Source organism: Usitatibacter rugosus, assembly GCF_013003965.1.
GTDB classification, from domain to species: domain Bacteria; phylum Pseudomonadota; class Gammaproteobacteria; order Burkholderiales; family Usitatibacteraceae; genus Usitatibacter; species Usitatibacter rugosus.
This window is the reverse complement of record NZ_CP053069.1, coordinates 2,712,355-2,938,612: the sequence shown is the minus strand read 5'-3', so window position 1 is coordinate 2,938,612 and position 226,258 is coordinate 2,712,355. Positions and strand designations below refer to the sequence as shown.

217 protein-coding genes, 1 tRNA gene and 1 other RNA gene (1 of these 219 cut by a window edge) are annotated in these 226,258 nt (G+C 67.3%); 92 read left to right on the top strand and 127 right to left on the bottom strand.

Features of this window, described 5'->3' with window-relative positions; genetic code table 11:
* Positions 1–21 precede the first annotated feature (21 nt).
* Genes DSM104443_RS13855 through DSM104443_RS13845 form a run of 3 tightly spaced genes read left to right on the top strand, consistent with a single transcriptional unit; the run spans position 22 to position 4,763 of the window.
* Positions 22–1,074, top strand: a complete 1,053-nt coding sequence (locus tag DSM104443_RS13855) for an ABC transporter permease (protein WP_171093184.1) — start codon at positions 22–24, stop codon at positions 1,072–1,074.
* Between the two features lie 30 nt (positions 1,075–1,104).
* A complete protein-coding gene (locus DSM104443_RS13850; protein WP_171093182.1) occupies positions 1,105–2,796 on the top strand; it encodes an ABC transporter ATP-binding protein in 1,692 nt (563 codons plus the stop codon).
* Positions 2,797–2,807: 11 nt separating this feature from the next.
* Positions 2,808–4,763 (top strand): M3 family metallopeptidase, encoded by a 1,956-nt coding sequence (locus DSM104443_RS13845; protein WP_171093180.1) that lies wholly within the window; start codon positions 2,808–2,810, stop codon positions 4,761–4,763.
* A gap of 399 nt (positions 4,764–5,162) precedes the next feature.
* Here DSM104443_RS13845 and DSM104443_RS13840 read toward each other — a convergent pair whose 3' ends face one another.
* The 4 genes from DSM104443_RS13840 to DSM104443_RS13825 all read right to left on the bottom strand — a co-directional run bounded on the left by DSM104443_RS13840 (position 5,163) and on the right by DSM104443_RS13825 (position 10,141).
* On the bottom strand, positions 5,163–6,551 hold the full coding sequence (locus tag DSM104443_RS13840; RefSeq protein WP_171093178.1) for a transglycosylase SLT domain-containing protein: 1,389 nt from the start codon (positions 6,549–6,551) through the stop codon (positions 5,163–5,165).
* Between the two features lie 64 nt (positions 6,552–6,615).
* Complete coding sequence (locus DSM104443_RS13835; protein WP_212756678.1) at positions 6,616–7,944, bottom strand: metallopeptidase TldD-related protein; 1,329 nt, start codon at positions 7,942–7,944, stop codon at positions 6,616–6,618.
* Positions 7,944–9,386, bottom strand: coding sequence for a TldD/PmbA family protein (locus tag DSM104443_RS13830; protein ID WP_171093176.1), 1,443 nt, complete (start codon positions 9,384–9,386; stop codon positions 7,944–7,946). Before DSM104443_RS13830 ends, DSM104443_RS13835 begins: the two co-directional genes overlap by 1 nt.
* A 275-nt stretch (positions 9,387–9,661) precedes the next feature.
* Entirely contained in the window at positions 9,662–10,141 is a 480-nt protein-coding gene (locus DSM104443_RS13825; RefSeq protein ID WP_171093174.1) for a hypothetical protein, read from the bottom strand.
* A gap of 133 nt (positions 10,142–10,274) precedes the next feature.
* On the opposite strand from DSM104443_RS13825, the gene DSM104443_RS13820 reads away from it, so the two are divergent.
* Positions 10,275–13,424: an ATP-binding protein gene (locus tag DSM104443_RS13820; protein WP_171093172.1), complete on the top strand. Its 3,150-nt coding sequence runs from the start codon at positions 10,275–10,277 to the stop codon at positions 13,422–13,424.
* Here DSM104443_RS13820 and DSM104443_RS13815 read toward each other — a convergent pair.
* Both DSM104443_RS13815 and gloB read right to left on the bottom strand, forming a co-directional pair.
* Positions 13,421–13,906 carry a GNAT family N-acetyltransferase gene (locus tag DSM104443_RS13815; RefSeq protein ID WP_171093170.1) on the bottom strand — a complete coding sequence of 162 codons (486 nt, stop codon included), beginning with the start codon at positions 13,904–13,906 and terminating at the stop codon, positions 13,421–13,423. The genes DSM104443_RS13820 and DSM104443_RS13815 overlap by 4 nt on opposite strands.
* Positions 13,903–14,667 carry a hydroxyacylglutathione hydrolase gene (gloB, locus tag DSM104443_RS13810; protein ID WP_171093168.1) on the bottom strand — a complete coding sequence of 255 codons (765 nt, stop codon included), beginning with the start codon at positions 14,665–14,667 and terminating at the stop codon, positions 13,903–13,905. The genes DSM104443_RS13815 and gloB overlap by 4 nt, the downstream gene beginning before the upstream one ends.
* A 29-nt stretch (positions 14,668–14,696) precedes the next feature.
* Here gloB and DSM104443_RS13805 point away from each other — a divergent pair, with 29 nt between their 5' ends.
* The 8 genes from DSM104443_RS13805 to DSM104443_RS13770 all read left to right on the top strand — a co-directional run bounded on the left by DSM104443_RS13805 (position 14,697) and on the right by DSM104443_RS13770 (position 20,140).
* Positions 14,697–15,440 (top strand): class I SAM-dependent methyltransferase, encoded by a 744-nt coding sequence (locus DSM104443_RS13805; RefSeq protein WP_171093166.1) that lies wholly within the window; start codon positions 14,697–14,699, stop codon positions 15,438–15,440.
* Positions 15,440–15,886, top strand: a complete 447-nt coding sequence (gene rnhA / locus DSM104443_RS13800) for a ribonuclease HI (RefSeq protein WP_246232240.1) — start codon at positions 15,440–15,442, stop codon at positions 15,884–15,886. Before DSM104443_RS13805 ends, rnhA begins: the two co-directional genes overlap by 1 nt.
* Complete coding sequence (dnaQ, locus tag DSM104443_RS13795) at positions 15,883–16,590, top strand: DNA polymerase III subunit epsilon (RefSeq protein ID WP_171093165.1); 708 nt, start codon at positions 15,883–15,885, stop codon at positions 16,588–16,590. Before rnhA ends, dnaQ begins: the two co-directional genes overlap by 4 nt.
* A 2-nt stretch (positions 16,591–16,592) precedes the next feature.
* Positions 16,593–18,311: a putative bifunctional diguanylate cyclase/phosphodiesterase gene (locus tag DSM104443_RS13790; protein WP_171093162.1), complete on the top strand. Its 1,719-nt coding sequence runs from the start codon at positions 16,593–16,595 to the stop codon at positions 18,309–18,311.
* Positions 18,312–18,313: 2 nt separating this feature from the next.
* Complete coding sequence (locus tag DSM104443_RS13785) at positions 18,314–18,949, top strand: sigma-70 family RNA polymerase sigma factor (protein ID WP_212756676.1); 636 nt, start codon at positions 18,314–18,316, stop codon at positions 18,947–18,949.
* Between the two features lie 3 nt (positions 18,950–18,952).
* The gene (locus DSM104443_RS13780) at positions 18,953–19,408 is read left to right on the top strand and encodes a cupin domain-containing protein (protein ID WP_171093160.1); all 456 of its coding nucleotides are present in this window, start codon (positions 18,953–18,955) and stop codon (positions 19,406–19,408) included.
* 61 nt (positions 19,409–19,469) lie between these two features.
* Positions 19,470–19,811: a c-type cytochrome gene (locus DSM104443_RS13775; protein WP_171093158.1), complete on the top strand. Its 342-nt coding sequence runs from the start codon at positions 19,470–19,472 to the stop codon at positions 19,809–19,811.
* Positions 19,812–19,819: 8 nt separating this feature from the next.
* Positions 19,820–20,140, top strand: a complete 321-nt coding sequence (locus tag DSM104443_RS13770; protein WP_171093156.1) for a c-type cytochrome — start codon at positions 19,820–19,822, stop codon at positions 20,138–20,140.
* 192 nt (positions 20,141–20,332) lie between these two features.
* On the opposite strand, the gene DSM104443_RS13765 is transcribed toward DSM104443_RS13770, so the two are convergent.
* From DSM104443_RS13765 to DSM104443_RS13620, 30 genes are all read right to left on the bottom strand, one after another.
* Positions 20,333–20,764 (bottom strand): DUF1841 family protein, encoded by a 432-nt coding sequence (locus DSM104443_RS13765; RefSeq protein ID WP_171093154.1) that lies wholly within the window; start codon positions 20,762–20,764, stop codon positions 20,333–20,335.
* A complete protein-coding gene (gene nth / locus DSM104443_RS13760; RefSeq protein WP_171093152.1) occupies positions 20,745–21,398 on the bottom strand; it encodes an endonuclease III in 654 nt (217 codons plus the stop codon). The genes DSM104443_RS13765 and nth overlap by 20 nt, the downstream gene beginning before the upstream one ends.
* Positions 21,395–21,910 carry an RnfABCDGE type electron transport complex subunit B gene (locus DSM104443_RS13755; RefSeq protein ID WP_246232227.1) on the bottom strand — a complete coding sequence of 172 codons (516 nt, stop codon included), beginning with the start codon at positions 21,908–21,910 and terminating at the stop codon, positions 21,395–21,397. The genes nth and DSM104443_RS13755 overlap by 4 nt, the downstream gene beginning before the upstream one ends.
* Positions 21,907–22,956, bottom strand: a complete 1,050-nt coding sequence (locus tag DSM104443_RS13750) for an alanine dehydrogenase (RefSeq protein WP_171093149.1) — start codon at positions 22,954–22,956, stop codon at positions 21,907–21,909. The genes DSM104443_RS13755 and DSM104443_RS13750 overlap by 4 nt, the downstream gene beginning before the upstream one ends.
* Complete coding sequence (locus DSM104443_RS13745; protein WP_171093147.1) at positions 22,956–23,978, bottom strand: quinone-dependent dihydroorotate dehydrogenase; 1,023 nt, start codon at positions 23,976–23,978, stop codon at positions 22,956–22,958. The genes DSM104443_RS13750 and DSM104443_RS13745 overlap by 1 nt, the downstream gene beginning before the upstream one ends.
* Complete coding sequence (locus DSM104443_RS13740; RefSeq protein WP_171093145.1) at positions 23,978–24,700, bottom strand: arginyltransferase; 723 nt, start codon at positions 24,698–24,700, stop codon at positions 23,978–23,980. Before DSM104443_RS13740 ends, DSM104443_RS13745 begins: the two co-directional genes overlap by 1 nt.
* Positions 24,701–24,710: 10 nt before the next feature.
* Positions 24,711–25,388, bottom strand: coding sequence for a leucyl/phenylalanyl-tRNA--protein transferase (gene aat / locus DSM104443_RS13735; RefSeq protein WP_171093144.1), 678 nt, complete (start codon positions 25,386–25,388; stop codon positions 24,711–24,713).
* A 16-nt stretch (positions 25,389–25,404) separates the two neighbouring features.
* On the bottom strand, positions 25,405–28,143 hold the full coding sequence (locus DSM104443_RS13730) for a carbohydrate-binding protein (protein ID WP_171093142.1): 2,739 nt from the start codon (positions 28,141–28,143) through the stop codon (positions 25,405–25,407).
* A 42-nt stretch (positions 28,144–28,185) separates the two neighbouring features.
* On the bottom strand, positions 28,186–28,800 hold the full coding sequence (locus DSM104443_RS13725) for a hypothetical protein (RefSeq protein ID WP_171093140.1): 615 nt from the start codon (positions 28,798–28,800) through the stop codon (positions 28,186–28,188).
* An 88-nt stretch (positions 28,801–28,888) separates the two neighbouring features.
* Positions 28,889–29,686, bottom strand: a complete 798-nt coding sequence (locus tag DSM104443_RS13720) for an ATP-binding cassette domain-containing protein (protein WP_171093138.1) — start codon at positions 29,684–29,686, stop codon at positions 28,889–28,891.
* A 2-nt stretch (positions 29,687–29,688) separates the two neighbouring features.
* Complete coding sequence (locus tag DSM104443_RS13715; protein WP_171093136.1) at positions 29,689–29,826, bottom strand: hypothetical protein; 138 nt, start codon at positions 29,824–29,826, stop codon at positions 29,689–29,691.
* On the bottom strand, positions 29,823–30,596 hold the full coding sequence (gene ssuC, locus DSM104443_RS13710) for an aliphatic sulfonate ABC transporter permease SsuC (RefSeq protein ID WP_171093134.1): 774 nt from the start codon (positions 30,594–30,596) through the stop codon (positions 29,823–29,825). Before ssuC ends, DSM104443_RS13715 begins: the two co-directional genes overlap by 4 nt.
* Entirely contained in the window at positions 30,593–31,522 is a 930-nt protein-coding gene (locus DSM104443_RS13705; RefSeq protein WP_171093133.1) for an aliphatic sulfonate ABC transporter substrate-binding protein, read from the bottom strand. Before DSM104443_RS13705 ends, ssuC begins: the two co-directional genes overlap by 4 nt.
* Positions 31,519–32,670, bottom strand: coding sequence for an FMNH2-dependent alkanesulfonate monooxygenase (gene ssuD, locus DSM104443_RS13700; RefSeq protein ID WP_171093131.1), 1,152 nt, complete (start codon positions 32,668–32,670; stop codon positions 31,519–31,521). The genes DSM104443_RS13705 and ssuD overlap by 4 nt, the downstream gene beginning before the upstream one ends.
* 10 nt (positions 32,671–32,680) lie before the next feature.
* Positions 32,681–33,646: a sulfonate ABC transporter substrate-binding protein gene (locus DSM104443_RS13695; protein ID WP_171093129.1), complete on the bottom strand. Its 966-nt coding sequence runs from the start codon at positions 33,644–33,646 to the stop codon at positions 32,681–32,683.
* A gap of 10 nt (positions 33,647–33,656) precedes the next feature.
* Positions 33,657–34,229, bottom strand: coding sequence for an NADPH-dependent FMN reductase (ssuE, locus tag DSM104443_RS13690; protein ID WP_171093127.1), 573 nt, complete (start codon positions 34,227–34,229; stop codon positions 33,657–33,659).
* A gap of 145 nt (positions 34,230–34,374) precedes the next feature.
* Entirely contained in the window at positions 34,375–35,397 is a 1,023-nt protein-coding gene (locus DSM104443_RS13685; protein WP_171093125.1) for a CysB family HTH-type transcriptional regulator, read from the bottom strand.
* On the bottom strand, positions 35,394–36,032 hold the full coding sequence (locus tag DSM104443_RS13680; protein WP_171093123.1) for a peroxiredoxin: 639 nt from the start codon (positions 36,030–36,032) through the stop codon (positions 35,394–35,396). The genes DSM104443_RS13685 and DSM104443_RS13680 overlap by 4 nt, the downstream gene beginning before the upstream one ends.
* A gap of 170 nt (positions 36,033–36,202) precedes the next feature.
* Positions 36,203–36,667, bottom strand: coding sequence for a rhodanese-like domain-containing protein (locus DSM104443_RS13675; protein WP_171093121.1), 465 nt, complete (start codon positions 36,665–36,667; stop codon positions 36,203–36,205).
* 40 nt (positions 36,668–36,707) lie between these two features.
* Positions 36,708–37,484, bottom strand: coding sequence for a ferredoxin--NADP reductase (locus tag DSM104443_RS13670; protein ID WP_171093119.1), 777 nt, complete (start codon positions 37,482–37,484; stop codon positions 36,708–36,710).
* A 20-nt stretch (positions 37,485–37,504) separates the two neighbouring features.
* A complete protein-coding gene (locus DSM104443_RS13665) occupies positions 37,505–38,506 on the bottom strand; it encodes a sulfate/molybdate ABC transporter ATP-binding protein (protein ID WP_171093117.1) in 1,002 nt (333 codons plus the stop codon).
* A 367-nt stretch (positions 38,507–38,873) separates the two neighbouring features.
* Entirely contained in the window at positions 38,874–39,725 is an 852-nt protein-coding gene (gene cysW / locus DSM104443_RS13660; RefSeq protein ID WP_171093115.1) for a sulfate ABC transporter permease subunit CysW, read from the bottom strand.
* 1 nt (position 39,726) lies between these two features.
* Positions 39,727–40,560: a sulfate ABC transporter permease subunit CysT gene (gene cysT / locus DSM104443_RS13655; protein ID WP_246232940.1), complete on the bottom strand. Its 834-nt coding sequence runs from the start codon at positions 40,558–40,560 to the stop codon at positions 39,727–39,729.
* Between the two features lie 10 nt (positions 40,561–40,570).
* Positions 40,571–41,572, bottom strand: coding sequence for a sulfate ABC transporter substrate-binding protein (locus DSM104443_RS13650; RefSeq protein WP_171093111.1), 1,002 nt, complete (start codon positions 41,570–41,572; stop codon positions 40,571–40,573).
* 52 nt (positions 41,573–41,624) lie between these two features.
* Positions 41,625–42,404, bottom strand: coding sequence for a uroporphyrinogen-III C-methyltransferase (cobA, locus tag DSM104443_RS13645; protein WP_171093109.1), 780 nt, complete (start codon positions 42,402–42,404; stop codon positions 41,625–41,627).
* Positions 42,397–43,680, bottom strand: coding sequence for a sulfate adenylyltransferase subunit 1 (locus DSM104443_RS13640; protein WP_171093107.1), 1,284 nt, complete (start codon positions 43,678–43,680; stop codon positions 42,397–42,399). The genes cobA and DSM104443_RS13640 overlap by 8 nt, the downstream gene beginning before the upstream one ends.
* Positions 43,680–44,579 (bottom strand): sulfate adenylyltransferase subunit CysD, encoded by a 900-nt coding sequence (gene cysD, locus DSM104443_RS13635; RefSeq protein WP_171093105.1) that lies wholly within the window; start codon positions 44,577–44,579, stop codon positions 43,680–43,682. The genes DSM104443_RS13640 and cysD overlap by 1 nt, the downstream gene beginning before the upstream one ends.
* Positions 44,576–45,337, bottom strand: a complete 762-nt coding sequence (locus tag DSM104443_RS13630) for a phosphoadenylyl-sulfate reductase (protein WP_171093102.1) — start codon at positions 45,335–45,337, stop codon at positions 44,576–44,578. The genes cysD and DSM104443_RS13630 overlap by 4 nt, the downstream gene beginning before the upstream one ends.
* Positions 45,334–45,852 (bottom strand): DUF934 domain-containing protein, encoded by a 519-nt coding sequence (locus DSM104443_RS13625; RefSeq protein ID WP_171093100.1) that lies wholly within the window; start codon positions 45,850–45,852, stop codon positions 45,334–45,336. Before DSM104443_RS13625 ends, DSM104443_RS13630 begins: the two co-directional genes overlap by 4 nt.
* On the bottom strand, positions 45,845–47,518 hold the full coding sequence (locus tag DSM104443_RS13620; protein WP_171093098.1) for a nitrite/sulfite reductase: 1,674 nt from the start codon (positions 47,516–47,518) through the stop codon (positions 45,845–45,847). Before DSM104443_RS13620 ends, DSM104443_RS13625 begins: the two co-directional genes overlap by 8 nt.
* 87 nt (positions 47,519–47,605) lie before the next feature.
* Here DSM104443_RS13620 and DSM104443_RS13615 point away from each other — a divergent pair, with 87 nt between their 5' ends.
* Positions 47,606–48,547, top strand: a complete 942-nt coding sequence (locus DSM104443_RS13615) for a CysB family HTH-type transcriptional regulator (RefSeq protein ID WP_171093096.1) — start codon at positions 47,606–47,608, stop codon at positions 48,545–48,547.
* A 1-nt stretch (position 48,548) separates the two neighbouring features.
* On the opposite strand, the gene DSM104443_RS13610 is transcribed toward DSM104443_RS13615, so the two are convergent.
* Genes DSM104443_RS13610 through DSM104443_RS13590 form a run of 5 tightly spaced genes read right to left on the bottom strand, consistent with a single transcriptional unit; the run spans position 48,549 to position 54,535 of the window.
* Entirely contained in the window at positions 48,549–49,250 is a 702-nt protein-coding gene (locus DSM104443_RS13610; RefSeq protein WP_171093094.1) for a Rieske (2Fe-2S) protein, read from the bottom strand.
* 10 nt (positions 49,251–49,260) lie between these two features.
* Positions 49,261–49,674 carry an LIC_13387 family protein gene (locus DSM104443_RS13605; RefSeq protein WP_171093091.1) on the bottom strand — a complete coding sequence of 138 codons (414 nt, stop codon included), beginning with the start codon at positions 49,672–49,674 and terminating at the stop codon, positions 49,261–49,263.
* Positions 49,671–52,757, bottom strand: coding sequence for an efflux RND transporter permease subunit (locus DSM104443_RS13600; RefSeq protein ID WP_171093088.1), 3,087 nt, complete (start codon positions 52,755–52,757; stop codon positions 49,671–49,673). Before DSM104443_RS13600 ends, DSM104443_RS13605 begins: the two co-directional genes overlap by 4 nt.
* 6 nt (positions 52,758–52,763) lie before the next feature.
* Positions 52,764–53,858, bottom strand: a complete 1,095-nt coding sequence (locus DSM104443_RS13595; protein ID WP_171093086.1) for an efflux RND transporter periplasmic adaptor subunit — start codon at positions 53,856–53,858, stop codon at positions 52,764–52,766.
* Positions 53,855–54,535 carry a TetR/AcrR family transcriptional regulator gene (locus DSM104443_RS13590; RefSeq protein ID WP_171093084.1) on the bottom strand — a complete coding sequence of 227 codons (681 nt, stop codon included), beginning with the start codon at positions 54,533–54,535 and terminating at the stop codon, positions 53,855–53,857. The genes DSM104443_RS13595 and DSM104443_RS13590 overlap by 4 nt, the downstream gene beginning before the upstream one ends.
* 162 nt (positions 54,536–54,697) lie before the next feature.
* Here DSM104443_RS13590 and DSM104443_RS13585 point away from each other — a divergent pair, with 162 nt between their 5' ends.
* Entirely contained in the window at positions 54,698–55,423 is a 726-nt protein-coding gene (locus DSM104443_RS13585) for a FecR family protein (protein ID WP_171093082.1), read from the top strand.
* 322 nt (positions 55,424–55,745) lie between these two features.
* Here DSM104443_RS13585 and DSM104443_RS13580 read toward each other — a convergent pair whose 3' ends face one another.
* The 8 genes from DSM104443_RS13580 to moaA form a co-directional block, all read right to left on the bottom strand.
* On the bottom strand, positions 55,746–57,689 hold the full coding sequence (locus DSM104443_RS13580; protein WP_171093080.1) for a PKD domain-containing protein: 1,944 nt from the start codon (positions 57,687–57,689) through the stop codon (positions 55,746–55,748).
* An 11-nt stretch (positions 57,690–57,700) separates the two neighbouring features.
* The gene (locus DSM104443_RS13575; protein WP_171093078.1) at positions 57,701–62,542 is read right to left on the bottom strand and encodes an Ig-like domain-containing protein; all 4,842 of its coding nucleotides are present in this window, start codon (positions 62,540–62,542) and stop codon (positions 57,701–57,703) included.
* A gap of 107 nt (positions 62,543–62,649) precedes the next feature.
* A complete protein-coding gene (locus DSM104443_RS13570; protein ID WP_246232936.1) occupies positions 62,650–63,096 on the bottom strand; it encodes a PaaI family thioesterase in 447 nt (148 codons plus the stop codon).
* A gap of 5 nt (positions 63,097–63,101) precedes the next feature.
* Positions 63,102–64,370 carry a molybdopterin molybdotransferase MoeA gene (moeA, locus tag DSM104443_RS13565; RefSeq protein WP_171093077.1) on the bottom strand — a complete coding sequence of 423 codons (1,269 nt, stop codon included), beginning with the start codon at positions 64,368–64,370 and terminating at the stop codon, positions 63,102–63,104.
* 1 nt (position 64,371) lies between these two features.
* Complete coding sequence (locus DSM104443_RS13560; RefSeq protein ID WP_171093075.1) at positions 64,372–64,923, bottom strand: 2'-5' RNA ligase family protein; 552 nt, start codon at positions 64,921–64,923, stop codon at positions 64,372–64,374.
* A 2-nt stretch (positions 64,924–64,925) separates the two neighbouring features.
* Entirely contained in the window at positions 64,926–65,510 is a 585-nt protein-coding gene (mobA, locus tag DSM104443_RS13555; protein ID WP_171093073.1) for a molybdenum cofactor guanylyltransferase MobA, read from the bottom strand.
* Entirely contained in the window at positions 65,503–66,330 is an 828-nt protein-coding gene (locus DSM104443_RS13550; protein WP_171093070.1) for a formate dehydrogenase accessory sulfurtransferase FdhD, read from the bottom strand. Before DSM104443_RS13550 ends, mobA begins: the two co-directional genes overlap by 8 nt.
* Positions 66,331–67,416 (bottom strand): GTP 3',8-cyclase MoaA, encoded by a 1,086-nt coding sequence (gene moaA / locus DSM104443_RS13545; protein WP_171093068.1) that lies wholly within the window; start codon positions 67,414–67,416, stop codon positions 66,331–66,333. It abuts the gene before it with no gap.
* A 22-nt stretch (positions 67,417–67,438) separates the two neighbouring features.
* On the opposite strand from moaA, the gene DSM104443_RS13540 reads away from it, so the two are divergent.
* The 12 genes from DSM104443_RS13540 (at position 67,439) to DSM104443_RS13485 (ending at position 77,774) form a co-directional block, all read left to right on the top strand.
* Positions 67,439–67,924: a DUF3305 domain-containing protein gene (locus tag DSM104443_RS13540; protein ID WP_171093066.1), complete on the top strand. Its 486-nt coding sequence runs from the start codon at positions 67,439–67,441 to the stop codon at positions 67,922–67,924.
* Positions 67,921–68,460 carry a DUF3306 domain-containing protein gene (locus tag DSM104443_RS13535; RefSeq protein WP_171093064.1) on the top strand — a complete coding sequence of 180 codons (540 nt, stop codon included), beginning with the start codon at positions 67,921–67,923 and terminating at the stop codon, positions 68,458–68,460. The genes DSM104443_RS13540 and DSM104443_RS13535 overlap by 4 nt, the downstream gene beginning before the upstream one ends.
* Before the next feature lie 126 nt (positions 68,461–68,586).
* A complete protein-coding gene (locus DSM104443_RS13530) occupies positions 68,587–70,269 on the top strand; it encodes a 4Fe-4S binding protein (protein ID WP_171093062.1) in 1,683 nt (560 codons plus the stop codon).
* Positions 70,266–70,898, top strand: coding sequence for a TorD/DmsD family molecular chaperone (locus DSM104443_RS13525; protein ID WP_171093060.1), 633 nt, complete (start codon positions 70,266–70,268; stop codon positions 70,896–70,898). Before DSM104443_RS13530 ends, DSM104443_RS13525 begins: the two co-directional genes overlap by 4 nt.
* 28 nt (positions 70,899–70,926) lie before the next feature.
* Positions 70,927–71,121: a hypothetical protein gene (locus DSM104443_RS13520; protein ID WP_171093058.1), complete on the top strand. Its 195-nt coding sequence runs from the start codon at positions 70,927–70,929 to the stop codon at positions 71,119–71,121.
* A 9-nt stretch (positions 71,122–71,130) separates the two neighbouring features.
* Entirely contained in the window at positions 71,131–74,058 is a 2,928-nt protein-coding gene (locus DSM104443_RS13515; protein WP_171093055.1) for a formate dehydrogenase subunit alpha, read from the top strand.
* A 10-nt stretch (positions 74,059–74,068) separates the two neighbouring features.
* Entirely contained in the window at positions 74,069–74,710 is a 642-nt protein-coding gene (gene fdh3B, locus DSM104443_RS13510; protein WP_171093053.1) for a formate dehydrogenase FDH3 subunit beta, read from the top strand.
* Entirely contained in the window at positions 74,707–74,934 is a 228-nt protein-coding gene (locus tag DSM104443_RS13505) for a hypothetical protein (protein ID WP_171093051.1), read from the top strand. Before fdh3B ends, DSM104443_RS13505 begins: the two co-directional genes overlap by 4 nt.
* A gap of 23 nt (positions 74,935–74,957) precedes the next feature.
* A complete protein-coding gene (locus DSM104443_RS13500) occupies positions 74,958–76,094 on the top strand; it encodes a formate dehydrogenase subunit gamma (RefSeq protein WP_171093049.1) in 1,137 nt (378 codons plus the stop codon).
* 2 nt (positions 76,095–76,096) lie between these two features.
* Positions 76,097–76,546, top strand: coding sequence for a hypothetical protein (locus DSM104443_RS13495; RefSeq protein WP_171093047.1), 450 nt, complete (start codon positions 76,097–76,099; stop codon positions 76,544–76,546).
* A 101-nt stretch (positions 76,547–76,647) separates the two neighbouring features.
* A complete protein-coding gene (locus DSM104443_RS13490; protein WP_171093045.1) occupies positions 76,648–77,187 on the top strand; it encodes a superoxide dismutase family protein in 540 nt (179 codons plus the stop codon).
* The gene (locus tag DSM104443_RS13485; RefSeq protein ID WP_171093043.1) at positions 77,187–77,774 is read left to right on the top strand and encodes a GNAT family N-acetyltransferase; all 588 of its coding nucleotides are present in this window, start codon (positions 77,187–77,189) and stop codon (positions 77,772–77,774) included. The genes DSM104443_RS13490 and DSM104443_RS13485 overlap by 1 nt, the downstream gene beginning before the upstream one ends.
* Here the strand turns inward: DSM104443_RS13485 and DSM104443_RS13480 are convergent.
* The 3 genes from DSM104443_RS13480 to DSM104443_RS13470 are packed head-to-tail and all read right to left on the bottom strand — an operon-like array spanning position 77,771 to position 80,335.
* Positions 77,771–78,634 carry an alpha/beta hydrolase gene (locus tag DSM104443_RS13480; RefSeq protein ID WP_171093041.1) on the bottom strand — a complete coding sequence of 288 codons (864 nt, stop codon included), beginning with the start codon at positions 78,632–78,634 and terminating at the stop codon, positions 77,771–77,773. The two genes, DSM104443_RS13485 and DSM104443_RS13480, sit on opposite strands and share 4 nt — an antisense overlap.
* A 1-nt stretch (position 78,635) precedes the next feature.
* Positions 78,636–78,833, bottom strand: coding sequence for an oxidoreductase-like domain-containing protein (locus DSM104443_RS13475; protein WP_212756672.1), 198 nt, complete (start codon positions 78,831–78,833; stop codon positions 78,636–78,638).
* A complete protein-coding gene (locus tag DSM104443_RS13470) occupies positions 78,830–80,335 on the bottom strand; it encodes a DUF4139 domain-containing protein (protein ID WP_171093040.1) in 1,506 nt (501 codons plus the stop codon). Before DSM104443_RS13470 ends, DSM104443_RS13475 begins: the two co-directional genes overlap by 4 nt.
* 64 nt (positions 80,336–80,399) lie before the next feature.
* On the opposite strand from DSM104443_RS13470, the gene DSM104443_RS13465 reads away from it, so the two are divergent.
* From DSM104443_RS13465 to DSM104443_RS13455, 3 genes are read left to right on the top strand one after another with little or no spacing between them, the layout of a single operon-like run.
* Positions 80,400–81,245, top strand: a complete 846-nt coding sequence (locus tag DSM104443_RS13465) for an AAA family ATPase (protein ID WP_171093039.1) — start codon at positions 80,400–80,402, stop codon at positions 81,243–81,245.
* A 19-nt stretch (positions 81,246–81,264) separates the two neighbouring features.
* Entirely contained in the window at positions 81,265–81,705 is a 441-nt protein-coding gene (locus DSM104443_RS13460) for an SRPBCC family protein (RefSeq protein WP_171093038.1), read from the top strand.
* Positions 81,705–82,877, top strand: coding sequence for a vWA domain-containing protein (locus DSM104443_RS13455; protein ID WP_171093037.1), 1,173 nt, complete (start codon positions 81,705–81,707; stop codon positions 82,875–82,877). Before DSM104443_RS13460 ends, DSM104443_RS13455 begins: the two co-directional genes overlap by 1 nt.
* Before the next feature lie 284 nt (positions 82,878–83,161).
* On the opposite strand, the gene DSM104443_RS13450 is transcribed toward DSM104443_RS13455, so the two are convergent.
* The 4 genes from DSM104443_RS13450 to DSM104443_RS13435 all read right to left on the bottom strand — a co-directional run bounded on the left by DSM104443_RS13450 (position 83,162) and on the right by DSM104443_RS13435 (position 90,952).
* Positions 83,162–84,187, bottom strand: coding sequence for an MBL fold metallo-hydrolase (locus tag DSM104443_RS13450; protein WP_212756670.1), 1,026 nt, complete (start codon positions 84,185–84,187; stop codon positions 83,162–83,164).
* Positions 84,184–86,445: a CHASE2 domain-containing protein gene (locus DSM104443_RS13445; protein WP_246232213.1), complete on the bottom strand. Its 2,262-nt coding sequence runs from the start codon at positions 86,443–86,445 to the stop codon at positions 84,184–84,186. The genes DSM104443_RS13450 and DSM104443_RS13445 overlap by 4 nt, the downstream gene beginning before the upstream one ends.
* Positions 86,446–86,553: 108 nt before the next feature.
* Complete coding sequence (locus DSM104443_RS13440) at positions 86,554–89,085, bottom strand: glycosyltransferase (protein ID WP_171093036.1); 2,532 nt, start codon at positions 89,083–89,085, stop codon at positions 86,554–86,556.
* 4 nt (positions 89,086–89,089) lie between these two features.
* Positions 89,090–90,952 carry a glycosyltransferase gene (locus DSM104443_RS13435; protein WP_171093035.1) on the bottom strand — a complete coding sequence of 621 codons (1,863 nt, stop codon included), beginning with the start codon at positions 90,950–90,952 and terminating at the stop codon, positions 89,090–89,092.
* Here DSM104443_RS13435 and DSM104443_RS13430 point away from each other — a divergent pair.
* Genes DSM104443_RS13430 through DSM104443_RS13420 form a run of 3 tightly spaced genes read left to right on the top strand, consistent with a single transcriptional unit; the run spans position 90,939 to position 93,739 of the window.
* Complete coding sequence (locus DSM104443_RS13430; RefSeq protein ID WP_171093034.1) at positions 90,939–91,868, top strand: class I SAM-dependent methyltransferase; 930 nt, start codon at positions 90,939–90,941, stop codon at positions 91,866–91,868. The two genes, DSM104443_RS13435 and DSM104443_RS13430, sit on opposite strands and share 14 nt — an antisense overlap.
* Positions 91,869–91,902: 34 nt before the next feature.
* Positions 91,903–92,901, top strand: a complete 999-nt coding sequence (locus DSM104443_RS13425; protein ID WP_171093033.1) for a 2OG-Fe(II) oxygenase — start codon at positions 91,903–91,905, stop codon at positions 92,899–92,901.
* The gene (locus tag DSM104443_RS13420) at positions 92,891–93,739 is read left to right on the top strand and encodes a class I SAM-dependent methyltransferase (RefSeq protein ID WP_171093032.1); all 849 of its coding nucleotides are present in this window, start codon (positions 92,891–92,893) and stop codon (positions 93,737–93,739) included. Before DSM104443_RS13425 ends, DSM104443_RS13420 begins: the two co-directional genes overlap by 11 nt.
* A gap of 1 nt (position 93,740) precedes the next feature.
* On the opposite strand, the gene DSM104443_RS13415 is transcribed toward DSM104443_RS13420, so the two are convergent.
* The gene (locus tag DSM104443_RS13415) at positions 93,741–94,688 is read right to left on the bottom strand and encodes a class I SAM-dependent methyltransferase (RefSeq protein ID WP_171093031.1); all 948 of its coding nucleotides are present in this window, start codon (positions 94,686–94,688) and stop codon (positions 93,741–93,743) included.
* Positions 94,689–94,710: 22 nt separating this feature from the next.
* Positions 94,711–96,282, bottom strand: coding sequence for a glycoside hydrolase family 113 protein (locus tag DSM104443_RS13410; RefSeq protein WP_171093030.1), 1,572 nt, complete (start codon positions 96,280–96,282; stop codon positions 94,711–94,713).
* Positions 96,283–96,325: 43 nt separating this feature from the next.
* On the opposite strand from DSM104443_RS13410, the gene cuyB reads away from it, so the two are divergent.
* Positions 96,326–97,054, top strand: a complete 729-nt coding sequence (gene cuyB / locus DSM104443_RS13405) for a cysteate racemase (protein WP_171093029.1) — start codon at positions 96,326–96,328, stop codon at positions 97,052–97,054.
* A 35-nt stretch (positions 97,055–97,089) separates the two neighbouring features.
* Here the strand turns inward: cuyB and ssrA are convergent.
* The 6 genes from ssrA to DSM104443_RS13375 form a co-directional block, all read right to left on the bottom strand.
* Positions 97,090–97,461, bottom strand: a transfer-messenger RNA (tmRNA) gene (ssrA, locus tag DSM104443_RS13400).
* 72 nt (positions 97,462–97,533) lie between these two features.
* Positions 97,534–98,700, bottom strand: coding sequence for a DUF1501 domain-containing protein (locus DSM104443_RS13395; RefSeq protein ID WP_171093026.1), 1,167 nt, complete (start codon positions 98,698–98,700; stop codon positions 97,534–97,536).
* A gap of 20 nt (positions 98,701–98,720) precedes the next feature.
* Positions 98,721–99,407, bottom strand: coding sequence for a phosphoglycolate phosphatase (gene gph / locus DSM104443_RS13390; RefSeq protein ID WP_171093024.1), 687 nt, complete (start codon positions 99,405–99,407; stop codon positions 98,721–98,723).
* Complete coding sequence (gene ubiG / locus DSM104443_RS13385) at positions 99,400–100,119, bottom strand: bifunctional 2-polyprenyl-6-hydroxyphenol methylase/3-demethylubiquinol 3-O-methyltransferase UbiG (RefSeq protein WP_171093022.1); 720 nt, start codon at positions 100,117–100,119, stop codon at positions 99,400–99,402. Before ubiG ends, gph begins: the two co-directional genes overlap by 8 nt.
* Positions 100,089–101,405 carry a TRZ/ATZ family hydrolase gene (locus DSM104443_RS13380; protein WP_171093020.1) on the bottom strand — a complete coding sequence of 439 codons (1,317 nt, stop codon included), beginning with the start codon at positions 101,403–101,405 and terminating at the stop codon, positions 100,089–100,091. Before DSM104443_RS13380 ends, ubiG begins: the two co-directional genes overlap by 31 nt.
* 56 nt (positions 101,406–101,461) lie before the next feature.
* Complete coding sequence (locus tag DSM104443_RS13375; RefSeq protein ID WP_246232210.1) at positions 101,462–102,070, bottom strand: OmpA family protein; 609 nt, start codon at positions 102,068–102,070, stop codon at positions 101,462–101,464.
* Positions 102,071–102,397: 327 nt separating this feature from the next.
* Between DSM104443_RS13375 and gyrA the strand changes: the two genes are divergently transcribed.
* The 20 genes from gyrA to DSM104443_RS13275 all read left to right on the top strand — a co-directional run bounded on the left by gyrA (position 102,398) and on the right by DSM104443_RS13275 (position 123,299).
* Complete coding sequence (gene gyrA / locus DSM104443_RS13370; RefSeq protein WP_171093016.1) at positions 102,398–105,085, top strand: DNA gyrase subunit A; 2,688 nt, start codon at positions 102,398–102,400, stop codon at positions 105,083–105,085.
* Positions 105,072–106,172: a 3-phosphoserine/phosphohydroxythreonine transaminase gene (serC, locus tag DSM104443_RS13365; RefSeq protein ID WP_171093014.1), complete on the top strand. Its 1,101-nt coding sequence runs from the start codon at positions 105,072–105,074 to the stop codon at positions 106,170–106,172. Before gyrA ends, serC begins: the two co-directional genes overlap by 14 nt.
* An 11-nt stretch (positions 106,173–106,183) precedes the next feature.
* The gene (locus DSM104443_RS13360; RefSeq protein ID WP_171093013.1) at positions 106,184–107,371 is read left to right on the top strand and encodes a phosphoglycerate dehydrogenase; all 1,188 of its coding nucleotides are present in this window, start codon (positions 106,184–106,186) and stop codon (positions 107,369–107,371) included.
* On the top strand, positions 107,368–108,435 hold the full coding sequence (gene pheA / locus DSM104443_RS13355) for a prephenate dehydratase (RefSeq protein ID WP_171093011.1): 1,068 nt from the start codon (positions 107,368–107,370) through the stop codon (positions 108,433–108,435). The genes DSM104443_RS13360 and pheA overlap by 4 nt, the downstream gene beginning before the upstream one ends.
* 18 nt (positions 108,436–108,453) lie before the next feature.
* Positions 108,454–109,554, top strand: a complete 1,101-nt coding sequence (hisC, locus tag DSM104443_RS13350; RefSeq protein ID WP_171093009.1) for a histidinol-phosphate transaminase — start codon at positions 108,454–108,456, stop codon at positions 109,552–109,554.
* Between the two features lie 5 nt (positions 109,555–109,559).
* On the top strand, positions 109,560–110,450 hold the full coding sequence (locus tag DSM104443_RS13345; protein ID WP_171093007.1) for a prephenate dehydrogenase: 891 nt from the start codon (positions 109,560–109,562) through the stop codon (positions 110,448–110,450).
* Positions 110,447–111,766, top strand: a complete 1,320-nt coding sequence (gene aroA / locus DSM104443_RS13340) for a 3-phosphoshikimate 1-carboxyvinyltransferase (RefSeq protein WP_171096502.1) — start codon at positions 110,447–110,449, stop codon at positions 111,764–111,766. The genes DSM104443_RS13345 and aroA overlap by 4 nt, the downstream gene beginning before the upstream one ends.
* Positions 111,763–112,425: a (d)CMP kinase gene (gene cmk, locus DSM104443_RS13335; protein WP_171093005.1), complete on the top strand. Its 663-nt coding sequence runs from the start codon at positions 111,763–111,765 to the stop codon at positions 112,423–112,425. Before aroA ends, cmk begins: the two co-directional genes overlap by 4 nt.
* Positions 112,426–112,544: 119 nt before the next feature.
* A complete protein-coding gene (gene rpsA / locus DSM104443_RS13330) occupies positions 112,545–114,251 on the top strand; it encodes a 30S ribosomal protein S1 (protein WP_171093003.1) in 1,707 nt (568 codons plus the stop codon).
* 40 nt (positions 114,252–114,291) lie between these two features.
* The gene (locus DSM104443_RS13325) at positions 114,292–114,579 is read left to right on the top strand and encodes an integration host factor subunit beta (protein WP_171093001.1); all 288 of its coding nucleotides are present in this window, start codon (positions 114,292–114,294) and stop codon (positions 114,577–114,579) included.
* Positions 114,580–114,660: 81 nt separating this feature from the next.
* Positions 114,661–114,966, top strand: coding sequence for a LapA family protein (locus DSM104443_RS13320; RefSeq protein ID WP_171092998.1), 306 nt, complete (start codon positions 114,661–114,663; stop codon positions 114,964–114,966).
* Positions 114,956–116,161, top strand: a complete 1,206-nt coding sequence (gene lapB / locus DSM104443_RS13315; protein ID WP_171092996.1) for a lipopolysaccharide assembly protein LapB — start codon at positions 114,956–114,958, stop codon at positions 116,159–116,161. Before DSM104443_RS13320 ends, lapB begins: the two co-directional genes overlap by 11 nt.
* A complete protein-coding gene (gene pyrF, locus DSM104443_RS13310) occupies positions 116,151–116,861 on the top strand; it encodes an orotidine-5'-phosphate decarboxylase (protein ID WP_171092994.1) in 711 nt (236 codons plus the stop codon). The genes lapB and pyrF overlap by 11 nt, the downstream gene beginning before the upstream one ends.
* Positions 116,858–118,177, top strand: coding sequence for a UDP-glucose dehydrogenase family protein (locus tag DSM104443_RS13305; RefSeq protein ID WP_171092992.1), 1,320 nt, complete (start codon positions 116,858–116,860; stop codon positions 118,175–118,177). The genes pyrF and DSM104443_RS13305 overlap by 4 nt, the downstream gene beginning before the upstream one ends.
* A complete protein-coding gene (rfaE1, locus tag DSM104443_RS13300) occupies positions 118,174–119,121 on the top strand; it encodes a D-glycero-beta-D-manno-heptose-7-phosphate kinase (RefSeq protein WP_171092990.1) in 948 nt (315 codons plus the stop codon). The genes DSM104443_RS13305 and rfaE1 overlap by 4 nt, the downstream gene beginning before the upstream one ends.
* On the top strand, positions 119,118–120,128 hold the full coding sequence (rfaD, locus tag DSM104443_RS13295) for an ADP-glyceromanno-heptose 6-epimerase (protein ID WP_171092988.1): 1,011 nt from the start codon (positions 119,118–119,120) through the stop codon (positions 120,126–120,128). Before rfaE1 ends, rfaD begins: the two co-directional genes overlap by 4 nt.
* The gene (locus DSM104443_RS13290) at positions 120,125–120,706 is read left to right on the top strand and encodes a hypothetical protein (RefSeq protein ID WP_171092986.1); all 582 of its coding nucleotides are present in this window, start codon (positions 120,125–120,127) and stop codon (positions 120,704–120,706) included. Before rfaD ends, DSM104443_RS13290 begins: the two co-directional genes overlap by 4 nt.
* Before the next feature lie 44 nt (positions 120,707–120,750).
* On the top strand, positions 120,751–121,554 hold the full coding sequence (locus tag DSM104443_RS13285; protein ID WP_171092984.1) for a ComEA family DNA-binding protein: 804 nt from the start codon (positions 120,751–120,753) through the stop codon (positions 121,552–121,554).
* A 76-nt stretch (positions 121,555–121,630) separates the two neighbouring features.
* Positions 121,631–122,518, top strand: coding sequence for a cysteine synthase CysM (gene cysM / locus DSM104443_RS13280; protein ID WP_171092981.1), 888 nt, complete (start codon positions 121,631–121,633; stop codon positions 122,516–122,518).
* A gap of 1 nt (position 122,519) precedes the next feature.
* Positions 122,520–123,299, top strand: a complete 780-nt coding sequence (locus DSM104443_RS13275; protein WP_171092979.1) for a 3'-5' exonuclease — start codon at positions 122,520–122,522, stop codon at positions 123,297–123,299.
* Between the two features lie 42 nt (positions 123,300–123,341).
* Here DSM104443_RS13275 and DSM104443_RS13270 read toward each other — a convergent pair whose 3' ends face one another.
* Positions 123,342–124,475, bottom strand: coding sequence for a GNAT family N-acetyltransferase (locus DSM104443_RS13270; protein WP_171092977.1), 1,134 nt, complete (start codon positions 124,473–124,475; stop codon positions 123,342–123,344).
* 68 nt (positions 124,476–124,543) lie between these two features.
* Between DSM104443_RS13270 and DSM104443_RS13265 the strand changes: the two genes are divergently transcribed.
* The 4 genes from DSM104443_RS13265 (at position 124,544) to DSM104443_RS13250 (ending at position 127,103) form a co-directional block, all read left to right on the top strand.
* Positions 124,544–126,145, top strand: coding sequence for an NAD+ synthase (locus DSM104443_RS13265; protein WP_171092974.1), 1,602 nt, complete (start codon positions 124,544–124,546; stop codon positions 126,143–126,145).
* Between the two features lie 10 nt (positions 126,146–126,155).
* Complete coding sequence (locus tag DSM104443_RS13260) at positions 126,156–126,494, top strand: P-II family nitrogen regulator (protein ID WP_171092972.1); 339 nt, start codon at positions 126,156–126,158, stop codon at positions 126,492–126,494.
* A 61-nt stretch (positions 126,495–126,555) separates the two neighbouring features.
* A complete protein-coding gene (locus tag DSM104443_RS13255) occupies positions 126,556–126,693 on the top strand; it encodes a hypothetical protein (RefSeq protein WP_171092970.1) in 138 nt (45 codons plus the stop codon).
* Between the two features lie 137 nt (positions 126,694–126,830).
* Positions 126,831–127,103, top strand: coding sequence for a hypothetical protein (locus tag DSM104443_RS13250; protein ID WP_171092968.1), 273 nt, complete (start codon positions 126,831–126,833; stop codon positions 127,101–127,103).
* Here the strand turns inward: DSM104443_RS13250 and DSM104443_RS13245 are convergent.
* The 13 genes from DSM104443_RS13245 to trxB all read right to left on the bottom strand — a co-directional run bounded on the left by DSM104443_RS13245 (position 127,078) and on the right by trxB (position 138,754).
* The gene (locus tag DSM104443_RS13245) at positions 127,078–127,908 is read right to left on the bottom strand and encodes a M90 family metallopeptidase (RefSeq protein WP_171092966.1); all 831 of its coding nucleotides are present in this window, start codon (positions 127,906–127,908) and stop codon (positions 127,078–127,080) included. The two genes, DSM104443_RS13250 and DSM104443_RS13245, sit on opposite strands and share 26 nt — an antisense overlap.
* Complete coding sequence (locus tag DSM104443_RS13240) at positions 127,908–128,639, bottom strand: head GIN domain-containing protein (RefSeq protein ID WP_171092964.1); 732 nt, start codon at positions 128,637–128,639, stop codon at positions 127,908–127,910. The genes DSM104443_RS13245 and DSM104443_RS13240 overlap by 1 nt, the downstream gene beginning before the upstream one ends.
* Positions 128,640–128,668: 29 nt before the next feature.
* The gene (locus tag DSM104443_RS13235; protein ID WP_246232933.1) at positions 128,669–129,799 is read right to left on the bottom strand and encodes a 5-(carboxyamino)imidazole ribonucleotide synthase; all 1,131 of its coding nucleotides are present in this window, start codon (positions 129,797–129,799) and stop codon (positions 128,669–128,671) included.
* A gap of 23 nt (positions 129,800–129,822) precedes the next feature.
* Positions 129,823–130,290, bottom strand: a complete 468-nt coding sequence (purE, locus tag DSM104443_RS21900; RefSeq protein ID WP_246232205.1) for a 5-(carboxyamino)imidazole ribonucleotide mutase — start codon at positions 130,288–130,290, stop codon at positions 129,823–129,825.
* Between the two features lie 246 nt (positions 130,291–130,536).
* Positions 130,537–131,580, bottom strand: coding sequence for a bifunctional UDP-4-keto-pentose/UDP-xylose synthase (locus DSM104443_RS13230; RefSeq protein WP_171092961.1), 1,044 nt, complete (start codon positions 131,578–131,580; stop codon positions 130,537–130,539).
* Positions 131,577–132,248: a TMEM175 family protein gene (locus DSM104443_RS13225; protein ID WP_171092958.1), complete on the bottom strand. Its 672-nt coding sequence runs from the start codon at positions 132,246–132,248 to the stop codon at positions 131,577–131,579. The genes DSM104443_RS13230 and DSM104443_RS13225 overlap by 4 nt, the downstream gene beginning before the upstream one ends.
* Positions 132,249–132,251: 3 nt before the next feature.
* Complete coding sequence (locus tag DSM104443_RS13220) at positions 132,252–133,178, bottom strand: formyltransferase (protein ID WP_171092956.1); 927 nt, start codon at positions 133,176–133,178, stop codon at positions 132,252–132,254.
* On the bottom strand, positions 133,175–134,119 hold the full coding sequence (locus DSM104443_RS13215; protein ID WP_171092955.1) for a glycosyltransferase: 945 nt from the start codon (positions 134,117–134,119) through the stop codon (positions 133,175–133,177). The genes DSM104443_RS13220 and DSM104443_RS13215 overlap by 4 nt, the downstream gene beginning before the upstream one ends.
* Before the next feature lie 3 nt (positions 134,120–134,122).
* The gene (locus DSM104443_RS13210; protein WP_246232202.1) at positions 134,123–135,262 is read right to left on the bottom strand and encodes a DegT/DnrJ/EryC1/StrS family aminotransferase; all 1,140 of its coding nucleotides are present in this window, start codon (positions 135,260–135,262) and stop codon (positions 134,123–134,125) included.
* A complete protein-coding gene (locus DSM104443_RS13205) occupies positions 135,259–135,630 on the bottom strand; it encodes an SMR family transporter (RefSeq protein WP_171092953.1) in 372 nt (123 codons plus the stop codon). The genes DSM104443_RS13210 and DSM104443_RS13205 overlap by 4 nt, the downstream gene beginning before the upstream one ends.
* Positions 135,627–137,267, bottom strand: coding sequence for a glycosyltransferase family 39 protein (locus tag DSM104443_RS13200; RefSeq protein ID WP_171092951.1), 1,641 nt, complete (start codon positions 137,265–137,267; stop codon positions 135,627–135,629). Before DSM104443_RS13200 ends, DSM104443_RS13205 begins: the two co-directional genes overlap by 4 nt.
* Positions 137,268–137,270: 3 nt before the next feature.
* Complete coding sequence (locus DSM104443_RS13195; protein ID WP_171092949.1) at positions 137,271–137,810, bottom strand: Smr/MutS family protein; 540 nt, start codon at positions 137,808–137,810, stop codon at positions 137,271–137,273.
* The gene (gene trxB, locus DSM104443_RS13190) at positions 137,807–138,754 is read right to left on the bottom strand and encodes a thioredoxin-disulfide reductase (RefSeq protein WP_171092947.1); all 948 of its coding nucleotides are present in this window, start codon (positions 138,752–138,754) and stop codon (positions 137,807–137,809) included. The genes DSM104443_RS13195 and trxB overlap by 4 nt, the downstream gene beginning before the upstream one ends.
* A gap of 154 nt (positions 138,755–138,908) precedes the next feature.
* Here trxB and DSM104443_RS13185 point away from each other — a divergent pair, with 154 nt between their 5' ends.
* The 3 genes from DSM104443_RS13185 (at position 138,909) to lolA (ending at position 142,820) form a co-directional block, all read left to right on the top strand.
* Positions 138,909–139,604 (top strand): Crp/Fnr family transcriptional regulator, encoded by a 696-nt coding sequence (locus DSM104443_RS13185; protein ID WP_171092945.1) that lies wholly within the window; start codon positions 138,909–138,911, stop codon positions 139,602–139,604.
* A 32-nt stretch (positions 139,605–139,636) separates the two neighbouring features.
* Positions 139,637–141,916, top strand: a complete 2,280-nt coding sequence (locus DSM104443_RS13180; protein WP_171092943.1) for a DNA translocase FtsK — start codon at positions 139,637–139,639, stop codon at positions 141,914–141,916.
* Between the two features lie 244 nt (positions 141,917–142,160).
* On the top strand, positions 142,161–142,820 hold the full coding sequence (lolA, locus tag DSM104443_RS13175) for an outer membrane lipoprotein periplasmic chaperone LolA (protein ID WP_246232198.1): 660 nt from the start codon (positions 142,161–142,163) through the stop codon (positions 142,818–142,820).
* A gap of 48 nt (positions 142,821–142,868) precedes the next feature.
* On the opposite strand, the gene DSM104443_RS13170 is transcribed toward lolA, so the two are convergent.
* From DSM104443_RS13170 to DSM104443_RS13150, 5 genes are all read right to left on the bottom strand, one after another.
* The gene (locus DSM104443_RS13170; protein WP_171092941.1) at positions 142,869–143,771 is read right to left on the bottom strand and encodes an RluA family pseudouridine synthase; all 903 of its coding nucleotides are present in this window, start codon (positions 143,769–143,771) and stop codon (positions 142,869–142,871) included.
* 247 nt (positions 143,772–144,018) lie between these two features.
* Positions 144,019–145,266, bottom strand: a complete 1,248-nt coding sequence (locus tag DSM104443_RS13165) for an aminotransferase class V-fold PLP-dependent enzyme (protein ID WP_212756666.1) — start codon at positions 145,264–145,266, stop codon at positions 144,019–144,021.
* Positions 145,263–146,543 carry a serine hydroxymethyltransferase gene (glyA, locus tag DSM104443_RS13160; RefSeq protein ID WP_171092939.1) on the bottom strand — a complete coding sequence of 427 codons (1,281 nt, stop codon included), beginning with the start codon at positions 146,541–146,543 and terminating at the stop codon, positions 145,263–145,265. The genes DSM104443_RS13165 and glyA overlap by 4 nt, the downstream gene beginning before the upstream one ends.
* An 11-nt stretch (positions 146,544–146,554) precedes the next feature.
* The gene (locus DSM104443_RS13155) at positions 146,555–147,556 is read right to left on the bottom strand and encodes a ketopantoate reductase family protein (protein ID WP_171092936.1); all 1,002 of its coding nucleotides are present in this window, start codon (positions 147,554–147,556) and stop codon (positions 146,555–146,557) included.
* 30 nt (positions 147,557–147,586) lie between these two features.
* The gene (locus DSM104443_RS13150) at positions 147,587–147,862 is read right to left on the bottom strand and encodes a hypothetical protein (RefSeq protein ID WP_171092934.1); all 276 of its coding nucleotides are present in this window, start codon (positions 147,860–147,862) and stop codon (positions 147,587–147,589) included.
* 123 nt (positions 147,863–147,985) lie between these two features.
* On the opposite strand from DSM104443_RS13150, the gene DSM104443_RS13145 reads away from it, so the two are divergent.
* From DSM104443_RS13145 to DSM104443_RS13130, 4 genes are all read left to right on the top strand, one after another.
* A complete protein-coding gene (locus DSM104443_RS13145) occupies positions 147,986–148,945 on the top strand; it encodes a LysR substrate-binding domain-containing protein (RefSeq protein WP_212756664.1) in 960 nt (319 codons plus the stop codon).
* Positions 148,946–148,954: 9 nt separating this feature from the next.
* On the top strand, positions 148,955–150,271 hold the full coding sequence (locus tag DSM104443_RS13140) for a replication-associated recombination protein A (protein ID WP_171092933.1): 1,317 nt from the start codon (positions 148,955–148,957) through the stop codon (positions 150,269–150,271).
* Between the two features lie 113 nt (positions 150,272–150,384).
* Entirely contained in the window at positions 150,385–151,656 is a 1,272-nt protein-coding gene (gene serS, locus DSM104443_RS13135) for a serine--tRNA ligase (protein WP_171092931.1), read from the top strand.
* Positions 151,653–152,285, top strand: coding sequence for a histidine phosphatase family protein (locus tag DSM104443_RS13130; protein ID WP_171092929.1), 633 nt, complete (start codon positions 151,653–151,655; stop codon positions 152,283–152,285). Before serS ends, DSM104443_RS13130 begins: the two co-directional genes overlap by 4 nt.
* Here the strand turns inward: DSM104443_RS13130 and mltF are convergent.
* A complete protein-coding gene (gene mltF / locus DSM104443_RS13125; protein WP_171092926.1) occupies positions 152,249–153,658 on the bottom strand; it encodes a membrane-bound lytic murein transglycosylase MltF in 1,410 nt (469 codons plus the stop codon). The genes DSM104443_RS13130 and mltF overlap by 37 nt on opposite strands.
* A 38-nt stretch (positions 153,659–153,696) precedes the next feature.
* Here mltF and ispD point away from each other — a divergent pair, with 38 nt between their 5' ends.
* Both ispD and ispF read left to right on the top strand, forming a co-directional pair.
* Positions 153,697–154,398 carry a 2-C-methyl-D-erythritol 4-phosphate cytidylyltransferase gene (gene ispD, locus DSM104443_RS13120; protein ID WP_171092924.1) on the top strand — a complete coding sequence of 234 codons (702 nt, stop codon included), beginning with the start codon at positions 153,697–153,699 and terminating at the stop codon, positions 154,396–154,398.
* Positions 154,398–154,865 carry a 2-C-methyl-D-erythritol 2,4-cyclodiphosphate synthase gene (ispF, locus tag DSM104443_RS13115; protein ID WP_171092923.1) on the top strand — a complete coding sequence of 156 codons (468 nt, stop codon included), beginning with the start codon at positions 154,398–154,400 and terminating at the stop codon, positions 154,863–154,865. Before ispD ends, ispF begins: the two co-directional genes overlap by 1 nt.
* Positions 154,866–154,869: 4 nt before the next feature.
* Here ispF and DSM104443_RS13110 read toward each other — a convergent pair whose 3' ends face one another.
* From DSM104443_RS13110 to DSM104443_RS13095, 4 genes are read right to left on the bottom strand one after another with little or no spacing between them, the layout of a single operon-like run.
* The gene (locus DSM104443_RS13110) at positions 154,870–155,406 is read right to left on the bottom strand and encodes a hypothetical protein (RefSeq protein WP_171092920.1); all 537 of its coding nucleotides are present in this window, start codon (positions 155,404–155,406) and stop codon (positions 154,870–154,872) included.
* A 2-nt stretch (positions 155,407–155,408) separates the two neighbouring features.
* Positions 155,409–156,698 (bottom strand): serine/threonine protein kinase, encoded by a 1,290-nt coding sequence (locus DSM104443_RS13105; RefSeq protein ID WP_171092918.1) that lies wholly within the window; start codon positions 156,696–156,698, stop codon positions 155,409–155,411.
* Between the two features lie 33 nt (positions 156,699–156,731).
* On the bottom strand, positions 156,732–157,820 hold the full coding sequence (gene mnmH, locus DSM104443_RS13100; protein WP_246232192.1) for a tRNA 2-selenouridine(34) synthase MnmH: 1,089 nt from the start codon (positions 157,818–157,820) through the stop codon (positions 156,732–156,734).
* Complete coding sequence (locus DSM104443_RS13095) at positions 157,817–158,449, bottom strand: arylesterase (protein ID WP_171092916.1); 633 nt, start codon at positions 158,447–158,449, stop codon at positions 157,817–157,819. The genes mnmH and DSM104443_RS13095 overlap by 4 nt, the downstream gene beginning before the upstream one ends.
* Here DSM104443_RS13095 and DSM104443_RS13090 point away from each other — a divergent pair.
* Entirely contained in the window at positions 158,440–159,159 is a 720-nt protein-coding gene (locus DSM104443_RS13090; RefSeq protein WP_171092914.1) for an ABC transporter ATP-binding protein, read from the top strand. The genes DSM104443_RS13095 and DSM104443_RS13090 overlap by 10 nt on opposite strands.
* A 160-nt stretch (positions 159,160–159,319) precedes the next feature.
* Positions 159,320–161,809, top strand: a complete 2,490-nt coding sequence (locus DSM104443_RS13085; protein WP_171092912.1) for an ABC transporter permease — start codon at positions 159,320–159,322, stop codon at positions 161,807–161,809.
* Here the strand turns inward: DSM104443_RS13085 and DSM104443_RS13080 are convergent.
* Entirely contained in the window at positions 161,802–163,412 is a 1,611-nt protein-coding gene (locus DSM104443_RS13080; RefSeq protein ID WP_171092910.1) for an MFS transporter, read from the bottom strand. The genes DSM104443_RS13085 and DSM104443_RS13080 overlap by 8 nt on opposite strands.
* Positions 163,413–163,450: 38 nt before the next feature.
* Between DSM104443_RS13080 and DSM104443_RS13075 the strand changes: the two genes are divergently transcribed.
* The 5 genes from DSM104443_RS13075 (at position 163,451) to DSM104443_RS13055 (ending at position 168,295) form a co-directional block, all read left to right on the top strand.
* Positions 163,451–164,353 (top strand): DMT family transporter, encoded by a 903-nt coding sequence (locus tag DSM104443_RS13075; protein ID WP_171092908.1) that lies wholly within the window; start codon positions 163,451–163,453, stop codon positions 164,351–164,353.
* Positions 164,354–164,500: 147 nt separating this feature from the next.
* Complete coding sequence (locus DSM104443_RS13070) at positions 164,501–164,956, top strand: SixA phosphatase family protein (RefSeq protein ID WP_171092906.1); 456 nt, start codon at positions 164,501–164,503, stop codon at positions 164,954–164,956.
* Between the two features lie 12 nt (positions 164,957–164,968).
* On the top strand, positions 164,969–165,871 hold the full coding sequence (locus tag DSM104443_RS13065) for a phytanoyl-CoA dioxygenase family protein (protein WP_212756662.1): 903 nt from the start codon (positions 164,969–164,971) through the stop codon (positions 165,869–165,871).
* A gap of 4 nt (positions 165,872–165,875) precedes the next feature.
* A complete protein-coding gene (locus tag DSM104443_RS13060; protein ID WP_212756660.1) occupies positions 165,876–167,312 on the top strand; it encodes an aldehyde dehydrogenase family protein in 1,437 nt (478 codons plus the stop codon).
* A gap of 2 nt (positions 167,313–167,314) precedes the next feature.
* On the top strand, positions 167,315–168,295 hold the full coding sequence (locus DSM104443_RS13055; RefSeq protein ID WP_171092904.1) for a quinone oxidoreductase family protein: 981 nt from the start codon (positions 167,315–167,317) through the stop codon (positions 168,293–168,295).
* Positions 168,296–168,466: 171 nt separating this feature from the next.
* Here DSM104443_RS13055 and DSM104443_RS13050 read toward each other — a convergent pair whose 3' ends face one another.
* Both DSM104443_RS13050 and ppx read right to left on the bottom strand, forming a co-directional pair.
* Positions 168,467–170,056, bottom strand: coding sequence for an aldehyde dehydrogenase (NADP(+)) (locus DSM104443_RS13050; RefSeq protein WP_171092902.1), 1,590 nt, complete (start codon positions 170,054–170,056; stop codon positions 168,467–168,469).
* Positions 170,057–170,063: 7 nt separating this feature from the next.
* Entirely contained in the window at positions 170,064–171,551 is a 1,488-nt protein-coding gene (ppx, locus tag DSM104443_RS13045) for an exopolyphosphatase (protein ID WP_171092900.1), read from the bottom strand.
* A gap of 62 nt (positions 171,552–171,613) precedes the next feature.
* Here ppx and ppk1 point away from each other — a divergent pair, with 62 nt between their 5' ends.
* A complete protein-coding gene (gene ppk1, locus DSM104443_RS13040; protein WP_171092898.1) occupies positions 171,614–173,713 on the top strand; it encodes a polyphosphate kinase 1 in 2,100 nt (699 codons plus the stop codon).
* A gap of 19 nt (positions 173,714–173,732) precedes the next feature.
* Here ppk1 and DSM104443_RS13035 read toward each other — a convergent pair whose 3' ends face one another.
* Positions 173,733–174,539, bottom strand: coding sequence for an outer membrane protein assembly factor BamD (locus DSM104443_RS13035; RefSeq protein WP_171092896.1), 807 nt, complete (start codon positions 174,537–174,539; stop codon positions 173,733–173,735).
* Between DSM104443_RS13035 and DSM104443_RS13030 the strand changes: the two genes are divergently transcribed.
* From DSM104443_RS13030 to phbB (DSM104443_RS13010), 5 genes are read left to right on the top strand one after another with little or no spacing between them, the layout of a single operon-like run.
* Positions 174,538–175,488, top strand: coding sequence for an RluA family pseudouridine synthase (locus tag DSM104443_RS13030; RefSeq protein ID WP_171092894.1), 951 nt, complete (start codon positions 174,538–174,540; stop codon positions 175,486–175,488). The genes DSM104443_RS13035 and DSM104443_RS13030 overlap by 2 nt on opposite strands.
* Positions 175,485–176,225, top strand: a complete 741-nt coding sequence (gene pgeF, locus DSM104443_RS13025; RefSeq protein ID WP_171092892.1) for a peptidoglycan editing factor PgeF — start codon at positions 175,485–175,487, stop codon at positions 176,223–176,225. Before DSM104443_RS13030 ends, pgeF begins: the two co-directional genes overlap by 4 nt.
* Entirely contained in the window at positions 176,222–176,995 is a 774-nt protein-coding gene (locus DSM104443_RS13020; RefSeq protein WP_171092891.1) for a ZIP family metal transporter, read from the top strand. The genes pgeF and DSM104443_RS13020 overlap by 4 nt, the downstream gene beginning before the upstream one ends.
* Positions 176,996–177,043: 48 nt before the next feature.
* On the top strand, positions 177,044–178,723 hold the full coding sequence (locus DSM104443_RS13015; RefSeq protein WP_171092889.1) for a PHA/PHB synthase family protein: 1,680 nt from the start codon (positions 177,044–177,046) through the stop codon (positions 178,721–178,723).
* A 28-nt stretch (positions 178,724–178,751) separates the two neighbouring features.
* Positions 178,752–179,495, top strand: a complete 744-nt coding sequence (gene phbB, locus DSM104443_RS13010; protein ID WP_171092886.1) for a beta-ketoacyl-ACP reductase — start codon at positions 178,752–178,754, stop codon at positions 179,493–179,495.
* A gap of 90 nt (positions 179,496–179,585) precedes the next feature.
* On the opposite strand, the gene phbB (DSM104443_RS13005) is transcribed toward phbB (DSM104443_RS13010), so the two are convergent.
* Complete coding sequence (phbB, locus tag DSM104443_RS13005) at positions 179,586–180,341, bottom strand: acetoacetyl-CoA reductase (RefSeq protein WP_171092884.1); 756 nt, start codon at positions 180,339–180,341, stop codon at positions 179,586–179,588.
* Positions 180,342–180,683: 342 nt separating this feature from the next.
* Between phbB (DSM104443_RS13005) and phaR the strand changes: the two genes are divergently transcribed.
* Both phaR and rimO read left to right on the top strand, forming a co-directional pair.
* A complete protein-coding gene (gene phaR / locus DSM104443_RS13000) occupies positions 180,684–181,292 on the top strand; it encodes a polyhydroxyalkanoate synthesis repressor PhaR (protein ID WP_171092883.1) in 609 nt (202 codons plus the stop codon).
* Positions 181,289–182,614 carry a 30S ribosomal protein S12 methylthiotransferase RimO gene (rimO, locus tag DSM104443_RS12995; RefSeq protein ID WP_171092881.1) on the top strand — a complete coding sequence of 442 codons (1,326 nt, stop codon included), beginning with the start codon at positions 181,289–181,291 and terminating at the stop codon, positions 182,612–182,614. The genes phaR and rimO overlap by 4 nt, the downstream gene beginning before the upstream one ends.
* A 6-nt stretch (positions 182,615–182,620) precedes the next feature.
* Here rimO and DSM104443_RS12990 read toward each other — a convergent pair whose 3' ends face one another.
* The 5 genes from DSM104443_RS12990 to prfB all read right to left on the bottom strand — a co-directional run bounded on the left by DSM104443_RS12990 (position 182,621) and on the right by prfB (position 187,737).
* Complete coding sequence (locus DSM104443_RS12990) at positions 182,621–183,043, bottom strand: glycine zipper 2TM domain-containing protein (RefSeq protein ID WP_171092879.1); 423 nt, start codon at positions 183,041–183,043, stop codon at positions 182,621–182,623.
* Positions 183,040–184,575 carry a lysine--tRNA ligase gene (lysS, locus tag DSM104443_RS12985; protein ID WP_171092877.1) on the bottom strand — a complete coding sequence of 512 codons (1,536 nt, stop codon included), beginning with the start codon at positions 184,573–184,575 and terminating at the stop codon, positions 183,040–183,042. The genes DSM104443_RS12990 and lysS overlap by 4 nt, the downstream gene beginning before the upstream one ends.
* A gap of 69 nt (positions 184,576–184,644) precedes the next feature.
* Positions 184,645–185,106, bottom strand: a complete 462-nt coding sequence (locus DSM104443_RS12980; RefSeq protein ID WP_212756658.1) for a GxxExxY protein — start codon at positions 185,104–185,106, stop codon at positions 184,645–184,647.
* Positions 185,107–185,126: 20 nt separating this feature from the next.
* Positions 185,127–186,407 carry a glutamate carboxypeptidase gene (locus DSM104443_RS12975; RefSeq protein WP_171092874.1) on the bottom strand — a complete coding sequence of 427 codons (1,281 nt, stop codon included), beginning with the start codon at positions 186,405–186,407 and terminating at the stop codon, positions 185,127–185,129.
* 225 nt (positions 186,408–186,632) lie between these two features.
* Positions 186,633–187,737 (bottom strand): peptide chain release factor 2 gene (gene prfB, locus DSM104443_RS12970; protein WP_171092872.1). Its coding sequence is split into 2 segments (ribosomal slippage): positions 186,633–187,655 and positions 187,657–187,737, totalling 1,104 coding nucleotides; the frame shifts between segments, so codons are not numbered across the junction.
* Positions 187,738–187,913: 176 nt separating this feature from the next.
* On the opposite strand from prfB, the gene DSM104443_RS12965 reads away from it, so the two are divergent.
* Entirely contained in the window at positions 187,914–189,029 is a 1,116-nt protein-coding gene (locus tag DSM104443_RS12965) for an ABC transporter substrate-binding protein (protein ID WP_171092870.1), read from the top strand.
* Here the strand turns inward: DSM104443_RS12965 and recJ are convergent.
* Positions 189,026–190,726, bottom strand: coding sequence for a single-stranded-DNA-specific exonuclease RecJ (gene recJ / locus DSM104443_RS12960; RefSeq protein ID WP_171092868.1), 1,701 nt, complete (start codon positions 190,724–190,726; stop codon positions 189,026–189,028). The genes DSM104443_RS12965 and recJ overlap by 4 nt on opposite strands.
* Entirely contained in the window at positions 190,719–191,660 is a 942-nt protein-coding gene (locus DSM104443_RS12955; RefSeq protein ID WP_171092866.1) for a hypothetical protein, read from the bottom strand. The genes recJ and DSM104443_RS12955 overlap by 8 nt, the downstream gene beginning before the upstream one ends.
* A gap of 147 nt (positions 191,661–191,807) precedes the next feature.
* On the opposite strand from DSM104443_RS12955, the gene DSM104443_RS12950 reads away from it, so the two are divergent.
* Positions 191,808–193,052: a lipoprotein-releasing ABC transporter permease subunit gene (locus DSM104443_RS12950; protein WP_171092864.1), complete on the top strand. Its 1,245-nt coding sequence runs from the start codon at positions 191,808–191,810 to the stop codon at positions 193,050–193,052.
* Entirely contained in the window at positions 193,045–193,737 is a 693-nt protein-coding gene (gene lolD / locus DSM104443_RS12945) for a lipoprotein-releasing ABC transporter ATP-binding protein LolD (protein WP_171092862.1), read from the top strand. Before DSM104443_RS12950 ends, lolD begins: the two co-directional genes overlap by 8 nt.
* Before the next feature lie 9 nt (positions 193,738–193,746).
* On the opposite strand, the gene DSM104443_RS12940 is transcribed toward lolD, so the two are convergent.
* Genes DSM104443_RS12940 through DSM104443_RS12925 form a run of 4 tightly spaced genes read right to left on the bottom strand, consistent with a single transcriptional unit; the run spans position 193,747 to position 195,861 of the window.
* A complete protein-coding gene (locus DSM104443_RS12940; protein WP_171092860.1) occupies positions 193,747–194,181 on the bottom strand; it encodes a hypothetical protein in 435 nt (144 codons plus the stop codon).
* Positions 194,178–194,660: a hypothetical protein gene (locus DSM104443_RS12935; protein ID WP_171092858.1), complete on the bottom strand. Its 483-nt coding sequence runs from the start codon at positions 194,658–194,660 to the stop codon at positions 194,178–194,180. Before DSM104443_RS12935 ends, DSM104443_RS12940 begins: the two co-directional genes overlap by 4 nt.
* Positions 194,661–194,683: 23 nt before the next feature.
* Positions 194,684–195,301 (bottom strand): DNA-3-methyladenine glycosylase family protein, encoded by a 618-nt coding sequence (locus DSM104443_RS12930; RefSeq protein WP_171092856.1) that lies wholly within the window; start codon positions 195,299–195,301, stop codon positions 194,684–194,686.
* Positions 195,298–195,861 carry a DUF2062 domain-containing protein gene (locus DSM104443_RS12925; RefSeq protein WP_171092855.1) on the bottom strand — a complete coding sequence of 188 codons (564 nt, stop codon included), beginning with the start codon at positions 195,859–195,861 and terminating at the stop codon, positions 195,298–195,300. The genes DSM104443_RS12930 and DSM104443_RS12925 overlap by 4 nt, the downstream gene beginning before the upstream one ends.
* A 38-nt stretch (positions 195,862–195,899) precedes the next feature.
* Here DSM104443_RS12925 and DSM104443_RS12920 point away from each other — a divergent pair, with 38 nt between their 5' ends.
* Positions 195,900–198,251, top strand: coding sequence for a DNA internalization-related competence protein ComEC/Rec2 (locus tag DSM104443_RS12920; protein WP_171092853.1), 2,352 nt, complete (start codon positions 195,900–195,902; stop codon positions 198,249–198,251).
* Here the strand turns inward: DSM104443_RS12920 and DSM104443_RS12915 are convergent.
* Positions 198,248–198,421, bottom strand: a complete 174-nt coding sequence (locus DSM104443_RS12915; RefSeq protein WP_171092851.1) for a hypothetical protein — start codon at positions 198,419–198,421, stop codon at positions 198,248–198,250. The genes DSM104443_RS12920 and DSM104443_RS12915 overlap by 4 nt on opposite strands.
* Before the next feature lie 160 nt (positions 198,422–198,581).
* Between DSM104443_RS12915 and DSM104443_RS12910 the strand changes: the two genes are divergently transcribed.
* Positions 198,582–199,193, top strand: a complete 612-nt coding sequence (locus DSM104443_RS12910) for a dioxygenase family protein (protein WP_171092850.1) — start codon at positions 198,582–198,584, stop codon at positions 199,191–199,193.
* Here DSM104443_RS12910 and DSM104443_RS12905 read toward each other — a convergent pair.
* The 7 genes from DSM104443_RS12905 to DSM104443_RS12875 all read right to left on the bottom strand — a co-directional run bounded on the left by DSM104443_RS12905 (position 199,190) and on the right by DSM104443_RS12875 (position 207,485).
* Positions 199,190–200,017, bottom strand: coding sequence for an amidohydrolase family protein (locus DSM104443_RS12905; protein WP_171092848.1), 828 nt, complete (start codon positions 200,015–200,017; stop codon positions 199,190–199,192). The genes DSM104443_RS12910 and DSM104443_RS12905 overlap by 4 nt on opposite strands.
* On the bottom strand, positions 200,014–203,316 hold the full coding sequence (locus DSM104443_RS12900; RefSeq protein ID WP_171092846.1) for a transglutaminase family protein: 3,303 nt from the start codon (positions 203,314–203,316) through the stop codon (positions 200,014–200,016). The genes DSM104443_RS12905 and DSM104443_RS12900 overlap by 4 nt, the downstream gene beginning before the upstream one ends.
* 4 nt (positions 203,317–203,320) lie before the next feature.
* Complete coding sequence (locus DSM104443_RS12895; protein ID WP_171092844.1) at positions 203,321–203,818, bottom strand: hypothetical protein; 498 nt, start codon at positions 203,816–203,818, stop codon at positions 203,321–203,323.
* A 27-nt stretch (positions 203,819–203,845) separates the two neighbouring features.
* Positions 203,846–204,598 (bottom strand): proteasome-type protease, encoded by a 753-nt coding sequence (locus DSM104443_RS12890; protein ID WP_171092843.1) that lies wholly within the window; start codon positions 204,596–204,598, stop codon positions 203,846–203,848.
* A 9-nt stretch (positions 204,599–204,607) separates the two neighbouring features.
* Positions 204,608–205,558, bottom strand: a complete 951-nt coding sequence (locus DSM104443_RS12885) for an alpha-E domain-containing protein (protein ID WP_171092841.1) — start codon at positions 205,556–205,558, stop codon at positions 204,608–204,610.
* A 217-nt stretch (positions 205,559–205,775) separates the two neighbouring features.
* Complete coding sequence (locus tag DSM104443_RS12880) at positions 205,776–207,191, bottom strand: circularly permuted type 2 ATP-grasp protein (protein WP_171092839.1); 1,416 nt, start codon at positions 207,189–207,191, stop codon at positions 205,776–205,778.
* Between the two features lie 99 nt (positions 207,192–207,290).
* Positions 207,291–207,485: a hypothetical protein gene (locus DSM104443_RS12875; protein ID WP_171092837.1), complete on the bottom strand. Its 195-nt coding sequence runs from the start codon at positions 207,483–207,485 to the stop codon at positions 207,291–207,293.
* A gap of 111 nt (positions 207,486–207,596) precedes the next feature.
* Here DSM104443_RS12875 and DSM104443_RS12870 point away from each other — a divergent pair, with 111 nt between their 5' ends.
* From DSM104443_RS12870 to DSM104443_RS12860, 3 genes are read left to right on the top strand one after another with little or no spacing between them, the layout of a single operon-like run.
* A complete protein-coding gene (locus DSM104443_RS12870; protein ID WP_171092835.1) occupies positions 207,597–209,735 on the top strand; it encodes a RelA/SpoT family protein in 2,139 nt (712 codons plus the stop codon).
* On the top strand, positions 209,735–210,973 hold the full coding sequence (locus tag DSM104443_RS12865; protein ID WP_171092833.1) for an adenylate/guanylate cyclase domain-containing protein: 1,239 nt from the start codon (positions 209,735–209,737) through the stop codon (positions 210,971–210,973). The genes DSM104443_RS12870 and DSM104443_RS12865 overlap by 1 nt, the downstream gene beginning before the upstream one ends.
* 17 nt (positions 210,974–210,990) lie before the next feature.
* Positions 210,991–211,398, top strand: a complete 408-nt coding sequence (locus tag DSM104443_RS12860; protein WP_171092831.1) for a hypothetical protein — start codon at positions 210,991–210,993, stop codon at positions 211,396–211,398.
* Here the strand turns inward: DSM104443_RS12860 and DSM104443_RS12855 are convergent.
* Positions 211,395–211,931 carry an O-acetyl-ADP-ribose deacetylase gene (locus DSM104443_RS12855; RefSeq protein WP_171092829.1) on the bottom strand — a complete coding sequence of 179 codons (537 nt, stop codon included), beginning with the start codon at positions 211,929–211,931 and terminating at the stop codon, positions 211,395–211,397. The genes DSM104443_RS12860 and DSM104443_RS12855 overlap by 4 nt on opposite strands.
* Before the next feature lie 48 nt (positions 211,932–211,979).
* Here DSM104443_RS12855 and DSM104443_RS12850 point away from each other — a divergent pair, with 48 nt between their 5' ends.
* Positions 211,980–213,170, top strand: coding sequence for a class I SAM-dependent rRNA methyltransferase (locus tag DSM104443_RS12850; protein ID WP_171092827.1), 1,191 nt, complete (start codon positions 211,980–211,982; stop codon positions 213,168–213,170).
* Here DSM104443_RS12850 and DSM104443_RS12845 read toward each other — a convergent pair.
* Positions 213,167–213,745 carry a GNAT family N-acetyltransferase gene (locus tag DSM104443_RS12845; protein WP_171092825.1) on the bottom strand — a complete coding sequence of 193 codons (579 nt, stop codon included), beginning with the start codon at positions 213,743–213,745 and terminating at the stop codon, positions 213,167–213,169. The two genes, DSM104443_RS12850 and DSM104443_RS12845, sit on opposite strands and share 4 nt — an antisense overlap.
* Positions 213,746–213,820: 75 nt before the next feature.
* Between DSM104443_RS12845 and DSM104443_RS12840 the strand changes: the two genes are divergently transcribed.
* Positions 213,821–213,897: transfer RNA gene (locus tag DSM104443_RS12840), tRNA-Val, on the top strand.
* Between the two features lie 55 nt (positions 213,898–213,952).
* Positions 213,953–215,119, top strand: coding sequence for a glycosyltransferase WbsX family protein (locus DSM104443_RS12835; RefSeq protein WP_171092823.1), 1,167 nt, complete (start codon positions 213,953–213,955; stop codon positions 215,117–215,119).
* Here the strand turns inward: DSM104443_RS12835 and DSM104443_RS12830 are convergent.
* From DSM104443_RS12830 to urtA, 13 genes are all read right to left on the bottom strand, one after another.
* On the bottom strand, positions 215,116–215,337 hold the full coding sequence (locus DSM104443_RS12830) for a hypothetical protein (RefSeq protein WP_171092821.1): 222 nt from the start codon (positions 215,335–215,337) through the stop codon (positions 215,116–215,118). The two genes, DSM104443_RS12835 and DSM104443_RS12830, sit on opposite strands and share 4 nt — an antisense overlap.
* A gap of 13 nt (positions 215,338–215,350) precedes the next feature.
* Entirely contained in the window at positions 215,351–215,977 is a 627-nt protein-coding gene (gene ureG, locus DSM104443_RS12825; protein ID WP_171092819.1) for an urease accessory protein UreG, read from the bottom strand.
* A 10-nt stretch (positions 215,978–215,987) separates the two neighbouring features.
* Complete coding sequence (locus DSM104443_RS12820; RefSeq protein WP_171092817.1) at positions 215,988–216,668, bottom strand: urease accessory protein UreF; 681 nt, start codon at positions 216,666–216,668, stop codon at positions 215,988–215,990.
* Positions 216,661–217,239, bottom strand: coding sequence for an urease accessory protein UreE (gene ureE, locus DSM104443_RS12815; RefSeq protein ID WP_171092815.1), 579 nt, complete (start codon positions 217,237–217,239; stop codon positions 216,661–216,663). The genes DSM104443_RS12820 and ureE overlap by 8 nt, the downstream gene beginning before the upstream one ends.
* Entirely contained in the window at positions 217,239–218,939 is a 1,701-nt protein-coding gene (gene ureC, locus DSM104443_RS12810; RefSeq protein WP_171092813.1) for an urease subunit alpha, read from the bottom strand. Before ureC ends, ureE begins: the two co-directional genes overlap by 1 nt.
* Position 218,940: 1 nt before the next feature.
* Positions 218,941–219,246 (bottom strand): urease subunit beta, encoded by a 306-nt coding sequence (locus DSM104443_RS12805; protein WP_171092811.1) that lies wholly within the window; start codon positions 219,244–219,246, stop codon positions 218,941–218,943.
* Positions 219,247–219,430: 184 nt separating this feature from the next.
* On the bottom strand, positions 219,431–219,733 hold the full coding sequence (locus tag DSM104443_RS12800; RefSeq protein ID WP_171092809.1) for an urease subunit gamma: 303 nt from the start codon (positions 219,731–219,733) through the stop codon (positions 219,431–219,433).
* Position 219,734: 1 nt separating this feature from the next.
* Positions 219,735–220,580, bottom strand: a complete 846-nt coding sequence (locus DSM104443_RS12795) for an urease accessory protein UreD (protein WP_171092806.1) — start codon at positions 220,578–220,580, stop codon at positions 219,735–219,737.
* 7 nt (positions 220,581–220,587) lie between these two features.
* On the bottom strand, positions 220,588–221,280 hold the full coding sequence (gene urtE, locus DSM104443_RS12790) for an urea ABC transporter ATP-binding subunit UrtE (RefSeq protein ID WP_171092804.1): 693 nt from the start codon (positions 221,278–221,280) through the stop codon (positions 220,588–220,590).
* 192 nt (positions 221,281–221,472) lie between these two features.
* Entirely contained in the window at positions 221,473–222,378 is a 906-nt protein-coding gene (gene urtD, locus DSM104443_RS12785) for an urea ABC transporter ATP-binding protein UrtD (RefSeq protein ID WP_171092802.1), read from the bottom strand.
* A complete protein-coding gene (gene urtC / locus DSM104443_RS12780) occupies positions 222,375–223,454 on the bottom strand; it encodes an urea ABC transporter permease subunit UrtC (RefSeq protein WP_171092799.1) in 1,080 nt (359 codons plus the stop codon). Before urtC ends, urtD begins: the two co-directional genes overlap by 4 nt.
* Positions 223,451–224,953: an urea ABC transporter permease subunit UrtB gene (gene urtB, locus DSM104443_RS12775; protein WP_171092797.1), complete on the bottom strand. Its 1,503-nt coding sequence runs from the start codon at positions 224,951–224,953 to the stop codon at positions 223,451–223,453. The genes urtC and urtB overlap by 4 nt, the downstream gene beginning before the upstream one ends.
* Before the next feature lie 67 nt (positions 224,954–225,020).
* Positions 225,021–226,258: the 3' portion of an urea ABC transporter substrate-binding protein gene (gene urtA / locus DSM104443_RS12770; protein WP_171092795.1), read on the bottom strand. The gene runs 73 nt beyond the window's last position; 1,238 of the gene's 1,311 nt are visible here — the last part of the coding sequence; the start codon falls outside the window, past its right edge; its stop codon occupies positions 225,021–225,023.

Below are 226,258 nucleotides of genomic sequence, written 5' to 3'. Positions count from 1 at the left end.
GATCCAGCCCGGAGCCCAACGATGAGCGCAGTCCTCACGAATCCCACGCCGCCCGCCCCGCAGGAATCGCCGGGCCTCTGGACCCTCGCCTGGCGCCGCCTGAAGCAGGACCCCGTCGGCATGATCGCCCTCGCGGTGGTGATCCTCTTCCTCGCGATGATGCTGGCCTCGTTCACGGGCCTCGTCGCGCGCGACTGGAGCAAGGAATCCGGCGTCTCGTATGCCAACCCCGCGTTCCTCGCGGGCCAGGAGAACCTCGAGGCCAAGGCCGTGGCGGCCGGCACCGGCGTCTCCAAGGCGCCCCCGGTCGATCTCTCCGACGTCGATCCGCTCGCTCCGCGCTACAAGGAGTGGGAGGAGCGCGCGGCCAAGATCGCCGTCACCGAGACCAAGCGGGCCGAGACGCTGCCCTTCGGCGGCGACAAGTGGGGCCGCGACGTGCTGCTGAAGGCGATCAAGGGCTCCGAGGTCTCGATCTTCGTGGGCCTCGTGGCCGCGGTCCTCGCCACAATCATCGGCACCTTCCTGGGCGCGATGGCCGGCTACTGGGGCGGGAAGGTCAACGACTTCCTCGAGTGGTTCTACAACATCTTCACGTCCATCCCGTACATCCTGCTGATCCTCGCGTTCGCCGCGGTGTTCAAGAAGGGGCTGGACACGATCATCGTGATCCTGGCCCTCACCGGCTGGACCGGCATCTACCGCCTGGTGCGCGCGGAATACATCAAGCACAGCGCTCGTGAGTACGTGAAGGCCGCGCAGGCGATCGGCGCGTCCCACATGTCGCGCATGTTCATCCACATCCTGCCCAACGCCTCGCACGTGATCCTGGTGCAGCTCTCGCAGCACGTGGTGCAGTTCATCAAGGCGGAGGTGATCCTCTCGTTCCTGGGACTGGGCGTCCCGGTGGACATGGTCTCGTGGGGCACGATGCTCGCCGAGGCGCAGAACGAGCTCGTGATCGGCAAGTGGTGGCAGCTCTTCGCTGCCGGCGCTTCCATGGCGGTGCTGGTGACCGCGTTCTCGCTCCTCACCGACTCGTTGCGCGATGCGCTCGATCCGAAACTCAAATAACTGGATCCCCGCCTGCGCGGGGATGACGCGATGACTGATCCCATCCTGCAGGTCAAGAACCTCGACATCCGCTTCCGGATCGACAAGAAGCACGAGCCGTTCCGCGCGGTGAAGGGCATCTCCTTCGACGTGCCCACGAACAGCACGGTGGCACTCGTCGGCGAGTCGGGCAGCGGCAAGAGCGTTTCCGCGATGTCGATCCTGGGCCTGCTGCCGGAGAACGCGATCATCGCGCCCGAGAGCGAGGTGATCTACGGCGGGCGCAACATCCTTCGCGCCTCCGCCTCCGAGAAGCTCGCGATCCGCGGCAAGGAGATCTCGGTGATCTTCCAGGAGCCGATGACGTCGCTGAACCCGGTGTTCCCCGTCGGCGACCAGATCGCCGAGGTGCTGACGCAGCACATGGGCCTGTCGGGCAAGGCCGCGCGCGAGCGCGCGGTGGCGCTGCTGGCCGAGGTCGGCATCCCGAACCCCGCGCTTCGCGTCAATTCCTTCCCGCACGAGATGTCCGGCGGCCAGCAGCAGCGCGTGATGATCGCGATGGCGATCGCGTGCGAGCCGAAGCTGCTCATCGCCGACGAGCCCACCACGGCGCTCGACGTCACGATCCAGAAGCAGATCCTCGACCTCCTCGCGAGCTTGCAGGAGAAGCACCACATGTCGGTGCTCTTCATCACGCACGACCTGGGCGTCGTGGGCGACATCGCCGACACCGTGGTGGTCATGCAGAACGGCGAGATCAAGGAGCAGGGCCAGGTCCACCAGATCTTCCACGACCCGAAGGATGCGTACACCAAGGCGCTGCTCGCCTGCCGTCCGCGCCTCGACCGCCGCCCGAAGCGCCTGCCGGTGATCGACGACTTCCTGCGCGGCGACGTGGCCTCGAAGCTGGAGGAGCGCCCGCGCGGCACGAAGGAATCCGACGCCGTGATCCTCGAGGTGAAGAACCTGTACAAGACGTTCTTCCTCAAGGAGGGCTTCTTCGGCAAGCGCGAGGTGGCCGCGGTGAAGGACGTGAACTTCCGCCTGCGCAAGGGCAAGACGCTCGGCCTCGTGGGCGAGTCCGGCTCGGGCAAGACGACGGTGGGCTTGACGCTCATGCGCCTGCACGACGCCACCAGCGGCGAGGTGCTCTTCGAGGGCAAGAACCTGCTCTCGCTCACCGACCGCGAGATGATGGCCTACCGCCGACGCATCCAGATCATCTTCCAGAACCCGTATGCGTCGCTGAACCCGCGCATGACGGTGGGCCAGATCCTGGTCGAGCCGATGAAGATCCACTCGATCGGCAAGGACCAAGCCGAGCGCGTCGAGCACGCCTTCAGCCTGCTGAAGAAGGTGGGGCTCTCGGAAGCCTCGTTCTACAAGTACCCGCACGAGTTCTCCGGCGGCCAGCGCCAGCGGATCGCCATCGCCCGCTGCCTCACCATGAAGCCCGACGTCCTGATCTGCGACGAGAGCGTCTCCGCGCTCGACGTCTCGGTGCAGGCGCAGGTGCTGAACCTCCTGCAGGACCTGCAGGACGAGTTCGGCCTCTCGTACATCTTCATCTCGCACGACCTCGCGGTCGTGAAGTACATCTCCGACCAGGTGATGGTGATGAACGAGGGCGCGGTCGTCGAGATCGCGGATTCGGACCAGATCTACCTCAACCCCCAGCAGGACTACACGCGAAAGCTGCTCTCCTCGATCCCAAAAGGACTCGAGCACCAGGCGGCTTGAACGGAGACACCATGAACAAGACCATCCTCGCCGCGGCGCTGCTCGCGGCCCTTCCCGCGTTTGCCGCTCCGACGCTCATGCCCTCGTGGGACGCCCCCTCGCTCACCAAGGCCTGCGATGCCGCCGTGGCCAAGGCCCGCAAGGACATCGCCGCGATGTCGGCGAAGAAGGAACCCGGCACCATCCTCGCCGAGTGGAACAAGCTGCAGATCGCCGTCGAGGACGTCGCGGGCCCGGTCTCGCTGCTGGGTGCCGTGCATCCGGACAAGGCCGTGCGCGACGCCGCCGAGCCGTGCTCGACCAAGCTCACCGAGCTCAACACCGAGATCAACCAGAACGAGGCGCTCTACGCGCGCGTGAAGGCGGTCAAGCCGGCCAACGCCCACCAGAAGAAGCTGCAGAAGGACCTCCTCGAGGTCTTCGAGGACAGCGGCGTCACCCTCCCGCAGGACAAGCGCGCCCGCGTGAAGGAAATCTTCGACCAGCTCGAAGCGGGCCGCCAGGCGTTCGACCGCAACATCCGCGACGACAAGACGACCGTCACGATGACGCCCGCCGAGATGGAGGGCTTGTCCGAGGCCTACCTCAAGGACAAGAAGAAGGACGAGCAGGGCAACTACGTGCTCAAGCTGGATACGCCGGTCTACGGGCCCTTCATGTCGAACGCGAAGTCCGAGGCGGCCCGCGAGCGTTACTACCGGGCCCGCTCGAAGCAGGGCGGCGAGCAGAACCTGAAGATCCTCGAGACGCTCTTCATCCTGCGCCAGGAGCTCGCCACGATCTACGGCCTGCCCGACTACGCGACCTACGTCACGCGCCGGAAGATGGTCGGTACGCCCGCCAACGTGAACAAGTTCCTCGCCGAGGTAAAGCAAGCGGTCGGCGAGGTCGAGAAGAAAGAGCTCGAGGAGCTCCGAGCCGACAAGTCGAAGGAGCGCGGCACGCCCCCCGACCAGACCGCGTTCTCGCGCTGGGACGTGAACTACCACCAGGAGCGCATCCGCAAGGCGCGCTTCGCGGTGGACCAGGAAGAGCTGCGCAAGTACTTCCCGACGGAGAAGGCGATCGCCTACACCTTCCTCGTGGCCGAGACGCTCTACGGCATCAAGATCAAGCCGGTGGCGGTCAAGTCCTGGAACGAGGACGTGCGCTACTACGAGGTGTCGGACGCGAAGACCGGCAAGTACCTCTCCAGCTTCTACTTCGATCCGTTCCCGCGCGAGGGCAAGTACACGCACGCCGCCGCCTGGGCCGTGCGCGGCGCCAGCAAGCTCACGGGCCGCACGCCCATGACCGTGTTCGTGACCAACATCGACCGGAAGGGCCTCACGCAGGCCGAGATGGAGACCGTCTTCCACGAGTTCGGCCACGTGCTTCACGGCGTGCTCTCGACCGCGGACTACAACCCGCAGGCCGGCACGAACACGCTGCAGGATTTCGTCGAGGCCCCCTCGCAGATGTTCGAGGAGTGGGTCCGCCACGAGCAGCCGCTGGCGCTCATGAAGACGGTCTGCCCGGAGTGCCCGCAGCTCACGAAGGACCAGATCCAGCGCCTCGAGGCCGCGCGCACCTACGGCCAGGGCAGCAAGTACCAGCGACAGTGGGAGTACGCCGCGTTCGACATGGCGCTCTCGCAAAAGCCGCAGCCGGTGATGCAGGCGTGGATCGCGGTGGAGAAGCAGACGCCGCTGGGCTACATCGAGGGCACCACGTTCCCCGCGGCCTTCGGCCACCTCGCGTCGGGCTACGCGGCCGGCTACTACGGCTACATGTGGTCGGAAGTGCTGGCGCTGGACATGCTCTCCGCGTTCAAGGGCAACTACCTCGATCCGGCGGTGGGCAAGCGCTACCGCGACATCATCCTCGCCAACGGAGCGCAGGAAGAGCCGATGGATCTCGTGAAGCGCTTCCTCGGGCGCGAGCCTTCGAGCGACGCGTTCTTCAAGGAAATCACCGGGAAACGTTGACTCGTTTCCTCGTCATCAAGGGCGCCTTCGGGCGCCCTTTTTTGTGGGGCGCCGTTCTCAACACAGGACACAGAGGGGGCACAGAGGACACAGAGGAAAGCGAAACCTTGAATGCTGATTTTTGGGGGAAGGAGGGGAAGGAAAAACGAAGGAAGGGAAGGAAAGCTCTGAAAGTGAAGTGGGTGCGTCGCCTGGGTTCGAGACGACGGCACTTCCATCTCACTCAACGATTTCCTTCCCTTCCTTCGTTTTTCCTTCCCCTCCTTCCCTTTCAATCCAGCGCTTCCATGAGGCGCTCTAACCCTTCAATCCGCTTTCCTGTGTGTCCTCTGTGTTGAAAGACGTGCCTCAGCACCTCTGCCCTGCAAGCAGAATCGCACCAACACAAATAGACCTGCCTTAAGGAAGGCGGAGCCGGAGTCCGGGCTGGATCACCGCGCTCGACTTGAGGCGGTTCAGCGCGAGGATGTCGTCCACGGTGGCGCCGGCTTTCTGCGCGATGCCGTAGAGCGTGTCGCCGGCCCGCACGGTGTACGTGCTGCCGGAGGAGGCCGGGACGATCTTCGGCTCGGCTTCGATCTTCGCGGGTGCGGCGGCCACGGTGTGCTTCGCGTGCGTGGCCTTCGCGGGCGCGGCGGTGGCGACCGTGGTGGCGGACTTCATCGGCACCATGATCGACTGGTTCACCGCGAGGTAGCCCTTCTTGTTCAACTTGACGGCGCCGTTGGCCGCGCGGAACTCGTGCGCGGGCACGCCGTAGCGCTTGGCGAGCGAGTCGATCGATTCGCCTTTCTTCGCCGTCACGGTGGTCCAGGAAACGAGCGGCTTGTCGTACCCATCGAGGTTGGTGCGGAAGGCATCGGCCTTGTCGAGCGGCACGAGGAACGTGCCCTTCGAAACCGCGACGGCGCCGTTGTTGGAGGGGTTCAGCGCGACGAACTCCTCCTCGCTCATGCCGGCCAGCTTCGCGGCGAGCTTCACGTCGATCTTCTCGGGGGCCTTCACGGCGGTGAAGTACGCCTGGTCGGGCACGGTGCCGAGATCCACGCCGTAGGTGGCGGGGGAGAGCACGATGTTCTTCACCGCGACCAGCTTCGGGACGTAGTTCTGCGTCTCGGGCGGGAGGTTCAGGCTCAGGAAATCGGTGGGCAGGCCCTTCTTCTGGTTCTTGGCGATCGCGCGGCCCACGCAGCCTTCGCCGCAGTTGTAGGCGGCAAGCGCGAGCTCCCAGCTGCCGAACATCGTGTGCAGCCTTTCGAGGTAGTTCAGCGCGGCATCGGTGGCGGCGATCACGTCGCGGCGGTTGTCCTTCCACGAATCCTGCGACAGGCCGTAGCTCTTGCCGGTGGAGGGGATGAACTGCCACAGGCCCGAGGCCTTGGAGCGCGAGTAGGCGTGGGGGTTGAAGGCGCTCTCCACGACGGGGAGCAGCGCGATTTCCATGGGCATCTTGCGCTTCTCGACCTCCTCCACGATGTGGTGGAGGTAGCGGCTGCCGCGGTCGACGAAGCGCGCGATGTATTCGGGGCGGTCGGAGTACCACCCCTCCCACTTCACGATCAGGGGCGTTTCCAGCGGCTCCAGGGCGAAGCCCATGCGGATGCGGTGCCAGAGGTCTGGATCCGGCAGGGGGACGTCATCCGGGTCCTCGAAGGCGGGCGGGAAGGCCATGGGCTTCGGCGCCTCGAAGGCCACCGATTTCGGCGCGTCGGCAGCGGAGATCCCGCCGGAACCGAGAGCCAGGCCCGCGGCGAGCGCGAGGCACTTGAATTTCTGCTTTAAAATCATCCAGTTAGTATCTGTTTCCAAAAGCCTTTTTGATGCTAACCGGAGGGGCGGGGCGCGTCAACGGTCAGAGCGTCAGGGCGAACTCCCGGATTAACGCGCCAGGGGTGTGCATCGATGACGTGGAGCGCTTCTCGTAGCTGTTGTCGTCGACCACCAGGTCGCGTTCCCGGGTGAGGGCCTCGAGGTTGGCGCCCAGCACGCGGTAGGCCGTGTCATCGAAGCGCATCACGTTGAGCGGCGCGCGGATCTCGCCGTTCTCGACCCAGAACGAGGCGAAGCGCGTCATGCCCGTCATGCGGCAGGCCGAGCGGTCCGAGAAGTTGAGGTACCAGAGGTTGCCGATGTAGATGCCGGTGCCCAGGGTCTTCAGCGCGTCGGCCTCCGGCAACATGCCGGCGGCGAGGTCGAGGGACTCGGGACTCTCCGAAGCGTTGGCGCCGTTGGTGGGCACGTCGTACTCGCGAGCCGAGCGGGGCGAGACAAGGGCCGTGCCGAGCTGGCCCGCGCCCACGAGCTCCACCGAATCCGGGCGCAGGAAGCCTTCGGCCTGGAAGCCGCACGCGATGCCGCCCGCGGTGTTCTCGCGCAGCGTCACCTGCGGCGAAAGCGTCGCGCCTTGCTCGGCCATGCGAATGAGCGCCGTCTGCTTGGTGTTGCGGCTCTTCAATCCGAAGCCCGCCCACGAGAGCATGCCGAGGATCTCGGTCATCGCCGCGGGTGCCAGGAACGCGCGATAGCCGCCGGGCTCGAGCGTGCGCGGCGTCTCCGCGAGGCGCACCAGCTGCCCGCGCGCGAAGGCCATCTTGCGGTCGAATGCGGCCGCATCCCACGCGCTGCCGGCATAGCTCGACTTCACCGCCTTGTCGCGCGAGTGGTAGAGCGACCAGCCGAAATCGAAGTTCTCGACCTCGTGCCAGTAGCGCGCGCCCAGCGTGTTGGCGAAGCCGCGGTAGATCGGACCTCCCGCGTAGAGGCCGACGAGATCGACGCCCTGGCCCGCGGCGACCACGGAATCGATCACGCTCGCCGGATCGGGCAGCTGTCCCTTCGACTCGCGCACCGAATGGCTGGGCTCGGTTTGATAGAGCAGGAAAGGATCCCGCGGCAGCTCGCCGATGGCGTTGCGAAGGTCGCGCAGCAAGCCCGCCAGCGCTTCGCGGTCCGCGGCCAACGAGCCCGCGAGCGTCACCTTTGCATCGAGCCTTCGCTTGTCGTGGATCAGCGAGAGCGTCCAGTACACCTGGCGGATCGCCATCGCCTGGCGGACGGCGCTCTTGTTGAAGCGGATGAAGTCGCTGTCCTCGGCGGCGAGCGAGGAGACGATCACCTCGCCGGGCTTCGCGAGCGTGTCGATGTGCGCGGCCAGGTCGTGGAAGTACTGCTTCATGTCCATCACGCGGCACCTCCGAAGACATCGACCCCGGAGAAGCGGCACGCGGGCGCGGCGTGCCCCACGCGGACGACCTGAGAAGGCTCTCCCTTGCCGCAGTAGGGCGTTCCCATCACCTGGTACGTGGATGCATCGCCCACGCCCGAGAGCGAGCGCCAGAACGTGGCGGAGACGCCGCGGTAGTTGGGGTTCCTCACCACTTCGGCGAGCTTGCCGTTGCGGATCACGCGGCCCCACTCGCAGCCGAACTGGAATTTGTTGCGCGAGTCGTCGATGGACCACGAGACGTTGGTGCGCATCATCACGCCGAGCTCGATCGAGGCGATGAGCTGGTCGAGCGTGGAGTCGCCGGCCTCGACGTTGAGGTTCGCCATCCGGTCGATGGGCGGGCGGTTCCACGAACAGGCGCGCGCATTGGCCACGCCCGGAATGCCGCCGGCCCGCGCCTGCGAGATCGCGCCGCCCAGCGGCCGCTCGAGGATGCCGTCGCGGATCACGTGCTGGCGCTCGGCCGCGGTGCCGTCGTCGTCCCAGCCGAAGCTCGCATATTGCTCGGGGCGCGTCGGGTCGTAAGTGACGTTGAGGAGCGCCGAGCCGTAGCGGTAGCTGCCGAACATGTCGAGCGTGACGAAGCTCGTGCCCGCGAAGTTGCGTTCGTCGCCGAGGATGCGATCGAGCTCGAGCGGATGGCCGATGGACTCGTGGATCTGCAGCATCATCTGGTCGGGCATCAGCAGCACGTCCATCTTGCCGCTGGGGCAGTTGGGCGCACCGAGCAGCTCGAGCGCGCCTTCCGCGACCGCGCGGCCCGCACCGTCGAGGCCGAAGGCGTCGAGGATCTCCATCCCGCCCTGGCGGCAGAAGCCGTTGTAGCGCCCGGCGTGCGTGCGGGTCTGCGTTTCGCCGTCGGCATACGCGGTGGCCGAGAGGTTCGGCACCAGCATGTCGAACGATTGCTCCACCGCGCCGCCGTCGGCCGTGAGGTAGAGCTGGCGGACCTTCGTGGTCCAGATCGACGCGTCCCAGTCCACGATCCGCGGGTCGATTCGGCAGCCCGCCGACTCCCGGCCGAGGATCTCGTACTTGTCCTTGCGCGACACGTTCGCCGGATCGCGCCCGACGGGAGAGCGGTATTCGCCCTCGGGTCGAGGGAGCGCGATCTTGCTGTAGTCAACGACCGATCGGCCGCGCGTGAGCTCCGCGTAGCGCTTCGCACGGCCCGCCGCGTCGGCCAGGCCCGCGGGCGTGAGGTCGCTGGTCGCCGCATAGCCGAGGCCGCCCTTGTCGATCACCGTGACCATGGCCCCGCGATCGACCGACAGCTGCGGCGGCTCGGGGACGTCCTGGCGGACGGAGAGGTATTCGCTCGACTCCTCGACGAAGCGCAGCGAGCAGAAATCGACGGCGGGGGCGGCGGCGCGGAAGGCGCGCTGGAGATTTTCCATGGGAGGAGGAAGCGGAGGCAGCCGGAGAGATCGCCATTTTACCGCTGTCGCGGTCTCTCATCGGGATGCTGCGCACTTGGGACCCCTTGAACCACGGAGGCACGGAGACACGGAGGGCCACGGAGAAAAACTTCAAGGGAATTGCAGTTGCCAGCAGTCGCGATTCACCGCGGCCGATATCTCTCACGGTCCGCCATGAATTCCTCCGTGGCCCTCCGTGTCTCCGTGCCTCCGTGGTTCAAGGCCCACCTGGCCGCAGGCCCTGCTGCAACGGATCAGCGGTCAAGGTCGTCTTGATCGAAGGTCTCCGGATGCTTGAACATCCCCAGGTTGTGCCCCACCAGCGCCCCTATGCTGAACGGGACGAAGAAGAAGATGGCAGCCGCCGGGCACGTCAATCCCCACTTCGAGTTCGAGAACAGCGTGAAGACCACGATCCACGTGAGCGCCGCGATCGACGCCGCATGTTTCGAGCGCCACACCGGGTCGAGGTACGCCATCACGAAGAACGGCACGCTGCCGATCGCGGCGAGGACGACGATCCGCAGGAAGACGCCGCCGAAGGTGAGGACAGCGTCGGGCGCGTTGGGGGAGAACACCCAGCGCAGGTAGAGGAAGTACATCAGGCCCAGCAGCAGGACGAAGATGCCCACGCGCAGCCACCGGCCGCGGTGGATGTCGGCGATCTTCGAGAAGGTCTCGGCCGCCGACTCGTCGTCGTCGTCCGGATCGTTGTCGAGGTCACGCAGGCTCATGAAACCAGACTACGCCGGCGCCAAGGGCATGTCAGCCGTCCCGGGGCTGTCGGATGTTAAAGCCCCGTTAATGTCCCGTTACGGGGCCCCCGGGGCGGTTGCGGTGGGGGGCCATGCAGCGAAGAATGGGCCCATGGAGACTTCCCTCAAGCTGCGCCTGCTCGGCCGCCCGGTTTTCGAGGCCGAAGGGCGGGAGCTCGCCTGTAACGCCCAGAAGGCAGTCTGGCTGGCGGCGTATGTCTTCCTGACCAAGGTCGCGCAGCCGCGGCCCCGGCTGGCGGCCCTCCTGTGGGGCGGGGCCGGCCAGCGCCATGCGCTGGGGAGCCTGCGGGTCGCGCTGACCAAGCTCCCGGCGCCGGTGCTGAAGCACCTGTCCGTGACGCGCGACACGGTCGCTCCCACCCCGGGGGTCGACGTCGATGTCGAGACGTTCACGGCGCTCGCGTCGTCCGACGAGGTGGAGTCGCTGCGCTCCGCCGTCGCGCTCTACCGGGGCGATCTCCTCCAGGACATCGGCCAGGACCTCGCACCGGAGTTCGCCGACTGGCTCTTCGCCGAACGGAATCGCCTGCGCACCATCGCCGCCGACGCCCACGTGAAGCTCGCGCGCCGCCTGCACTCGCTGGGCGAGCGTGACCGCGCGCGCGAGGTCGCAGATGCCTGGCTGCGCCTCGATCCGGCCAACGAGGCGATGCACCGCCTGCTGATGACGTGGCTCTCGCAAGGCGCGGGCGGCGACCAGGCCCTCGCGCACTACGAGGTGTATCGCCGGGCGCGCGCGGTCGCGCACGGCGCCGCGCCGTCGGAGGAGATGTCGTCGCTCGCCGAGCGCTTGCGCCAGGGCGCCGGCGCCGCCCCGCGCGAGATGCCACCGCGCATCGGAGCCGCAACCTCTTTCTTCGGGCGCACCGACGAGCTCGCGGAGCTGCGCGGCCTGCTCGCCGACCCGACCTGCCGCCTGCTCACGCTCCTCGGGATGGGCGGTGTCGGCAAGACGCGTTTGTCGATGGCGCTCGCCGAGATGGAAGGCCCTGCGTTTCCCGACGGCACGTACGTCGTCGGGCTCGATGACCTCCAGGACCCGCGCCTCTTCGCGCAAACGCTCGCGCGCGCCTGCGGCCTGCAGCCCGCCGCGTCCGCTTCGCCGCTCTCGACCGTGTGCGGCTTCCTTCGCGAACGCAACGCGCTCGTCGTGCTGGACAACCTCGAGCACCTGGTGGGCGAGCCCGGCGATCCGCATGGCCTCGCGGCGCAGATCGCGACACTCCTGCGCGAGACCGGCTCGCAGCTCAAGGTCCTCGCCACGTCGCGCGAGACGCTGCATCTCCAGGAGGAGTGGAGCTACGAGCTCTCGGGCCTCGCCTATCCCGCGTCGGATGCCGTGGACGATGCGCAGAACTATCCCGCCGTGCAGTTCTTCGCGCAGCGCGCACGCCAGGCCTACGTCGGCTTCTCGCTCGCCGCCGAGCTGCCCAACGTCGTGAAGGTGTGCGAAGCGCTGGAAGGCCTGCCCCTCGGCCTCGAGCTCGCCGCGAGCTGGGTTCGCAACGTGCCGTGCGCGGAGATCGCGTCGTCGCTTCGCGAGCGCGCCCAGGAGCTTCGCAGCCGCCACGTGAATCGCGCGGCCCGGCACCAGACCCTGGGCGCCGTCGTGGCGTATTCGTGGGAGCGGCTTCCCGCGGAGCAACGCGAGGCACTCTCGGGTCTCGGAGCCTTGCACGGCAGCTTCTCGCGCGAGGCGGCCGAGCACGTGGCCCAGGCCAGCCTGCGCACGCTCACCGCGCTCACGGAAAAATCATTGCTCTCGCGCGTTTCCGCGGGCCGCTGGCACCAGCACGAAGTCGTGCGGCAGTACGCCTGGGACCAGCACGGCACGACGGCCAAGGCGCGCGCGGTCCGCCAAGCCTCGGTGCTCAAGCGGCGCGACAGCTTCTATCTCGAATTCCTGCGCAACGCCCAGGCGCGCCTCGACGGTCCCGAGGAGAGCGAGGGCCTGGCCGAGATCGAGGCCGAGAGCGCCAACATCCGCCGGGCGTGGGAGTCGGGTGCTGCCTCCGCGAGCGTTGGCGCACTCGATGCCGCGGCGCCCACGTGGTTCGATTTCCTCGAGTGCCGCACGTACACGGCCGAAGGCCTTCGCGCTGCCGAGGCGTGGCTGGACGCCGCCCATCGCGCCGGCGACGGAGCCTCCGCGACGCGAGCGATGATCCGCCGCGGTGTCTTCCTGCGTTTCTCCGGAGACAACCCCGGCTCGCTCGCGGCGCTCGACGAGGCGCTCGCGGCGATGGAGGGCCTCGACGACGCGAAGCCCGACCGCAGCCAGGCGCACGCGGGCAAGTCCTTCACGCTGTTCCTCATGGGCCGCCTCGAGGAGGCCGAGCGCTCCGGTGCCGAGTCTCTCGCGCTCGCCGAAGCCATCGGCGACAAGGCGCTCATCGCCTCCGCATGCCGCGTGCGCGGCCTGGCGCTCGTGCAGCTCGGCCGCCGCGAGGAAGGCCGCGACATCGAGCGCCGCTCGCTCGAGGCCGCGACCTCGCTCGGCAAGCCCTCGATGGTCGCCGCCGCCCACAACAACCTCGCGCTGGCGGAGAACCACCTCGGCAACTACGCCTCGGCCGAAGCGGGCTACGAGAGCGCCCTCGATCTCTGGCGGCTGGCGGGCAACACGCTGAACGTTGGGCGCGCCATGCATAACCTCGGCGCCGTCGCGACGCGCAAGGGCGACTATGCGCAGGCCCTCGATCGCTACCAGGCGGCGCTCGAGCACCTGCGGCGCGCGGGCGACCGGAACCTCATCGCGCTGAACCTCATGTCGCAGGGCGACGCGATGGTGCGCATCGGGCGTCCCCGCGATGCGATGGCGCCGCTGGAGCAGGCCCTGATGATGGCCGAGCACGACGGCAACATGCTCCCCGCTCTCGATGCGCGCATCGTGCTGGCGCAAGCCGCGCTCGCGCTCGGCGATCGCCCCTCGGCCACGTACCACCTCGTCGCTGCGTTCGAGGGCGGCAAGCGCCACCACTTCACCAACGTGCTCGCCGATGCCGTCATCGTCGCGGCGCGCATGCTGGTCGAGCTGGGGCCGCCCGAGCGGGAGCGCGCGTTCGGATGGGCGCATGCGGTGGCGCAGCTCCCCGGCGTCTCGGTGACGGTGCGCAGGGATGCGCTGGCGCTCGAAGCGGAGCTCTCGCCGGCCTTCTCGGCCGCGGTGCGCGCGGCGGCGAAGAAGCGCGACCTGTCCGAGCTGGTGACCGAGGCGCGCGGGGCGCTGGCCGAAGCCTAGCGCGCGAGCAACGCGAATTCGCGCTGCGTCATCCGCACCAGGATCCACGTCGGCATGAGCGTCGCGCCCAGGCTCTCGTAGAACTTGATCGACGGTTCATTCCAATCCAGGACCCGCCATTCGAAGCGGCCGCAATCGCGCTCGGCCGCGATCGCCGCGAGGCGCTGCAGTAGCGCCTTGCCGATGCCCAGGCCCCGGCACTCCGGCTCGACGAAGAGATCCTCGAGGTACAGCCCCGGCTTGCAGAGGAACGTGGAGAACGTCGTGAAGTAGAGCGCGAAGCCGACGGCGCGGCCGTTACGCTCGGCGATCAGGGCTTCGCAGCTCGGGCGTTTACCGAACAGGGCTTCGCGCAGCATCGCGTCGGTGCCGACCGCCTGGTCCTCGAGCTTTTCGTAGACCGCGAGGGCGTGGATCAGCCGCAGGATCTCGGGGACATCGGAAGCGGCGGCCGCTCGCAGGGTGAAAGACGTGTCGGTCATCGGAATGTGTTCTTCCAGGCGCGGATTTCCGCGAAGACGGCGACCGCGTCGCCGAGGCGCTTGCCCGCATGGCGCTCGGCGGAGGCGACGACCTCCGGCTCGGTGCAACGCAGGAAAGGATTGGTGGCGAGCTCTTCGCCGATCGTCGAAGGCACGGTCGGCTCGCCGCGCGAACGTTTCGCGGCATCCGCGGCGTGGCGCGCGTGCAGGCGTGCGTTACCCGGCTCCACGGCCTCGGCGAACTTGATGTTGGCCATCGTGTACTCGTGCGCGCAGTAGGCGCGCGTGGCGGCGGGCAGCTTCGAGAGCTTGCCGAGCGAATGGGCCATCTGCTCCGCCGTGCCTTCGAAGAGCCGGCCGCAGCCGCAGGCGAAGAGCGTGTCGCCGACGAACGCGACGCCGTCGCCCACATACGCGATATGTCCCGCGGTGTGGCCGGGCACGTCGAGCACGGAAAACGTCTCGCCGAGCCCGGGGACCTCGATCGTGTCGCTTTCGACGAGCTTTCGCGTGATGCGCGGGATGGATTCGCCGGCCGGTCCGAATATCGGACACTTCCAGCGGGCCGCGAGGGCTTCCACGCCCCCGACGTGGTCGCCGTGATGGTGGGTCGTGAGGATGGCGGTGAGCTCCAGGCCCCGCTCGGCGAGCGCGGCCTCGATGGGTTGCGCATCGCCGGGATCCACCACCGCTGCCTTGCCCCCGTCCTCCATCAGCCAGAGGTAATTGTCCTGGAACGCGGGCACGGCATGGATGCGCATCGTGGGGCCGAGTCTATTAGAATTGGCGCATGGCGACCAACACCCTCGGCGACTGGTTCGCGACTCCACTTGGGGCATACGTGCTCGAGAAGGAGCGCGCCTACCTCGACGAAGTCACGCCCGACATCTTCGGCTACCACGCGCTGCAGCTGGGCCTGCCGGAGCACGACCTGCTGCGCGAGAGCCGCATCGCGCACCGCGTGAAGCTCGCGCCCTGGGGCAACGTGGATGCGCGCGCCAAGTGCCACGAGCTGCCGATCGCCACGCAGTCGATCGACCTCACGCTCCTGCCGCACGTGCTCGAGTTCGCCGACGATCCCCATGCCGTGCTCCGCGAAGTCGACCGCGTGATGATGCCCGAGGGCCGGCTCATCATCGTCGGCTTCAACCCGTGGAGCCTCTGGGGCCTGCGCAGCGCCGCCGGCTTTTCGCGCTCCGAGCCGCCGTGGAACGGCCGCTTCAACTCGCTGCTGCGCGTGAAGGACTGGCTCTCGCTCCTGGGCTACGACGTGAATGCCGGAAGGCTCGCGTGCTACGTGCCGCCGTTCGACGCCGAGGCGTGGCGGCGGCGCTTCTCGTTCATGGAGCCGGCGGGTGACCGCTGGTGGGCCATCGGCGGCGCGGTCTACATGCTCCAGGCCATCAAGCGCGTGCGTGGCATGCGCCTCATCATGCCCGCGTGGCAGGAGAAGGCCGCGCGAGAAAAGCCGCTCGCCGCAGCCGCCAAGCGCCAGGGTCACATCAAGCACGGCCATTTGAAGATCGTGAAGTAGTGAACGACGACATCGCGGTACCGGCAGTCCACATCTATACCGACGGCGCGTGCAAGGGCAATCCCGGCCCGGGCGGCTGGGGCGCCCTGCTCAAGTACAACGGCGAGGAGCGGGAGATGTTCGGCGGCGAAGCCACCACCACGAACAACCGCATGGAGATGATGGCGGTGATCGAGGCGTTGCGCGCGCTGAAGCGCCCGTCGAAGGTGCTCCTGCATACCGACTCCACCTACGTGATGAAGGGCATCACCGAGTGGATCCACGGCTGGAAGGCGCGCGGCTGGCGCACCGCCGCCAAGGAGCCGGTGAAGAACGTCGACCTCTGGAAGGCGCTCGATACCGAGGTGGCCCGGCACGAGATCGAATGGAAGTGGGTGAAGGGCCATTCGGGCCACGACGGCAACGAGCGCGCCGACGCCCTGGCCAACAAGGGTGTACCGGCGTGAGGCGCATCGTCCTCGACACGGAGACCACCGGCCTCGAGCCGAACCAGGGCCACCGCATCATCGAGGTCGCGTGCCTGGAGCTGCACGACCGCCGGCCGACCGGGCGACATTTCCACCGCTACGTGAACCCCGAGCGCGACATCGACATCGCCGCGACCCAGGTGCACGGCATGACGGCCGAGGATCTCGCCGACAAGCCGCGCTTCGCCGACATCGTGGAGGAGCTGCTGGAATTCCTCGGGGACGCGGAGTTGCTGATCCACAACGCGCCCTTCGACGTGGCGTTCCTCGACGCGGAGCTCACGCGCGTCGGCAAGCCCGGCGTGTGCACCAGCTGCCGCGTGACGGATACGCTCGAGCTTGCGCGCGAGCTTCATCCCGGCAAGCGGAACTCGCTCGATGCGCTCTGCGAGCGCTACGTGGTCGACAATTCCCGCCGCACACTGCACGGGGCGCTACTCGACACGCAGCTTCTCGCGGAAGTGTGGCTGTGCATGACGCGCGGGCAGGACGCGCTCGACATCAACCTCGTGGCACCCGCGCCGATGATGGGCACGCAGGAAGCCGCGCGCCCCGCGCATCTCGCGGTGCTGCGCGCCACGGACGAAGAGCTTCGCGCCCACTTCGCGATGTGCGAGCGGATCGCGAAGGAGAGCAAGGGCCGCTGCCTGTGGCTCGGGCTCGGCACCGAGGTGCCCGCCTGACCATGGCCGCCGCCGACAAGCCCGTCCCGCGTCCCGAGGCCCGCAGCCGGCTGGCCGGGCGCATGTTCGGCCTCGGCCTGATCCCGATCGCGGTCTTCTGCGCGGTGTTCGTCTTCGCGCGCGCCGCGCTGGGCAACGCCACCAACAACGCGCAGGCCTGGACGTTCGTGATCGCGCTGGTGGCGAGCATCTGCGCCATGTTCGCGCTGGCGCGCCTCGCCGCGCGCGCGGTCGTGGGCGAGGTGGATGCGGTCGGCCAAGCGGTGCGCCACGTGGTGGGCGGCGGCGAGCTGCCTCCGCTGCCCGAGCTCACGCCGCCCCTGGAAGGCATGAAGCAGGACGTGCTCAAGCTCGCCAAGGATTTCGCCCAGCAGCAGGGGCGCCTGCAGGAGCGGCTCGACACCGCGCGCCAGCAGATCTTCTTCCTCACCAACCACGATCCGCTCACCGGGCTCGCGAACCGCAAGACCCTCGAGGAGCGGCTGGAGTCGGTGCTTGTCTCGGCCCGGGAGCAGGGTGCGACGCACGCGCTGCTCTACCTCGACGTCGACTTCTTCCATCGCATCAACGATTCCTTCGGCCACCTCGCGGGCGACGAGCTGCTGCGCGGCATCGCACCGATCCTGAAGGCCCAGCTTCGCGACAACGAGATGCTCACGCGCATCGGCGGCGACGAGTTCGCGGTGCTTCTGGAGAACGTGAGCGCGCAGTACGCCACCGAGGTCGCCACGCGCCTGCGCGATGCCGTGCAGTCCTGGCAGTTCGAGTGGGACGGCAAGGCGTTCCAGGTCGGCGTCTCCGTAGGCGTGGTCGCGATCACGCGCCTCACCCCGGGCCTGGCCGCCGTGATGAGCGAAGCCGACACCGCGTGCTTCACCGCGAAAGAGCAGGGCCGCAACCGCGTCTTCGCCTTCCACGACGCCGGCAGCTCGCAATACATGCGCCACACGAGCCGCGGGTGGCTGAAGCGCATCAACGACGCGCTGGCCGAAGGGGCCTTCACGCTCCTCTACCAGCCGATCCTGCATATCGATCCCGCGCAGCGCGGGGGCGTGCGCCGCGTGGAGGCATTGCTGCGCATGAGCGACACCGGTGGCGAGCTGATCCTGCCCATGTCCTTCATCCCCGTGGCCGAGCGCTACGACCTGATGCGCACCATCGACCGCTGGGTGGTCGAGCGGGCGTTCTCCGATTTCCGTCGCGTGGCGAAGCTCCGCGACGATCCTTCGCCCGCCGAGTTCGCGATCAACCTCTCCGGCCACACGCTCTCCAGCCCCGACTTCTCGGAATTCCTCCAGGAGAAGCTCTCGCAATACGCGGTGCCGCCGCAGGCGCTCTTCTTCGAGATCACGGAGACCGCGGCGATCGCGAACGTCGAGCGCGCCCGCGCGTTGATCGAGCAGCTTCGCGCCATGGGCGTGCGCTTCTACCTCGATGATTTCGGCTCGGGCCTGTCGTCCTTCAACTACCTCAAGCATTTCCCCGTCGACGGCATCAAGATCGACGGCCTCTTCGTGAAGGGTGTGGCGAAGAACTACCTCGACTACGCGCTGGTGGAATCGATCCAGAAGATCGGCACCAGCCTCGGCCTGCAGACGGTGGCCGAATACGTCGAGACCGAGGAGATCGCGAGGAAGCTCATGCAGATCGGCATCCCCATGGGGCAGGGCTTCTACCTGGCGCCGCCGCGTCCCTGGGAAGCGCTCTTCGAGGCGACCTGACCGTGGCCCGCAATCCCCCCGCGCAGAAGCGTCGCGCCGATCCGCAGGAGCACGTCGACGCGCGTGTGCCCAGCGCCGTGGCGAGCGAGGCGCAGATGGCGGCGTGGATCGCGCGCATGGCCGCGGGTGACGGGCAGGCCCTGAAGAGCCTCCACGAGGCGACGCTGGGCCGTGTCTATGGCCTCGCCCTTCGCATCGTGCGCACGCGCGAATCCGCCGAGGAAGTCGCCGTCGATGTGTACCTGCAAGCCTGGCGGAAGGCGCATACGTACGACGCGCTCCGCGGAGCGCCGCTCGCCTGGCTGCTGACGTTGTGCCGCAGCCGCGCATTGGACCACCTGCGCCGCGCCGAGCCCTCCGAGCCGCACGCCGATCCCGAATCGCTCGTGAATCCGGAAACCCTCGACCGCCACGACGATCCGCAGGACCTGTTGGCCGCCCTGCAATCGCACTCGCAATTGAAGCGCGCGCTGGAGGACTTGTCGGCCCTGCAACGCCAGCTCATCGCGCTCGCTTTCTTCCGCGGCCTCACCCACCAGGAGATCGCGGCGCATGCCCGCCTTCCGCTGGGCTCCGTGAAAACCTACATCCGCCGTGCGCTGGCCGAGCTTCGCGCGCGGCTGGCCACGGTGCACTGAGCCATGAAGCTCAAGCCCGAGAGCCAACCCGTCCTCGATGCCGCGCTCGAAGCCGAGCTGCTGCAGCAGCTGAGGCCGATCGAGCCCGCGACAGCCCGCGCCCAGGCCATGCGCGAGGCGCTGTTTCGCAGGATCGAGATGCCGGCCGATCTCGACGATTTCGTCACGGTCCACCACGACCAGGGCGAATGGCGGAGGATCGCGCCGCGCGTCCTGCAGAAACGGCTGGTGGAAGGGCCTGGCGTCCAGGCCTTCCTGCTGCGCATGGAGTCAGGCTCGAGCCTGCCCGCGCACGACCATCCCACCGCCGAGGAATGCATGGTGCTGGAAGGCGAGGTCTGGCTGGGCGACGTGCATTGCCACGCGGGAGACTTCCACCGCGCCCCCCGCGGCAAGCCCCACGGGGCGCTGCGCACCGATGCGGGATGCCTCCTCTACGTGCGCACTGGTGGCGGGTAGGGCTCGCTGCTATAATTCGAGGCTGACAAGAACGACTCTCAAACGTCCCCGTTTGGCCTCCATGACCTCGATCCGAATCCTCTTTGCCGCCACCGCCGCCGTTTTCGCGGTCAGCGCGCAGGCCGCAGGCGACGCCGCCTCGGGCGCCAAGAAGAATTTCCAGTGCCAGGGCTGCCACGGCATCCCCGGCTGGAAGACCGCCTTCCCGGAGGTCTATCCGGTGCCGAAGCTCGGCGGCCAGCACGCGCAATACATCGCGACCGCGCTCAAGGCCTACAAGTCGGGCGAGCGCGACCACGCCACCATGCGCGCCGTCGCGGCCGACCTGTCCGACCAGGATATCGATGATCTCGCGGCCTACTACGGTGCCGTGGCGAAACCCGTCACGGCCGAGAAGAAATGAGGACCGCCATGAAACTCCAGACGATCCTCGCCGCCGCCCTCTTCAGCCTCGCAGCGCCCGCGTTCGCCGCCGGCGATGCGGAAGTGGGCAAGAAGAAGGCCGAACCCTGCAAAGCCTGCCACGGCGAGAACGGCATGAGCGCCACCGGCGACTTCCCGATCCTCGCGGGCCAGCACAAGGACTACCTGATCTTCGTCCTCGGCCACTACAAGAACGGCAAGCGCAAGAACCCGATCATGACGGGGCAGGTCGCCAACCTCACCTCGCGCGATATCGCCGACCTCGCGGCCTACTACTCCAGCTTGCGCGGCCTCGACGTCAAATACTGACCCGCTGCATCGCATCGCAAAGAAGCCCGGCCTTGCCGGGCTTTTTCTTTTTGGGCTGCTTCGCAGCACTACGGCGAAAGGCGTCCTCCGCAGATAAACACAGATAAACGCAGATAAAACCTTGCAGGGCAAAACCCAGGATTGGGTTTATCGGCGTTTATCTGTGTTTATCTGCGGAGGATGCTTTTTTCCTTAACCCGACGAACGTCGGCGAAGGCAATCGAGGTAAGCCTCGTTGTTGAACGGGACGGCATTCCGCTGTGCCTGCCATATCTGCTCGACTAAGCAATCCATCACCGCATGCCGCGCGTCCATCGCGTTGCCGAGCTTCGACTCCAGCGACTGCACGATGCCGCGAATACCCGGCGGCTGGTCGATCGAGAGCTGCTCCTCGATCGCGAGGTGCACCGAGAGGTGCAGGAAGGGATTGGTCTCGCCGCCCTCGGGCGTCCACTCGCGCTCGCGGTAGCGCTCGGGGTTCGAGAGCACCTCGTGGTATTCCGGATGGGCCTGCACCACGGAGAGCGCCATCGCCTCCAGCGGCGTCAGCACCGAGCCCGCCTGCGCCTTCGACCAGATCGCGAAGAAGAACTCGCGGACCTCGTTACGACTCGGGTTGAACACGGTATTTCTTCTTGTCCGGGAAGCCGCACTCGTCGTACACCGGGCACTTGTAGCAGAGGGGCTTGCGGGCCAGGCACGTGTAGCGCCCGTGCAGGATCAGGTAATGGTGCGCGTTCAGGCGGAACTCGTCGGGAACGACCTTCTCCAGTTGGAGCTCGACGGCGAGCGGATCCTTGCCGGGCGCCAGCCCCGTGCGATTGCAGACGCGGAAGATGTGCGTGTCCACGGCCATCGTGGGCTCGCCGAATGCAACGTTCAACACCACGTTCGCGGTCTTGCGCCCGACGCCGGGCAGCTCCGTCAGTTCGTCGCGCGTCTTCGGCACCTTGCCGCCATGTTTCTCCAGGAGCAGCTTCGACATCGCGACCACGTTCTTCGCCTTCATGCGGAAGAGGCCGATGGTCTTGATGTGCTCCATCAGCTTCTCCTCGCCCATGTCGACCAGCTGCTTCGGCGTGTTGGCGATGGGGAAGAGCTTCCGGGTCGCCAGGTTCACGCCCTTGTCCGTGGCCTGCGCGGAGAGGATCACCGCGACCAGCAGCTCGAACGGCGTCGAATACTCGAGCTCGCTCTTCGGGTCGGGCATGGCCTTCGCGAGCTTGGCGAAGAAGGCGTGGCGCTTGGCGGGTGTCATTCGAGGGCGGCGAGGCGATCGGAGCGCTCGCGCGCGTCGCGTTCGGTGCGGAAGCCGTGGAAGGCGAAGCGCTCGCGGGAGACATCCGCGTCGGGCAGCGCGGCAACGGGTTCGAGCACGATGCAATCGACGGGGCAGGGCGGGATGCACAGCTCGCAGCCCGTGCACCATGAGGCGATCACGGTGTGCATGAGCTTCGAGGCGCCGACGATCGCGTCGACCGGGCAGGCCTGGATGCACTTGGTGCAGCCGATGCATGTCGCCTCGTCGATCACGGCGACCTGGGGCGGCCGGTAGAGGCCGTTCGCGGGATTGAGCGGCTTCGCCTCGCGGCCCAGCAGCCGGGCCATCGCCTCGACGCCCGAGTCGCCGCCGGGCGGGCATTGGTTGATGTCGGCGACGCCCGAGGCGATGGCGTCCGCATAGGGACGGCATCCCGCATAGCCGCACTTCGTGCATTGCGTTTGCGGCAGGAGCGAATCGATATCCGCGGCGAGCTCCTTGAGACTCACGCGATCGCTCCGAGCGGCAAGCCCGACTCGCGGGCGAGCGCCTCGTTCACGACGTCGCCTTTCCACAGGAGGACGCCCGAGCGCAGCCCTTCGTCCTCCGCGATCGCGCCGCGGATTCCGAGGATCTGCATGCGGCGAAGGTACGGCAGCACCGCGTTCGAGAGCGCGCGGCTCGCTTCGCGGGGCACCGCCGCCGGCATGTTGCCCACGGCGTAGTGGACGATGCCGTCCTCGACGAACGTGGGATCGGCATGCGTCGTGCGCCGCGAGGTCTCCGCGATGCCGCCTTCCTCGATGCACACGTCCACCAGGATCGAGCCGGGCTTCATGCGGCCGAGGAGCGAACGCGGCACGAGCTTGGGCGTGGGCAGGCCCGCGGCAAACACCGCGCCGACGATCGCATCGGCACCGAGTGCGGCGGCGGCGATTTCCCCCGGCGTGGCGAGGCCGGTGGCAATGTCCCCGCCGAACGCCTCGCGCAGGGACGCCTGCGATGTCGCCGAACTGCAGAGCACGGTGACCTGCATCTCATGGTCGAGCGCCGTATCGGCCGCAGCGCGCGCCACGCGGCCGGCTCCGATGATGAGCACGCGGCGGACATCGCGCCCGTGCTCCACGGCCGCCTCGATGGCGAGTTGGCCCGCGAGCTCGGACATGGGCGCCAGGATCGGGAAGCGGCCGCTTTCGTCGCGCACCATTTCGTAGGCGATCGCCGTGAGTCCCGCATCGGCGAGTGCCCGAACGGCATCGGGCGCGCCGACCAGGTGCTGGAACGAGAACACGGCCGTGCCGCGGGGGACGCCGCCGGCCTCGCCGGGCTGCAGCTCCTTCACCTTGAGCACGAGATCTCCGGACCACGCTCCGGCGCGATCGACGACGGCAGCCCCGGCGCGCCGGTAGTCCAGGTCGTCGGCATTGATCCCTTGTCCCGCCCCGGCTTCGATGCTCACGCGAAAGCCCTCGCGCACGAGCATCGCGACCCCTTGCGGGTCGAGCCCCACGCGGCGCTCGCCTTCCTTGACCTCGCGAGGGACGCCGACGTGCACTATCGCCCCCGCAGCGCTTGGCGCGCGTCCGCGATCAGCGCCGGGCCGCGGTAGATGAACCCGGTATAGACCTGCACGAGCGAGGCGCCGGCATCGCGCTTCGCCTTCGCGTCGCTGCCGGAGAGGATGCCGCCCACGCCGATCAGCGGCACCTTCCCGCCGAGCGCTTTCGCGAGCTTGCGAAGTACCGTGGTCGAGCGCTCGAACACGGGCCGGCCGCTCAATCCGCCGGCTTCGCCCGCGTGGGCATGGCCCGCGACCGGCTCGCGGTCGAGGGTGGTGTTGGTCGCGATGAGCCCGTCGATGCGATGCTTTATCGCGATCGACGCGATGGACTCGATCTGCTCGTCGTCCAGATCGGGAGCGACCTTCACCGCGAGGGGCTTGGGGCGCAGGCCGTCTCGCGCCGCGAGCTTGTCGCGCCGCGCCATCACCGCCCCCAGCAGCTCGTCCAGCTTCTCCGGCGACTGCAGGTCGCGGAGGTTCTTCGTGTTGGGCGAGGAGATGTTTACCGTGACGTACGTCGCGTGCGCATAGACCGCGTCGAGGCAGGCGAGGTAGTCGTCCGCGGCGCGCTCGATCGGCGTATCGAAGTTCTTGCCGATGTTGATGCCCAGCACGCCGCGAAAGCTCGCGCGCTCGACGTTGCGGACCAGGTTCTCCACGCCGCCGTTGTTGAAGCCGAGGCGGTTGATGATGGCGTCGTGCTCGACCAGCCGGAATATGCGCGGCTTGGGATTGCCCGGCTGCGGGCGCGGCGTGACGGTGCCGATCTCCACGAAGCCGAAGCCGAGCGCCGCCATCGCATCGATGCAGTCGCCGTTCTTGTCGAGGCCGGCCGCGAGTCCCACCGGGTTGGGGAAGTCGATGCCCATCACCCGCGTGGTTTCGTCCACGGCATCGGCACCCGCGCCCAGCAAGGCGACGCCGGGACCCATCGCGCAGAGCGACTTCAGGGTCAGGTCGTGGGCGACTTCGGGGTCGAGGCGGAAGAGGGCGGCGCGCGCGAGCGAATAGAGCATCAGGGGAGGCGCTTCCACTCGCCTCGCGAGAGCCCCTCGATCGGACGGAACTGGTTCTTGTAGCTCATCTTGCGGCTCTGCGCGATCCAGTAGCCGAGGTAGACGTAGGGCAGGCCGCGGCGGCGCGCTTCCTCCACCTGCCAGAGGATGTTGTAGGTGCCGTAGCTCGCCTTCGGGACCATCGGGTCGAAGAACGTGTAGACCGAGGAGAGGCCGTCGGCCAGCTCGTCGACGATCGACACCATGCGCAGCTCGCTGCCTTCCCGGAATTCGATCAGCCGCGTGGTGACGTTCGACTGCAGCAGGAAGTGGGCGTATTGCTCGCGGCTGTCGTGGTCCATGCCGCCGCCGCGGTGGCGCTCGCCCTGGTAGAGGCGATAGAGCGCGTAGTGCTCGGCATTGAACTTGAGCTCGCCGTAGCGCGGCTCGAGGCTCGCGTGGCGTGCGGCGGCGCGTCGCTGGGCCCGGTTGGCCTCGAACTCCGCGGCCACCACGCGCACCGGCACGCAGGCGTGGCAGTGGTCGCAGTAGGGGCGGTAGGTGAAGGCGCCGCTGCGGCGAAAGCCCGCCGAGACGAGGGCGCTGTAGGTATCCGTGTCGATCAGGTAGCTGGGCGTGGCGACCTGCGAGCGCGCCAGGCGCCCGGACAGGTAGCTGCAGGGGTACGGCGCCGTCGCGTAGAACTGCAGGTTCGCGATCGGGAGGTCGTTCAGCTTCGCCATCGTCGTCGGGTCACGTCCATCGACTTCCGGATGGCGGATATTGTATCGACTCCCGCAGCAGCTGCACGAACCGGGCCCTGGGGATCTCCCGGCCGCCCAGGGAGGCCAGGTGGTTCGTGGCCTGCTGGCAGTCGATTACCCGGCAGCCGGATTCCCGCAGGCGGGTGACAAGCGCCACCAACGCGACCTTCGACGCATCCGTCTCCCGGGAGAACATCGACTCGCCGAAGAACGCCTCGCCGAGCTGGATTCCGTAGAGCCCGCCCACCAGCTCGCCGTCCAGCCAGGACTCCACCGAGTGGGCGAACCCGCGCACGTGCAGGCGCGTATAGGCGGCGACCATCTCCGGCAGGATCCACGTGCCCATCTGGCCCTCGCGCGGCGAGGCGCATTCCTCCATCACGCGGCCGAAGGCGGTGTCGAAGCGCGTCTCGTAAGTCCCCCGCGCGACGGTCTTCCGCAGCGACCGCGAGACCTTGAGCTCCTCGGGAAGCAGCACCATGCGCGGATCCGGCGACCACCAGAGGATCGGATCGCCCTCCGAGTACCAGGGGAAGATGCCGTGGGTGTACGCCTCCACCAGCCGCTCGGGCGAGAGCTCGCCGCCCGCGCACAGCAGGCCGTTGGGATTGGTGAGCGCCTTCGTGACGGGCGGGAACGGCTCGCCGGGACGCAGCCACGGGATCACGCGGTCCCCTGCGGGCTCACCCCGGGAAAGGAGTGCGGCACACCGGCCTCAGCGCGCCGAATTCCAGCCGCGTGATCGACTTGGTGACGGCCGTCCCGTTGAACACGTAGTTGAGCGTGCCGTGCTCGCCGTCGGGGAACGCAAGCGACATCGTGCCCACGTCCACGAGCGCGGCCCCGGTCCACGGCACGGCGTTGAATGGCGCGCCCGTCGCGCGATAGAGCGGACCGGTGAAGGCGCCCGAAGGCTGGCGGCGCAAGTCCGTTCCCACGAGCCACAGGTCGCGTCCATCGGCGGCGTAGGTGAAGAGCGTGGCGAAGATGATGTCGCCCTGGTGCGTGAGGTTGATGCCCCAGCCCGACTCGCTCGCATTGAACCAGATGTCCTGGTAGTTCACCTCGCCCGCGCGCGATCCGGCTTGCGCCGTGCACACTGGCGCCGTCCCGAAGACGAAGCGCTGGATCGACTTGGTCACCGTCGTGCCGTTGAACACGTAGGTGAGCTGCGCCGTGCCCGCCGTGGGGAAGCGCAACGTCATCGTGCCGACCGGTGTGGCGATGTTGGGGACCCAGGGCTGCGCATTGAACACCGGCCCCGTGGAGCGGAAGAGAGCGCCCGTGAACGAGCCGTCGGGCTGCAGGCGCAAATCGCTGGCCACGAGCCAGAGGTCGCGCCGGTCCGCGGCATAGTTGAAGAGCGTGGCGAAGATCGTGTCCGACTGGTGGTTGAGATTCAGGCCCCAACCCGATTCGGCCGGGTCGAACCACATCGTCGTGTAATTGGTGGCGCCGCCGCCGCCGCCCGCGGCCGTGAACGACAGAGACTGGATCGTCCAGCTTCCCGCGGAGGCCGGGCGATACAAGCGGATCGCGTTCACGCCCTTGCGCAGCGTGACCGTCACGGGCTGCGATGTCGCCAGCGACGCACCTTCGGGCAGCAGGAACGACGCGTTCACCACGGTGTTGTTGACGCGGATCTCCACCTTCGGCGCGGACGAACCCTGCGCGACGAACGTGAGCGTGTGGGTGCCCGTCGCGCTGGCGCGCACGAGGTATTCGACATAGCCCGGAAAGCCGAAGGGCCCGCTCGTGTTGGTGATCGTCCCGGCGGGTGTGCTGCTGCCGACGAAGCCGCCGCCGGGGATGGTGGTTCCAACGGCGTGACCCATCGTGACCGCCGGCAGCGCGGCCGCGACGATCTCGTCGATGCATTGGTTCTTGGGCTTCGCCGTGTCGCGGATGTCCTCCAGCAGCGGCCACTGCCCGAACGGGATGGCGTAGTTGTCGGCGCCGGCGTTGAACCACTGGAAATGCTCGAAGCCCGCGGCATGCCAGTCGTCGACGAGCTTGCGGCAGATGGCCTTCACGCGAGGGTCCAGGTTGGCCAGGCGCTTGGCCGCGACGTTCTGCCCGCCGAAGGTGTCGAAGCCGCCCTCGTACGCGAGCACCTTCACGCCGTACCACGCGCCCAGCGCCGCATGCTGCTCGTACTGGTACGAGTTTCCGTTGGGCGCGTTGTTCGCGGCCGCCTGCAGCCCGGCGATGATCTGCTCCACGCCGAAGCCGGCCGCCTCGTCGGCCTGCGAGTCGTTGGTGGCCGAGGGGAAGAGGTAGGGCGCGCCGCCGATCGCGTAGAACACCGACGAGGGCCGCGTGTTCATGCCCGCATCCACCACCTCGAGGCCCTGGCCCACGATGAAGTTGTTGGCCATCTGCCCGGCGAGCACCGGGCGCACGCGCGTGTTGATCGCACCCGCGCCCCACACGGACGCGAAGATGTCGCTGATCTCCTTCAGCCGCTTGCCCACGCGCCGGAAGGCCCAGGTGCTGGTGTCGGTCGTTCCGTCATAGCGCAGGGGCGAGGCGGTGCTGGCCTGCGCCTCGGCGATCGCGAGGTCGCGCTGGATCGCGAACTGCGGGAAGGCGCCGTTCCACAGCTCGTTCGAATACTCGACGTAGACGTTGAGGCCCGGATTGAGCGAATCGCGCAGGAGGGTCGCGAGGTTGCGCACGTACTCGTCGTTCGCGCGCACCGGCACGTTGAGCCAGATGTCGCGGTTCACGGTGTTGGCGAGCTCGACGATGGCTTCCCACCGCGCGCCGTTCGCCTCGGTGCGCTTCTTCTCCAGCGTGGGGCGGTCGGCCCACGTGACGATGGCGTTGGCCTTGTCGTTGGTGGAGAGCCAGTCCATGAAGCGAAGGATGCGGAAGCGCGAGACGTGCGCCTGCCACGCGGGCGTGTAGATCGGCGGATTGCCCGCGTCGAAGCCGGGGCGGATCACGCGCAGGTTCTTCACCGCATTGGTGGCCGGGCCAGCCGTCACGGCGAAGCGCAGGGCCAGCGTGTCGCCGTCGGCGGGGAAGACCACGTCGAGGCGGCTGGTGTTGGTCGCCGCGTCGTAGGTCGCGTTGGCCACGGTCCCGAGCGCGGCCGAAGTGACGGTCGCGCGCCCGTTGAAGATCACCTTGTAGGTGCCGCCGATGCCCTGGACGTTCGCCTGCCCGCCGCCCAGCAGCGTGATGCCGAAATCGCCGGTGGGCCAGCCGTCGGGTCCTACGGCGATGACGGTGTTGAAGGGGTCGGCGAAGGAGCCGAACTCGCGCGACTGGCGCACCAGGTCCACGTACTCCTGGTTGCGGGAGAAGTCGGCGATCGTGTTGAGGTTGGCGCCGATCAGCTCATGGGCGGCGGCGGGGGCCGGCGCGAGGAGGGCGCTGGCGGCGAACGCGCAGAGGAGTCGTTGTAGGAGGGACATGGGGCGCCTCGAAGGGAGTCGCCCCATTCTAAAGCGAAGCGGTCAGATCACCCCATCGGCCTTCATCTTGGTGACGAGGACCTTGGCCAGCTCCTCGGTCGCCTTGCCGACGCTGCCCGGATCCGTCACCTCGCTCGTGGCCGACCAGACGGGCTTGTCGGTGCGGATGTTCCACAGCGTGGACTCGAGCGTGAGCACGTCGTAGACGTTCACGTCCGGCGCCGCCGCGTACGCGCCGCCGTACCAGCCGCCGAAGCCGCGGCCATAGAACCCCGTGTGCGCGAATCCCGGCGACACGTTCACGTCGCGCTTCACGCGCAGCACGCGCGTCACGAGGACGGCGTCGGAGTTCGTCTTGTCCATCGCGTCGGCGAGATCCTTGGTGCTCAACTTGTCGCCCACGGTGAGCACGGGGTAGCTCGGGGCGCCCGGAGTGCCGGCCGCTTTCAGCGCTCCGACGAAACCATCCTCGAAGATGCGGCGGTTGGCGTCGCTGCGGCTGATTCCGAGGACCAGGAGCTGCTTGGGCGGGCCCGCGGTGAACGCGGGGTCCTTCCACGTATCGACGAGGCGCGTGGACGAGCAGCCGGCGAGGGCGAGGCCGGCCAGGAGCGCCAGCGCGAGGATCGGGCGGGAGATGAGTCGAAGGCGGGACATGGGGACCTCCATCGGGATGAACCCCGCGATGATGGCCCTTCGTACGCTGCCGCGGAACTGCCCTTTGGTACGGGTCGCGGCGCCTCGGCTAGCCCCGAAGCACGCGGGAGAGAACGGCCTCCTCGAGGCGGGCGAAGACCGCGCTGCCCCGGGTGCGGGGCCGTGGCAGGCCGACGTCCTCATCGAACGTGACCGCGCCGTCCTCGATCAGCACGACGCGATCGGCGAGCGCCACCGCCTCGCCCACGTCGTGCGTGACGAGCACCGCCGTGAACCCGGCCTCGCGCCAGAGCGATTCGATGAGGCCCTGCATCTCGATCCGCGTCAGGGCATCGAGCGCACCGAGCGGCTCGTCCAGCAGGAGCAGCCTCGGCCGATGCACGAGCGCGCGTGCGAGCGCCACGCGCTGCCGCTGGCCGCCCGAGAGCACCGCGGGCCATTCGTCGGCGCGGTCGGCAAGGCCCACCTGCGCCAGCACGCGCCGCGCGTCCTCGCGCGCGCCGCGCTCGAGGCCCAGGGCCACGTTGTCGATCACGCGCTTCCACGGCAGCAGGCGCGGCTCCTGGTACATGATCCGGGCGTCCGGATGCAGCCCGTTGCGTTCGCGGCCGTCGAACGCGATGGTGCCGCGCTCGGCATTCTCGAGCCCTGCGATCGCGCGGAGCAGCGTGCTCTTGCCGCAACCGCTGCGCCCCACGATGGCCACGAAGGCGCCCGGCTCGATCGCGAGCGACAGGCCCCGCAGGACCTGGCGAGTGCCGTACGACTTGTCGAGCCCTTCGACGTGTAGCGCGATGCCGTTCGTCGAGCCCGTGGCCGAGCGAGGAGCCGCGAGCTTTGCGGCGAAGGGGACGGGAGGAGCTTTCCAGGCGAGGGATGCGTTCATGTCTAGAGCCAGAGGGTGGGGTCGTGGGGGTTGTCGTCGTCCTGGTCGCGGCCGAGGCGCTGCTGCAGGAAGTCGAAAGGCACCGTCACCAGGTCGATGAAGCGATCGAGCAGCCGGTCCCAGGTATCGCGAAAGCTCATGCGGCCACCCGATAGGCCGGATTCCACCGCAGCCAGTAGCGCTCGAGCCCGCGCGCGAGCAGGTCGGCGAGCTTTCCGAGCAACGCGTAGAGCAGGATGCCCAGCAGCACGACGTCGGTCTGCAGGAACTCGCGCGCGTTCATCGTCATGTATCCGATGCCCGATTGCGCGGAGATGGTCTCGGCGACGATGAGGATCACCCACATGAAGCCGAGCGAGAAGCGCACGCCCACGAGGATCGAGGGCAACGCCCCCGGCAGGATGACCTCGCGATAAAGCCGCCAGCCCGAAAGGCCGTAGCTGCGCGCCATCTCGATTAGCCCGCGGTCGACAGAGCGAATGCCGTGGAAGGTGTTGATGTAGACCGGGAAGAACACGCCGAGCGAAACGAGGAAGAGCTTGGCACTCTCCTCGATGCCGAACCAGAGGATCACGAGCGGGATCAGTGCCAGCGGCGGGATGTTGCGGATCATCTGCACCGTGCTGTCCAGCAGCGTCTCGGCGGAGCGGAGCGATCCCGTGAGCAGCCCGAGTGCCAGCCCCAGCCCGCCACCCACCGCGAAGCCGGCGAGCGCGCGAAGCGTGCTCACCTTCACATGCTGCAGCAGCTCGCCAGAGACGGTGAGCTCCCATGCCGCGCGCGCCACGCTCGACGGTGCGGGCAGGATGCGCGTGGAGAGCCAGCCCCATTGCGCGCAGAGTTGCCACGCCACGAGCAGCGCCACGGGGAAGAGCCACGGCGCGATCGCGTGGGATGCCCGCGTCCTCATCGGCTCGCCCAGGTCGCCGCGTCCGTTGCGTTGATGCGCTTCGGCAGCAAGCCTTCGCCATGGAATGTGTCGGCGATGCGTTGCTGCTCCGCGAGCCCGCCCGGCGCGATCGCCTGCACGAGGTAGCTGCGGCGGCTGTTGGCGAGCTCCACCGTCGGCGGGTCGAGCCCCCAAAGCGGCGCGAGCAGCACGGCGGCCTCCTTCGGATTCCCGCGCACCCAGTCCCCGGCCTTGCGCAGCTCGTCGTAGAGGATCGCGATCGCTTCCGGATGCTTGGCGGCGAAAGGCGCGGCGGCGAGGTAGTAGCGCTTGTAGTCGGCGATCGAGCGCCCGTCGGCGAGGATGCGCACCGCCGATTGCTTCTGCACGCCCGCGAGGAACGGGTCCCACGTCACCCACGCGTCGACCGATCCGCGCTCGAAGGCCGCACGGCCGTCGGAGGCGGTGAGATACGCGGGCTCGATGTCCTTGAAGCGAAGGCCGGCCTTCTCGAGCGCCGCGATCAGCAGGTAGTGGCTGCCCGCGGCCTTGGTGACCGCGACCTTGCGGCCCTTCAGGTCCGCCACCGACTTCAACGGCGAGTCGGCGCGCACGACGATGGCCTGCGCCGAAGGGGAAGGCGCCTCCTGGGCGACGTAGACGAGACGCGCACCGGCGGCTTGCGCGAACACCGGCACGGTGTCGGCCACGTCGGCGCTGAACTCGATCGCGCCGACGTTCAGCGCTTCGAGCAACGGCAGGCCGTTGGGGAATTCGTGCCACGTGACCTTGAAGCCCTTCGGAGCGAGGGCCGCTTCGAGCGTGCCGCGCGACTTGAGGATCGTGATCAGCGTGGAAGACTTCTGGTAGCCGATGCGCAGCGGCTCCTGGGCTTGCGCGGCGAGGGCGAGGATGGGAAGGAGAATTGCGGCGAGGAGGCGGGTCATGATGCGGCGGCGGCCTTTGGGTAGTGTTCGGTGCCCACCATTTCCCCGAAGGGTCCGGTGAGCGAGATCTGCTTCGGCGCGGCCTTGCGTGCGCGCGGCAGGAGGGGAAAGAGCAGCTCCGCGACGCGGTACGACTCCTCGAGGTGCGGGTAGCCGGAGAGGATGAAGGTGTCGATGCCGAGCGCGGCGTACTCCTCCAACCGCTTCGCGACCGTGCGCGGGTCGCCCACCAGCGCGGTGCCGGCCCCGCCCCGAACGAGGCCGACACCTGCCCACAGGTTGGGCGCGATTTCCAGCTCGGCACGCGAACGTCCCTTGCCACCGTGAAGCTGTGCCATGCGCTGCTGGCCGTGCGAGTCCATGCGCGCGAAGTTCTTCTGCGCCTTGGCGACGATGTCGTCGTCAAGATGGCTGATCAGCTCGTCGGCCGCGGCCCAGGCCTCGTCCTCGGTCTCGCGCACGATCACGTGCAAGCGGAGACCAAATCGCAGCTTGCGTCCGAGGATGCGGGCTCGCTCGGTCACATCGGAGATCTTCTTCGCGACCTCGCCCACGGGTTCGCCCCAGGTGAGGTACACGTCCACTTGCTCCGCGGCCACGTCGTGCGCGGCCGGCGAGGAGCCTCCGAAATAGAGCGGCGGATAGGGCTTCTGCACCGGTGGGTAGAGGACCTTCGAGCCCTTCACGTGGATGTGCTTGCCCTTGTGATCGACGGTCTTGCCCTCGAGCGTGTCGCGCCACACGCGCAGGAATTCGCTCGTGATCTCGTAGCGCTCGTCGTGGCTCACGAAGACCCCGTCGCCGGCGAGCTCGTCGGGATCTCCACCGGTGACCACGTTCACCAGCAGCCGCCCGTTGGAGAGGCGGTCGAATGTCGCGGCCATGCGTGCGGACAGGCCGGGAGAAGAGATGCCCGGGCGGATTGCTACCAGGAAGCGCAGCTGCTTCGTGGCACCGATCAGGCTCGAGGCGACCACCCACGCGTCCTCGCACGAGCGGCCCGTCGGCAGCAGCACGCCGTCGTAGCCCAGCGTGTCCGCGGCGACGGCCACCTGCCTGAAGTAGTCGTAGTCGGTGGCGCGCGCACCCTTCGAGGTGCCGAGGTAGCGGCTGTCGCCGTGGGTCGGGATGAACCAGAAGACTTCCATGGCGGTGTCCCTAGCGCGACGCAACGGCGGACTTCGGCTTCCAGATCACGTCGCTCACCACGAGCTTCTTCGGGATCAGCTTGAGATCATGGAAGGTGTCGGCGATCTTCTGTTGCTCGAGGACCACCGAGTCGCTGAGCGGCGTCACGCCGTAGCTGAAGCGGCGGGCGGCGAGCTCGACGATCTCCACGTCGAGCGCGATGACCGGCGCCAGGAATTCGGCGACGGCCCGCGGGTTCGCCTTCGCCCACGCGTCGATCTTCGCCAGCTCCTCGATCACGATGTTCACGACGTCGGGGCGGCGCTCGGCGTAGGGACGCGACGCGAGATAGAACTGGTGGTTCCTGGCGACACCCGTTCCGTCGGCGAGGACGCGCGCACCGAGCTGCTTCTCGGCGGCGGCGAGGAACGGATCCCAGATCACCCACGCATCCACGGCGCCGCGCTCGAAAGCGGCACGGGCGTCGGCGGGCGGCAGGAACACGGGCTCGATGTCCTTGTACTGCAGGCCGTTGGCCTCCAGCACCTTCACCAGCAGGTAATGGACGTTCGAACCCTTGTTGAGCGCGACCTTCTTGCCCTTCAGGTCCTTCGGCGACTTGAGCGGCGAGCCCTTCGGGACGACGATCGCCTCGCCTTGCGGAGCCGGAGGCTCGTGGCCGAAGTACACGAGGTTGGCCCCCGCCGCCTGCGCGAAGATCGGCGGCGCCTCACCGACGGTGCCTACGTCGATGCTGCCGACGTTCAGGCCCTCCAGCAGCACGGGTCCCGCGGGGAATTCCGTCCACTTCACGTCGATGCCCAGCGGTGCCAGGCGTTGCTCGAGGCCGCCCTTGGCCTTGAGGATGATCAGTGTTCCGTACTTCTGGTAGCCCACGCGCACGACCTCGCGCGTTTGCGCGACGGCCTGCGGGGCGGTGAGCGCCAGTGTGGCGAAGAGGGGAAGGGCGAGGGCGAGGAGGCGGCGTCGATTCATGGTCTTGTTCTCAGGTGAGCGTGGCTTCGTGGAGGGTGTGCTGCACCGGCGCGGACTTGCGCACGGCTTCGGCGAGGCGATCCACGCCCTCGAGCAGCCGGAGCTCGAGCACGGGCTCGATCACCAGGCGTCCTTCGGCGGGATTCGTGAGCTGGCTGTCCAATCCGTACACGCTCGGCAGCACCGGATAGGCGCCGAGCGCGGCGAGCACGGGACGCAGGCCGTAGTCGAGGGCGAGCATGTGACCCGGGCTGGCGCCGGTCGCGAGCGGGAGCACGGCCTTGCCGCGCAGGCCATCGATCGGCAGGAGATCGAGGAACACCTTCAGCAGCCCGCTGAAGGAGGCCTTGTAGACGGGGGTCGCGATGACGACCGCGGCGGACTCGGCGATCGTGCGCAGCGCCTCCGACGTGCCGATGCCGGAGCGCGCCTGCAGCAGCTCCTCGGCGGGCAGGCGGCGCACGTGCACGGTGCGGGTGGCGATGCCGCGCGCGGCAAGGCGCTCGGCCGCGTGGCCCGCGAGCGCGGCGGAGCGCGATCCCTCGGACGGGCTTCCGGCAATGATGGCGATTCGGTTCGACATGCCGACAAGGTATCGGCGGGTTCACGCGAACGGAACGAATGTTTGCGCATTTGCAAACACGAAAAAAAACGCGTGCCGTTTCGGGCACGCGTCTCAACTGCTCGGAGGAGAATACCGGCGGGATCTCTCCCGCCGTGACGCCACGTTACGCGCTCACCGCTCCCGCGCGAACGAAGCTTTCCGCATTTGCAAATGCGCCCGCTGCTGCCGCGCGCTCGTCGGCCAGCAGGTCCTCGTCGGACGGGACGATGCCGTCCATGGCATCGGTGACGACGGATTGGTCCAGGTGCGGCGCCAGGAGCTCGATGAAGCGATAGGTGTAGCTGCGCAGGTAGGCGCCGCGGCGGACCGCGATGCGCGTGGTGTTGGCCGCGAAGAGGTGGCTCGCGTCGAGCGCGGCCAGTGCCGTGTCGCGTTGCGGATCGACCGCCATCGAGGCGACGATCCCCACGCCCAGCCCTTGCTCGACATACGTCTTGATCACGTCCGCATCAAGTGCGGTGAGCGTGAAGTCGGGAACGAGCCCCGCGCTCTCGAACGCCTCGTCGATGCGCGAGCGCCCCGTGTAGCCCGGGTCGTAAGTGACGAGGGGATAGCGTGCGATCTCCGCCAACGTGAGCGGGCCTGCCGAGGCGATCGGGTGGTCGCGTCGTGCGATGACGGCGTGGTGCCAGCGATAGGCGGGCAGGGCGGCGAGGCCCGTGCGGCTGGCCAGCGATTCGGTGGCGATGCCGATGTCCGCCTCGCCCGCTTCGAGCATCGCCACGATGTGCTCGGGCGCGCTCTGGTGCAGGCGCAACTTCACCTGCGGGTACTCACGGCGGAATTGCGCGATCACCGGCGGCAAGGCGTAGCGCGCCTGCGTATGCGTGGTCGCGACGAGCAGCCGCCCTTCGCCGATGGTGGAGAACTCGTGCCCGGCTCGCTTGAGGTTGTCCGCTTCGAGCAGCAGCCGCTCGACGATGCGCAGGATCTCGGTGCCGGGCGCGGTGAGGCCCACGAGGCGCTTGCCGCTGCGCTCGAAGATCTCCACGCCCAGTTCTTCCTCCAGCTCGCGGATCTGGCGGCTGACACCCGGCTGCGAGGTGAAGAGCGCGTTCGCGACTTCGGTCAGGCTGAAGTCGCGGCGGATCGCCTCGCGTACCGAGCGCAGCTGCTGGAAATTCACTTGTCGGGCTGCGGCGTGATGCGCAGGTACGGCTTCACCGCCTTGAAGCCCTTCGGGAATTTCTGCTTGATCAGCTCCGGGTCCTGCAGCGACGGGACGATGATCACGTCGTCGCCCTGCTTCCAGTTGGCGGGCGTCGCGACCGAGTGCTTGTCGGTGAGCTGCAGCGAATCGATCACGCGCAGCACCTCGTCGAAGTTGCGGCCGGTGCTGGCGGGGTAGGTGATGGTGAGGCGCACCTTCTTCTTCGGGTCGATCACGAAGAGCGAGCGCACGGTGAGCGTGTCGTTCGCGTTCGGGTGGATCATGTCGTAGAGGTTCGCGACCTTCTTGTCCGGGTCGGCGAGGATCGGGAAGTTCACCTTCGTGTTCTGCGTCTCGTTGATGTCGCCCACCCAGCCGTTGTGGGACTCGAGCGGATCGACGCTGACGGCGATGGCCTTCACGTTGCGCTTCTTGAACTCCTCCGCGAGCTTGGCGGTGGCGCCCAGCTCCGTGGTGCACACGGGCGTGAAGTCTTTCGGGTGCGAGAACAGGACGCCCCACGAATCGCCGAGCCATTCGTGGAACTTGATCTCGCCGGCGGTGGATTGCTGGGTGAAGTCGGGTGCGATGTCGCCGAGTCTGATGCTCATGGTTTCTCTCCTACCGGGTTAAGGCGAAAGGCGCTCTCCGCAGATAAACACAGATAAACGCCGATAAAAACGTCTTGGTATGGTCGCGCTTGCGATGAAAAGTTCGAAGGTGTTCATCGGCGTTTATCCGCGTTTATCTGCGGAGGAAGCCTTTCGCCTTTGACTTTGCCCTAGCTCTGCTCCCACGGAAGCCCGGCGGCGCGCCAGCCGTTGGCGCCGCGGCGCTGCGAGGCGTCGAGGCCACCCTCGAAGCCCTCCAGGATGTTGAAGGCTTGCTTGTACCCTGCTTGCGTGGCGAGCTCGGCGGCGCTGTGCGAGCGCACGCCGCTCCGGCAAAGGAAGAGCACGGGCTGGTCGGGCTTCACGTGCTCCGCCAGCTCGCGCAGGAAGTTCGGGTTGGGTTGCGAGTCGCCATAGCGCCGCCATTCGACCAGGGGCGTATCCGGAATGCGGCCGACGAGCTCATGCTCGGGGCGGGTTCGGACATCGACGATCCGCGCGGCCCCAGCCGCGTGCAGGCGCCAGGCTTCGGTAGGCGTGACTTCGCCGGCGTAGGTGAGGCCCTTGACGCGAGCGCGCTCGCCGGCCTGCTCGAGGATCGCGGCCACGCCGGCCGGAGCTTCGCGTTCGCTCACGATGCAAAACCGGGGTCAGAGTGAAGTTTCGGAGCGGTTCTCACCAGTAGTTCTCCTGGACGATGTGGCCCGGGTCGTTGCGCCGCGAGGGGCGGAAGCCGCGGGAGAGCAGCAGCTTACGCGTGTCCTCCACCATCTCCGGGTTGCCGCACACCATGAAGCGCGAGCGGTCGTGGTCCAGCTCGATGCCGAGGTTCTTCTCCAGCACGCCGCTGGCCAGCAGCTTCGTCACCCGGTCGGTGAAGGCGCCGGGCACGTCCTCGCGCGTCACGATGCGCGCGTACGAGAGCTTGTGCGCGAACTCGGCGTAGTACTCGCTCTTGTCGAAGCTGCGGATGAGATCTTCGTAGGCGAGCTCGGCCTGCGTGCGCACGCTCTGCACGAGCACGAGGTTCTCGTACTGCTCCCAGGTCGTGAAGTCGTGGAGGATCGACAGGAACGGTGCGAGTCCCGTGCCGGTGGCGAGCATCCACAGGTCGCGCCCGGCCTCGAAGCGGTCGGTCGTGAGGAAGCCGTAGCTCTTGCGCTCGACGAGGATCGGATCGCCCTCCTTCAGCTTGGAAAGCCGGCTGGTGAACTTGCCGCCCGGCACGACGACGGAGAAGAACTCCAGGTGCTCGTCGTAGTTCGCCGAGGCGATGGAATAGGCGCGCCAGATCATCTCGCCCGTTTCGGCATCCTGCACGCCGATGCGCGCGAACTGGCCCGGCACGAAGCGGTAGCCGCGGTCGCGCGTGGTGCGGAAGGAAAAGAGGCTCTCGGTCCACGGACGCACGTCCGTGATGGTCTCGATGGTGAACTTGTCGGTCGGTTGCATGGCGGTGTCGCGGAGGGAAGTCAGGCGGCCTTGGCGTCGTCGATGGGGAATACCCGGGCGCGGCGTGGGGCGATGTGCAGCGTATCGCCCGCATTCACGCCCAATGAAGAGAAGGTATCGGCGGAAAGCTCGACTTCAAGGGGTGTGTTGCCCGCGCTGGCGAGCAGCTCGAGGCGCACGCGCGGGCCCAGGCGCACGACGTGCTCGAGAACGGCTTCGACCGCGCCGGGATGCGAGGCGGCCACGACGTCGATCTCGTGCGGGCGGACATAGGCGATTCCGTTCTCGCCCACCAGCTCGTTCACGTGGCCGATGAACTGGTAGACGAACGGCGAGGCGGGCGTGTCGTACACCTCCGAAGGCGTCCCTACCTGCTCGATCTTCCCGTGGTTGAAGACCACGACGCGGTCGGCGACTTCCAGCGCTTCCTCCTGGTCGTGCGTCACGAACACGCTCGTGAGGTGGATCTCGTCGTGCAGGCGGCGCAGCCACCGGCGCAGCTCCTTCCGGACTTTCGCGTCCAGCGCCCCGAACGGCTCGTCCAGCAGCAGCACCTTGGGCTCGATGGCGAGCGCGCGGGCCAGTGCGATCCGCTGGCGCTGCCCGCCCGAGAGTTGGTGCGGATAGCGGTCGGCGAGCCAATCGAGCTGCACCAGCTCCAGCAGCGACTTCACCTTGCGGTGGATCTGCGCGTCGGTCGGGCGCTGCGCGCGCGGACGGACGCGCAGGCCGAAGGCCACGTTCTCGAAGATCGTCATGTGGCGGAAGAGCGCGTAGTGCTGGAACACGAAGCCCACGCCGCGGTCCTGCACGCGCTGGTCGGTGATGTCCTCGCCCTCGAAGTGCACCGAGCCGCGGTCGGGGCGCTCGAGGCCTGCGATCACCCGAAGCAGCGTCGTCTTCCCGGAGCCGGAAGGGCCGAGGAGGGCGACCAGCTCGCCGGGCTGGATGTCGAGCGTGACGTCGTTCAGGGCGCTGAAGGCGCCGAAATTCTTGGAGACGTTCTGGACTGCGATGCTCATGGTTTCTTCCTCGTTACGGTGCGGCGAGATTTCAAACGCCGGTTTTCAACACAGAGGACACAGAGGCTTCACAGAGGACACAGGGGAAAGCGAAACTTTGCATGCCGATTTTTAGGGGGAAGGAAGGGAAGGAAAAGCGAAGGGAGGGAAGGAAATCGTTGAATGAGATTGAAATGCCGTCGTCTCGAACCCGCGCGACGCATCCATTTCACTTTCAGGGCCTTCCTTCCCTTCCTTCGTTTTTCCTTCCCCTCCTTCCCTTTCCATCCAGCGTTTCCCCTGAGGCGTTCTACCCTTCAATCCGCTTTCCTCTGTGTCCTCTGTGAATCCTCTGTGTCCTCTGTGCTCTAAAACCCCCTTCACTCCATCACGCCCTTGCCTTGATCTCGACCCAGCTCTTCAGCGCCAGCGTAACCAGCGCGAGCAAGGCAAGTAGCGAAGCGCAGGCGAACGCCGCCGCGAACTGATACTCGTTGTAGAGAATCTCCACGTGCAGCGGCAGCGTGTTGGTGCTCCCGCGGATGTGGCCCGAGACGACCGACACGGCCCCGAACTCGCCCATCGCACGCGCGTTGCAGAGGATCACGCCGTAGAGCAGACCCCATTTCACGTTGGGCAGCGTGACCCGCCACAGCAATTGCCAACCGTTGGCACCCAGCAGCACGGCGGCTTCCTCTTCCTCGCGACCCTGGGCCTGCATGAGGGGAATCAGCTCGCGCGCGACGAACGGGAACGTGACGAACACCGTCGCGAGCACGATGCCGGGCACCGCGAAGATGATCTTCACGTCGTGGCCTTGCAGCCACGGGCCCAGCCAGCCCTGCAGGCCGAAGATCAGCACGTAGATCAGGCCCGAGACCACCGGCGAGACCGAGAAGGGCAGGTCGATCAGCGTGATGAGCGCACTCTTGCCGCGGAAGTCGAACTTCGCGATCGCCCAAGCGGCGGCGATGCCGAAGACCAGGTTCAGCGGCACGGCGATGGCCGCCGCGATGAACGTGAGGCGGATCGCGGCCCAGGCGTCGGGCTCGCTGATGGCCGCGAGGTAGACGCCCCAGCCTTTCTTCAGCGCCTCGAAGAAGACGGCGAAGAGGGGGATGAACAGGAACAATGTGAGGTAGAGCAGCGCCACGCCCACCAGTACGACAGGCACCCAGGCGATGGGTCGCGCGCGGCGCGTGCGCGCGGCCGGAACCGGGGAAGAGAGGACGGCGGCCATGTCAGCCCTTCCGCTCCGCGTGCCGGCGCGACCACCACTGCAGCCCGTTGATGGCGAGCAGCAGGATGAAGGAGGCGACGAGCATCACGACCGCGATCGCCGTGGCGCCCGCATAGTCGTACTGCTCGAGCTTGGTGATGATCATGAGCGGCGCGATCTCGGAGACCATCGGCATGTTGCCGGCGATGAAGATCACCGAGCCGTACTCGCCGACGGCTCGTGCGAACGCGAGCGCGAAGCCGGTGAGCAGTGCCGGCAGCACCGTGGGCAGCACCACGCGGAGGAAGGTCTGCAGCTTGCTGGCCCCGAGGGACTGCGCGGCCTCCTCGAGCTCGCGCTCCAGGTCTTCCAGCACGGGCTGTACGGTGCGAACCACGAACGGCAGGCCGATGAACGTGAGCGCCACCAGCACGCCCAGCGGCGTGAACGCCACCTTGATGCCAAACAGATCCATCAGCGGCTTGCCCAGCCAGCCGTTGGGCGCGTAGATCGTCGTGAGGGCGATACCTGCCACGGCAGTGGGCAGCGCGAAGGGCAGGTCCACCAACGCGTCGATGAACCGGCGCCCGGGAAACTTGTAGCGCACGAGCACCCACGCGACCAGCAGGCCGAACACCGCGTTGAGCGCGGCCGCGAGGAACGAGGTGCCGAACGACAGGCGCAGCGATGCCAGCACGCGGGGGTTCGTCACGTGCGTGACGAACTGGTCCCACGTGAGCGTGAACGTCTTCACGAACGCCGCCGAGAGCGGGATCAGCACGATCAGGCTCAGGTACAACAGCGTGAACCCCAGGGCGAGATTGAACCCCGGGAGCACGCTGTGGCGGCGCTGCAGGACGTTCACGCTATTTCTTCCCCGGCTGGTAGATCTGGTCGAACGTGCCGCCATCCTGGAAGTGCGCCTTCGAGGCCTTCTGCCAGCCGCCGAACGCCTGGTCGATGGTGAAGAGCGTCACCTTCGGGAAGTCCTTCGCATACTTCGCGGCGACCTTGGCGTTGGTCGGGCGGTAGTAGTGCTTCGCGGCGATCTCCTGGCCTTCCTCGGTGTAGAGGTACTGCAGGTAGGCCTCGGCGACTTTCCGCGTGCCGCGCTTGTCGACCACCTTGTCCACCACGGCCACCGGCGGCTCGGCGAGGATCGACAGCGGCGGGACGACGATCTGGAACTTGTCCGGCCCCAGCTCCTTGATCGACAGGAACGCCTCGTTCTCCCAGGAGATGAAGACGTCGCCGATGCCGCGCTCGACGAAGGTCACCGTGGAGCCGCGCGCGCCGGAATCCAGGACGGGCACGTTCTTGTAGAGCGCCGTGACGAATTCCTTCGCTTTGGCCTCGTCGCCATTGTTCTTGCGCTTCGCGAATTCCCACGCGGCGAGGTAGTTCCACTGCGCGCCACCCGAGGTCTTCGGGTTCGGCGTGATGACGGCCACACCCGGCTTCACCAGGTCATCCCAGTCCTTGATGCCCTTGGGGTTGCCCTTGCGCACGAGGAACACGATGGTCGAGGTGTACGGCGTGCTGTTTTGCGGCAGGCGTTTCTGCCAGTCGGCGGGCAGCAGCTTCGCTTTCTCCGAGATCGCGTCGATGTCGTAGGCGAGGGCGAGCGTCACGACGTCGGCCTCGAGGCCGTCGATCACGGAGCGGGCCTGCTTGCCCGAGCCGCCGTGCGACTGCTTCACGGTGACCTTCTCCTTGTTCTTCGCCTCGTACTGCGCGGCGAAGGCCTTGTTGAAGTCGGCGTAGAGCTCGCGGGTCGGGTCGTACGAGACGTTGAGCAACGTCGTGTCGGCGAGTGCCAACGTGGATGCGAGGAGTGCAACGGCGGCAAATGCGGTCTTGCGGATCATGGAAGCTCCGTTTGGGAAGTCGAAAAGGGCGCCGGTGCGAGCGGCGCGGGAATCAGGCGGACTTCGCCTGACATCGCTCGGTCACGGCGAGGCGGAGTTCCGCTTCGTGCTCCATGACGCTGAGCGACAGTTCCCGGAAGACTTCTCCAACGAGCAGGATCGCGGGCCCTTCGAAGGAAGGCGTGGGGCCGCTGCGCAAAGCTTGAAGCGTGGTGACGACGCGGCGCTCGCTCGGGAGCGACGCGTTTTCGATGAAGACGGCGGGGGTATCCGGCGTGCGGCCCGCGGCGATGAGGTCGGTGGCGACCGCATGGGCCTGCGTGGAGGCCATGTACAGCGCGATCGTGTCGGCGGCGGAAGCGACCGCGAGCCATTCGACGGGCGATTGGCCTTCGCCGGCACGGGGCGTCACGAACGCAACGTTGCGCGACAGGCCGCGGCGCGTGAGCGAGACGCCGAGCGAGGCGCTGGCGGCATGCGCGGCGGTGATGCCCGGAACGACGTCGCATTCGATCCCAGCGGCCGCGAGGGCATCCAGCTCTTCCTGCGCGCGCCCGAAGATCATCGGGTCGCCGCCCTTCAGGCGAACGACGACGGCATGCGACTTCGCGGCCTCGACCAGCGCGCGGTTGGTGAAGCGCTGCTCGGTGGAGGCCTTGCCATTGCGCTTGCCCACGTCCACGAGCCGCGCCTTCGTGGCGAGCTTCAGCGTGTCCGGATGGACCAGCGCGTCGTAGAAGACGATGTCGGCCTCGCCCAGCAGCCGCGCGGCGCGCAGCGTGAGGAGATCGGGCGCGCCCGGGCCGGCGCCGACGAGGTAGACCTTACCCACGCGGCAAGTCCTCGATGAGGCCGGCCGCCACGGTAGCGAGCGTCGCCTCGTCGATCAGCAGGAAGCTTCCCGTGGCGCGCACGTCGGCGTAGCGGTCGAGCGGCAGCGCACGGGCTGCCTTGATGCGCACGCGGCCGATGTCGTTGGCGGCGAGCGGCGTTTCACCCGGGACCGGATGCAGCGTGTGGATGTCGAGGCGATCCTCGATGGCGGCGATGCGCGCCTTCGTGACGGCCGTGCCGTGCTTCACGAGGTAGGTCCGGCGCGGATCGAGCGGCGTGGCCGAGAGCCAGGCCAGGCGGGCTCCGAACGCGTCGGTGACATAAGGGGCATCGCCCGCGTGCGTGATGAGGTCGCCGCGCGCGACATCCAGTTGCCGGTCGAGGATGAGCGAGATCGAGCGGCCGGCGCCGGCGGTTTCGAGCGTGCCGTCGAGCGTCACGATCTGCGCGACCTGTGCGGTGACGCCGGAGGGCCATACGCACACGCGGTCGCCCACGGCGACGGCCCCGTTCTCGACACGGCCGAAGTAGCCGCGGCTGTCGGCACGCTCGCCGTAGCGCGAGCGCGACACGAGCTGCACCGGGTAGCGGAAAGGACCCAGCGCGGCGCGAGCGGTGCTGGCGGTCTCGAGCAGCTCGAGGAGCGTCGGGCCCGTATACCAGCCCATGCGCGTTCCGCGGTCCACGACCATGTCGCCTTCGAGCGCCGAGACCGGGATGGTGGTCACGCCCTCGAAGCCGAGGCTGTGGGTGAGCGCGGCGAACTCGTCTCGCACGCGCTCGAAGACGGCGCGGTCGAATCCGACGAGATCCATCTTGTTCACGGCGAGCGTCACGTGCGGAATGCGCAGCAGGCTCACGAGCGCGGCATGGCGGCGCGTCTGGGCGACGACGCCGTGGCGCGCATCGACCAGCAGGATGGCGAGGTCGGCCTGGCTGGCGCCGGTCACCATGTTGCGCGTGTACTGCTCGTGGCCCGGCGTGTCGGCGAGGATGAAGCGCCGGCGCGGCGTGGCGAAATAGCGGTAGGCGACGTCGATCGTGATGCCCTGCTCGCGCTCGGCGGTAAGGCCGTCGGTGAGCAGTGCGAGATCCAGGCCTTCACCCCCGCGGCGCGACGTGTCGCGCGCGACGGCGGCGAGCTGGTCGGCCAGGATCGCCTTCGTGTCGTACAGCAGGCGGCCGATCAGCGTGCTCTTGCCGTCGTCGACCGAGCCCGAGGTCGCGACGCGCAGCGTGTCGGCGGCCGGCAGGCGCGTGAGGGTCGCGGTCATCAGAAGTAGCCTTCCTTCTTGCGCAGCTCCATGGACGCTTCCGAGGTCTGGTCGTCCATGCGTGTGGCGCCGCGCTCCGTGACGGTCGTGACGGCCGTCTCGGCGATGATCGCGTCGACGTTCGCCGCGTCCGAGAGCACGGGGCAGGTGCAGGTGATGTCGCCCACGGTGCGGAAGCGGACGCTGCGCTGCACGGCGAGCTCGCCCGCGCGCGGTGGTGTCAGCGCCGTCACCGGGGCCAGCAGGCCGTTCCTCTCGACCACGAGGCGCTCGTGCGCGAAATAGATCGACGGGACGGCGAGGTTCTCGCGGCGGATGTACTGCCACACGTCGAGCTCGGTCCAGTTGGAGATCGGGAAGACGCGCAGGTGCTCGCCACTCGCCACGCGAGCGTTGTAGAGGTTCCAGAGCTCGGGGCGCTGGTTGCGCGGATCCCACTGTCCGAATTCGTTCCGGTGGGAGATCACGCGCTCCTTCGCGCGGGCCTTCTCCTCGTCGCGCCGGGCGCCGCCGAAGAGGGCGTCGAACTGGAATTCCTGGATCGCGTCGAGCAGCGTCACCGACTGGTGGACGTTACGGCTCTCGTCGGGGCGGCGCAGCACCACGCGGCCGGTGCGGATGGAGTCCGCCACGGAGCGCACCACGAGCTTCTCGTCGAGCTCGGCCGCGCGCTTGTCGCGGAACGCGATCACTTCGTCGAAGTTGTGCTCGGTGTCGATGTGCAGCAACGGGAACGGGAAGCGGTCGGGGCGGAAGGCCTTCTCGGCCAGCCGCAGCATGACGATGGAATCCTTGCCGCCCGAGAAGAGCAGGGCCGGATTGCGCGCCTCGGCCACCACCTCGCGCAGGATGTGGATGGACTCGGACTCGAGCGCGTCGAGGTGAGAGAGAACGCTCATGGGGAGCTCGAGACGGGGTCAGACCCCAATTTCTGGAAATTGGGGTCTGACCCCTTGAATACGTTCACGGCAGTGATGGGGATGACGTGCAGCCCGCATTCCTTCTTCGCGTCTTCCTGCTCCCACCACCAGCGCCCGGCGCGCGGATGCTCGCCCTTGCGGATGGCCCGCGTGCACGGCTCGCAGCCGATCGACGGATAGCCCTTGTCGTGCAGCTTGTTGTACGGAACGCGGTTGTCGCGCAGGTAGACCCACACCTCGGACTCGCTCCAGTCGGCGAGCGGGTTGAACTTCCAGAGGTCGAAGGTGGCGTCGAGCGCGGACTCGACGACGGTGGCGCGCGACTCGGCCTGCTCGCGGCGCAGGCCCGTGACCCAGCCGCGCTTGCCGGCCAGCGCCCGGCGAAGCGGCTCCACCTTGCGGACGTTGCAGCAGGCCTTGCGCTGCTCGACGCCGTCGTAGAAGCCGTCGATGCCGTGCTCGGCCACATAGGCTTCAACGCTGTCGGGCCAGGGCGAGTACACCTCGATCGGCAGCGCGTAGTCGTGGCGCACCTTGTCCATCAGCGCGTGTGTCTCGCGTGGGAGACGTCCGGTGTCGAGCGTGAAGACCTCGATCGCGAGCCCGTCGCGGGCGATGAGGTCCAGCAGGACCATGTCCTCGGCGCCGAACGAGCAGGAGAGCGTGGCGGCGGAGTAGTTTTTCTCGATGCCGGCGAGGAGCTTCTTCGCGCGCTCGATGCGGTCGGGAAGGCTCATCGGACGGTCCCTGCGGTTTCGCGGCGGCGGAAGAGCGGCGCGGGCTGGTTGACGGAGCCCTGGTAGACCTCGCGGAAATCCTTCAGCGACTGCACGGCCGAAGTGAGGCCCTCGCGCTCGCGCAGCGCAAAGGCGTCGAAGCCGACGCGGGCGAGGTAGAAAAGCTGGTCGCGGCCCAGGTCACCGAACGCACGCAGCTCGCCGCGGTAACCGGCGCGGCGCAGCAACACGGCTGTGGAATAGCCACGGCCATCGGTGAACTTCGGGAATCGGACCGCCACCAGCGAGAGGACGTCGAGCGAATCGCGGATCGCGTCGGGCTCGTCGACCGGCGCCAGCCAGACACCCAGCGGCGTGCGGCGGTGGAGCAGCTCGTCGCGGCGCGCGGTCCACGTGGCCAGGGGAACCACGATCGGGCCTTCCGGGAGCGCGGAGGCCGGGTCGTGGCCTTCCTCGAGGCCCACGAACGTCCAGGGATCGGATTCGATGCTGCCGTGGCGGATGACTTCAGGCATGGGCGACCTCGCGCTTGGCGTAGACGCGTTCCTTGAACGGGGCGATGCCGAGGCGCTTCACCGTGTCGATGAAGCGTTCTTCCTCGGTGCGCGTGTCGATGTACGTGTCGATCAGCGTGTCGATCACGTCGGGCATCTCGGCGGCCGCGAACGACGGGCCGATCACGTGGCCGATCGTGGCGTCCACGCCCTGGTCGCCGCCGATCGAGACCTGGTACCACTCGGCCCCGTTCTTGTCGACGCCGAGGATGCCGATGTGGCCTACGTGATGGTGGCCGCAGGAGTTCATGCAGCCGGAGATGTTGAGGTCCAGCTCGCCGATGTCATGGAGGTAATCGAGGTCATCGAAGCGGCGCTGGATCGCCTCGGCGATCGGGATCGACTTCGCGTTGGCGAGCGAGCAGAAGTCGCCGCCCGGGCAGCAGATGATGTTGGTGAGCAGGCCCACGTTCGGCGTGGCGAGGCCCTGGGACTTCGCTTCGAGCCACAGCGCGAAGAGATCGCGCTTCCGCACGTCGGCGAGGATCAGGTTCTGCTCGTGCGAGATGCGCAGCTCGCCGAAGCTGTAGCGATCGGCGAGGCCGGCCACGAATTCCATCTGCTCGGCGGTCGCATCCCCCGGGGGCACGCCCGGCTTCTTGAGCGAGAGCGTGACGGCGGCGTAGCCATCGACGCGGTGCGCATGGACGTTGCGCTCGGTCCACTTGGTGAACGCCCGGCTGTCGGCAAGGGCTTCGACGTAGCGCGGCTCGAGGGCCGGGAGCTTCTGGTAGGCCGGAGCGCCGAAAAACGCCGCCACGCGCGCGTACTCCGCGTCGGTGACGATCGCGGGCGAGCCTTCGGCGAACTCGGCCCACTCCGCCTCCACCTGGCGCGTGAACTCCTCCACGCCGAGCGCCTTCACGAGGATCTTGATGCGGGCCTTGTACATGTTGTCGCGGCGGCCGTGGCGGTTGTACACGCGCAGGATCGCCTCGCAATAAGTCAGCATGTGTTGCCACGGCAGGAACTCGCGCACCACGTGGCCGACGATCGGCGTGCGGCCCATGCCGCCGCCCACGATCACGCGCAGGCCCAGCTCGCCCTTCGCGTTGCGTTGCGCATGCAGGCCGATGTCGTGCAGCAGCGTGGCGGCGCGGTCCTGGTCGGCGCCGTTCACGGCGATCTTGAACTTGCGCGGCAGGTAGGCGAACTCGGGGTGGAACGTGGACCACTGGCGCAGGATCTCGGAGAGCGCTCGCGGATCGACGTGCTCGTCGGGTGCCACGCCGGCGAAGTGGTCGGAGGTGATGTTGCGGATGCAGTTGCCCGAGGTCTGGTGGGCGTGCATCTCGACCGAGGCCAGGTCGGCGAGGATGTCGGGGACTTCCTCCAGCTTCGGCCAGTTGTACTGGATGTTCTGGCGCGTCGTGAAGTGGCCGTAGCCGCGGTCGTACTTGCGCGCGATGTGCGCAAGCATGCGCAGCTGGTTGGAGGAGAGCAGGCCGTACGGCACGGCGACCCGCAGCATCGGCGCGTGGCGCTGGATGTAGAGGCCGTTCTGCAGGCGCAGCGGCCGGAACTCGTCTTCGGTCAGCTCGCCGGCGAGGAAGCGGCGCGTCTGGTCGCGGAACTGCGCGACGCGGTCGGCGACGATGGTCTGGTCGTAGGTGTCGTAGCGGTACATGCCAGCGATTCTGGACAGTCCTTATATGCCTGAAAAATACTTTGTTGTGATATTCTTATAACCAACAGGTATATACAGGCCAAGCCCATGAATCTGCAGCAATTTCGCTACGTCTCGGAGGTCGCCCGGCGCGGCCTCAATATCTCGGAGGCGGCCGCGGCGCTCCACACGTCCCAGCCCGGCGTGTCCCGCCAGCTTCGGGAGCTGGAGCGCGAGTTGGGGTCGGAAATCTTCGTGCGCCAGGGCAAGCGGCTCACCGCCGTTACCGACGCCGGGCGCGAGATCGTCGCCGGGATCGACCGGATCCTCGCGGAGATCGGGAATCTCAAGTCCGTGGGCCAGGAATATGCGGACTCGGCCAAGGGCAGCCTCGCGGTAGCCGTGACGCACACCCAGGCCCGCTATGCGCTGCCGCCCGTGGTGACGGAGTTCAAGAAGCACTTCCCGCACGTGCGGCTGAAGCTGCTGCAGGGCAACCCGCACCAGCTCGCGCGCCACGTGCTCGATGGCGACGCGGACTTCGCGATCGCGACCGAGGCGCTGATGGAGTATCCCCAGCTGATCACGCTGCCGGCCTACCAGTGGCATCACTGCGTCGTGGTGCCCGCGTCCCATCCGCTCGCGAAGATGAAGCGCATCACGCTGGAGGCGATCGCGGAGCATCCCATCGTCACCTACGATCCGACCTTCGCGGGGCGCACCGCCATCGACCGCGTATTCCTCGCCCGCGGCCTCACGCCCGACATCGTGCTCACGGCGCTGGACTCGGACGTGATCAAGTCGTACGTCACGCTCGGTCTCGGCGTGGGCATCATCTCGGAGAAGGCGTTTCGCCCCGGCAAGGACGAGGGGCTGGTCGCGCTCGACGCCGCGCACCTCTTTCCCACGCAGACGACGCGCATCGCCTTCAAGCGCGGCGCCTACCTGCGGGGCTACATGGTGGAATTCCTGCGGCTCTTCGCGCCGCGCTTCCGCATCGAGGACCTGAAGCAGCTCGAGGCCGCTCCGCGCGAGAGCTTCGAGATCTAGCTCAGCACTGCGCCCACTGGGCGCTGTACGTGGCGAGCTCCTTTACCGTCGCCGTGCGGTCGACCTCGCTGCGCACGCGGTTGCCCATCTCGAGCTGCAGGCGGAACTCGAATTTCTTGAAGAACTCGGTGAACATCTCGCCGCCGAACGTGCCGACCGCGAACACCTCGTCGGCTTTCGCGTCGTGCTCGAGGAGGATGGTGGCGAGCGGCTGCGGCGCGGGGCCGGAGACCACGCGGGCACCGGCAGCGGGATCGTAGACGCTGCGGTCCGAGCAGCACGTGATGACCTTGCCCGGACCGGCCACCGGGCTGGGCGCATCGCGATAGCCGATGAAGCTCACCTGGCGCGTGGGGTACGTGAGCTTGTGCGCGCAGATCGCGGAATAGGCGACGACCGCCTTGCCGGGTCCGATGCCGCCTTCCCAGCGATACGTCGACCCCGACTCGGTGCGCAACTCGACGCCGCCGGGTGCGGGCTTGTCGAGGCGGATCAGGAAGCAGGGCGTGGAGGCGAACGGATAGTCGAAGACGTAGGTGACACCGGTCTTCAGCGCGGCCACGCGAAGCGGCTGCCCTCGCTCGTCGACGAGCTTCGCGCGCCGATAGTTGCGCGCGGTGAGCGTTGCGGCATGGCCAGCGCCCGGGAGGGAAAGCGCGGCCGCGGAGGCGGTGCAGAGTCCTACAAAGTCGCGGCGTTCCATGCCGCCAAGACTAAATGAAAGCGCGGGCGCTGGCGACGAGGAAGCACAGGGTCGCGAGGGCGATGCCGATGAGCGGAATGCGGAACCAGTAGCGCACCGCGAGCGCGAGGAAGGCGAGGCCCGTGGCGCCGGCGATCAGCAGCAGCGGCTTCGATGCGGCCAGGACTTCGGGATGCTGGACCGCGAGCGTGAGGTACACCGCGCCGAACACCATCGCGCCCAGGCTGTGGCTCGCGTTGAAGCCGACCCAGGCCTTCCACATCGTCGTGGCGCGGGTGATGCGCGGCGACGTGGCTTGCATCGCGTCCTTCACGGCCGCATCGCGCGGGTCGAACTTCGGCGTGAAGAAGGTGTAGAGCAGGTGCAGCGTGCCCAGCGCGGCGAAGATGCCCGCGCCGAGTGCGACCAGTGCCACGATGCTCATGCGGCCTCCTGGAGGGTGGGGCGACGCACGCGATACCACGCGGCGTAGAGCGCGGGGAGGAACACCAGCGTGATCACGGTGGCCACGACCAGGCCGCCCATGATCGCCACGGCCATCGGGCCGTAGAACGCGCTTCGGGTGAGCGGGATCATCGCGAGCACCGCGGCGGCGGCGGTGAGCACGATGGGACGCAGGCGTCTCACCGTGGCATCCGTGATCGCCTCGTATGGGTCGCTGCCGTTGCGGATGTCCTGCTCGATCTGGTCCACGAGGATCACGGAGTTGCGCATGATCATTCCCGCGAGCGCGATCGTGCCGAGCATCGCGACGAAGCCGAACGGCACGTTGAAGACCAGCAGCGCGGCGACCACGCCGATCAGCCCCAGCGGCGCGGTGAGCAGGACCATCGTGAGGCGCGAGAAGCTCTGCAGCTGCAGCATGAGCGCCGTGATCATCACGAGGATCATCACCGGAGCGACGATGGCGATCGACTTCTGGCCCTTGCCCGCGTCCTCGACGGCGCCGCCCGTGTCGATGCGGTAGCCGAAGGGCAGCTTCGAGCGGATCGCTTCCAGCTTCTCGTTCACCTGCGCGCTCACGACCGGCGCCTGGATGCCGTCCTTCAGGTCCGAGCGCACCGTGATCACCGGCAGGCGGTCGCGCCGCCAGTAGATGCCCTGCTCGAAGCCGTACGTGAGGTTGGCGATCTGCGCCAGCGGCACCGTGCGGCCGCGGCCGATCGGTACCGCGAGATCCTTCAGCAGGCTCATGTACACGCGCTCCTCGCGGGCGCCGCGCACCACCACGTCCACCTGCTTGTCGGCCTCGCGGTAGGTCGTGATCGCGGAGCCGGAGAGCACCGTGCTCAGGAACGCCGACAGCTCCTGCGTCGAGATGCCGAGCACGCGGGCGCGGTTCTGGTCGATGGTGAGGCGGATCACCTTCGAGGGCTCGTCCCAGTCGAAGTTGACGTCGCGGGTCCACGCGTTGTCGCGCATCACCTGCGAGACCTGGTTGGCGATGCCGCGGATCACTTCCTTGTCCTCGCCGATCACGCGGAACTGGACCGGGAAGCCCACGGGCGGGCCGTTTTCGAGGCGGTTCACGCGGCCGCGCACCTCGGGGAAGTCCTCGTCGAAGGCCTTGAGCAGCCGGGCGCGGACCCACTCGCGCGATTCGTTGTTCTTCGTGTTGACGATGAACTGGCCGAAGTTCGCGTTGACGAGCTGCTGGTCGAACGGCAGGTAGAAGCGCGGCGACCCGCTGCCCACGTAGGAGACGAAGTTCTCGATGTTGTCGCGCAGCAGCGGCTCGCCCATCAGCAGCGCTTCCATCTTCTTCACCTGCGCCTGGGTCGCGTCGATCGAAGCACCTTCCTGCAGCCGCAGGTCCACGATCAGCTCGGGGCGGCTCGCCGCGGGGAAGAACTGCTGCTGCACGAACTTGAAGCCGAAGATGGAAAGCAGGAAGACGCCGGCGGTCGCCGCGATCACTACGCGGCGGTGATCGACGCTCCACTCGACGACGCGGCGGAAGCGCTGGTAGAAGGGCTTGCGGTAGACCGCGCCCTCGTCCAGGTGCACGCCCGCCTTGCGGAAGTCCGGCAGCAGCTTGTAGCCGAGGTAGGGGACGAAGAGCACCGAGACGACCCACGACACCAGCAGGGCGGTGGTAGTCACGGCGAAGATCGAGAACGTGTATTCGCCCGTGGAGGAGCGCGCGAGCCCGATCGGCAAGAAGCCCGCGGCGGTGACGATGGTGCCGGTGAGCATGGGCATCGCGGTCGAGGTGTACGCGAAGGAGGCGGCCTTCGCCCGCTCCCAGCCTTGTTCCATCTTCACGACCATCATCTCTACCGAGATGATCGCGTCGTCGACCAGGAGGCCCAGCGAGATGATGAGGGCGCCGAGCGAGATCTTGTGCAGGTCCACGCCGGCCTGGTACATGAAGGCGAACGTGACGAAGAGCGTGAGAGGGATCGAAAGGGCCACGATGAGCCCGGTACGTAGCCCCAGCGAGACGAAGCTCACGATCAGCACGATGGTCACGGCCTCGGCGAGCGCGCGCGTGAACTCGCCCACCGAGCGCTTCACCGTGGCCGGCTGGTCGTTCACGCGGTCCAGCTCCAGGCCCACGGGGAGCTGGCCCTCGATGCGCTCGGTCTCGGCATCCAGCGCCTTGCCGAGCGCGATGATGTCGCCGCGCGGCACCATCGAGACCGCGATGCCCAGCGCGTCGCGGCCCATGTAGCGCATGCGGGGCTGCGCGGGATCGGCGAAGCCGCGCGTGACGTTCGCGATGTCGCCCAGGCGAAAGAGGCGGCCGTTGGCGCGGATCGCGATCTGCTTCACGCTCTCCACGGAGTCGAGCGCTCCGGTGGCGCGGATGTAGATGCGGTCGGTCGGGGTCTCGAAGCTTCCCGTCGCGGACACGGCGTTCTGCTGCTGCAGCGCCGCGAACACGAGCGCGGGCTCGATGCCGAACGTGGCGAGCTTCGCGTTGGCGAGCTCGACGTAGATCTTCTCGTCCTGCTCGCCGATCAGGTCCACCTTCGCGACATCCTTCACCCGCAGGAGCTGGTTGCGGATGCGATCGGCCGTCTCCTTCAGCTGCGCATAGGTGAAGCCGTCGCCGGTGAGCGCGTAGATGTTGCCGAAGGTGTCGCCGAACTCGTCGTTGAAGAACGGGCCGATCACGCCCTGCGGAAGGGTGAGGCGGATGTCGCCGACTTTTTTGCGGACCTGGTACCAGGTGTCCTTGATCTCCTCGGGACGCGAGTTGTCCTTCACGAAGACGAACACGACGGATTCGCCGGGCTTCGAGTAGCTGCGCAGGAAGTCGAGGCGCGGCGTCTCCTGCAGCTTCCGCTCGATCTTGTCGGTGAGCTGGCGCTCGACCTCCTCGGCCGAGGCGCCGGGCCACATCGTGCGCACCACCATCAGCTTGAAGGTGAAGTCCGGATCCTCCGCCTGGCCCAGGCGCAGGTACGAGCCGATGCCGATCGCCGCGAGCACGATCATGAAGAAGAGCACCAGCGTCTGGTGCTCGAGGGCCCACTCGGAGAGGTTGAAGCGCTGTCTCATCGCGCCCTAGCGCCCGTCGGCGACGGCGGCGGGCTTGCCGGACTCGGCGACGCGCACCACTTGCCCCGCGCGCAGCTTGTGCACGCCCGCGGTGACGACGACCTCGCCCGGTGCGAGGCCCTCGAGCACGGTGGCGCCATCCTCGCGGAAGGCCCCCAGCTTCACGCGGCGCAGCTGTACGGCGCTGGTCTTCGGATCGACGATCCAGACGGCGGGCGCGTCGCGGTCGCCGGCGATGGCACCGAGCGGCAGCAACGTGAGGCCCGCATCGACGGTCGGCGCGAAGAGCACGTTGGCCGTCATGCCGATGTATGCGGTGGGCGGCGGATCGATCGCGGCGACTTTCACGGTGTACGTGCGCGTCACGGCATCGGCGCCGCCCGCAACCTCGCGGATGCGCCCGCGGAACACCTTCTGCGGGTCGGCCCACAGCGAGATGCCGACGTCCTCGCCGACGCGGAAGCGCGCGAGCTGGCCCTCGGGTGCGTTCAGCACCACGTCCTTCTCGCCGGCGTGCGCGAGCTTGAGCACGGCCTGTCCCGCGGTGACCACTTGTCCCGGCTCGGCCATCGCCACCAGCACGACGCCATCGGCATCCGCGGTGAGCGTCGTGTAGCCGGCCTGGTTCGTGGAGATCGCCGCCTGCGACTTCATCTGGTCGTGCTTCGCCTGGGCCGCGTTGTAGATGTTCTTCTTCGCGTCGTACGCGCTCTGGCTGATGAACTTCTTGTCGAGCAGGTCGGCGCTGCGGTCGAGCTCGGACTTGGCGAGCGCGAGGTCGCTCTCGGAGGAGGCGGTCTGCGCGCGCGCGGCATCGGCGGCGAGCTTGGCGTCCTCGGGATCGAGGCGCGCGAGCACCTGGCCCTTCTTCACGCGGGCCCCCGCGTCGACCTCGCGCTTGAGGATCTTGCCGGCGATGCGGAAGCCGAGGTCGGTCTCGTAGCGCGCGCGCACCTCGCCCGAATACACGTCGCGCGCTGCCGCGGCGCCGGCCGCGACCTTCTGCGTGAGCACCGGACGGACGGCTTCGGTCGGGGTCTTGCTGCCGCCGCACGCGGCGAGCACCGCCGCGAGCGCGGCGAGCGAAAGGACGTGCTTCATCGCGATTTCCTTTTCGGCGTGGCCGGAACGCTGCCCGCGGTCATGCCCGACCACAGGGCGCGCAGCGCCGCCTCGATGTCGCGCTCGTAGTCGCGCTTGATGAGCTTCAGCTCCGGACGATTCATCGCCGCGCCGAACCGCTCGTTGGGATGCAGGAGCTGCCACAGCCCGACGATCAGGCCGTAGCTGTGCAGGAAGACCACGATGCCCTGGCCCGGGGAGAGCGCGGGGAAGTGCCGCTCGAGCGCGGTACCCGCGGCGGCGAGGGTCTGCGCGACGCGGATCTTGAACTCCAGGGCCGTCTCGAGCGGGATCTCGCGGTCCATCAACCCGAAGCAGCGGCTGGTGAGGGCGAGGCAGCCGGGCGCGCGGATGAAGTGCTTGCGCGTCACCTCGAATACGGCATCGAAGTCGATCTCGCCCGGTCCGTCCAGCAGGCGCATCACCTCGGCGAAGAAGCGCGCGACGTGGCGCTCATGGAGCGCCAGAAGCATCTCTTCTTTGCTGGGGAAGTACAGGTAGACCGTGCCCTTGGCGAGCCCGGCCGCCGCGGCGACCTCGGCGACGTTGGCGACGCGGGTGGGGTGCTCGTTGAACAGCGCTTCGGCCGCGTCGAGGATGGCGTTACGCCGCTCCTCCTTGTCCGCCTCCGCGACGGCGCGTTGCTTGACGGCCATAAATGACTCCGGGTCAGTTGACGGCCAGAATAAATGACCCGCGGTCACTGGTCAAGTGTGATTTTCAGCATTGGGGAACAGCGACTTAGCTGTGATAATGCAAACATCTAAGGGAGGAGGGTGGCCGTATAGCCCTCATACGAAAAGAAGAGGTAAGCGCACATGAAGCGATTCGGTGAAGCCGAAGATCCTCGGCGCCGTTGGCTGATCCAGGCCCTGGCGATGGGTGCTTTTTCGGGGGCGGGAATCGAGGCCCTCGCGCAAGTCCTGGGCAGTGCGCCTTCCAAGCTGCCCGCCGGCAAGTCCGTCTACCGCGTGAACGGCACGGTCCTCATCAACGGCCAGGCCGCCACCACGGAGTCGAAGATCGGCGCCGGCTCGACCATCCAGACGGGCAAGAACAGCGAAGTCGTCTACGCGGTGGGCGAGAGCGCCTTCATCCTGCGCGCGGACAGCAACGTGCTGGTGGAAGCTCCGCCCGCCGATTCCCTGGTGGTCACGGGCATCAAGCTCCTTACCGGCAAGCTGCTCTCGGTGTTCCCGAGCCGCCGCCCGGTGTCGCTCACGACGCGCATCGCCTCCATCGGCATCCGCGGCACGGGCGTCTACATGGAAGCCGAACCCGACCAGACCTATTTCTGCACCTGCTACGGCGTGGCCGACGTCTCTGCCCTCAACGATCCGGAGAGCAAGGAAACGGTGGCCGCCAAGCACCACGACCGTCCGCTCTACATCCTCGCGAACGAGCAGAAGGGCAAGAACATCCGTCCCGCGCCGTTCGTGAACCACACGGACCAGGAGCTGGCGCTGATCGAGACGCTGGTGGGGCGACAGCCGCCTTTCGTCTTCCCGAAGAGCGACTACATGGGGCCGCGGCGCGGGTACTAGTCTCGCTCGCGCAAGAAGAAAGCCCGCTTCGGCGGGCTTTTTTTTCGCTCTTGTTTCTTGTTAGACCCCAACCCCCTAAGCTTTTCACCACGGAGGCACGGAGAACACGGAGGGCCACGGAGGAATCTTGAAATCGCAGTTGCGGTCACCGTGTAGCGATCAGGATCGCGTTACTTGAGATTCATTCACGTGTTTCTCCGTGGCCCTCCGTGTTCTCCGTGCCTCCGTGGTGAAAAGCTCTAGGGGTTTGAGGTCCAGGTCCGGGCGCCAGCCCGCAAAGAAAAAGCCCGCCGAAGCGGGCTTCTCCCGGGTCGCGCAGCGCCTACTGGTAAGGCGCGCCGTTCGCGATCCAGTTATAGAACGTCTCGTACCGCGCCCGCGCCCCGCTGCCGGCTTCGGCGTCCACCGCGAAGCCGGGCTGGAGCAGCCCGCCGTGGTGGTTGCCCGAGGGCTTGCGCAGCAGCGCGCTCGCGCTGGGCTCGGTGAAGTTCACGCGGCTGCGGACCTCGGCGTAGAACCAGAGGTCGTCGGTCGCGTCGCCCACGATGCCGTCGTCGTTGCGGTCGATGTTCGAGTAGAAGAGCGGCGGCCGCGGCAGCTGCCCATCGGGGGCGTGGCAGTTGGTGCACCCCGCCGTCTGCAGGATCTCCTTGATGTGCGAGAACCGGATGTTGGCCGGCGCGACGGGAAGGCCTTCCTGCACGACGATCGTTTGCTGGGCCGGGGCGCTGGTGAGGTTGTTGCCCGTGATCACCAGGCGCACGACATAGGTGCCGGGTGCCGCCGCCGTGAACGTGGGCGAGGCCGTCGTCGGGTTGGCGAGCGTCGCGTTGCCCGACACGACCGACCATTGATAGGTGCTCGCGAAGACGCTGTCGCTGGAGATGAGCGTCGTCGAGCCGGGCGCGACCACGCGCGTGGGTCCCAGGCGCGCGATCGGGCGGCCGGGCAGCAGCGGCGCACCGGCCGCGTCGCGCGACGCATGGCCCTGGGCGGCGAGGAACGTGGCCACGGAATTCGGGCCGGGAGCGCCTGCGACGTAGAACGCGTCGTAGACGATCTTCGCGAGCGGCATGTTGCCGCGCTCCTGCACGTGGACCTTCACGCGGTCGTTGAACGCGCGGAATTTCTCGTACGAGTCGAAGTCGAGGTCCGAGTTGCCGCCGCTGCCGCGCATGATGTGGCAGGTGCGGCAGGAGGGCTTGACCACGTTCTCGTAGAGCGTGGACTGGCCCGCGGTGACCCAGCCCGTGGGCACGTATTCGTCCTTGAACGTCGCGTCGGGCAGGCCGTCGCCGCCGTAGTAGGCCTTGATGAGCGAGGCCGCGGTGCCCTGCCATTCGCTCGGGCTGGCCGGGCGGCGGCACTGGTCTTCCGGCGCCGTGGAAGCCGTGGGCAGCGGATACGTGCACAGGATCCACTTGTTGATGATCTTGATCGCCGCTTCCTGCTCGGAGCGCGTGAAGCCCGCACGGTCGCTGAAGCCGAACACATCGGGTTCGAACGGATGCATGTGGCCTTCGACGTCGCCACGGCTCTTCGATTCGGAGAAGCGCACGAGGTTGAAGCGCGGCTTGCCGGTGGCATCCGGCGGCGTGAGCGCGTCGCCGCGGCCGCCGTGGCAGGTGATGCAGGGGCCGGGCATGGCCTTGGTGCCGCGGCCATCGAGGTCGACCTGCGTGGCGCGGATGCCCGTGGTGGAGCTGAAGTTGTACCACTTGGCGAAGGCGACGCCGCCGTTGGGACCGGGGCTGAACTCGATCGCGTTCACGCCGATGAAGCGGCTCGGGTCGCGCACGATCGCCGCCTCGAGGTTCAGGTTCGAGTACGCGTAGTCCGCGCCGGTGCGCACGAGGTAGTTCTCGACGTAGAAGGCGAGCGTGCCGTCCGGGTTGCGGCGCGCATTCATGCGCCGGCCGTAGCCCAGGTCGCGCTGGTCGCCGAAGACGACCGTGATCTCCTGCCCCGTGCCGGTCTCGAAGCCGTTCTTCACCTTCCACTTGGCGAGCGTGTCGCGCTCGTTGTTGGGATCGATCGCGCGGTAGTAGGCGTTGGCATAGTCGTCCACCGTGGTCTGGACCACGCCGGAGTCCTGCACCTGCGGGTTCGGGAACATCAGGAACTTGTCGGGACCCGACACCGGCGCCACGGGGGGCGGGGTGAACTGGGTCGGCGTGTCGCCCGGGCTGCCGCCGCCGCCGCACGAGGCGACGAGCACTGCGGCGAGGAGCGCCGCGGCGCGAGCGGGAAGGTGTCTTGCGGTCATGCGGTCATCCCCTAGAAGCGGAGCAGGTACACGATGGAATACTGGTTATCGATGTATTTCAGCGGGCCGCCGGCGTCGAAGCTGGGCTTGTGCGACGGATCGGTCTGCACGCGGCGATACGAGAAGTCGAGCGAGTCGCGCGGGCCCAGCGGCCGGTTGTAGCCGACGGTGCCGAGCACGGTGCGCGCATCGAGGCGGTAGGCCACGAGCTGGTTCTCGAACGCGTCGTCGATCACGAACACGTCGGCGATCGCGGCGTTGGTGAGCGAAGGCAGGCCCGAGGCGAAGGTGTCGCCCTTGCGGTATTCGCCCGACACGTACACCAGCCCGTTGCGGCCCAGCGAGTAGTCGAGGTTCGCCTTGGCCACCCAGTCGCGAAGCTGGAACACCTCGCTCTTGCCCTCGCGGCGGTTGCCGCCGGCTTCGGCGAAGAGGTCGATCTTGTCGGTGATCGAGCGCCGCGCGTTCACGCCGAGGAAGTAGCGCCCGCCGGTACGCAGGCTCGACTCGTACTGGTCGTAGATCGCGCTGCCCTTGATGGCGAAGGTCGTGGCGTCGAAGGCGCCCGAGGTGCGGTACTGGACCTCGCCCGACGCGCCGCCGGAGAAGCGGCCCAGGCCGGCCCAGCGGCGGAACTTCTCGCCGGTGACGAGCGGCGTGGCGACCAGGCGGAAGTTGGTGCCGATCGGGACCACGTATTCCTGGCCGACGCCGAGGCTGAAGAGGCTGTCGGAGCGCTTCTCGCTGTCGAGGCGGCCGCGGCTCACGTTGTCGTCGTAGCTCGCGCCGAAATCGACGGAGATGGGGCGCGCCAGGGACGAGGACGTGAAGCGGAACGGCGGCAGGTCCTTGAAGTCCAGATCCTGCACGGCGACCAGGCGCACCGACTGTACGTTCTTCGAGCCGGAGTTGCGCTCGACCGTGTAGTCGAACCCGAGCTTGAGGCCGCCGGAGACGAGGAAGTCGGAGCCGATGCCGAGCAGCACCGAGTTGCGGCTGGTGCCCTTGCTCGAGACCGAGTACTCCGGTCCCCCGAAGAGGTCGGCGTAGTTGAGCACCGTGGTCTTGTCGTCCTGGAACTCGCGGCGATACTCGACGCGCAGGCGCGGGATGACGCGGCCGTAGTCCATCTCGTGCTGCGACTCGGCTCGCAGGCCGACGGCGCCCGCGGAGTTCTTCTGCGTCTGGCCGTTGAAGACGAGGTTGTACTGGTCGGCGCCCGTTTCGGTCGCGGTCTTGAACTTGTCCTGCGCGAAGTCCAGGCGGCCGTACGGCGAGACGAGGATGCCGTCCTGGCGCCATTCGTAGCCGCCGGCGAGGGAGCCGAACACCTGGTCCACCTTGCGCGTGGCGGTCGCGAACTGGCCGAGCTCGGTCACGTAGCGCTGGCTGTCCATGTCGATCGTGCCCAGGCCCACCATCATGTCGAGGTAGGTCCGCGCCGAGGGCTGGAAGCTGCCGTAGAGGGCGAACGACGAGCCGCGCGACTTGTTGTTGGTGCCGTTGCTGCCCACGCCGGTGCGATCGCGCGCGTAGCCGCCGCCCAGGCCGACCACGAGGTTGTCGGCGAGGCGCTTGTCGATGCCCGCGCTCATGCCGTCGGTGCTGAAGCGCGAGCCGCTGCGGCCGCCTTCGCTGTCCAGCTCGCCGAAGGTCGCGAGGCCCGCGATCCAGACGCTCAGGCCGCTGCGGATCTCGGTGGCGCCGTTGAGCCCGACGGTCTGCGAGGCGGCGAGGCTGATGAGCGAGCTCACGAGCGGGCTCATGCCCGGAATCGTCGCGCCGGCGCTCGGCGAAGCACTGCCGTCCGCGCTCGGGACGAGCGAGGTGGGTGCGCCCGCGGGAGCCGGAGCGCTGCTGGTGGGGGCGGTCGCGCCGCCGGCCGGAGCCGCTTCGGGCTTCACCGGCTTCTCGGGGAAGGCCGAGTCCGGGCCGCGGTGGAGGGTTTCCATGCGGCGCTGGAAGTTCGACACCTGCGCGCGCGTGAATCGCGAGGGCACCTGGGACTGCGCATCGACGAGTCCGCGGACATCCGGATCGTCGCGCGGGTCGGGGCGGCCCGTGACCGTGATGCTGATCGTGGCCGGCGTCGACGAGCCGAGGTTGCCGAACGCGACGTACTGGAACGAGTCGCTGCCGAAGAAGTTGTGGTTCGGCGTGTACGTGAACGTGGTGCCGTTCACTTCGATCGTGCCGTGGGCGGGCTTGCGCGTGACGGTGACGCCCGTGACGCCGGAACCGGAGATGAGCGACGCCGTGTCGATCGAGCGCGACGAGTTCAGGTCGACGACCAGGGAGGCCGGGTTGGCCACCGGCCTCAGGGACCCGACGGTGATCGTGACGGTTGCCGGAGGCGAGGTGCCGGCGCCGTTGCGCGCGACGAACGTGAACTGGTCCGGGCCGAAGTAGCCAGGCGCGGGGGTGTAGGTGGCGATGTTGCCCGACACGGTGAGGCTGCCGTGCTCCGGCGCGACCGTGATCGTGTATCCGGTGGTGATGCCGGTCACGAAGCGCGTGAGGTCGATCTGCGTCGGCGTGTTGAACGACGTGGTGACCATGCCGCCCGTCGTCTGGGCGATCTGCGGGTTCACCGTGATGCGCACGGTGCCGGCGCGCGAGGGGCCGCCGGTGCCGGTCACCATGTAGGTGAAGGTGTCGGAACCGGTGAAGTTCGCATTCGGACGGTAGCTGATCACGCTGCCGCGAACGATGAGCTCGCCATTCGCGGGGACCTGCGGGAAGTTGATCGTCCCGCTGTACGTGCCGGTGATGCGCGAGGCGAGGTCGACGTCGACCAGCGTGTTGAACGGCACGGTGATCGTGACATCCGGCGTGATCGGCGCGTTGCTGTAGAAGACGCGGATGCGCGCCGGGGCCGACGTGCCGCCGGGGCCGACCGCCTGGTAGAAGAACGTGTCCGACACCACGAAGTTGGCGCCCGGCGCGTAGGTGATCACCGTGGGCGAAGTCACGCTGGCAGTGCCGCTCGTGGCCTGGGTGCTGATCGTGAGGCTCGAGACGACGCTCGTAATCAGTGCCGAGACGTCGATCGGCGTCGGCAGCGTCGCCGAGACGTTCACGTCGATGGCGGTCGCGGTGGGGGCCGCCGGCGGCTGCACCGTGAGGGTCACGGTCGCGAACGCCGACTGGCCGGTGGCGTTGGTGGCGCGGTATTGGAAGCTTGCCGCGCCGATGTATCCGGCGGTCGGCGTGAACGTGACGACGGTGCCGACGACACCGACGGTGCCGTTCGTGGCGTTCTGCGTCGTCACGGTGGTCGGCACGAGGATCGTGGACGGCGCGATCAACGTCGCGACGTCGATGGGCGTGGCGGTGTTGTACGCCACGTTGGCCGTCGTGGCGGCGGCCGTCGGAGCCGGGGGATTGACGGGGACCGAGATGGTGCCCAGCGTGGGCGAAGGACCGCCCGAGCCGGTGGCCGTGAACTGGAAGGTGCCCGTGCCGAAGAAGCCAGCGGTCGGCGTGAAGCGGATCACGTTGCCGGCCTGGAAGACGGCCGTGCCGTTGGTCGCCGCTCCGGCGACCGCGACGCTCGTGAAGGAGCCGGCGATGAACGACGAGACATCCACGTCGATGAACGTGTTGAACGGCGTCGCCGCCGATGTGCCGTTGCCCGCGACCGGGGCATCGGTGGGATTGAGCGTGATGGTGCGGATGGTCGAGGCGGCAGTGCTTCCCGTCGGGCCGAGGACCTGGTAGGTGAACGACGTCGTGCCGGAGAAGCCGCTCGCCGTGTACTGGAACGTGGTGGCGTCCAGGACTGTCACGGTGCCTTCGCCCGGAGGCGGCTGGGTCACGATCGAAAGGGGCGACGTGCGCGTGAAGCCCGCGTACTGGGCCAGGGCACTGATGTTGCTCACGCTGCCGGCGGATGCGGGGATCGCGGGTGCGGTGAAGGAGTTGGCCGTGGGATTCGCCGGCTGGCTCACGGTGATCGTCACCGTTGCCGAATCGGAGAGGCCACAGGCGGTCGGGCCCGTCGCGGTATACGTCGCGCTGACGGTGCCCGAGTAAGTGTTGCCGGTGGCGGTGTAGCGCACCGAGCTGGTTCCGGTTGTGACGAGCGTGCCGACGCCGGTCACGGCGCCCAGCGAGATGCCCGTCGGCGTGCCGCCGCCGCCGACTGCGATGGAACCTCCGATGTTGAAGGTCTGCTGCGAAGTGGAATAAGCAATCGGCCCGATGTTCGCCGCGTTGGCCGAGAACGAGGGAGCGGTGACGGTGATGTTGACCCGGCGATTCGACGTATCCGCGCGTCCCGTGCCCTGGATGTCGAAGGCATCGGAGGCGCATGTGTTGTCGGAAGCCCGGTGCGAGTAGTTGATGTTGAAGCTGCTGGGCGTGCCCGTGGTGAGGGTGCCATGCGAGGGCGCGAGGGTTCCGGCCTTGGTCGTGAGGATGACGGCGCCCCCCGGGGCGCCGCCGTCGTTGACCAGGTTGTCGATGAGGATGGCGTTGGTGGTGTCTCCAAAGGCCACCGACCGCGACTGGACGAACGGTCCCAGCACCTCGGGGTGCTGGAAGTAGGTGTTGAGCTCGGTGGCGATCGCGCCCACGGCCGCGAGCTGGCCCGCGGAGAGGCCCATTCCATGTCCCGTGGGCGTCGCGTCGTTCGCCCGGACGATGACCGTTGAGGCGCCTGCCGCATTGACGCGGGCGCCGTTCAGTCCGTGGCAGTTGGCGCAGAGCTGGGCGTCCCAGTTCGGCGTGGCGGGGGGCACGGCGGCGGCGGGGAGGGCAGCGCCCAGGGCCAGCGCGAAGGCGAAGCCCGGGGTGACGAGCCGGAGGAGCCGACCGAGATGGACGGCGGGGGTGCGCGGGGCCTTCTGCATGTTCTTGTGCCCTCCCAAGGGCCTGTATTTCTTATTGATTCGACTGCGTTTTTAGCTGATTCGACTGTGTTTTTACCCCACCCCTGCATGCATTACAAGGAGAAAAATCACTGTTTCCGGGGAAGGATCAGGCAGGTAGTCGTTCCATGGGCCAAAAGACGCCCTTCCGAGTCGGTCAGGCGGGCCTCCGAGGTGGCTACCCGGCGGCCGGCATGGACCACGTTGCCCTCGGCCCGCACGGCCATGCCCGGGGTGATCGGGCGGACGTAGTTCACCTTGATCTCGAGGGTCGTGAAGTTGGAATCGGCGTCGAGCGAGGAGAGCACCGAGAGGGCGAGCGCGCTGTCGAGGATGGTGGCCGCATAGCCACCGTGGACCGTGCCGATGAGGTTGAGGACGTTCTCGCCCGGATCCCCGCTGAAGACGATCCGTCCCTTCGACACCTCGACCATCCGGAAGCCCACGTGGTCGCCGATCGGCACGTTGCCGTACTCGCCGGAGACGATCTTCTGCAGGTATTCGAGGCCGGTGCCCGTGCGGTCCAGCGCGGACACGGCCTTCAAACGACGCCCTCCAGCAGCTGGACGTCGACGGTCGATCCGGCTTCGACGTTGCCCACGTCGTCGCCGAGGATGATGAAACAGTTGGCATCGCTCATCGATTTCAGGATTCCGGAGCCCTGCTCGCCCGTGGGTCGCACCGTCCAGCTGCCGTCGGCGCCACGCGTGAGGATGCCCCGCTGGAATTCAGTACGTCCGGGAGCCTTCTTCAGTTTCAACGTGCACACGGCCTTGAAGGACGGCACGGGATCGACCGGGTTCGCGCCCATGAGGATCAGCATTGCCTCGCGCACGAACTGGTAGAAAGTGGCCATCACCGAGACGGGGTTGCCGGGCAGGCCGAAGAAGTGCGCGCTGCCGATCTTTCCGTAGGCGAGCGGGCGGCCCGGCTTCATCGCGATCTTCCAGAAGACGACCTCGCCCAGCTTGGCGAGCATGGCCTTCACGAAGTCCGCCTCGCCCACCGAGACGCCGCCGCTGGTGATCACGACGTCGGCGCTCGCGGCCGCTTCCTGGAACGCGCGCTCGATCAACGCGGGGTCGTCGCGGACGACGCCGAGATCCAGCACCTCGCAGCCCAGGCGCGTGAGCATTCCGTAGAGCGTGTAGCGGTTGGAGTCGTAGATCTCGCCTTCGCCGAGCGTCGTGCCGATGCCCTTCAGCTCGTCGCCGGTCGAGAAGAACGCGACGCGCAGCTTCCGGTAGACGGCGATCTCGCCGATGCCGAGGGAGGCGATGAGCCCCAGCTCCGACGGGCGGATCACGCGGCCCTTCGCGAGCGCCACCGAGCCGCGCTTGAGATCCTCGCCGGCCTCGCGCACGTTCTGCCCGGTCTTCTGGCCCGCGGCCATCGCGACCTTCGTGCCTTCGGCTTTCGCGCGCTCCTGCATCACGACCGTATCCGCGCCCTCGGGCACGACGCCGCCCGTCATGATGCGCACGCATTGTCCGGCGCCGAGCGTGCCTTTGAAGGGACGGCCCGCGAACGAGGCTCCGATCTCGGTCAGCGTGGTATCGCCCGTGGCCGCGAGGTCCGCGCCGCGCACCGCCCAGCCGTCCATCGCGGAGTTGCGATGCGAGGGCACGTCGACAGGCGAGATCACCTCCTCGGCGAGCACGCGGCCCAGCGCGTCGCGGATCGGCACGCGCACGGTGGCGCGCACGGGCTCGAGGAACCGGAAGATGAACTCGCGCGCCTTCGCGACGGGCATCGAGTTGGGGTCGTAGTCGTCGGCGCAGGAAGCCTGGGCAATCGTGAGCGTGGCCATGTCAGCGGGAATCCAGAGGCAGGGTGTTCAGACGTTCGATTTTACCGTCCGCACGCCACGAAAGCAGCGTCACTTCGCGGAGCACGCTGCTGAACTCGCCGTGGAATTCGGCCTCGGCCTCCGCGAGCGCCGCCTCGTAGCGCTCCGGCTCGGGCTGGCGGGCGATCGTGATGTGGGGCTCGTAGGGGATGTCCTTGCGAAGATGCGGGCGGATCGAGCGCGTATAGAGGGTGTCGTGGAATTGCATGACCGCGGCGGCGCCGCGCGTGGCCATCAGCATCACGAACTCGTTGCCGACCCCGCGCACGGGCCGGAACGTGACCGCGATCGGCGGCCAACCGGAGGCGACCTTGCGCACGTGCGTCTCCACTTGCAAGGCCGTGAGCGCGGTGGGGAAGGGGAAGACGAGCGTGAGATGCGCGGCGATCGTCGTGGCCTGCGGGTCGTGGCGCCGCCGATACGACTCGATGCTCTCCAGGTCTTCGAATGCGGGAAACCACGCGACCGCGAAGCGGGGCAGCGGCGGCCGGGGCGCACGCAGCGCTCGGCCCAACGCTAGCCCTTGGGAGGCTCGAGGCTCGAGAGCTCTTCGCGCGTGTTGATGTTGAGGAAGGCGTCGGGCTCGTCGTCGAACGCGACCTCGATGAAGCGGATGCTCGCGTACCAGCGGTCGATCTTGCGCTGGCCCGAGGCGAGGAATGCGGTGAGCGACGCGTGGACCTCCCGGCGCATGAGGCAGAAGACGGGATGGGCCTGGTCGCCGGTCTTCGCGACGGCGAGCTCGGCATTGCGCCCCTCGAGGGCGCCCCGCAGGCGCTCGACGAGATCGCGCGGCAGGAAAGGCGAATCGCACGGCACGGTGACGACGAGGGAGCCCTTCGCGTGGGCGAGGCCGCGTTCGAACCCCGCGAGCGGACCGGCGAAGCCGGGGATCTCGTCGGCAATCACGCGGTGCCCGAAGCGCTCGTAGGCCTCCGGGTTGCGGTTCGCGTTGACGAGCACTTCGTCGACCTGGGGAACGAGGCGCTCCAGCACGTGCTCGACCATCGGCTTGCCGCGAAACGGCTGCAGCCCCTTGTCGACGCCGCCCATGCGGCTGCCCTGGCCGCCGGCGAGGACGAGGCCCGTGACCTCAACCATGCGCGAGAGCGGCCTTCTTCACGAAGCGATGCTCCCCGGTGAAAAGCAGGTAATGCTTGTTCACCGCGCGCCCGATCATGGTGATGCCGACCTTCTCCGCGATCTCGTGGCCCATCTTCGTGAGGCCCGAGCGCGAGACGAGGAAGGGAATGCCCATCTGGGCTGCCTTGATCACCATCTCGGAAGTGAGGCGGCCGGTCGTATAAAACACCTTGTCCTCGCCGGTCACGCCCTCCAGCCACATCCATCCCGCGATCGCGTCGACGGCGTTGTGGCGGCCGACGTCTTCGACGAACGTGAGGATCTCGCTACCCTTCGCGAGCGCACAGCCGTGCACGGCGCCCGCTTGCTTGTAGATGGATTCGTGCAGGCGCACGGCGTTCAGCAACGCGAAGAGTGTTTCCTCCTCGAGCTTCACGTCGTCCGTGAGCTTGATCGAGTCGATGTCTTCCATCAGGTCGCCGAACACGGTGCCCTGGCCGCAGCCGGTGGTCGCGGTGCGCTTCTCGGTGCGGGCATCGAGGTCTTCGAGGCCGTTCCTGGTGGTGATGGCCACCGCGTTCACTTCCCAGTCGACGTTGACGGCGACGATCTCCTCGATCGACTTCACGAGCCGCTGGTTGCGCAGGAACCCGAGCGCCAGCGCCTCGGGGGCCGCGCCCAGGGTCATCATCGTGATGACTTCCTTCTTGTCGACGTAGAGCGTGAGGGGATGCTCGCCGGCGATGGGCGTCGGGACGATGGCGCCGGTCTCGTCACGCGCGTCGACCGTGTACGTGGCGGGGCGGGCCGCGTGCGAAAGCTGCGGTTTGTAGGCCATCTAGCCGCCGATGTACGACATCTCGACCTTGCGGGCCTTCGCCGTTTCCTCGGTGCGGACCTGCGAGTAGCGGTCCTCGCGCCGCTGCCACACCGCGGCGACCGCCTCCGAGATGGCGGCATCGCTCGCACCGCCGCGCAGCAGCGTCTTCAGGTCGAAGCCCTTCTGCGCGAAGAGGCAGGTGTAGAGCGCGCCGTCGGTGGAGAGCCGGGCGCGCGTGCAGGTCGAACAGAAAGCCTCGGTGACCGAGGAGATCACGCCGATCTCGCCCTGGCCATCCTTGTAGCGCCAGCGCTCGGCGACCTCGCCGGTGTAGTTCGCATCCACCGGCTCCAGCGGGAACACGGCATGGATGCGGCGGATCACCTCGGAGGAGGGAATGACGTCATCCATCCGCCAGTGATTCGTGGAGCCCACGTCCATGAACTCGATGAAGCGAACGATGTGGCCCGTGCCGCGAAAACGGCGCGCCATGTCCACGATCTCGGGATCGTTCACGCCACGCTTCACCACCATGTTCACCTTGATCGGCCCGAGTCCGGCGCTCGCGGCGACGTCGATCGCCTCGAGCACGCGGGCGACGGGAAAGTCCACGTCGTTCATCTTCCGGAAGGTCGCCTCGTCCAGCGAATCGAGGCTCACGGTGACACGCTTCAATCCCGCGGCCTTCAGCGCAGCGGCCTTGGCCTTCAACGCCGAGCCGTTGGTGGTGAGCGTGAGGTCGACGTCGGGGAAGGCCTCCGAGAGCATTCCCACGAGCTTCTCGATGCCGTGGCGCAGCAGCGGCTCGCCACCCGTGAGGCGGATCTTCTCCATGCCATGGCCGCGGAAGATGCGCGCCAACCGCACGATCTCCTCGAACGTGAGCAGCTCTCCCTGGGGAAGGAAGGCGTAGTTCGCGTCGAACACTTCCTTCGGCATGCAGTAGACGCAGCGGAAGTTGCAGCGGTCCGTGACCGAGATGCGCAGGTCGTGCAGCGGCCGCGCGAGCGTGTCGGCGAGGCGGCCAGGGGTGACGGGCGCGCTGAGCGGCGGCGCGCTGGCATGGCGGGCCACTTGCACGAGCGGGATGACGGTTTTCGACATGGCCTTGAATTATAGTGTCCCGATGATCGATCGCCCGTCGGTGAAGGTTTCGGTGATCCTCGAGCGCATCGCCGTCGAGAGCCGCTGGGAGGACCACCAATGGCGCATTGCCGGCGTCGTTCCCGACGTGGGCGGCGAGCCCCGCGACATCGTGATGCACGAGTCGTTGCGCCAGCGCATCTTCCCGGGCTTCGAGCTCGTCCTCTACAAAGATGAGGCCGAAGGCTACTTTCTCAACTCGGGAAGCGACGATCCCAGCGTTTTCATCTCCCTTCGCAAGGACGAGGCGACCGGCGAGCCCTATCCCTTCATGGCGACCCTCTCGTACAACGAGGCGGCGCGCCGCATGGACGGTGGCGAGCAGGTGGAGCGCACGAGCGCGTGGCCGGATCTCGCGGCCTGGCTCTCGGAGTACGTCGCGGCCAACTACAAGCCGGAACCCAAGCGGCGGCAGAAGCCGCGCTCCTTCAAGGGCAAGGAGGGGCGGTTGCGGGGCACGAACGAATGACGGACGAGCCCTTCCTTTCACGCTGGTCGCGGCGCAAGAAGGAATCGCGCAGCGGCGCGGAGCCCCCGCCGCCCGCCGCGCCCGCGCCTGCGGAGGCCGTCGTTACCGCCCCGCCCGCGGCCGCGGCCGAACCGCTGCCTCCGGTCGAATCGCTCACGCCCGAATCCGACTTCACCGGCTTCATGAAGCCCGAGGTCGACGAGGGGCTGAAGCGCAGGGCCCTCAAGACGCTGTTCCAGGACCCCCATTTCAACGTGATGGACGGGCTCGATGTCTACATCGACGACTACTCGAAACCCGACCCGCTGCCTGAAGGCTGGCTTGCAAAGATGAATCAGGTGGCCCGCCTGGGCGACTACCAGGAGCCCAAGCCGGAGGCTGCGGGAGAGCGCGACCCAGATCCCACTTCCACACCTGCAGCAGAGCTCGAAAAACCCGAAAAACCCTCTCCCGAACAGGGGCTTGAGGGTGACTCCGGGGGATATGAATCCGATACCCGGAGTGCCGGAACCCCACCACCCCCGGTGAGCCAATAACAGCCCTGCGCACTCTCCTAGTGCGCGTTTCTTTGGGTGTAAACTCGGCTTCATAGGAAGTCACAAACAGAGGAGCGGGTTCCCACGCGGCAGGCAGCCGCGCAGGCAAACCCTGTAACCACGAACATGGCGTCGACGGGGATCGCACTCGACGACCGGCTTTCCCTCGAGAGCCGGGGTTGGACGATTGACCCCGATTCCGGAGAGGTCAAGCGCCACGCGCTGGCCTCCCTCGCGAACCTCGAACCGCCCGCCGCCATCGCCAGCGTCACCTACGTCTCGCACGGCAACGTCCTCATCGTTGCCGGCCGCGACAGCGCGCGCGCCCGTCTTTGCGCCGCGAGCGTCGCATCCGATCTTCACGTCACGCTGCTCGACGCCGGCCCGGCCCGCGTCGATGACGCCTATGCGGTCTGGGGGGGCAGCGTCGAGTCGCTGGCGGGCTACCTGGGCGAGTTCGTCGCCACGTTCTCCAAGCTTGATCCCGGCATGGCCGCGCGCGGCACGCATGCGAAGTTCGACCTCGTCCTCGATTTCTCGGTGCCGCCTCTCTTCGGGATGCACCAGCCGCCGCAGGGCTACTACCGCGCGCCCGCCGATGCTGGCGCCCTCGAGGCCGTATTGCAGGAGCTGCGCGAAGCCGTCGGCGAGTTCGAGAAGCCGCGCTACTTCGCCTACCGCGAGAGCCTCTGCGCGCACGAGCGTTCCAGCATCACCGGGTGCAACGCGTGCATCGAGGTGTGCTCCACCTCCGCGATCGCGGCGGACGGCGACAAGGTCAAGGTCGATCCGCACCTGTGCATGGGATGCGGCGCCTGCTCGACGGTGTGCCCGTCGGGTGCGATGGGCTACCAGTACCCGCGTCCCGCGGACCGCGGAGCGCAGCTGAAGTCGGTGCTCTCCGCGTATCGCCATGCCGGCGGCAAGGACGCGTGCATCCTCTTCCACAACGGCACCGATGGCCGCGAGGCACTGCAGCAGAGCGCCTCGACGGGCGAGGGGCTTCCGGCGAATGTGATTCCGCTGGAAACCTGGCATGTGGCCGCCATCGGTCCGGACCTGTTGCTGGGCGCCATCGCATTCGGCGCGAGCCGCGTCGCGGTGCTGTGCGCCGGCTCGGAAACGCCCGAATACGTGCGCGCGCTCGAGGAGCAGATGGCGTTCGCGCAGACGGTCCTCTCGGCCCTCGGGTATGCGGGAACGCACTTCGCGGTCGTCGAGTCGCCGGCGCTCGCAGCCGGGGCAGCCAATACGGCCGTGAGCGTTCCGGCCACTTATATGATGTCGAACGACAAGCGCACGGCGATCGAATTCGCCGTGGAGCATCTTGTCCGCCATGCACCGCAGCCGCAGCAGGAGATCGCGCTCGCCCCGGGCGCGGCCTACGGCGAGGTGCTCGTCGATGCGAAGAAATGCACGCTGTGCCTGGCCTGCGCGGGCGCGTGCCCGGCCTCGGCCCTCATGGATGGCGGCGACCAGCCGATGCTTCGCTTCCTGGAGCGCAACTGCGTCCAGTGCGGCCTGTGCGAGAAGACGTGCCCGGAAGACGCGATCACGCTCAACCCCCGGCTGCTGCTCACGCCCGCGGTGCGCGAGGTGCGAGTCCTCAACGAGACGCGTCCGTTCCACTGCGTGCTGTGCGCCAAGCCCTTCGGTACCGAGCGGATGGTCTCCACGATGATCGGACGGCTCGCAGGGCATTCGATGTTCGCCACCGAGGAGGCCCGCCGCCGGCTGCAGATGTGCGCCGACTGCCGCGTGGTCGACATGATGTCCAACAAGCAGGAAGCGTCGGTGCTGAAGCTATGACCGTTGCCGCCCCCGCCCGCGTCCAGATGCATCGCAGCCTCGCGCCCGAGGACCAGGCGCGCGCCGATTTCTACGCGCTCCTCGCACGCCTGCTGCGCGGCTCGCCGGACAACGAGTTGCTGGCTTCCATCGCCGCCGCGGGCGAATTCCCCGCGGAGGGTGATCCGGCCCTCGCTCGCGCGTGGAACGTGCTCGTCTCCGCCGCCTCGGTGATGGATGCCGACGCGGGGTCCGACGAGTACCACAAGGTTTTCGAAGGCGTGGGCGCGGCGGAGGTTTCCATCTACTCCGCGTTCTACATCGGCGCGTCCGCCGTGGACCATCCGCGCGTGAAGCTCCTGGGCGACCTCGCCGACCTCGGCCTCGCGCGCCGCGAAACGGTGACGGAGCCCGATGACCACTGGGCCGCGCTCCTCGACGTGATGCGCGTGTTGATCGCCGGTGGAGCGGGGCGCAGTGCCGCCACCGTCGCGGAGCAGCGCCGCTTCTACCAGGCGCACGTGGAGCCCGGGCTCGCCGCCTTCTGCAAGGCGACGCTGGCCGCCCCGAGCGCCAACTTCTACCGCAAGGTCGCGGACCTCGGACTCGCGTTCGAGGCCCTCGAGACCGAAGCATTCCGTCTGGATTGAATTCGCGAAGTCAAACAGGAGGCGTGACATGAAAAGCGCAAAACCGAACACCCGCAGGAACTTCCTGCTCGCAGCGGGCCTGGGCACCGCCGGCGCAGCCGCGGCCGTGGCGACCGCCACGCGCGGGGTGAAGGGCGCGAAGGAGGCGGCTTCGCCCGACACTTCTTCCGGCTATCGCGACTCCGAGCACATCCGCAAGTACTACGAGACCACGAAGGTCTAGGAGACGGCCATGCTACTCACGAGAAAATCCGAAGGCCGCGCCGAAGCCCGCAACCCGCTCTCGCGCGCCATGTCCTCGCTCGCCGCGAAGACCGTCGACCGCCGCGCCTTCCTGAAGGGCTCGGGCATCGCGGCCGGCACCGCCGCGTTCGCGAGCCAGCTGCCGCTCAACTTCATCGGCGAGGCCCAGGCGCAGGCGCCCAAGGCCGGCAAGACGGAGGTGAAGCGAAGCGTCTGCACCCACTGCTCGGTCGGCTGCTCGATCGACGCCGTGGTGCAGGACGGCGTGTGGGTCCGCCAGGAGCCCGTGTTCGATTCGCCGCTCAACCTGGGCGCGCACTGCGCCAAGGGCGCCTCGGTGCGCGAGCACGGCATGGTCGAGCACTCGCACCGCCTCAAGTACCCGATGAAGCTGGAGGGCGGCAAGTACAAGCGCATCTCCTGGGACCAGGCCATCAACGAGATCGGCGACAAGCTGCTCAAGATCCGCAAGGAGAGCGGCCCCGACGCGACGTTCTGGATCGGCTCGTCCAAGCACAACAACGAGCAGTCCTATCTCTTCCGCAAGTTCGTCTCCATGTTCGGCACCAACAACATGGACCACCAGGCGCGCATCTGCCACTCGACCACGGTCGCGGGCGTGGCGAACACCTGGGGCTACGGGGCGATGACGAACTCGTACAACGACCTGCAGAACACCAAGTGCATGTTCTTCATCGGCTCCAACGCCGCCGAGGCGCACCCGGTGTCGATGCTGCACGCGCTCCATGCCAAGGAGACGGGCGCCAAGATGATCGTGGCCGACCCGCGCTTCACGCGCACCGCGGCCAAGGCGGACCAGTACATCCGCTTCCGCTCCGGGGCCGACGTGGCGCTGCTCTTCGGCATGCTGTACCACATCTTCAACAACGGCTGGGAAGACCAGAAGTACATCAACGACCGCGTCTACGGCATGGACAAGGTCCGCGAAGACGTCATGAAGAAGTGGACGCCGGACAAGGTCACCGACGTGACCGGCGTGTCGGAAGCCGACGTGTACAAGGCCGCCGAGACGATGGCGAAGAACAAGCCCTCCACGATCATCTGGTGCATGGGCCAGACCCAGCACTCGATCGGCAACGCCTTCGTGCGCGCTTCCTGCATCCTGCAGCTCGCCCTCGGCAACATCGGCATCGCGGGCGGCGGCGCCAACATCTATCGCGGCCACGACAACGTGCAGGGCGCGACCGACATCGGCCCCAACCCCGATTCGCTGCCGGGCTACTACGGCATCGCCGCCGGCGCCTGGAAGCACTGGTGCCGCGTCTGGGGCGTGGACTACGAGTGGATGAAGAGCCAGTTCCAGAACGTGGCGATGATGGAGAAGCCGGGCATGACCGTCTCGCGCTGGATCGACGGCGTGCTCGAGAAGAACGAGCTCATCGACCAGGACAGCAACCTGAGGGCGATCGTCTACTGGGGCCACGCGCCCAACTCGCAGACGCGCGGCCTCGAGATGAAGCAGGCGATGGAGAAGGTCGACATGATGGTCATCATCGACCCGTACCCCACCGCCGCCGCGGCGATGCCGGATCGGCAAGACGGCGTCTACCTGCTGCCGGCCGCGACGCAGTTCGAAACTTCGGGCTCGGTCACGGCCTCCAACCGCTCCCTCCAGTGGCGCGAGAAGATCATCGAGCCGCTGTTCGAGTCGAAGCCCGACCACACGATCATGTACGCCTTCGCCAAGAAGTTCGGCTTCGCGGACCAGTTCGTGAAGAACGTGAAGCTGGTGAAGGACAAGACCGGCTGGGACGAGCCGCTGATCGAGGACGTCACGCGCGAGTTCAACAAGGGCTCGTGGACCATCGGCTACACCGGCCAGTCGCCGGAGCGGCTGAAGGCCCACATGCGCTTGATGGGCCACTTCGACGTGAAGACGCTTCGCGCCACCGAGTCGGTGATCGACAAGGAAACCGGCTACGACATCAAGGGCGACTACTTCGGCCTGCCGTGGCCCTGCTACGGAACGCCGGAGCTGAAGCACCCGGGCTCGCCGGTGCTCTATCGCACCGACCTCAAGATGATGGACGGCGGCGGCTGCTTCCGCGCCAACTTCGGCGTCAGCAAGGACGGCGTGAACCTCCTCGCGGAGGACGGCTCGCACTCGAAGGATTCCGACATCACGACGGGCTTCCCCGAGTTCGACCACGTTCTCATGAAGAAGCTCGGCTGGTGGAGCGAGCTCACGCCCGAGGAGGCGAAGGAAGCCGAGGGCAAGAACTGGAAGACCGACCTTTCCGGCGGCATCCAGCGCGTCTGCATGGTCAACCACAACGTGCACTTCTGGGGCAACGCCAAGGCGCGCGCCGTGGTGTGGAATTTCCCGGATGCCATTCCGCAGCACCGCGAGCCGCTCTACAGCCCGCGGGCCGACCTCGTGGCGAAGTACCCGACCCACGACGACAAGAAGGCCTTCTGGCGCCTGCCGACGCTCTTCAAGACGGTGCAGCAGAAGGCCGTCGCGGACAAGGTGCACGAGAAGTACCCGATCATCCTCACCTCGGGCCGCCTCGTCGAATACGAAGGCGGCGGCGACGAGACGCGCTCCAACCCGTGGCTGGCCGAGCTGCAGCAGGAGAACTTCGTCGAGATCAACACGAAGGACGCCGAATCGCGCGGCATCAAGTACTGGGACTTCGCGTGGGTCTCCACGCCCTCGGGCGCCAAGATCAAGGTGCGGGCGCTCGTCACCGAGCGCGTCGGCCCGGGCACGAGCTTCATCCCGTTCCACTTCGCCGGCTGGTGGCAGGGCAAGGACCTGGTCGGGAAGTATCCGGACGGCTCCGCGCCGATCGTGCGCGGCGAAGCGGTGAACACGGCAACCACGTACGGCTACGACTCGGTCACGATGATGCAGGAGACCAAGACCACGCTGTGCAACATCGAGCGGGCCTGAGGAGAAGACCATGGCACGAATGAAATTCATCTGTGACGCCGAGCGCTGCATCGAGTGCAATGGCTGCGTGACCGCCTGCAAGAGCGAGCACGAGGTGCCCTGGGGCGTGAACCGCCGCAGGCTCGTGACCGTGAACGACGGTGTTCCCGGCGAGCGCTCCATCTCGGTCGCGTGCATGCACTGCTCGGACGCGCCCTGCATGGCGGTCTGCCCCGTCGATTGCTTCTACAAGACCGACGAGGGCGTGGTCCTCCACGACAAGGATCTTTGCATCGGCTGCGGCTACTGCTTCTACGCCTGCCCGTTCGGAGCCCCGCAGTTCCCGCAGGCGGGCGCCTTCGGCCTGCGCGGCAAGATGGACAAGTGCACCTACTGCGCCGGCGGCCCCGAGGAGAACCACTCCGCGGAGGAGTTCCGCAAGTACGGCCGCAACCGCCTCGCCGAGGGCAAGCTCCCCGCCTGCGCGGAGATGTGCTCGACCAAGGCGCTGCTGGCCGGCGACGCGCCGGTGATCACCGCCATCTACAAGACGCGCGTCACGACCCGCGGCAAGGGCGAGGAAATCTGGGGATGGGCCATGGCCTACGGCGGGAGCGACAAGCTCTCCGACCAGAAGGTCGCGGACTCGCCGGCACCGGGAGGCAAGGCATGAGGAAACACGCCAGCCTCGCGGCCGTCGCCGCCGCAGCACTGCTCGCCGCGTGCAGCGAGCCCTCGCAGGACCCGGCGCGCAGCTACGCGGGCAAGGAAGACGCGAAGGCCTATGCGGGAGACGCATTCCGCGGCGACAAGGCGAAGTGGGAAGCCGCGCTCGCCGCGCGCAACGGGTTCCAGAACGATTACGCGCCTTCCCGCGCCGCCGGGAAGAAGCCGTGACGAACTCTCGAGGAGGCGTATTCATGAAGGCAAGCCAAGCCAAGCTGGGCGCGCTGCTGCTGGGCGCGTTCCTGTACCTCCCGCTGGGCGTGGGCGCCCAGCAGCCCCCTGCAGCGCCCGCGGCATCGCCGCCCGCAGCATCGCCGGCGCCCGCGGCGCCCGATGCGGCCAAGCCGGCCGTCGAGGCCGCGAAGCCCGCGCCCGTCGCGCCGACGCCGGCCGCAGGCTCCACCGCGGTGCCGGGATGGAACAATCCGCCGCAGGACTGGGACCGCGTGGACCGCAAGCCCCAATACGCGTCCGTCCCGGGCCGCGAGACCAACGTCCTCATCCAGGGCTCGGGTCACGAGTGGCGCAAGTTCCGCAATGGCCCGCTCACGCAGTACGGCGGGTGGCTCATGGTGATCGTGCTGGCCGCGATCGCGGTCTTCTACCTCATCAAGGGCAAGGTCCGCCTGCAGGGCCCGCGCACCGGCAGGCTGATCGAGCGCTTCAATTCGATCGAGCGCCTGTCGCACTGGACCATGGCGATCAGCTTCGTGGTGCTGGCGATCTCGGGCATCGTGATCCTCTTCGGCAAGTACATCGTGATGCCCTGGCTCGGCCACGCGGCCTTCTCGACCGTCACCATCGCCTGCAAGACCGTGCACAACTTCGTGGGGCCGCTCTTCATCTTCTCGCTGGTGGTGATGTTCCTGCTCTACGTGAAGGACAACTGGCCCAACGCCGGCGACATCAAGTGGCTCGTGCGCCTGGGCGGCATGTTCTCGAAGTCGCACGACGAGGTGCCCTCGGGCCGCTTCAACGGCGGCGAGAAGGCGTGGTTCTGGGGCGGGCTCGTGTTCCTGGGCCTCGCCGTCAGCATCACGGGCCTCATCCTCGACTTCCCCAACTGGAACCAGGGCCGCGAGGTGATGCAGCAATCCAACGTGATCCACGCGATCGCGGCGATCCTCTTCATCTCCGCCTCGTTCGCGCACATCTACCTGGGCACGATCGGCATGGAAGGCGCCTACGAGGGCATGCGCCACGGCTTCGTCGACGAGACGTGGGCCAAGGAGCACCACGCGCTCTGGTACGACGAAGTGAAGGCCGGCAAGCGCCCCGAGCGGATCACGGGCACGGCCACCGGTGCGGCCCAGCCGGCGGTGGGGGACTGACCATGACGAGATTCCACACGGCATCGCTCGCCCTGGCCCTCGCGTTCGCGGCTTCGGCCGCCTGGGCGAAGATCCCGCCGCCCCCGCCTCCGACCGACGCGCAGAAGGCCGCCGCCGAGGAGAAGAAGGCCAAGGACGCCGTCGCGGCCGAGAAGGCCAAGGCCGACCAGGTCGCGGCCGAGGAAAAGGCGGTCAAGAACTTCCAGGGCAACATGAAGAAGGCCGGGAAGCCGATTCCGAAGCCCACGCCGGTGGCCGCTGCAACGCCGCCGCAAATCGTGCCGCCGCCCGCCGGTGGCAAGGCCGCGCCGACGCCCGGTGGATCGGGTGCACCCGCAGCAGGTGCGGCCGGCGCTGCGTCCGCCAAGGGCCACGAGAAGGGCGCGATGACCCCCTCCGGCAACACGCCACCCAAGGGCAACGACACGCCCACGGACGCCAAGAAGAAGTAGGCCTTCGACATCCCGCCGACGAGAGGGCCGGGTCGAATCCGGCCCTTTCTCTTGGCGCGTATCATCGATCAAGTCCCCCCATACCCGGAAAGAGTGACGCCATGATCCGCCTCGCCCTCACGCTCGCCACCGCCCTCGCCGCGGCCGGTTGTGCCTCGCACACGAACTACGAGTCCCCCTACATTCCGGGCCGCCTGGCCACCGCGAAGCTCGAGCCCACCAAGGGCAACGAGACCTCGGGCACGGTGACGTTCACCCAGCGCGGCGATACGACGTGGGTCACGGCGAACGTCTCGGGGCTGAAGCCCAACGCGACGCATGGCTTCCACGTGCACGAGAAGGGGGACTGCAGCTCGGGCGACGGCATGAGCACCGGAGGACACTTCAATCCCACCGGCTCGCCCCACGCGGCCCACGATGCCGCCGCGCACCATGCCGGCGACCTGCCGAGCCTGATCGCCGACGCGCAGGGCAAGGCCTCGCTCAAGTTCGAGACGAAGGCAATCGGCGTCGACAGCGGCCAGCCCACGGACGTGGTCGGCAAGGGCCTCATCGTCCACGCCAACCCGGACGACTACACGACCCAGCCCACGGGCAATGCCGGGCCGCGCATCGCCTGCGCGGTGATCCAGAAGTCCTGATGCTCTCGCCGGTCACGCTGGCCGGGACGCACGCCCGGCTGGTTCCGCTGGAGGCCTCGCACGCCGTCGCGCTCGCCGAGGCGGTGCGCGACGGCGAGCTCTGGCGCCTCTGGTACACCGCGATCCCCAAGCCCGAGGGCATGGCCGCCGAGATCGAGCGCCGACTCGGGCTCCAGCGCGACGGCAGGATGCTGCCCTTCGCCGTGCTCGATGCGCAGGGCATCCCGGTCGGGATGACGACCTACATGAACGTGGACGCCGTGCACAAGCGCGTGGAGATCGGCAGCACGTGGTATGCGAAGCGCGTGCAGCGGAGCGCCCTCAATACCGAGTGCAAGCTCCTGCTGCTCACGCACGCGTTCGAGAAGGTGGAGTGCATCGCGGTGGAGTTCCGTACGCACCGCTTCAACGAACAGAGCCGCAAGGGCATCGAGCGGCTGGGCGCGCAGCTGGACGGGATCCTCCGCAGCCACCAGCGCATGGCCGACGGAACGCTGCGCGACACCTGCGTCTACAGCATCACGCGCGAGGAATGGCCGGTGGTGCGCACGCACCTGCGCTGGCAGCTGGACAGGCCGCGCGGCTAGCGCGGAGCGCGCACGAAGCGGTCGACTTCGTCCAGCAGGGGCTCGCCGCTGCGGAACGGCGCGGCGAGGCGTCCGACGATCGTGTAGTGGTTCTCGGTCGGATAGTGCACTTCCGTCACCGAGGCGCCTTTCTCGCGCAGCCGCTGCGCCAGGCGCGTGGTGTTCCCCGGCGAGACCGTCGTGTCTTCATCGCCCGTGATGAGCAGGGCGGGCGGAGCGCTCGCGCTCGCGAAGGTGATCGGCTGGGTGCGGGCGATGGTTTCCTCGGGCGCGAAGATGGTCTTCAGCGTGGGGCTCTTCAGCGGCAGGAAGTCGTAAGGCCCCGCGAGCCCGATGAAGCCCGAGACGGCTTTCGGCGTGAGGCCCACGCGCGCCAGGTACTGCGGATCCAGCGCGATCATCGCGGCCAGGTGCGCTCCGGCCGAATGGCCCATCAGGAACAGCTTGTCGGGATTGCCCCCGAGCTCGCGGGCATGGGCCCGGGTCCATGCGACCGAGGCGGCCGCGTCGTCGAGGAATCCGGGGAAGGTGACCGCCGGGTACACGCGGTAGTCCGGCACGACGACCACGAAGCCGCGCGAGGAGAGCGCCTCGGCCGCGAAGAGGTAGCTCGATCGCTCGCCCGAGTCCCACGAGCCGCCGTAGAAGAACACGATGACCGGCGCGTTGGGCGGCGTGTCGCGGCGGCGGTAGGCGTCGAGCTTGCCGCGCGGGCCGTCGCCGTAGGCGATGTCGCGGCGGATCTCGAGGTCGGAGACCGGCGTGAGGGCATTGAGGGCGGAAAGTGCCGAGCATCCGGCGAGGCCGGCGGCAAGGACTGCGAGGAGGAGGGCGAAAGCACGGCGGGTCGGCATCGTCATGCTACGTATTCTGCCCGCCGGCGGTTTCGCCGGGGTGACGAATATTCCACGCTTCCAGCGCGGCGCGGTAGCGGACCAGCGCGTCGTCGTAGCGGTCGAAGACGCAGGGATCGCACCCCGACCCGCAGCATTCCTCCAGGGGCGGCTCCCGCGGCGGCTCGGGCCGCGGGTCGTCTTCGATCTCCGGCCCGCCGCTCACCAGGTGTAGCGCACCGTGTAGCGCACCACCGCCTCTCCCTTCGGGGCGATGCGCACCGGGAAGTGCACCGTGCGCGAATCGTCCTTCGTGAACTCGGTGGTCTTCTTGGTGATGCTCCACTGGCTCCAGCGGTAGAGGTTCTCCCGCACGAGCACGGTGACGGTCTCGTCGGGCTTCTGGTTCCTCACGCGGACCTCGATGTCCTCCTCGATCCACTTGGCGCTGGTGTCGATGCGGAAGTCCATCTGCTTCCTCTCGCCCACGACGTCGAAGGCGCTGCCGAGCTTCACCTGCACCGTTTCATCCCGCGCCGTGTGGTCGATCACGTCCTCGCCGATGAACTCGAGGCTCTTGTCGGCTTCGTCCATCTTGGAGACGCGCACCTTGCCGGCGGGCAGGGGCACGCCCAGGCCGTTGGCCTTCGCGTTCTTCACCCGCAGGTAGACATCGACCTTCTTGTTGCCCGTCTGGCCGTAGTTGCGGTCGAGGGCCGGCCCGCCGCCGTACGGATACGCGTAGCCCTGGCCGAAGTACACGAGCTTCTTCTCGCAGCCCACGGACGCGGCGAGCGGGAAGAGCTCGATCTGCTTCATCGAGTTCTGCGCGAGCGAAGCCGGGCGGCCGAGCGTATAGAGGTGGTATTCGAAGAACGCCTTCTCGGTGAACCCCGCGTCCTTGCGCATCACCTCGGAGCGCACCGCGGCCGGCGCGGCATACGACAGGCTCTGGGGCTGCGGCTGGATCTTCTGCACGTCGCCGGCGATCAGCTTCAGTTTCGCATCCGTGAACGAGGCGCCCGACTGGTTCACGATCGTGACCCAGGCGCCGACGTTGACCTTGCACTGCTCCGGCGCGGGCTCGGTGTAGGTGAGGTTGTAGTCGGCCCACCAGGTGACGCCGCCGGTCTGGTAGCTGTAGCGCGCCTTGTGGGTGCCCGCCGTGGTCGCGGCGATGTCCCACACGAGCGTGGGCTTGCTGATGAGCCCGCCGGGAAGGCTGGGGAGCTTCACGCCGGCGTAGCTTGGCAGGACGCGCAGGCTTCCGTCGGGATTGCGCAGCGTGAGCCCGCCTTGCGTACCGATGAGGGTGCCGGTGATCGTCTCGACGGAGTTGCCGCGCGACTGCTCGACGGTGATCTCGCGGTCGATGAAGCGCGACAGGAGCTTCTGCGTGCTGGTGAGGTCGAACTCGAAGCTCTGTTCCACGACGCTCGTGCCCTTGGGATCGGTGAGCGAGGCGAACGACACCGTGGTCGGGTCGATGAGCGCGGGCACGTCGGTGATGCGGATCACGGTGCGGCCGGACTTGAGCGCGAAATCGCGCTCCTCCCGCACCAGGGCGTAGCCCGGAACGGCCACGCCTTCGCCGCCCGACTTGAAGACCTGCGGGTCGAGCGTGCCGGGGCGCGCGCTGGAGTAGATGGTGATGGCGCTTTCGGCCTGGACGGGAAGTGCCAGGGCGGTGGCGAGGGCGGCGGCAAGGGGAAGCAGGGTCGTTTTCATGGGGGCTCCGGGGGTTGGTCCGGATACTAACGTCCGAGGTTCCGCGGGGGGTTAGAATCCGGGAATGAAATTCCAGGGCACCGACACCTACGTCGCCGACGACGATCTCAAGATCGCCGTCAACGCGGCCATCACGCTGCAGCGCCCGCTGCTGATCAAGGGCGAGCCGGGCACGGGCAAGACCATGCTCGCCGAGGAAGTGGCCAGAGCCCTCGGCAAGCCGCTCTACCAGTGGCACATCAAGTCCACGACGAAGGCGCAGCAGGGCCTTTACGAATACGACGCCGTCTCGCGCCTGCGCGATTCGCAGCTCGGCGACGGCCGCGTGGCCGACATCGCGAACTACATCCTGAAGGGCGTGCTGTGGCAGGCCTTCGAGTCGCCGGAACAGGCGGTGGTGCTGATCGACGAGATCGACAAGGCCGACATCGAGTTCCCCAACGACCTGCTGCGCGAGCTGGACCGCATGGAGTTCCACGTCTACGAGACGCGCCAGACGGTGAAGGCACTCCATCGCCCGATCATCCTCATCACGTCGAACAACGAGAAGGAGCTTCCGGATGCGTTCCTGCGCCGCTGCTTCTTCCACTACATCCGCTTCCCCGACAAGGAGACGATGGAAGCCATCGTCGACGTGCACTTCCCGGGGATCAAGAAGCGCCTGCTGCAGGCCGCGATGGAAGTCTTCTTCGAGATCCGCGAGATGCCGGGCCTGAAGAAGAAGCCGTCCACTTCGGAGCTGCTGGACTGGCTGAAGCTCCTGCTGGCCGAAGACATCCCGCCCGAGGCGTTGCGGAGCGAGGGCCACCAGGCCGCGATCCCGCCGCTCTACGGAGCCCTGGTGAAGAACGAGCAGGACGTCCACCTGTTCGAGCAGCTGCTGTTCCTGCAGCGGCGCGGACGCTCATAACACCGTCAAGGAGGCGCGCATGGCAACGGGCAAGTCCACTCGCAAGGCGGTCGCGAAGCGCACGGCGCTGAAGCGCCCGCTGGTGAAGGGCACGGCGGTGAAGCGTTCCGCGTCGAAGCGCGCTCCGGTGAAGCGCTCGGCGTCCGTGACGCGCGCCTTCCAGGCCAACCTCGAGCGCGTGTACACCGCGTTCCACGACCCGCGGCTGAGGGAGATCTGGCTGCCCGGGGCGCCGATGCAAGTGGAGCGCTCGACCGACGGCAAGTCGATGACCGTCACCTGGACGCTCGGCAACTCGCGCGTGGAGGTGAGCTTCAAGGCCGACGGCCCCAATTCGAGCGCGGTGGAGGTCGAGCACTCGAAGCTCTCCGGCGCCGAGGCCGTGGCCGCGCAGAAGGCCTATTGGGATGCGGGCCTGGAGCGCTTGAACGCCTGGCTCGCCGCCGCCCGACCGCAGTAGTGCTCTTCGATTTCTTCTTCGCCGTCCGCGAGGCGGGCATTCCCGTCAGCGTGAAGGAGCACCTCACGCTGCTGGAATGCCTCGACAAAGGCGTGGTGTACGGCAGCGTGGACGACTTCTACGTCCTCGCGCGCACGTGCATGGTGAAGGACGAGGCGTACTTCGACAGGTTCGACCTCGCCTTCGCGTCCTACTTCAAGGGCGTGCAGGCCATTCCCGACGCGCTGCTGAAGGACATCCCCGCGGAGTGGCTGAAGAAGATCGCCGAGCGCTGGCTCACCGACGAGGAGAAGGCGAAGATCGAATCGCTGGGCGGCTGGGAAAAGATCATGGAGACGCTGAAGCAGCGTCTCGAGGAACAGAAGGCGCGCCACCAGGGCGGCTCGAAGTGGATCGGCACCGCCGGCACCTCACCCTTCGGCGCCTACGGTTTCAATCCCGAAGGCGTGCGCATCGGCCAGGAGGGCGGGCGCAACCGCAGCGCGGTGAAGGTGTGGGACCGCCGCGAGTTCAAGGACTACGACAGCGACCGCGAGCTCGGCGTGAGGAACGCGAAGATGGCGCTCCGCCGCCTCCGTCGCTTTGCGCGCGACGGCGCGCCCGAGGTGCTGGATCTTCCCGACACCATCCGCTCCACCGCGCGCAACGCCGGCTGGCTCGACATCAAGATGGTGCCCAAGCTGCACAACGCGGTGAAGGTGCTGCTGTTCCTCGATGTCGGCGGTTCGATGGACGACCACGTGCTGATGGTGGAGGAGCTCTTCTCCGCCGCGAAGAGTGAGTTCAAGAACCTCGAGCAGTTCTATTTCCACAACTGCGTCTACGAGACGGTGTGGAAGGACAACCGCCGCCGCCAGAACCGCATCAACACGGTCGAGGTGATGCGCAAGTACGGGCACGACTACAAGCTGATCATCGTGGGCGATGCCGCCATGAGTCCCTACGAGCTGGAGCAGAAGGGCGGCAGCGTCGAGCACTGGAACGACGAGCCGGGGCGCCTGTGGCTGGAGCGGCTGCTGCGCACCTGGCCGCATGCCGCGTGGCTGAATCCCGTCGACGAGCGCCACTGGGGCTGGACCACCTCCACCCAGAACGTGCAGCGGATCATGGACGGGCGGATGTTCCCCGTCACCGTGGCGGGGCTCGAGAAGGCGATGAAGTCGCTGGCGTAGCTTCTCGCTGCGCTGTACCCGCAGATGTACCCCTTAGAGGCCAGAAGAAAGGCGCCCGCAGGCGCCTTTAGGTGAGGCATGGAACCGCAGATGGCCGCCGATAAAACCCTTGTGAGTTCGCAGCGTCGCCGAGCGGTGGCTCATCCATCGTTGTCTCGTCGACATGACACACAAACAGGGGTTATCGGCGGCCATCTGCGGTTCCGCATTGACCAAAGCCGCCTTCGGGCGGCTTTCTTCTGGCCTCTAAGGGGTACATCTGCGGGTACAGCGCGAGCGAGAAACTAGGCGCGAGAAAAACGCCGCACGCCGTCGCTGCTCGTCTCGCGTTTCAGCTGCCCGCGGAACTGCAGGTAGTGGAGATGCGCGATGGCCTCGCCCATGGCGAACATCAGCTGGTGGTCGTCCAGCGTGCGCTTGAAGAGCACCGGCAGGACGTCATGCGCGGTCACGGGACTCGCGCAGGCCTCCACGAGGCGCTCAAGCCGTTCCGCGTGATGGGCCCGCAGCTCCGCGATGCGGCCATGCAATCCGTGGAACACGCGGTCGTGCGACGGCAGCACCAGCGCATCCCCGGGCAGCGGCAGGAAGCGCCCGATGGAATCGAGGAAGAGCGCGAGCGGGTTCGACTCGGGCTGGTTGCCCCACACGCCCACGTTGGTCGTGATGCGCGGCAGGACCTGGTCGCCGGAGATCAGCACGTTCTTCGAGGCGCAGTAGAGCGCGGCGTGCTCGGGCGCATGGCCGAAGACCGTGATCACCTGCCACTCGTGGCCGCCGATGGAGAGCTTGTCGCCATCCATCATGCGGCGGTACTGCGTCGGGATCGTGGGCACGCCGCGGCGGTAGCCGTTGCCGCTCTTCATCTTCTCGGGGAAGCGCGAAGTGTCGAGGCCATTCACGCGGAAGAATTCGATGCCCGTGGGCCGGTCGAAGCCCGCGGTGTCGTCGTGCGCCGCATGGCCCGAGAGGTATTCACCGAGGGTCATCCAGAATGGCGCGGCGGTGCGCTCCACGAGCCACGAAGCGCTGCCGAGGTGATCCGGGTGGTAGTGCGTGACGATGACGTTCTTCACCGGGCGCCCGGCCATCGTGCCCTCGAAATGCCGCAGCCAGAGGTCCCACGTGACCTGCGTGCCGAAGCCGGTGTCGACGATCGTCCAGCCGTCGCCGTCCTCGAGCAGCCACAGGTTGATGTGGTCGAGCGCGAACGGCAGGGGCATGCGGATCCAGCGGATCCCCGGCGCAGCCTCGAACGACTCGCCGGGGGCGGGAATGGCGTCGCCGAAGACGTACTCGGCGGCGGTCACTTCGTGGTGAACGTGAACACGCCGTCCCAGTTGGCCGGGGGCGGATTCGTGCGGAAGTGGATGATGCGCTCGAGGTAGACCTTGTAGATCTTGGTCTCGGGGTTGGCGTAGGCGAGGGGCTTGATCACGTCCTTCGCTTCCTCGAACTTGGCCTTGCGGTAGAGGTCGAGCGCGCGGTGCCACGAATCGATTTCCTTCATCATCGTGTCGCCGACTTCGCTCGCGAGCCCGATCGGCTCGTAGATCGCCACGCCTTCGCTCTTGCCCTTCACGCGGACCTTGTCCATCTCCCGGTACACGTAGCCGCCCACGGCGGTCACGATGTTGCTGGAGACCAGGATCTTGGCGCCGTATTGCTTGGTGAGGCCCTCGAGGCGCGCCGCGAGGTTCACCGCGTCGCCCAGCACCGTGTACGCGCGGCGGAAGGCCGAGCCCATGTCGCCCACGTTCATCGGGCCGCAGTTGAGGCCTACGCCGATGTGCAGGATCGGCCAGCCGCGCTTGATGAAGGATTCGTCCAGGTCGCGGATCTTCTTCTGCATGGCGAGCGCCGTCTCCAGCGCGTGCTTCGCATGCTCGTTGTCCGGCAGCGGGGCGCCCCAGAAGGCCATGATGGCATCGCCGATGTACTTGTCGATCGTGCCGCGGTGGCCCTGCACCTCCTCCGTCATGGAGGTGAGGTAGGCGTTCATCATGTCCTTCAGCTGCTCGGCGGTGAGGCCTTCCGAGATCGAGGTGAAGTCGCGCACGTCGGAGAAGAGCACCGTCATCTCGCGCGTCTCGCCGCGCATCGAGTATTCGCCGGGGTTCTTCGACATCTCGGCCACGAGCTCCTTCGGCACGTAGGTGCCGAACAGCCCCGTGATGAGGCGCCGCGATCTCGCTTCCGCGAAGAAGCCCCACGCCATGTTGATGAAGTACAGCAAGACCAGCATCAACAAGGGAGGTGCCAGCGGCAGCACGTAGTTGTTCGCCTTCCACTCGTACACGTTGAAGCCGATCACCGCGACGATGAGGCCGAACATCACGGCCGTGCCGACCAATGCGCTCATGCGCGGCATCAGCACGGCGAAGGGGAAGCCCAGCAGCACGATGGTGAGCACCGAGATGCCGAGCACCTCGAACGGGCGGTGCTTGATGGTGCGGTCGAGGAAGCCGCTGATGAGGTTCGCGTGGATTTCGACGCCGGGGAAGTCCTCGCGCACGGGTGTGGCGCGAAGGTCGAGCAGGCCCTGGGCCGAGGTGCCCAGGATGACGATCTTGTCCTTCAGGTCGAGCGGGGCGCCCTTGTTGTCCGTGAGCGGCTTCACGCCGTGGATCACGTCCGTGGCCGAGACGTACTGGAACATCCCGTTGGCGCCGCGGTAGGGAATCAGCGCCGTCATCGAGTCGTCGAGCGGGATGGTGAGGTCGCCCACTTGCAGCTCGCGGATCCAGCCCACGCCCGTGCCCTTGGTGCCCCGGGTCTCGGTACGCACCTTCACCGGCACGTTGCCGAGGTAGGTGCGCGTCACGGCGAGCGACATGGCTTCGTAGTAGCCCTTGTCGTAGCGCATGAACATCGGGACGCGCCGCGTGGTGCCGTCGAAATCGAGCGCGGGGTAGAGGTGACCGGAGGCCGTGGCGGCGTCCTGCAGCAGCTGGATGTTGCCGCTATAGCCCGAGGCCGCGTGGTGGCGGTAGTCGGTGATCGGAAGCGCGTCGGTGTTCAGCACCGGCGGGGGCAGCACGCCCGACTTGTCCGTCTTGCCGCCGAGGAAGAAGCCCAGCACCACGGGGTACTTGGAGACCTCTTCGGCGAAGAGCGCGTCGTAGTTGAGCGTCTTGCGCGCCCGCTCGAGGAAGGCCTGGTAGCCGGGGGTGTCGCGCAGCTCCGCCTTGCCCAGGGCCTCGAGGCTGTTCAGCCCCGAGCTGTTGTCCGCTTCGGCGAACGCCACGTCGAAGCCGACGACCTTGATCTTGTACGTATCGAAGAGCTGCTTCACCATCATCGCGAGCTTGTCGCGGCTCCAGGGCCAGCGGCCCTCGGCGTTGAGGCTCTTCTCGTCGATGTCCAGGATCACCACGCGGCTGTCGGGCCGGTTGGGCATGAAGGCCCTCAGCCTCGCGTCGTAGGTGATGAGCTCCATCTGCGTGATGAGGCGCATCGGAAACCATTCCGCTTCGTGCGCCACGAACATGAGGACCACGAGCACGCCGATGCCGATGCGCAGCAGCTCGCGGAAGGAAAAGCGGGGGATGAAGGAGCCGATCTTCACGGGGTGTGCGGCCTCATATTCTTGTCTTCTACGCCCGGCGACCGATGTTGGATTCCGGCCTTGGGTCCCTGCCGGCGATGATACGCGAAGGTCGGCGCTGCCGCTGCCCTAGCGGGCGGCGAACGTCGCTTCCAGCGCCCGCGCCGCGACGTCCGGCGAGAAATGGTCGCGCACATTGGCGCGGCCGGCCTCCGAAAGGCGGCCCCACAGCGCCTCGTCCCGGTACAGGCGGGCGACGGCCTCGGCGAAGGCCTCGGGCGTCTCGGCGATGAGCACCTCGCGGCCGTCCTCCAGGTGCATGCCTTCCACGGAGGCGTGCGTGGCGACCATCGGCAGCCCGTGGCTCATGGCCTGGTTCACCTTGCCCTTGACGCCCGCTCCGTAGCGCAGCGGCGAGATCGACAGGCGCACGCGCGAGAACCACGGCTCCAGCTCGGGGACGAAGCCGACTACCTCCAGGCCTTCCTGCGCAAGGTCGAGGACGGATTGGGGCGGGTTGCTGCCGATGAAATAGCTCGTCACGCCGGGCAGCAGGCGGCGGATGTGCGGGAGGATCTCGCGGGCATACCAGGTGGCCGCGTCGACGTTCGGTGGATGGCGGTAGCCGCCGACGAAGAGCAGGCCTTCGCGGCCCGCGAACGGGGCCACATCCGGCGCCGTTTCGTGGATGTTGGTCTGGATGATCACGCGGGCGGCCGGCGCCTCGCGCGCGAGGACCTCCTGCTCCACGGTGCTCACGACCCAAGTGACGTCGCAGCGCCGGATGCAGTCCAGCTCCTGGTCGTGGATCACCTGGGACTGGCGCGCCGCGGCGCGATCGCCGTCGAGCTCCGCTTGCCGTCGGGTGCGCAGGAAGTGGAGGTCGACCGTGTCGAAGATGAGCTGGGCGTGCGGAGCGTGGCGGCGCACGGCGTCGATGTAGCGCAGCGCCACGTAGTAGCGCACCAGCACGATCGCGTCGAACTCGCTGGCGTGCTCCTCGATGTAGGCCTCGATGGAGCCGATGTGCGGCGCGTGCAGCACCTCCACGCCTTCCTGCGCGAGGTCCGCGGTATAGGGCGCGCGGTACTCGAGGTTGTCGGCGACGAACGTGACCTTGCAGCCCATCGCCCGCATCACGCGCAGGAGCTGCCAGGTGCGCACCGAGCCCGAGTCGTGGTCGGGCGTGAGCATGCAGGCGTCGATGAACAGGATGCGGCGGTTGGCAGCACGGTCGCGCTCGAGGCGGGGCAGCAGGCCGTTCACGCCGTGGCTCGCGAGCACCGTGCGCCACTTCTCGTGGAACTGCTCGCGGTTCACCACCTGGTAGCGCTTGATGCCGGTGTCGAGACCCGTGCCGTGCGACACGCCCTCGAAGTGCACCACTTCGGCGGCGGGCTGGTAGTAGACCTTCAGCCCCGCGGCGCGGACCTGGAAGCAGAGGTCCGTGTCCTCGTAGTAGGCCGGCTGGTAGCGCGCGTCGAAGCCGCCCAGTTTTTCGAAGAGCGCGCGCGGCACCATCAGGCAGGCGCCCGAGCAGTAGTCCGCCTCGCGCAGGTACGAGTACTCGGGCTTGGCCGGGTTGTCGCCGCGGCCGTAGTTCCAGGCGGACCCGTCGCGCCAGACGATGCCGCCGGCTTCCTGCAGGCGTCCGTCCGGGAAGACGAGCTTCGCGCCCACCGCGCCGGCGTCCTTTTCACGATCGAATACGTCGAGCATCGCTTGCAGCGCGCCCTCGGCGACGACGGCATCGTTGTTCAGGAAGAGGAGGTATTCGCCGCTCGCGAATGAGGCGCCGCGGTTGGTGTTGCCGAGGAAGCCCAGGTTCTGCGGGTTGCGCTCGAAGCGAACGCCCTGCACGGAGGCGAGCGCTTCCGCGGCGGGCTTCGGCGCGTGATCGTCCATTACGATCACCTCGAGCGGAACTTTCGCGGCTTCGCGGGCGAGTGCCTTCAGGCACGTGAACGTGTGGAGGTCCTGGCCGTACGTCGGGACGATCACGGAGACGCGCGGCGTTTGCGAGGAGGAGACGACGAGCGGGCCGATCGCCGGCTCGAGCCCGGCACGCGGGGCGAGGGAGCCGACGGCGGCGCGGTCCTCGAGCAGGAAGCGCGTCACCTTGCGGGCGAGGGCGCCGGCGCCTTCATTGCGAAGGATCTGGCGCGCGGTGGCCATGCGGATCGGCAGCAGCCGCGCCTGGTGGGCAGCGCTGCGGCCCATGCGGGCTACCCGATGGGCGCCCCGGACGGCAAAGCGCAGAGGCGCCGTGATGCGCCAGCTGGTGCTTTGCTGGAAACGCGCGACGTGGTCGCGAGAGGCGGTCACTGCGGCTTCGAGGTGCGCGATCTGCACCGCGTGCGACTGGCCGAACTCGGCGAGGATTCGATCCCGATCCCTCAGCTGCTGGTGGAGCTCGCCGATGCGCTGCTGCATGAACGCGTCGTGGGCGTCGTGGCCATGCGCCCGATCGGCGAGCAGCGCGCGCGATTCGCCGTGGCCCGAACGCACGCCCGCGTCGTAGAGATCGCCGAGGCTCACGGGACGGGGCGGCTCACGCAGGGCGTACCAATGCACGGGCGTCACATTCGGAAGCGTGGGGTCCGGAGTGCGGCGAGGGCCGAGCGGCTGGAGATACTGGCGGCGGTAGGCCTCTGGCAGCATCGCGTCAGTCGCCCGCCGCGGTGCGCACCGCGGGGCTCAGGAGATCGAGGAGGAGATCGTTGATGCCCGCGGGCGGCGTCGCGAGCGGGAACAGCACGGCCGAGCGCGAGCCCTTGAGCCGCTCGGGGAAGGCTCCGAAATCGGGTGCCACGATCGGGGCGCCGGAGCGCATGGCCACGGTGAGCGTGTACGAATAGCTCTCCGGGACCTGGGACAGGAAGAGCACGGCATCGGCGCGCTCGAGCGACAGCAACTCGTCGAGGCGCGCGTCCGGGTACGAGCCCGTGATCGACAGCGGGGCTTCGGGCCACTGCGCGAGCCCCCTGCCGAGGTGGCCGATCACGCGGAAGTGCAGCGGCAGGCGGCGACGGATCGCGTCGTGCACGCAGGCTTCGAGGACGTCGAGACCCTTCACCGTGGACAGGCCGCCCAGCAGCACGATGCGAAACGCCGGAGGCATCGCTTCCGGCACGGCCTCGAAGTGCGGCCATTCCTGCACGGGAAGGCCGGGATAGCGGGCGACGATGCGCAAGGCGAGATCGTGCGAGGGCGCGAGCAGGCGATCGGCGCGGCGCAGGAAGGCCTCGAAGGTCTCGCGCCACTGCACGACGCTGATGCCCCACGCATGCGGCCGGCGGCGCACGCAGGCTTCGCAGCCCGCGGTGTCGGGCTCGCCGCAGTAGCGGCCGCGTTCGTCGCCGAGGTGGTACTGCGGGCAATACGCGGTGTAGTCGTGCAGCGTGACATCGAAGGGGACCGAGAGGCGGTCGGCCAGCCCGAGGATCTCGCGCGGCAGGCCGTGCACGTGGTGGTAGTGCACGCGCGATACGGCGAGCGAGCGGAGCAGCGCCACGAGGTCCGGCTCCAGGCGATCGAACCAGGCGCGGAACTCCTCGCCGCGGCGGAGCCACTTGAGCGTGAGGTTTCCGCCATGCGTCGGCTGCAGCAGCAGAACCTCGGCATCGGCCGATACGAGGTCGGCGAGCGCGTCCACGTGCTTTTGCACGCCGCCGCCCCAATCGTGCGAGACGAACAGGACAACGGGCTTCTGGGACGTGCGCAGCCGCTCGAGGTCCACGCCACGGCGCAGCGCCCGCGCAGGCTCATGCTCGAGGAACTCCCGCAACCGCGACTGGAACTCGGGGTAGCGCCCGTCCACGATATTCTGCGCGGCCAGGCGCCGTTCGGTCCCCGACTTGCCGAACGACACCTCGCCCTCGTGGAACACGAACGTGTCCGCGCAGAGCAGGTTACGGAAGCCCAGCCGCGTGGCGCGCATGCAGAAGTCCACTTCCTCGCCATAGCCCTGGCCGAAGGCCTCTTCGTCGAATGGCCCCACCGCCTCGCGGCATTCGCGGGTGATGAGCATGCAGAAGCCCACCGCGGTGGGAATGTCGATGGACTGGCCGGCGTTCGTCGTGGCGAACAACTGGTCCATGGCCGCGGTGGTCGTTCCCGCGGGTAGCGCGTTCGACTCGCCCGAGCGCGGATAGCTGCAGATGGTGGCGTTGTTCGAGAAGGGCGTGACGGTGCCTGCGCGCGACTCGCGCTTCGCGCAGGCCACGAGGCGATCGAGCCAGCCGTCGGCGACCTCGGTATCGCTATTCAGCAGCACCACGTCGCCCGACGCGCCCTCCATGCCCTCGTTCACCGAGGCCACGAAGCCGCGGTTGGCGGGGTGCACGATGAGGCGGATGCGGCCGCTGCGTTCGACCTTCCCCAGCCAGGCGGAGATCTCCGCGTCGGGGCTCGCGTCGTCGACCACGGTCACTTCGTGCGCCGTTTCGCAACGCGCGGCGAGGACGCTCTCGATGCACCGTTGCGTTTCGCGCAGCCCGAGGAAAACCGGGATAATGACCGTCAGCAAGGCCGTCGATTCTCTTGAGATAAACGGTAATTTTATCCGATCCGCCCTGGATTTCCCGGCACGCGCGGATCGTCATTCGCCACCATCTATGCCCGAAACGCCCGACGCGGCACTGGCCGCGACCTTTGACCCGGAACTCGATCGCGTGGCATGGATCTTCCGTGACCACGGTGGAACCGATTTCGGCTATCTCGCCTGGCACTTCCGCCGTTTCAAGGAAACGAAGCGCATCTTCGAGGAGACCCACGAGCGCCGCGGGCAGCGGGTCCTCGATGTCGGTGCCCATTGGCTGCACCAGGCCCTCCTGTACGCACAGGACGGCTACCGGGTCACGGCGGCGGATTTTCCGATCACGATCGAGAATCCGGCCGTCAAGTCCCTGGCGGCCGCGCACGGCATCGAGCGGATTTCCTACGAGGACCTCGAGGCGCCCACCGCTTTCAGCGCGATCCCGGATGGCACCTTCGACGTGATCCTCTTCACGGAGATCATCGAGCACATCACTTTCAACCCGGTCGCGATGTGGAAGGAGATGTACCGGCTGCTCGCTCCCGGCGGCGTCATCGTCGTGACGACACCCAACTATTATTCGGTGAAGGGGCGCGCGTGGGGATTCCGCCGTACCTTGCATGGATATGGAAGCGCGCTGCCCGTGGAGGAAATCCTCCGGGTGCCCACGTACGGGCCCCATTGGAAGGAGTTCTCCCTGCGCGAGCTGTGGGTGTACTTCTCGCTGTTGTCCCCGGACTTCAAGATCCACAAGGCGATCTACGTGGACGACTACTACGCAGGGCCCAAGATATCGGCGATCCTTCGATTCTTCGAACGCAAGTTCCCCGTGTTGCAGCGCAACCTCCACATCGAGGTGACGCTGCCGAGCAAGGAAAAGGGCATCGTCATCGCCCCCACCTTTTGACGGACGCATTCCCAGGCGAACAAACAGGCTCCCGATGATCCGCACCGAAGTCCTCTCGAACGCCCTCGACACCCAGCATTCCTTCCAGGGCGCCACTCCCTTCCGCCACGTGGTCGTCGAGGACTTCCTCGATCCCGCGGTGGCCGAAGGGCTGCTCCGCGATTTCCCGCCGTTCGACACGCGCAAGGCGCTGAACGAGCATGGCGAGGTGGGCCGCAAGGCGGTGTTCGAGCACGTGAGCGGCATCAGTTCCGGCTACCGCGACTTCTACCGGTACATCAACTCCAAGCCGTTCCTGGATGCGATGTCGGAGCTCACCGGCATCCCGGACCTCATTGCCGACGAGGCGCTCTTCGGGGGCGGCACGCACGAAAATCTCGACGGCCAGGGACTCGACGTGCACGTTGACTTCAACATCGACGAGCGGCGCATGCTGCATCGCCGGGTGAACCTGCTCGTGTATCTCAACAAGGAGTGGGAAGAGTCCTGGGGCGGGTTGATCGAGCTGCACTCCGATCCGTGGACGCCCAAGGCGAATCAGGTGAAATCCTTCCTCCCGCTCTTCAATCGCGCCGTGATCTTCGAGACCAACGAATACTCGTGGCACGGTTTCAAGCGCATCGTGCTGCCGGAAGCGAAGAAGGGGATCTCGCGCAAGTCCTTCTCCATCTACCTGTACACAAAGGATCGCCCGGCCGAGGAGGTCGTCGCGCCGCACACGACGTTCTACGTGCCCGCGCCTCCCCCGGAGCGCGTTGCCGCGGGCACGACGCTCACCGCCAAGGACGCCGAGGACATCCAGGTCGCGCTCGCCAGCCGCGACGGGCTCCTGCGCATGTACCAGAAGCTGCTGGTCGAGAAGGAGCAGCGCTTGCGCGACATCGTGACGATGCGGCGCGATGCGCTCGCGACGCCGATGCACGACTACAACCGGATCCTCGCCTCGCGCTCGTGGCGCTTCATCATGATGCTGCACCGGATCAAGTACCGCATGACCACGATGCTGAGCCGGATGGGGCTTCGTGGGCGTTGACGATCCCGTCGTCCGCCCGTGTCCGCTCGGCTGCGCGGAGCGCGGCACTTCGTACGGCACCCTGGAGAACACGGTCGGCTACGCGTTCTCGCGCAAGGGCTACGACCTCGCGCGCTGCGGCAGCTGCAAGCTGATCTACCTCTCGCCCGCGCCGACCGATGCCGATCTTCGCGCGCTCTACGTCGAGAACGGCCAGTTCGGCGACGAATACACGGATCCGAAGCGCGTCGAGGCGATCCTCGAGTACATCGGCCACTGCTTCGACCGCCTCGCGAAGGAACGCGGCTGGAACATGTCCGCCGGCGTTCGCGTGCTCGAGGTGGGTGCGGGGTTGGCATGGATGTGCCGCGCGGCAAAGCTTCGCGGGGCCCAGCACAAGACCGTGGCGCAGGACGTCTCGCCCGAAGCGGTGGAGGCGTGCCCCTGGGTCGACAAGTACGTGCACGGCTACGTGTCCGACGCGGCCATCGACCCTTACGCGCCGTTCCAGCTCATCTCGATGACGCACGTGATCGAGCATCTCGTCGATCCGCGCTCGGTGCTGGCCGAATGCCGCGCGCGGCTTGCACCCGATGGCGTGATCTTCATCACCGCCCCGCATCGCCCGCGCGAGTGGCGCGAAGGCGATCTCGAAGCCTGGCGGAAGTACTCGTACAACCACGTACCCGCGCACATCCAGTACTTCTCCGAGGGCAGCATGCGAAAGCTCGCGGAGTCGGTCGGATGCGAGCTCGCGTACTGGTCGCACGATCACGAGGGGGGCGAGGCGTTCGAGGCTTGGCTCACGCCGCCAGGCAAGCGGCCTTCGCTCTGGCGCCGGCTTTTCGGCGCGGGCTAGCTCAGCGCGTGGCGGCGAAGAGGATCGGCCAGCCGCCGAGGTAACCGTAGGCAGGATCGCGATAGACCAGCGCCGTCGCGTCGGCGAAACCAGCCTCGCGCGCGTGGTCCAGGATGTCCCAGCCGAAATCGTGGAAGCAGAGCACGCCCTCCGCAGGGTTCACGGGATCCCCGTGGTACGTCGGCGGGTGATCGTGCACGAGCTGGCCAGCGGCGTCGAAGCGCGCGCGCGTACGCGTGACCGGTGAGTCCTGCATGAACGGGATGCTGAACAGCAGCGTCCCGCCCGGCTTCAGTACGCGGCAGCATTCGGCGAACGCCTTGCGAATCCCCGGAACGTGCTCGAAGACGTCGAAGCTGAGGATCGCATCGAAAGTGGCGTCGGGGAACGAGAGCTGCGTCACGTCCTCATGGCGCAGGCCCGCTTCGTTGACGCTTCCCGGTGCAATACCCGGCCCGAGGAACTCGCTGCCGACGATGCCCGGATGGCGTGCGCGCAACGCGGCATAGGACGGCGTGACCTGCTCGGTGATGTAGATGCGGGAGTCGGGGCCCAGGCGCAAGTACTCGGTGGCGAGGTGGACGCAGGCCCTCTGGCGGCTGTTCATCTGGCAGAGCGGGCAGACAAGGCGCTCCCGCCAGTTGGGGATGCGGCGCGTGCCGAGGTCCTCCGCGTACAGGTAGTCGACCGCGAAGCCGACCGTCGCATCGTCCACCCAACAACGGCCCTCGACCTTGAACGGCTTGTCGGGATTCGCATCCGCCAGTGCGAGCTCCTGGACCCATGCGTCCTGTCCCATGCGAGCGATGTGGTCGCGATACGCCGCGAGGTTCTCGATCCGATGGACGGCGAGCCGCGGTGGCGCTTCCACGGGAGCTCCCGCGAGCGCCCCGCCGAGGCGGTGGCGCCACTTGCGCAGGAAGCCGAGGGCCGGTGGCAGGCGGGACATGGAGCGATCTTACTATTGCCGGCTATACGCGAAGCATCGCGCGCACGGCTTCGAGGTGATCCCCGGGATTGCCGTGCTCATCGTAGAGGCGGCAGCGGTACACGAAGCCCCAGAGGAAGAGATCGGTGATGTCCACGGGCTCGTTCCCGGTGTTCTCGATCGCGAACTCGATCACGCCGTCGCGATGCCGGTCGGCGGGGAACGCGACCTCCAGGACCCTCGCGTCGCCGGGCGCGACCTCGAACTCGACCTCGGTCACGCCGCTGGTCGTGAGCTTCAAGCGGCCGGGGCCACGTACCTTCGCGGCGAAACGCATCGTCTCGTAGTGCGGCGTGCCCCAGCCGACGCGGTCCGGCTGCATGCGCTGCGACACCGCCGCACCCGGTCCGAGTGTGACAATGCGAGGCTCGCCCTCGGGGCCGAGCGTGGCCCGGCCCTGGACCTTCCATCCCTCCAGCCCCCGAATGAAGGCGGCGTTGTAGAGGTGGTTCACGCGATAGTCGCGGTAGTTCCAGAACGCGAAGCCGCGCGAATAGCGCTTGAGGAGTGCTGCCGAGCCGAGGAGGTATTCGGGGATCTCCGCGGGCTTGATCTTGGCCCACGAGGCGAACTGCGGTGACTCGTCGTGAAAGATGAACTGGTCGATGAAGTGCCGGATGTTTCTCCGCTCATCGGTCACGCGCCGGAGCATGAGCGTGAGGTTCGCCAGCACCTGGGCCGCGGACAGGACGAGTCCCGTGCCGGCCGTGTACATGGACGGGAAGAAGTAGGTCACGCGCATGCCCGCGTCTCGCAGGCGCAGGTCATTGTCGATCCAGAAGTTCTCGCCGTCGACCTCCATGCGGTCCATGTCGACGCGAAGCTGGATCGCGAGGTGCGGCCATGCCGCACGGCCCTCGGCCAGGAGCAATCCCAGTACGTGGTTCACGAAGTCGACGAACACACGGTATGCCTCGCAGTCGCCTATCGGGACATGCACTTCGGAGAGGCTTGCGAATGGCTTGCCGAAGAGGCGGGAGATTTCCGCAAGTTCGAAGCGCTCGGCGAGGTAGCGGCGGAACCCGAGAGTCTCCGCAAGCGCGAGGCGTTCTTCGGGAGTCCGATAGACCATCAGCTCGCGAAGGGACGGGAACTCCTCCCACGAGAAGAACGCGAAGCGGAAGCCGGCGTGCGCCTCGCAGATGCGCCGGATCTCCTTCAGGTAGAGGAGCCATCCCTTGCGGTACTCGCGGTCGCTGAAGAGCCGGATCGTGCGTTCGTGGAAGTCGCCGACGCTGTCCGGATCGTTGTTCCAGGGGAACGAGACGCGAATGATGGACTGGAGACCCGCGGCCTGGACCATCGCGACCAGCCGGCGAAGGCGCGCGAGATTCTGGTCGTCGAACGTGGAGGGAACCACCGTGCGCTGGAAGCCGCGCCAGGGCACGACGAGGATGACCGCATTGAAGCCATCGCGACGTATTTGCGCCAGGTGCGCCGGCGCTTCGTCGAGGATGGCGCTGTCCCAGAAGTTCAGGGGTTGGGCGCGGCCGAAGTAGTGCACGGCGCGCAGGTAAGGCGTGCGCCAGCCAAAGGACAGAATCACGGGTGCCACGATAGACGAATCCGCCGGGTTGCGAAACCGCTACGATTCGGAAATGGATACGACGCTCGCAGCCCATCCCCGCCGCATCGGGATCCTCGGAGGCATGGGCCCCGCCGCGACGGTGGACCTCCTGCAGAAGATCATCGACGCGACACCCGCCGCGCGCGACCAGGATCACGTACCCACGGTCGTGTGGAACGTGCCCCAGATTCCGGAACGCCTCGCTGCGATGCGCGGCGAAGGACCGTCGCCGCTTCCAGGGATGATCGAGGGCGCTCGAGCGCTGGAGTCCGTGGGCTGCGAGGCGCTCGCCGTCGCGTGCAACACGGCGCACCACTGGGCGGACGAGCTGCGCGCCGCGGTGCGCATTCCGCTGCTGCATATCGCGGAGGTCGCGGTTGAAGCCCTGGCGCATCGCACGCCTCGGCCCGACACCGTGGGACTGCTCGCCACGCGCGGCACGCTCCAGTCGGGGTTTTACCAGCGCGCGCTCGAAGCACAAGGCTTCCGTGTGCAATGTCCCGACGATCGCGAGCAGGCCGAGATCGACGCGGCGATTCGCCAGGTGAAGGTGAATCGTGCGAGCGAAGGACGGCCGATCTTCGAGGGCGTGGCGCAGGCGATGCTGGATCGCGGCTGCGGCGTGCTGGTGCTCGCCTGCACCGAGCTGCCGCTACTGCTGCCGGGTGGGACGATGGCGGGGCACTGCATCGACACGAACGAGACGCTCGCCCGCGCGATCGTGAAGCAGGCTTTCGCCGGCGCCTCGCACCAGCGCTAGAAAGAAAAAGGCCAGCGCAAGGCTGGCCTTTGAGGTGGTGGAGGCGGCGGGAATCGAACCCGCGTCCGCAAGCCGTTCACAAGCAGTTCTACATGCGTAGCCAGGCCATTTGTATTAACCCGCACCCCGCAGACCGGCGAGCTGGATGAAGGCGAGCCGCCTTGGTTTTAGCTGTCCGTGAAGCGGCCCCACGAACTCGCGATCTCATGAATATGACTCTGCACTGGCGGTGAGCTGCCAGCCCGGCCCATGAGAAGACCGGTGCAGAGTCCAGCCGGTATTAGGCGGCTAGAGCGTAGCTATCGTCGTTGGCGACTATAGTGTGTTTGCGGCTGTATTTACGAGGTAACCACGCCTCGGCATGCCCTGCATTGCTTCAGAACCCGCGTCGAAACCAGGTCGCCCCCGAAATCGGGGTGTACTGCAACTTCGATCTTATCAGGTGGGGGTCGGTTCCCCCGATTCAACGCCCCGGGGAATCAGGCGCGAATGAGGTCCAGCGGGGCGTAGCGGCGCGTGAAGACGCCCTGCGCGTCGGAGCCCCACCAGCGCTCCATCACGGTGGTCCAGAGCCGGCGCGTATCGATGCCCGGCGGGGGCCCGCCGATCTCGTGCACGTTGATCACACGCGGGGCTTCTCCATACAAGCCGCCGGCTACGCGGCCGCCCATCGCGAAGTGCGTCGTGGCCAGACCGTGGTGCGTGCCCTTGTCCTCGTTCTCCGGCGGCGCTCGGCCGAACTCGTCGTAGGTGACCACGAGCGTCTCGTCCCAGCGGCCGATTTCCACCAGTCCGGCGCGGAGTGCGACGAGGCCTTCGGCGAGGCGTTTTAGCGCATCGCCGTGATACTTCTGCTGCTCCCAATGGCAATCGACCGAATGGTGCTTGTCTCCGTCCGGGCCGTTCAGCGCGACGTGGATCACCGGGATCGAGCGGTCGGCCGCGGCGAGCTCGACGGCAGCGCGCACGGAGTTGCCGAATTGATCGGTGGGGAATGCGGTCTTGAGAGGTGTCGCGGGCAGCACGAGCGAGGCGCGCTTGAGGCTCGCTTGCCCGGGGTCGTTTGCCTCGACGACGCAGTCGGCGACGCGGCGCTTCGCGAGCAACTCCTCCGGGTAGTGAACCTGCACCACGCGTTGCTTGTTGCCGCGCAGCGGGCCCATGGGATCCGCCTCGCGGATGTCGAGCAGGCCGAGGGCCACGGCGTCCGCATACGCATTCGAATCCAGCGTGCGGCGCTTCAACGCACGCGTGAGCCAGCCCTCGGTGAGGAACTCATCGGGATCGCTGCCGGTGAAGGCGCGCTCCGAATCGCGATAGTGCTGCTGCGTGATCTCGGGAAGGCCGATGCCCTGGATCACCGCGAGCTCTTTGCGCTCCAGCAGCGGCACGAGCGGAGCCAGCGACGGATGGAAGCCGTTGCGGTCGGTGACCTTGAGCACGGCGTCGCGCGGCACGGCGATCGTCGGGCGCAGCTTGTAGTAGAGCGGCGTCTCGTACGGCACCCAGGTGTTGTAGCCGTCGTTGCCGCCGTAGAGGTACACGAGGACCAGCAGGCGATTCGAGCCCGGCGTGCCCGCGAGCGACGGCATCGATGCCGCGAGGGGCACGCTGCCGAGGAGCTGGAGGAAATCGCGGCGCTTCATGGTTGCCATGATACGGCGGCTCAGGGGCGCTGCGAGGCGCTGTGTAGGACGGCGGGCAGGCCGATCCAGGCGGCGATCGCGAGCGGCGAATCGAGGATCGCATCCGCGCCCCACATGGCGGGGGGCGCTCCGTCGCCGAGGTAGCCGTAGCCCGCGACGACGACTTTCATTCCTGCTGCGCGCGCAGCCTGCACATCGCGCTCGTCATCACCCACGTAAAGCGTGCGCATCGGGGCGACCTGCATGGCCAGCGCGGCATGCAGCAACGGATCCGGCGAGGGCTTCGGCCGAGGCGTCGTATCGCCGCCCACGATCACGCGAGCACGGCTCGCGACACCGAGGCCTTCCAGCACGGGACGCGCCAGCCGCTCGTACTTGTTGGTGACCACGCCCCAGGGAATGCCGGCCTTCTCGAGGCGATGGAGCAGCTCGTTGGTGCCGGGAAACAGGACCGAGTCCACGCACAGGTTCTCGGCGTAGAGGTCGAGGAATTCCTGCCGCATGCCGGGGAAGTCGGGATGATCGGTGCCGATGCCGAAGGCGGCCTTGATCATGCCGCGCGCCCCGGAGGAAACATACGGCCGCACCTTCTCGACGCCCACTTTCGGCTGGCCGCGAGAGACGAGCATGCGGTTCACCGTGAGCGCCATGTCCGGCGCCGTGTCGGCGAGCGTGCCGTCGAGATCGAAGAGGACGGCCTCAAACACGGCAGGCCATCAGGTAGTTCACGTCGACGTCCCGGCCGAGCGCGTACACCTTGGTGAGCGGGTTGTACGTCATGCCGGTGAGGTCGTTGGGCTCGAGGCCGCTGGCGCGGCAGAACGCGGCCAGCTCCGAGGGCGTGATGAACTTGGCGTACTCGTGCGTGCCGCGCGGCAGCAGGTTCAGCACGTACTCGGCGCCGACGATCGCGAAGAGGAACGACTTCGGGTTGCGGTTGATGGTCGAGAAGAACACGTGGCCGCCGGGCTTCGCGAGCTTCGCAACGGCGCGGACGATGCTCGCCGGTTCCGGCACGTGCTCCAGCATCTCCATGCACGTGACGACGTCGAAGGCGCCGGGCATTTCCTCGGCGAGCGCTTCGGCCGCGACCAGGCGGTATTCGACGCTGCTGCCGGTTTCGATCTTGTGGAGCGTGGCGACTTGGAGCGGTTTCTCGGCGAGGTCGATGCCGATCACCTGCGCTCCGCGCGCGGCCATCGCTTCGGCGAGGATGCCGCCGCCGCAGCCGACGTCGAGCACGCGCTTGCCGGCGAGGCCGCCCGCCAGCTTCTCGATGTGCGCCAAGCGCAGCGGATTGATCTCGTGCAGCGGGCGGAACTCGCTCGTGGGGTCCCACCAGCGATGCGCGAGCGCGCTGAATTTCGCGAGCTCGGCGGGATCCGCGTTCACGGGGCCTGGAGTTTGCGTTGCCACCATCGTGCCTTTTCGCGCAGTTCGGTTTCGTCCAGGTCCAGCAGCCGCCGCTCTTCCAGCCGCGCTTCGCCGGCGACCCAGACGTGGGAGACATGCTCACGGCCCGCGGCGTAGACGAGATGCGACACGGGATCGAAACAAGGGAGGGTCTCGAGCGACGAAAGTTCCACCGCGGCGAGGTCGGCTTGCTTGCCCACCTCGATGGAGCCGATCTCGCGCTCGAGGCCGATGGCGCGCGCCGCGTCGAGGGTCGCCATGCGCAGCGCCTCGTGGGCAGTCACCGTCGCGGCATTGCCCGACACGGCCTTGGCGAGCAGGGCAGCCGTGCGCATCTCGGTGAACACGTCGAGGCGGTTGTTGCTCGCGGCGCCATCGGTGCCCACGCCGACGTTCACGCCTTTCGCACGAAGCGCGGCGATCGGTGCGAAGCCGCTCGCGAGCTTCAGGTTCGACGAAGGGCAGTGCGCAACACTCGCCCCTTCGCGCGCGAGGAGCTCGATCTCGATCGGCTCCAGGTGTACCGCATGCACCGCGATCAGCCGCGGGCCCACGATGCCGAGCTTGCGCAGCCGCTCGAGCGGACGGACGCCGTGTTGCGCGAGCCCCTGCGCGATTTCGTCCTGGGTCTCGTGCACGTGGGTGTGGATGGGAAGGTCCAGCTCTTCGGAGAGCACGGCAATGCGTTTCAGCGTCTCGTCGCCCACCGTGTACGGCGCGTGCGGCGCCAGCGAGAAAGCCAGCAGTGGCTCGTCGCGATAGGCGTCGCGCGTGGCGAGGCCCTTGGCGAGATAACCGTTCGCATCCGGCGCATAGGCGCTGGGGAATTCGATGGCGATGATGCCGAGGCAGGCGCGCATTTTCGCGCGCAGTGCGGCGCGGGCCGTCGCCTCGGGGAAGAAGTACATGTCGTTCACGCACGTGACGCCGCCGCGGAGCATCTCCGCCATCGCGAGCAGGCTGCCGTCGTGCACGAACGCGTCGCCCACGTGCTTGCCCTCGGCGGGCCAGATGTGGTCCTGCAGCCACGTCATCAGCGGCTGGTCGTCGGCCAGGCCGCGCATCAGCGTCATCGCCGCATGGCAGTGCAGGTTCACGAGCCCGGGGATGAGCGCGTGGTGGTCGAGGCGGACCACCTTCTTCGCATCGAAGCGCGCGAGGGCCTCGGCCGCGGGCACGACGGCGACGATGCGGCCCGCGTCGATCGCCACCGCATGGTCGGCCAGCACCGCCGGCGAGGGCGATACGGGAATCACGTGCGAAGCGACGAGGAGGGTGTCGATCGTTTGCATGGTAGGAACAAAAAACCCCGCCGGAGCGGGGTTTTCTGCCGGACTGTTGGAGCCTGTTACTGGCGGACGCCCTTGAACTCGATGTCCACGCGACGGTTCTTCTGGCGGCCTTCCGCGGTCTTGTTGGTCGCGACCGGCTGGCTCTCGCCCTTGCCGATGGTCGTGACTTTCGAGGCCGGGATGCCCTTGCTCACCAGGTAGTCCTTGACCGCGGCAGCGCGGCGCTCGGACAGCTTCTGGTTGTACGCGTCGGAGCCGACCGAATCCGTGTGGCCCGTGGCGATGACCATTTCGAGATCGACGCCCTTCAGCTTGGCGAGGGCCTCATCGATGCTCTTCTTGCCATCCGGACGGACGACCGACTTGTCGAAGTCGAACAGCGCGTCGGCCTGGATGACGATCGACTGGCGGACGGACGACGGGGCGGGCTTGGCAGCCGGGGCAGCAGGCGTCGCCGGGGCGGACGGAGCCGCAGGCGATGCGGGGGCGGCCGGGGTCGGCGCCGGAGCGGCGGCCTTCGGCTTGCAATCGGGGTGCTCGATGCCGGAAGACACGACGCAAGCGCCGGATGCGTCGCGGATCGGGGCTCCCGAAGAATCGGTGGCATTGGGGACGGCGCCGGCGAAAGCAGTGCCGGTAAACGCCATCACAGCGGTACCGAGCATCAGCTTCCCAAGCAAGGAAATCTTCATAACGGAACTCCCAAGAGATGTAGGTGGTTGTTTTGCCGCTTGGCTTTTTGTGAGGAGGCCTGCCGCCAAAAGTTCTCGCTGCATCATACACAAAGGGCTTTTGGTTCCACAACCAAGACTGCGCTTTTCACAACACTCCGTGGGCCGGCCGTTGCAGATCTGCAACAACCCGGGCCGGCTTCGGGAGGTTGGAAGGAGGGCCTCCCGTGTGCTAGGATTGAGGCTTCGCCGCGTCGAAAAACGCCCTAAATAACAAGCACTTATATAGCTTCCCGCACGCCGGGGAAGATCCAGGAGCCCATGGAACAGTTCGCCAAGGAAACGCACCCGATCAGCCTCGAGCAGGAGATGCGCCGGTCCTACCTGGACTACGCGATGAGCGTCATCGTCGGCCGGGCGCTTCCCGACGTCCGGGACGGCCTGAAGCCGGTCCATCGCCGCATCCTCTTCGCGATGCACGAATCGAACACGGTGTGGAATCGCCCCTATGTGAAGTGCGCGCGCGTCGTCGGCGACGTGCTCGGCAAATACCACCCGCACGGCGACACCGCCACGTATGAATCGCTGGTGCGCATGGCGCAGCCGTTCTCGCTTCGATACACGCTGGTCGACGGGCAGGGCAACTTCGGGTCGAGCGACGGGGATTCCGCCGCGGCCTATCGCTACACCGAGTGCCGCCTGCAGAAGATCGCGGGCGAGCTCCTCGCCGACCTCGACATGGAAACGGTCGATTTCGTGCCGAACTACGACGGCAAGGAGATGGAGCCGTCGGTCCTCCCGGCGCGCTTCCCCAACCTGCTCGTGAACGGCTCCTCCGGCATCGCCGTGGGCATGGCCACCAACATCCCGCCGCACAACCTGGGCGAGATCGTGAGTGCCACGCTGGCTCTCCTCGAGAACCCGGCGATCGATATCGAGGACCTGATCCGCATCGTTCCCGCGCCCGACTTCCCGACGGGCGCCATTATCTATGGCACGGCGGACGTGAAGGAGGGTTATCGCACCGGCCGCGGCCGCGTGATGATGCGTGCCCGCACGCACGTCGAGGAGATCGACAAGAACGGCCGCCAGGCGATCATCGTCGACGAGCTTCCGTATCAAGTGGGTGGCGACCAGGTGCTGTCGCGTTTGGCCGAGATGATTCGCGAGAAGCGCATCGAAGGCATCAGCGACCTCCGCAACGAGAGCGACAAGAAGGGCATGCGCCTCGTGGTGGAGCTGAAGCGCGGCGAGGTCGCCGAGATCGTCCTCAACAATCTCTACAAGCTCACGCAGCTGCAGGAAACGTTCGGCATGAACATGGTCGCGCTCCTCGACGGCCAGCCGAAGATCCTCAACCTCAAGCAGTTCCTCGAGGCATTCCTGCGCCATCGGCGCGAGGTCGTCACGCGCAGGACCGTCTATAGCCTCCGCAAGGCGCGCGAACGCGGCCACGTGCTGGAAGGCCTCGCGGTGGCGCTTTCGAACGTGGACGAGATCATCGCGCTGATCAAGGCGGCGCCGACGCCGTCCGTGGCCAAGGAAGGCCTGATGGGTCGCACGTGGAAGTCGCAGCTCGTGCAGGACATGCTCGCGCGCGCCACGGCCGATTACCGTCCCGACAACCTGCCCAAGGACTTCGGCCTCGGCGCCGAGGGCTATCGCCTCTCCGAGCCGCAGGCGCAGAAGATCCTCGAGATGCAGCTGCAGCGCCTGACCGGCCTCGAGCAGGACAAGATCCTCTCCGAGTACCGCGAAGTGATCGCGGTGATCGAGGATCTCCTGGACATCCTCTCCAAGCCCGAGCGCGTCTCCGCGATCATCGCCGCCGAGCTGGCGGAGGTGAAGCGCGAGTTCGCCGATCCCCGCAAGAGCGAGATCGTCGTCAACGCCGAGGACATCAAGCTCGAGGACCTCATCACGCCGGAAGACGTGGTGGTGACGCTCTCGCACACCGGCTACGTGAAAGCGCAGCCGCTGGACGAGTACCGGGCGCAGAAGCGCGGCGGCCGCGGCAAGCAGGCCGCGACCACGAAGGAAGACGATTTCATCGAGAAGCTCTTCATCGCCAACACGCACGACTACGTGCTGTGCTTCTCGAACAAGGGCAAGGCGTACTGGCTGAAGGTCTACGAGGTGCCGCAGGGCAGCCGCACCAGCCGCGGCAAGCCGATCGTGAACCTGCTGCGCATGGAGGCCGACGAGCGCATCAACGCCATCCTCCCGGTGAAGGAGTTCGCCGAGGACAAGTACGTGTTCTTCGCCACCCAGGAAGGCGTGGTGAAGAAGACTTCGCTCTCCGACTACTCGCGTCCGCGTCCCTCCGGGATCATCGCGGTGGATCTCGACGAGGGCGATGTCCTCATCGGCGTGGCACTCACCGACGGGCGCCACGACGTGATGCTCTTCTCCGACGAGGGCAAGGCTGTCCGCTTCGACGAGAACGACGTCCGCCCGATGGGCCGCGGCGCCCGCGGCGTGCGCGGCATGAACCTCGCCAAGGGCGGGCGCGTCATCGCGCTGCTGGTGGCGGAGAACGAGCAGCAAAGCGTCCTCACCGCGACCGAGAACGGTTTCGGCAAGCGCACTCCGATCGCGGAGTACACGCGCCACGGCCGCGGCACGCAGGGGATGATCGCCATCCAGACCAGTGAGAGGAACGGCAAGGTCGTCGCCGCCACGCTCGTCTCGCCCGAGGGCGAGATCATGCTGATCACCGACGGCGGCGTGCTGATCCGCACGCGCGTGAACGAGATCCGCGAGATGGGCCGCTCCACCCAGGGCGTCACGCTGATCAACCTGGGCGAGGGCGAGAAGCTCTCGGGCCTGCAGAACATCCTCGACCGCGACGAAGAAGAGAACGGCAACGGCAACGGCCACGCGCTGGTTGTTGCTGCCGAAGCGTCCGAGGCGCCGGCTGCCGAATCCGGCGACGTGGAAGAGGCCGGAGGTTCGAATGCTCTCACCCCGAATCCGGATACTCCGGACGACGGCAATGGACCGAGTTAGCGTGGAGCGCGTCTACAACTTCGGCTCCGGACCGGCCGCGATCCCGGTCGAGGTGCTGGAGAAGGCGAAGGGCGAGCTCACCAACTGGCACAACGCCGCCGGCATGTCCGTGATGGAGATGAGCCATCGCGGCGCCGAGTTCACGAAGATCGCCGCGGATGCGGAGCGCGACCTCCGCACGCTGCTGGCGATCCCGGGCAACTACAAGGTTCTCTTCCTGCAGGGCGGCGCCTCGATGCACTTCGCCGCCGTGCCAATGAACTTGCTGCGCGGCATGAAGAAGGCGGACTACGTGAACACCGGCGAATGGTCGAAGAAGGCCATCGCCGAGGCGAAGAAGTTCTGCGAAGTGAACGTCGTCGCCTCGAGCGAGGACAAGAACTTCACCTACGCGCCGAAGCAATCCACGTGGAAGCTCTCTGCCGACGCGGCCTACGTCCACTACTGCTCCAACGAGACGATCGGCGGCGTGGAATTCCAGTGGACGCCGGAGACAGGCAAGGTCCCGCTCGTCTCGGACATGTCCTCGCACATCCTGTCGCGCCCGGTGGAAGTCTCGAAGTACGGCTGCATCTATGCCGGGGCCCAGAAGAACATCGGCCCGGCGGGCCTGGTCGTCGTGATCGTGCGCGAGGACCTGATCGGCAACGTGCTTCCCGGCACGCCGACCGTCCTCGACTACAAGAAGATGGCCGAGGCCGACTCGATGATCAACACGCCGCCCACCTTCGCCGTCTACCTCGCGGGCCTCACGTTCCAGTGGCTGCTCGAGCGCGGCGGCCTGGCCGCGGTGGAGAAGGTCAACGTCCGCAAGGCGAAGCTGCTCTACGACTACATCGACAGCCAGGACTTCTACTCCAACCCGATCGCGAAGGAAGACCGCTCGCGCATGAACGTGCCGTTCCGGCTGCGCGACGAAAAGCTCGACGCGAAATTCCTCGAGCAGGCCGAGGCGCGGGGCCTCTCGCAGCTGAAGGGCCACCGCTCCGTGGGCGGCATGCGCGCGTCGATCTACAACGCGCTGCCGTACGAAGGCGTCGAGGCGCTCGTCGGGTACATGCAAGAGTTCGCGCGCGCCAACGGTTGAGCGGCGCGCCCTTGGCCTACCGAGTCGCCGTCTACAACGCGATCTCCGCCTCGGGGCTCGGGCGTTTTGCCGCGCCGCATTACGCGGTGGGCAAGGCCCTCGCCGACGCGGATGCGATCCTGCTTCGCTCCCACGCGCTGCAGCTGTCCGAGATTCCCGCCACGGTGAAGGCGATCGCGCGCGCCGGCGCGGGCGTGAACAACATCCCGGTCGATGAGATGAGCAAGCGAGGCGTCCCCGTGTTCAACGCTCCGGGCGCCAACGCCAACGCGGTGAAGGAGCTGGTGATCGCCGCCGTGCTGCTCGCGGCGCGCAACGTGGTCCCGGCCATCGGCTACGTGCAGTCGCTCGCCGCGTCGCCCGATTTCGAGAAGCGCGTCGAAGACGGCAAGAAGCAGTTCGCCGGTGTCGAGTTGCCCGGCCGCACGCTCGGCATCATCGGCCTGGGCGCCATCGGAGGTCTCGTGGCCGAGACGGCGATCCGCCTCGGCATGAAGGTCACGGGATACGACCCGGAGATCACCGTGGACAATGCGTGGCGCCTCCCGGGTTCGGTGAAGCGCGCCGCGTCGATCGAGGACGTGCTGAAGTCCTCCGATTTCGTCACGATCCACGTGCCCCTGAACAACCACACGCGCCACATGATCGGCCGCGAGCGGCTCGCCGTCGCCAAGAAAGGCATGGCGCTCCTCAACTTCTCGCGCGACGCCGTCGTCGACGAGGAAGCGGTGCTCGCGTCGATCGCGGACAAGCGCCTGCGCGCCTATATCTGCGACTTCCCCAGCCCGAAGCTGCAGGGCCACGCGGGCGTGGTGACGCTGCCGCACCTCGGAGCCTCGACGGAGGAGGCCGAAGAGAACTGCGCCGTGATGGTCGTGGACCAGCTGAAGGCCTTCCTCGAGGAGGGGTCGGTCGCGAACGCGGTGAATTTTCCCTCGGTGGAGATGGCGCGCGAATCGCCGCACCGCATCGCCATCGCGAACGCCAATGTGCCCAACATGGTCGGGCAGATTTCCACTACGATGGCGCAAGCAGGTCTCAACATCCACAACATGGTCAACAAGTCGAAAGGGGAGATGGCGTACACGCTCGTCGACCTCGACAGCGAAGCCGCGCCCGATCTCCTCGCACGCATCGCGCACATTCCCGGCGTGCTCTCCATCCGGGCGATCCCGCCCATCTCCGGTTCCGCGAAATGAGCGCCGAGCTCGATCGGCTGCGCGAGCAGATCGACCAATTGAACGTCCGCATCCTCGAGAGCCTGAACGAGCGCGCCAAGCTCGCCCGCGCCATCGGCACGCTGAAGGTGGGCCAGGCTTATCGCCCGGAGCGCGAGGCGCAGGTCCTGCGCCGCATCAAGGAGCAGAACCAGGGCCCGTTGTCGGATGAAACGGTCGCGCTCCTCTTCCGCGAGATCATGTCGGCGTGCCTCGCGATCGAGCGCCCGATCACCGTGGCCTACCTCGGCCCCAAGGGCACGTTCAGCGAGACCGCGGCGATGAAGCATTTCGGCCACGCGGGCGTCGGTACGCCCACCCCTTCGATCGACGAGGTGTATCGCAAGGTGCAGTCGGGCGAGGCGGATTTCGGCGTGGTCCCCGTGGAGAACTCCACCGAAGGCGCGGTCGGCCGTTCGCTCGACCTCATGCCCAACACGCCGCTCAAGGTCTGCGGCGAGGTGCTGATCCCGATCCACCATCATTTGATGTCGAAGGGCAAGCGCGAGCTCGCCTCGATCCCGCGCGTCTTCTCGCACAGCCAGTCGCTCGCGCAGTGCCATGAATGGCTGAATGCGAACCTGCCGGGCGCCGAGCGGATCGCGGTCGCCAGCAACGCCGAGGCGGCGCGCCGCGCGGCGGAGGAGCCGGACACGGCGGCCGTGGCCGGAGAAGCCGCGGCGCTTCACTACGGGCTCGACGTGCTGTCCTCCAACATCGAGGACGAGCCCAACAACACCACGCGCTTCCTCGTGCTCGGCGACTACGAGCCGATGCCGAGCGGCAAGGACAAGACCTCGCTCGTGCTCTCCGCGAACAACCGCGCCGGCGCCGTCTACGAGATGCTCACGCCGTTCGCCACGCGCGGCGTGTCCATGACCAAATTCGAGTCCCGCCCCTCGCGCGTCGCGCTGTGGGACTACCTGTTCTTCGTCGACATCGAGGGCCACCGGGACGACGCCAACGTCGCCGCCGCGCTCGCCGAGGTCGGCAAGATCGCCGGCTACATCAAGGTGCTCGGCTCCTATCCCGCCGCGGTGCTCTGAATGGAAGGAACGCGTCCCGTGAGCCTGAAGGACCTCGCCCCCGCGAACGTGCGGGCCATCGCGCCGTATGTCCCCGGCAAGCCCATCGCCGAGACCGCGCGCGAGCTCGGCCTCGAGGAGTCGGCCATCCTCAAGATGGCCTCCAACGAGAACCCGCTGGGCTCGTCTCCCAAGGCGGTGGCGGCGATCCGTGGCGCGCTCGACGATCTCGCCTACTATCCCGACGGCGCCGGCTACGAGCTGAAGGGCGTGATCTCGCGCGTCTTCGGCGTGAAGCCCGGGAACCTGGTGCTGGGCAACGGCTCGAACGACGTGCTCGAGCTCACGGCGCGCGCCTTCCTCACGCGCGACGATTCGGCGATCTACTCGCGCCACGGCTTCATGGTCTATCCGCTCGCGATACAGGCGATCGGCGCGAAAGCGATCGAGGTCCCCACGCAAGGCTACGAAACGGATCTTGCCGCTGTCCTCGCCGCGATCCGCCCCGATACCAAGATGGTGTTCGTGGCGAACCCCAACAATCCGACCGGCACCTTCACGCCGTGGCAGGAGCTGCGCGACTTCATCTCGCGCGTGCCGCCGAACGTCCTCGTCGTCGTGGATGAAGCGTATGGCGAGTACCTCCCGCCGGAGCTCGCGTCGCCCGCGGTGTCGTGGGTCGAGCAATATCCGAACGTCGTGCTGTCGCGAACGCTCTCGAAGGCCTATGGCCTCGCGGGCCTGCGCGTGGGCTACGGCGTGGCGAATCCCGAGGTCGCGGATGTGATGAACCGAGTGCGGCAGCCCTTCAACGTGAATCACCTGGCGCTCGTCGCCGCGGCGGCTGCCCTCGAGGACCACGACTTCATCGCGAAGAGCCGCGCCAACAATTCCGCCGGGCTCACGCAGCTCGAGGCGGGCTTCAAGCGCCTCGGCCTGGAGTTCATCCCGTCGCGCGCGAACTTCATCACGGTGCGCGTCGGCGATGCGGCCAAGGTCTACCAGCGGCTGCTCGCCAAGGGCGTGATCGTCCGGCCGATCGCCGGCTATGGCATGCCCGACCACCTGCGCGTGACGGTAGGGCTGCCGGAGCACAACGCCCGCTTCCTCGAAGCGCTCGAGCAGGCCCTGAAGGGCTAGCGGCGATGCGTCGCCTGAAAACCCTCGCGGTCGTCGGCGTGGGCCTCATCGGGGGCTCGTTCGCGCAGGCGCTGAAGCGCGCCGACGCGGGCACCACCGTCGTCGGCTTCGACCGCGACCCGCGCGCCCTGGAGCGCGCCATCGCCCTGGGTGTGATCGACACGGCCGCCGAATCCGCTACGGAGGCGGCACGCGGTGCGGATCTCGTCTTCATCGCCGTGCCGGTGCGCCAGATCGGCGCCATCCTTCGCGACGTGGCGTCCTCGCTCGGTCCCGATGCGATCGTCACGGATGCCGGCAGCACGAAGGCCGAAGTCGTCCGCATCGCGCGCGATGCGCTCAAGGACCGCCTGCCGCGCTTCGTCCCCGGCCATCCGATCGCGGGACGCGAATCGAGCGGCGTCGATGCGGCAACACCCGAGCTCTTCCGCGGCGCTCGCATCGTCCTCACGCCGATGCCCGAGACCGCACCCGATGCCCTCGATGTCGCGCGCGATTGCTGGGAAGCCGCCGGCGGGCGCGTGGCGATCACCAGGCCCGAGGAGCACGACCAGATCTTCGCCGCGGTGAGCCACCTGCCGCACCTGCTCGCCTTCGCGCTCGTCTCCGAGATCGCCTCGCGCGGCAACTCGCAGGATCTCTTCGGCTTCGCGGCCGGGGGCTTCCGCGACTTCACGCGCATCGCCGGCAGCTCGCCCGAGATGTGGCGCGACATCGCGCTGCAGAACCGCGAGGCGCTGCTGTTCGAGCTGGACAGCTACGCCGGGCGGCTCGCCGTCTTCCGGGAGCTGATCGAGCGCGGCGACGGCCCGGCCCTCGAGCGCCTGATGCGCGAGGCCAAGGGAGCCCGCGCCGCATGGATCGCGGGCACGCGCCGCAGCGCCTCGAACGAATGACCACGGCAGCCCTCGACCTCCCGCCGGTTCGCCGCGCCGCGGGCACGATCCGGCTTCCGGGCTCGAAGAGCATCTCGAACCGCACGCTGCTGCTCGCCGCGCTCTCGAGCGGCACCACCGAGCTCACGGCGCTGCTCGATTCCGACGACACCCGCGTGATGCGCGATGCGCTTCGCACGCTGGGCGTCGCGGTCGAGGAGCTGGGCGGCGTCGAGCACGTGAAGGTCACCGGCATCGGAGCCGCCCGCGGCTTCCCGGTGAAGCGCGCCGAGATCTTCCTCGGCAATGCGGGCACCGCGTTCCGCCCGCTCACGGCCGCGCTCGCGTTCGCCGACGGCAACTACATCCTCTCCGGCGTCCCGCGCATGCATGAGCGCCCGATCGGCGACCTCGTCGAGGGCCTGCGCCCCGCGGGTGCGCGCATCGAGAGCCGCGGCAATCCCGGCTATCCGCCGCTCGCCATCGCGCCCTTCGAGGGCCGGGGCCCGTATCGGCTGAAAGTCCGCGGCGACGTGTCGAGCCAGTTCCTCTCGGCCCTGCTGATGGCGCTGCCGTGGGCCGGCGGAGGAGCGCGCGTCGAGGTGGACGGCGAGCTGATTTCCAAGCCGTACGTCGACCTCACGTTGGGGCTGATGGAGCGCTTCGGCGTTCGCGTGCGGCGCGAAGGCTGGAGCGTGTTCGACATTCCCGCCGGTGCGGCCTACGTCTCGCCCGGCAAGCTCGCGGTCGAAGGCGATGCGTCCTCCGCTTCGTATTTCCTCGCCGCGGGCACGATCGCCGGCGGCCCGGTGCGCATCGAGGGCGTCGGCCGCACGAGCCTGCAGGGCGACATCGCGTTCGCGGAGGTGCTGGAAGCGATGGGTGCCACGATCACGCGCGGCGACGACTGGATCGAAGCGAGCGGACATGCGCCGCTGAAGCCCTTCGACCTCGACATGAACCGCATCCCCGACGCGGCGATGACCGCGGCCGTGGCCGCGCTCTTCGCAAGCGGGCCGTGCATGCTGCGCAACATCGCGAGCTGGCGCGTGAAGGAGACCGACCGCATCGCCGCGATGGCGACGGAGCTTCGCAAGCTGGGCGCCACGGTGGAGGAGGGACCCGACTGGATCCGCGTCCAGGCGCCGCCGAACTACGCGCGGGGTGCGCCCGCCATCGGCGAGCCTGTCGCCATCGACACCTACGACGACCACCGCATGGCCATGTGCTTCTCGCTCGCCTCGTTCGGCCCGCGCCGCATCCGTATCAACGATCCGGGCTGCGTGGCCAAGACCTTCCCCACCTACTTCCAGGCGTTCGCGAAGGTGGTGTCATGACCGCGCCCGTCATCGCGATCGACGGCCCCTCGGCCTCCGGGAAGGGCACGGTCGCCGAAAGGGTGGCGCGAGCCCTGGGCTTCCACTACCTCGACAGCGGGGCGTTGTATCGGTTGGTGGCCCTCGCGGCGCAGCGCGGCGGCATCGCCCTCGACGACGTGCCCGGCCTCGCCCGAACCGCGGGCGCCATGCAGATCGAGTTCCGGGAGGGCCGGGCCTGGCTTTCCGGAGAGGACGTGAGCGAGGCCCTGAGGGCCGAGGCGGTCGGCGTCGCCGCGTCCCGGGTGGCGGCCGCCCCCGAGGTCCGCGCGTGCCTCCTGGACCGCCAGAGGGGCTTCCGGGCGCCTCCCGGCCTGGTCGCCGACGGCCGCGACATGGGCTCCGTGGTGTTCCCGGACGCGGCCCTGAAGGTGTTTCTCACCGCGGGCGTGGAGATACGTGCCCAGCGGAGACATAAGCAGTTGATGGAAAAGGGAATGTATGCCAAAATGCCGGACGTCGTGGAGGAACTGCGGCAGCGTGATGACCGGGATATGAAACGGACCGTCGCGCCGCTAAAGCATTATCCCGACGCGGTTTTTCTCGATACCACGGCCATTTCGGTCGACGAGGCCGTCGCAAGCGTCCTCGCAGAGTGGAGAAATCGCTCCGGAAAATGAAGTGCAGTTCGCTACGCCGGGCAAAAGCCCAAGGGTGTCAGTGAGTTAGGCGGCAAGCCGCCACTCCCTGGCCAAGATCCACCGGCCATCCGGCCTCAACCAACCGAAAGCACCTCCCAATGCTGTCTCAAGCCACTGCCGCCCCCGCCCCCGAATCTTTCGCCGCTCTCTTCGAGGAGAGCCTTACGCGCCAGGAGATGCGCGTCGGCGAAGTGATCACGGCCGAGGTGGTCAACGTTGACATGAACGTCGTCATCGTCAACGCCGGACTCAAGTCCGAATCCGCAATCTCCACCGAAGAATTCAAGAACGACCGCGGCGAGCTGGAAGTGAAGATCGGGGACTTCGTCTCCGTCGCCATCGAAGCCCTCGAAGACGGCTTCGGCGCCACCAAGCTCTCCCGCGACAAGGCCAAGAAGCTCGCCGCCTGGACCAGCCTCGATGACGCGCTCAACAACGCGACCATCATCAAGGGCGTGGTCTCCGGCAAGGTGAAGGGCGGCCTCACCGTCATGGTGAACGGCATCCGCGCCTTCCTGCCCGGCTCGCTCGTCGACCTCCGTCCCGTCAAGGACACCTCGCACTTCGAGGGCAAGGAGCTCGAGTTCAAGGTCATCAAGCTGGACCGCAAGCGCAACAACGTGGTGGTTTCGCGCCGCGCCGTGATGGAAGAGACGGCCGGTGTCGAGCGCCAGCAGCTGCTGGAGACGCTGAAAGAAGGCGCCATCGTGAAGGGCGTCGTGAAGAACATCACCGACTACGGCGCGTTCGTGGACCTGGGCGGCATCGACGGCCTGCTCCACATCACCGACCTCGCCTGGCGCCGCGTGAAGCACCCGACGGAAGTGCTGGCCGTGGGCGACGAAGTCACCGCCAAGATCCTCAAGTTCGACGCCGAGAAGAACCGCGTCTCGCTGGGCCTCAAGCAGCTGGGCGAAGACCCGTGGATCGGCATCTCCCGCCGCTACCCGCATGGCACGCGTCTCTTCGGCAAGGTCACCAACATCACCGACTACGGCGCGTTCGTCGAGATCGAGTCGGGCATCGAAGGCCTGGTGCACGTCTCCGAGATGGACTGGACCAACAAGAACGTCCACCCCGCCAAGGTCGTTTCGCTGGGCGACGAGATCGAGGTCATGATCCTCGAGATCGACGAAGACCGCCGCCGCATCTCCCTGGGCATGAAGCAGTGCATGCCGAACCCCTGGGAAGAGTTCGCCATGAACCACAAGAAGGGCGACAAGGTCCGCGGCGTCATCAAGTCCATCACCGACTTCGGCGTCTTCATCGGCCTGCCGGGCAACATCGACGGCCTGGTTCACCTCTCCGACCTCTCGTGGCAAGCCACGGGCGAGGAAGCGGTCAAGAACCTCAAGAAGGGCGATGAAGTCGAGACCGTCGTGCTGTCGATCGACGTCGAGCGCGAGCGCATCTCGCTCGGCATCAAGCAGCTCGAGGGCGATCCGTTCGGCAACTACGTGACCACCCACGACAAGGGCAACGTCGTGAAGGGCATCGTGAAGTCGATCGAACCCAAGGGCGCCGTGATCACGCTCGACAGCGACGTGGAGGGTTACCTCCGCGCTTCCGAAGTCGCGCGCGACCGCGTCGAGGACCTCCGCTCGCACCTGCGCGAGGGCGAGGAAATCGAAGCCGTCATCGTCAACATCGATCGCAAGAACCGCTCCATCAACCTGTCCATCAAGCAGAAGGACGCCGCCGAAGAGCAGGCCGCCCTGCAGAAGCACGCCTCGGAATCGAGCGGCAGCGCCGGCACCACGAACCTCGGCGCCCTGCTCAAGGCGAAGCTGACGGGCAAGGAATAAGGGGAGCACGGCCATTACAACAAGGGGAGAAACCCAGGCGATGACCAAGTCACAGCTCATAGAGCTGTTGAGCGCGCGTCATAGCCAGCTGGCACCGAAGGACGCCGAGCTGGCCGTGAAGACGATGCTCGACGCCATGGCGCACACGCTCGCCTCCGGGAACCGCATCGAGATCCGCGGTTTCGGAAGCTTTGGGTTGAACTACCGGCCACCACGAGTCGGACGCAACCCGAAGACCGGCGAGAAGGTCCAGGTTCCGCGCAAGTACGTCCCGCACTTCAAGGCGGGCAAGGAATTGCGCGAGCGAGTGGATTTCCACGAGGGGTAATCGGCCATCATCCCCGGCATGAAACCGGAAGCGGCAGGGTAGAATGCGCCCTGCCGCTTTTTTTTCGCCGGCACCCAAACCATGCAAGTCCTAGTCTGGCTTTTCCGCTTCGCGATCGTCCTCGTGCTGGTCTGGTTCGCGGTCAAGAACGCGCAGCCGGTGACCTTGCACGGCCTGCCGGACCAGACGTGGCAGGCCCCGCTCGTGTTCGTCCTGCTGGTGGTCTTCATCGCCGGCGTGGTGATCGGGCTGCTCGCGTGGCTTCCGACGGTCGTGCGCCAGCGCCGCGAGATGGCGCGGCTGCGCAAGGCCAACGACGTGCTTTCCCTCGGAGCGGCCAACCCGCCCCCGGCGGATCCCCCGCGCGTCGACGTTCATGGAATTTGAGTTCTGGTGGCTCCTCGCCCTGCCGGTCTTCTTCGGCATGGGCTGGGTGGCGGCGAGGGTGGACCTGAAGTCGCTCCTGTCCGAATCGCGCGCGCTGCCCACCTCGTATTTCCGCGGCTTGAACTTCATGCTGAACGACCAGCCCGACAAGGCGATCGAGTCGTTCCTGCAGGTGGCCAAGGAGAATCCCCAGACGGTCGAGCTGCAGTTCGCGCTGGGGAGCCTCTTCCGGCGCCGCGGCGAGGTGGACCGCGCGATCCGCATGCACCAGGACCTCATGAACCGCGAGGACCTCCCGCCGGAAGAACGTCGCAAGGCCTCCTTCGAGCTGGCCGAGGACTACTTCAAGGCCGGCCTCCTGGACCATGCCGAGGAAGTCCTCACGAAGCTGGCCGAGGTCGATCCCACGCCGAGCGTGCATCGCAACCTCCTCGACATCTACATCCAGGAGAAGGATTGGGCGAAGGCCATCGAGGCGGCCAAGAAGCTCGAGGTGAGCGCCAAGCGCAACTACCAGAAGGAGATCGCGAACTACTACTGCGAGCTCGCGATCACCGAGCAGATCCACGGCCGGAAAGAGGGCGCGGATGCCTACCTCGACCGCGCGCTCGAGTCGAACCGCAAATGCGTCCGCGCGAACCTGCTGCGCGGCGAATGGCGCTCGCGCGATGGCGACCATGCCGGCGCCATCGAGGCGTGGAAGAAGGTCGAGGAGCAGGACCCGGCGTACCTGGGCCTCGCCGCCGAAGGCATGGTCGAGAGCTTCAAGGCGCTCGGGAAGCTTACCGAGGGCCTCACGCTGCTGCGCGGCCTGCAGCACCGCTATCCGGGGCTGGACCTCCTGAACGTCGTCTACCAGGCCACGGCCGAGGCGGAGGGCGACGAGGCCGCCTGGCGCCTGGTGCGCGAGGAAGTCCGGCGCAACCCCACGCTGGTCGGGCTGGACCGCCTCATCGACGCGGAGCTGCTGCGCGCCCCGCCCGAGCGCCGCCAGGACCTGCAGCTCATGAAGAACCTGGTGCATTCGCACGCCCAGGCCCTGTCGGTCTATCTCTGCGGCACCTGCGGCTTCAAGGCGCGCCAGTTCTTCTGGCAGTGCCCGGCCTGCGGCGGCTGGGAGACCTTCCCGCCGCGGCGCACCGCCGAGCTGGACACCGCGGGCCGCCACCTCGCAAGGATGCAGATTGGACAATAAGATCGTCGTCGTCCCCCTGGACTTCCCCGATGCCGCGAGCGCGCTCGCGATGGCCGCGCGCCTCGATCCGCGGCTGTGCCGCGTAAAGGTCGGCAAGGAGCTCTTCGTCGCCGCCGGACCCGCGGTGGTCGAGCAGCTCCACCAGCGCGGCTTCGAAGTCTTCCTCGACCTCAAGTTCCACGACATCCCGAACACCGTCGCGGGCGCCTGCAAGTCGGCCGCGCGCCTGGGCGTGTGGATGATGAACGTGCACGCAAGCGGCGGGGAGGCGATGCTGCGAGCCGCGCGCGAAGCCGTGGCCTCGGTCACCAAGCCGCCGCTGCTCATCGGCGTCACCATCCTCACGAGCCTCGACGACGAATCGATCGCGCGCGTCGGCTTCAGCGGCTCGGTGCGCGAGAACGTCGAGCGGCTCGCCCGCCTCACGAAGGAGTGCGGGCTGGATGGCGTGGTCTGCTCCGCACAGGAAGCGCCGTGGGTGCGCGCTGCCGCGGGAACATCGTTCACCCTGGTCACTCCCGGCATCCGCCTCGCCACCGACGCGAAGGGCGACCAGGTCCGCACCGTGACGCCGGCCGAGGCGGTGAAGCTCGGCGCCGACTACCTGGTGATCGGCCGTCCCATCACGCGCGCGACGGATCCCGTCGCCGTGCTCGAGGGCATCCGCCGCGAGCTGGGCCTGTCGCAGGAGGCCGCGTGAAGGTCACCCTGATCGGCACCGGCTACGTGGGCCTCGTCACCGGTGCCTGCCTGGCCGACGTGGGCAACGATGTGCTCTGCTTCGATGTGGACGCGCGCAAGATCGCGATGCTCGAGGGCGGCGAGATCCCCATCTACGAACCGGGCCTGCGCGAGATCGTGCGCGCCAACGCCGCCGCCGGCCGCCTCACGTTCACCACCGATGCGAAGCAGGCCACGCGCCATGGCCGCATCCAGATGATCGCCGTGGGGACGCCGCCCGGCGAGGACGGCTCGGCCGACCTCTCGCACGTGCTCGCGGCCGCGCGCAACATCGCCGAGCACATGGACGCGCCGAAGATCGTCGTCGACAAGTCGACCGTGCCCGTCGGCACGGCGGACAAGGTGCGCGCCGCCATCGCCGAGGGCCTGAAGAAGCGCGGCGCCGACATCGCGTTCAGCGTCGTGTCGAACCCGGAATTCCTGAAGGAGGGCGCGGCCGTCGAGGACTTCATGCGCCCCGACCGCATCGTGGTCGGCGCCGACGATCCCGTGGCCGTCACGGCGCTGCGCGAGCTCTACGGCCCGTTCCAGCGCAGCCACGACCGCCTGCAGGTGATGGACGTGCGCTCCGCCGAGCTCACCAAGTACGCGGCCAACGCCATGCTCGCCACGCGCATCTCGTTCATGAACGAGCTGGCGCTCCTCGCCGAGCGCCTGGGCGCCGACATCGAGCACGTTCGCATCGGCATCGGCTCCGACCCGCGCATCGGCTACCACTTCCTCTATCCGGGCACCGGCTACGGCGGCTCGTGCTTCCCGAAGGACGTCACCGCGCTGCTGCGCACGGCCCAGGAGCACGGCCTCGACCTCAAGGTGGTTGGAGCGGTCGAGGAGGCCAACGAGCGCCAGAAGGGTGTGCTCGTGGACAAGGTGTTGAAGAAATTTGGCAGCGACCTCGCGGGCCGCAAGTTCGCGCTCTGGGGTCTCGCGTTCAAGCCCAACACCGACGACATGCGCGAGGCCCCGAGCCTCGTGATCATCGAGCGCCTGCTGAAGGCCGGCGCCACCGTCACCGCGTTCGACCCGGTGGCGATGGAGGAGGCCGAGAAGACCTACAAGAGCGAGAGTGGAATCACCTTCGCCGGTACCGCGATGCAGGCCACGCAGGGCGCCGACGCGCTGCTGATCGCGACCGAGTGGAAAGCCTTCCGCAGCCCCGACTTCGACGCGCTGAAGGCGAGCCTCAAGTCGCCCGTCATCTTCGACGGCCGCAACCTCTACGAGCCCGCCGTCGTGCGCTCGAAGGGCTTCGAGTACTACCCGATCGGCCGATGAGCGCGCTCAAGCTTCCCGATTTCGCGGGCCGGCGCGTACTCGTCGTCGGCGACGTCATGCTCGACCGCTACTGGTTCGGCGACGTGAATCGCATCTCGCCGGAGGCGCCGGTGCCCGTGGTGCTCGTGAAGCGCACCGAGGAGCGCCCGGGAGGGGCCGCGAACGTGGCCCGCAACATCACCTCGCTGGGCGGCCGCTGCACGCTGCTCTCGGTGGTGGGCGAGGACGACGCGGGCCGCGCGCTCGAAGACCTCCTGCTCCGCGACCGCGTGACGGCCTCGCTTCACCGCGACCGGGAGCTCTCCACCACGGTGAAGCTGCGCGTGGTTGGCCACCAGCAGCAGCTCCTGCGCATCGACTTCGAGCGCGTCCCCAGCCACGAGGTGCTCGCCGCCAAGCTCGACGAGTACGAGAAGCTCGTCGACGAGGCGGATGCGATCGTGCTCTCCGACTACGGCAAGGGCGGCCTCGCGCACGTGCAACGCATGATCCAGCTCGCCAAGCAGCACGGCAAACCCGTGCTCGTGGACCCGAAGGGCTCCGAATACACGCGCTACCGCGGCGCCACGCTGCTGACACCCAACCGGTCCGAGTTCCGCGAGGTGGCGGGACGCTGGAGCGACGAGGCCGACCTCGAAGCCCGCGCGCGGAAGCTCCGCGAGAGTCTCGATCTCGCCGCGCTCATCGTGACGCGCAGCGAAGAGGGTATGTCGCTCTTCACGAAGGACGAGTCGTACCGCGAGCCGACCGTCGCGCGCGAGGTCTACGACGTCTCCGGCGCGGGCGATACCGTGATCGGCGCGCTCTCCCTCATGGTGGCCGCGGGCGCCGACCTCCACGACGCGATGAAGGTCGCGAACCACGCCGCCGGCATCGTCGTGGCCAAGCTCGGCACCGCCACCGCGAGCCGTGCGGAGCTCGAGAAATCCCTGGAGTCCCCATGACCACGCTCATCGTGACCGGCGCGGCCGGGTTCGTCGGCGCGAACCTCGTGCGCGCGCTGAACGACCGCGGCGTGAAGGACATCATCGCCGTCGACAACCTCACGCGCGCCGACAAGGTGCCGAACCTCGTCGACCTCGAGATCGCGGACTACTACGACAAGCAGGACTTCATCGGCCGCATCCGCCACAGCGTGTTCGCCCGGGACATCGGCGCCGTCCTCCACCAGGGCGCCTGCTCCGACACGATGGAGCAGGACGGCAACTACATGATGGAGAACAACTACCGCTATTCGCTCGATCTCCTCGCGTGGTGCCAGGAGCACGGCGTGCCGTTCATCTATGCGTCGTCCGCCTCGGTGTACGGCGGCGGGCGCGTGTTCAAGGAGTCGCGCGAGCACGAGGCGCCGTTGAACGTCTACGGCTACTCGAAGTTCCTGTTCGACCAGGCCGTGCGCCGGCAGCTCGAGGGGCGGAGCGCCCAGATCGCCGGCTTCCGCTACTTCAACGTGTATGGCCCGCGCGAGTCGCACAAGGGCCGCATGGCTTCCGTGGCGTACCACTTCTTCAACCAGTACCTGAAGGAAGGCAAGGTGCGCCTGTTCGAGGGCGGCGGCGAGTACGGCCCCGGCGAGCAGATCCGCGACTTCGTGAGCGTGGAAGACGTCGTGCGTGTGAACCTCTTCTTCCTCGACCATCCCGGGGTCTCGGGCATCTTCAACGTCGGCACGGGCCAGGCGCAGAGCTTCAACGACGTCGCGGTGGCCACGGTGAACGCGGTGCGCAAGGCGCGCGGCGAGGCGCCGCTCACGCTGGACGCACTTCGCAAGGCCGGCACGATCGAGTACATCCCGTTCCCGCCCGCGTTGGTGGGCAAGTACCAGAGCTACACGCAGGCCGACGTTTCGGCGCTGCGCTCGGCGGGCTATGCCGAGCCGTTCCTCTCCGTGGACGAGGGCGTCGGCCGCTACGTCGCGGCGCGCTGGGAACGCGGCGAAGGCCGTCCTTGATCCGCCTTTGGGCGGCGCTGCTCGCCGCGGCGGTCGCGGGATGCGCATCGCCGGGGCCGTCCGCCGAGAGCCGCCTGGTCACGCTGCGCAATCCGGGCTTCGAAGCCGACGGGCCCGCGCACGGGTGCGCGCCGGGATGGCGGTGCAGCTCGCATTCGGATCCGAACGCTTTCCGCCATGAGATCGACGGCACGGTGAGTGCCGAGGGCCAGCGGAGCCTGCGCATCGAGCGCGTTCGCGAGGAGCCCTGGACGCTCGTCATGCAGCACGTCATCGATCCGACGCTCCGAGGCGCGCGCCTGCGCTTCACGCTCGCCGTGCGCACCGAAGGCGCGACCGGCAACGGTGGCGGGCCCTTCGTGCTCGTCCACGGCCCGGGCGGGGCCACGGTCCACCACGACCAGAAACTCACGTCGGGTACCGCCGATTGGAAGCGCGTGTCGGTCGAGTTCGACATCCCGGTGAACGCGGAGTCGTTCGAGGTGGGGGCGATGCTGGAAGGCCCGGGCAAGCTCTGGATCGACGCCGCACGCCTGGAGCACCTCGGGGCTACAGCTCCGGCTAAAAAGCTATTATAATCAGCAAGTTTCACCACATTATTCCAATTCACAAGGGGAGCCTCATGCGCAAGCTCATCGGACTTCTGGCGGCGTTGCTCGCGTATGCGGGCCTCGCGTTTGCCGGCATCAACATCAATTCGGCCACGCAGGAACAACTGGAGACGCTGAACGGCGTCGGCCCGGTGAAGGCCCAGGCCATCATCGACTACCGCAAGAAGAACGGCCCGTTCAAGTCGCTCGAAGACATCAAGAAGGTCGACGGCATCGGCGACGGCACGTACGACAAGATCAAGGGCGACATCATGCTGTCGGGCACGAGCGATCGCGCGCCGAAGAAGGACGAGCCGAAGAAGGCCGCGGCCGAGCCGAAGAAGGCCGAGCCCGCACCCGCACCGAAGAAAGCGGAACCCGCGCCTGCTCCGGAACCGAAGAAAGCCGCGGCCGAGCCCAAGAAGGAAGAGCCGAAGAAGCTGACCGCCGACGAGAAGAAGGCGATCGACAAGAAGGCTGCCGACGACAAGAAGGCCGCCGACAAGACCGCCGCCGACGAGAAGAAGAAAGCCGCGGACGAGAAGAAAGCCGCCGACAAGAAAGCGGCCGACGACAAGAAGGCCGCTGACAAGAAGGCCGCGGATGACAAGAAGGCTGCCGACAAGGCCGCCGCCGAAGACAAGAAGAAGGCAGCCGACGAGAAGAAAGCCGCGGACAAGAAAGCCGCCGACGACAAGAAGGCCGCCGCGAAGAAAGCCGACACGAAGGCCGATGCGAAGAAGGATGCCGCCGACGCCAAGGCCGATGCCAAGAAGGACGCCATCGACAAGAAGGCCGCCGACGACAAGAAGGCCGTGGACGAGAAGAAGAAGTAGAAGAAGTAGGCCTTCCCGCCCCGTGCAGTCCAAAGCCCCGCTCCGAGCGGGGCTTTTCATTGGCTATACTCGAACGATGGTCCCCACGCTCGATCACTTCGTCGGCAACACGCCGCTCGTCCGCCTGCAGCGCATCCCCGGGAAGACCTCCAACGTGATCCTCGCCAAGCTCGAGGGGAACAACCCCGCGGGCTCCGTGAAGGATCGTCCGGCGCTCTCGATGATCGTGAACGCCGAGAAGCGCGGCGAGATCAAGCCGGGCGACACGCTGATCGAGGCCACGAGCGGCAACACCGGCATCGCGCTCGCGATGGTGGCGGCCATGCGCGGCTACAAGATGGTCCTGGTGATGCCCGAGCACCTGTCGATCGAGCGCCGCCAGACGATGGGCGCGTTCGGCGCGCGCTTCGTGCTCACTCCCGAGAAGGGCGGCATGGAGCTTTCGATCGACACCGCGAAGCGCATGCGCGACGCGGGCGAGGGCATCATCCTCGACCAGTTCTCCAATCCCGATAATCCGCTCGCGCACTACACCGGCACGGGCCCCGAGATCTGGCGCGACACGCAGGGCAAGATCACGCATTTCGTCGCGACCATGGGCACCACCGGCACGATCATGGGCACGTCGAAGTTCCTGAAGGAGATGAACCCGAAGATCCAGGTGATCGGCGTGCACCCGGCCGAGGGTGCGCAGGTGCCCGGCATCCGCAAGTGGCCGGAGCCCTACCAGCCGAAGATCTACGACCGCTCGCGTGTCGACCGCATCATCGAGGTGACGCAACCCGAGTCCGAGGAGATGACGCGCCGGATGGCGGCGGAGGAGGGCATCTTCATGGGCATCTCTTCCGGAGGCGGCGCGGCGGCGACCATGCGGCTTTGCGCCGAGGTCGAGAACGCGGTCATCGTGCACATCGTGGCCGATCGCGGCGACCGCTACCTCTCCACCGGCGTGTTCCCCGCCTGACATGGCCACCCCCGTCCTCGTCTTCGACATCGAGACCGTCCCGGACGTCGCGGGCCTGCGCAAGCTGTGGGAGCTCTCCGACGAGGTGACCGACGACGCGGTCGTCGAGCTCGTCTCGCAGCGCCGGCGCCAGGCGACCGGCAGCGACTTCTTTCCGACGCACCTGCAGCGCATCGTCGCGATCTCGTGCGTGCTGCGCGCCGGCGGGGAGACGCTGCGCGCGTGGTCGGTGGGCGGCGCGGAGGACGGCGAACGCGAGCTCGTGAAGCGCTTCTTCGAGGGCGTCGACAAGTACGTGCCGACGCTGGTGTCGTGGAACGGTTCGTCCTTCGACCTTCCGGTGCTTCACTACCGTGCGCTGATCCACGGCGTGCAGGCGGGCAGCTACTGGGACCTCGGCGAGGACAACAAGGAATTCAAGTGGAACAACTACATCAGCCGCTGGCACCTGCGCCACACGGACCTGATGGACGTCCTCGCCGGCTACCAGAATCGCGCATGGGCGCCGCTGAACGAGATCGCCGTGCTCTGTGGCCTGCCGGGCAAGCTCGGCATGGATGGCTCGCAGGTGTGGCCCGCGTACAAGCGCGGCGAGATCGAGGCGATCCGCAACTACTGCGAGACCGACGTCGCCAACACCTATCTCCTCTACCTGCGCTTCCAGCACATGCGCGGCGCGCTCTCGCCGGAATCCTACGAGCGGGAAGTGGCACTCTTCCGCACCTTCCTCGCCGACCAAACCGCGCCGCACTGGAAAGAGTTCTCCGACGCCTGGAAGTGACAAAACCCGGGTCAGAGTAGAGTTTTCGCGCGCCAGAAAACTCTACTCTGACCCGGGTTTTGATTTGAACGGGGAGTGGTCGTTGAGCTCGTCGACGTACTGGGCGATGTGCTCGCCCTCGCGCTCGAGGTATTCGTCGACGGCGCGGTAGAAGGCCGGGTGGGCGAGCCAGTGGAAGGAGCGGGTGACGTGCGGCAGGAATCCGCGAGCGTGCTTGTGCTCGCCCTGCGCACCGCCTTCGAAGAGCGCGATGCCGCGCTCGATGCAGAACTCCATCGCCTGGTAGTAGCACGCCTCGAAGTGCAGGCCGGCCACGAACTCCGCGGCGCCCCAGTAGCGCCCGTAGAGCGCGCTCCCCGAGTAGAGGTTCAGTGCCGAGGCGACCGGCTTGCCCTCGCGCTCGGCGATCACGAGCATCGTGTTGCCCGGCATGCGCTCGCCCAGCATCCCGAAGAACGCGCGATTGAGGTACGGCGTCGAGCGGTGTGCGCGGTAGGTGCGCCGATAACAGGCATTGAAGAAGTCCCAGTCATCGGCGGTCGCGTCGTGTCCGGTCACGCGGCGAAGTACCACGCCAGCCTCGGCCACGCGGCGGCGCTCCTGGCGGATCTTCTTGCGCTTGTCGTGCGAGAGCTCGGCGAGGAAGGCCTCGAAGCTCGCATAGCCGGGATTGCGCCAATGGAACTGCACCCCGGTGCGCTCGAGCCAACCCGCCTCTCGTAACGCCACGGCATCGTCCTCGGGCGGAAACAGGACGTGCGCCGATGAGGCATCGGAGTGCTTCGCCAGCCTGAGCAGCCCCGCGGCGAGCTCGGTGCGCGTCGCGGCATCCACGGCCAGCAGCCTCGGCCCGGTCGCCGGCGTGAACGGCACCGCGGACAGCAGCTTGGGGTAGTACGCGATCCCGTGCTGCTCGTGGGCATCGGCCCAGGCCCAGTCGAAGACGTACTCGCCATAGGAATGCGACTTCACATACAGGGGCACGGCGCCACGCAGCTTCGGGCCGTCCCAGAGCGTGTAGTACTGCGGCACCCACCCGGCCTCGGGCGCGGCGCTCCCGGAGCGGTGCAAGCTGTCCAGGAACGCGTAGGCGACGGTGGGATTGTCACCGGCCAGGGCGTTCCATTGCGCAGCGGGGATTTCGTCGAGCGACGCGAGCAGGCGCGGTTGCGTCAAGGCAAAGGCGGGGTGTGCGGCACCGTATAATGGCGAGAACAACGATTCTAGCCGCCGTCACCACCCCGATGAAGATCGCCGTCGCCCAGATCAACATGACCGTGGGCGATTTCGCCGGCAACGCGGACCGGATCCGCCAGGCCGTCGACGCCGCCCGCGCCCAGGGCGCGCGCCTCGTGGTCGCCCCCGAGCTGGCCCTCTCCGGCTATCCGCCCGAGGACCTCCTGCTCCGCGACGATTTCAACGACCAGTGCGTGGCCGAGCTGCAGAAGCTCGCGACCTATTGCCTGGACATCGCCCTCGTCGTGGGCCACCCGTACCGCGAGGGCCGCACGCGCTACAACGCCGCGTCGCTGCTGCGCCACGGCCGCATCGAGCAGATCTACTTCAAGCAGCGCCTGCCCAACTACCAGGTCTTCGACGAGAAGCGCTACTTCGAGACCGGCAACCGCCCGTGCGTGTTCGAGATCGAGGGCCGCAAGATCGGCCTCACGATCTGCGAGGACCTCTGGTTCCCCGAGCCGGCCGCGCAGGCCAAGGCCGCGGGCGCCGAGCTGCTGCTGTCCATCAACGCCTCGCCGTACAACCGCAACAAGCTCGCCGAGCGCTACTCGGTGATGGGCGCGCGCGTGAAGGAGACGGGCCTGCCGCTGCTCTACGTGCACTGGGTGGGCGGCCAGGACGAGCTGGTCTTCGACGGGGCCTCGTTCGCGATGGACGGCACCGGAGCGCTCACCTATCAGGCGGAAACCTTCCAGGAAGCGCTCGACATCCTCGAGTTCGAGGGCAGCGCCGCCAAGGGCACGATGGCACCGCCGCTCACCGAAGAGGAAGTCATCTACCGCGCGCTGATGACCGGCACGCGCGACTACGTGAACAAGAACGGCTTCCCCGGCGTGATGCTGGGATTGTCCGGCGGCATCGACTCGGCGCTGGTGCTCGCCATCGCCGTCGATGCGCTGGGGCCGGACCGTGTGCATGCGGTGATGATGCCTTCCGACTACACGGCCTCGATGAGCATCGAGGACGCGCGAGAGATGGCGAAGCTCCAGGGCGTGAAGTACACCGAGATCGCCATCAAGCCGATGTTCGACGCGTTCCGCGCCGCGCTGGCACCCAGCTTCGAAGGACGCGCCGAGGACGCCACCGAGGAGAACCTCCAGTCGCGCATCCGCGGCACGCTGCTGATGGCGATGTCCAACAAGTTCGGCTCGATCGTCGTCACCACCGGCAACAAGAGCGAGATGGCCACGGGCTACGCCACGCTCTACGGCGACATGGCCGGCGGCTACGCGGTCATCAAGGACATCGTGAAGACGCTGGTCTATCGCCTGTCCAACTGGAGGAACTCCAAGGGCCGCGTGATCCCGCAGCGCGTCATCGACCGCGCGCCTTCCGCGGAGCTGAAGCCCGACCAGACCGACCAGGACACGCTGCCGCCCTACGAGGTGCTCGACGTCGTGGTGGAGAAGTACATGGAGCGCGACATGACCCCCGAGGCCATCGCGAGCCTGGGCTATGACATCGAGGCCATACGGCAGGTCGTGCGCCTGATCCGCGTGAACGAGTACAAGCGCCGCCAGGCCCCGCCGGGCGTGCGTATCACCCCTCGGTCCTTCGGCAAGGACTGGCGATATCCTATAACGTCGGGCTTCCGGCCCAAGGCCTAGGGAACGAACCATGAAGAAGATCGAAGCCGTCGTGAAGCCCTTCAAGCTCGACGAGGTCCGCGAGGCCCTCTCCGAGATCGGGGTCTCGGGCCTCACCGTGACGGAAGTGAAGGGCTTCGGCCGCCAGAAGGGCCACACGGAGCTCTATCGCGGCTCGGAGTACGTGGTCGACTTCCTGCCCAAGGTGAAGGTCGAGGTCGTGGTCGCCGATTCGCTGCTCGAGAAGGCCATGGACGCCATCGTGAAGGCCGCGCGCACCGGAAAGATCGGCGACGGCAAGATCTTCGTCTTCGACGTGGCCCAGGTCGTGCGGATCCGCACCGGGGAAACGGGCGAGGACGCGGTCTAGGCCGGGGGACCCCCTTCCTGCTATCCTAGCCCCGCGCACGTACCAAAAGAGGCTCCAAAGAATGCTGCTCGCCGCTTTCTATGTCTTCGCGATCGCCGCGATCATCCTGCACTACACCGGGCACCTCAAACGGTGGAACTGCGAGTGGGTACTGATCGTTCTTGCCATCGCTGTCTTCCCGGCCGTCCTCTTCCTCTGAGGCGCCGTGGTCCCGGGCACCTCCGGGACCGGTAATGTAGGCCGCGTCCTACCGCGGCCGGTGCCGTCCTCCGCTGACGGCCGCAAATCCCCACGTTCATGATCGTTGCTCGGACCATTCATCCGTGGAGACGACCCATGAAGCCGCAGAACGACAAGCCCACCGACAAGCCCTCGAAAGACGCCGGCGCCAAGCCGGGCCCGTACGGCGAGGGCAACTACGAAGCCACGCGCCAGTACAACAAGGGCGTGAAGGACCACATGGAGCACCACGACATCGAGAAGGAAGCGCGCGACGCCGCGCCGAAATCCGATGCCGAGGCGAAGGAGATGCTCGAGGCCGAGCAGGCGGCAGCGAGCCGCTCGAAAGCCGAATCGCCGAACGTCAGGAAGGCGAACTCGACGAAGTGAGCCGCGCGAGCGGATCCTGCCGGTAGAAAAGCCGAAGCTGCTCGTAGACCGCCGGGTATTCCGGCGAGAGCAGCTCCGGCGTCTCGAAGAACGCTTCCGAGATGACGGCGAAGAACTCGCCGGGACTTTCCGCACCGTAGGGATCGATCGGCAGCTCGTCCAGCGCCGCGCCGTCGTCTCGCTCCGAGAGCTCGTCGGCGGCATCCACGCGCGCGCAGAAATCCTCGTACGCCGCGGCAAACGCCTTGCGCCACGCCGCGACGCTCATGCCGTCATGCAGCGGCGGAAAGCCGTTGGGCTCGCCGTGTCGCATGTCGAGCTTGTGCGCGAATTCATGGATCACGACGTTGTAGCCCGCGACGCGCGTTTCCTCGTCGCCGGTCATCGCCACGTCCTCGTACGAGAGCACGACCGGTCCGCCGAGCCACGCCTCGCCCGCCATCGGGTCGTTCGTGATGTGCACGACCCCGGCTTCGTCCATGACCTCGCGCTCGGGGGCGAACTGGCTGGGATACACGATGATCTCCGACCAGCCCTCGTACCACTCGATGCCGAGCTCCAGGACGAGGATGCAGGCCTGCGCCGCCACGTGCACCTTCATGAGCGGCGTGATCTCGAGGTCGTGCGTGCCGGAGAAGTGCTTCGTCGAGAGGAAATTTTCCGAGAGCAAGCGCAGGCGCTCGACATCGGCAGGAGCGAGGCCGCGCATGAAGAGCCACGGCGCCGTGGCGCGCTGCCAGAGCTCCGGGGTGACCGCGAGCGTCGGCTCGCCGGGCTTGCGCCGCAGCCAGGCGAGCCCGAGCATCAGGTGGGAGCGGCGCCCAGGCGCTTGACCTCGCCCGAGCCCACGATGGCACGGCTCACCTTCGCATCGCCGTAGTAGCGCACGTTGCCCGAGCCGGCGACGTTGATGGAGAGCGACTCGCTCGCCCACAGGCTCGCATTGCCCGAGCCGCCCACGTTCACGGAGGCCTTGCGCGCGGCGAGCCGCGTGGTGGTCACGTTGCCCGATCCGCCGACGGACGTGCTGAGCGTATCCGTCGTGCCGCCCTTCACCGTGATGTTGCCGCTGCCTCCGACCTGGGCCGAAAGGTCGCTCGCCACGAGCGACGCGACGACGATGTTGCCGGAGCCACCGACCGACAGCGAGAGCTTGCCGGCCTTGAGCGCACCGGTGCTCATGTCGCCCGCGCCGCCGACCGCCAGGTGCTCGAGCGTGCGCGCCGTGACCTTGACCCGCACGGTGATGTTCGAGGTGCTGAGGCTGTCCTTCGCGAACCGGATCCTGAGCGTGCCTTTCTCGACCACCGTCTGGATCTCGGGCAGCACGTTGTCGTCCGCGGTGATCACGAGGCTCTCCGTGTCGCCCTGGGTGAGCTCGAGCTGGCCGGGGATCGAAAAGGCGATGCCCGTGAAGCCGGAGACCGCGCGCGTCTCCGTGACGGGCTTGCCGGAGCCGGTGAGCGACGCGGCGAGGACCGTCGTGGCGACGGTGGAAAGGAAGAGCAGGGCGAAGCGGGACAGGATGGTTTGCATGGTTTGGATCCTCCGTGACCAGTATTGCCTCAGACGCGGAGGGGAGTTCCAGCGGATTCAGCGATGCCCAGGTCGCGGCGGATGGCCATCGCCACTTCGTACGCGCGCTCCACCGTCGGTTCGCACACGGTCACATGGCCCATCTTGCGGCCCGGCCGCGCCTCGCGCTTGCCGTAGAGGTGCAGGTGGGCGCCGGGATGCCGCAGCACCGCGTCCCATTGCGGCTCGCCGCCACCGCGCCAGATGTCGCCCAGCAGGTTCACCATCACCGCCGGCGTGTGCTGCGACGGGTCGCCCAGCGGCAGGCCGCAGAGCACGCGCACCTGCTGCTCGAACTGCGACGTGCGGCACGCGTCCATCGTGTAGTGGCCGCTGTTGTGCGGGCGCGGGGCGATCTCGTTCAGCAGCAGCTTGCCGCCCACCACGAACATCTCCACCGCGAGCACGCCCACGTACTGCAGCTCGGAGGCGAGGCGCGTCGCGAGGGCCGTGGCCTCCTTCGCCATCGCGTCGGGAATCCGCGCGGGGGCGATCGTCACGTCGAGGATGCCGTTCGCGTGCCGGTTCTCCGCGACGGGAAATACCGCCACCTCGCCGTCGGCGCCGCGCGCGAGGATCACCGACAGCTCGCGTTCGAGCGTGAGGCGTTCCTCGAGGATGCACGGGACCCGCTTCCAGTCGCCGAAGACGCGCTCCAGGTCGGCACGCGTGGCGATCGACGCCTGCCCCTTGCCGTCGTAGCCGAAGCGCGCCGTCTTCAGGAGGGCCGGCAGCTTCACGCGCTCCAGGGCCGGGCCGAAATCTTCATCGGTGCGAATCACCGCGTACGGGCCGAGCGGGAAGCCGTGGTCGGCGAAGAAGCCCTTTTCGCGCGCGCGGTCTTGCGCGATGGAAACGGAATCGCCGCTGGGCCGAACGACCGTGCGGGCGGCGAGGGCCGTGAGGGCCTCGGCGGGCGCGTTCTCGAACTCGGTGGTGACCGCGGCGCAGGTCTGCGCGAGCTCGTCCAGCGAGACCGGATGCGTGTACGCCGTGTTGAGGTGGCCCGTGGCGAACTCCGCCGCGGGCGAGAGCGGATCGGGATCGAGCACCGTGACGCGGTAGCCCAGCGTGCGCGCGGCCACGGTGAACATGCGGCCCAACTGCCCGCCGCCCAGCAAGCCGAGGGTTTTGCCCGGCGCGATCACAAGACGTCGGGCAGCTGCATCGCCGCCACCTGCTCGGCGAGCTTGGCGCGGTACTCGGCGAGCTTCTGCGCGAGGCCCGTGTCGGAACCGGCGAGCAGGCTCACGGCGAAGAGACCGGCATTGGCCGCACCCGCCTCGCCGATGGCGAAGGTGGCCACGGGGATGCCCTTGGGCATCTGCACGATCGAATAGAGGGAATCCTGTCCCGCAAGGTGCTTCGAGGGCACGGGCACGCCCAGCACGGGCAGCGTGGTCTTCGACGCGAGCATGCCGGGCAGGTGGGCGGCACCGCCGGCGCCGGCGATGATGCATTGCAGCCCGCGAGTGCGCGCCTGGGACGCGTACTCGAACATCTTGTCGGGCGTGCGGTGGGCCGAGACCACGAGATGCTCATAGGGCACGCCGAAATCCTTCAGCACGCGCGCCGCGTTCTGCATCACGTCCCAATCGCTCTGGGAACCCATTACTACGCCGACGAGGGGGGTGGGTGTCATTGGGTGGCTGTGAAGGTGTGGAGGGTTATTTTAGAGGGAAGGATGGGAAGGAAAAGCGGAGGAAGGGAAGGAAATCTCTGAAAGTGAAATGGTTGCACCGCGTGAGTTCGAGACGACTGCATCTTCAAATCCCTTTCAAGGGTTTCCTTCCCTTCCTCCGCTTTTCCTTCCCATCCTTCCCTTTAAAAATCGGCGTCTGCATAGTGCGTCCGTTGCCTAACTCGCCAAGGTCCGCGCTTCGTCGAGTTGGCCCCGATAGGCATCGAAGATGTTCTTCAGCGCCGTGTTCATGTCCACCTTCGGCGCCCACCCGAGATCCTTCTTCGTGTTCTCGATCTTCGGCACGCGGTTCTTCACGTCCTGGTAGCCCTTGCCGTAGTACTTGCCGGCGCTGGTGTTCACGAGCTTCACCTTCGCGGCGTTGCGCTTGTACTCGGGGTAGGTCTTCGCGAGGGCCAGCATCATCTCCGCCAGCTCGCGCACCGAATAGTTGTTCTTCGGGTTGCCGACGTTGTAGATCTGCCCGGTGGCGATGCCCTTCTTGTTCTCGATGATCTTCATCAACGCCGAGATGCCGTCGTCGATATACGTGAAGGCGCGCTTCTGCGTGCCGCCGTCCACGAGCTGGATCGGCTCCCCGCGCACGATGTGGCCGAGGAACTGCGTGATGACCCGCGAGCTGCCTTCCTTCGCGGTGTGGATCGAGTCCAGCCCCGCGCCGATCCAGTTGAACGGGCGGAAGAGCGTGAAGTCGAGCTGGTCCATGGAGCCGTAGGCGTAGATCACGCGGTCCATGAGCTGCTTGGAGCAGGAGTAGATCCAGCGCTGCTTGTCGATCGGGCCCAGCACCAGGTTGGACGCGTACGGATCGAATTCGCCGTCCTCGCACATGCCGTAGACCTCGGAGGTCGACGGGAAGAGGATGCGCTTCTTGTACTTCACGCAGCTCCGCACGATCGGCAGGTTGGCTTCGAAGTCGAGCTCGAAGACCCGCAGCGGCTCGCGCACGTACGTGGCCGGGGTGGCGATCGCCACCAGCGGGAGGATCACGTCGCACTTGCGGACGTGATACTCGATCCACTCCTTGTTGATCGTGATGTCGCCTTCGAAGAAATGGAAGCGCGGATCGGCCATCAGGTCGGTGATGCGGTCCGATCCCATGTCCATGCCGTAGACCTCCCAGTCCGTCTCCGCGAGGATTTTCTTCGAGAGGTGGTGGCCGATGAAGCCGTTGACGCCGAGGATGCAGATCTTTTTCATGGGAAGGGTCGATCCGAGGAGAGTTGGGCCTCGCGTTCGGCGGCGCGCGTTTCGATGCCCCGTCCGATGCGGCCCATCACGGCCATGAGGATGAAGGCCGCGGTGCCGAAGAGCGGCTGCCAGGCGGAGATGACGATGGCGAGGATCGCCACCGCGACGATGCTGAAGCAGCGGAAGCGGGCGCCGTTGGCCACGTAGTGCGGCACGGGCGGATCGCACAGCTCCGGATGCCGCTCGAGGTAGGTGATCTGCACGATGGCTACCAGCGCCATGCCGGCCATCGTCACCGCGTACATCGCCTGCGCGGTGAAGAAGCGCGTGTGCTCGCCGACCATCGACGAGGCGAACGGCAGGAAGGACGCGAAGATCAGTCCCCACAAATTGATCCAGAGGAGCTTCACGTCCACCGTCTTCACGAAATGGAAGGCTCGGTGGTGGGAGATCCAGAACGTCGCGAGGATCGAGAAGCTGATGATCCACGCGAAGAACTTGGGGAAGAGGTGCAGCAGCGCGGAATGGAAGTCTGCGGCGGTGGCGAAGGTCGCGCCGTGGTCGAACTTGAGCTCGAGCACGAGGATCGTCATCGCCACGGCGTAGATGCCGTCGGTGAGGGCCTCGATGCGGTGCTTGTGGAGGAACCGGGCGGGGTGCGCCGTCGCGGTAGCCATGGCCTAGGGATCGGGAAGGTGGGGGCCGAAACCGATATTGTCGCAGAAGCCCCGTGGCGCGATGGGGTTTCCGTCCACCTCGAGCTCGAGGATTTCCAGGGCCTCCCCGTCGCCGCCCGCCGCGTACAAACCCTCCGCCGTCGCCACCAGCGCGGAGCGTGGCCCGAGGGTTTTGCCGGGTGCGAGGCGCGTGCGCAACACGCGCAGTTGCTGGCCGGCCACGCGCGTGAATGCGCCGGGATAGGGCGGCGCCACGGCGCGTACGAGGTCGTGGATCGCCTTCGCTGTCTGCGTCCAGTCGATGCGCCCGTCCTCGGGCTTGCGCCCCCGGTAGTAGCTCCCCTGGGAGAGATCCTGCGGGGAGAGCGTGGCCGAGCCGTCCAGCAGCTTCGGAAGCTCCCGGCGCAGCGTGGCCTCCGCCGCAGCCGTCACGCGAGCGAAGACGTCGACGGCGAGGTCGTCCTCGCCGATCGGCACCCCTTGTTGGCCGACGATGCGGCCCGCGTCGGGCTTCGCCACCATCTCGTGCAGCGTGGCGCCGGTCTCGCGCTCGCCCTTCAATACCGCCCAATTCACGGGCGCGCGGCCGCGGTACTTCGGCAGCAGCGAGCCGTGCATGTTGAAGGCCCCGCGCTTCGCAGAGGCGAGCACGGCAGGCGAGAGCATCTTCCGGTAGTAGAACGAGAAGAGGAAATCGGGCGCGATCGAGCGCAGGCGCTCCACGAAGGCGGGATCGTTCGCATCGGTGGGTGTTGCGACCTCGAGCCCGCGGCTTTGCGCCAACTCGCGGACGCTGCCGAAGAACACCGTCTCCTTCGGATCGTCCTCGTGCGTGACGACGAGCTTCACGTCCACGCCGTCGTCGAGCAGCACCGAAAGGCAGCGCACGCCCACGTCGTGGTAGGCGAAGACGACGGCGGTGGACTTCATTCCGGCTTTTCGAGGATCGCCTGGACGAGGTAGCGCGGCCGCTCGCGCACCTGCTGGTAGATGCGGCCCACGTACTCGCCGATCAGGCCCATGCCGAAGAGCTGCACGCCGATCAGGAAGAACTCGAGGATGTCGCGGTCCCAGATCACCTCGATGCCGTGGCCTTCGCCGAGCGCGATGCGCTTCACGATGACCACGATGTAGACCAGCACCGAGAGCACCGAGACGAGGATCCCGAAGAGCGAGAAGAGCTGCAGCGGCACCACGGAGAAGCCGGTGACGAGGTCGAAGTTAAGGCGGATCAGCCGGTAGAGCGAATACTTGGACTCGCCCGCGTGCCGGTCCTCGTGCCCGACCTCGATCTCGGTCGGATTGCGCGAGAACGAGTAGGCGAGGGCGGGAATGAACGTGCTCACCTCGCGCGAGGCGCGGATCGCGTCGATGATCGGCCGGTCGTAGGCGCGCAGCATGCAGCCCTGGTCGGTCATCTGGATGTGGGTCAGCCGCTCGCGCATCCGGTTCATCGCGCGCGAGGCCCAGCGCCGCCATGCCGCGTCCTTGCGCTTGCGGCGGATGGAGCCGACGTAGTCGTGGCCCTCGTCCATCTTCGCGAGCAGGTTGCCGATCTCCTCGGGCGGGTTCTGCAGGTCGGCGTCGAGGGTGACGACACGATCGCCGCGGCAGTATTCGAAGCCGGCCATGATCGCCATGTGCTGGCCAAAATTGCCGTTGAAGAGCACGACACGCGTCACGTCGGGGCGCAGCTGGAATTGCTCGCGCAACATCGCCACCGACTTGTCGATGCTGCCGTCGTTCACGAACACGACCTCGTAGCTGACGCCCAGCTTGTCCAGCGCGGGATAGAGCCGCGCGAAGAGCTGCGGCAGCACGGCCTCCTCGTTGTAGACGGGGATGACGACCGAGACGTTGGGCTTCGCCATGCTCTAGGCCGCCTTCCGCCGCAGCACGCGGCTCACCGATGCGCACACGCGCTCGACGTCGGAGTCCTGCATCTCGGGGAAGAGCGGCAGCGTCACGGTCTCGCGCGCGATGCGCTCGGAGTTCGGGAACTGCCCCTCGCGGAATCCCTTCTTCCGGAAGAGCGACGTGAGGTGGATCGCCTCGTACGAGATGCCGATCCCGATGCCTTCCTTCTGCATCGCGTCGACGAAGGCCTTGCGCGTGACGCCGAGCGCCGGCAGCGGAAGCAGCACCGTGAACATGTTCCAGCTATGGCCGGGGTTGTTCTCGGGCGGCAGGCACTCCGGCGTGATGAGGTCGTCGTTCGCGAAGCCCTCGAAGTAGCGCTTCGCGAGTTGCTCGCGCCGGGCGCACCACGCGTCGAGGTGCTTCAGCTGTTCGAGGCCCACGGCGGCGGACACATCCGAGAAGTTGTACTTGGTCCCGGCGCGCTCCACGTCGCGCGTGCCGTCGGCCTGGCGGCGGATGCCGTGGAAGCGCAGCTCCTCGACGGTGGCCGTCTCCTTCGCATCGTCCAGCACGAGGGCGCCTCCCTCGATGGTGGTCATGTTCTTGTTCGGGTGGAAGCTGAAGGTGACCAGGTCGCCGCTCGCGCCGACCGCGCGTCCGTCGGGATAGCGCGAGCCGATCGCGAGCGCCGCATCCTCGAGGATGCGCACCTTGTTCTTCGTTCGGAAGGTGTCGAGCGCGGCGGGATCGAGCGGTGCGTTGTAGTGCGTGGGCAGCAGCAGCTTCGTCTTCGGCGAGACGGCCGCCTGGGCCTGCGCGAAATCCAGGTTGCGGCTGCGAAGGTCGACGTCCACGAACACGGCTTTCGCGCCACTGCGCTCGATCAGGTTGCCGGTGACGAAGAAGCTCTGGGCCGGGGCGATGATTTCATCGCCGGCGCCGATGCCGAGCATCTCCAGGGCGAGCTGCATCGCGGCCGTGGCGGAGGTCATGGCGCGGACGCTGCGGCCGCCGAAGCGCTCGGAAAGCGCCTTCTCGAACGCCGCCGCGCGCGGGCCGGTCACGATCCAGCGGCTGCGCAGCGTCTCGGCGACGGCGGCGATGGTCGCCTCGTCCATGCCGGGGCGCGCGAAGGGGAGGAACGGCTGGGTCACGAGCGCGCCACCAGGTAGACGCCGATCACGATGAAGCCGATGCCCACCAGCTTCTGCATGGCGAGCGATTCGCCGAACAGCATCCACGCCGCGAAGGCGTTCACGATGTAGCCGATGGAGAGCATCGGGTAGGCCACGCTCACCGGCACGCGCGAGAGGGCGAGGATCCACACCACCACGCTCACGCCGTAGCAGGCGAGGCCGCCCCAGATGAACGGGCTCTGCGCGACCTTGCCGCCGATGGGCAGGATGTTGTCGAACGAGAAGGCGAATTCGCCGATGCGGTTCGTGCCGGCCTTGAGCAGCAGCTGGGCGGCGGCGTTCAGCAGCACGCCGAAGAGCACCAGCGCGAAGGAGACCGGGTTCACGGTTTCACGACGACGACGCGGCGATCGTCTCGATGGATCAGTTGCATGGGGATTCCGGTGGGCCGGAGCACGTCGTCGTAGAGACCGGGCTGCATTATAGCGAGCGCCCTCCCGGGGCGCTGGAAGTCCGCCAGCCAAGCCTCGATCGTCGGCAGGGCGCGCGAGGGCTCCGCGCGTTGCCCCAGCTCGAATTCGTCCACGTACTTCGCGAGCGTCACCTCGCGCCCGAGGTAGAACGGGATCGTCTGGTCGTAGTAGTCGACCGAGTACACGCGGGCATCGGCCGTGAGGTGCGGGCGCATCGCGGCGACCACGTCCTGGCCGGACTGGCGCGGCGAGATCTGCTCGTAGCCGTCCTCGACGCCATCGACGAACCCCATCCCCGCGGCGACGACGATCGCGATCGCCGCGTGCTTCAGGCGGGCCAGCGCCATCGCCGCCCCTGCGACGAGTCCCACGATCAGCACGACGCACCCGAACGCGATGTACGGCCGTGCCGCTGCGTAGAGCTCCTGCGTCCACGCGCTCTTGGCACGCTCCGGCGCACCCCACATCGCCGCGAGCCCGGCGGCGATGATCACCGCCACCGGCACCAGGTAGCGCGCGAGGCGGCGGCTGTCCACGCTTTCCAGCCATTCGCCCACCAGCATCGCGAGCGGCGGAAAGAGCGGCAGGATGTAGGCGGGCAGCTTGGACTTCGAGATGCTGAAGAAGACCAGGATGAAAGCGCACCAGATCAGCGCGAAGCGCCGCCAGGCGAATTCCCGTGCCGGATTCTCGCCGCGCCACGCGCCGAAGGCCGCGGGGAAGAGTGCCAGCATCCACGGGCCGAATCCCCCCACGAGGATCGGCAGGAAGTAGTACCAGGGCTCGTAGCGCCGGTGCGTGGTGCTGAGGAAGCGCTCGAAGTGCTCGTGGATGAAGAAGAAGCGGGCGAACTCCGGATTGGCTTGCGACACCAGCACGAACCAGGGGGCGCTGATCGCGAAGAACACCGCGAGCCCGCGCAGCCATTCGACGCGCTTCAACAGCGACCAGTCGCGGTGGACCGCGCAATAGAGAAAGATCGTCGCGGCCGGGAAGAGGAAGCCCACGAGGCCCTTGGAGAGCACCGCAAGCGCGATCGCGGCCCACGCGGCGATCATCCAGCGCCGCCGTCCCGCTTCCGGCCCCGCCTGCGCGAGCAGGAAGGCGCACAGGGCCACGGTGAGCCAGGCGGTGAGCCCGGTATCCAGCGTGATCACGCCGCACATGGCGAAGAAGTAGGGCGACGAGACCAGCACGCCGGCCGCGAGCAGCGCCACGCGGAGCGACACCAGGCGGCGCACCGTGTAGGCCACCATCAGCACCGCGAGCAGCCCCGAGAGCGCGACGTAGAGGCGCGCCGTGTATTCGTTCTCGCCGAGCGCCTTGAACACCGCCGCGCTCGCCCAGTACTGCAGCGGGGGCTTCTCGAAGTACTTGAAGCCGTTCAGGCGCGGCGTGACCCAGTCGCCCGACTGCGCCATCTCGCGCGAGATCTCCGAGTAGCGCCCCTCGTCGGGATTCGCGAGCGGGCGCTCCATGTTGTCGATGCCCACGAAGATCGCGAGCAGCACCAGCAGCGCGAAGATGACGCGGGTGGCGGTGGCGCTCACCGCCTAGCCTTTCAGCAGCACGACCACCGCGCCGCCTCCGCCGTCGACCGCCTTCGGCTCGACGTAGGCGAGCACCGGGTCGCGGCGCTGCAGGAGCTTGCGGATGCGGTGCTTCAGGACGGGCTCCTTGCCCTTCGAGCGCAGGCCCTTGCCGTGGATGATGCGCACGCACCGCACGCCCAGGCGAACGCATTCGGCGAGAAAGGTGTCGGTGGCGAGCGCCGCCTCGTCGGACGTCATGCCGTGCAGGTCCAGCTCCTGCTGGATCACCCAATGGCTGCGGCGAAGCTTCCTGAGGATGTCGCGCGGGAGCGCATCGCGGAGGAACTGCCGGTCCTCCTCGATCTCCACGTCGTCGCCATCGAGTGCCAGGCGCGAGAGCTCCTCCAGCACGGCTCTCTCGTCCTCGATGCGCTTCGCGGGGATGGCGGGCAGGGGCTCGCGGTAGGGCTCGATGCGGTTCGCCGGCCGCACCGGCTGCACGCCGCGCATCTCCGCGCGGAAGAGTTCGGCGTCGTCCGGCGCTTGCCGGGGACGCTTCAAACGGGGATGCCTTCCAGGTACTTGTCGGCGTCGAGCGCGGCCATGCAGCCCGTGGCGGCGCTGGTGACGGCCTGGCGGTACACGTGGTCCTGCACGTCGCCCGCGGCGAAGACGCCGGGGATGCTGGTCGCGGTCGCGTTCCCCGCGAGGCCGCTGTGCGTGACGATGTAGCCGTCCTTCATCTCGAGCTGGCCGGTGAAGATGTCGGTGTTGGGCTTGTGGCCGATGGCGATGAAGCAGCCGGAGACCTTCAGGTCGCGCTCCACGCCGTTCTCCTTGATGCGCACGCCAGTCACGCCCGACTGGTCGCCCAGCACTTCCTCGAGCGTGGTGTTCCAGAGGACGTTCGCCTTGCCTTCCTTCGCGCGCTGGAAGAGCTTGTCCTGGAGGATCTTCTCCGCCCGGAATTTGTCGCGGCGATGGATCACCGTCACGTGCTTGGCGATGTTGGTGAGGTAGAGCGCTTCCTCGACCGCCGTGTTGCCGCCGCCCACCACCACGACGTCCTGGCCCTTGTAGAAGAACCCGTCGCAGGTGGCGCAGCCGGAGACGCCCTTGCCCATGTACTTCTGCTCGGAGTCGAGGCCCAGGTACATGGCCGAGGCGCCGGTCGCGATGATGAGCGCATCACAGGTGTACGTGGCCGAATCGCCGATCAGCGTGATGGGCTTCTCGCCCAGCTTGGCGGTGTGGATGTGGTCGAAGACGAGCTCGGTATTGAAGCGCTCCGCGTGCTTCTGGAAGCGCTCCATCAGCTCCGGGCCCTGGACGCCGGAGAAGTCCGCGGGCCAGTTGTCGACGTCGGTGGTGATCATGAGCTGGCCGCCCTGCGCGAGCCCCGTGATGAGGACGGGCTTCAGGTTTGCCCGGGCGGCATAGACCGCGGCGGTGTAGCCCGCGGGGCCGGATCCGAGGATTAAAAGGCGGCTGTGCTTTGTTGTCATGGGGGCTTGTGAGGGCTGGGGAAAGCGAGATGGGGGCGAAAATGCAATTATCTCATTGCGCGCGGCCTGCGGCCTGCCCGAACCTCGGGCGGAATGGCAGGTAGGTTCTATAAATAATTGACAATAAACAATATTTTTGTTATCTAGGAAACCTATGACCGCACCCGCAAAGCGTCCCACCCTCATCGGCGATCGCACCATGACGCTGAAGGCGGTGCCTTTTTTCACCCAGCTCAACGATCGCGAGCTGGACGTGATCCGTACCCTGGCCGTCGAAAAGGCGTATCCGCGTACCGCCGTCGTCCTCACCGAGGGCGAAATGGGCGACTCGCTCTACATGATCCAGACCGGCAAGGTGAAGGTCTTCATCGGCGATGAGGACGGCCGCGAGATCATCCTGAAGATCCTCGGCCCTGGCGATTTCTTCGGCGAGATGTCGATGATCGACAAGCAGCCGCGCTCCGCGTCGGTGACGACGCTCGAAGCCTCGACGTTCCACATCCTGTCGCACTCGGCGTTCGAGCGTGCCGTGGAGCAGGCACCGCGGATCGCCAATATGGTCATGCGCGTGCTGGCCTCGCGCGTGCGGGAAGCGGACCGCAAGATCGGCACGCTGGCCCTCATGGATGTCTACGGGCGCGTGGCCTCCACGCTGCTCGAGCTCGCCGTCTACAACAACGGCAAGCTGATGGTGGGCGAGAAGCTCTCCCAGCAGGACCTCGCCAACATGGTCGGTGCCTCGCGCGAGATGGTGAACCGCATCCTGAAGGACCTCTCCGACCGCGGCTTCATCACGGTGGAATCGAAGTCCATCACCATCATCAACCGGGAGTTGCCGCCCTCGCTGTGAGAGAATCGGCCGTCACGCAAGACGATGCCCTGATGGCCGATATTCCGCAGCGCGCAGCCTCCCCGAACGGCAATCCCCGGCTTGGCCGCCTCCTTCGCGAGGCGCTCTGGATCCTCCTCCTCGCAGCCGGCCTCTACCTCGCGCTCGCCCTCGGCAGCTACGACAAGGGCGACCCCGGTCCCTTCTACAGCGGCAGCGGTGCGCCCCTCGCCAATCGCGCGGGCGCCCTCGGCGCGTGGATCGCGGACGCGATGCTCTATCTCTTCGGGCTGTCGGCCTGGTGGTGGGTGGCCCTGGCCGGCGTGGGCATCCTCCGCCTCTACGACCGCGTGGAGGCCTGGGGCATCCTCGACCGCCGCACGCTCGCCGTGTGCCTCTCGGGCTTCGCGCTCGTGCTCGCTTCCAGCGCCACGCTCGAGGCCCTGCGCCTGCACAGCATGAACGTGGCGCTGCCCGGGGTGCCGGGCGGCATGCTGGGCGAAGTGCTCTCGCGCCTGGTGCTGGCGGCCCTCGGCTTCACCGGCGGCACGCTGCTGCTGGTCGCCGCGCTCGCCGCAGCCTTCAGCGTCTTCACCGGGCTTTCGTGGATCAAGGTGGCCGAGCGCGTGGGCGCCGGCGTCGAATGGGCCTTCACCGAGATCCGCGGGCGCCTCGAGGCCAAGCGCGACCGCGAGGAGGGCAAGATCGCCGCGCAGGTGCGCGAGGAGAAGGTGGAGGAAGCGAAGAAGGTCTTCGAGGAGCACGAGCCCATCCGCATCGAGATGCCGGTGCTCGAGATCCCGAGGAGCGAGCGCGTGGTGCGCGAGAAGCAGGTCCCGCTCTTCGCCGACCTGCCCGATTCCCCGCTGCCGCCGCTGTCGCTGCTCGATGCGCCCGACACGCACATCGAGCGTCCCACGGCCGAGACGCTCGAGTACACCTCGCGCCTGATCGAGCGGAAGCTGAAGGACTTCAACGTCGACGTGAAGGTGGTGGCCGCGTATCCCGGCCCGGTGATCACGCGCTACGAGATCGAGCCCGCGGTGGGCGTGAAGGGCGCGCAGATCGTGAGCCTCGCGCGCGACCTTTCCCGGGCGCTGTCGGTCACGGCGATCCGCGTCGTCGAAACGATTCCCGGCACTTCGTCGATGGGCCTGGAGATTCCCAACCCGAAGCGCGAGATCGTGCGTCTCTCGGAGATCGTCGGCTCCCAGGTCTATGCCGACATGGGGTCGAAGCTCGCGATCGCGCTCGGCAAGGACATCACCGGCAAGCCCATCGTGGCCGACCTGGCCAAGATGCCGCACTTGCTCGTGGCGGGAACCACGGGCTCGGGCAAGTCGGTCGCGATCAACGCGATGCTGCTGTCGCTGATGTACAAGGCCACGGCTTCGGAAGTCCGCTTCATCCTCATCGACCCGAAGATGCTCGAGCTCTCGATGTACGAGGGCATCCCGCACCTGCTGGCGCCGGTGGTGACCGACATGAAGCACGCCGGGGCCGCGTTGAACTGGTGCGTCCACGAGATGGATCGGCGCTACAAGCTGATGTCCACCTTCTCCGTGCGCAACCTCGCCAGCTACAACACGAAGATCCACGAGGGCATCGAGAAGAAGCAGCCGCTGAAGAACCCGTTCAGCCTCACCCCGGATAGTGCCGAGGAGCTGGAGGCGCTGCCGCTTATCGTCGTCGTGATCGACGAACTCGCGGACCTGATGATGGTCAGTGGAAAGAAGGTGGAGGAATTGATCGCCCGCCTCGCGCAGAAATCGCGCGCCTCGGGCATCCACCTGATCCTCGCCACCCAAAGGCCTTCCGTGGACGTGATTACCGGTCTCATCAAGGCGAACGTGCCGACGCGCATCGCGTTCCAGGTGTCGTCGCGCATCGATTCGCGCACCATCCTCGACCAGCAAGGCGCCGAGAGCCTGCTGGGGCAGGGCGACATGCTCTACCTGCCGCCCGGCACCGGCCTCACGCAGCGCGTGCACGGCGCCTACGTGGCCGACAGCGAGGTCATGAAGGTCGTCGAGAACGTGAAGAAACAGGGCGAGGCGCAGTACATCGAGGGCATCCTCGACGAGCCGGATCTCGCCGAGCAAGCCGGCGGCGGCGAGGGTGCCACCGGCGAGGCCGACCCGCTCTACGACCAGGCCGTGCAGATCGTGCTGCAGAACAAGCGCGCCTCGATCTCGCTCGTGCAGCGCCACCTTCGCATCGGCTACAACCGCGCGGCCCGCCTGATCGAGGACATGGAGCGCGCCGGCCTGGTCTCCGCGATGGCCTCCAACGGCAATCGCGAGATCCTCCACCCCGCCCGCGCGGAGAAGTAACGGCGAGCGGGACGTAGGCGAGTCAGGCGATCGACGCCGCTGTGCAAACGCCGATTTTGAAAAGGAAGGATGGGAAGGAAAAGCGGAGGAAGGGAAGGAAAGCTCTGAAAGTGAGTTTGTCCTGCGTCGCGTGAATTCGGCACGATGGTACTTCCAGTCACTTTCAACGATTTCCTTCCCTTCCTTCGCTTTTCCTTCCCCTCCTTCCCTCTAAAACCACCCTCCATACTTCGACAGAATCCCTATGGCCACCACCTCGCTCGCCGGCGCCTTGATGGGCTCCCGCAGCCTGAAGAAGCTCCTGATCGCTACGTTTCTCGCCGCGGCCCCGGCCGCGAATGCCAGCGCGCTCGACGACTTCCTCGCCTTCAACGGCCAGTCGAAGAGCGCCACGGCGCGCTTCGACCAGCAGGTCTTCGACCAGAAGGGCAAGGTCGTGGACAAGTCGCAGGGCTCGTTCGCCTTCGCGCGCCCCGGCAAGTTCCGCTGGGCCTACGAGAAGCCGGTGAAGCAGCTGCTGGTGAGCGATGGGTCGAAGCTCTGGATCCACGACGCGGACCTGAACCAGGTCACCGTGAAGCGCCTCGACAAGGCGGTCTCCTCCACGCCCGCGGCGTTGCTCGCCGGCAAGGACGACATCACCAAGGTCTTCACGCTCACGGACGCGGGCGAGAAGGACGGCCTGGGCTGGGTCGTGGCCACGCCGAAGGAGAAGGACACGGGCTTCGAGAGTGTCCGCATCGGGATGAAGGGCAAGGCGCTCGCGGCGATGGAGCTCTCGGATTCGCTGGGCGGCCGGACCAGCCTCGTCTTTTCCGACATGAAGCCCAACGCGGCGCTTCCGCCCGCGACCTTCACCTTCACGCCGCCCAAGGGCGCCGACGTGATGGACGAAACCAAATAAAGGGGTCAGACCACTTATTTGCTGGCGCAAATAAGTGGTCTGACCCCTTTATTTGGTTTGCAGGCGTTCGAGCATCTCCTGGAAATCGGCCGGCGCCTCGCGCTGGAAAAGGACGTGCTTGCCGGTTCGGGGATGCACGAAGCCGAGCGTTTGCGCGTGGAGCATCGGACGCGGCGACTCGATCTTCACGCCGGAGTAGTCGCGGATGTACACGCGTTCGCCGACCAGCGGATGCCCCAGCTCGGACAGGTGGATGCGAATCTGGTGCTGGCGCCCGGTTTCCAGGCGGCACTCGACCAGCGTGGCCCCCTTGAGCGGGGTCAGTGGCGCGAGGGTGGTGATCGCGCGCCGGGCGACAGCCGGCGGATCGCCCGAGGCCCGCTTGTAGTGGCCGAAAGAGCCCCGCAAACCGTCGCCTCGATCCGGGAGCAGGTCGGTCTCGATCCGCTCGGCGGCCACGGCGCCGTGGGCGATGGCGTGGTAGACGCGGTCGACCTCATGGTCCCGGAACTGCGCGGCGAGCGCGCGCTGGGCCGTGGCCGTTCGCGCAAACATCATCGGGCCGCTCGTGTCCTTGTCGAGGCGGTGGACGACGCCCAATGCGGTGTCGCCGCCCCCCATCCGCCGCAGTAGTGTTCGCGCGTGGACGCCGAGCGTGTCCTTGTTGCCCGGCACGTCGGGCACGCTCAGCATCCCGGCGGGCTTGTCGATGACCACCACGTCGCGGTCGTAGAACAGGATCGCTTCCCGGGAAAGCGGGCCGGCATGATGCTTCGGCGCCTGCAGGTCGACCACGACCGCGCCGCCCGCAGGAACTCTCGCGGCGGGATCGAGGCAGCGCTCGCCATCGAGCGTGACGCGCCCGTCCGTGCACAGCTTCCGGGCCCGGGACCAGGAGAGGCCGGTCTGCTCGCGAACGACGGCTGCGACGGTGGGCGGGGGCGACGGCATACCCGTCGCATGTTACGCAAACCCCGCTTGAGGTAGATAACTACAGAAGATCTTGAACCACGGAGAACACGGAGGCACGGAGGGCCACGGAGGAATACTTGTGGGATCGTGAAGTGGGAGCTGAGGTGACGCATCCACAGCCACGCTACCTACCCTTCAAGCTTTTCTCCGTGGCCCTCCGTGCCTCCGTGTCCTCCGTGGTTCAAGATTTTCTTGAGTCCGTTAAAGCGAATTTAGAAGAACATGGTCAGGTGTTGATCGATCCGGTTGAGTGGGACGCGTAGACGACCTCGGAGCGAGCCACCTTGCGCTTCACCACCGTATCGGTCTTTCTCCAGTGCGTCTGCGCCGCAGCAACCCCGCTCCCGGCCTCGACGGGAATCCCGACGTCGGCCATCGCCATCTCCACGCCGCCCAGCGCGCCCAGCAGCATCAGTTCATTGAGGTCGCCGAGGTGGCCGATGCGGAAGAGCTTGCCCGCCATCTTCGAAAGCCCCGCGCCCAGCGCCAGGTTGTAGCGACGGAAAGCCACGTCGATCACGTGCGCCCCGTTGATGCCCTGCGGGACCATCACCGCGGTCACCGTGTTCGAGTACCAGCGCGGATCGCGGCAGCAGGTGACGAGGCCCCAGGCGTCGACGGCCTCGCGCACGCCTTCGGCCAGGCGCGTGTGGCGCGCGTAGACGTTGTCGAGCCCTTCCTCGTGCAGGAGGAGATTCAGCGATTCGCGCAGGCCGTAGAGCAGCGGAAGCGCCGGCGTGTACGGGAAGTAGCCGTCGGCGTTGGCGCGCTTCATGTCGGCGAAGTCGAAGAACACGCGCGTGCACTTGGCCGTCTTCATCGTCTCGAGCGCCTTGGCACTCGCGCAGACGATGCCCAGTCCCGCCGGAAGCATGAGGCCCTTCTGGGAGCCGGCCACGGCGAGGTCCACGCCCCAGTCGGTCATCTTGAATTCGATGCTGCCGAGCGAGCTCACCGCGTCCACGTACAGGAGCGCGGGGTGTCGCGCGGCATCCATCGCCTTGCGCACTCCGGCGAGATCGCTGGTGACGCCGGTCGCGGTCTCGTTGTGGACGACCATCACGCCCTTGATCTTGTGGTCCTTGTCCGCGCGCAGCGCCGCTTCGATGCGCTCCTCGGGCGCGCCTTCGCCCCATTCGGTCTCGAGCACCTCCACGTCGAGGCCGAGCCTCTGCATCATGTCGATCCACAGGTGGCTGAACTGGCCGAAGCGCGGCGCCAGCACCTTGTCGCCCGGGGAGAGCGTGTTGGTGAGCGCGGCTTCCCAGGCGCCGGTGCCGGTGGAGGGGAAGATGTACGCCTCGCCGTTGCGGCAGCCATAGATCTTCATCAGGTCCGGGAAGAGACCGCGCGTGAGCTCGGGGAAGCGCGAGGAGCGGTGGTCCTCCATCGCGATCACCATCGAGCGCATCACGCGGTCCGGGACGTTGGTGGGTCCCGGGACAAACAGGAAATGACGGCCGGGCATCCTCATGCGGTCACCTCTTCGAACGTGCGGCGCTTGGCGCTGCGGTAGACGGGATAGGCGTCGCAGATCTCGCGCACCTGCCTTTGCACGCGCGCAAGACGCAGCGTGTCGCCGCGAGCCACGAGCGCATCGGCCACGAGCCCCGCGACGATGCGGGCTTCGACCACGCCCAGGCCGCGCGTCGTGAGGGCGGCGCTGCCGAGCCGCACGCCGGAGGTCACCGTAGGTTTTTCCGGATCGTTGGGAATCGCGTTCTTGTTCACCGTGATGTTGGCGGCTCCGAGCGCGGCTTCCGCGTCCTTGCCCGTCACCGAGAGCGGTCGGAGATCCACGAGGAACATGTGGCAGTCGGTGCCGCCCGAGACGATGCGCATTCCGCGGTCGGTCAGGATCTCCGCCATGGCGCGCGCATTGGCGAGCACCTGGACTTGGTAGTTGTGGAACTCCGGCGTCTGCGCTTCCTTGAAGGCCGCGGCCTTCGCGGCGATCACGTGCATCAGAGGCCCCCCCTGAAGGCTGGGGAACACGCTCGAGTTGAGCGCCTTCTCGTTCTGCGCGGAGGAGAGCACGAAGCCGCCGCGCGGGCCGCGCAGCGTCTTGTGCGTGGTGGAGGTCACGAAGTCCGCGACCGACACCGGGTTGGGATAGAGGCCCGCGGCGACCAGGCCGGCGTAGTGCGCCATGTCCACCATCAGCAGCGCGCCCACATCGTGAGCGATCTCCTGGAAGCGCGACCAGTCGATGACGCGCGAGTAGGCCGAGGCGCCGGCGACGATCATGCGCGGGCGATGCTCGCGGGCGAGCGAGCGGACCTGGTCGTAGTCGACGCGTTCGTCGGAATCGAGCCCGTAGCCGATCGAGCGAAAGATCTTGCCCGAGAGGTTGACCGAAGCCCCGTGCGTGAGGTGCCCGCCGTGGGCGAGCGACATGCCGAGGATCGCGTCGCCGGGCTTCAGGGCCGCGAAGTAGACCGCTTGATTCGCCTGCGAGCCCGAATGCGGCTGGACGTTCGCGTAGCCCGCGCCGAAGAGCTGCTTCACGCGATCGATGGCGAGGCGCTCCACGTCGTCCACGTGCTCGCAGCCGCCGTAGTAGCGCTTGCCCGGGTAACCCTCGGCGTACTTGTTGGTGAGCACGGAGCCGTTCGCGCGCATCACGGCGGGCGAACAGTAGTTCTCGGAGGCAATCAGCTCCAGGTGCTGCTCCTGCCGCGTGGCCTCGGCGTCGATCGCGTTCCAGAGGTCGGGATCGGAGGCGGCGGGGTTGGCATGTGCGTCGAACATTTCTCTCCTCGCTAGGCCGCTTGGGCGGCGGTTTTGGTTTCGTGGCGGACAGTGGCTTCGAGCAGCCGCGCGCACGCGTACATCGCGCGCAGGTGCGGCACTTCGGTCTGGGTGAGGCGCGCGAGCTCGATCACCGAGCCCAGCAATGCGTCGATCTCCGTGGCGCGTCCCGCCTCGATGTCCTGGAGCATCGAGGTCTTGTGATTGCCCACCTTCGCGGCGCCCTCGATGCGGCGCTCGAGCGGCACGCGGAAGGAGATGCCGAGCTTGCCGGCGACGGCGGCGGCCTCGGTCATCATCGCGGCGGCGAGGTCGCGCGTGAGGGGTTCGCCGCAGATGCGGTCGAGCGTCGCGCGGGTGAGGGCGCTGATGGGGTTGAACGTGAGGTTGCCCCAGAGCTTGAGCCAGATCTCGCTTCGGATGTCGGTGAGCACCGGGGCCTTCAAGCCGCTCTTCGTGAACGCTTCGGAGAGCGCCTCGACGCGCGGCGTCACGGTGCCGTCGATCTCGCCCAGGGGGAAGCGCTCGCCTTCGACGTGGTGGATGACGCCCGGCGCGGCGATGTCGCAAGCGGGGTAGACCACGCAGCCCACGATGCGCTCGGGCGGGATCCACGCCCCGATGGCCCCTGCGGGATCGACGCTCGCCACGCGCGTGCCGGCGTGTTCGCCGCCGTGGCGCTGGAAGTACCACCAGGGAATGCCGTTCTGCATCGGCACCACGACGGTGTCGCGGTGGAAGAGGGCGGGGACCTCGGCCGCGATGGCGGGGAGCTGCTGGGCCTTGAGGGCCAGCACCACCACGTCACAGGGGCCCACCTCGGCGATGCGCCCGTAGGCTTCCACGGCATGGGTGCGCCGCTGGCCGTCGCGCTCGATGAGGGTGAGGCCGTCGCGGCGCAGCGCCGCCAGGTGCGGACCGCGTGCCACGAGGGCGACATTGAAAGCCCCGGCCGCAAGGCGCGCGCCGAGGAAACCCCCGATGGCTCCGGCGCCGACGATGCAGATTCTCATGGTCGGCGGGATCCTTTGGGGGGAGGAGGATTAGTTGGGCGTGTACTGTTCGATGGACGCCGGCGCGCTGTGGTTTCGGTGCCTCGCGTCCATCACGAGGTTCACCAGCGCTTCCAGGTCGTAGGTCGCCAGCAGATGGGCGCGTTCGACGCGGATGAAGTTTCGGATCGCCTCGGATTCGTCCTGCGCGCTGGCCGCGTGGCCAACGAGCGCATCACGGGCGCCGTACATCAGGCCCAGCGTCGACAGCGCCTGGGCCAGGGCCTGGGCGTCGATTGCGGGCGGTGCGGATTGCGATGGAGCCATTCGGCTTCTCCTCCGGCTGCGTGCGGCAGGTGGCGCCGCGACGAACCCATGCTAGCGACGGCCAAGCCTAAGGGATAGTTAAACTTTCTTTCCTCTGAGATAAGTTATTGCTAAAGTATCCGCATGCGTTCCGCCACGCTCCGGCAGCTCCGCGTCTTCGCCGCCGCCGCCAATCATCTCTCCTTCGCGCGCGCCGCGGCGGAGCTCCATCTCACTGCGCCGGCGGTCTCGCTGCAGATCGCGGAGCTCGAGCGCCATGCGGGTTTGCCCCTCTTCGAGCGCCTCGGCCGCCGCGTCTATCTCACGCCCGCGGGTGAAGCCATGCGCCGGGCGAGCGCCGCCATCCTGGACCAGCTGCACGCCCTGGAGACAGACCTCGCCGCCCACCGCGGCATCGAAGGCGGCCTGCTCAACGTGGGCGTGATCAGCGCCGGCGACTATTTCTTCCCGACGCTCCTGAACGCGTTCTGCGAGCGGTACGCGGGCGTGCAGGTGGCGCTCGCGGTGTGCAATCGCGAGGAGCTGCTGCGCCGCCTCGACCGCAACCTCGTGGACCTGGGAATCATGGGCCTGCCCCCGCCCGGTGAATTCCTCGCGACGGAATTCGCGCCGCACCCCATGGTGATCATCGCTCCGGTGCGCCATCCGCTGGCTTCGAAGAAGCGCATTCCGCTCGCCACGCTGGCCGGCGAGCCTTTCATCGCCCGTGAGCAGGGCTCGCTCACGCGCGGCGTGATGGATGAAGCCATGCGCAAGGCGCGCCTGAAGCCGCGCATCGTGATCGAGGCCCCGTCCAACGAGACGTGCAAGCAGGCGGTCTCCGCGGGCTTCGGCGTGGGCTTCATGTCGGCCCATGCCGTGGCGCTGGAACTCGAAGCGAAGCGGCTTGCCGTACTGGACGTGATCGACTTCCCCATCCACCGCAGCTGGTACTGCGTGCACCGCCGCGGCAAGCGCCTGCCGCCGGTCGCGGCCGCCTTCGACAAGTACCTGCGGGAGGAGGGGGAGGCCGGGATGCTCCGCACGCTGCCCGCCTCCATGAAGCGCTACTGGAAGGTCGGGAAAGGCCGCGCCTCGGCCTAGAATATCGGCATGGAACGCGACCTCTTCAACGAGTCCGGGCAGGCGTACGTGCCGCTGCCGGAGCGCCTGCGCCCGCAGCGCCTGGAAGACGTCGTCGGCCAGCGCCACCTGCTGGGCGAGGGCAAGCCGCTGTGGATCGCGCTGCGCTCGGGCCGGCCGCATTCGATGATCCTCTGGGGCCCGCCCGGGGTCGGCAAGACCACGCTGGCCCGCCTCATGGCCAACGCCTTCAATTCGGAGTTCATCGCCATCTCCGCCGTGCTCTCGGGCGTGAAGGAGATCCGCGAGGCCGTGGAGCGCGCTCGTCTCACGCGCGAGCAGTACGGCAGGTCGACCATCCTCTTCGTGGACGAGGTGCACCGCTTCAACAAGGCCCAGCAGGACGCCTTCCTCCCGCACGTGGAGTCGGGCCTGCTCACGTTCATCGGCGCGACCACCGAGAACCCGTCGTTCGAGGTGATCGGCGCGTTGCTGTCGCGGGCCCAGGTGTATGTGCTGGAGAGCCTGAAGCCCGAGGACCTGGACGAGCTGATCCAGCGCGGCTTCGATTCGGAGAAGGTGGATGTGACCGAGGAAGCGAAGAAGCGCATCGCCGAGTTCGCGGATGGCGACGGGCGCCGGGCCCTCAACCTCGTGGAGCAGATCGCCCAGGCCGCGCGCCTCGAGGGCCGCCACGGCGCGGACGTGGATTACGTGAACACCGTCGCCCAGCGCGCCGGGCGCCGCTTCGACAAGGGCGGCGAGAACTACTACGACCAGATCTCCGCGCTCCACAAGAGCATGCGCGGCAGCGACCCCGACGCGGCGCTCTACTGGCTGGTGCGCATGCTCGATGGCGGCGTGGATCCGCGCTACCTCGCCCGGCGGATGATCCGCATGGCCACCGAGGACGTCGGCCTCGCCGATCCGAGGGCGCTCGAGGTTGCCATCAACGCGGCCGAGGTCTACGAGCGCCTGGGCTCCCCCGAGGGCGAGCTGGCCCTGGCCGAATGCATCGTCTACCTCGCGATCGCCGCGAAGTCGAACGCGGTCTACACCGCCTACAACGAGGTCAAGGCGTTCATCTCGAAGGACGGCACCCGTCCCGTGCCCATGCACATCCGCAACGCCCCCACCAAGCTCATGAAGAACCTGGGCTACGGCGACAACTACCGCTACGCCCACAGCGAGGAGGACGGCTACGCGGCGGGCGAGAACTACTTCCCCGAGGGCATGGAACGCCCCAACTGGTATCGCCCCACCGACCGGGGCCTCGAGGGCAAGATCCGCGAGAAGCTTGAATACCTGCGATCTCTGGACGAACAGGCCCGCAAAAAGGGAAAATAGGGAATCGGAAAGAATTAGGGTCAGACCCTTTATTCCGCCAGCGTCGGCCCTTCGGCCGACGACGGAAAAAAGGGTCTGACCCTAATTCTTTCGCCCCCGAATTTCAGAGACTCATGCTCGACATCCAGCTCCTCCGCAAAGACCTTCCCGCCGCCATCGCGGGCCTGAATCGCCGTGGCTTCGCCTTCGACGAGGCGGGCTTCCGCGCGCTGGAGGACGAGCGCAAGTCGGTGCAGGCCCGCACCGAGGAGCTCCAGGCGAAGTCCAACGCGCTCAACAAGCAGATCGGCATGCTGAAGGGCAAGGGCGAGGACGCCTCCGCGGTCATGGCCGAGGTCAATGGCTACCGCGAAGAGATGAAGGCCAACGAGACCAAGCTCGCTGCCGTGCAGGAGAAGCTCAATGCCTTCCTGCGCCTGATCCCCAACATTCCCCGCCCCGAAGTGCCCGAAGGCAAGTCGGAGGCGGAAAACGTCGAGCTCCGCCGCTGGGGCACGCCGCGCACGTTCGATTTCCCGGTGAAGGACCACGTGGATGTGGGTGGCCCGCTCGGCCTGGACTTCGACACCGCCGGCAAGATCTCGGGCGCGCGCTTCTCGGTGCTGAAGGGCGGCCTGGCACGCCTGCATCGGGCGATCGCGCAATTCATGATCGACGTGCACACCACGGAGCACGGCTACACCGAGGTCTATGTCCCGTACATGGTGACGAGCCAGATGGCCGACGGGGTCTCGAGCTTCGCCAAGTTCAAGGACGACCTCTTCAAGATCGAGGGGCGCGACCTCTACCTCATCCCGACGTCCGAGTACCCGGTGACCAACTTCGTCGCCGACACGATCGTGGACGCGAAGGACCTCCCGCTGCAGTTCGCCTGCCACAGCCCGTGCTTCCGCTCGGAGGCGGGAAGCTACGGCAAGGACACGCGCGGCATGATCCGCCAGCACCAGTTCGACAAGGTCGAGATGGTGCGCATCGTCCATCCCGACCAGTCGGCCGAGGCGCACGAAGCGCTCACGCAGAACGCCGAGGCCATCCTGCAGAAGCTGGAGCTCCCGTACCGCGTCGTCGTGCTGTGCACCGGCGACCAGGGCTTCGCCAGCGCCAAGACCTACGACCTCGAGGTGTGGTTGCCGGGGCAGGGCGCGTATCGCGAGATCTCGTCGTGCACCAACTTCGAAGGCTTCCAGGCCCGCCGCATGCAGGCGCGCTTCAAGAACGAGAAGGGCAAGACCGAGCCCGTGCACACGATCAACGGCTCGGGCCTCGCCGTCGGACGCACGCTCGTGGCGATCCTCGAGAACGGCCAGCAGGCGGACGGCTCGGTGACGATCCCCACGGCGCTCGTGCCCTACATGGGCGGCGTCGCCAGGCTGGAGCGCGCATGAGCACGCGCTTCGTCATCCTTCGCCACGGCGAGACGCAGTGGAACGTCGAATCGCGCATCCAGGGCCATACCGACAGCGAGCTCACGATGCTCGGGTGGAAGCAGGCTGCCGCGCTCGGCCGTCGCATGGAAGGCGAGAAGTTCGACGTGCTGATCTCGAGCGACCTCGGCCGCGCCTACAACACGGCCGACAGTGTCGCCACGCGCACGGGCCACGAGATCGTGAGCGATCCGAGGCTTCGCGAGCGGTCGTTCGGTGTCGCCGAGGGCCTCACGTACGGCGAGCTGGATCACCAGTTTCCCGATGCTTTCTCGCGCGTCCGCGAAACCGATCCGGATTTCGTCATCCCCGGCGGCGAGACGCGCCGGCAGTTCCAGGACCGCGTGAAGTCGGCCTTCGAATCGATCGCCGCGGAGTATCCCGAAAAGCGGGTCGTGGTCGTCTGCCACGGCGGCGTCCTGGCGGCGCTCTATCGCGTGATGCACGGCATCGCCGTCAGCGCCCCGCATCCCATTCCCATCGCCAACGCTTCGTTCAACGCCGTGGCGTTCGACGGCACCACGTGGACGACGGAACTGTGGGGCGACACGGGTCACTTGGCGGCCGGGGCACTCCTCGAAGAGGCCTGAGCGACGTCGGGCATGCGCGGCACCAGCGGCGAATCGCGCGGGGCCAGTCGGTCGAGGATGTCCATGTAGTTGCGGATGTTGTCCACGAACTCCCGCGTCTCGTAGCCCCTCGCGTAGCCGTGCTTCAACGTCGGGAACACGGCCGGGTCGGCGAGCTTCGTGAGCTGCAGGCGCACGTTCTGCCACTGGTCCGGGTCGAGGCCCGAGCGTTGCGCGAGGATGCGCGCGTCTTCCAGGTGGCCGATGCCCACGTTGTACGCCGCGAGTGCGAGATACGTCCTGTCGGGCTCCGTGATGCGTGCGGGAAGCGCATCGCGCATCAGCACGAGGTAGCGCGCTCCGCCCAGGATGCTCTCGCGGGCATCCAGCCGGTCCTTCACCTGCAGGCGCTGCGCCGTGTCCTCGGTGAGCATCATGAGCCCGCGCACGCCGGTGGGCGACGTGGCCTTTGGATCCCAATGCGATTCCTGGTAGCCGATCGCGGCGAGCAGCCGCCAATCCACGCCGGAGAGTTGCTCGGCCTCGATGAACTGCGAGCGGAGCGCCGGCAGCATGGTGCCGATGCGCTCCAGCAGCGTCGAGGAGTCGATCGTGGTGATGCGCGTCGCGTGCCCGTAGTGGCGGTCGATGAGGCGCTTCAGCGTCCCATCCTTCGAGATGCGCTCGAAGAAGGGCTTGGCCGCGGCCATGAGGCGGGCCTTGTCGACGGCCGCGATCATCCACGCGTGGTCCACGGGCTTGCCCACGTTGAACGCGGCCTCGAGCTGCGGGAAGTGTTTGCGCAGCAGCGTGAAGCGCGTGGACTCGACCAGCGCGTAGTCGAGCTTGCCGTCGGCGACCTTCTGCAGCAGGTCGACCATCGGAGTGCCCGGCGGTAGGTGCTCGATCGGCGCCGAGAGCTTGGGCGGCTCCGTCAGCAGGGAGTCCGCATACGACTCCTCGACCACGCCGACGCGCTTGCCCGCGATGTCCTCGAGGGCCTTGGGCTTCGGCTCGGACGATCGGTAGATGATCTGGTGCTGCGCGGTGAAGTAGGAAGGCCCCCACGCGATGCCGCCGGGAAGATCGAGCTGCTTCACGAGCCCCGCCGCCGCGAGGTGGGCGCGGTCCTTGCGGATGGCGGGCTCGATGCGCGAGGCGTCGTCGGCAAGCACGAAGCGCGCCTTCACGCCGAGCTCCTTCGCGAAGAGCAGCGCGAGGTCGTGCTCGAACCCGGAAGGATGGCCCTCGGCGTCCTCGGAATACGTCGACGGGCCGTTCACCGTGAGAACGACCAGCTCGCCTGCCTGCTCGACAGTGCCAATGGGTTTCGGCGGCGTGTCGCAGCCGGCGGCAAGGCACGCGAGGATCGTGAGGAGTCGCCGCGCCAGCATGGACCCCAGTTTACAATGGCGGCCTGACACGGAATGCCATGCCGAAAATATTCGCACTCGTGCCCGCCGCGGGGCAGGGCACGCGCATCGGGGATGCCGTACCCAAGCAATACATCCCGCTTGCCGGAAAGCCCATGATGTTCCATGCGCTGGAGACGCTGGCGTCGGTGTCGCGCATCCACGCGGTCATCGCGATCCTGGCCCCGCTCGACCGCCACTGGGGCGAATATGACTGGAGCGAGTTCCCCGAGAAGATCGAGGCTGTCTTTTCCGGCGGCAAGAACCGCGCGGAAAGCGTGACCAACGCGCTCGCCCACCTCGATGCGCGCATCGCCAAGGACGACTGGGTGTTGGTCCACGACGCGGCGCGTCCCTGCATCACGAAGTCGCTGCTGGAGCAGTTCCTCGACGAGGTGGAGAACGATCCCGTCGGCGGCCTCCTCGCCATGCCGCTCGCGGATACGCTGAAGCGCGCCGAGGAAACGCTGCGCGTGGCGGAGACCATCCCGCGCGACGGCCTCTGGCGGGCGCAAACACCGCAGATGTTCCGTTGCGGGCTGCTGCGCCGCAGCCTCGCGCAGCGTCCCGAGTCGACAGACGAATCCAGCGCCGTGGAGCAGATGCTCGGCAACGCCCCGAAGCTGGTCCAGGGCGACAACACCAACCTCAAGGTCACGTTCGCGGAGGATCTCGAGCTGGCCGAGATGATCCTGCTGCGCAGGCAGATGGTGGAGGCGTAATGCGCATCGGACAGGGCTTCGACGTCCACCCGCTGGTCGCGGGCCGCAAGCTCATCATCGGCGGCGTGGAGATTCCCCACGACAAGGGCCTGCTCGGCCACAGCGATGCGGACGTGCTGCTGCACGCCCTCTGCGATGCGCTCCTTGGCGCTGCGTCGCTGGGCGACATCGGCAAGCACTTCCCCGATTCCGATCCACGCTACAAGGGCGCGGATTCGCGCGAACTGTTGCGCGCGGTCGCTTCGCTCGTTTCCTCGAGGGGTTACCGCGTCGAGAACGTGGACGCGACGATCATCGCCGAGGCGCCGCGCATGGCGCCGCACATCGGCCAGATGTGCCTGAACATCGCCGCGGACCTCAACCTGCAGCCGGACCAGGTCAACGTGAAGGCCACGACCACGGAGAAGCTCGGGTTTACCGGCCGCGGCGAGGGCATCGCGGCGCAGGCGATCTGCCTGCTCGCGTAGTCTCCTACTTTGCCGGTGTCGGCACGCCGCGGAAGAGGATCTCGGTGCGAGACGGGGCGCCCTTCTTTCGGGAGTCCGTGCGCTCCTCGACCATCTGCAGGTCACCGGAATCGAGGCGCGTGAGAGTGACGAGCGTGTGCATTTCACTCACGTTGTCGCCCAAGCCCGAAAGGCCCGTGTGCTCCCATTCGAAACGGGATCCCTTGCATTGCCACTCGTAGGGATAGTCGGCGGGATGGCGCGCGAGGAACATGCCCCCGGCGTCGTGGTACGAAATCTGGAGCACCTTGCCGTCATTGGCGAGGGTGGCCGTCGCTGCGAAATGCTTGATGACCGCGCTCTTGCCGGTGCCGTCCCGACGGAAGAGCTTTGGATCGCGCCCGCCGTCGCGCATGCGCACGAACTCATCCAGGAACTCCTTCCGTTTCGTGGAGCCCTCGGATTCGTTTCGGTAGGTGCCGTCCAATGCCTTGCAGCCTTCGCCCGAATGGGCCGCGGGACTGGCAAGGAGGAGGAGCGCAGCCGCGGCGACGCGCAGCACGGCTAGCGGCGGAATTGCGCGAGGACCGAGGAGGTCCACGTGAGGCGTTCGATCAGCGTGCGCAGGAACTCGCGGTTGAAGCGCAGCTGGCAGCCATCCGAGAGCGACTCCAACTGGGTGGCCTGGATCTTCAGCAGGTGCACTTCGGAGACGGAGATGATCGAGGCCGAGCGCCGGGCGCGATCGCCCGAGAGGTAGGCCATCTCGCCGAAGCAGTCGCCTTCCTTGAGGACGTTCAGGAGCTTGCCGTCCTTGACCACTTTCACCTGGCCGCCGACCACGATGAAGAACGCCTGGCCGATCTCGCCTTCGACCAGCAGGTTCTCGTCGCGCCCGTGGCTTTCCCACACCGCGCCTCGCAGGACCTCCCAGAGCTCCGCATCCCGGAACTCGCGGAAGAAGGGCAGCGAGCGCAGCTTGTTGAATTTCTCCGTCGAGCTGATCTCGTGCGAGTAGCGCTCGAGCTGCGGGAAGGTGTTGGCAAGGTCCGTGGCCATCTCGAACCACGAGGCGTACCTCACCTTCGGGTCCTTGTGCATGGCCTTCTGCACGATCTCGACCAGCTTGTCGGGGAGGTCCGGCCGCAGTTGCATGATCGGCACCGGGTCCTCGTTCAGGATCTTGTTGATCATCGCGACCGAGTTCTCGGCGCGGAACGGGAGCTTGCCGGTGAGCAGCTCGTACATCACGACACCCAGCGAGTAGATGTCGGACTGGACGCTGGGGCCTTCCTCGTTGATCTGCTCGGGCGACATGTACGCCGGCGAGCCGAGGAAGCCGTCGATCTGCGTGTGCGTGGCATGCGAGATCTTGGCGGTGCCGAAGTCGCTGATCTTGATGTCGTCGCGGTCGCTCAACAGGATGTTGGCGGGCTTGATGTCGCGGTGGATCACGCCGTTCTGGAAGGCGTAGTCGAGCGCGCGGCACATCTTGAAGATCACCAGCACGGCCTGGCGCACCGGGAGCAGGTTGGTTTCCGTGCAGTACTTCTTGAGCGAGCCCCCCGTGACGTACTCCATCACGATGTAGCGCTGGTCGCCTTCGACGACCGCGTCGAACACGCCGACGATGTTGGGGTGGTTCAGCTTGCCGGCGAGCGAGGCTTCGTTCAGGAACAGCTTCTCGAAGCGGTTCGCCTCTTCCTCGCCCATGTCCGCATCGCTCTTCGCGAGCTTGACCGCGACCTTGCGGTCGTTGAACGGGTCCTCGGCGAGGTACACGACGGCCGACGCACCCTGCCCGAGCTCCGAGAGGATGCTGTACTTGCCGATCTTGTGAGGGCGGTCGGACACTATCGCGACGAGGAGGTGCGCGGGGTCATTGTTTCAAGCGAGTTTAGCCGAAATCCCCTCTGCGATCCGCAGGAAACCGTCGCGGGAGATGTCTTCCACGGTTACAGGCGTGGCCTGCGCGGCTCCCACGTAGTTGCGGTACATGGACTTGCGGTACGCCGGGTCGTAGTGCTCGTCCAGCAGGTCGGTGACAAGCGTCCTCCAGTCCCCCGCGGCGATCCGCGCCTTCCAGCCCTCGATCCGCTCGACGCCGTGCAGGGGCTTCAGGCAGTCGATCTTCTCCACGAGCAGGGCCGGGCGCGCGATGAGGTGGGCGTAGTCCTCCAGGAGCAGCGCGATTCGGCCCTCGCGACCGGTCTCCACTCGGAAGCAGTCGCCCTGGCGCATGCGGTCCATCAGCACGTCGGGCACGCGCAGGTTGCCGACCTTCTTGCTCTCGGCCTCGACGAAGACCGGGCGCGTGGCATCGAAGCGGGAGAGGGCGCTCCAGATCGCCGTCTCGAAGGCCTTCTGCGTGGGCTGGGGCTCGTCGGGCAGGTCGCCCAGCAACGAGCCGCGGTGGGCGGCCAGGAGCTCGAGGTCGAGCACTTGGGCGGGCGTCTGGGCGAGCGCCTCCAGCAGCCGGCTCTTGCCCGAGCCGGTCGCGCCGCAGACCACCTCGAAGCGAAAGCGCGCGGGCAGCACGTCCAGCTCGGAGACGACCTGCCGGCGAAACGCCTTGTAGCCGCCTTCCAGGCGCATCACGTCCCACCCGACCTGGCGCATCACATGGGCGAGCGAGCCCGATCGGGCGCCGCCCCGCCAGCAGTAGACGAGCGGCTTCCATTCGCGGGGTTTGTCGGCGAATAACCCCTCCACGTGGCGGGCGATGTTGCGCGCGACCAGCGGGGCTCCGATGCGCTTGGCCTCGAAGGCGCCTTGCTGCTTGTACGCGGTGCCCACGAGCACGCGCTCGGCGTCGTCCAGCGTGGGGCAGTTGATCGCGCCGGGCAGGTGGTCCTCGGCGTACTCCGAGGGGCTGCGCGCGTCGATGAGGGCGTCGAACTCTCCCAGGCGGTCGAGGGACAGCGGCGTTTCGATCGTCCCGGGCGGGCGCTCGCGGACGAAAGGCAGCTCGGTCACGAAGGCTTCTTCGAGAGGATCGGCCCGAGCACGGCCCACACGTTGTCGAGGATGCGAGGCTGCGCGGCCGCGGTCGGATGCAGCTGGTCGGCCTGGAAGAAGTCGCGGTTCTCCGCGATCCCTTCGAGGAGGAACGGAACCAGCGGGACCTTCATGCGCTTCGCAATATCGGCGTACATGGCACGGAACTGGTCCGTGTAATCGATGCCATAATTCGGGGGCAGCATGAGCCCGACGAGCACGGGATCGGCCTTCGCCGAGCGTGCCAGGCGGATCATCTGCTCCAGGTTGGCGCGCGCGGCGGCGATCGGTTGTCCCCTCAGCCCGTCGTTGGCGCCGAGCGCGATCACCACCACCCGAGGTTGATGCCGCTTCAGGTCCTCCGGCAGGCGCCGCAGGCCCCCGGCGGTGGTTTCGCCGGAGACGCTCGCATTGACCACCTTCCAGGGCAGGGCGCGTTGCTCGAGGCGTTTCTCGAGCAGGGCCGGCCAGCCCTGCGTGGTGGTGGAAAGCCCGTAGGCGGCCGAGAGGCTGTCCCCGAAGACGAGCACGTTGGCCTCCGCCGCGGCGGCCGGGCCGGCGGTGAACACGAGGAAGCCCGTCAGGAGGGCGAGAAGGAATGAACGCACAGAGCGAGAGCGAACGTCAGGAAGCCGCGCACTTGGCGCAGCGCGCGGTCATTGTGAAGGCGGAGCGCCTCACGAAACAAGTCGCGACGCCCGACCATACACTGGTCATCGTCCGCGAGGCGAGCCTGGAGGTGCATGCCGGCGAGGCCGTGGCCATCCTCGGCGCCTCCGGTTCGGGTAAATCCACCCTGCTGGGATTGCTGGCCGGCCTCGACGTTCCCTCCAGCGGCCGCGTGTGGATCGACGGCGAGGACCTCTTCGCCCTGGACGAGGACGGCCGGGCGCGCCTTCGCGGCCGCATGGTGGGCTTCGTCTTCCAGTCGTTCCAGCTCCTGCCCGCGCTCACGGCGCTCGAGAACGTGATGCTCCCGCTGGAGCTCGCGGGCGGCACCGATGCGAAGGCCCGCGCCGCGGGCGTGCTGGGCGAGGTGGGGCTGGGCGATCGCCTGGGCCACTACCCGCGGCAACTCTCCGGGGGCGAGCAACAGCGTGTCGCGGTGGCCCGCGCTTTCGTGACGCAGCCCAAGCTCCTCTTCGCCGACGAGCCTACGGGCAACCTCGATTCGGTGACGGGCGACCACGTGATCGAGCTGCTCTTCCAGATGAATCGCGAACGCGGCACGACGCTCGTGCTCGTCACGCACGATGAGCATCTTGCGGAGCGCTGCGCGCGGAGGATTCGTATCGCGTCAGGCGTGGTGCAGGAGTGAGCGCCGAAATGGAAAGGGGAGGATGGGGAGGAAGGGCGGAGGAAGGAGAGGAAATCAAATTCTTCAGTCCTGTCACGACCATCCGCGACACTCCGGACCCTGCAGTCCTTTCCCTCCTCCGCCTTTCCTTCCCATCCTCCCCTGAAAAAATCAGCGTCCGATGAATCGCTTCCGCCTCGCGTTTCGCCTCCTTCGCCGCAACTGGGCCGCGGGTGAGTCGCGCGTCCTGCTGATCGCGCTCTTCATCGCCGTGTCGAGCGTCACGACGGTGGGGTTCTTCGCCGATCGCGTGCGTGGAGCGCTCGACCGCCAGGCCAACGAGCTGCTGGGCGGCGATCTCGTCGTGATCGCCGATCGCCCGATCCCGCCCGCATTCACCGAAGCCGCGGCGCGCGAGAACCTCGTGGCCGCCCAGACGCGCACCTTCCCCAGCATGGTCTCGAAGGGCGAGGCGGTGAATCTCGCGGAGATCAAGGCGGCCACGGACGGCTTTCCGCTTCGCGGCCGCATCCGCATCGCCGATGCGGTGGGTGCCCCGGAGCGCGAGGTCGAGGGCGGGCCCAAGGCGGGCACCGTGTGGATCGGCATTCCGCTCGCGGCGCGGCTCTCGCTCGGCGTGGGCGACACGCTCAATGTCGGCCGCGCGAAGCTGCAGGTGGCCGCGATCATCTCGCGCGAGCCCGACAGCGTGCTCGACTACTTCGGCATCGCACCGCGCGTCCTCATGAACGCGGCCGATCTCGATGCGACGGGGCTCATGCAGGTGGGAAGCCGAGTCACCCATCGCTTCCTGGTGAAAGGCGAGCCCGATGCCGTGGCGCGCTTCCGAAAGGAGATGACGCCGCAGCTCGTGCGTGGCCAGCGCATCGAGGGTGTGCGCGATTCGCGGAGCGAAGTCCGCTCGTCGCTCGACCGCGCGCAAAGCTTCCTCGGCCTGGCCTCGCTGCTCTCGGTGATCCTCGCGTCCGTCGCGGTGGCGCTCGCTGCGCGCCGCTTCTCGCAGCGCCAGACCGATGCGGCGGCGATGATGCGCTGCCTCGGCGCGAGCCAGGCCGACATCTTCCTGCTGAACGGCTGGCAGTTCGCGATCCTCGGCGTGGCCGGGTGCGTGCTGGGAACGATCGCGGGCTACGGAGCGCAGGCCGTGCTCGCGTACTGGCTCACGGATTTCTTCAAGGTCGAGCTCCCGCTGCCGTCGCCCAAGCCGGCGCTGCAAGGCGCGGTGATCGGCTTCGTGCTGCTGCTGGGCTTCACGCTCCCGCCGCTGCTGCGGCTTCGCAACGCCTCCACGCTGCGCGTGCTCCGCCGCGATCTCGCTCCCGCGGAGCCGCTCTCGGCCGCGGCCTTCCTGCTCGGCCTGGCCGCGCTCGCGGGCCTCATCGTGTGGCAGGCGGGGGACGTGAAGCTGGGCGCCATCGCCGTGGGCGGCTTCGCGCTCGCGCTCGTGGTCGCCGCGGTCGCGGGTTATGCGTTGATCCTCCTCGTATCGCGCTTTCGCGGCGCGGCGCCGGGCCCCTGGCGCTATGGGCTCGCCAACCTGCGCCGCCGCACGGGCGCCAGCCTGGTGCAGGTGATGGCGCTCGGCCTCGGCATCATGGCGATGGTGCTGCTCACGATCGTGCGCTCGGATCTCATCGAGACCTGGCGCAAGTCGATGCCCGCGGACATGCCCAACCGCTTCGCGATCAACATGCAGACCGACCAGCTTCCCGCGATCCAGGCCTTCTTCGCGGAGCGCAAGCTCGCCACGCCCGATCTCTATCCGATGGTTCGTGGCCGCCTGGTCTCCGTCAACGACAAGGCCGTCTCCGGCGCGGACTACAAGGAAGAGCGTGCCAAGCGCCTGGTCGAGCGCGAGTTCAACCTGTCCTATACGGATGCGCCGCGCCCGGACAACAAGATCGTCGCGGGGTCGTTCTGGAAGCCGAAGTCGGGCGAGCCGCAGTTCTCGGTCGAGGAGGGCATCGCCAAGACCCTCGGCATCAAGCTGGGCGACAAGCTCACCTACGAGGTCGCGGGCTCGCGCTTCACGGCGCCCGTCACGAGCCTGCGCAAGGTCGACTGGGATTCCTTCAAGGCCAATTTCTTCGTGATCGGCAATCCGGAGCTCATGCAGTCGTATCCCGCGAGCTGGATCACGAGCTTCCACTTGACCCGCGGGCAGGAAGACGTCGTGACCGGCCTCGTGCAGCGCTTCCCGAACGTGAGCGTGATCGACCTCTCCGCGATCATGGACCAGGTGGTGCGCGTCTCCGAGCAGGTCGCGCGCGCGGTGGAGTTCGTGTTCCTGTTCACCATCGCCGCGGGGCTCGTGGTGCTCTTCGCCGCGATCACCTCCACGCAGGAGGAACGCATCTTCGAAGGCGCGGTGCTGCGCACGTTGGGTGCAAGCCGCCGCCAGTTGACGACGATGCAGCTCGCGGAGTTCCTCGCCATCGGCTTGCTCTCAGGCGCTGTCGCCGCGGCCGGCTCCGTGGGGCTGGCCATGGTGCTCTCCGACAAGGTGCTGGGCGTGCCCTACACGTTCAATGCGCTGGTGCCGGTAGCCGGTCTCTTCGTGGGCGGCATCGGGGTTGCGATCGCCGGCTTGCTGGGGACGCGCAAGGCAGTCTCTTCACCGCCGCTGCAGTCGATCCGCGCGGTTACGTAGCCGAGGGGTGGCGCGCGAGGTAGCGCGTGACGCGCGGCGGCTCGCTCCCGGTGTGGAAGGCATAGCGCTCCGCCTGGAGCTGCTGGTCGCCCGCGTTGAAGCGGTCGAAGCGCCGCAGGTAGTCGGCCCACGAGTCGCTCGCAAAATATTCGACGAAGCGCCCCGGGTTCTGCACGTCCTCGAAGAGGCCCCACGACACCGCGCCCTGGCGCAGCCGGGCACTGCGGCTCCTCGCCATCACGGAGTCGAACTCGCGCGCCCGCGCCGGATCGATGAAGTATTCGATGGTGCACATCACGGGGCCGGCATCGGGCTCGATGGGAACGGCCGGCACCGGCTCGTCCCACGGGCGGGTCGGCGTGTGGTCCTCGTCCCCGCCGGCATCGAGCGTGCGGTTGCGCGTGAGCCAGGCCACGACGACCGTGCTGGCGCCGGCGATCGCGAGGCTCGTCGGCACGCTGCTCCAGCCGGCGATGTTGCCCCACGTGAAGGCACCCAGCGCGGAGGCGCCCATGATCGACATCTGGTACATCGACATGCCGCGCGCGCGCACCCAGTCGGGGAGCGCCAGCTGCGCGGCCGTGGTGACGGCATTGGCCACGAGGATCCAGGCCATGCCCATCACGAGCATCACCGGCACGGCGAGCCAGTTGTTCGGCACGTACGCCATGATCGCGATGCACACACCCGTGATCGACGTGCCGTAGAGCGTGAAGTCGTCGCGCGTCCAGAACGAGCGCAGGCGCGGCATCTGAGTTGCGGTGGCGACGGCGCCCACGCCCATGGAGGCCAGCAGCAGCGTGAAGGTGCTGGCGCCGCTGTCGTGCCCCAGGCGCTTGGCCACCAGCGGCAGGAGGGCCAGCACTGCCGTGGAGTGGAAGAAGAAGACCGAGATGCGCGCCAGCGCGTCCTTCATGCGCCGCGACTCGCGCACGTACTGCACGCCCAGGCGCATCGCGCCGAGGAAGCGCTCGCCCGGAAGGACCGAGGGCTTGCTCTCGCGCTTCCAGCGCGAGACCGCGATCGCCGCGCCCACCGAGAGCACGAAGTTCAGCGCGAAGACAAATTGCGTTCCGGCCGAGGCGATGATCACGCCCGCGATCAGGGGGCCCACCACGCGCGAAACGTTCATCGCGACGGCGTTCAGCGCGAGGGCCGTCGGCAGCATCGATCGTCCGACCAGCTCCGGGACCACCGCGGCATAGACCGGCCAGCGCATCGCGAGCCCGATGCCGTTGGTGAACACGAGGACCAGCAGGATCGGCGCCGTGAGCATTCCGAGCGCGGAGACGGCAAAGAGCACGGCGGCGTTCGCCGCGATCCAGATCTGCGTGCTCATCAGCAGGCGGCGTCGATCGACGATGTCGGCCACGGCGCCGCTCGGCAGCCCGAGCAGGAACACGGGCAGCGACGAGGCCGTCTGCACCAGCGCGATCAGCACCGGCGAGGTCGTGAGGCTCGTCATGGCCCACGCGGCGGCCACGTCGTTCATCCACATGCACGTGTTCGCCGTGAGCCACGCGAGCCACATCATCCGGAAGACCGGCTCGCGCAGCGGCGTCCAGGCGCTGACGGCGTTGGAGTCGGGAACGGGGGCGTTCATCGGGATGAGCGTAGCACCCCGATATAATCGCAGGCTCGATGAAGTCGTTCCACGCCTCGCCCTACCTGCTGCTCACCCTCACGTCGCTTTTCTGGTCGCTCAATTGGGTGGTCGGCAAGGCGATCGTGGGGCATGTCTCGCCGCTCACCCTCACGTTCATCCGCTGGGTGGTGGCCACGGTGGCGCTCCTCGCCTTCGCGTGGCCGCAGATGGTGAAGCACTGGCCCGAGATCCGGCGGCACTGGAAGTACATCGCGCGCATGGGCTTCTGGGGCACGGGCCTGCACAACGCCTTCGCGTATGTCGGCCTCCAGTACACGACGGCCACCAACGGCGTCATCCTCAACAGCGCCATTCCCATCCTCATCATCCTGCTGGGCTGGGTCGTCTACCGCGATTCGCTCACGCGCATCCAGGCCGCCGGCGTCGCGGTCTCGATGGCCGGCGTGCTCGCGGTGCTCACCGGCGGCGACATCTCGGTGCTCGCGCACCTGGAGCTGAACAAGGGCGACGTCATCGTGCTGGCCGGCATGGTGTTCTGGGCCGTCTACACGATCCTGCTGCGCGAGAAGCCCGCGGAGCTTCCGGGCTTCGTGATGCTCACGTGCTGCGCGTGCGTGGGCGTGACGATCCTGTTCCCGATGATGCTGCTCGAGGTCGCGGTCTTCGGCGGCCATGCGGAGTTCACGCTGCCCACGATCGGCGCGATGCTCTATGTGGGGCTCTTTCCCTCCTTCCTCGGCTACATTTTCTGGAACCGTGGGGTGGCGGAGGTGGGCTCGAACGTCGCGGGCATCTTCGTGCACCTGATGCCGGCTTTCGGGAGCCTGCTGGCGTGGATGTTCCTCGGCGAAAGCATCCGGCTCTACCATTTGGTGGGGATCGCGTTGATCCTTGCGGGCATTGCCCTGACCACTCGCGGGCGCTCGTTGAAAAACTAGGGCAAAAAGCGTCCTCCGCAGATAAACACAGATAAACGCCGATAAAGTCAAAACCTTGCAGGGCCAAACCCAAGTCATCGGGTTCATCGGCGTTTATCTGTGTTTATCTGCGGAGGGAGCCTTTCGCCGTACTACCCGGAGGGTGAGGTGGAACTGATTCTTTGGCGGCATGCGGAAGCAGAGGACGGCAGCGGCGACGACGCGGCGCGAGCCCTGACGAAGCGCGGCCACAAGCAGGCAAAGCTGATGGCGGCTTGGCTCGACAAGCGCCTCGGCAAGGAGTGGACCGTGCTCGCAAGCCCCGCGGTGCGTGCGCAGCAGACGGCCGTGGCGCTCGGACGCAAGGTCGAGACCCGCGAGCGCCTCGACACCTCCAGCGGCGCCAGGGACGTGCTGCGCGAGGCGGGCTGGCCCAAGGGCGGCAAGGTGATCGTCGTGGGCCACCAGCCGACGCTGGGGCAGGTGGCCGGGAGTCTGCTCGGCTGCGACGGGGACGTGGCGTTTCGCAAGGGCGCCATCTGGTGGTTCGTGGCGCGGGAACGGGACGGCGGTAGCGAAACCGTCTTGAAGGCGGTGCTCAATCCCGACCTGCTGGAAGACTAAGTAGGGCATATCATGAACGCGCGTTGGAGCGGACGCTGGGCGCCGCTCAACGCGCCAACGTGGAGCACCGACATGAAGCTCACTGCGCATCAGATAGAACAGTTCGACCGCGACGGCTATCTCTTCTTTCCCTCGATCTTCACCCCGGCGGAGATGAAGGTCCTGCTGGACGAGGTGCCCAAGCTCTATGCGCTCCGCCGCCCCGAGAACGTGCGCGAGAAGGACAGCGAGGCGGTGCGCACGAACTTCGCCGCCCACCTGTACAGCGAACCCTTCGCGCGGCTTGCACGCCATCCCCGCATGGTGGAGCCCGTGGTGCAGCTTTTCGACGAGCAGGTCTACATGCACCAGTTCAAGATCAACGGGAAGATGGCCTTCGCCGGCGACGTGTGGCAATGGCACCAGGACTACGGCACCTGGATGAACGACGACCTCATGCCCACGGCGCGCGCCATGAACGTCGCGATCTTCCTGGACGAGGTGAACGAGTTCAACGGTCCGCTGATGTTCATCCCCGGCAGCCACAAGCAGGGCGCGCTGCCCGCGGGGCACGACACGAGCACCACGAGCTACCCGCTGTGGACGATCGACAACGACGCCATCCGCAAGTTGGTCGACAAGGGCGGCATCGTGGCGCCGAAGGGCCCGGCCGGCTCGATGATCCTCTTCCACGGCTGCCTCGTGCATGCGTCCACCGCGAACCTCTCGCCGTGGAATCGCGTCGCGGTGTATTTGAGCCTGTGCGCCGTGTCGAACCACATCCGCCGCTTCAAGCGGCCCGAATACATCGCGCACCGGGACTTCACGCCGATCGCGCCGCTGGCCGACGACTGCCTGCTGAAACCGTATCCCGTGGATCTCCCCTGGAAGGACGGCACGCCGTCTTCCGCCTACGAAACCGAGAAAGCCGCCTGACGACATGAAGCACTATCCCCTGATGGTCCCGGGCGCCACGCCCGCCGCCAAGCGCGCGGAAGTCCGCTCGCCCAACGACATGCAGGTCTTCGCGACGTGCGACACGGGCGGCGCGGAGGTGGTCGAGAAAGCGCTCTCCACCGCGTACGCGCTGTTCCGCGATCGCGACAAATGGATCCCCGTCCCCAAGCGCATCGAGGTGCTGCACAAGGCGGCCGAAATCATGCAGGGCCGCTTCGAAGAGCTGGCGCTGCTGATCGCGAAGGAGGGCGGCAAGCCGCTCATCGACGCGCGCGTGGAAGTCGCCCGCGCCATCGACGGCGTGAAGAACTGCGCCGATCTCCCGCGCTCGCATCCGGGGCACGTGATCCCGATGAACGTGAATCCGGCTTCGGCCGGGCGCATGGCCTTCACGCAGAAGGAGCCGATCGGCGTGGTCGTCGCCGTGAGCGCGTTCAACCATCCGCTGAACCTCATCGTCCACCAGGTGGCGCCGGCGGTGATCGCGGGCTGCCCCGTGGTGGTGAAGCCCGCGGCCGACACGCCGCTGTCGTGCTTCACCTTCATCCAGATCCTGCGCGATGCGGGTTACCCGGAAGCGTGGGCGCAGTCGCTGCTCACCGAGAACCGGGACGTGGCGACGCAGCTCGTCGCGGACAAGCGCGTGGCGTTCTTCTCGTTCATCGGCAGCGCGGCGGTGGGCTGGAAGCTGAAAGGCCAGCTCGCTCCCGGTGCCCGTGCGGCGCTGGAGCACGGCGGTGCGGCTCCGGCGATCGTCGCCGAAGATGCGGATCTCGATCTCACGCTGCCCAAGCTTTCGAAGGGCGGCTTCTACCACGCAGGGCAGGTATGCGTGTCGGTGCAGCGCGTCTTCGCACACCGCTCGATCGCGCAGAAGGTGGCCGATGGGCTCGCCGCGCTCGCGAAGAAGCTCAACGTCGGCGATGCGACCAAGCCCGAGACGGAAGTGGGCCCGCTGATCCGCCCCGCCGAGCTGAAGCGCGTGGACGAATGGATTCAGGAGGCCGTGAAGGGCGGCGGCAAGCTGCTCTGCGGCGGGAAGGCGCTCGCCAATTCCGAGACGTTCTACGAGCCGACCGTGATCTTCGAGCCTCCGGCCGATTGCAAGCTCTCGAAGATGGAGGTGTTCGGCCCGGTCGTGTGCGTCTACGCGTACGACAGCATGGACGAGGCCATCGCGCGCGCGAATGCACTCCCGGTCGCGTTCCAGGCGTCCATCTTCACGCGCAGCTACCCGACGGCGATGCGCGCCTACCAGCGCCTCGATGCGTCGGCGGTCATGGTCAACGACCACACGGCCTTCCGCGTCGACTGGATGCCGTTCGCCGGCTTGCGCGAATCGGGGCTCGGCGTGGGCGGCATTCCGTACACGTACCACGACATGACCATCGAGAAGATGTTCGTCGGTCCCTCGCAGTAGGCGTGCGCGCGATCACGATCGACGGGTACGGCGGGCCGGAAGTCCTCCAGCGCCGCGACGTTCCCGTGCCCGTCCCCGCGGCGGGCGAGGTGCTCGTGAAGGTCGCCTTCGCGGGCATCAACTTCATGGATGTGCACACGCGCCAGGGCAAGTACCGCGACTCGCAGACGTATCTCGTGCGCGCGCCGTGCACGCTGGGCATGGAAGGCGCGGGCGTGGTCGAGAGCGTCGGGCCGGGTACCTCGCGCTTCGCCCAGGGAGACCGCGTCGCGTGGTGCATCTCGTGGGGTGCGTACGCGGACTATGCCGTCGTCCCCGAGCGGCTGCTCGCGAAGGTGCCCGATGCGCTCGGCCTGGACCAGGCGGCCGCGAGCCTCTTCCAGGGCTCTACCGCGCACTACCTCGTGAACGACGTTGCGCGGCTTGACCGGGGTTCGACGTGCCTCATCCACGCCGCTTCGGGAATCATCGGGCAGATCCTGGTGCAGATGGCGAAGCGCCGCGGCGCGACCGTGTTCACCACGGGCAGCTCCGAAGCGAAATGCGATGTGGCTCGCAGCCTGGGCGCCGACCACGCAATGCTCTACGAGGGTTTCGCCGATCGTGTTCGTGCGGCCACGGGTGGGCGCGGCGTGGACGTTGTCTTCGATTCGGTGGGGAAGGCCACGTTGCGCGAGAGCTTCCGCGCCACGAGGACGCGGGGCATCGTCGTCAACTACGGCAATGTGTCGGGTTCGGTGAAGGACCTCGATCCGTATGAGCTCGGCGAGGCCGGGTCACTCTTCCTCACGCGCCCGCGCCTGAACGATCACCTGGCCGACGCGGCCACCGTGCAACGCCGCGCGGACGACATCTTCGCGGCGTTGCTCGATGGCACGCTGAAGATTCCGATCGTGGCCCGCTACACGCTCGACAACGTGGACCAGGCCCACGAACGCATCGAGGGCCGCGAGCAGGTCGGGAAGGCCGTTGTCGAAATTTGAATGGCTGGCTGGAGCAGGGGAGGATGGGGAGGAAAAGCGGGGAGGAGGGGGAGGAAAGCAAACTGACGATGGATCTCTGGTGCCAATGTCGACGGCATCCTTTCATCAAACACCCTTTTGCTTTCCTCTCCCTCCTCCCCGCTTTTCCTCCCCATCCTCGCTCTTCCTGAATCAGCCTTCCAACTTTCCATTCCGCCGAATCGGAGCCCCCGCCGCCCCACCCTCGCGAAGCGACTCCGGCAGGAGTCCTGCCGGGAAGTCCTGGTAGCAGACCGGCCGCAGGAATCGATAGATGGCGAGACTTCCCACCGAGGTCGTGCGCCCGTCGGAAGTCGCCGGATACGGGCCGCCATGCACCATCGCATGCGCCACTTCCACGCCCGTCGGAAATCCATTCACGAGCACACGCCCGGCCTTGCGTTCCAGCACCGGCAGCAGCTTCTTCGCGTACTCGAGGTCCTCGGGGTCCATCTGCAGCGTGACGGTGAGCTGGCCCTCGAGCTTCTCGAGGATGTCGCGCATCGTGTTCACGTCGGGGCAGCGCACGAGCACCGACGACGAGCCGAAGACCTCGTCCTGCAGGACGTGATCGGCGATGAACGTCTTCGCATCCGTGGAAAAGAACGCGGCTTGTCCGGCATTGGGGCCGCCCGCGGGTTGGCCACGCGCCACGGTCTTCACTTGAGCGTGCTTGGCGAGGCGATCGACGCCGCCGCGATACGCGCTGGCGATGCCAGGCGTCAGCATGGTCGAAGCACCGGCCGCGGGCAGGTTCTCCGCGACCTTGCCCTCGAAGGCATCGAGGTCCTTGCCGGCCGCGCCGAGCAGCAGGCCCGGGTTGGTGCAGAACTGGCCGGCGCCCAGCGTGAGTGAGCCGATGAAGGCCTTCGCGATCGCCTCGCCGCGAGAGGCGAGCGCATGCGGAAGCACCAGCACGGGATTGATGCTGCTCATCTCCGCATAGACGGGGATCGGTTCGGGACGCGCGTTGGCAATCTTCATCAGCGCGACGCCGCCCTGGCGCGAGCCGGTGAAGCCCACGGCCTTGATGCGCGGGTCTGAAACGAGCGCGCCACCCAGCCAGTTGCCCGCGCCGTAGAGCATCGAGAACACGCCCTCGGGCAGTCCGCACGATTTCACGGCGGCCTGGATCGCCCGGCCGACGAGCTCCGACGTACCGGGATGCGCGGGGTGAGCTTTCACCACGACCGGGCAGCCGGCCGCGAGGGCCGAGGCCGTATCTCCGCCCGCCACCGAGAACGCGAGCGGGAAGTTGCTCGCGCCGAAGATCGCCACGGGACCGACGGGAATGTTGCGCAGGCGAAGGTCCGAGCGCGGCATGGGCTTGCGCTCCGGCATCGCGGGATCGACACGCAGGTCCATCCAGCTGCCTTCACGCACGACCTCGGCGAAGAGCTTCAACTGGCCCATCGTGCGGCCGCGCTCGCCTTCGAGGCGCGGGCGGGGCAGGCCGCTTTCCTGCATCGCGCGGACGATCAGCGTGTCGCCGATCGCCAGGATGTTGTCGGCGATCGTCTCGAGGAATTTCGCGCGCGCCTCGGGCGACGTCTCGCGATACGTGTCGAACGCCGCCGCGGCCAGGCCGCAGGCGCGCTCGAGGTGCGTGGCATCGGCGCCGCCATAAGCGGGCTCCAGCTCGGCGCCGGTTGCGGGATCGAGGCCCTTCAGCGCCGCTTCGCGGCCTTCCGCGTCCTGTGCGCCGATGAGCATGCGGCCGGTGAGGCCGGTAGGTGTATCCATGGTTCCGCTATTCCTTTTCGCTGAATTCGAACGAGACGCCGATCGAGCCCCACTCATCGTGCTCGCCCTGGAGGGCGTGCACCACGAGCGTGTTGTGTTCCAGCCAGCCGCGCTCCACCTCGAGCCGGTAGCCCTTGGGCGAGTGCTCGAGCTTCATCTTCGGCAGCTTCAACGTGCGGCGGCTGCGATGGAAGATGACCGCGAGGCGCAACGCCAGGGCGAGGTCCTGGAGGTCCGGGTCGTCCTCGAAGGGCGAGCGCATCTTGCCCAGGCTGCCGCGCTGCGCGAGCACCAGGTTGGAGAGCCAGCCCTGCTCCTGGCGCGAGAAGCCCGGCATGTCCGCATAGGCGAGCACGTAGGCCGAGTGCTTGTGGTATCCGGCCTGCGAGATGGTGAGGCCGATCTCATGGAGCTCCACCGCCCACGACAGGAACGAGAGCTTGCGGAACTCCGCCTCGCCTTCGTGCGGATCGAGCTGCTTGTAGAGCGCGCGTGCCAGGTGGCCGACGCGTTGCGCCTGCGTCTGGTCGGTGTGATAGCGCTTCACGAACTGCTCGATCGTCACCTCGCGGATGTCGCGATGGTGGACGCGGCCCAGGAGGTCCCACAGGACGCCCTGGCGCAGCGCTCCGTCGGCCACGCGCATCTCTTCCAGCTCGAGCTCGGCGAACACGGCGGACATGATCACGACGCCGCCGGGGAACACGGGCACGCGCTCCTCGCGCAGCCCCGGGATCGAGAGCTTCTTCATGTCGCCCGCCTTCAGCAGCTCCTCGCGCAGGAAGGCGAGGCCGGTGTCGGTGATGCCGCCGCTGGAGTGGCCGTTCTCGCGGATCGCCTCGGCCAGCGCGCGCGCCGTGCCGGAGGAACCGACGGCTTCCTTCCAGCCGGTCTTCTGGTAGCGGGCGACGATGGCCTGCACCTGCTCGCGCGCGGCGAGCTCGGCGGCCTTGAGCAGCTTCTTGTCGACCTTGCCGTCGGGGAAGTAGCGGCGCGTGTAGCTCACGCAGCCCATGTAGAGGCTCTCCATCACGATCGGGCGCAGCTTGTGGCCGATGATGAGCTCGGTCGAGCCCCCGCCGATGTCCACGACGAGGCGGTTCTGGCCGGAGAGCGGAAGCGAGTGGACCACGCCCGAGTAGATGAGGCGCGCTTCCTCGCGGCCGGAGATGACCTCGATCGGGAAGCCCAACGCACCTTCGGCCCGCGCAAGGAACTCCTTGGAATTTTTTGCAACGCGCAGCGTATTGGTGCCGACGACGCGGACGGTCTCGGGCGGCATGCCCGCCAGGCGCTCGCGGAAGCGCTTGAGGGCGGTGATCGCCTTCTCCTGGATCGTGGCGTCGAGCTTCTTGTCGTCGGTGAGGCCGGCGCCGAGGCGCACGGTTTCCTTGAGGGAGTCCAGCGGGTAGATCTGCTGGTCCACGACGCGCCCGATCTCCAGGTGGAAGCTGTTGGAGCCGAGGTCGACGGCGGCGAGGGTGTTATATTCCATGCGAACGTGAGCGTAGCAGGCCGGCAGCGTAACAGGATTGTCACACCGCCACGGCACCATTCATGGCTAAAAAACCCCCCCGGTTCGAGCCCAAGCGCGTGGCGCGCCTTTCCCCCGAGCATTTCCTGAATCGAGAGCTGCAGGCCCTCGAGTTCAACCGACGCGTCCTGGCCCAGGCCGAGGACAAGTCGATGCCGCTTCTGGAGCGGCTCAAGTTCCTCGCCATCGTCTCGTCCAACCTGGACGAGTTCTTCGAGATCCGCCTGTCGGGCGTGCGCGAGCAGATCAAGCTCGGCAGCTCGACCGCCGAGCCCGATGGCCTGTCGCCCTCCGAGGTCTACGCCCGCGTTACCGTCAGTGCCCACGCGCTGGTCGACCGCAAGTACGCTCTGCTGAACAACGAGATCTTCCCGGCGCTGGCGAAGGAAGGCATCCGGTTCCTGCGCCGGGCGCAGTGGAACAACGCGCAGCAGGAATGGGTGAAGGACTATTTCTTCCGCGAGATGATGCCGCTGCTGACCCCGATCGGGCTCGATCCGGCGCATCCCTTCCCGCGCGTGTTCAACAAGAGCCTCAATTTCGCGGTGGAGCTGGAAGGGCGCGATGCCTTCGGTCGCGACTCGAGGGCCGCGATCGTGCAGGCTCCGCGGGCACTGCCGCGCGTGATCCGCATTCCCAAGGGCGTGGCCCAGGGCGACAACGACTTCGTCTTCCTCACCTCGATCCTGCACAAGCACGTGGGCGAGCTCTTCGCCGGCATGAACGTGCTGGGCTGCTACCAGTTCCGCGTCACGCGCAACTCCGACCTCTTCGTGGAAGAGGAGGAGATGAAGGACCTGCGCAAGGCCCTGCAGGGGGAATTGCCGCAGCGCCACTTCGGCGACGCCGTGCGCCTCGAAGTCGCCGACAACATGTCGGAGTCGATGACGAAGTTCCTGCAGGAGCAGTTCGGCCTCGACGAGACCGACGTCTACAAGGTGAACGGACCGGTGAACCTGGTCCGCCTGATGAGCGTGCCTGACGAAGTGAATCGCCCGGACCTCCTCTTCCAGCCGTTCACGGCGGGGCTCCCCAAGGCGCTCGCGAAATCCTCCGACCTCTTCGAGACCATCCGCAAGGGCGACGTGCTGCTGCACCGCCCGTTCGAGTCCTTCGCTCCGGTGATCGAGTTCATCCGCGAAGCGGCGCGCGATCCCCAGGTGATCGCGATCAAGCAGACCGTATACCGCACCGGCACCGACTCGATCATCATGCAGACGCTGATCGACGCGGCGCGCGCCGGCAAGGAAGTCACCGTCGTCGTGGAGCTGATGGCGCGCTTCGACGAGGAGGCGAACATCAACTGGGCGGCGAAGCTGGAGGAGGTCGGCGCCCACGTCGTGTACGGCGTGGTCGGCCACAAGACGCACGCCAAGATGTCGCTGGTCGTGCGGCGCGAGGAGGGCCGGCTGGTGCGCTACGTGCACCTCGGCACCGGCAACTACCACCCGCGTACCGCCAAGCTCTACACCGACTTCGATCTCCTCACCTGCAACGAGGCCATCGGCTCGGACGTGAACGAGGTCTTCAAGCAGCTCACGGGCCTCGGCAAGTCCACCAAGCTGAACCATGTCTGGCAGGCGCCGTTCACGATGCACCAGCGCGTGCTGGACGCGATCGAGAACGAGACCAAGCATGCGAAGGCCGGCAAGCCCGCGCGCATCATCGCCAAGATGAACGCGCTGCTGGAGCCGCTGGTGATCGAGGCGCTCTACAAGGCCTCGCAGGCCGGCGTGAAGGTGGACCTCATCGTCCGCGGCGTCTGCGCGCTGCGCCCCGGCATTCCGAAGGTCTCCGAGAACATCCGCGTGCGCTCCGTGATCGGGCGCTTCCTCGAGCACACGCGCATCTTCCATTTCAGGAACGGATCCGAGCCGCACGTGTACCTCTCTTCCGCGGACTGGATGGATCGCAACTTCTTCCGCCGGATCGAGCTGTGCTTTCCGCTCACCGACAAGAAGCTGCGCTCACGCGTGGTGGCCGAAGGCCTCAAGTCCTACCTCGAGGACAACACGCACGCCTGGGAGATGCAGTCCGACGGGACGTACACGCGGAAGAAGCGCGGCAAGGTGAAGGCGCGCAGCGCCCAGGACGAGCTGCTGGCGAAGCTGACGAAGCGCTAGCGGGCCGCTCGGCCGCGCGTCAGTTCCAGAATTTCCACCACGAAGTCGTGCGGTTCTTCCCCTCGGCGACGAGCGGGTCGTTGGGGAAGTTGCGCGCGAGGACCTTCTTCGCGTCGTCGCGCAAATCGCCCATGCCCATGCGGTCGTAGGCTTCCACCATGATGCCCAGCGCGAGGCGGCGGTCCTCGGGGTTGGCTTGCGGGAAGCGCGTCAGCACGTCCTGCGCCCGGTTGGCGGACGCGAGGTAGGCGCGGCGCTTGAGGTAGTACTGGGCGACGTGCACTTCGTGGCGGGCGAGGGCTTCGATCAGGTAGATCATGCGTTCGCGCGAATCGCCGGCGTAGCGGCTCTCCGGGAAGCGGTTCACCAATTCCTTGAACACCTCGAAGGATTCGCGGGCGGCCTTCGGATCCCGGTCGGCGAGATCCTGGCTGATCACGCGGGCGAGCGGCCCCAGGTCTTCCTTGAAGTTCACCAGGCCCTTCAGGTACAGGGCGTAGTCGAGGTTGGGATGGTTGGGGTGGAGCTTCACGAAGCGGTCGATGGCCGAGAGGGCCTGCGCCGAGTCGCCGAGCTTGTAGTAGGCGTAGGCGATCTCCATCTGCGCCTGCTGCGCGAACTTGCCGAACGGGAACTTGGACTCGAGCTGCTCGTAGAGCTTGATCGCGTTCTCGTAGTTGCCGTTGTTCAACTCTTCCTTGGCCGCGCCATAGAATTCGGACGGGCCCCAGTCCTTCTTGGGGTCCTTCTTGTCGCCGAACCAGCCGCAGCCGCCGATCAACACGGCCAGGGCCAGCGCGGCCAATCCCATTACACTTCGGTTCATGGTGAATCCCGGTTCCGGAAGCGCGAATTATACCGCGCCCGAAGCGCCGAGCCCGCGCGTGAGGCTCACGATCCCGACGGAGCTGGCGGGGCTGCGCCTCGACCAGGCGCTGGCGAAGCTGCTGCCCGATCACTCGCGCAGCCGCCTTTCCCGCCTGATCGCCGACGGCCACGTGCTGGTCGACGGCGAGAGCGTGGAAGGCGCCAAGCGCATGCGCAGCGGCGAGCACCTCGACGTGACGCTCGTCCCCCGCCCCGAGGAGGAATCGTTCCGCGCCGAGGCCGTCGCGATCGCGCTCTTGCACGAGGACGAGGACGTGCTGGTGGTCGACAAGCCGCCGGGGCTGGTCGTGCATCCCGGCTCGGGCAACTGGGCCGGCACGCTGCTGAATGCGCTGCTCCACCACGCGCCGGCGCTGAAGCACCTGCCGCGCGCGGGCATCGTGCACCGCCTGGACAAGGAGACGAGCGGGCTGCTCGTCGTCGCGAAGACCGAGCCCGCGCAGAACGACCTCGTGCGCCAGTTGCAGGCGCGCACCGTGAAGCGCACGTACCTCGCGGTGGCGCGCGGCAAGGTGGCCGAGAAGGGTACGGTCGATGCACCCATCGGTCGGCACCCCGTGAAGCGCACGCGCATGGCGGTGGTCCCCGCCGGCAAGCCCGCGGTGACGCACTTCCACGTGAAGGAGCGGCTGCCGCACCACACGCTGATCGAATGCCAATTGGAGACCGGCCGCACGCACCAGATCCGCGTGCACCTGGCCTCGATCGGGCACCCGCTCGAGGGCGATCCGGAATACGGCGGGCGAGGGGCGCAGCGCTTCGGCCGCCAGGCGCTGCATGCGTGGAAGCTCACGTTCCGACATCCGCGCACCGGCAAGGACGTGTCGTTCGAGTCGCCCGTGCCCGCCGATTTCCGTGCCCTGCTCGAGGAGCTGCGAGCCGAATGATGCCGCGTGAATGGATCGTGCCCGACTGGCCCGCGCCGGAGCGCGTGCGCGCGTTCGCCACGACGCGCCACGGCGGCGTGAGCGAAGGGCCCTATGGAAGCTTCAACCTCCGGGCCTCCGGTAGCGACAAGCCGGAGCACGTCGCGCGCAACCGCGAGATCCTCCGGGAGAATCTCCCCGAGATGCCGCACTGGCTCGTGCAGAAGCACACGGTCGACGTGGTTCGCTGGCAGGCCGAGCGCCATCCCGAATCCGCCGTGGCCGACGGTGCCGTGACGTCCGTGCCGGGCCGCGTGTGCTCGGTGCTCACCGGAGACTGCATGCAACTGCTGCTCTGCAACGACGAAGGCACGCAGGTCGGCGCGGTCCATGCCGGCTGGCGCGGGATGGCCGCGGGCGTGCTCGAGAACGGCGTTCGCGCGCTGGGCGTCGATCCGAAGTCCGTGATGGCGTGGATGGGACCGACCATCGGCCAGGACGCCTTCGAGGTCGGGCCCGAGGTGCTCGAGGCTTTCCGTGCCGGGCATCCCGATGCACCCGAGGCCTTCCGCCCCGGGAAGCCGGGTAAGCTGCACGCCGATCTCTACCGCCTTGCACGCCAGCGTCTCGCCCTTGCCGGCGTGACGCGCGTCTACGGCGGCGGATACTGCACCTACACCGAGACCGGGCGGTTCTTCTCCTACCGGCGCGAAAAGGAAAGTGGACGCATGGGTTCCTTCATCTGGATCGGCCGATGAGCACGCTGGGCTGGATCCTCCTGTCCTGCGTCGCCGGCGGCGCGCTCTCGATCGCCATCGCGGCGGCCGTGGCCTTCCGCGTGGAGGCGCGCTGGATCAGCACGCTGGTGAGCTACGCGGTCGGCGCGCTGCTGGGCGCGGTGTTCCTCGACATCATTCCGCACCTCTTCGAGAACAACGCGCACCCGGGCGCCACGGCGGGGCTGCTGCTGGCCGGCATCCTGGTGTTCTTCGTGCTCGAGAAGGCACTGCTCTGGCGCCACCATCACCACCATGGCGGCGACGACGAGTCGGAGCACGGCCACGGCGCCCACGACCACGGGCGCTCGGGCTGGATGATCGTGTTCGGCGATTCGTTCCACAACTTCACCGACGGCGTGATCATCGCGGGCGCGTTCCTGGCCGACATCCGGCTGGGCATCACCACGTCGCTTGCCATCATCGCCCACGAGATCCCGCAGGAGATCGGCGATTTCCTGATCCTGCTGCACTCCGGGTTCAGCAAGAAGAAGGCCCTGTTGCTGAATCTCTTCTCGAGCCTGGCCACGGTGGTGGGCGCGCTGCTGGGCTACGTCATGCTTTACAACGCTCGGGACTGGGTGCCGGCGATGCTGGCGCTGGCCGCGGCGAGCATGATCTATGTCGCGGTGGCCGACCTCATTCCCGGGCTGCACAAGAAGGCCGACCTCCGCGAGACCGGCATGCAGATCCTGTTCATCCTGCTCGGTGTAGGAAGCATCGCACTCGTGCACGAGCTTGCGGGGCATTGACACCCCCCGGGGCTTGGACTTCAATCGAAGCTCGTCCCGCGCCGAACCATGTCCCCGCTTCCCGATCCCCCCGCAACGACCCCGGGTGAAACGCCGACCCAGCAGGTGATGTCGGCGTTCGCGCAGACCTGGGGCACGTGGATGGAATCGTTGGCCGCGCGCCCGGACACGTTCGCGGGCCTGCAGCGGCGCTACTTCGAGGACCAGTTCCGCATCTGGCAGCAGACGTTCGGGCATCCCGAGAAGCCTGGGGATCCGCCCCTGGACAAGCGCTTCAGCGCCCCGGAGTGGAACCAGCACCCGGTCTTTCGCTACTACCGCGATGCCTACCTCGCCGGCTCGAAGGCGATGATGGAATCGGTGGAATCCGCCACCCTCGACGACGAGACGAAGCAGCGCATGCGCTTCGCGATGAAGCAGTACCTGGACGCGATGTCGCCTTCCAACTTCCTGTTGACCAACCCCGAGGCGCTGAAGGAGGCCGCGGAGAGCGGCGGGGACACGCTGCAGAAAGGCTACGCGAACCTGCTCGCGGACCTCGCGAAGGGCCGCGTGTCGATGACCGACGAGTCGGCTTTCGAGCTCGGCAAGAACGTCGCGACCACGAAAGGCTCGGTCGTCTTCGAGAACGAGCTGGTGCAGCTGATCCAGTACGCGCCGCTCACCGCGCAGGTCTACGAGCGGCCGATCGTGCTGGTGCCGCCCGCGATCAACAAGTTCTACATCATGGACCTGCAGCCCGAGAACTCCCTCGTGCGCTACCTGATCGAGCAGGGCCACACGGTCTTTATGGTCTCGTGGCGCAACGTGAAGGAAGCCCAGGGCTCTCTCACCTGGGACGACTACATCGGCGAGGGCATCCTCGCGAGCCTCGAGGCCGCGAAGAAGATCACGAAAGCGGACAAGGTGAATGCGTTGGGCTTCTGCGTCGGCGGCACGCTCCTCGCCTCGGGCCTCGCGGTCATGGAGGCGAAGAAGCGCTCCATCGTCGAGAGCGTGACGCTCCTCACCACGCTGCTGGATTTCCGCGACGTGGGCGAGATCCGCGTCTTCCTCGACCAGAGCTTCGTGGACAAGCGCGAGGCGCAGCTCTCCGGCGGCGGCATCGTTCCTGGGCGCGAGCTCGCCAGCTCGTTCTCCTTCCTGCGCGCCAACGACCTCGTGTGGTCGTACGTGGTGAACAACTATCTGCGCGGCAAGTCGCCCCCGGCGTTCGATCTCCTGTACTGGAACTCGGATTCCACGAACCTTCCGGGCCCGATGTATGCCTACTACATCAGGAACACGTATCTCGAGAACAAGCTCGCCCAGCCCGATGCGCTCACGACGTGCGGCGTGCCGGTGAGCCTGAAGCGCATCAAGATCCCCGCGTTCGTGTTCTCGGCGCGCGAGGACCACATCGTCCCCTGGAAGGGCGGCTTCGAAAGCGCGCGCTGCCTCGGCGGGCCTGTGACGTTCGTGCTCGGCGCCTCCGGGCACATCGCGGGCACGATCAACCCGGCCTCGAAGGGCAAGCGCAGCTTCTGGAGCAACGCGAAGCTGGGCGTGGATCCGCAGCGCTGGCTGGAAGGCGCGAAGGAAACGCCGGGCAGCTGGTGGGGCACGTGGTCGAAGTGGCTCGCTCCATACGGCGGGCGCAAGATCAAGGCACGCAAGGCACTGGGCGACGCGCGGCACAAGCCGATCGAGCCCGCGCCGGGTCGGTACGTCAAGGAACGCGCCGAATAGGATTCGAAAACAATAGGAGGAGGCTGCAATGACGAAGCGCATCGCACTGGTGACGGGCGGCATGGGAGGCCTCGGCGAGGCCATCTGCATGAAGCTCGCCAAGATGGGCATCCAGGTGGTCGTCACCTACTCGCCGGGCAACACCAAGCACGCGGAGTGGCTGAAGGACATGAAGAGCCACGGACTCGACTTCACCGCGTATGCCTGCGACGTCTCCGACTTCGACTCCTGCGCGTCGATGGTCGGCAAGGTGACGAAGGAGCTCGGCCCCATCGACATCCTCATCAACAACGCCGGCATCACGCGCGACATGACCTTCAAGAAGATGACGAAGGTCGACTGGGACGCGGTGATCACCACCAACCTCGACAGCGTCTTCAACGTGACCAAGCCCGTGGTCGACGGCATGGTCGAGCGCGGCTGGGGCCGGGTGATCAACGTGTCTTCCGTGAACGGGCAGAAGGGCGCCTTCGGCCAGACCAATTACTCGGCGGCCAAGGCCGGCATGCACGGGTTTTCGAAGGCGCTGGCGCTGGAAGTCGCGAGGAAGGGCGTGACCGTGAACACGATCTCGCCCGGCTACATCGGGACGAAGATGGTGATGGCGATCCCGAAGGAAGTGCTCGACTCGAAGATCATCCCGCAGATCCCGGTGGGCCGGCTCGGCAAGCCCGAGGAGGTCGCCGGTCTTTGCGCCTACCTGGCCTCGGATGAGGCGGCGTTCCTGACGGGCGCGAATATCGCGATCAATGGCGGGCAGCACATGTTTTGAGCGTGCTCAAAACAGTTACGGGGTCAGACTCCCATTCGCGTTTCTGTCCGGTTCATGGGACTGCGAATGGGAGTCTGACCCCATTTATTTTCATTGATACATGTGCAAGCCACCATTCACCGAGAGATTCGTCCCGGTGATGTACGCGGCCTTGTCCGAGCAAAGGAACGCCACGGCGTCCGCGATCTCGTCGGTCGTCGCCATGCGCCCCGCGGGAATGCTGCCGACGATCTGCTCCAGCACATCCGGGCGAATCGCCGCCGTCATGTCGGTCTGCACGTAGCCGGGCGAGACGGCGTTCACGGTCACGCCTTTCTTCACGACTTCCTGCGCGAGCGACTTCGTGAAGCCGAGGATGCCGGCCTTGGCGGCGGCGTAGTTGGTCTGGCCGAACTGGCCGCGCGTCGCGTTCACCGAGGAGATGTTCACGATGCGGCCCCAGCCGCGCTCGACCATGCCGTCGATCACGTGGCGTGTCACGTTGAAGACGCTGGTGAGGTTGGTGTCGATGACCGCGTGCCAATGCTCCTCGGTCATCTTGCGGAAGGTCGAGTCGCGCGTGATGCCGGCGCAGTTCACCAGCACGGCAACGGGCCCGTGGTCGGCGGCCACCTGGCGGACCATCGAGCCCATCGTTGCGAAGTCGGTCACGTCGCCGAAGGCGAGGGCGACCTTGTCGCCGCCGAGGACCGCGTTGGACATGGCCTGCTTCCACGCCTCCTCGGTGCCGGGGATGCCGTAGTTCGCGACGACGAAGCAGCCGTCGGCGGCGAGCTTGCGGCAGATGGCCGTGCCGATGCCGCCCACGCCCCCGGTGACCAGGGCGACCCGCTTGTCAGTCCTCATCGATGGCCTTTCTTTCGGTCCCGCGAGACATAAAAAAAACCCAGGCATGGCCTGGGTTTGAACCTTTATGCAGCCGATGAAGACTGACGATAAAGGAGGAGGAGCCTTGAATCCGGTAGGACCGCGGCGCCATTCGTGCTGCGCCGCAACAATTCAATTCTAGGAAGGGGCCGCCGGGGTGTCAAGGGAAAAATGGTGCGATGCACAAGCCCTCCTTTTCCGCATGGCGGCATAGGTCCAAAATATAATAAAATGAAGCACTTGGCAGGACACAGCGGTCCCCCGCAACGCGCCCGCACACACCGGGATTGATGTAGCGCAGCATCCCGAGAGGACATACCCATGGCCACGCCCCGCATCATCAAGAAGTATCCCAATCGGCGTCTCTACGACACCGAGACCTCCACCTACATCACGCTCGCCGAGGTGAAGGAACTGGTGCTCGCCTACCGCGAGTTCCAGGTGCAGGACGCGAAGACGGGCAACGACCTCACGCGCTCCATCCTGCTGCAGATCATCCTCGAGGAGGAATCGGGCGGCGTGCCGATGTTCTCCACGAGCATGCTCGCCAACATCATTCGCTACTACGGCCACGCCATGCAGGGCCTGATGGGCTCTTACCTCGAGCGCTCGATCCACACCTTCCACGAGGCGCAGAAGCGCTTCCAGGACCAGGCCTCCACCCTCTACGGCGAGGTGCCCAAGGTCCCGGCCGAGGCGTGGGCGCAGCTGATGACGGGCGGCGGCAAGCAGATTCCCAACGTGATGGGCCCGTACCTCGAGAAGGGCGCGCAGGCCGTGATCGACATGCAGGAAGAGCTGCGCCGCCAGGCGCTGAAGCTCTTCTCCGGCTTCCCCTATGCGGCCGGTGCCGACGAGGGTGCGCCCGCGAAGCCCGCGCCGAAGGCCAAGGCCGTGTCCACCCGCAAGCCGAGGCCGAAGAAGAAGTGAAGGCACGGCAAGCGGTTCCCAAGGTCGGATTCGTCTCGCTCGGCTGCCCCAAGGCCCTGGTCGATTCCGAGCAGATCCTCACGCAGCTTCGCGCGGAAGGCTACGACCTCACGTCGACTTACGAAGGCTCGGACCTCGTCGTCGTGAACACCTGCGGCTTCATCGACAGCGCCGTGCAGGAATCGCTCGATGCGATCGGCGAGGCGCTGAACGAGAACGGCAAGGTGATCGTCACCGGCTGCCTCGGCGCCAAGGGCGACATCGTCCGCAACGCGTATCCGAACCTGCTCGCCATCACCGGCCCGCATGCGAGGGACGAGGTGATGGACGCGGTGCACAAGCACCTGCCCAAGCCGCACGACCCGTTCATGGACCTCGTGCCCGCCGCCGGCATCAAGCTCACCCCGCGCCACTACGCGTACCTGAAGATCTCGGAAGGCTGCAATCACCGGTGCACGTTCTGCATCATCCCTTCGATGCGCGGCGACCTCGTGAGCCGCCCCGTGGGCGACGTGATGAAGGAAGCCGAGGCGCTGGTGAAGTCCGGCGTGAAGGAGCTGCTCGTGATCTCGCAGGACACGAGCGCGTACGGCGTCGACATGAAGTACCGCACCGGCTTCTGGGGCGGCAAGCCGCTTCGCACGCGCATGACGGAACTCTGCGTCGCATTGGGCGAGCTGGGCGCGTGGGTCCGCCTGCACTACGTCTATCCGTATCCGCACGTGGACGAAGTGATCCCCCTGATGGCCGAGGGCAAGATCCTTCCGTACCTCGACGTGCCCTTCCAGCACGCAAGCCCGAGGATCCTCAAGCTCATGAAGCGCCCGGCCTCGAGCGAGAAGAACCTCGAGCGCATCCAGGCGTGGCGCAAGGCTTGCCCTGACATCACGCTGCGTTCCACATTCATTGCCGGCTTCCCGGGCGAGACGGAAGCGGAGTTCGAGGAGATGCTGGCCTTCCTCAAGGAAGCCCAGCTCGATCGCGTCGGCTGCTTCGCCTACTCGCCCGTCGAGGGTGCGAAGGCGAACGAGCTTCCCGGAGCGCTGCCCGACGAGGTTCGCGAAGAACGCCGGTCACGCTTCATGGAAGTGCAGATGGAAATCAGCCGCGCGCGCCTCGCCGCGAAGGTGGGCCGCACGATGGACGTGCTCGTCGATGAAGTGGAGGGCTCGGTCGCCACGGCCCGCAGCGCCGCCGACGCGCCCGAGATCGACGGCATCGTCACCGTGAAGAAGGCGAAGGGCGCGAAGCCCGGGGATTTCCTGAAAGTCCGCGTCACCGCCGCGGACGACTACGACCTGGAAGCCGTAGTCGCAACGTGACCTGCGTTACCGCTTCGCGACCTTGACCTTGCCGTCGACCGTCTTGACGGTCACCTTGTCGCCCTCGGAGAACTTCGGGGGATTCGACAGGGTGATGATCCGGTCCTTGCCTTCTTCCATGTTGATGGTGACCTGGTAGACCGTCACCGCGTTCTTGTTCTTCTCGACCTGGTGGCCGGCGTAGGCACCGGCGCCAGCGCCGACGATGGTGGCCGCGGTGTTGCCGCGCCCGCTGCCGACCTGGTGGCCGAGCACGCCGCCCAGCACGCCGCCGATGACGGCACCGCCGCCCGAGGCTTCGCCCTTCTTCTCGACCTGCTTGATCTCGGCGATGGTGCCGCACTCGTAGCACTTCGCGCTGGCGGCAGGGGCGTACAGGGCCGTGGCGGCAAGCGCCGCGGCGAGGGTGGATGCGATGCGGGCTTTCATGGATTTCCTCCGGTGTCGGTGGATTTCAGCTGCGGGAACAGTATCACGTCGCGGATCGACGGCGCGTCGGTGAAGAGCATGGCGAGGCGGTCGATGCCGATGCCTTCGCCCGCGGTGGGCGGCAGGCCGTACTCGAGGGCGCGGATGTAGTCGGCGTCGAAGTGCATCGCCTCCTCGTCGCCCGCGTCCTTGGCCTTGGCCTGCGCGGCGAAGCGAGCGGCCTGGTCCTCGGGATCGTTCAGCTCGGAGAAGCCGTTGGCGATCTCGCGGCCGGTGATGAAGAGCTCGAAGCGGTCGGTGACGGCCGGGTTCGCATCGTTGGCGCGCGCCAGCGGCGACACATCCGTCGGGTGCGCGATGATGAACGTGGGCTGCACCAGCTTCGCTTCCGTCGTCGCCTCGAAGAGCTTCAACTGCAGCATGCCGAGCCCGTCGGTCGGGTAGACCTTCGTCTCCGGGAACCCGGTCAGCGCCGCACGCAGGTTCTCGGGCTTCGAAAGCTCCGCGAGCGGGTATTCCGGGTTGTACTGCGCGATCGCCTCGGCCATCGTGAGGCGGTCGAATTTCTTCCCGAGGTCGATGGTCTCGCCCTGGTAGGTGAGGGTGGTCGTGCCCAGGACCTTCTGCGCGCATTGGCGCAGGAGATCCTCGGTGAGATCCATCAGGTAGTTGTAGTCCTGGTAGGCCTCGTAGAACTCGAGCATCGTGAACTCGGGGTTGTGGCGCGTGCTGATGCCCTCGTTCCGGAAGTTGCGGTTGATCTCGAACACCTTCTCCATGCCGCCCACGGTGAGCTTCTTGAGATAGAGCTCCGGCGCGATGCGCAGGAAGAGCTGCATGTCGAGCGCGTTGTGGTGCGTCTTGAACGGCTTGGCCGCCGCGCCGCCGGGGATGGGATGCATCATCGGCGTCTCGACCTCGAGGTAGCCCTTGGCCACGAAGAACTCGCGCATCGCCTGCACGAGCTTCGAGCGCTTGATGAAGACCTCACGCGACTCCGGGTTCACGATGAGGTCCACGTAGCGCTGGCGGTAGCGCGCTTCCATGTCCGTGAGGCCCTTGAACTTCTCCGGCAACGGACGAAGCGATTTCGACAGCAGCCGCAGCTTGGTGACCTGCACCGTGAGCTCGCCGGTCTTGGTCTTGAAGAGCGTGCCCTCGGCGCCGAGGATATCGCCGAGGTCCCAATGCTTGAAGGCCTCGTGCGGCTCGACCCCGGTCACGTCGTTGTTGATGTAGAGCTGGATGCGGCCGCTCATGTCCTGCAGCGTGGCGAACGAGGCCTTGCCCATCACGCGCTTCAGCAGCATCCGTCCACCGACGACGACGGGGATCGGCGTGGCCGCGGCGAGGTCTTCCTTCGTCTTCGCGCCATGCTCGGCGTGGAGGTCCGCGGCGAGGTGCAGGCGGCGGAAGTCGTTCGGGAACGCCTGGGCGCCGTTTTCACGCAGCTTCGAAAGCTTGGCGCGTCGCTCCGCGATGATCTGGTTCTCGTCGACGGGAGGGGGGGTGGGAGGATCGATGGGGTCCATGGGGCGCCGCTTTTTATAGGGGAGGATGGGGAGGAAAGGCGGAGGAGGGGGAGGAACCCCAGATATGGGTCAAAGGCGGACCTGGCGAATGCCGTCGCGAAGATGGAGCACGTTGAAGTTGATGATCAACCCAAACGGCTGTTTGGAAAGCTTGAGGTAGGTTCGGAGCTGAGCGAGATGGAGGGAAAGGATCTGCGGTACTGCCTTGATTTCAACAACGATCCGATCCTCTACGAGTAGGTCGAGACGAAAACCACATTCGAGGTTCAGGCCCTCGTAATGCATGGCGACTTCCTGCTGCTTGGTGAATGCCAAGCCGTCGACTGAAAGCGCCCTGCACAAGCAAGCCTCGTACGCAGCCTCCAACAGGCCAGGACCCAATGCGGAATGGACGCGCAGGGCACTTCCGATGATTTGCCCTGAAAGCTCCAGAAGGTTTTCCTCCCCTTCCTTCGCCTTTCCTCCCCATCCTCGCTTTTCCATATGCAGCGCTCCCAAGGGCGAACCTGCCCTTTCCGGGAAACGCTTCACAACCGATGCCGCTGACAAGATCACTGCGCGGCAACCTTCCCGCGGGAGAAATCCATGATCATGCGCACCGCCAGGTACAGCCGCGGCTCGATGGCGTCGATGAAGATGTACTCGGCGTCGTTCGAATGGGCGCCAAAGCCGCGCAGGCCGAAGCCCTCGACCACGGGCGACTTGGTTTCGAGCGCGGCGAAAGCCGCGTCGGTACCGCCGCCGGTGCTGACCGTGGCAACGTTGAGGTTCATGCCGAGCTCCTTGTAGACCGCCTGCGCGTGGTTCGCGAAGGCGATCGAGGCCGGCGGGGCTTCGAGCGGCGGGCGGCGCTGGTCGAACACGACCTCCACCTTCACGCCGGGGACGATCGTGTTCTTCGCCTTCTCGCGGATCTTCTCCTCGATGCCCTTGAAGTCCGAGACTTTCAGCACGCGGATATCGGCCATCGCCTCGGCTTCGGCCGGGATCACGTTGCGGTTGAGCCCCGACTTGGCGACCGTCCAGTTCATCTTGAGGCCCGTGGCCGGATCGCTGAAGTCCTTCATCTGCAGGATCTGGTGTGCGAGCTCGGTCAGCGCATTGATGCCGCGTTCCGGCGCTGAGCCCGCATGCGAGGCGCGGCCCTTGATCTTGAGCGTCACGCCGGCGATTCCCGCCGTCGCGAGGCGAACCTGGTCCAGCGTGGCGCCGCCGCCGCCTTCGAAGGACATCGTCGCGTCGTGCTCGGCGCCCATTTTCGTGATCAAAGTCCGATGGCCGGGTGAGCTGATCTCTTCGTCGCCGTTGATGAGCACGGTGAGCGTGCCGTAGTCGTCGGCCTTGAGATCGCGGACGATCTTCACCGCGTGCAGGATCAGCGCGATGCCCTGCTTGTCGTCGGCGATGCCCAGGCCGTAGGCCTTGTCGCCTTCGATGCGGAAGGGCTGCTTCTCGCCCATGCCCTTCGAGTAGACCGTGTCCATGTGCGCGATCATCAGCAGCTTCTTCGTGCCCTTGCCCTTGAACGTGGCGCGCACCGCCTTTCCGATCTGCTCGGGCGTGTCCTCCATGCGGTAGATGTTCGCCGGAGCGATTACCTCCACGGAATCGGCGCCCATCGCCTTCAGGCGCGATTCGATCAGCGCGGCGAGCTTGTCCAGGCCCTCGATGTCGCGGCTGCCGGACTCGATGGACGTGAGGTCCTTCAGCGTGTCGAGGAACGGCTGCTTGTGGGCCTTCACCTGCGAGAGCACGGGCTCGACGGGTTGGGCGCAGACGGTTCCGGCAGCAACTGCGAAGGCAAGTGCGAGAAGGCGGTGAGTCAGCGTCATGTGAAGCGTCCCTGAGAATGGAAACGTTTGTTTTGGACAGGAAGGAAGGGAAGGAAAAACGAAGGAAGGGAAGGAAGGCTCTGAAAGTGACGTTGTCTTGCGTCGCGTGAAGTCGGCACGATGGCACTCCACTCACTTTCAACGATTTCCTTCCCTTCCTTCGCTTTTCCTTCCCATCCTTCCCTTAAAAATCGGCCTACGTATTACGCGCGTCAGTACGCCTTTTTACACACCCTGCTTCAAACTGGCGCTGATGAAATCGTCGAGGTCGCCGTCCAGCACGGCCTGGGTGTTGCCCACCTCGTGGTTGGTGCGGAGGTCCTTGATGCGCGATTGATCCAGGACATACGAGCGAATCTGGTGGCCCCAGCCGATGTCGGTCTTGGCGTCTTCCATCTTCTGCTTGGCTTCGTTTTGCTTGCGCAGCTCCAGCTCGTAGAGCTTCGCCTTCAGCATCGCCATCGCCTCGGCGCGGTTCCTGTGCTGCGAGCGGTCGTTCTGCGACGAGACCACTGTGTTGGTGGGAAGGTGCGTGATGCGCACGGCCGAATCCGTCTTGTTCACGTGCTGGCCACCCGCCCCGGACGCGCGGTAGGTATCGATGCGCAGATCCGCCGGGTTGATCTCGATTTCGATCGAATCGTCCACCTCGGGGTAGACGAATACGGCCGCGAAGGACGTGTGGCGCCGGGCGTTGGAGTCGAACGGGCTCTTGCGGACCAGCCGATGAATGCCGGTCTCCGTGCGCAGGTACCCGTAGGCGTAGGGGCCGGTGATCTTGAGGGAGGCGCTCTTCAGGCCCGCGACTTCCCCGTCGCTTTCCTCCAGCACCTCGGCCTTGAAGCCCTTCTTGTCGCAGTACTTGAGGTACATGCGCAGCAGCATGGAGGTCCAGTCCTGGGCCTCCGTGCCGCCCTGGCCGGCGTTGATGTCCATGAAGCACGGGTTCGGGTCCATGGGATGGGAGAACATCCGCTGGAACTCGAGGCCCTCGACGAGCCCGCGGGTGCCGTGGACGTCATCTCGCACGGAGACCAGGGTGCTGTCGTCGCCTTCGGCCTTGGCGAGGGCAAAGAGCTCCCCGGAGTCCGCGAGGCTGGACTCGATCTTCTCGATGGTGGTGACGGTGGCTTCGAGCGCGCTGCGCTCCTTGCCGAGGTCCTGCGCCCGCTTGGTGTCGTTCCAGACACCGGGGTCCTCTAGCGCCTTGCCGACTTCCTGGAGGCGCGACTTCTTCCCGTCGTAGTCAAAGATACCTCCGGAGCTCGGCCGAACGGGCGGCAAGGTCGTGGAGGGTGTTCTCGATCTGGTTCAGCTGGTCGGATTCCATCCCGCAATTATAAAGGAAGGGGTGGGGACAATTTCAGGTGCAACCTGCCGTGGCCCCATAATGTGCGGGCTTTCACAGCCCTGTCATGCCCATGCGTCCGATGATGCGTGCGCGGCCAACCCGGCACAGGCGGCAAGACCTGTCCGCAACACCCGCACCATCAGGAGGCAAAGACCATGAAGATCGTGAATTCCCTGCTGTGCACGGCGCTCCTCGCGGCCGGCATCGCGCAGGCCCAGAAGCCCGAAGCGGTCATCCGCCTCGGCCAGACCGCCGACTACAGCGGCCCCCAGTCGGGCCCCGTCAAGGAAACCGCCAACGCCGCGCGGGCCTACTTCGCCATGGTGAACGCCAAGGGCGGGGTGAACGGCCGCAAGATCGAGCTCGAATCGCTCGACGACGGTTTCGACACCAAGCGCTCGGTCGAGAACGCGAAGAAGCTCATCGACGAGCGGAACGTCCTCGCGCTCTTCCTCTTCCGCGGCACGGCCAACGCCGAGGCCGTGATGCCCATCATCGCCGAGAAGAAAGTCCCGATGTTCGCCGGTGTCGGCAGCTCGAAGCAGATGCACGAGCCGCCCAATCGCTACCTGTTCAACCTCCGCGCCCCCGTTCAAGTGGAAGTCGCCACCGTCGTCTCGCAGCTCGTGGCCCAGGGCGCGAACAACGTGGCCGTGGTCTATACCGACGACGGCTTCGGCAAGGACGCGCTGGGCGGCGCCAAGGCGGCGTTCGAGAAGAACAACATCCAGCCGAAGGCCATCGTGTCCATCCCGCGCGGCGCCACCGACGTGGACGAAGCCGTGAACACCATCGTGAAGGCCGCACCCGCGATGACGCTCGGCTTCTGCATCCCGAAGATCTGCGCGACCATCGTGCAGAAGCTGCGCTCCGCCCGCTCGAATACGCAGTTCGTCTCCCTGTCCAACACCTCGTCGTCGGCCTACGTGAAGGAGCTGGGCGAGTACTCGAAGGGCGTGATGGTCACGCAGGTCATGCCGTATCCGTTCGAGGCCCGCGAGGGCGCGTCGCGCGACTTCCTGCAGTTCTCGCGCGAAGCCAAGATCGCCCCGTCGTATGCCGCGATCGAGGGCTGGCTCTCGGCACGCATCATGGTCGATGCGCTGAAGAAGGCCGGCAACAACCCGACTCGCGAGAGCCTGGTCACCGCCTTCGAGAACATGGACACGAACTACGGCGGCTTCCCGTTGCGCTACGGCGGCGCCAACCGCACGGGTTCGACGTTCGTCGAGATCACCATGATCGGCAAGGACGGCCGCTTCATCCGCTAGGAGGGCGTCGCGCTCTCCCAGTGCTCGATGGTGAGCTGGAGCGATTCCTCGCCGAGGTACTCGTTGAGGTCCAGCCGGTAGACCGCGACCACTGAAGCCGGCAGCGGGTCGGCCGAGCCGAAGCGCATGGCCGGGTATCCGCGGCCTCCGCGCTTCAAGGCGAGCTTCACGTGGCGCTCGCCCACGACCCGCTGCGAGGCGACCTCGAACGTCCCCACGAAGCGCGGTTCCGGAAAGCCCTGGCCCCACACGGCGTCGCGCAGCAGGCGCGCGAAGTCTCCCCCCATATCCTGGGCCGTGAGCTCTCCGTCGACGTCGATGCGGCGCTCGAGGTCCGCGGCCGTGAGCGCTTCGCGCGCGACGGCCTCGAAGGCGGCGGCGAAGTCGGCGAGCCGGCCGGCGGGAATCGTGACGCCCGCCGCGGCGGCATGGCCTCCGAAGCGCTCGAGCAGTCCGGGGTTGCGCTTGTCGACGAGATCCAGCGCGTCGCGAAGGTGCAGGCCGTGGATGGAGCGGCCGGATCCCTTGAGGAAGGCGGCGCCATCCTGCGCGAACGCGAACACCGGGCGATGGAAGCGGTCCTTCAGCCGCGAGGCGAGGATGCCGACGACTCCGCCGTGCCAGTCGGGGCGGTGGACGCTCAACGAGTAGCCCTCGCCGGGATCCACGCTTTCCAGGAGCTTCAGCGCCGATTCGACCATGTCCACTTCGATCTCGCGTCGCTCGCGGTTCAGCTTGTCGAGATTTGCGGCGAGTTCGGCGGCGCGTTCCTCGTTGTCCGTGGACAGGCACTCGATGCCGAGCGACATGTCGTCCAGGCGGCCGGCGGCATTGAGGCGCGGTCCTACGACGAACGCGAGGTCATAAACCGTCGCGCGCCGCGGCATCCGTCCCGCCGCCTCGAACAGCGCGCGCACGCCCGGCGAAGCCTTGCCGCCCCGGATGCGCGCGAGGCCCTGCGTCACGAGGATGCGGTTGTTGGTGTCCAACCGCACGACGTCGGCCACGGTTCCGAGCGCCACGAGATCGAGCAGCTCCGCGAGCTGCGGCTCTGGCTTGCCCGCGAAGGCGCCGCGCCGACGCAGCTCGCCGCGCAACGCGAGCATCACGTAGAAGATCACGCCCACGCCGGCGAGATGCTTGCTGGGAAACGTGCAGCCCGCTTGATTCGGATTCACGATGCACTCGGCCCGTGGCAGCTCCGAGCCGGGCAGGTGATGGTCCGTCACGAGCACGCGCATGCCCAGGGCGTTGGCCGCGTCCACGCCCGCGACGGCGGCGATGCCGTTGTCCACGGTGATCAGCAGTGAGGGCTTCAGTGCCGCTGCCTCTTTCACGATCTCCGGTGTGAGCCCGTAGCCGTGCTCGAAGCGGTTGGGCACGAAGGAATCGACGATCGCGCCCATCGATCGCAGCGCCCGCAATCCCACCGCGCAGGCCGTGGCGCCATCCGCGTCGTAGTCAGCGACGATGACCAAGTGCTCGCGGCGCTCGATCGCGTCGGCGAGCAGGCGGGCCGCGTGATCGGCGTTCAGGAGCCGGTCGGGTGAGACGAGCGAGGCGAACGTGGTGGAGAGCTCTCCGGGATCGGCCACGCCGCGCGCGGCATAGAGGCGGGCCAGGCGCGGATCGCATCCGGTCGCGACCAGGCGCGCCACGCTCTCCGCATCGACCGGGCGATGCAGGATCTCAGGCATGGTGCGAGACGGACTTGCGGGTGCGCAGCATGCGCCAGCGCGTGGAAGGCGCGAGGGTGGCGACGACGGTGTCCTTCTCGCCGGGGAGGATCAGTCGCAGGCCGCCCGATTGGCGGGCCACGTCGCCGAGGGAGGCGAACCAGCGCTCGTCGAGCGATCGCGCGATCGCGAGCCACGCCTCGGGATCGCCGCGCCGGAACGGGCGGACGAGGTCGTCCAGCACGACGAGTGTGTCCTTGTCCTTCGGTGTCGGCGGGAGCTCCGCGAGCGTGCCGGGCACATTCACCGCCGGCACGCCTCCCAATCGGGCCAGCCCTCGGGCGAACGGCTCGCCGGCAACGACGCGGTCGAACGGGAGGACGACGTTCGGCGGGCAGGTGCCTTCGCCCCAGAACCAGACGCTGTTGACCGCGGGCTGCCCGGCCACCTCGCGGCGCGCGTTCACGTCGTGGTTCGAGAGCACCATCTGCGCCTCGGTCATGAACGAGCGCCAGTTCAAGCTGCCGCCGTTGGGCAGCAGGCCGAAGATGTCACGGCCCACCGCCTGGTCGAGCGGCGTGGTGACGGGCATGTCCCCGGGGATGCGAACGTACCAGCGCTCCGGCGCGGGCACGACGAACTCCAGGTCGTCGTCCTTGAAGAGCGCCTGCAGGGCGGCGGCCAGCACCTCGGCCTCGCCGGTCGAAAGGTCGAGCGTCGAGGCGTCGTACAGCGAGACCAGGTCCCGGTTGATGCGCAGGTGCACGGGGTCGGCCCGCATCCAGGGGCCTTCGCGCGGCTCGGCCTCGCCCGCGAGTGCTACGGCGGCGTAGGGCGGGGGGCTGGGCAGGGCGGACGCCTCCGCGAGCCACGCATAGGCGCCCCGGCCGGGCACGCGCGAGAGGTCGGCGCGCGCAAGCCATTTCTCGAGCGCGGGCAGGCGCGCTTCTCGCATCGTCGCAGGCGCGTCGGCGGGAGGCAGCAGGGAGGGAACGAGAAGCGTGAGAGGCAAAGCGAAAAACCCGGGTCAGAGTGAGGTTTCCACCGCGGATTATCGGCGATAATCCGGCACGAAACCTCACTCTGACCCGGGTTTTTCCCTTTGCAGCCCTTCGAACTCTTTGTCGGCCTTCGCTATACGCGGGCGAAGCGCCGCAACAACTTCATCTCCTTCATCTCGTTCATCTCCATCCTGGGGATCTCGCTCGGCATCGCCGCGCTGATCACCGTGATGTCGGTGATGAACGGCTTCGAGAAGGAGATCCGCGCGCGCATCCTCGGCGTGGCGGCCCACATCCAGATCACCGGCCTCGACAAGGGCCTCACCGGCTGGGAAAGCATTGCCGAGGACGCGAAGAAGAACCCCGCCGTGGTCGGAGCGGCGCCCTTCGTCGTGGGCCAGGGCCTGCTCTCCACGGGCGCGGGCGTGCGCGGCGTCTTCGTCCGCGGCATCGTCCCGGAGCTCGAGGAGCAGGTGGCCGACATCGGCAAGCACATGGTCTCGGGCAGCCTCGCGGACCTCAAGCCCGGCGAGTTCGGCATCGCCCTCGGCGTGAACCTTGCCCAGGGGCTGCGCGTCTCGGTGGGCGACCGCGTTACGCTGATTGCTCCGCAAGGGCAGGTCACGCCGGCGGGCCTCGTGCCGAGGCTCAAGCAGTTCAAGGTGGTCGGCATCTTCAAGGTGGACCACAACGAGTTCGACTCGGGCCTCGCCATGGCGCGCATGGAGGACACGCAGATCCTCTACCGCATGGACGGCGCCGTGAGCGGCGTCCGGCTGAAGACCCGCGACATCTACGAGGCCCCGCGCGTCGCGCGCGACCTGGCGCGCTCCATGCGTACCGAGGCGTACATCAGCGACTGGACGCAGCAGAACGTGAACTACTTCCGCGCCATCCAGATCGAGAAGCGGATGATGTTCATCATCCTCACGCTCATCATCCTCGTGGCCGCGATCAACGTCGTGTCCACGCTGGTGATGGTGGTGACGGAGAAGCACCCGGACATCGCCATCCTGAGGACTCTGGGCGCGTCGCCCGCCAGCATCATGAAGATCTTCGTGGTGCAGGGCGCGGTGATCGGACTCGTGGGCACCCTGATCGGCGTGCTGCTGGGGCTCTTCCTCGCGTTCAACATCGACTGGCTGGTGCCGGCCATCGAGCGCGCCTTCGGGTTCCAGATCCTCTCGAAGGAGGTCTACTACATCAGCGAGCTGCCCTCGGACGTCCACTGGGGCGACGTGATCTACGTCACCGTGATCTCGCTCGTGCTCTCCTTCATCGCGACGCTCTATCCGAGCTGGCGGGCCTCGCGCGTGAATCCGGCCGAGGCGTTGCGCTATGAGTAGCCCCGCCGTGGATACGCAGGTCGCGCTTTCCTGCAGAGGTCTCAAGAAAAGCTACGGCCTGGGCGATGTCGCCGTGCCGGTGCTCCACTGCATCGACTTCGAGGTGAAGCGCGGCGAATCCGTCGCGATCGTCGGCGCCTCGGGCTCGGGCAAGAGCACGCTGCTCCATCTGCTGGGCGGGCTCGATCGCGCCGATTCGGGCGTGATCTCGCTGCTGGGCCAGGACTTCGCGAAGCTCGGTCCCACGGAGCAAGGCGCGCTTCGCAACAAGCACCTCGGCTTCGTCTACCAGTTCCATCATCTGCTGCCCGAGTTCTCCGCGCTGGAGAACGTCGCCATGCCGCTGTCGATCCGCCGCATGCCGGTTGCCGAAGCGCATGCACGAGCGCGGGCGATGCTGGCCGAGGTGGGGCTCTCGCACCGCGTCGAGCATCGGCCGGGCGAGCTCTCGGGCGGTGAGCGCCAGCGCGTCGCTGTCGCTCGCGCGCTCGTCACCGAGCCGGCCTGCGTGCTGGCCGACGAGCCCACGGGCAACCTGGACCGGGAGAATGCGTCGAAGGTGTTCGAGCTGGTGCTGGCGCTGAACAAGCGCCACGGCTCCGCGTTCGTGATGGTGACGCACGATCCGTCGCTCGCCGCGCGCATGGACCGCACGCTACGCATTGCCGACGGTCGATTGGTCTGACTTCGGTGCCTAGCGCGCCGCGAGGCCCAGCCCCGCGATGATCGCCACCCAGGCGGCCACCAGGGCGCCGAACCCGATCAGCAGCGGTACCAGCCAGCCGCGCTTCGGGTAGTCCTTGCCCCAGCGCTCGCGGATGTAGTGCGTCTGCTTGCGCTGGAACATCATGTACCAGATCACGATCCACACCAGTCCCGCGGCACCGCCCACGAACGCCGTGACGAACAGCATGAAGATGCTGCCGTACATCCAGTTGCGGGCGGTCCGCGCCAGGTCAGCCTCGCCGAGCGCCTGGTAGTTCTTCATCACCAGCACGGAACCGAAGATCGGCGAGAGGACGATGCTCCACGCGCCCGCGGCATCCGGGTTCCACAGCTCGGGCGCCGGGCCCACGCCGGACGGAAGGGTTTCGAGGTTCGCCTTGGGCGGGGTGAACGGGCTGCTCACTTGCCCCTCGTGCAGAGCGCGAACGTCTTGAAGAGGTCGTCGCTCCCGGCACGCGCGCGCACGTCGTCCATCTTCCGAGCCTCGTAGCCGCCCTTGATCTCGGTCGACTGCGCCACGCTGAGGCGGAGCTTCGTGCCTTCGCGCTTGTATCGCAGGAAGAACCACTTGGCACCGGGCGCGACCTCGAGCACGTTGATCACGACGTTGCCGTCGATCTTCGTGCCGTAGGCGCGGTAGCGCGAGGTCTTGCCGTCATCCACCCAGTTCGCGTCGTAGGTGTACTGGTCGACGTTGCGCAGGGTGAGCGCCGCCTTGTCCTGGGGCCGCAGCGGCGGGTCGGGCACGCAATTCCAGGAGCCGAGGACCGCGGTGTCGTACGGCACGGTGCCGGGCTCGGAGAGCGGCTTGGTGGACTCGAAGCAACCGGCGAGGACGGTGACCGCGGCGAGTGCGAGGCCAGCGAGGAGGCGCGAGGACATGGCGATGACACTCCTTACAAAATTCAGTACTCGACGGGAACCGGGTCGAGAGAGCGCCAAAGGTACCACGTCGCTACCGAGCTCCACGGCTTCCACGCCTCGCCGATCGCGCGCATCTCGTCGCGCGTGAGGAGCTCGCCGCCGTTGTAGTGCAGCTCCATCGCGCGCTGCAATCCGAGGTCGGCGACCGGCAGCACGTCGGGCCTGAGCAAATGGAAGATCAGGAACATCTCCGCGCTCCAGCGGCCGATGCCGCGCACCTGCACCAGCTCCTCGATGATGGCTTCGTCGTCCATCTTCGGCCAGCGCTTCGGCTTCACCTGGCCCGAGTCGAAGTGCAGCGCCAGGTCGCGCAGGTAGGAGGCCTTGGCACGCGAGAGCCCGCATTCGCGCAGCCGCGGCTCCTCGAGAGCCAACACCAGCTTGGGCTTCATGCCCCCCGCGGCGGTGTGGAAACGATCCCAGATCGACTGGGCGGCTTTCACCGAGATCTGCTGGCCGACGATGGAGCGCGCGAGGGTCTGGAAGGGATCGCCGCGCGTGGCGAGTGCCGCATCGCCGTGCTTGCGGATGATCTTGCGCAGCTTCGCGTCGCGCTTCGCGAGCGCGGCCTTGGCCTCGATCCAGTATTCGGGCGTCATGTCGCGGCCCGTTCCGCGCGCAGCCGGGAGCGGCGGCGCCAGGCCCAACTCACAGCGCAGCGCCAGACGACGAGCGTCACCACGTAGCCGAGGATCGCGCTGAGCGTGAGCTGGATCGCAAGGCCGATCAGCAGCGTGTCGCCCAGCGAGGCGATCCAGCGGAGCACCTCCGGGATGTAGCGATGCATGCTGGCCCACGACCACTCGAAGTCGCGGGGCAGCGTCGCCATCGCCGAGTGCTCGCCCGTGACGAGGCCGCCGATGTTGTACGCCAGCAAATAGAGCGGCACGAAGGTGAACGGGTTGGTATAGAGCGTGGCGAACATCGCGGCCGGGATGTTGGCGCGCAGCGGCACGGCGATGATCCCGGCGACGAGCATCTGGATCGGTCCGGGAATCATGCCCGTCACCATGCCGATCGCGACGCCGAGCGCCACGCCGCGGCGGTTCAGGTGCCACAGGCGGGGATGGCCGAGGATCGGCGCGCACCACCGCAGCCACTTGCTGTCGCGGATGGAGTCGGGATCGGGGAGCCACTTGCGAAGCTTGCTTCGGAACATGTCGTCGCGTGGGCGGGTGATGCGTTAGGCATTCTACCGTGCGGTTCTTCGTGCTCGCGTTCGTCCTCGGTACGTGCTGGTTGCAGCAACAGCCCGTGCTTCCGGAGGCGAGCGTGGCGTGGCTCGGCGTCGCGGCGTGGCTCGCCGCTGCGATGGTTCCCGAGCGAGCGCGCCAGTGGCGTGTCATCGCCTATGCCGCCGCAGGGCTGTGCGTGGGCATCGGCCTCGCGTCCTGGCGCGCGCAGGTGCGGCTCGCCGATGCGCTGCCGCCGGAGTGGGAGGGGAGGGACATCGCGGTCGTGGGCGTGGTGGCGAGCCTCCCGCAGGTGAACGAACGCGGCACGCGTTTCGCCTTCGACGTGCAGTCGGTCGAGACACCCGGGGCGGTCGTTCCGCAGCGCATCTCGCTCATGAGCTACGTGTCGCGCGGCGATGCGGCGCCGTCCCTGCCGGTCGTCGCGGGCCAGCGATGGCGCGCCACCGTGCGCCTGAAGCGCCCGCGCGGCCTCGCCAATCGCCATGGCTTCGACTTCGAGCCGTGGGCGCTCGAGCGCGGCTTGAGGGCAACGGGTTACCTGCGCTCGAAGCCCGCGCCCGTGCTCCTCGAAGCCCGTGTCGAGGGTTGGCCGTACACGCTGCATCGCTGGCGCGGCGAGATCCGGGAGTCCATGGCGTCGCACCTGGGCGAGGACCGTTTCCGTGGCGTGCTGATCGCGCTTGCGATCGGCGACCAGGACGCCATCGCCGCGGACGACTGGCAAGTCTTCTGGCGCACGGGTGTCGGTCACCTCATGAGCATCTCGGGGCTGCACATCACCATGCTGGCCGGGCTCGCCGCCGCGCTCGCTTACTTCGCGTGGGTGCGCGTGCCGTGGCTGGCCCTGCGATGGCCGGCAATCAAGGTCGCGGCCCTCGTGGGCGCTCTCGCCGCGCTCGCGTACGCGCTGCTCACCGGATTCGCCGTGCCGGCGCAACGCACCGTGCTGATGCTCACTGCGCTCGCGGCCTGCGTGCTGGCCGACCGGCACGGCTCGCCCTCGCGCGTGCTGGCCATCGCGGCGCTCTCCGTCGTGGGCACGGACCCGTGGGCTGTCCTCGCCTCGGGCTTTTGGCTTTCGTTCGGCGCGGTGGCCGGCATCTTCTACTGCGTCTCGCTTCGCACCGGCGCGCTCGGCAAGGTGCGGGCAGCCGCGATGGAGCAGCTCGCGGTCACGGTGGTGATGGCGCCGATGCTGCTGGCCCTCTTCCAGGAGGTCTCGCTCGTCTCGCCGCTCGCCAACGCGATCGCGATTCCGCTGGTGAGCCTCGTCGTCGTGCCGCTCACGCTGGCCGGCGCGTTCCTCGGGTTGGATTCGTTGCTCGACGCCGCGCACCAGCTCATGGCGTGGCTCATGGTGCCGCTGGAGTGGCTGGCCGAGTTGCCCGGCGGCGTGTTCGAAAGTCACGAGCCCGCGGCTTGGACGGTGGCATGCGCGCTCGTGGGCTGCGCCTGGCTGCTCGCACCGCGCGGCTTTCCGTTGCGCCCGTTCGCGCTCGTTTGGATCGCGCCGGTGATGGTCATCCTCCCGCCGCATCCCGCGCCGGGCGAAGCGTGGATCGACGTGCTGGATGTCGGGCAGGGCCTCGCCGTCGTCGTGCGTACGGCTTCGCGTTCGCTCGTGTACGACACGGGGCCGGCGTGGAACAGCGAGTCGGATTCGGGCAACCGCATCGTCGTCCCCTTCCTGCGTGGGGAGGGCCTGCGCCACATCGACGGCCTGGTGGTCTCGCACGCCGACGACGATCATTCCGGTGGCGCGCAGTCCGTGGCCGCGCTGCGCTCGCCCGAATGGCTGCTCTCACCGCTCGCCGCGGACGATCCTCTTCACGAAATGGTCGACGTCTCGCGCATGTGCCGCGTGGGCCAGCGCTGGACGTGGGACGGCGTCACCTTCGAGGTGATGCACCCGGCGGATTCGAGCTACGACGAGCCGCGCCGGAAGGAGAACGATCGCTCGTGCGTGGTGCGAGTCGCCTCGGGCGGCGCCTCGATGCTGCTCACGGGGGATGTGGAGGCGCGCAGCGAAGCGGAGCTCCTCACGCGGGGGACTTCGGCGTTGAGGTCCGACGTGCTCCTCGTCCCGCATCACGGGTCGAGAACGTCATCGACCGAACGCTTCCTCGATGCGGTGGCGCCATCGATCGCCGTGGTCTCGCTCGGCTACCGCAACCGCTTCGGCCATCCGAACGAGGCCGTGGCGCAGCGCTACGTGCAGCGTCGGCTTCGCTTGCGGCGCACGGATCTCGAGGGAGCGATCCGTATCGTGCTGCCCGCCGGCGACGCCGCGCGGGTGGAATCGATCGCTCCCGAACCGCGCTACTGGAGCGATCGAACGCGCGTGCCGCGTTAGAACGTCGGTGCGGGTGTCTCGAGCGTGGCGGGATGCGCGATCGACGCGTGCATGTCGCTGAAGGGCAGCGTCACGGCGGCCGGGGCCTGTGCGACCGTGGCGGGCGAATGCGAAGCGTAGGCGGCGCCGACGAGGATGCCGATGGCGAACGAGGCGATGGTCTTGATCATTTTGTATCTCCTGCATGTCGTTGGGACACGGAAGATACGCCGGAGGGGGTTTGCAGATGTGCCGAATATTCTGCCTTTTCGTCGTCGCTGGATGGCGACGGACGCTCGGCAAGGACATCCGGACGCGCTGCAAGCCGCGGATCGGCGTATCGTGGTTTTCATGACTGTCGATACCCGCCGCCGCCGCACGCTGGCGCTCCTCGGCGCCTCGCTCCTGCTCCCGTCCACGCCGGCTCTTCCGGCCGATCGCGTGCCCACGCCGCGCATGACCGAGGGTCCGTTCTACCCGCGCGCGTTCCCGCAGGACATCGATGGCGACTTGACGCGCGTGATGGGACGATCGGCCGTTGCACAGGGCACGGTGCTCGATGTCACGGGCCGCATCGTCGATCGCACGGGCAAGCCGATGGCGCGCGCGAAGCTCGAGGTGTGGCAGTGCGACAACCTCGGCCTCTACCACCACGTCGGCGACATGCAGCCCGCGGGCGATCCGGATTTCCAGGGCTACGGCGCGGTGTCCACGGACGAGGAGGGCCGCTACGCCTTCCGCACCATCAAGCCCGTGCCGTACTCGGGCCGCTCGCCGCACATCCACTTCCTCGTGCGCGACGGCTCCCGCACGGCGCTCGTGTCGCAGATGTTCATCGAGGGCGGTGCGGGCAACGAGCAGGACTTCCTTTTCAGGAACCTGGGCAAGAAAGCGGAGCTGGTGACGATGCGCCTCGAGAACGCCGGCACGGGCCTGCGCGGAACCTTCGAGATCGTGGTCTAGGCTGGCGGGTAGCCGTAGACGCGCGCGGGATTGTCCACGAGGATCTTCCGGCGCGTGACGTCGTCGCCGGCCCAATCCAGCAGCAGGTCCAGCATCGCCGCGCTCGAAGGATTTTCGGGCCGATTGGGATGCGGCCAGTTGCTCGCCCACACGCAGCGGTCCGGATGGGATGCGGCCAAGGCCCGCGCAAGGACGCTCACGTCTTCGTAGCCCGGCGGACCCACCTTCGAAGTCTCGTAGGGCGCCGAGAGCTTCACGTAGAACCGGCCGCTTTCCAGCAGGCGCAGCAGCGTGCGAAAGGCGGGATGCGTGGGAGCAACGGGCTCGAGGAACTTGCCGTTGTGGTCGATCACGACCTCCACGGGAAGTGCTGCGAGGCGCGCCTCGTACTGCGGCAGGTCGCGGCCATCCAACTGCAGGTCGATGTGCCAGCCGAACGGCCGGATGCGATGGGCCAGCGGCTCGAGCGCTTCCCAAGGCAGGACGCCGCCCGAGAGCATGAAGAAGCGCACGCCCCGCACGCCGGCGCCCGTGAGGCGTTCGAGCTCGGCGTCACTCACGTCCGGCGGCACCACCACGACGCCGCGCGCGCCCGGGCCGATCGTACCCATCGCCTCCAGCATGCAACTGTTGTCGAAACCGTAGACGCTGGTCTGCACGACCACGACGCGCTCGAGCCCCAACTCGTCCCGCATCTCCAGGTACGCGGACGTCGGCCGGTGCGGCGGCTGGTAGACGGCCGTCGGCACGGTCTTGTAGCGATCGTCGAAGATGTGGATGTGCGTGTCGCACGATCCGGGTGGCGCCGCGAGTCGGGGCTTCAAGCGCGGTAACGCAAGTCCAGCGTGAGCGGGAAGCGCGGATTGCGCTCCTCGCGCTTCACGTCCATCGCGCCCGGCGTGTGCCCCATGGCCTGGAAGCGGGCGACGCGGCGGGCCTCGGCTTCGAGCGCGTTCACCGGATAGGTGTCGTAGTTGCGTCCGCCAGGATGCGCCACGTGGTACGTGCAGCCGCCGACGGAGCGGCCGTTCCACGTGTCGACGAGATCGAACACGAGCGGCACGTCCACGCCGATGGTCGGATGCAGCGCCGAGGGCGGTGCCCACGCCTTGTAGCGAACGCCGGCCACGGCCTCGCCCGGCTTGCCGGTCGGCGTCATCGGCAGCGCGCGGCCGTTGCAGGTGACGAGGTAGCGCGACTCGTTGAAGCCCGTCGCCTTCACCTGCATCCGCTCGACCGACGAATCGACGTAGCGCGAGGTGCCGACCTGGCTCACTTCCTCGCCCAGCACGTGCCACGGCTCGATCGCCTGGCGCAGCTCGATCTGCGCGCCTTCGTAGCTCACGGTCCCGTAGCGCGGGAAGCGGAACTCGAGGAAGGGCGCGAACCAGTCTTCCTTGAAGGCGTAACCGCTGCGCTTGAGGTCCTCGACCACGTGGCGAAGATCCTGCGCCACGAAATGCGGCATCAGGAACTCGTCGTGCAGGCGCGTTCCCCAGTGCACGAGCGATTCGCGATACGGCTCCTTCCAGAAACGCGCGACGAGAGTCCTCAGCAACAGCATCTGCACGAGGCTCATGCGCGGATGCGGCGGCATCTCGAACGAGCGGAACTCGAGGATGCCCAGGCGCCCGGTGGCGCTGCCCGGCGCGTAGAGCTTGTCGATCGAGAACTCGGCTCGGTGCGTGTTGCCGGTGAGGTCGACGAGGAAGTTGCGCAGGACCCGGTCCACGAGCCACGGGCGCTCGTTGTCCTTGCCCAGGGGGAACTCGGCGTCCAGCTGCTGGAAGGCGATCTCGAGCTCGTAGAGCCCGTCGTCGCGCGCTTCGTCCACGCGCGGGCTCTGGCTCGTGGGGCCGATGAACATGCCCGAGAAGAGATACGAGAGCGCCGGATGGTTCTGCCAGTAGGCGATGAGGCTTCGCAGGAGGTCGGGGCGGCGCAGCAGCGGGCTGTCCGCGGCCGTGGCCCCGCCCAGCGTCACGTGGTTGCCGCCGCCGGTGCCGGTATGGCGGCCGTCGAGCATGAACTTCTCGGTGCCGAGGCGCGACTGGCGCGCGTCCTCGTAGAGCGCGGTCGTGTTCTCCTTCAGCTGCGCCCACGACGACGACGGATGGATGTTGACCTCGATCACGCCGGGATCGGGCGTGACCGCGAAGCGGGCGAGGCGCGGATCGTCGGGCGGCGGATAGCCTTCGACGCGCACCGGCCGCTCGAGCGCCTGCGCCGTCGATTCGATCGCACCCAGGAGCGCCACGAAATCCTCCAGCAGCGCGACCGGCGGCAGGAACACGTGCAGCCTTCCCGCGCGGACTTCCACGCAGAGCGCCGTGCGAACGACCTCGCGCGGGGCGAGGTTGCGCTTGGCCGATTCGCGCTTGGACCCGGTGGTCCGTGCGGGCTTCCTGTGGCCCAGCACATCACGGCGCTCGTACGGGTCGGCGGCGATCACCGGCTCGTCGTCCTCGGGAAGCACCTGCGGCAGAGAGGCGAGCGGCAGGCGGAAGCCGAGGGGCGAATCGCCCTCGAGCAGGAAGAGGTGCGCGCGGCGCAGCGGCCAGCGCGAGGTGTCCCACGTCGTCGCGGCGCTGGCCTTCGCGCGCGGCAACGGGCGAATGGGCAGCACGAAGCCCGCGGGCGTGCCGATGGTGCCTTCGAGCTGGGCTCGAAGCTTCCCGCGCGCTGCCGGTTCCTTGAGATCACTCGCCAGCGGGTCGAGGTTCGCGGGCAGCTTCGCCTCGTCGCGGATCACGGCAAGGGGATCCTCGTAGGCGCGGATCACCGCGTCGGCCGGCAGGTCGAGCGCACCCGCGAGCTCCGTCGCGAACCGACGCGCGTCCTCGATCGTGGCGTCTTCCTCGCCGTGCAATCCGGGCAGGATGCGGTCGTCTTCCCACATCGGCACGCCGTCGCGGCGCCAGAAGCAGGTGAGCGCCCAGCGCGGCAGCGGCTCCCCGGGATACCACTTGCCCTGGCCGAAGTGCAGCAGCGAGCCGGGAGCGAAACGCTTGCGAAGCCGGTGCACGAGCTCGAGCCCCAGCTCGTGCTTGCGCGGAGAGAGCGCGGTGAAGTTCCACTCCGGGCCCTCCATGTCGTCGACGGACACGAAGGTCGGTTCGCCGCCCTGCGTGAGGCGCACATCGCCTTCGGCCAGCTCCTTGTCGACACGCTCGCCCAGCCGGTCGATGGCGGTCCACTGCGCGGGCGAGTAGGGCTTCGTCACGCGCGGGTCTTCATGCAGGCGCGTGACGGTCATCTTGAAGTCGAGCACCGTCTTGCACACGTCGGTGAAGCCGGTGACCGGTGCGGCGGAGGAGGGCAGCGCCGTGCAAGCGAGCGGAATGTGGCCTTCGCCGGTGAGCAGGCCCGACGTCGGGTCGAGGCCGATCCATCCCGCGCCCGGGACATAGACCTCGCACCACGCGTGCAGGTCGGTGAAATCCTTGGTCGTCCCGGCCGGGCCGTCGAGCGGCTTCTGGTCGGCGACGAGCTGGATGAGATAGCCCGAGGCGAAGCGCGAGGCGAGCCCGAAGTTGCGCAGGATCTGCACCAACAGCCACGCGGAATCGCGGCAGGAGCCGGAAGCATTGGTGAGCGTGAGCTCGGGCGGCTGGATGCCGGCCTCCATGCGGATGAGATAGCTCACGTCGCGCTGCAGCTTCGCGTTCACCGCCACGAGGAAGTCGATGGTGTTGGGCGAGCCCTGCGCGAAGCTCTTCCTCGCGTCGTCGATCCACGCGCTGACCTTCGGCGTGAGCGGATCGGTGTGGAGGTACGCCGCAAGCTCGCGCTGGTTTTCCGGCGTGTAGGCGAAGGGAAACTTGTCGGCCGACGCGTCGATGAAGAAATCGAACGGGTTGATGACCGTCATGTCGGCCACGAGGTCGACCGTCACCTCGAGCTCGCGCGACTTCTCGGGGAAGACCAGGCGCGCGAGCCAGTTGCCGTACGGATCCTGCTGCCAGTTGAGGAAGTGCTTGGCGGGCTTGACCGTGAGCGAGTAGCTCTCGATCGGGGTGCGGGTGTGCGCGGCCGGCCTCAGGCGCACCTCGTGGGGCGAGAGCCCCACGGGGCGGTCGAACGCGTAGTGCGTCCGGTGGTGGAGGGCGACCTTGATCGTCAAGAAGTCACGGGACGAGCGGGATCGCCGACGCCGTCTCGTAGAGCAACACGGAGCGCATCTTGTTCTCGAGCTGCATGTAGCGCGCGGCCTTCGTCGCGGGCAGGACCTTCAGGAGCTTCGGGAACTGCGAGCGGCGCAGGCGCGATTCGTCGTCCTGGGCCTTCAGCACCTGCTCCACGATCCGCTTCGCGTTGGCGTCGGTGATGTTCGAGCCGGCGTTGATGTAGTCGATGACCGCGCGGTTGTACTGCGCCTGCGGGCCGGCGATCTCCTTCTCGAACTGCTCGTAGAGCGGCCAGAAGCCCTTGGCCTCCTTCTCGGTGAGCGGGAGGTTCCTCTGGATGATGCCCTTCTTGTCCGACTGGATCCGCGCGCGCATCTCCGCCGATGAGAGCATGGACGGGGCGGGCGCCGCGGCGGGAGCGGCTTTATCCTGCGCGACGGCCGCGAACGGCACGGCGACGGCGAGGGCGATGAAGGCGGCGGTGATGGAATTCTTCATTGTGGTTTCTCCTCGTTGAACGGAAATCTATTCGAGCCAGTCCGGGTCCGGCAGGTCGGCGAACACGCGGCGCAGGCCGCCCCCCCAGCGGGTGCGAAGCATCGTGAAGTAGGGGTCGTTCTCACGGATGCGCTGCTGCAGGCCCACGCGGAAGCTGTCGCGCGGGTACCAGAGCATGTCGATCGGCAGGCCGACCGAGATGTTGGATTTCATGGTGGAGTCGAACGAGATCAGCACGCACTTGGCCGCTTCCTTCTGCGGCGTGCTCGGGGTGATCACGCGGTCGAGGATGGGCTTGCCGTACTTCGACTCGCCGAGCTGGAAGAACGGCGTGTCGCCGCCGGCTTCGATGAAGTTGCCCTGCGTGTAGAGGTAGAAGAGCCGCGGCGGCTCGCCCTTGATCTGCCCACCCACGATCATGCTGGCGTTGGCGTCGATGTTCGATGCCGTCAGGAACACGCCGTCGCGCCGCTGCATCTCGCGCAGCGCATCGCCCACGATGGTGGCGGCGTCGTACATGGTCGGCGCCTCGAGGATGCTGGGCGCCTCCGCCTCGGCGGTTCCCGTTTCCTTGGCGCGGAGCTGCCGGTCGATGAGGTTGGTCACGCCCTGCGTCACGGCGAGGTTGCCGGAGGAGAGGATGGTGATCAGCCGGTCGTCGGGCTTCTCGTAGACCTTCATCTTCGTGAAGGTCGCGATGTGGTCCACGCCCGCATTGGTGCGCGAGTCGGACGCGAAGATCATGCCCGTGTCGAGCTTGATCGCAACGCAATAAGTCATGAGGTCTTGTTACTCCACCAGGATGGGGGCGAAGAAGCTCTTCTGCACCCCGTTCGAGACCTCCTGCGTGGATCGGAGGAACGCCGTGAGGTACTCGTGCAGGCCTTTGGTGAAGATATCCGAAATCTTGCCGTACTGCAGCGAGGCGAGGAGGAGCCCGGCCTTGCGCAGCGTCTCCTCCGACTGGTCGTTCTTCACGTAGTTGAGCGTTTCGAACGCCTGCTTCACGCAGAAGTGCAGGCTCCTCGGCAGATCGGGCCGCAGGATCAGCAGCTCGGCCAGCTTGATGGGCGTGACGGCGTCGCGGTAGACCTTGCGGTACGCCTCGAAGGCCGAGACCGAGCGCAGCACCGCGGACCACTGGTAGTAGTCCACCGCGCCGCCGACTTCCTTCACGCTCGGCAGCAGCACGTGGTACTTCACGTCGAGGATGCGCGCGGTGTTGTCGGCGCGCTCCAGGTGCGTGCCGAGGCGCGCGAAGTGATACGCATCGTCCCTGCGCATGGTGCCGAAGGTCACGCCGCGGAACAGGTGGCTCCGGTCCTTCACCCAGTCGAAGAAGGTCGAGGTGCCGCGCTGCAGCATCTTGTCCTCGTCCATCTGCTGGATCTCGAGCCAGGTTCCGTTCAGCACTTCCCACATCTCGGAGGTGATCGAGCCGCGCACGGCTCTAGCGTTCTCGCGGGCCGACTTGGCGCAGGCGTAGATCGACGACGGATTCTCCGGATCGAGCGCCATGAAGTGCAGCACCTCGCGGGCATTCGCCACCTTGTGGCGGCCCGCGAAGGGGAAGAGGGTGCCGGTGATGTTGAGGGGCGCGAACCATTCCTGGTCCTGCAGGCGCGGCTCCTTCACCAGCAGCGACATGCGCCAGGTGACGTCGAGCACGCGCGCGGTGTTCTCCGCCCGCTCGACGTAGCGGCTCATCCAGTAGAGATTCGAGGCGACTCTCGAGAGCATAGTCACTGTAGGGACGCGCTTGAAGGGACGGACGCACTTGGAACCGCCGATCCCCGCCGATAAGTGCCCGCCGATCCCCGCCGATAGAAACATGATGGCGAAAGACGGCGCGAAACGTAGCCACGATCCCGACACGTTTCATCGGCGGAGATCGGCGTGGGGTTATCGGCGGGGATCGGCGGTTCCAAGTACGCCTGCCATGTCGTGAACGTATTCATCAATCGACGACCCATGTGTCCTTCACTCCCCCACCTTGCGACGAATTCACCACCAGAGACCCCTCGCGCAGCGCCACGCGCGTGAGGCCGCCGGGCACGAAGCGCGTGCTGCTGCCGGTGAGCACATAGGGGCGCAGGTCGATGTGGCGGTCGCCGAGGTCGGTGCCGACGAACGTGGGCACCACCGAGAGGGAAAGCGTGGGCTGGGCGATGAAGCGCTCGGGGGAATCGAGGATGCGCTGGCGGTACCGCTCGCGCTCCTCGCGGCTCGCCGTGGGCCCCACCAGCATTCCGTAGCCGCCCGAGCCTTGCGCTTCCTTCACGACCAGCTCGGCCAGGTTGTCGAGCACGTACTGGAGGTCGTCCGGCTTCTTCAGCACGTAGGTCGGCACGTTGTTCAGGATCGGTTCCTCGCCGAGGTAGAAGCGGATCATCTCGGGGACGTACGGATACATCGACTTGTCGTCGGCCACGCCGGTGCCGATGGCGTTGGCGAGCGTCACGCGGCCGGCGCGGTAGGCCTGCAGCAACCCCGGCACGCCGAGCATCGAATCGGGGCGGAAGGCCTGCGGGTCGAGGAAGTCGTCGTCGATGCGCCGGTAGATCACGTCCACGCGTTGCGGGCCCTGCGTGGTGCGCATGAACACGGTGCTGTTCTGGACGAAGAGATCCTGCCCTTCGACCAGCTCGATGCCCATCTGCTGGGCGAGGAAGGCGTGCTCGAAGTAGGCGCTGTTGAAGTGGCCCGGCGTGAGCAGGACGATGGTCGGGTTCTCGGCGCCCTGCGGCGAGAGCTCGCGCAGCGTTTCCAGCAGCAGGTCGGGATAGTGATCCACCGGCCGGATCGACTGCTGCGCGAACAGCTCGGGGAAGAGCCGCATCATCATCTTGCGGTTCTCGAGCATGTACGAGACGCCCGAGGGCGTGCGCAGGTTGTCCTCGAGGACGTAGTACTTGCCGTCGTTGTTGCGGACGATGTCCACGCCCGCCACGTGCGCATACACGCCGCCGGGGACGTCCACCCCGATCATCTCCGGGCGGAACTGCGGGTTGCTCTGGATCTGCTCGTACGGGATCAGGCCCGCGCCGAGGATCTCCTGGTCGTGATAGACGTCGTGGAGGAAGCGGTTCAGCGCCGTGACGCGCTGCGCGAGGCCTCGCGAGAGCATGTCCCAGTCCGCGCCGGGGATCACGTGCGGGACGATGTCGAACGGGATCAGGCGCTCGGTGCCGGAGGCCTCGCCATAGACGGCGAACGTGATGCCGACGCGGTGGAAGAGGAGGTCGGCGGCGTGGCGGTTCTGCGCGATGCGCTCGGGCGGCGTGTCGCGAAGCCATTCGGCAAAAGCCGCGTAGTGCGGGCGGACCGAGCGGCCGCCGTCGTACATCTCGTTGAAATAGACCGGGGGCGCCATGTTGGTGCAATGAGCAAGCCGCGTGCCACGAGGATAGCACCCCAAGGGAAAGCGCCGGTCCCCGGGGAAGGGACCGGCTAAAACCGCGTCTTCGTCCCGCTAGCGGCGCGCCACCGCCAGCAGGTCGACGAAGCGGGTAAGGAGGCTGTCGCGCGGGGGCGGCTGCGGAGCGGGCTCCGGCCGCGACAGGCCGACGAATTTCACCGCGGCGAGGCGCCCGGCGCGGTCCGTGCACTCATTCGGAGCAGGGGCGGATGGGGGCATCGGGTCGGGGTCGGTTTTCGGCGAACTCACGGAGGCCATCATGGGGCGCCCCCGGTCCTTCCCGCCCACGAGGATTCCCGGCCCGAAGTGCCGAAAATTCCCTAGGTCGGGATCCGGCCCGGGCCACGATAAGATGGCCGGATGCTGACTTCCACCGCCGCCACGGAGGCCGACCTTTTCCAGCAGGAAGTGCGCGCCACCTATGGCGACACCCTGGCCGAGGTGCCGGTGCGGGCGCTCCAGTTCGCGCAAGGGGCCTGCCGGGCCACCGGCCGCACGGCCGCCTTCGACCGGGCGCTGGCCGTGGCCCGCCTGCTGCTGCTCCAGGGCGCCGATCCGGAGACGGTCACGGCCGCCCTCATCAGCCAGGCGATTCCGGAGCCCGACCTGGACCTGGATGCCATCCAGCAGAACTTCGGCGCCGAATTGGCGGTGCTGCTGAAAGGGCTTTCGCGCGCCGGCCGCATCGAAACCCTCAATGCTTCCGGCGTGGACGTGGAGCAGCTGCGCAAGATGCTGCTCGCCATCGCCGAGGACGTGCGCGTGGTGCTGGTGAAGCTCGCCGAGCGCGTCGTGTACCTGCGGAACATCACCAAGTCGGACGAAGCGGTGCGCCGCGCGGCCGGCCGGCAGACGCTCGAGCTGTTCGCGCCCCTGGCAAACCGGTTGGGCGTCTCGGAGATGAAGTGGGAGCTGGAGGACTACGCCTTCCGCTACACCGAGCCCGACGTCTACAAGCAGATCGCGCAGCTCCTCGACGAGAAGCGCTACGACCGCGAGGCCTACATCCAGCGCGTGATCGGGACGCTCAAGTCGGAGCTCGCGTCCGCCGGCATCGAAGGCAGCGCCCTGCAGGGCCGGCCGAAGCACATCTACTCGATCTGGCGAAAGATGCACGGCAAGAGCGTGTCGTTCGAGAAGCTCTACGACATCCGCGCCGTGCGCGTGATCGTGAAGAACGTGCGCGAGTGCTACACGGTGCTCGGGATCGTGCACGACCTGTGGGTTCCGATCGAGGGCGAGTTCGACGACTACATCGCCCACCCGAAGGCCAATGCCTACCGCTCGCTGCACACCGCGGTCGTCGGCCCGGAAGGCCGGACGCTCGAAGTGCAGATTCGCACGGACGAGATGCACCAGCATTCCGAGCACGGCGTCGCCGCGCACTGGCGCTACAAGGAAGGCGGCAAGTCCGACAAGAAGTTCGATTCCAAGATCGCGTGGCTGCGCCAGGTGCTCGCGTGGAAGATGGAGTTGCTGGGCGACAGCACCGTGAACGAGGCGAAGCAGGGCCTGTTCGAAGACACGATCTACGTGCTGACCCCGCAGGGCAAGGTCGTGGATCTCCCCAAGGGCTCGACGCCGATCGACTTCGCGTACCACGTGCACACGGATCTCGGCCACCGCTGCCGGGGTGCCAAGGTGGACGGTTCGATGGTCCCGCTCGACTACAAGCTGCAGAACGCGCAGCGCGTGGAGATCATGTCCGTGAAGCAGGGCGGGCCGTCGCGCGACTGGCTGTCGCCGCAGCTCGGCTATCTCGCGAGCCCGCGCGCGCTCGCGAAGGCGCGCCAATGGTTCCGCCACGAGGACTTCGAGCAGGACGTCGGCCACGGCCGCACGATGCTCGACAAGGAGCTGCAGCGCCTCGGCGCCACGAGCGAGAACCACGACCGCCTCGCCACCAAGTGCGGCTTCAACAAGCTGGAGGAATTCCTCGCTGCCCTGGGGCGCAACGAGGTGACCTCCCGGCAGATCGAGATCGCGGTGCGTGGCGAGGCGCCCGCCGCCCCGGAAGCGCCGATCGCGGTGACACCGGAGCCGAAGCACAAGGGTTCGTCCTCGGGCGTGCTCGTGCTCGGCGTGAACAACATCGCGACCATGGTCGCGAAGTGCTGCCGCCCCGTGCCGCCCGATCCGATCATCGGCTTCATCACGCGCACACGAGGCGTGATGGTCCACCGTTCCGACTGCGCCAACATCACCATCCTTCGCGAGGACCAGAAGGACCGCCTCATGCCCGCGGACTGGGGCAAGACCGGCGACGCGCCGTTCTCCGCGGAGATCGAGGTCGTGGCGATGGATAGGCAGGGGCTGCTGCGCGACATCTCGGAAGCGATCTCCCGCGAGCGCATCAACGTGACGGCGGTGAACACGCTGTCCCGCGGCGTGCATGCCTTCATGCGCTTCACGCTGCAGGTCCAGGACGGGGACGGCATCCTGCGCGTGCTCCGCCAGGTGAAGGACGTGCCCGGCGTCGACACGGTGCGGAGGACCTGATGATGGCCGTGGTCACCGATTCGCCGACCCTCCAGCTTCGCCTCATGCTGGAGGAGCTGTGCTGCGACCTCTGCCGCTTCGAGCACGTGAAGCGCGAGAACGTGAAGCCGGAGATGGTGCGCATCGACCGCGAGTACCCGCTGGGCGGCGGGGCGGGCTATGCCGACATCCGCGTCATGGCCCCGGGCCATCGCCCGTACTTCGTCGAGGTGAAGTACGGCTACGACGAGAACATGCTGCTCGCGCACCTGAAGCGCAAGTACGGAAACGTCTCGCCCGCGACGGCCGACGCCGAGGCGGTGATCGTGGTCGTGGACCTGAAGGGCCGCATCCACCCCGACGAGCTTTGCGTGGCGCTTTCGAAAGTCGTCCGCTCGGGGCTGCGTGTCGAGATCTGGGACGACGAGGCCCTGCTCGACCGGTTGAACGACGCGTTCCCCGTCGCCATCCCGGCGATGACGCCGGAGAACCTGCTGGACCTTCGCCACGCGATCGACAAGGCGAAGGGCTTCCACGCCTTCGGCGGCGGCATGGAGGACTACGAGCACGACCCGCTCAAGTCCGAGCTCATGTGGCACTTCGGCTACTGGCGCCTGCGGCAGCTTCGCGAGGAGCGGGGCCTCGGCCCGCGCGAGATCCTGCCCCCCGGCCTCTACGAGAACGTGACGGTCGTCCTGGGCGACCTGTGCAGCTTCTCCAGCTACGTGCGCGATTCCCCCGACCCCGCGATCGTCCGCGACAGCCTCACGTCGTTCTATTCGAAGGCGCGCTACCAGATCATCAACGCGGGCGGCATGCTCTACCAGTTCGTGGGTGACGAGGTCGTGGGCCTCTTCGGTTTGCATGGCGATCCGGATCGCTCGGCGCGCCAGGCCATGGATGCCGCGCGCGGGCTGCTCGCGATCGGCAACTCCGTCTCGCATCATTGGCAACGCCGGCTGGACCGCGTGCAGCCCTCGGCGGGACTGCATGTCGGCATCTCGTCGGGCAACGTGCAGATCGTCTCGCTGCGGCCGTTCAGCCGCACGCACATGGGCGTCGTGGGCGATTGCATCAACGTGGCCGCGCGCCTGATGTCCACCGCGGGCGCGGGCGAGATCGTGGCCACCAACAACTTCCATCGCCAGCTCGACGAGGCTTCCCGGGCCACGTTCGCGGAGATCGACCCGGTGGAGCTGAAGAACGTCGGCAAGCTGCGCGGGTGGAAGACCGGCGCGCTCGAGCCGGCGCTCTCCTAGGCGAGGCGAACGACCGCTTGCGATTCGTCCTCGCGCTGTTGATCGCGCTCACCCCGGCCGCGATGGCCCAGCTCGCCGATCCTCCCTGCCGCAATCTCCGGACGGAAGCGCAATGCGTGGCCGAGGAAAAGGCACGCCTGCGCGAACGCTCGAAGGCGCTCGCGGGCACGGCCACGGAGCTGCGCGCTCCGCTGGGCGCGGTCTTCGTCGAGAAGCTCACGGTGGAGGCGGACCCCGAGGATCTCGCCCCGCCGGAGAAGCCGCGCTGGGAGCGCTTCAGCGATGCGCTGAAGGGCGAGACGGTGATCGAGTTCCCGGGCAACGACGGCACGCGCTGGATGTGCCTCGATCCCTGCAAGCGCAAGTTCAACTGCTGCGTGCGCAGCGGCGACTTCAACCTCTCGGGAAAGCCCGCCGGCCGCTAGGCGCGCGCGGCTTCGAGGAAGGCCTTCGCGTCGTCCTCCGAGAAGAACACCAGCCGCACTTCGGTCATTGTCGGGTGGCGCCTCACGGCCTCGCGGATCGCCTTCACCGCGATGGGTGCCGCCTCTTCCCTCGGGTAGCCGTATACGCCGGTCGAGATGGCGGGGAAGGCGATGGAGGTCGACCCCGACCGCGCGGCAATCGCGATCGAATTCACGTAGCACGCGGCCAGCAGCGCCGCATCGTTGTCCTCGTTGTCGCCGTAGATCGGTCCCACGGTGTGGACGACGTGCAGCGCGATCAGCTTTCCGGCGGTGGTGATCGCCGCCTCGCCCGTCGGCAGCCCGTCGGGGTACGTCTTCCGGATCTGCCGGCATTCGGCCACGATGTCCGGGCCGCCCGCGCGGTGGATGGCGCCGTCGACGCCCCCTCCGCCCATCAACGACGGGTTCGCGGCGTTCACGATCGCGTCCACGTCTTCCTGCGTGATGTCGCCTACCTTCACCACGATGTGCCTGTCCAGCCTCGTTTCCATGCGTCGCTTTCGGATAAGATGCCGGTCCATCCTGCCGCGCCCCCTTCCATGAAGCAAGTGTCTCCGCGCCTGGTCCTGAAGCCCGGCCGCGAAAAATCCCTCAAGCACCGCCATCCCTGGGTCTTCTCGGGCGCGGTGGACCGTGTCGAGCACGAGCCGGCGTCGGGCGAGACCATCACCGTCACCTCGTCCGACGGGGCCTTTCTCGCGACCGCGGCGTATTCGCCGACCTCGCAGATCCGCGCCCGCGCGTGGTCGTTCGATCCGAAGGACAGCGTCGATGCCGGCTTCATGCGCAAGCGCCTGGAAGAGGCGGTCGCGCGCCGCCGCTGGGGCTTGGAGCAAAGCAACGCCTGCCGCCTGGTGCATTCGGAGTCCGATGGGCTCCCGGGTGTGATCGCCGACCAGTACGGCGACACGATCGTCCTGCAGATCCTGTCCGCGGGCGCCGAGAAGTGGCGCGACTTCTGGCCGAAGGCGCTGGCCGAGATCACGGGCGCGAAGGCGGTCTACGAGCGATCCGACGCCGAAGTGCGCGAGCTCGAAGGACTGACGCCGCGCAATGCCGAGCTCATCGGGCAGGTAAAGGGCCCGGTCCCCATCACCGAGGACGGGATCCGCTACGACGTGGACGTCGTGCACGGCCAGAAGACCGGCTTCTTCCTCGACCAACGCGAGAACCGCGCATTGGCCGGGCTGCTCGCGAAGGACGCGACCGTGCTGAACGCCTTCTGCTACACCGGCGGCTTCACGCTCTCGGCGCTGAAGGGTGGGGCGAAGCACGTCCTCTCGCTGGACACGTCCCACGAGGCGCTCGACCTCGCGCGGCGCAACCTCAAGCTGAACGGCCTCGACGAGTCGAAGGCCGAGTGGCTGGCCGAAGACGTGTTCGCGTACCTGAGGAAGCTTCGCGACCAGGGCAAGCACTTCGACCTCATCGTGCTCGACCCGCCGAAGTTCGCGCCGACCGAGAAGCACGTGGAGAAGGCCGCGCGCGCCTACAAGGACATCAACCTCTGGGCGATGAAGATGCTCGCGCCCGGCGGCCACTTGCTCACGTTCTCGTGCTCGGGGGCAGTGTCGGCGGATCTCTTCCAGAAGATCGTCGCGGGTGCGGCGGCCGATGCGAGGGCGGACCTCGTGATCGAGCGGCGGCTCGGCGCCTCGCCGGACCATCCGGCCTCGATCCACTTCCCCGAAGGCGAGTACCTGAAGGGCCTGCTGCTGAAGCGCAGCTAGCCGGGCGCGAAGAGCTCGAACCAGCTCCGCGCGAGGCGCGCGTTGCGCTTGAAAGCCTCCGCGCCGTTCGCGCGGTTCTCGCCCAGCCACTCGACGAAGTAGCTGGTGGGCGTGGCGGACTCGAGCTGCAGGTACGCCTCGCTTTCGCTTCCCGCATACATGATCTTCATCCCGTGCTTGCGCGCGAGGTGCATCACGGCCTGGTTCTCGGCCAGGCAGTGCATGTAGGCGCAGCGCACGCCGCTGTTGCGCAGGTGGACCACGGCGCGCTCGAAGAGCGCGTTGCCGATGCCGCGGCCGCGCGAGTCCTCGGAGACGGACAAGCCCAGTTCCGCCGCGTGGCCGGCGAAGGCCACATGCACGGCGCCCACGATGCGAAGGTCCTCGTCGGTGACGGCGAAGATCTCGTCGCGCTCGAAGTCCATGCCCGCGACATACTGGAGCACGAGTTCGTCCGGCAGCACCGTGCCGAAGCGCAGCCTGCGGTCGTCCGGACCGAGTGCCAGGAAGTGCTCGGCGAGCGCAGTGCGGTGCGAAGTGTGCAGGCGTATCGGAAGGGGGCGCGAGATTCTCATGTCATCCAACAAGCACGAAGAGTGCCGTTCGTTTGTTTCGACACTCGAATTCGGGTAAAATTCAACTCGATCTACAGGCGCGTAGCTCAGTTGGTTAGAGCACCACCTTGACATGGTGGGGGTCGTTGGTTCGAGTCCAATCGCGCCTACCAGGAATTCCGTCGATGCCCCGCACTCGTGCGGGGCATTGCATTTCGGGAGCGTGCGATGACGGGCGAGGAGGCGGTCCGGCTGGTGGCGATGTACTTCCCCCAGCTGCACCCGATTCCGGAGAACGACGCGTGGTGGGGCCAGGGCTTCACCGACTGGGTGAACGTTCGCAAGGCTCGCCCGCAGTTCCGCGGCCACTACCAGCCTCGCGTTTCCCTCGGCGAGCGCTACTACGACCAGTCGCAGAAGGCCACGATCGAGTGGCAAGTGGATCTCGCCCAGCGCCACGGCGTGCACGGCTTCTGCCACTACCACTACTGGTTCGGCGGCAAGCAGCTCCTCGAAACCCCCACCAATATCGTGATGGCGTCGAAGGAGATCCGCTTCCCCTTCGCGCTCGCGTGGGCCAACGAGACGTGGTCGCGCCGCTGGGACGGCCTCGATCACCACATCCTCATCGAGCAGACGCACGCGCCGGACCGCGAGCTCTGGATGCGGCACTTCGAATATCTCTTCCGCGCGTGGAGCGACGATCGCGCGATCACCGTCGACGGGAAGCCGATCTTCCTCATCTACCGACCGCATCGCATCACGCAGGTGGACGCGATGCTCGACCTCTGGCGCGAGGAAGCGCGGCGACGCGGTCTGCCGGGCCTCTTCGTGATCGCCATGAAGCAATTCGAGTTCCCCGTGCCCGCCGTGCTGAAGCACTTCGACGGCGTGATGCAGTTCCAGCCGTTCGAGGCGTTCTACTCGCCCGACTTCGAGGCGGGCGCGCCGGATCGCCGCGCGGTCCAGCTCGCGCGACTCCTGCCGGAGCGCGTGCAGGAGATGCTGCGGTACTTGCGGAATCAACTCGGTTCGAAGCTCACGTACTACGACTACGACGTCGTGTGGCAGCAGGTCCTCAAGGTCGAGCGCGAGGCGGGCTTGCCCACGTTCCCCGGCGCTTTCGTCGACTGGGACAACACGGCGCGCTACGTGAAGCGCGCGCGGATCTTCAAGGGCGCCTCACCGGAGAGCTTCGCGCACTGGTTCGGAAAGCAGGTCGAGGCGACTGCGCAGCGTCCGCCCACGGAGCGCGTGATCTTCCTCAACGCGTGGAACGAATGGGCGGAGGGTGCGTACCTCGAGCCCGACGAGCGTTACGGGTACCGCTATCTCGAGGCGGTGCGGGACGCATTGGCGCGCTGGGGCACCCCGGCCCGGATAGCCGCGGACTAGGCGTCGCGGCGGGAGGCGGGCGGCTTCTTCGCGCGGGCGCGTCGCAGCTTCCCGAGGCCGGCCACCGCGAGGGCCGCAATCACCACGATGGCGATCATCCACGCGGCTTCGCTGAAATCATGCGCGTGCACGGGCGGCGCGTCGTGTCCCGGATGGGCGAGGACGTTCGTCGCGAGCGTTGCCGCGCCGAGGGCGAGGAGCGTGCGGATCGATCGCATGGCGTTCTCCGGCTCACGCGGTGCGGCGCTTCGACTCCGGGGCGAGCATGCCCTGGGTCTCGATGAAGCGCACGACCACGTCGAGGTTGTGGTTGGTCTTGAGGTTGGTGAAGACGAAAGGCCGCTCGCCGCGCATCTTCTTCGCGTCGCGGTCCATCACCTCCAGAGACGCCCCGACATAAGGGGCCAGGTCGATCTTGTTGATGATCAATAGATCGGACTTCGTGATCCCGGGCCCGCCCTTCCTCGGGATCTTGTCGCCTGCAGCGACGTCGATCACGTAGATCGTCAGGTCGGAGAGCTCCGGGCTGAACGTGGCCGCGAGGTTGTCGCCGCCGCTTTCGATCAGCACGAGCTCGAGCGCCGGGAACGCCTTGCTCAACCGCGCGACCGCTTCCAGGTTGATCGACGCGTCCTCGCGGATCGCCGTGTGCGGGCAGCCGCCGGTCTCGACGCCGAGGATGCGCTCCGGCGGAAGCGCGTTGTTCTTCACGAGGAACTGCGCGTCCTCGGCCGTGTAGATGTCGTTGGTGACGGCCGCGATCTCGTAACGATCACGGAATTCCTTGCACAACGCGAGCGTGAGCGCGGTCTTGCCGGAGCCGACCGGGCCGCCGATGCCGACGCGAAGGGGATTCATGGGGCAGTCCTCATGAGCGGAAGAGGCGCGTGTACTGGGTCTCGTGCCGGCTACTCAGCAGCGCGAGATGCGGCAGGGACGGCGCCATCGCCTCCTCGCCGGTCTCCAGGGATTCGGTGACGAGGGCTTCTATGCGGTCCCCCAGCTCGAGCAAGGCGCGCTGCGCGTCGGTCTGGCCGAGGGGCACGCACTTCACGGCGGCCATCACGGCGTTCTCCATCCACGACCAGAGATAGGCGACGAGTGCTTCGCGCTCCGGGACGCTCCAGGCCGCGACGGCAAACGCATAGGCGGTCGGGAACGCGGGCTCTTCGAGGGCTTCCAGCGATTCGTGCCCGTCGATGGGAAGCTGTGCGGCGAGGCGCGCGAGCGAGTAGCCCATCTGCACGGTCTCGGCTCGCAGCTCCGCGCTTTCGCGGCTGGCGAGGAATCGGGCATTGATCGCGGTGGCCGTGTCCGTGTCCTTCGCATGCCAGGCCGTGATCAGCCTCGCGAGCAGCGGGAGCTCCCAGCGTGCCAGCGAAAGGGCCGCGACATCACCCACCCAACGGACGGCACTCGCGCGGTCACGGACGATCCCTGCATCGACGGCGGCCTCGAGCCCCTGCGAATAGCTGAAAGCTCCGACGGGCAGTGCGGGGCTGGCCAGCTGCAGCAGGCGCGCGAGAGGCAATGCAGTGGGCTTAGCCATCCTTCTTCCCGAAGTGATGGATGCGTGCCGGATGGGGCGGAGGTCCGTGCTCGTGGTCGCAGTGCTCACCGTGCTCGTGATCGTGTTTGTGATCGTGCTCGTGATCGTGATCATGGCCGTGGTCGTGATCATCGCCGTGTCGATGCCCACCGCCGTACGCTCCGGCTTCGGGCTCGAACGCGGCGCTCATCGGCTCGATCGTAGCGCCGAGGCCGCGCAGCATCTCCTCCAGCACATGATCGGCCGCGATGCGCAGGAATCCTTCGCCCACCTCGACCGGCACGTGGCGGTTGCCGAGATGATAGGCAGCACGCGCCAGCTCGCGAGGCGACGTGCAAGTGACATGCAGCACGGCTTCGGGGCTCGCGATCACCTCGACCAGGCGGCCGTCGCTCGCCGCGACGATGTCGCCTCCGCGCAGCACTTCGCCGCGAGGCAGGAAGATCGCGACTTCCTCGCCCCCCTCGAGTGTTGCGCGCTGGCGTGTCTTGGTACGCCGATCGAAGGTCAGGGAGAGCCGGGCACTCGTTTTCACGCCGCGGACGAACACGCGATTGCGGAGCTCGACCATCAGAAGAGGAAGTAGCGCTGGGCCATGGGGAGGACCTTCGCCGGCTCGCACGTGAGCAGCTCGCCGTCCGCCTTCACGACATAGGTCTCGGGGTCGACCTCGATCTTCGGCTGCCACGTGTTGTGGACCATGTCCTTCTTGCCGACCTTGCGGATGTTCTTGACCACTTCGAGCTGGCGCGCAAGACCGAGCGCCTGCACTTCCGGATTGTCGAATCCGGCCTGCGACAGGAACGTGACCGAGGTCCGGAGCGCTCCGCCGAACGCACCGAACATCGGGCGATAGTGCACGGGCTGCGGCGTGGGGATCGAGGCGTTGGGGTCGCCCATCGCGGCGGCGGCGATCATGCCGCCCTTCAGGATCACGAACGGCTTCACGCCGAAGAACGCGGGCTTCCAGATCACGAGGTCGGCGATCTTGCCCGGCTCGATCGAGCCCACCGCGTGGCCGATGCCATGCGCGATGGCGGGGTTGATCGTGTACTTCGCGATGAAGCGCTTCACGCGCGCGTTGTCGTGCGTCTTCGGATCGCCCTTGGCGGCCCCGCGCTGCACCTTCATCTTGTGCGCCGTCTGCCAGGTGCGGATGATCACCTCGCCCACTCGGCCCATGGCCTGCGAGTCCGAGGACATCATCGAGAAGGCACCCAGATCGTGGAGGATGTCTTCCGCCGCGATCGTCTCCTTGCGGATGCGCGACTCGGCGAACGCCACGTCCTCGGCGATGGCCGGGTCAAGGTGGTGGCAGACCATCAGCATGTCGAGATGCTCGGCGATGGTGTTGGCCGTATACGGCATCGTGGGATTGGTGGAGGAGGGGAGCACGTTCGGCTCGCCGCACACGCGGATGATGTCCGGCGCATGTCCGCCGCCCGCGCCTTCGGTGTGGAAGGTCGCGATCGAGCGGCCCTTCATCGCGGCCACCGACGATTCCACGAAGCCCGACTCGTTCAACGTGTCCGTGTGGATGGCGACCTGCACGTCCATCTCGTCGGCGACGGTGAGGCAGCAATCGATGGCCGCGGGCGTGGTGCCCCAATCCTCGTGGAGCTTGAGACCGATCGCGCCGGACTTCACCTGCTCGCGAAGCGGACCGGGTTGCGATGCGTTGCCCTTGCCGAGGAAGCCCAGGTTCATCGGGAAGGCTTCGGCGGCGAGCAGCATCGAATGCATGTGCCACGGGCCGGGCGTGCACGTCGTGGCGAAGGTGCCCGTCGCGGGGCCCGTGCCGCCGCCCAGCATCGTGGTGACGCCCGACATCAGCGCCTCCTCGATCTGCTGCGGGCAGATGAAGTGGATGTGGCTGTCGATGCCGCCGGCGGTGACGATCATGCCTTCGCCCGCGATCGCTTCCGTGCCGGCGCCGATGGGGATCGTGATCGCGGGCTGGATGTCCGGATTGCCGGCCTTGCCGATCTTCCAGATGCGGCCGCCCTTCAAACCGATGTCGGCTTTGACGATGCCCCAGTGGTCGATGATCAGCGCGTTGGTGATGACGGTGTCGGCGACTTCCTTCGACAGGCGCTGGCTCTGGCCCATGCCGTCGCGGATCACCTTGCCGCCACCGAACTTCACTTCCTCGCCGTAGACCGTGTAGTCCTTCTCGACCTCGATCCACAGCTCGGTGTCGGCGAGGCGCACGCGGTCCCCCGTGGTGGGGCCGAACATCTCCGCATAGGCCTGGCGCGAGATCTTCGCCATGTCAGAGCTTCCCCATGACCTTGCCCTGGAAGCCGTAGACCTTGCGCTCTCCAGCCAGTGCGACGAGCTCCACCGCGCGCGTCTGGCCGGGCTCGAAGCGCACCGCGGTTCCGGCTGCGATGTTCAGGCGAAAGCCGCGTGCTTTCACGCGGTCGAACGAGAGCGCGTCGTTCACTTCGAAGAAGTGATAGTGGGAGCCGACCTGCACGGGACGATCGCCGGTGTTGGTCACCTCGAGCTTCACGGTCGCGCGGCCCTTGTTGATCTCGATGTCGCCTGCGGCGACTTTCATTTCGCCGGGGATCATGGGTGCAGGGTCTCGAGATGGATGATTGTTTTCAACACAGAGGACACAGAGGTGGCACAGAGGACACAGAGGAAAGCCAATCCTGGTTGGGCACGGCGGCGAGCGGAGCCAGCACGAAACATGAATCGCCCTTCCTCTGTGCCACCTCTGTGTCCTCTGTGTTTCAAATTCATCGCATCCACCTTCACGGTATCGGATGATGAACAGTGACCAGCTTCGTTCCATCCGGGAACGTCGCCTCGACCTGGATCTCGGGAATCATCTCGGGCACGCCCTCCATCACCTGGTCGCGCGTGAGCAGCGTCGCGCCCCAGCCCATCAGCTCGGAGACGGTCCTGCCGTCGCGCGCGCCTTCCATGATCGCGGCGGAGATGAACGCGACCGCCTCGGGATAGTTCAGCTTGAGGCCGCGGGCCATGCGCCGCTCCGCGACGAGCGCGGCGGTGAAGATGAGGAGCTTGTCCTTCTCGCGGGGGGTGAGTTCCATGTCAGGTGCGCCAGATGCGCGGCTCGTGAGCCTCGCGTTGCAGGACGGCGGGCCGCAGCACGTGCCACAGTCGCGTGAACCATTCGCGCGCGGCGTCGGTGCGGGTTCCCAGGTAGCGGGCGACGACCACGCCGGGCAGCCGGGTGATCGCGCCGTCGCCGTGCGCGGGGGCTTCGACTTCGCGGCATTGCGCGACGTGGTTCGCATCGAGCGTGTCGCAAGCCGCGACGAACGTGGCCGTGACCGGGGCGCCGTGCAATCCCGCGGGCGAGTCGAGCATCGGCCCGCCGCCTTCGACGCGCAGCCGGTCGATGAAGACGGGCTTGCCGTCACGCGTGATCTCGGTGGCCGCGATCATCTCGCCGCGGTCGAAGTGCTCGCCGGAGCCGGTGCGGCCGAGGCAGAGGATCTCCCACCCGAGGTAGCGAGCGTTGCCGGTGAGGCCCACGAGCGTGTTCATGCGGGCTCGCGCGCCGGAGAAGACGATGGTTTCCTGCGGCAGCCATTCGAGCGCGGCGCCTGCACCGACGCTCCAGCCGATATGGCTGCTCGCAAGAGCGCCGGCGGAGCGATACCACTTCGTGGCGCCGGGCGTCGTGAGCAATGCATGCGCGTCCGCGCCGGCGGTTGCGCTGAGGTGGAGCTCGTCTCCACCCGCGATGCCGGCCGGCGGATGCACGATGATGCCGTGGCAGACCGCGTCGCCCTCGGGGTAGAGCGCCTTCTGGAAGACGAGGGGGCCGTCGTGATGGCGCTTCGCGAGGACCGTGCGCTCCCCGCGCCGCTCGAATTCGAGCGCGAGCTCGGCGCGCCAGGCTGCGGCGAGGACGGGGTCGGCGAGGAGCATGCGCCGATCATACCGCCAGCAGGTCGCGAACCTTGTTCTTGTCCATGTCGGCTCCGGCGCCGCGCGCGACGATCTCGCCGCGCTCCATCACCATGTAGTGGTCGGCGAGCGAGCGCGCGAAGTCGTAGTACTGCTCGACCAGCAGGATCGCCATCTCGCCGCCCGAGGCGAGCGTGCGGATCGCCCGCTCGATGTCCTTGATGATCGAGGGCTGGATGCCTTCGGTGGGCTCGTCCAGCACCAGCAGCTTCGGACCGGCGGCGAGCGCTCGCCCGATCGCGAGCTGCTGTTGTTGCCCACCGGAGAGATCGCCACCGCGCCGGCCCATCATCTGCTTCAGCACCGGGAACATGTCGAAGATGAACGGGGGGATCGGCGTGGAACCGGGCTTGATCGCGAGGCCCATGCGCAGGTTCTCTTCCACCGTGAGGCGCGGGAAGATCTCGCGGCCCTGGGGCACGTAGCCGATGCCGGCGCGCACGCGTACGTACGGTGCCGCGTGGGTGATGTCCGTCTCGCCCATCTTCACGCTGCCCGTGGTCACAGGGACGACGCCCATGAGGCTTCGGAGGAGTGTCGACTTGCCGACTCCGTTGCGGCCGAGGAGCGTCGTCACTTTTCCCGCGGGGACCTCGAATGAGAGATCCCGGAGGATGTGACTCCCACCGTAGTACTGATTCAAGCCCGAAACGGTCAGCATGGTCGTGAACCCTAGAGGGTTTGATTCAACACAGAGGACACAGAGGAATCACAGAGGACGCAGAGGAAGGCCAAAGTCTGGATTTCAAAGTTGCGATCAGTAGCTTCGACCATGTTGTATATCCCTTTCGCTTCCTCTGTGTCCTCTGTGATTCCTCTGTGTCCTCTGTGCTTTCAATCGAACTCCCAACCTTCACCGTCCCAGGTATACCTCGATGACCCGGGGATCGTTTTGCACATCCGCCAGGGACCCCTCCGCCAGGACCGAACCCTCGTGCAGCACGGTGACCTTCTTCGCGATCGTCTCGACGAACTTCATGTCGTGCTCCACCACCACCAGCGAATGCGTCCCCGCGAGGGACAGGAAAAGCTCCGCGGTGCGCTCCGTCTCGTCGTCGCTCATGCCGGCCACCGGTTCGTCGAGCAGCAGCAGCTTCGGCTCCTGCATGAGCAACATGCCGATCTCCAGCCACTGCTTCTGGCCGTGCGAGAGCAGGCCGGCCTGCCGGTCGGCGCTGTCGGTGAGGCGGATCTGCGCCAGCGTCATGGCGATGCGATCGCGCTCGGCGGAGGAGAGCTTGGCGAAGAGGGTCTTCCGCACGCGCTTGTCCGCCTTCATCGAGAGCTCGAGGTTCTCGAACACGGTGTGGTGCGCGAAGATCGTGGGCTTCTGGAACTTGCGGCCGATGCCGGCGTGCGCGATCTGGTTCTCCGCGAGGCGCGTCAAGTCGATGGTCTGGCCGAAGAACGCCGTGCCCGAGTCGGGCCGCGTCTTGCCGGTGATGACGTCCATCATCGTGGTCTTGCCGGCACCGTTGGGCCCGATGATGCAGCGCAGCTCTCCCGCGTCGACGGTGAGCGTGAGGTTGTTCAGTGCGCGGAAGCCGTCGAAGCTCACCGTGATGCCGTCCAGGTAGAGGACGACGCCCTTCGTGAGGTCGAGCTCGCCGTCGACGCTGCGGCCGAAGCTCGCGTCGCTCGAAGGCTGCGCGGCGACGGCCGCCGCGGCCGCCGCCTCGGGGCTGCGCGCGGGCGGCCACCACGGCCAGGGCCGCGGGGCGTCGCGCCAGTGCGCGACCTCGGGGTCCTCGCGCTTCATGTCGATTTGCGCCTCCAGCGGTCGAGCAGGCCCAGCACGCCCGCCGGCAGGAAGAGCGTGACGAGGATGAAGACCAGGCCCAAAAGGTACAGCCAGAACTCGGGGAAGTACTGCGTGAAGACGCTCTTGCCGCCGTTTACCAGGAACGCGCCGATGATCGGGCCCACGAGCGTGCCGCGGCCGCCCATCGCGACCCAGATCGCGATCTCGATCGAGTTGGCGGGCGACATCTCGCTCGGGTTGATGATGCCCACCTGCGGGACGTAGAGCGCTCCCGCGATGGCGCAGAGCACCGCGGAGAGCGTCCAGACGAAGAGCTTGTAGTGCACGGTGTCGTAGCCACAGAAGAGCACGCGCGTCTCGGAGTCGCGGATCGCCGCGAGCACCCGGCCATAGCGCGAGGTGACGATGAAGCGGCCGAGGAGCAGCGTGCCGATCAGCGCCGCGCCGGTGATGGCGAAGAGCGCCATGCGCGTTTCAGGCGTGGTGATCGGGATGTCCAGGATGCGCTTGAAGTCCGTGAAGCCGTTGTTGCCGCCGAAGCCCGTGTTGTTGCGGAAGAACAGCAGCATCGCGGCGAAGGTGAGGGCCTGCGTGATGATCGAGAAGTACACGCCCTTCACGCGCGAGCGGAAGGCGAAGTAGCCGAACACGTAGGCGAGGAGCGCCGGCACCACCAGCACGAGGATCGCCGCCCACCAGAAGTGCTCTGTGTTCCACCACTGCCAGGGGAATTCCTTCCAGTCCAGGAACACCATGAAGTCGGGCATGTTCATGCGGTACTGGCCGTCGGCGCCGATCTGCCGCATGAGGTACATGCCGAAGGCGTAGCCGCCGAGCGCGAAGAAGAGCCCGTGGCCGAGGGAGAGGATGCCGGCGTAACCCCAGATGAGATCCATCGCCACCGCGACGATGGCGTAGCACATGATCTTGCCGATCAGCGTCACCCAGAACGCCGAGAGATGGAACGCGCTCGTGGGCGGCACCACGAGGTTCAGCACCGGGAAGACGACGAACACCACCGCCGCGCACGCCGCGAGGATCGTCCAGCCGCGCGGGCCGAAGAAGCGCGTCACGACTCCACCGCCCGGCCCTTCATCGCGAACATGCCCTGCGGGCGCTTCTGGATGAAGAGGATGATGAAGACGAGCACCACGATCTTCGCGATGACCGCACCCGCCCAGGTCTCGAGCAGCTTGTTCACGATGCCGAGGCCCAGGGCCGCGAGCACCGTGCCGGCGAGCTGGCCCACGCCGCCCACCACCACGACCAGGAACGAATCGACGATGTACGACTGGCCGAGGTCGGGCCCGACGTTGCCGATCTGCGAGAGCGCGCAGCCCGCGAGCCCGGCCAACCCGGAGCCCAGGCCGAAGGCCCACATGTCCACGCGCGCCGTCGGAACGCCGACGCAGGAGGCCATCGCGCGGTTCTGCGTGACGCCGCGCACGAAGAGGCCCAGCCGTGTCTTCGCGAGCAACAGTCCGATGCCGACCAGCACGGCACCCGCGAAGGCGATGATCACGATGCGGCTGTAGGGCAGCACGACCCCGGAGAGGATCTCCATCCCGCCGGACATCCACGAGGGGTTTTCGACCTGGACGTTCTGCGCGCCGAAGATCGTGCGGACTGCCTGGATCAGCATGAGCGAGATGCCCCAGGTGGCGAGCAGGGTCTCCAGCGGGCGCCCATAGAGGAAACGCACCACGGTGCGCTCGAGCGCCATGCCGACCAGCATCGAGGCGGCGAAGGCGGCGGGGACGGCGAACAACAGGTAGGCGTCGAATGCCCCGGGAAAGTGCGCGCGGAAGAGGTTCTGCACCAGGTACGTCGTGTAGGCGCCGATCATGATCAGCTCGCCGTGGGCCATGTTGATCACGCCCATGAGGCCGTAGGTGATCGCGAGGCCCAGCGCCGCCAGCAGCAGGATGGAGCCCAGCGAGATGCCGGCGAAGAGCAGGCCCGCACGTTCGGCCCAGGCGAGGCGGCCTTCGACTGCTTTCAATGCCTGCTGCGACGCGGCCTTGATCTCGACGTCGGCATCGTCCTTCAGCTCGGCGAGCAGCGTGCGTGACGTCGGGCTGTTCGAAGCTCCGAGTGTCTTGATGGCCGCCAGGCGCTCGGCCTTGTCCGTGGACTTGATGCCGAGCGTGGCCATGATGGCCTCGAGCAGCGGCTTGATCTCCGGATCCTTCTCGGTAGCGAGCGCCTTCTTCACGGCCGGCAGCATGCCGGGCTCGGCGCCGCCGGAGAGCTCCTTCGCGGCGGCGAGGCGCGTCGTGCGGTCGGGATCGACCAGCTTCAGCGCGGCGATCGCGCCCTCGATCTCCCGGCGCAGCCGGTTGTTCACGGTGATCTCGACCGGCTTGCCGTCGAGGGTGACGGTGCCTTCGGCCAGGGACTGCAGGAAGGGGATGTCTTTCGGGTCGGCGGCGGCGACGATCTTCGCGAGGACGGCGACCTTCTCGTCGTTGTCGCCGGCGGCGATGCGTTGCGCCAGCGCCGCATCGACCGCGTAAGCGGGCGGTGCCAGGAGAACGCACAGCAACATCAGGCCCAGCAGCAATGCGCGCATGGAGCGTTGTTTCCGTCAGCGAGAGGGAGAAGCCCGGGCGGCGTACGTGCGCCGCCCGGTGCGGGGGTTACTTCTTCGGTGCCGCGGGTGCTGCGGGTGCCGCGATCACGGTCTTGCCTTCGGGCTCGTCCTTCTTCTTGTCGTTGCCGGCGATGAACGGGCTCCACGGCTGGGCTTTCACCGGGCCGGGCGTCTTCCACACGACGTTGAACTGGCCGTCGGCCTTGATCTCGCCGATGAACACCGCCTTGTGAAGATGGTGATTCTTCTCGTCCATCTTCGACGTGATGCCGGAGGGCGCGGTGAACGTCTGGCCGGCCATGGCGGCGATCACCTTGTCCGTGTCGAACGACTTGGCCTTCTCGACCGCCTGCTTCCACATGTAGACGCCGATATACGTGGCTTCCATCGGGTCGTTGGTGAGCGGCTTGTCGGCGCCGGGCAGCTTCTTCGCCTTGGCGTACGCGGCCCACTTGGCCTTGAAGGAGTCATTGGCCGGGGCCTTGATCGACATGAAGTAGTTCCACGCGGCGAGGTGACCCACGAGCGGCTTCGTGTCGACGCCGCGCAGCTCCTCTTCACCCACGGAGAACGCGACCACCGGGACATCCGTCGCCTTCAGGCCCTGGTTGCCCAGCTCCTTGTAGAACGGCACGTTCGAGTCGCCGTTGATCGTCGACACGACGGCGGTCTTCTTGCCCTCGGACGAGAACTTCTTGATCTTCGCGATGATCGTCTGGTAGTCGGAGTGACCGAACGGCGTGTACTCCTCCATGATGTCCGCCTCGGCCACACCCTTGGACTTGAGGAACGCGCGCAGGATCTTGTTCGTCGTGCGCGGATACACGTAGTCCGTGCCGAGGAGCACCCAGCGCTTGGCACCGCCGCCGTCCTTGCTCATCAGGTACTCGACGGCGGGGATGGCCTGCTGGTTCGGGGCCGCGCCGGTATAGAAGACGTTCTTCGAGAGCTCTTCACCTTCGTATTGCACCGGGTAGAAGAGCAGGCCGTTCAGCTCCTCGAACACGGGGAGCACGGACTTGCGCGACACCGAGGTCCAGCAGCCGAAGACCACGACGACCTTGTCCTGCGAGATCAGCTGGCGCGCCTTTTCGGCGAAGAGGGGCCAGTTGGAGGCCGGATCGACGACATCGGGCTCCAGCTTCTTGCCGAGGACGCCTCCCTTGGCGTTGATCTCCTCGATGGCCATGAGCGCCACGTCCTTCAGCACGGTCTCGCTGATGGCCATGGTCCCGGAAAGCGAATGGAGGACACCGACCTTCACGGTGCCGCCGGTTTGGGCGT

Coding starts and splice junctions, on each gene's coding strand:
- DSM104443_RS12910 (WP_171092850.1), top strand. CDS start 198,582: ATGACTGTCGATACCCGCCGCCGCCGCACGCTGGCGCTCCTCGGCGCC.
- DSM104443_RS13460 (WP_171093038.1), top strand. CDS start 81,265: ATGGCAACGGGCAAGTCCACTCGCAAGGCGGTCGCGAAGCGCACGGCG.
- DSM104443_RS13770 (WP_171093156.1), top strand. CDS start 19,820: ATGAAACTCCAGACGATCCTCGCCGCCGCCCTCTTCAGCCTCGCAGCG.
- rfaE1 (WP_171092990.1), top strand. CDS start 118,174: ATGAGCGCGCTCAAGCTTCCCGATTTCGCGGGCCGGCGCGTACTCGTC.
- DSM104443_RS12845 (WP_171092825.1), bottom strand. CDS start 213,745: ATGAGAATCTCGCGCCCCCTTCCGATACGCCTGCACACTTCGCACCGC.
- lolD (WP_171092862.1), top strand. CDS start 193,045: ATGAGTAGCCCCGCCGTGGATACGCAGGTCGCGCTTTCCTGCAGAGGT.
- DSM104443_RS13020 (WP_171092891.1), top strand. CDS start 176,222: ATGAGCACGCTGGGCTGGATCCTCCTGTCCTGCGTCGCCGGCGGCGCG.
- DSM104443_RS13430 (WP_171093034.1), top strand. CDS start 90,939: ATGACCGTCAGCAAGGCCGTCGATTCTCTTGAGATAAACGGTAATTTT.
- DSM104443_RS13215 (WP_171092955.1), bottom strand. CDS start 134,119: ATGGCGAAGCCCAACGTCTCGGTCGTCATCCCCGTCTACAACGAGGAG.
- DSM104443_RS13500 (WP_171093049.1), top strand. CDS start 74,958: ATGAAGGCAAGCCAAGCCAAGCTGGGCGCGCTGCTGCTGGGCGCGTTC.
- DSM104443_RS13670 (WP_171093119.1), bottom strand. CDS start 37,484: ATGCAACCGACCGACAAGTTCACCATCGAGACCATCACGGACGTGCGT.
- DSM104443_RS13320 (WP_171092998.1), top strand. CDS start 114,661: ATGCAAGTCCTAGTCTGGCTTTTCCGCTTCGCGATCGTCCTCGTGCTG.
- DSM104443_RS12880 (WP_171092839.1), bottom strand. CDS start 207,191: ATGGCGCCCCCGGTCTATTTCAACGAGATGTACGACGGCGGCCGCTCG.
- DSM104443_RS13820 (WP_171093172.1), top strand. CDS start 10,275: ATGGAGACTTCCCTCAAGCTGCGCCTGCTCGGCCGCCCGGTTTTCGAG.
- DSM104443_RS13515 (WP_171093055.1), top strand. CDS start 71,131: ATGCTACTCACGAGAAAATCCGAAGGCCGCGCCGAAGCCCGCAACCCG.
- DSM104443_RS13245 (WP_171092966.1), bottom strand. CDS start 127,908: ATGCTCGGGCTCGCCTGGCTGCGGCGCAAGCCCGGCGAGCCGACGCTC.
- DSM104443_RS13470 (WP_171093040.1), bottom strand. CDS start 80,335: ATGAAAACGACCCTGCTTCCCCTTGCCGCCGCCCTCGCCACCGCCCTG.
- DSM104443_RS13695 (WP_171093129.1), bottom strand. CDS start 33,646: ATGAATCGACGCCGCCTCCTCGCCCTCGCCCTTCCCCTCTTCGCCACA.
- DSM104443_RS13250 (WP_171092968.1), top strand. CDS start 126,831: ATGAAGCCGCAGAACGACAAGCCCACCGACAAGCCCTCGAAAGACGCC.
- DSM104443_RS13630 (WP_171093102.1), bottom strand. CDS start 45,337: ATGAGCCTTCCCGACCGCATCGAGCGCGCGAAGAAGCTCCTCGCCGGC.
- DSM104443_RS12830 (WP_171092821.1), bottom strand. CDS start 215,337: ATGCGATCGATCCGCACGCTCCTCGCCCTCGGCGCGGCAACGCTCGCG.
- trxB (WP_171092947.1), bottom strand. CDS start 138,754: ATGACAACAAAGCACAGCCGCCTTTTAATCCTCGGATCCGGCCCCGCG.
- serC (WP_171093014.1), top strand. CDS start 105,072: ATGGACCGAGTTAGCGTGGAGCGCGTCTACAACTTCGGCTCCGGACCG.
- DSM104443_RS13490 (WP_171093045.1), top strand. CDS start 76,648: ATGATCCGCCTCGCCCTCACGCTCGCCACCGCCCTCGCCGCGGCCGGT.
- DSM104443_RS12855 (WP_171092829.1), bottom strand. CDS start 211,931: ATGGAAACGAGGCTGGACAGGCACATCGTGGTGAAGGTAGGCGACATC.
- DSM104443_RS13225 (WP_171092958.1), bottom strand. CDS start 132,248: ATGGCTACCGCGACGGCGCACCCCGCCCGGTTCCTCCACAAGCACCGC.
- DSM104443_RS13505 (WP_171093051.1), top strand. CDS start 74,707: ATGAGGAAACACGCCAGCCTCGCGGCCGTCGCCGCCGCAGCACTGCTC.
- DSM104443_RS13625 (WP_171093100.1), bottom strand. CDS start 45,852: ATGCCTGAAGTCATCCGCCACGGCAGCATCGAATCCGATCCCTGGACG.
- DSM104443_RS13170 (WP_171092941.1), bottom strand. CDS start 143,771: ATGCCGTCGCCCCCGCCCACCGTCGCAGCCGTCGTTCGCGAGCAGACC.
- DSM104443_RS12800 (WP_171092809.1), bottom strand. CDS start 219,733: ATGGAACTCACCCCCCGCGAGAAGGACAAGCTCCTCATCTTCACCGCC.
- ssuE (WP_171093127.1), bottom strand. CDS start 34,229: ATGTCGAACCGAATCGCCATCATTGCCGGAAGCCCGTCCGAGGGATCG.
- DSM104443_RS13850 (WP_171093182.1), top strand. CDS start 1,105: ATGACTGATCCCATCCTGCAGGTCAAGAACCTCGACATCCGCTTCCGG.
- DSM104443_RS13830 (WP_171093176.1), bottom strand. CDS start 9,386: ATGGAAAATCTCCAGCGCGCCTTCCGCGCCGCCGCCCCCGCCGTCGAT.
- gloB (WP_171093168.1), bottom strand. CDS start 14,667: ATGCGCATCCATGCCGTGCCCGCGTTCCAGGACAATTACCTCTGGCTG.
- DSM104443_RS12850 (WP_171092827.1), top strand. CDS start 211,980: ATGAAGCAAGTGTCTCCGCGCCTGGTCCTGAAGCCCGGCCGCGAAAAA.
- DSM104443_RS13615 (WP_171093096.1), top strand. CDS start 47,606: ATGAATCTGCAGCAATTTCGCTACGTCTCGGAGGTCGCCCGGCGCGGC.
- ureE (WP_171092815.1), bottom strand. CDS start 217,239: ATGGTCGAGCTCCGCAATCGCGTGTTCGTCCGCGGCGTGAAAACGAGT.
- DSM104443_RS13590 (WP_171093084.1), bottom strand. CDS start 54,535: ATGGCCGTCAAGCAACGCGCCGTCGCGGAGGCGGACAAGGAGGAGCGG.
- DSM104443_RS13855 (WP_171093184.1), top strand. CDS start 22: ATGAGCGCAGTCCTCACGAATCCCACGCCGCCCGCCCCGCAGGAATCG.
- DSM104443_RS13165 (WP_212756666.1), bottom strand. CDS start 145,266: ATGAGGATGCCCGGCCGTCATTTCCTGTTTGTCCCGGGACCCACCAAC.
- DSM104443_RS12835 (WP_171092823.1), top strand. CDS start 213,953: ATGACGGGCGAGGAGGCGGTCCGGCTGGTGGCGATGTACTTCCCCCAG.
- DSM104443_RS13425 (WP_171093033.1), top strand. CDS start 91,903: ATGATCCGCACCGAAGTCCTCTCGAACGCCCTCGACACCCAGCATTCC.
- DSM104443_RS13790 (WP_171093162.1), top strand. CDS start 16,593: ATGGCCGCCGCCGACAAGCCCGTCCCGCGTCCCGAGGCCCGCAGCCGG.
- DSM104443_RS12865 (WP_171092833.1), top strand. CDS start 209,735: ATGATGGCCGTGGTCACCGATTCGCCGACCCTCCAGCTTCGCCTCATG.
- DSM104443_RS13740 (WP_171093145.1), bottom strand. CDS start 24,700: ATGGCGAAGCTGAACGACCTCCCGATCGCGAACCTGCAGTTCTACGCG.
- DSM104443_RS13835 (WP_212756678.1), bottom strand. CDS start 7,944: ATGGACATGAAGCAGTACTTCCACGACCTGGCCGCGCACATCGACACG.
- ureC (WP_171092813.1), bottom strand. CDS start 218,939: ATGGCGAAGATCTCGCGCCAGGCCTATGCGGAGATGTTCGGCCCCACC.
- pgeF (WP_171092892.1), top strand. CDS start 175,485: ATGATGCCGCGTGAATGGATCGTGCCCGACTGGCCCGCGCCGGAGCGC.
- DSM104443_RS13465 (WP_171093039.1), top strand. CDS start 80,400: ATGAAATTCCAGGGCACCGACACCTACGTCGCCGACGACGATCTCAAG.
- DSM104443_RS13520 (WP_171093058.1), top strand. CDS start 70,927: ATGAAAAGCGCAAAACCGAACACCCGCAGGAACTTCCTGCTCGCAGCG.
- DSM104443_RS13065 (WP_212756662.1), top strand. CDS start 164,969: ATGAACGCGCGTTGGAGCGGACGCTGGGCGCCGCTCAACGCGCCAACG.
- gyrA (WP_171093016.1), top strand. CDS start 102,398: ATGGAACAGTTCGCCAAGGAAACGCACCCGATCAGCCTCGAGCAGGAG.
- DSM104443_RS13075 (WP_171092908.1), top strand. CDS start 163,451: ATGAAGTCGTTCCACGCCTCGCCCTACCTGCTGCTCACCCTCACGTCG.
- DSM104443_RS12820 (WP_171092817.1), bottom strand. CDS start 216,668: ATGGCTAAGCCCACTGCATTGCCTCTCGCGCGCCTGCTGCAGCTGGCC.
- serS (WP_171092931.1), top strand. CDS start 150,385: ATGCTCGACATCCAGCTCCTCCGCAAAGACCTTCCCGCCGCCATCGCG.
- lysS (WP_171092877.1), bottom strand. CDS start 184,575: ATGGACCCCATCGATCCTCCCACCCCCCCTCCCGTCGACGAGAACCAG.
- ispF (WP_171092923.1), top strand. CDS start 154,398: ATGCGCATCGGACAGGGCTTCGACGTCCACCCGCTGGTCGCGGGCCGC.
- DSM104443_RS12895 (WP_171092844.1), bottom strand. CDS start 203,818: ATGAAGAATTCCATCACCGCCGCCTTCATCGCCCTCGCCGTCGCCGTG.
- DSM104443_RS13275 (WP_171092979.1), top strand. CDS start 122,520: ATGGCCACCCCCGTCCTCGTCTTCGACATCGAGACCGTCCCGGACGTC.
- DSM104443_RS13155 (WP_171092936.1), bottom strand. CDS start 147,556: ATGAGAATCTGCATCGTCGGCGCCGGAGCCATCGGGGGTTTCCTCGGC.
- pheA (WP_171093011.1), top strand. CDS start 107,368: ATGAGCGCCGAGCTCGATCGGCTGCGCGAGCAGATCGACCAATTGAAC.
- DSM104443_RS13150 (WP_171092934.1), bottom strand. CDS start 147,862: ATGGCTCCATCGCAATCCGCACCGCCCGCAATCGACGCCCAGGCCCTG.
- DSM104443_RS13130 (WP_171092929.1), top strand. CDS start 151,653: ATGAGCACGCGCTTCGTCATCCTTCGCCACGGCGAGACGCAGTGGAAC.
- DSM104443_RS13085 (WP_171092912.1), top strand. CDS start 159,320: ATGAATCGCTTCCGCCTCGCGTTTCGCCTCCTTCGCCGCAACTGGGCC.
- DSM104443_RS13090 (WP_171092914.1), top strand. CDS start 158,440: ATGAACGCACAGAGCGAGAGCGAACGTCAGGAAGCCGCGCACTTGGCG.
- DSM104443_RS13015 (WP_171092889.1), top strand. CDS start 177,044: ATGTCCCCGCTTCCCGATCCCCCCGCAACGACCCCGGGTGAAACGCCG.
- DSM104443_RS13260 (WP_171092972.1), top strand. CDS start 126,156: ATGAAGAAGATCGAAGCCGTCGTGAAGCCCTTCAAGCTCGACGAGGTC.
- DSM104443_RS12890 (WP_171092843.1), bottom strand. CDS start 204,598: ATGACTTATTGCGTTGCGATCAAGCTCGACACGGGCATGATCTTCGCG.
- DSM104443_RS13395 (WP_171093026.1), bottom strand. CDS start 98,700: ATGAAGCGCCGCGATTTCCTCCAGCTCCTCGGCAGCGTGCCCCTCGCG.
- DSM104443_RS13495 (WP_171093047.1), top strand. CDS start 76,097: ATGACGAGATTCCACACGGCATCGCTCGCCCTGGCCCTCGCGTTCGCG.
- DSM104443_RS12975 (WP_171092874.1), bottom strand. CDS start 186,407: ATGACGCTGACTCACCGCCTTCTCGCACTTGCCTTCGCAGTTGCTGCC.
- DSM104443_RS13725 (WP_171093140.1), bottom strand. CDS start 28,800: ATGTCCCGCCTTCGACTCATCTCCCGCCCGATCCTCGCGCTGGCGCTC.
- urtE (WP_171092804.1), bottom strand. CDS start 221,280: ATGCTGACCGTTTCGGGCTTGAATCAGTACTACGGTGGGAGTCACATC.
- DSM104443_RS13415 (WP_171093031.1), bottom strand. CDS start 94,688: ATGTCCCGCCTGCCACCGGCCCTCGGCTTCCTGCGCAAGTGGCGCCAC.
- DSM104443_RS13605 (WP_171093091.1), bottom strand. CDS start 49,674: ATGAGCATCGTGGCACTGGTCGCACTCGGCGCGGGCATCTTCGCCGCG.
- cmk (WP_171093005.1), top strand. CDS start 111,763: ATGACCGCGCCCGTCATCGCGATCGACGGCCCCTCGGCCTCCGGGAAG.
- rfaD (WP_171092988.1), top strand. CDS start 119,118: ATGACCACGCTCATCGTGACCGGCGCGGCCGGGTTCGTCGGCGCGAAC.
- DSM104443_RS13705 (WP_171093133.1), bottom strand. CDS start 31,522: ATGACCCGCCTCCTCGCCGCAATTCTCCTTCCCATCCTCGCCCTCGCC.
- DSM104443_RS12990 (WP_171092879.1), bottom strand. CDS start 183,043: ATGAAAGCCCGCATCGCATCCACCCTCGCCGCGGCGCTTGCCGCCACG.
- DSM104443_RS13610 (WP_171093094.1), bottom strand. CDS start 49,250: ATGGAACGCCGCGACTTTGTAGGACTCTGCACCGCCTCCGCGGCCGCG.
- DSM104443_RS12805 (WP_171092811.1), bottom strand. CDS start 219,246: ATGATCCCCGGCGAAATGAAAGTCGCCGCAGGCGACATCGAGATCAAC.
- urtD (WP_171092802.1), bottom strand. CDS start 222,378: ATGAAGCGCGAGGACCCCGAGGTCGCGCACTGGCGCGACGCCCCGCGG.
- DSM104443_RS12915 (WP_171092851.1), bottom strand. CDS start 198,421: ATGATCAAGACCATCGCCTCGTTCGCCATCGGCATCCTCGTCGGCGCC.
- DSM104443_RS13530 (WP_171093062.1), top strand. CDS start 68,587: ATGGCGTCGACGGGGATCGCACTCGACGACCGGCTTTCCCTCGAGAGC.
- DSM104443_RS13720 (WP_171093138.1), bottom strand. CDS start 29,686: ATGAACGCATCCCTCGCCTGGAAAGCTCCTCCCGTCCCCTTCGCCGCA.
- DSM104443_RS13480 (WP_171093041.1), bottom strand. CDS start 78,634: ATGACGATGCCGACCCGCCGTGCTTTCGCCCTCCTCCTCGCAGTCCTT.
- DSM104443_RS13780 (WP_171093160.1), top strand. CDS start 18,953: ATGAAGCTCAAGCCCGAGAGCCAACCCGTCCTCGATGCCGCGCTCGAA.
- DSM104443_RS13525 (WP_171093060.1), top strand. CDS start 70,266: ATGACCGTTGCCGCCCCCGCCCGCGTCCAGATGCATCGCAGCCTCGCG.
- DSM104443_RS13745 (WP_171093147.1), bottom strand. CDS start 23,978: ATGCTCTATTCGCTCGCGCGCGCCGCCCTCTTCCGCCTCGACCCCGAA.
- DSM104443_RS13325 (WP_171093001.1), top strand. CDS start 114,292: ATGACCAAGTCACAGCTCATAGAGCTGTTGAGCGCGCGTCATAGCCAG.
- nth (WP_171093152.1), bottom strand. CDS start 21,398: ATGACACCCGCCAAGCGCCACGCCTTCTTCGCCAAGCTCGCGAAGGCC.
- mobA (WP_171093073.1), bottom strand. CDS start 65,510: ATGGTTGAGGTCACGGGCCTCGTCCTCGCCGGCGGCCAGGGCAGCCGC.
- DSM104443_RS13580 (WP_171093080.1), bottom strand. CDS start 57,689: ATGACCGCAAGACACCTTCCCGCTCGCGCCGCGGCGCTCCTCGCCGCA.
- DSM104443_RS12930 (WP_171092856.1), bottom strand. CDS start 195,301: ATGACGCCCGAATACTGGATCGAGGCCAAGGCCGCGCTCGCGAAGCGC.
- DSM104443_RS13375 (WP_246232210.1), bottom strand. CDS start 102,070: ATGCTCGGTACCGCTGTGATGGCGTTTACCGGCACTGCTTTCGCCGGC.
- DSM104443_RS13730 (WP_171093142.1), bottom strand. CDS start 28,143: ATGTCCCTCCTACAACGACTCCTCTGCGCGTTCGCCGCCAGCGCCCTC.
- DSM104443_RS13185 (WP_171092945.1), top strand. CDS start 138,909: ATGACCGCACCCGCAAAGCGTCCCACCCTCATCGGCGATCGCACCATG.
- DSM104443_RS13030 (WP_171092894.1), top strand. CDS start 174,538: ATGGTGAATCCCGGTTCCGGAAGCGCGAATTATACCGCGCCCGAAGCG.
- DSM104443_RS13595 (WP_171093086.1), bottom strand. CDS start 53,858: ATGAAGCACGTCCTTTCGCTCGCCGCGCTCGCGGCGGTGCTCGCCGCG.
- DSM104443_RS13265 (WP_171092974.1), top strand. CDS start 124,544: ATGAAGATCGCCGTCGCCCAGATCAACATGACCGTGGGCGATTTCGCC.
- DSM104443_RS13255 (WP_171092970.1), top strand. CDS start 126,556: ATGCTGCTCGCCGCTTTCTATGTCTTCGCGATCGCCGCGATCATCCTG.
- ssuC (WP_171093134.1), bottom strand. CDS start 30,596: ATGAGGACGCGGGCATCCCACGCGATCGCGCCGTGGCTCTTCCCCGTG.
- DSM104443_RS13575 (WP_171093078.1), bottom strand. CDS start 62,542: ATGCAGAAGGCCCCGCGCACCCCCGCCGTCCATCTCGGTCGGCTCCTC.
- cysW (WP_171093115.1), bottom strand. CDS start 39,725: ATGGCCGCCGTCCTCTCTTCCCCGGTTCCGGCCGCGCGCACGCGCCGC.
- DSM104443_RS13220 (WP_171092956.1), bottom strand. CDS start 133,178: ATGAAGTCCACCGCCGTCGTCTTCGCCTACCACGACGTGGGCGTGCGC.
- moeA (WP_171093077.1), bottom strand. CDS start 64,370: ATGGCCACGCTCACGATTGCCCAGGCTTCCTGCGCCGACGACTACGAC.
- DSM104443_RS12935 (WP_171092858.1), bottom strand. CDS start 194,660: ATGTCCTCGCGCCTCCTCGCTGGCCTCGCACTCGCCGCGGTCACCGTC.
- DSM104443_RS13535 (WP_171093064.1), top strand. CDS start 67,921: ATGACGGACGAGCCCTTCCTTTCACGCTGGTCGCGGCGCAAGAAGGAA.
- DSM104443_RS13620 (WP_171093098.1), bottom strand. CDS start 47,518: ATGTACCGCTACGACACCTACGACCAGACCATCGTCGCCGACCGCGTC.
- DSM104443_RS13815 (WP_171093170.1), bottom strand. CDS start 13,906: ATGACCGACACGTCTTTCACCCTGCGAGCGGCCGCCGCTTCCGATGTC.
- DSM104443_RS12870 (WP_171092835.1), top strand. CDS start 207,597: ATGCTGACTTCCACCGCCGCCACGGAGGCCGACCTTTTCCAGCAGGAA.
- DSM104443_RS13680 (WP_171093123.1), bottom strand. CDS start 36,032: ATGAGCATCAGACTCGGCGACATCGCACCCGACTTCACCCAGCAATCC.
- DSM104443_RS13775 (WP_171093158.1), top strand. CDS start 19,470: ATGACCTCGATCCGAATCCTCTTTGCCGCCACCGCCGCCGTTTTCGCG.
- DSM104443_RS13805 (WP_171093166.1), top strand. CDS start 14,697: ATGGCGACCAACACCCTCGGCGACTGGTTCGCGACTCCACTTGGGGCA.
- purE (WP_246232205.1), bottom strand. CDS start 130,290: ATGGGTTCCCAGAGCGATTGGGACGTGATGCAGAACGCGGCGCGCGTG.
- phbB (WP_171092884.1), bottom strand. CDS start 180,341: ATGAGGACTGACAAGCGGGTCGCCCTGGTCACCGGGGGCGTGGGCGGC.
- DSM104443_RS13665 (WP_171093117.1), bottom strand. CDS start 38,506: ATGAGCATCGCAGTCCAGAACGTCTCCAAGAATTTCGGCGCCTTCAGC.
- DSM104443_RS13825 (WP_171093174.1), bottom strand. CDS start 10,141: ATGAGCCTGCGTGACCTCGACAACGATCCGGACGACGACGACGAGTCG.
- DSM104443_RS13550 (WP_171093070.1), bottom strand. CDS start 66,330: ATGGCCTACAAACCGCAGCTTTCGCACGCGGCCCGCCCCGCCACGTAC.
- DSM104443_RS13840 (WP_171093178.1), bottom strand. CDS start 6,551: ATGATTTTAAAGCAGAAATTCAAGTGCCTCGCGCTCGCCGCGGGCCTG.
- ubiG (WP_171093022.1), bottom strand. CDS start 100,119: ATGGTGGCAACGCAAACTCCAGGCCCCGTGAACGCGGATCCCGCCGAG.
- DSM104443_RS13060 (WP_212756660.1), top strand. CDS start 165,876: ATGAAGCACTATCCCCTGATGGTCCCGGGCGCCACGCCCGCCGCCAAG.
- cysM (WP_171092981.1), top strand. CDS start 121,631: ATGGTCCCCACGCTCGATCACTTCGTCGGCAACACGCCGCTCGTCCGC.
- DSM104443_RS12955 (WP_171092866.1), bottom strand. CDS start 191,660: ATGCGAGAAGCGCGCCTGCCCGCGCTCGAGAAATGGCTTGCGCGCGCC.
- glyA (WP_171092939.1), bottom strand. CDS start 146,543: ATGTTCGACGCACATGCCAACCCCGCCGCCTCCGATCCCGACCTCTGG.
- DSM104443_RS13485 (WP_171093043.1), top strand. CDS start 77,187: ATGCTCTCGCCGGTCACGCTGGCCGGGACGCACGCCCGGCTGGTTCCG.
- recJ (WP_171092868.1), bottom strand. CDS start 190,726: ATGCCTGAGATCCTGCATCGCCCGGTCGATGCGGAGAGCGTGGCGCGC.
- DSM104443_RS13145 (WP_212756664.1), top strand. CDS start 147,986: ATGCGTTCCGCCACGCTCCGGCAGCTCCGCGTCTTCGCCGCCGCCGCC.
- DSM104443_RS13845 (WP_171093180.1), top strand. CDS start 2,808: ATGAACAAGACCATCCTCGCCGCGGCGCTGCTCGCGGCCCTTCCCGCG.
- DSM104443_RS13380 (WP_171093020.1), bottom strand. CDS start 101,405: ATGCAAACGATCGACACCCTCCTCGTCGCTTCGCACGTGATTCCCGTA.
- DSM104443_RS13585 (WP_171093082.1), top strand. CDS start 54,698: ATGAAGCGATTCGGTGAAGCCGAAGATCCTCGGCGCCGTTGGCTGATC.
- DSM104443_RS13140 (WP_171092933.1), top strand. CDS start 148,955: ATGGAACGCGACCTCTTCAACGAGTCCGGGCAGGCGTACGTGCCGCTG.
- lapB (WP_171092996.1), top strand. CDS start 114,956: ATGGAATTTGAGTTCTGGTGGCTCCTCGCCCTGCCGGTCTTCTTCGGC.
- mltF (WP_171092926.1), bottom strand. CDS start 153,658: ATGCTGGCGCGGCGACTCCTCACGATCCTCGCGTGCCTTGCCGCCGGC.
- phaR (WP_171092883.1), top strand. CDS start 180,684: ATGGCCACGCCCCGCATCATCAAGAAGTATCCCAATCGGCGTCTCTAC.
- DSM104443_RS13080 (WP_171092910.1), bottom strand. CDS start 163,412: ATGAACGCCCCCGTTCCCGACTCCAACGCCGTCAGCGCCTGGACGCCG.
- urtB (WP_171092797.1), bottom strand. CDS start 224,953: ATGCGCGCATTGCTGCTGGGCCTGATGTTGCTGTGCGTTCTCCTGGCA.
- rpsA (WP_171093003.1), top strand. CDS start 112,545: ATGCTGTCTCAAGCCACTGCCGCCCCCGCCCCCGAATCTTTCGCCGCT.
- DSM104443_RS13650 (WP_171093111.1), bottom strand. CDS start 41,572: ATGATCCGCAAGACCGCATTTGCCGCCGTTGCACTCCTCGCATCCACG.
- ispD (WP_171092924.1), top strand. CDS start 153,697: ATGCCGAAAATATTCGCACTCGTGCCCGCCGCGGGGCAGGGCACGCGC.
- DSM104443_RS13050 (WP_171092902.1), bottom strand. CDS start 170,056: ATGGATACACCTACCGGCCTCACCGGCCGCATGCTCATCGGCGCACAG.
- DSM104443_RS13715 (WP_171093136.1), bottom strand. CDS start 29,826: ATGAGCTTTCGCGATACCTGGGACCGGCTGCTCGATCGCTTCATCGAC.
- DSM104443_RS13640 (WP_171093107.1), bottom strand. CDS start 43,680: ATGACCGCGACCCTCACGCGCCTGCCGGCCGCCGACACGCTGCGCGTC.
- DSM104443_RS13540 (WP_171093066.1), top strand. CDS start 67,439: ATGATCGATCGCCCGTCGGTGAAGGTTTCGGTGATCCTCGAGCGCATC.
- ppx (WP_171092900.1), bottom strand. CDS start 171,551: ATGGAATATAACACCCTCGCCGCCGTCGACCTCGGCTCCAACAGCTTC.
- DSM104443_RS13345 (WP_171093007.1), top strand. CDS start 109,560: ATGCGTCGCCTGAAAACCCTCGCGGTCGTCGGCGTGGGCCTCATCGGG.
- cysD (WP_171093105.1), bottom strand. CDS start 44,579: ATGAGCGTTCTCTCTCACCTCGACGCGCTCGAGTCCGAGTCCATCCAC.
- moaA (WP_171093068.1), bottom strand. CDS start 67,416: ATGTCGAAAACCGTCATCCCGCTCGTGCAAGTGGCCCGCCATGCCAGC.
- DSM104443_RS12965 (WP_171092870.1), top strand. CDS start 187,914: ATGAAGATCGTGAATTCCCTGCTGTGCACGGCGCTCCTCGCGGCCGGC.
- DSM104443_RS13230 (WP_171092961.1), bottom strand. CDS start 131,580: ATGAAAAAGATCTGCATCCTCGGCGTCAACGGCTTCATCGGCCACCAC.
- phbB (WP_171092886.1), top strand. CDS start 178,752: ATGACGAAGCGCATCGCACTGGTGACGGGCGGCATGGGAGGCCTCGGC.
- aroA (WP_171096502.1), top strand. CDS start 110,447: ATGACCACGGCAGCCCTCGACCTCCCGCCGGTTCGCCGCGCCGCGGGC.
- DSM104443_RS13035 (WP_171092896.1), bottom strand. CDS start 174,539: ATGAACCGAAGTGTAATGGGATTGGCCGCGCTGGCCCTGGCCGTGTTG.
- ureG (WP_171092819.1), bottom strand. CDS start 215,977: ATGAATCCCCTTCGCGTCGGCATCGGCGGCCCGGTCGGCTCCGGCAAG.
- DSM104443_RS13180 (WP_171092943.1), top strand. CDS start 139,637: ATGGCCGATATTCCGCAGCGCGCAGCCTCCCCGAACGGCAATCCCCGG.
- fdh3B (WP_171093053.1), top strand. CDS start 74,069: ATGGCACGAATGAAATTCATCTGTGACGCCGAGCGCTGCATCGAGTGC.
- DSM104443_RS12795 (WP_171092806.1), bottom strand. CDS start 220,580: ATGCTCCTCGCCGACCCCGTCCTCGCCGCAGCCTGGCGCGCCGAGCTC.
- DSM104443_RS13600 (WP_171093088.1), bottom strand. CDS start 52,757: ATGAGACAGCGCTTCAACCTCTCCGAGTGGGCCCTCGAGCACCAGACG.
- lolA (WP_246232198.1), top strand. CDS start 142,161: ATGGCCACCACCTCGCTCGCCGGCGCCTTGATGGGCTCCCGCAGCCTG.
- ssuD (WP_171093131.1), bottom strand. CDS start 32,670: ATGGAAGTCTTCTGGTTCATCCCGACCCACGGCGACAGCCGCTACCTC.
- ppk1 (WP_171092898.1), top strand. CDS start 171,614: ATGGCTAAAAAACCCCCCCGGTTCGAGCCCAAGCGCGTGGCGCGCCTT.
- cuyB (WP_171093029.1), top strand. CDS start 96,326: ATGGATACGACGCTCGCAGCCCATCCCCGCCGCATCGGGATCCTCGGA.
- DSM104443_RS13240 (WP_171092964.1), bottom strand. CDS start 128,639: ATGCAAACCATCCTGTCCCGCTTCGCCCTGCTCTTCCTTTCCACCGTC.
- DSM104443_RS13285 (WP_171092984.1), top strand. CDS start 120,751: ATGCGCAAGCTCATCGGACTTCTGGCGGCGTTGCTCGCGTATGCGGGC.
- DSM104443_RS13440 (WP_171093036.1), bottom strand. CDS start 89,085: ATGCTGCCAGAGGCCTACCGCCGCCAGTATCTCCAGCCGCTCGGCCCT.
- DSM104443_RS12925 (WP_171092855.1), bottom strand. CDS start 195,861: ATGTTCCGAAGCAAGCTTCGCAAGTGGCTCCCCGATCCCGACTCCATC.
- DSM104443_RS12885 (WP_171092841.1), bottom strand. CDS start 205,558: ATGCTCTCGAGAGTCGCCTCGAATCTCTACTGGATGAGCCGCTACGTC.